172 protein-coding genes, 1 tRNA gene and 5 pseudogenes (1 of these 178 cut by a window edge) are annotated in these 187,675 nt (G+C 67.9%); 81 read left to right on the forward strand and 97 right to left on the reverse strand.

The annotated features are described in order from the left end of the window. From V5F66_RS06515 to coxB, 8 genes are all read right to left on the reverse strand, one after another. Positions 1–104, reverse strand: partial view of an SURF1 family protein gene (locus tag V5F66_RS06515; RefSeq protein WP_394093496.1) — the 5' end (the start) only. It extends 679 nt beyond the left edge of the window; the window shows 104 of its 783 coding nt (coding positions 1–104); it begins with the start codon at positions 102–104; its stop codon lies beyond the left edge, outside the window. Continuing rightward, a complete protein-coding gene (locus tag V5F66_RS06520; RefSeq protein ID WP_394093497.1) occupies positions 101–487 on the reverse strand; it encodes a DUF983 domain-containing protein in 387 nt (128 codons plus the stop codon). Before V5F66_RS06520 ends, V5F66_RS06515 begins: the two co-directional genes overlap by 4 nt. A gap of 97 nt (positions 488–584) precedes the next feature. Further along, positions 585–1,418 carry a cytochrome c oxidase subunit 3 gene (locus V5F66_RS06525; RefSeq protein ID WP_012116613.1) on the reverse strand — a complete coding sequence of 278 codons (834 nt, stop codon included), beginning with the start codon at positions 1,416–1,418 and terminating at the stop codon, positions 585–587. A 141-nt stretch (positions 1,419–1,559) separates the two neighbouring features. Further along, a complete protein-coding gene (locus V5F66_RS06530; protein WP_012116614.1) occupies positions 1,560–2,171 on the reverse strand; it encodes a cytochrome c oxidase assembly protein in 612 nt (203 codons plus the stop codon). An 85-nt stretch (positions 2,172–2,256) separates the two neighbouring features. Continuing rightward, positions 2,257–2,442: a hypothetical protein gene (locus V5F66_RS06535; RefSeq protein ID WP_012116615.1), complete on the reverse strand. Its 186-nt coding sequence runs from the start codon at positions 2,440–2,442 to the stop codon at positions 2,257–2,259. Continuing rightward, entirely contained in the window at positions 2,439–3,386 is a 948-nt protein-coding gene (locus V5F66_RS06540; RefSeq protein ID WP_394000565.1) for a heme o synthase, read from the reverse strand. Before V5F66_RS06540 ends, V5F66_RS06535 begins: the two co-directional genes overlap by 4 nt. Positions 3,387–3,617: 231 nt before the next feature. After that, a complete protein-coding gene (ctaD, locus tag V5F66_RS06545) occupies positions 3,618–5,240 on the reverse strand; it encodes a cytochrome c oxidase subunit I (protein WP_012116617.1) in 1,623 nt (540 codons plus the stop codon). 127 nt (positions 5,241–5,367) lie between these two features. Then, positions 5,368–6,195: a cytochrome c oxidase subunit II gene (gene coxB / locus V5F66_RS06550; RefSeq protein WP_394000608.1), complete on the reverse strand. Its 828-nt coding sequence runs from the start codon at positions 6,193–6,195 to the stop codon at positions 5,368–5,370. 608 nt (positions 6,196–6,803) lie between these two features. On the opposite strand from coxB, the gene V5F66_RS06555 reads away from it, so the two are divergent. The 3 genes from V5F66_RS06555 (at position 6,804) to V5F66_RS06565 (ending at position 10,682) form a co-directional block, all read left to right on the forward strand. Beyond that, a complete protein-coding gene (locus V5F66_RS06555; protein ID WP_394000563.1) occupies positions 6,804–7,376 on the forward strand; it encodes an invasion associated locus B family protein in 573 nt (190 codons plus the stop codon). 275 nt (positions 7,377–7,651) lie between these two features. Then, the gene (locus V5F66_RS06560) at positions 7,652–9,496 is read left to right on the forward strand and encodes a monovalent cation:proton antiporter-2 (CPA2) family protein (RefSeq protein WP_394000561.1); all 1,845 of its coding nucleotides are present in this window, start codon (positions 7,652–7,654) and stop codon (positions 9,494–9,496) included. Between the two features lie 196 nt (positions 9,497–9,692). After that, entirely contained in the window at positions 9,693–10,682 is a 990-nt protein-coding gene (locus tag V5F66_RS06565) for a DUF937 domain-containing protein (RefSeq protein ID WP_394000559.1), read from the forward strand. A 224-nt stretch (positions 10,683–10,906) separates the two neighbouring features. On the opposite strand, the gene V5F66_RS06570 is transcribed toward V5F66_RS06565, so the two are convergent. Beyond that, positions 10,907–11,230: a DUF1127 domain-containing protein gene (locus V5F66_RS06570; RefSeq protein ID WP_012116622.1), complete on the reverse strand. Its 324-nt coding sequence runs from the start codon at positions 11,228–11,230 to the stop codon at positions 10,907–10,909. Positions 11,231–11,420: 190 nt separating this feature from the next. On the opposite strand from V5F66_RS06570, the gene V5F66_RS06575 reads away from it, so the two are divergent. Continuing rightward, entirely contained in the window at positions 11,421–12,302 is an 882-nt protein-coding gene (locus V5F66_RS06575) for a LysR substrate-binding domain-containing protein (protein WP_394005405.1), read from the forward strand. Between the two features lie 22 nt (positions 12,303–12,324). Here the strand turns inward: V5F66_RS06575 and V5F66_RS06580 are convergent, their stop codons facing one another. From V5F66_RS06580 to V5F66_RS06630, 11 genes are all read right to left on the reverse strand, one after another. Then, positions 12,325–13,041 carry a GntR family transcriptional regulator gene (locus V5F66_RS06580; protein ID WP_012116624.1) on the reverse strand — a complete coding sequence of 239 codons (717 nt, stop codon included), beginning with the start codon at positions 13,039–13,041 and terminating at the stop codon, positions 12,325–12,327. Positions 13,042–13,275: 234 nt separating this feature from the next. Next, positions 13,276–13,668 carry an oxalurate catabolism protein HpxZ gene (gene hpxZ / locus V5F66_RS06585; RefSeq protein ID WP_394005404.1) on the reverse strand — a complete coding sequence of 131 codons (393 nt, stop codon included), beginning with the start codon at positions 13,666–13,668 and terminating at the stop codon, positions 13,276–13,278. A gap of 13 nt (positions 13,669–13,681) precedes the next feature. Beyond that, entirely contained in the window at positions 13,682–15,130 is a 1,449-nt protein-coding gene (locus V5F66_RS06590; protein WP_394093498.1) for an AtzE family amidohydrolase, read from the reverse strand. A 10-nt stretch (positions 15,131–15,140) separates the two neighbouring features. Beyond that, positions 15,141–15,350, reverse strand: coding sequence for an AtzG-like protein (locus V5F66_RS06595; protein WP_041576140.1), 210 nt, complete (start codon positions 15,348–15,350; stop codon positions 15,141–15,143). 7 nt (positions 15,351–15,357) lie between these two features. Further along, positions 15,358–17,175, reverse strand: a complete 1,818-nt coding sequence (locus V5F66_RS06600; RefSeq protein ID WP_394093499.1) for a dipeptide ABC transporter ATP-binding protein — start codon at positions 17,173–17,175, stop codon at positions 15,358–15,360. An 11-nt stretch (positions 17,176–17,186) separates the two neighbouring features. Beyond that, the gene (locus V5F66_RS06605; protein WP_012116628.1) at positions 17,187–18,071 is read right to left on the reverse strand and encodes an ABC transporter permease; all 885 of its coding nucleotides are present in this window, start codon (positions 18,069–18,071) and stop codon (positions 17,187–17,189) included. Then, a complete protein-coding gene (locus V5F66_RS06610) occupies positions 18,068–19,081 on the reverse strand; it encodes an ABC transporter permease (protein ID WP_012116629.1) in 1,014 nt (337 codons plus the stop codon). The genes V5F66_RS06605 and V5F66_RS06610 overlap by 4 nt, the downstream gene beginning before the upstream one ends. A gap of 285 nt (positions 19,082–19,366) precedes the next feature. Beyond that, positions 19,367–20,989: an ABC transporter substrate-binding protein gene (locus tag V5F66_RS06615; protein WP_012116630.1), complete on the reverse strand. Its 1,623-nt coding sequence runs from the start codon at positions 20,987–20,989 to the stop codon at positions 19,367–19,369. 217 nt (positions 20,990–21,206) lie between these two features. Then, positions 21,207–22,034: a CDP-diacylglycerol--serine O-phosphatidyltransferase gene (pssA, locus tag V5F66_RS06620; protein ID WP_012116631.1), complete on the reverse strand. Its 828-nt coding sequence runs from the start codon at positions 22,032–22,034 to the stop codon at positions 21,207–21,209. Beyond that, complete coding sequence (locus tag V5F66_RS06625; RefSeq protein ID WP_012116632.1) at positions 22,034–22,735, reverse strand: phosphatidylserine decarboxylase; 702 nt, start codon at positions 22,733–22,735, stop codon at positions 22,034–22,036. Before V5F66_RS06625 ends, pssA begins: the two co-directional genes overlap by 1 nt. Positions 22,736–22,800: 65 nt before the next feature. Next, a complete protein-coding gene (locus tag V5F66_RS06630) occupies positions 22,801–23,823 on the reverse strand; it encodes an AraC family transcriptional regulator (RefSeq protein ID WP_394053780.1) in 1,023 nt (340 codons plus the stop codon). A 150-nt stretch (positions 23,824–23,973) separates the two neighbouring features. Here V5F66_RS06630 and V5F66_RS06635 point away from each other — a divergent pair, with 150 nt between their 5' ends. The 3 genes from V5F66_RS06635 (at position 23,974) to V5F66_RS06645 (ending at position 27,373) form a co-directional block, all read left to right on the forward strand. After that, positions 23,974–24,741 (forward strand): 3-hydroxyacyl-CoA dehydrogenase, encoded by a 768-nt coding sequence (locus tag V5F66_RS06635; protein ID WP_394053744.1) that lies wholly within the window; start codon positions 23,974–23,976, stop codon positions 24,739–24,741. A gap of 17 nt (positions 24,742–24,758) precedes the next feature. Beyond that, a complete protein-coding gene (locus V5F66_RS06640) occupies positions 24,759–25,955 on the forward strand; it encodes an acetyl-CoA C-acyltransferase (protein ID WP_394000542.1) in 1,197 nt (398 codons plus the stop codon). A 290-nt stretch (positions 25,956–26,245) separates the two neighbouring features. Further along, a complete protein-coding gene (locus V5F66_RS06645; RefSeq protein ID WP_394053745.1) occupies positions 26,246–27,373 on the forward strand; it encodes an acyl-CoA dehydrogenase family protein in 1,128 nt (375 codons plus the stop codon). 42 nt (positions 27,374–27,415) lie between these two features. Here the strand turns inward: V5F66_RS06645 and V5F66_RS06650 are convergent, their stop codons facing one another. Beyond that, complete coding sequence (locus V5F66_RS06650) at positions 27,416–28,819, reverse strand: N-acetylmuramoyl-L-alanine amidase (RefSeq protein ID WP_394093500.1); 1,404 nt, start codon at positions 28,817–28,819, stop codon at positions 27,416–27,418. Between the two features lie 720 nt (positions 28,820–29,539). Between V5F66_RS06650 and V5F66_RS06655 the strand changes: the two genes are divergently transcribed. From V5F66_RS06655 to V5F66_RS06675, 5 genes are all read left to right on the forward strand, one after another. Beyond that, positions 29,540–32,797, forward strand: coding sequence for an Rne/Rng family ribonuclease (locus tag V5F66_RS06655; protein ID WP_394093501.1), 3,258 nt, complete (start codon positions 29,540–29,542; stop codon positions 32,795–32,797). A gap of 302 nt (positions 32,798–33,099) precedes the next feature. Next, on the forward strand, positions 33,100–35,514 hold the full coding sequence (locus tag V5F66_RS06660) for a penicillin-binding protein 1A (RefSeq protein WP_012116639.1): 2,415 nt from the start codon (positions 33,100–33,102) through the stop codon (positions 35,512–35,514). Between the two features lie 252 nt (positions 35,515–35,766). After that, a complete protein-coding gene (locus V5F66_RS06665) occupies positions 35,767–38,361 on the forward strand; it encodes an EAL domain-containing protein (protein ID WP_394093502.1) in 2,595 nt (864 codons plus the stop codon). Between the two features lie 199 nt (positions 38,362–38,560). Continuing rightward, a complete protein-coding gene (prfB, locus tag V5F66_RS06670; protein ID WP_049776065.1) occupies positions 38,561–39,691 on the forward strand; it encodes a peptide chain release factor 2 in 1,131 nt (376 codons plus the stop codon). Between the two features lie 282 nt (positions 39,692–39,973). Continuing rightward, a complete protein-coding gene (locus V5F66_RS06675; protein WP_394053750.1) occupies positions 39,974–40,339 on the forward strand; it encodes a hypothetical protein in 366 nt (121 codons plus the stop codon). 42 nt (positions 40,340–40,381) lie between these two features. On the opposite strand, the gene V5F66_RS06680 is transcribed toward V5F66_RS06675, so the two are convergent. Continuing rightward, complete coding sequence (locus V5F66_RS06680) at positions 40,382–41,782, reverse strand: glycoside hydrolase 5 family protein (RefSeq protein ID WP_394005395.1); 1,401 nt, start codon at positions 41,780–41,782, stop codon at positions 40,382–40,384. Positions 41,783–42,422: 640 nt separating this feature from the next. Continuing rightward, the gene (locus tag V5F66_RS06685) at positions 42,423–46,148 is read right to left on the reverse strand and encodes a vitamin B12-dependent ribonucleotide reductase (protein WP_394053751.1); all 3,726 of its coding nucleotides are present in this window, start codon (positions 46,146–46,148) and stop codon (positions 42,423–42,425) included. Between the two features lie 661 nt (positions 46,149–46,809). Here V5F66_RS06685 and V5F66_RS06690 point away from each other — a divergent pair. From V5F66_RS06690 to sseA, 4 genes are all read left to right on the forward strand, one after another. Beyond that, positions 46,810–48,165: an MFS transporter gene (locus V5F66_RS06690; RefSeq protein ID WP_041576143.1), complete on the forward strand. Its 1,356-nt coding sequence runs from the start codon at positions 46,810–46,812 to the stop codon at positions 48,163–48,165. A 175-nt stretch (positions 48,166–48,340) separates the two neighbouring features. Then, positions 48,341–49,843 (forward strand): cryptochrome/photolyase family protein, encoded by a 1,503-nt coding sequence (locus tag V5F66_RS06695; protein WP_394093503.1) that lies wholly within the window; start codon positions 48,341–48,343, stop codon positions 49,841–49,843. A gap of 76 nt (positions 49,844–49,919) precedes the next feature. After that, on the forward strand, positions 49,920–50,948 hold the full coding sequence (locus tag V5F66_RS06700; RefSeq protein WP_394000526.1) for a cysteine synthase A: 1,029 nt from the start codon (positions 49,920–49,922) through the stop codon (positions 50,946–50,948). Positions 50,949–51,067: 119 nt separating this feature from the next. Beyond that, positions 51,068–51,922 carry a 3-mercaptopyruvate sulfurtransferase gene (gene sseA / locus V5F66_RS06705; RefSeq protein ID WP_394093504.1) on the forward strand — a complete coding sequence of 285 codons (855 nt, stop codon included), beginning with the start codon at positions 51,068–51,070 and terminating at the stop codon, positions 51,920–51,922. 73 nt (positions 51,923–51,995) lie between these two features. On the opposite strand, the gene galE is transcribed toward sseA, so the two are convergent. Together galE and V5F66_RS06715 are read right to left on the reverse strand one after the other, a co-directional pair. Continuing rightward, a complete protein-coding gene (gene galE / locus V5F66_RS06710) occupies positions 51,996–53,012 on the reverse strand; it encodes a UDP-glucose 4-epimerase GalE (protein ID WP_394053754.1) in 1,017 nt (338 codons plus the stop codon). 144 nt (positions 53,013–53,156) lie between these two features. Beyond that, complete coding sequence (locus tag V5F66_RS06715) at positions 53,157–53,885, reverse strand: class I SAM-dependent methyltransferase (RefSeq protein WP_394053755.1); 729 nt, start codon at positions 53,883–53,885, stop codon at positions 53,157–53,159. Positions 53,886–54,220: 335 nt separating this feature from the next. Here V5F66_RS06715 and V5F66_RS06720 point away from each other — a divergent pair, with 335 nt between their 5' ends. Both V5F66_RS06720 and V5F66_RS06725 read left to right on the forward strand, forming a co-directional pair. Beyond that, the gene (locus V5F66_RS06720; protein WP_394000518.1) at positions 54,221–55,291 is read left to right on the forward strand and encodes an acyltransferase family protein; all 1,071 of its coding nucleotides are present in this window, start codon (positions 54,221–54,223) and stop codon (positions 55,289–55,291) included. A gap of 127 nt (positions 55,292–55,418) precedes the next feature. Continuing rightward, complete coding sequence (locus V5F66_RS06725; RefSeq protein WP_394000516.1) at positions 55,419–56,978, forward strand: adenosine deaminase family protein; 1,560 nt, start codon at positions 55,419–55,421, stop codon at positions 56,976–56,978. A gap of 10 nt (positions 56,979–56,988) precedes the next feature. Here V5F66_RS06725 and V5F66_RS06730 read toward each other — a convergent pair whose 3' ends face one another. Further along, positions 56,989–57,633, reverse strand: coding sequence for a glutathione S-transferase family protein (locus tag V5F66_RS06730; RefSeq protein ID WP_012116653.1), 645 nt, complete (start codon positions 57,631–57,633; stop codon positions 56,989–56,991). A 220-nt stretch (positions 57,634–57,853) separates the two neighbouring features. On the opposite strand from V5F66_RS06730, the gene ppk2 reads away from it, so the two are divergent. Beyond that, positions 57,854–58,957, forward strand: a complete 1,104-nt coding sequence (ppk2, locus tag V5F66_RS06735; RefSeq protein WP_394093505.1) for a polyphosphate kinase 2 — start codon at positions 57,854–57,856, stop codon at positions 58,955–58,957. Between the two features lie 21 nt (positions 58,958–58,978). Here ppk2 and murJ read toward each other — a convergent pair whose 3' ends face one another. After that, positions 58,979–60,655, reverse strand: coding sequence for a murein biosynthesis integral membrane protein MurJ (gene murJ, locus V5F66_RS06740; protein ID WP_394093506.1), 1,677 nt, complete (start codon positions 60,653–60,655; stop codon positions 58,979–58,981). 227 nt (positions 60,656–60,882) lie between these two features. Here murJ and V5F66_RS06745 point away from each other — a divergent pair, with 227 nt between their 5' ends. Then, positions 60,883–62,706, forward strand: coding sequence for a methanol/ethanol family PQQ-dependent dehydrogenase (locus V5F66_RS06745; protein ID WP_394093507.1), 1,824 nt, complete (start codon positions 60,883–60,885; stop codon positions 62,704–62,706). Positions 62,707–63,104: 398 nt separating this feature from the next. On the opposite strand, the pseudogene V5F66_RS06750 reads toward V5F66_RS06745, so the two are convergent. The 3 genes and pseudogenes from V5F66_RS06750 to V5F66_RS06760 all read right to left on the reverse strand — a co-directional run bounded on the left by V5F66_RS06750 (position 63,105) and on the right by V5F66_RS06760 (position 65,059). Next, positions 63,105–64,225 (reverse strand): annotated as a pseudogene (locus V5F66_RS06750) (IS3 family transposase). A gap of 54 nt (positions 64,226–64,279) precedes the next feature. Continuing rightward, positions 64,280–64,405, reverse strand: a complete 126-nt coding sequence (locus tag V5F66_RS06755) for a hypothetical protein (protein WP_394053760.1) — start codon at positions 64,403–64,405, stop codon at positions 64,280–64,282. A 318-nt stretch (positions 64,406–64,723) separates the two neighbouring features. Further along, positions 64,724–65,059 (reverse strand): hypothetical protein, encoded by a 336-nt coding sequence (locus tag V5F66_RS06760; RefSeq protein ID WP_394053761.1) that lies wholly within the window; start codon positions 65,057–65,059, stop codon positions 64,724–64,726. 116 nt (positions 65,060–65,175) lie between these two features. Between V5F66_RS06760 and V5F66_RS06765 the strand changes: the two genes are divergently transcribed. From V5F66_RS06765 to V5F66_RS06785, 5 genes and pseudogenes are all read left to right on the forward strand, one after another. Further along, a complete protein-coding gene (locus V5F66_RS06765; protein ID WP_394053762.1) occupies positions 65,176–65,457 on the forward strand; it encodes a tyrosine-type recombinase/integrase in 282 nt (93 codons plus the stop codon). A gap of 216 nt (positions 65,458–65,673) precedes the next feature. Beyond that, positions 65,674–65,898, forward strand: a complete 225-nt coding sequence (locus tag V5F66_RS06770) for a hypothetical protein (RefSeq protein WP_394093508.1) — start codon at positions 65,674–65,676, stop codon at positions 65,896–65,898. Between the two features lie 230 nt (positions 65,899–66,128). Then, positions 66,129–67,201 (forward strand): annotated as a pseudogene (locus tag V5F66_RS06775) (virulence-associated E family protein). A 346-nt stretch (positions 67,202–67,547) separates the two neighbouring features. Continuing rightward, positions 67,548–68,042, forward strand: coding sequence for a DNA packaging protein (locus tag V5F66_RS06780; protein WP_394093509.1), 495 nt, complete (start codon positions 67,548–67,550; stop codon positions 68,040–68,042). Then, the gene (locus tag V5F66_RS06785; RefSeq protein ID WP_394093510.1) at positions 68,032–69,819 is read left to right on the forward strand and encodes a phage terminase large subunit family protein; all 1,788 of its coding nucleotides are present in this window, start codon (positions 68,032–68,034) and stop codon (positions 69,817–69,819) included. The genes V5F66_RS06780 and V5F66_RS06785 overlap by 11 nt, the downstream gene beginning before the upstream one ends. Positions 69,820–69,852: 33 nt before the next feature. Here V5F66_RS06785 and V5F66_RS06790 read toward each other — a convergent pair whose 3' ends face one another. Continuing rightward, positions 69,853–70,731 (reverse strand): DUF4365 domain-containing protein, encoded by an 879-nt coding sequence (locus V5F66_RS06790; RefSeq protein ID WP_394093511.1) that lies wholly within the window; start codon positions 70,729–70,731, stop codon positions 69,853–69,855. A gap of 1 nt (position 70,732) precedes the next feature. After that, positions 70,733–70,984, reverse strand: a complete 252-nt coding sequence (locus V5F66_RS06795) for a helix-turn-helix domain-containing protein (RefSeq protein WP_394093512.1) — start codon at positions 70,982–70,984, stop codon at positions 70,733–70,735. A 72-nt stretch (positions 70,985–71,056) separates the two neighbouring features. Between V5F66_RS06795 and V5F66_RS06800 the strand changes: the two genes are divergently transcribed. From V5F66_RS06800 to V5F66_RS06845, 10 genes and pseudogenes are all read left to right on the forward strand, one after another. Beyond that, on the forward strand, positions 71,057–71,494 hold the full coding sequence (locus tag V5F66_RS06800) for a hypothetical protein (RefSeq protein WP_394093513.1): 438 nt from the start codon (positions 71,057–71,059) through the stop codon (positions 71,492–71,494). Positions 71,495–71,516: 22 nt separating this feature from the next. After that, positions 71,517–71,912, forward strand: coding sequence for a hypothetical protein (locus tag V5F66_RS06805; protein WP_394093514.1), 396 nt, complete (start codon positions 71,517–71,519; stop codon positions 71,910–71,912). 29 nt (positions 71,913–71,941) lie between these two features. Beyond that, on the forward strand, positions 71,942–72,499 hold the full coding sequence (locus V5F66_RS06810; protein WP_394093515.1) for a hypothetical protein: 558 nt from the start codon (positions 71,942–71,944) through the stop codon (positions 72,497–72,499). 5 nt (positions 72,500–72,504) lie between these two features. After that, on the forward strand, positions 72,505–73,962 hold the full coding sequence (locus tag V5F66_RS06815; protein ID WP_394093516.1) for a phage portal protein: 1,458 nt from the start codon (positions 72,505–72,507) through the stop codon (positions 73,960–73,962). Then, entirely contained in the window at positions 73,959–74,126 is a 168-nt protein-coding gene (locus tag V5F66_RS06820; protein WP_394093517.1) for a hypothetical protein, read from the forward strand. Before V5F66_RS06815 ends, V5F66_RS06820 begins: the two co-directional genes overlap by 4 nt. Next, the gene (locus tag V5F66_RS06825; protein WP_394093518.1) at positions 74,123–75,976 is read left to right on the forward strand and encodes a prohead protease/major capsid protein fusion protein; all 1,854 of its coding nucleotides are present in this window, start codon (positions 74,123–74,125) and stop codon (positions 75,974–75,976) included. The genes V5F66_RS06820 and V5F66_RS06825 overlap by 4 nt, the downstream gene beginning before the upstream one ends. Positions 75,977–75,978: 2 nt before the next feature. After that, positions 75,979–76,191, forward strand: a complete 213-nt coding sequence (locus V5F66_RS06830; RefSeq protein WP_394093519.1) for a phage head-tail joining protein — start codon at positions 75,979–75,981, stop codon at positions 76,189–76,191. 3 nt (positions 76,192–76,194) lie between these two features. Next, positions 76,195–76,530 (forward strand): DUF2190 family protein, encoded by a 336-nt coding sequence (locus V5F66_RS06835; protein WP_394093520.1) that lies wholly within the window; start codon positions 76,195–76,197, stop codon positions 76,528–76,530. Between the two features lie 13 nt (positions 76,531–76,543). Beyond that, complete coding sequence (locus tag V5F66_RS06840; protein ID WP_394093521.1) at positions 76,544–76,744, forward strand: hypothetical protein; 201 nt, start codon at positions 76,544–76,546, stop codon at positions 76,742–76,744. Positions 76,745–77,174: 430 nt separating this feature from the next. Continuing rightward, positions 77,175–77,762, forward strand: a pseudogene (locus V5F66_RS06845) (tyrosine-type recombinase/integrase); the annotation flags it as partial. Positions 77,763–77,904: 142 nt separating this feature from the next. Here V5F66_RS06845 and V5F66_RS06850 read toward each other — a convergent pair. Next, a tRNA-Phe gene (locus tag V5F66_RS06850) sits at positions 77,905–77,980 on the reverse strand. Between the two features lie 360 nt (positions 77,981–78,340). Between V5F66_RS06850 and V5F66_RS06855 the strand changes: the two genes are divergently transcribed. The 5 genes from V5F66_RS06855 (at position 78,341) to glnT (ending at position 83,579) form a co-directional block, all read left to right on the forward strand. Further along, entirely contained in the window at positions 78,341–79,015 is a 675-nt protein-coding gene (locus V5F66_RS06855) for a helix-turn-helix domain-containing protein (protein ID WP_394093522.1), read from the forward strand. A 155-nt stretch (positions 79,016–79,170) separates the two neighbouring features. Next, positions 79,171–80,070 carry a class II glutamine amidotransferase gene (locus V5F66_RS06860; RefSeq protein WP_012116665.1) on the forward strand — a complete coding sequence of 300 codons (900 nt, stop codon included), beginning with the start codon at positions 79,171–79,173 and terminating at the stop codon, positions 80,068–80,070. Further along, the gene (locus V5F66_RS06865; RefSeq protein WP_012116666.1) at positions 80,067–80,774 is read left to right on the forward strand and encodes a protein glxC; all 708 of its coding nucleotides are present in this window, start codon (positions 80,067–80,069) and stop codon (positions 80,772–80,774) included. Before V5F66_RS06860 ends, V5F66_RS06865 begins: the two co-directional genes overlap by 4 nt. Positions 80,775–80,785: 11 nt before the next feature. Continuing rightward, positions 80,786–82,123 carry an FMN-binding glutamate synthase family protein gene (locus tag V5F66_RS06870; protein ID WP_012116667.1) on the forward strand — a complete coding sequence of 446 codons (1,338 nt, stop codon included), beginning with the start codon at positions 80,786–80,788 and terminating at the stop codon, positions 82,121–82,123. A 94-nt stretch (positions 82,124–82,217) separates the two neighbouring features. Further along, entirely contained in the window at positions 82,218–83,579 is a 1,362-nt protein-coding gene (glnT, locus tag V5F66_RS06875; protein WP_394000493.1) for a type III glutamate--ammonia ligase, read from the forward strand. Positions 83,580–83,666: 87 nt separating this feature from the next. Here the strand turns inward: glnT and V5F66_RS06880 are convergent, their stop codons facing one another. Further along, positions 83,667–84,629 carry a LysR family transcriptional regulator gene (locus tag V5F66_RS06880; RefSeq protein WP_394093523.1) on the reverse strand — a complete coding sequence of 321 codons (963 nt, stop codon included), beginning with the start codon at positions 84,627–84,629 and terminating at the stop codon, positions 83,667–83,669. Positions 84,630–84,760: 131 nt separating this feature from the next. On the opposite strand from V5F66_RS06880, the gene V5F66_RS06885 reads away from it, so the two are divergent. The 12 genes from V5F66_RS06885 to V5F66_RS06940 all read left to right on the forward strand — a co-directional run bounded on the left by V5F66_RS06885 (position 84,761) and on the right by V5F66_RS06940 (position 97,452). Continuing rightward, positions 84,761–86,014: a sarcosine oxidase subunit beta family protein gene (locus tag V5F66_RS06885; protein WP_394093524.1), complete on the forward strand. Its 1,254-nt coding sequence runs from the start codon at positions 84,761–84,763 to the stop codon at positions 86,012–86,014. Between the two features lie 3 nt (positions 86,015–86,017). Next, a complete protein-coding gene (locus tag V5F66_RS06890; protein ID WP_394005370.1) occupies positions 86,018–86,290 on the forward strand; it encodes a sarcosine oxidase subunit delta in 273 nt (90 codons plus the stop codon). Next, entirely contained in the window at positions 86,287–89,256 is a 2,970-nt protein-coding gene (locus tag V5F66_RS06895) for a sarcosine oxidase subunit alpha family protein (RefSeq protein ID WP_394093525.1), read from the forward strand. The genes V5F66_RS06890 and V5F66_RS06895 overlap by 4 nt, the downstream gene beginning before the upstream one ends. Beyond that, the gene (locus V5F66_RS06900) at positions 89,249–89,854 is read left to right on the forward strand and encodes a sarcosine oxidase subunit gamma (RefSeq protein ID WP_394093526.1); all 606 of its coding nucleotides are present in this window, start codon (positions 89,249–89,251) and stop codon (positions 89,852–89,854) included. The genes V5F66_RS06895 and V5F66_RS06900 overlap by 8 nt, the downstream gene beginning before the upstream one ends. A 98-nt stretch (positions 89,855–89,952) precedes the next feature. Then, positions 89,953–90,822, forward strand: a complete 870-nt coding sequence (purU, locus tag V5F66_RS06905; protein ID WP_012116674.1) for a formyltetrahydrofolate deformylase — start codon at positions 89,953–89,955, stop codon at positions 90,820–90,822. A gap of 94 nt (positions 90,823–90,916) precedes the next feature. Then, entirely contained in the window at positions 90,917–91,147 is a 231-nt protein-coding gene (locus tag V5F66_RS06910; protein WP_394093527.1) for a hypothetical protein, read from the forward strand. A gap of 187 nt (positions 91,148–91,334) precedes the next feature. After that, complete coding sequence (atzF, locus tag V5F66_RS06915) at positions 91,335–93,125, forward strand: allophanate hydrolase (RefSeq protein WP_394093528.1); 1,791 nt, start codon at positions 91,335–91,337, stop codon at positions 93,123–93,125. Between the two features lie 101 nt (positions 93,126–93,226). Beyond that, the gene (locus V5F66_RS06920; RefSeq protein WP_394005364.1) at positions 93,227–93,484 is read left to right on the forward strand and encodes a hypothetical protein; all 258 of its coding nucleotides are present in this window, start codon (positions 93,227–93,229) and stop codon (positions 93,482–93,484) included. After that, positions 93,481–94,221: a metal ABC transporter ATP-binding protein gene (locus V5F66_RS06925; RefSeq protein WP_394053769.1), complete on the forward strand. Its 741-nt coding sequence runs from the start codon at positions 93,481–93,483 to the stop codon at positions 94,219–94,221. The genes V5F66_RS06920 and V5F66_RS06925 overlap by 4 nt, the downstream gene beginning before the upstream one ends. A 238-nt stretch (positions 94,222–94,459) precedes the next feature. Continuing rightward, positions 94,460–95,332: a metal ABC transporter permease gene (locus V5F66_RS06930; RefSeq protein ID WP_012116678.1), complete on the forward strand. Its 873-nt coding sequence runs from the start codon at positions 94,460–94,462 to the stop codon at positions 95,330–95,332. Between the two features lie 12 nt (positions 95,333–95,344). After that, positions 95,345–96,310 carry a metal ABC transporter substrate-binding protein gene (locus V5F66_RS06935; RefSeq protein ID WP_394093529.1) on the forward strand — a complete coding sequence of 322 codons (966 nt, stop codon included), beginning with the start codon at positions 95,345–95,347 and terminating at the stop codon, positions 96,308–96,310. Between the two features lie 74 nt (positions 96,311–96,384). Then, positions 96,385–97,452, forward strand: a complete 1,068-nt coding sequence (locus tag V5F66_RS06940) for a CobW family GTP-binding protein (RefSeq protein WP_012116680.1) — start codon at positions 96,385–96,387, stop codon at positions 97,450–97,452. 69 nt (positions 97,453–97,521) lie between these two features. Here the strand turns inward: V5F66_RS06940 and V5F66_RS06945 are convergent, their stop codons facing one another. Next, a complete protein-coding gene (locus V5F66_RS06945; protein WP_394093530.1) occupies positions 97,522–98,172 on the reverse strand; it encodes a TetR/AcrR family transcriptional regulator in 651 nt (216 codons plus the stop codon). Between the two features lie 160 nt (positions 98,173–98,332). Here V5F66_RS06945 and V5F66_RS06950 point away from each other — a divergent pair, with 160 nt between their 5' ends. After that, on the forward strand, positions 98,333–99,526 hold the full coding sequence (locus V5F66_RS06950) for an acyl-CoA dehydrogenase (RefSeq protein ID WP_394053773.1): 1,194 nt from the start codon (positions 98,333–98,335) through the stop codon (positions 99,524–99,526). A 240-nt stretch (positions 99,527–99,766) separates the two neighbouring features. Continuing rightward, the gene (locus tag V5F66_RS06955; protein ID WP_012116683.1) at positions 99,767–100,942 is read left to right on the forward strand and encodes a CaiB/BaiF CoA transferase family protein; all 1,176 of its coding nucleotides are present in this window, start codon (positions 99,767–99,769) and stop codon (positions 100,940–100,942) included. A gap of 127 nt (positions 100,943–101,069) precedes the next feature. Here V5F66_RS06955 and V5F66_RS06960 read toward each other — a convergent pair whose 3' ends face one another. The 4 genes from V5F66_RS06960 to cysS form a co-directional block, all read right to left on the reverse strand. After that, positions 101,070–101,549, reverse strand: a complete 480-nt coding sequence (locus tag V5F66_RS06960) for a DoxX family protein (RefSeq protein ID WP_394093531.1) — start codon at positions 101,547–101,549, stop codon at positions 101,070–101,072. A gap of 171 nt (positions 101,550–101,720) precedes the next feature. Continuing rightward, entirely contained in the window at positions 101,721–103,334 is a 1,614-nt protein-coding gene (cimA, locus tag V5F66_RS06965) for a citramalate synthase (protein WP_394093532.1), read from the reverse strand. Further along, on the reverse strand, positions 103,331–103,825 hold the full coding sequence (locus V5F66_RS06970) for a GNAT family N-acetyltransferase (RefSeq protein ID WP_012116686.1): 495 nt from the start codon (positions 103,823–103,825) through the stop codon (positions 103,331–103,333). The genes cimA and V5F66_RS06970 overlap by 4 nt, the downstream gene beginning before the upstream one ends. Beyond that, entirely contained in the window at positions 103,822–105,210 is a 1,389-nt protein-coding gene (cysS, locus tag V5F66_RS06975; RefSeq protein ID WP_012116687.1) for a cysteine--tRNA ligase, read from the reverse strand. The genes V5F66_RS06970 and cysS overlap by 4 nt, the downstream gene beginning before the upstream one ends. Before the next feature lie 486 nt (positions 105,211–105,696). Here cysS and V5F66_RS06980 point away from each other — a divergent pair, with 486 nt between their 5' ends. Next, positions 105,697–106,005 carry a hypothetical protein gene (locus tag V5F66_RS06980; RefSeq protein ID WP_394093533.1) on the forward strand — a complete coding sequence of 103 codons (309 nt, stop codon included), beginning with the start codon at positions 105,697–105,699 and terminating at the stop codon, positions 106,003–106,005. 80 nt (positions 106,006–106,085) lie between these two features. Here V5F66_RS06980 and V5F66_RS06985 read toward each other — a convergent pair whose 3' ends face one another. Further along, positions 106,086–106,643 (reverse strand): CreA family protein, encoded by a 558-nt coding sequence (locus V5F66_RS06985; protein WP_394000468.1) that lies wholly within the window; start codon positions 106,641–106,643, stop codon positions 106,086–106,088. 295 nt (positions 106,644–106,938) lie between these two features. Between V5F66_RS06985 and V5F66_RS06990 the strand changes: the two genes are divergently transcribed. Both V5F66_RS06990 and V5F66_RS06995 read left to right on the forward strand, forming a co-directional pair. After that, the gene (locus V5F66_RS06990) at positions 106,939–108,027 is read left to right on the forward strand and encodes a TRAP transporter substrate-binding protein (RefSeq protein WP_041577818.1); all 1,089 of its coding nucleotides are present in this window, start codon (positions 106,939–106,941) and stop codon (positions 108,025–108,027) included. A 147-nt stretch (positions 108,028–108,174) separates the two neighbouring features. Then, on the forward strand, positions 108,175–109,377 hold the full coding sequence (locus V5F66_RS06995; RefSeq protein ID WP_394005358.1) for a DUF2865 domain-containing protein: 1,203 nt from the start codon (positions 108,175–108,177) through the stop codon (positions 109,375–109,377). 277 nt (positions 109,378–109,654) lie between these two features. Here the strand turns inward: V5F66_RS06995 and V5F66_RS07000 are convergent, their stop codons facing one another. The 4 genes and pseudogenes from V5F66_RS07000 to V5F66_RS07015 form a co-directional block, all read right to left on the reverse strand. Beyond that, positions 109,655–111,031 (reverse strand): glutamate--tRNA ligase, encoded by a 1,377-nt coding sequence (locus V5F66_RS07000; RefSeq protein WP_394093534.1) that lies wholly within the window; start codon positions 111,029–111,031, stop codon positions 109,655–109,657. Positions 111,032–111,167: 136 nt separating this feature from the next. Continuing rightward, complete coding sequence (locus tag V5F66_RS07005; RefSeq protein ID WP_394000609.1) at positions 111,168–111,614, reverse strand: hypothetical protein; 447 nt, start codon at positions 111,612–111,614, stop codon at positions 111,168–111,170. A gap of 1,098 nt (positions 111,615–112,712) precedes the next feature. Further along, positions 112,713–112,946, reverse strand: a pseudogene (locus V5F66_RS07010) (SH3 domain-containing protein); the annotation flags it as partial. 115 nt (positions 112,947–113,061) lie between these two features. Then, positions 113,062–114,486, reverse strand: coding sequence for a helix-turn-helix domain-containing protein (locus V5F66_RS07015; protein ID WP_012116694.1), 1,425 nt, complete (start codon positions 114,484–114,486; stop codon positions 113,062–113,064). 206 nt (positions 114,487–114,692) lie between these two features. On the opposite strand from V5F66_RS07015, the gene V5F66_RS07020 reads away from it, so the two are divergent. The 8 genes from V5F66_RS07020 (at position 114,693) to V5F66_RS07055 (ending at position 125,746) form a co-directional block, all read left to right on the forward strand. Then, positions 114,693–116,225, forward strand: a complete 1,533-nt coding sequence (locus V5F66_RS07020) for an acyl-CoA carboxylase subunit beta (protein WP_012116695.1) — start codon at positions 114,693–114,695, stop codon at positions 116,223–116,225. A 249-nt stretch (positions 116,226–116,474) separates the two neighbouring features. Continuing rightward, positions 116,475–118,502, forward strand: a complete 2,028-nt coding sequence (locus V5F66_RS07025; RefSeq protein ID WP_394093535.1) for an acetyl-CoA carboxylase biotin carboxylase subunit — start codon at positions 116,475–116,477, stop codon at positions 118,500–118,502. A gap of 93 nt (positions 118,503–118,595) precedes the next feature. Continuing rightward, complete coding sequence (locus tag V5F66_RS07030; protein WP_394093536.1) at positions 118,596–119,090, forward strand: hypothetical protein; 495 nt, start codon at positions 118,596–118,598, stop codon at positions 119,088–119,090. A gap of 2 nt (positions 119,091–119,092) precedes the next feature. After that, positions 119,093–120,322, forward strand: a complete 1,230-nt coding sequence (locus V5F66_RS07035; RefSeq protein ID WP_394093537.1) for a class I SAM-dependent methyltransferase — start codon at positions 119,093–119,095, stop codon at positions 120,320–120,322. Between the two features lie 85 nt (positions 120,323–120,407). Beyond that, positions 120,408–122,240 carry a methylmalonyl-CoA mutase family protein gene (locus V5F66_RS07040; RefSeq protein WP_394052936.1) on the forward strand — a complete coding sequence of 611 codons (1,833 nt, stop codon included), beginning with the start codon at positions 120,408–120,410 and terminating at the stop codon, positions 122,238–122,240. 23 nt (positions 122,241–122,263) lie between these two features. After that, positions 122,264–122,635 carry a hypothetical protein gene (locus V5F66_RS07045; RefSeq protein WP_394052938.1) on the forward strand — a complete coding sequence of 124 codons (372 nt, stop codon included), beginning with the start codon at positions 122,264–122,266 and terminating at the stop codon, positions 122,633–122,635. 58 nt (positions 122,636–122,693) lie between these two features. After that, positions 122,694–124,850, forward strand: a complete 2,157-nt coding sequence (gene scpA, locus V5F66_RS07050; RefSeq protein WP_394093538.1) for a methylmalonyl-CoA mutase — start codon at positions 122,694–122,696, stop codon at positions 124,848–124,850. Further along, on the forward strand, positions 124,847–125,746 hold the full coding sequence (locus tag V5F66_RS07055) for an MBL fold metallo-hydrolase (RefSeq protein ID WP_394093539.1): 900 nt from the start codon (positions 124,847–124,849) through the stop codon (positions 125,744–125,746). Before scpA ends, V5F66_RS07055 begins: the two co-directional genes overlap by 4 nt. A gap of 7 nt (positions 125,747–125,753) precedes the next feature. Here the strand turns inward: V5F66_RS07055 and dxs are convergent, their stop codons facing one another. The 3 genes from dxs to V5F66_RS07070 all read right to left on the reverse strand — a co-directional run bounded on the left by dxs (position 125,754) and on the right by V5F66_RS07070 (position 130,072). Next, the gene (dxs, locus tag V5F66_RS07060) at positions 125,754–127,685 is read right to left on the reverse strand and encodes a 1-deoxy-D-xylulose-5-phosphate synthase (protein ID WP_394093540.1); all 1,932 of its coding nucleotides are present in this window, start codon (positions 127,683–127,685) and stop codon (positions 125,754–125,756) included. A gap of 134 nt (positions 127,686–127,819) precedes the next feature. Beyond that, positions 127,820–128,704 carry a glycosyltransferase family 2 protein gene (locus tag V5F66_RS07065; RefSeq protein ID WP_394093541.1) on the reverse strand — a complete coding sequence of 295 codons (885 nt, stop codon included), beginning with the start codon at positions 128,702–128,704 and terminating at the stop codon, positions 127,820–127,822. 153 nt (positions 128,705–128,857) lie between these two features. Further along, complete coding sequence (locus tag V5F66_RS07070; protein WP_394093542.1) at positions 128,858–130,072, reverse strand: glycosyltransferase family 9 protein; 1,215 nt, start codon at positions 130,070–130,072, stop codon at positions 128,858–128,860. Positions 130,073–130,405: 333 nt separating this feature from the next. Here V5F66_RS07070 and V5F66_RS07075 point away from each other — a divergent pair, with 333 nt between their 5' ends. Together V5F66_RS07075 and V5F66_RS07080 are read left to right on the forward strand one after the other, a co-directional pair. Then, positions 130,406–131,725 (forward strand): hypothetical protein, encoded by a 1,320-nt coding sequence (locus V5F66_RS07075; RefSeq protein WP_394093543.1) that lies wholly within the window; start codon positions 130,406–130,408, stop codon positions 131,723–131,725. A 31-nt stretch (positions 131,726–131,756) separates the two neighbouring features. Further along, complete coding sequence (locus tag V5F66_RS07080; protein ID WP_394093544.1) at positions 131,757–132,347, forward strand: protein-S-isoprenylcysteine O-methyltransferase; 591 nt, start codon at positions 131,757–131,759, stop codon at positions 132,345–132,347. Between the two features lie 133 nt (positions 132,348–132,480). On the opposite strand, the gene V5F66_RS07085 is transcribed toward V5F66_RS07080, so the two are convergent. Beyond that, entirely contained in the window at positions 132,481–133,536 is a 1,056-nt protein-coding gene (locus V5F66_RS07085) for a LacI family DNA-binding transcriptional regulator (RefSeq protein ID WP_394093545.1), read from the reverse strand. A 146-nt stretch (positions 133,537–133,682) separates the two neighbouring features. Here V5F66_RS07085 and V5F66_RS07090 point away from each other — a divergent pair, with 146 nt between their 5' ends. The 6 genes from V5F66_RS07090 (at position 133,683) to V5F66_RS07115 (ending at position 139,446) form a co-directional block, all read left to right on the forward strand. Next, the gene (locus V5F66_RS07090) at positions 133,683–134,621 is read left to right on the forward strand and encodes a dioxygenase family protein (RefSeq protein WP_394093546.1); all 939 of its coding nucleotides are present in this window, start codon (positions 133,683–133,685) and stop codon (positions 134,619–134,621) included. Between the two features lie 36 nt (positions 134,622–134,657). Beyond that, the gene (locus V5F66_RS07095; RefSeq protein ID WP_394093547.1) at positions 134,658–135,476 is read left to right on the forward strand and encodes an SDR family NAD(P)-dependent oxidoreductase; all 819 of its coding nucleotides are present in this window, start codon (positions 134,658–134,660) and stop codon (positions 135,474–135,476) included. 11 nt (positions 135,477–135,487) lie between these two features. After that, positions 135,488–136,402, forward strand: a complete 915-nt coding sequence (locus V5F66_RS07100) for a beta-keto acid cleavage family enzyme (protein ID WP_394000434.1) — start codon at positions 135,488–135,490, stop codon at positions 136,400–136,402. A gap of 42 nt (positions 136,403–136,444) precedes the next feature. Then, positions 136,445–137,479, forward strand: a complete 1,035-nt coding sequence (locus V5F66_RS07105) for a quinone oxidoreductase family protein (RefSeq protein ID WP_394093548.1) — start codon at positions 136,445–136,447, stop codon at positions 137,477–137,479. Between the two features lie 9 nt (positions 137,480–137,488). After that, positions 137,489–137,821, forward strand: coding sequence for a cupin domain-containing protein (locus tag V5F66_RS07110; protein WP_012116714.1), 333 nt, complete (start codon positions 137,489–137,491; stop codon positions 137,819–137,821). Positions 137,822–138,084: 263 nt separating this feature from the next. Beyond that, on the forward strand, positions 138,085–139,446 hold the full coding sequence (locus tag V5F66_RS07115; RefSeq protein WP_012116715.1) for a dicarboxylate/amino acid:cation symporter: 1,362 nt from the start codon (positions 138,085–138,087) through the stop codon (positions 139,444–139,446). Between the two features lie 95 nt (positions 139,447–139,541). On the opposite strand, the gene V5F66_RS07120 is transcribed toward V5F66_RS07115, so the two are convergent. Next, a complete protein-coding gene (locus V5F66_RS07120; RefSeq protein ID WP_012116716.1) occupies positions 139,542–139,835 on the reverse strand; it encodes an exodeoxyribonuclease VII small subunit in 294 nt (97 codons plus the stop codon). Between the two features lie 196 nt (positions 139,836–140,031). Between V5F66_RS07120 and V5F66_RS07125 the strand changes: the two genes are divergently transcribed. Both V5F66_RS07125 and hisG read left to right on the forward strand, forming a co-directional pair. Then, positions 140,032–141,210: an ATP phosphoribosyltransferase regulatory subunit gene (locus V5F66_RS07125; RefSeq protein WP_012116717.1), complete on the forward strand. Its 1,179-nt coding sequence runs from the start codon at positions 140,032–140,034 to the stop codon at positions 141,208–141,210. Continuing rightward, positions 141,207–142,181, forward strand: coding sequence for an ATP phosphoribosyltransferase (gene hisG, locus V5F66_RS07130; RefSeq protein WP_012116718.1), 975 nt, complete (start codon positions 141,207–141,209; stop codon positions 142,179–142,181). Before V5F66_RS07125 ends, hisG begins: the two co-directional genes overlap by 4 nt. Before the next feature lie 44 nt (positions 142,182–142,225). Here hisG and V5F66_RS07135 read toward each other — a convergent pair whose 3' ends face one another. Then, the gene (locus V5F66_RS07135) at positions 142,226–142,639 is read right to left on the reverse strand and encodes a hypothetical protein (RefSeq protein ID WP_394093549.1); all 414 of its coding nucleotides are present in this window, start codon (positions 142,637–142,639) and stop codon (positions 142,226–142,228) included. A gap of 319 nt (positions 142,640–142,958) precedes the next feature. Here V5F66_RS07135 and pepN point away from each other — a divergent pair, with 319 nt between their 5' ends. The 4 genes from pepN to V5F66_RS07155 all read left to right on the forward strand — a co-directional run bounded on the left by pepN (position 142,959) and on the right by V5F66_RS07155 (position 149,857). Continuing rightward, positions 142,959–145,589, forward strand: coding sequence for an aminopeptidase N (pepN, locus tag V5F66_RS07140; RefSeq protein ID WP_394052967.1), 2,631 nt, complete (start codon positions 142,959–142,961; stop codon positions 145,587–145,589). 404 nt (positions 145,590–145,993) lie between these two features. Continuing rightward, positions 145,994–147,244: an MgtC/SapB family protein gene (locus V5F66_RS07145; protein WP_394093550.1), complete on the forward strand. Its 1,251-nt coding sequence runs from the start codon at positions 145,994–145,996 to the stop codon at positions 147,242–147,244. Positions 147,245–147,305: 61 nt separating this feature from the next. Beyond that, positions 147,306–149,093: a single-stranded-DNA-specific exonuclease RecJ gene (gene recJ, locus V5F66_RS07150; protein WP_394093551.1), complete on the forward strand. Its 1,788-nt coding sequence runs from the start codon at positions 147,306–147,308 to the stop codon at positions 149,091–149,093. A gap of 77 nt (positions 149,094–149,170) precedes the next feature. Next, on the forward strand, positions 149,171–149,857 hold the full coding sequence (locus V5F66_RS07155) for a YoaK family protein (protein WP_394093552.1): 687 nt from the start codon (positions 149,171–149,173) through the stop codon (positions 149,855–149,857). Positions 149,858–149,869: 12 nt separating this feature from the next. Here the strand turns inward: V5F66_RS07155 and V5F66_RS07160 are convergent, their stop codons facing one another. From V5F66_RS07160 to argC, 4 genes are all read right to left on the reverse strand, one after another. Beyond that, a complete protein-coding gene (locus V5F66_RS07160; RefSeq protein WP_394093553.1) occupies positions 149,870–150,361 on the reverse strand; it encodes a hypothetical protein in 492 nt (163 codons plus the stop codon). Continuing rightward, positions 150,354–151,262 (reverse strand): ParA family protein, encoded by a 909-nt coding sequence (locus tag V5F66_RS07165; protein ID WP_012116725.1) that lies wholly within the window; start codon positions 151,260–151,262, stop codon positions 150,354–150,356. Before V5F66_RS07165 ends, V5F66_RS07160 begins: the two co-directional genes overlap by 8 nt. Before the next feature lie 71 nt (positions 151,263–151,333). Further along, the gene (locus tag V5F66_RS07170) at positions 151,334–152,725 is read right to left on the reverse strand and encodes a GntP family permease (RefSeq protein WP_012116726.1); all 1,392 of its coding nucleotides are present in this window, start codon (positions 152,723–152,725) and stop codon (positions 151,334–151,336) included. Between the two features lie 442 nt (positions 152,726–153,167). Further along, a complete protein-coding gene (argC, locus tag V5F66_RS07175; protein WP_012116727.1) occupies positions 153,168–154,220 on the reverse strand; it encodes an N-acetyl-gamma-glutamyl-phosphate reductase in 1,053 nt (350 codons plus the stop codon). Positions 154,221–154,466: 246 nt separating this feature from the next. On the opposite strand from argC, the gene parE reads away from it, so the two are divergent. Next, on the forward strand, positions 154,467–156,503 hold the full coding sequence (parE, locus tag V5F66_RS07180; RefSeq protein WP_394005333.1) for a DNA topoisomerase IV subunit B: 2,037 nt from the start codon (positions 154,467–154,469) through the stop codon (positions 156,501–156,503). A gap of 96 nt (positions 156,504–156,599) precedes the next feature. Here the strand turns inward: parE and V5F66_RS07185 are convergent, their stop codons facing one another. Beyond that, positions 156,600–157,760, reverse strand: coding sequence for an MFS transporter (locus V5F66_RS07185; protein ID WP_394093554.1), 1,161 nt, complete (start codon positions 157,758–157,760; stop codon positions 156,600–156,602). 332 nt (positions 157,761–158,092) lie between these two features. On the opposite strand from V5F66_RS07185, the gene V5F66_RS07190 reads away from it, so the two are divergent. Next, positions 158,093–159,724 carry a DEAD/DEAH box helicase gene (locus V5F66_RS07190; RefSeq protein ID WP_394000411.1) on the forward strand — a complete coding sequence of 544 codons (1,632 nt, stop codon included), beginning with the start codon at positions 158,093–158,095 and terminating at the stop codon, positions 159,722–159,724. Positions 159,725–159,783: 59 nt separating this feature from the next. Here V5F66_RS07190 and V5F66_RS07195 read toward each other — a convergent pair whose 3' ends face one another. From V5F66_RS07195 to rpsJ, 42 genes and pseudogenes are all read right to left on the reverse strand, one after another. Further along, positions 159,784–160,158, reverse strand: a complete 375-nt coding sequence (locus V5F66_RS07195) for a TfoX/Sxy family protein (RefSeq protein ID WP_012116731.1) — start codon at positions 160,156–160,158, stop codon at positions 159,784–159,786. A 66-nt stretch (positions 160,159–160,224) separates the two neighbouring features. Next, positions 160,225–161,001 (reverse strand): ATP12 family chaperone protein, encoded by a 777-nt coding sequence (locus V5F66_RS07200; protein ID WP_394053149.1) that lies wholly within the window; start codon positions 160,999–161,001, stop codon positions 160,225–160,227. Positions 161,002–161,053: 52 nt separating this feature from the next. Continuing rightward, positions 161,054–161,782: an HAD-IA family hydrolase gene (locus V5F66_RS07205; RefSeq protein WP_012116733.1), complete on the reverse strand. Its 729-nt coding sequence runs from the start codon at positions 161,780–161,782 to the stop codon at positions 161,054–161,056. Then, positions 161,779–162,441: a zinc ribbon domain-containing protein gene (locus V5F66_RS07210; protein ID WP_394093555.1), complete on the reverse strand. Its 663-nt coding sequence runs from the start codon at positions 162,439–162,441 to the stop codon at positions 161,779–161,781. The genes V5F66_RS07205 and V5F66_RS07210 overlap by 4 nt, the downstream gene beginning before the upstream one ends. A 163-nt stretch (positions 162,442–162,604) precedes the next feature. Beyond that, on the reverse strand, positions 162,605–164,419 hold the full coding sequence (locus V5F66_RS07215) for a TRAP transporter large permease (protein WP_394000604.1): 1,815 nt from the start codon (positions 164,417–164,419) through the stop codon (positions 162,605–162,607). Positions 164,420–164,564: 145 nt separating this feature from the next. Then, positions 164,565–165,203 carry a TRAP transporter small permease subunit gene (locus V5F66_RS07220; protein WP_012116736.1) on the reverse strand — a complete coding sequence of 213 codons (639 nt, stop codon included), beginning with the start codon at positions 165,201–165,203 and terminating at the stop codon, positions 164,565–164,567. A gap of 202 nt (positions 165,204–165,405) precedes the next feature. Further along, positions 165,406–166,086 (reverse strand): hypothetical protein, encoded by a 681-nt coding sequence (locus V5F66_RS07225; protein ID WP_394093556.1) that lies wholly within the window; start codon positions 166,084–166,086, stop codon positions 165,406–165,408. Continuing rightward, positions 166,083–167,177: an RluA family pseudouridine synthase gene (locus V5F66_RS07230; protein ID WP_394000403.1), complete on the reverse strand. Its 1,095-nt coding sequence runs from the start codon at positions 167,175–167,177 to the stop codon at positions 166,083–166,085. Before V5F66_RS07230 ends, V5F66_RS07225 begins: the two co-directional genes overlap by 4 nt. Positions 167,178–167,245: 68 nt before the next feature. After that, positions 167,246–167,641 (reverse strand): fluoride efflux transporter CrcB, encoded by a 396-nt coding sequence (gene crcB, locus V5F66_RS07235; protein ID WP_012116739.1) that lies wholly within the window; start codon positions 167,639–167,641, stop codon positions 167,246–167,248. Positions 167,642–167,659: 18 nt separating this feature from the next. Continuing rightward, a pseudogene (locus V5F66_RS07240) lies at positions 167,660–167,806 on the reverse strand (type II toxin-antitoxin system RelE/ParE family toxin); the annotation flags it as partial. 127 nt (positions 167,807–167,933) lie between these two features. Then, positions 167,934–168,149, reverse strand: a complete 216-nt coding sequence (locus V5F66_RS07245) for a hypothetical protein (RefSeq protein ID WP_394000401.1) — start codon at positions 168,147–168,149, stop codon at positions 167,934–167,936. A gap of 74 nt (positions 168,150–168,223) precedes the next feature. Then, positions 168,224–169,534 carry a replication-associated recombination protein A gene (locus tag V5F66_RS07250; protein ID WP_394093557.1) on the reverse strand — a complete coding sequence of 437 codons (1,311 nt, stop codon included), beginning with the start codon at positions 169,532–169,534 and terminating at the stop codon, positions 168,224–168,226. A 97-nt stretch (positions 169,535–169,631) separates the two neighbouring features. Further along, positions 169,632–171,122 carry a DegQ family serine endoprotease gene (locus V5F66_RS07255; RefSeq protein WP_012116741.1) on the reverse strand — a complete coding sequence of 497 codons (1,491 nt, stop codon included), beginning with the start codon at positions 171,120–171,122 and terminating at the stop codon, positions 169,632–169,634. Positions 171,123–171,262: 140 nt separating this feature from the next. After that, positions 171,263–172,270 carry a radical SAM protein gene (locus tag V5F66_RS07260; protein WP_394093558.1) on the reverse strand — a complete coding sequence of 336 codons (1,008 nt, stop codon included), beginning with the start codon at positions 172,268–172,270 and terminating at the stop codon, positions 171,263–171,265. Positions 172,271–172,374: 104 nt separating this feature from the next. Further along, positions 172,375–172,797: a 50S ribosomal protein L17 gene (rplQ, locus tag V5F66_RS07265; RefSeq protein WP_012116743.1), complete on the reverse strand. Its 423-nt coding sequence runs from the start codon at positions 172,795–172,797 to the stop codon at positions 172,375–172,377. Between the two features lie 75 nt (positions 172,798–172,872). Beyond that, positions 172,873–173,889: a DNA-directed RNA polymerase subunit alpha gene (locus V5F66_RS07270; protein ID WP_012116744.1), complete on the reverse strand. Its 1,017-nt coding sequence runs from the start codon at positions 173,887–173,889 to the stop codon at positions 172,873–172,875. A 144-nt stretch (positions 173,890–174,033) separates the two neighbouring features. Further along, positions 174,034–174,423: a 30S ribosomal protein S11 gene (gene rpsK / locus V5F66_RS07275; protein WP_012116745.1), complete on the reverse strand. Its 390-nt coding sequence runs from the start codon at positions 174,421–174,423 to the stop codon at positions 174,034–174,036. Positions 174,424–174,544: 121 nt separating this feature from the next. Further along, positions 174,545–174,913, reverse strand: a complete 369-nt coding sequence (gene rpsM / locus V5F66_RS07280; protein WP_012116747.1) for a 30S ribosomal protein S13 — start codon at positions 174,911–174,913, stop codon at positions 174,545–174,547. 417 nt (positions 174,914–175,330) lie between these two features. Continuing rightward, positions 175,331–175,588, reverse strand: a complete 258-nt coding sequence (locus tag V5F66_RS07285) for a hypothetical protein (RefSeq protein ID WP_394052987.1) — start codon at positions 175,586–175,588, stop codon at positions 175,331–175,333. 4 nt (positions 175,589–175,592) lie between these two features. Then, positions 175,593–176,180: an adenylate kinase gene (locus tag V5F66_RS07290; protein ID WP_012116748.1), complete on the reverse strand. Its 588-nt coding sequence runs from the start codon at positions 176,178–176,180 to the stop codon at positions 175,593–175,595. Between the two features lies 1 nt (position 176,181). Next, the gene (gene secY, locus V5F66_RS07295) at positions 176,182–177,516 is read right to left on the reverse strand and encodes a preprotein translocase subunit SecY (RefSeq protein ID WP_012116749.1); all 1,335 of its coding nucleotides are present in this window, start codon (positions 177,514–177,516) and stop codon (positions 176,182–176,184) included. A 418-nt stretch (positions 177,517–177,934) separates the two neighbouring features. Further along, positions 177,935–178,417, reverse strand: coding sequence for a 50S ribosomal protein L15 (gene rplO / locus V5F66_RS07300; protein WP_394052989.1), 483 nt, complete (start codon positions 178,415–178,417; stop codon positions 177,935–177,937). A 10-nt stretch (positions 178,418–178,427) separates the two neighbouring features. Next, positions 178,428–178,610 carry a 50S ribosomal protein L30 gene (rpmD, locus tag V5F66_RS07305; RefSeq protein ID WP_012116751.1) on the reverse strand — a complete coding sequence of 61 codons (183 nt, stop codon included), beginning with the start codon at positions 178,608–178,610 and terminating at the stop codon, positions 178,428–178,430. A 24-nt stretch (positions 178,611–178,634) separates the two neighbouring features. Further along, positions 178,635–179,192, reverse strand: coding sequence for a 30S ribosomal protein S5 (gene rpsE, locus V5F66_RS07310; RefSeq protein WP_012116752.1), 558 nt, complete (start codon positions 179,190–179,192; stop codon positions 178,635–178,637). A gap of 18 nt (positions 179,193–179,210) precedes the next feature. Further along, positions 179,211–179,573 carry a 50S ribosomal protein L18 gene (gene rplR / locus V5F66_RS07315; protein ID WP_012116753.1) on the reverse strand — a complete coding sequence of 121 codons (363 nt, stop codon included), beginning with the start codon at positions 179,571–179,573 and terminating at the stop codon, positions 179,211–179,213. A gap of 12 nt (positions 179,574–179,585) precedes the next feature. Next, positions 179,586–180,119 (reverse strand): 50S ribosomal protein L6, encoded by a 534-nt coding sequence (rplF, locus tag V5F66_RS07320; protein ID WP_012116754.1) that lies wholly within the window; start codon positions 180,117–180,119, stop codon positions 179,586–179,588. A gap of 16 nt (positions 180,120–180,135) precedes the next feature. Continuing rightward, the gene (rpsH, locus tag V5F66_RS07325; RefSeq protein WP_012116755.1) at positions 180,136–180,534 is read right to left on the reverse strand and encodes a 30S ribosomal protein S8; all 399 of its coding nucleotides are present in this window, start codon (positions 180,532–180,534) and stop codon (positions 180,136–180,138) included. A gap of 10 nt (positions 180,535–180,544) precedes the next feature. Further along, positions 180,545–180,850 (reverse strand): 30S ribosomal protein S14, encoded by a 306-nt coding sequence (gene rpsN / locus V5F66_RS07330; RefSeq protein WP_012116756.1) that lies wholly within the window; start codon positions 180,848–180,850, stop codon positions 180,545–180,547. A 140-nt stretch (positions 180,851–180,990) separates the two neighbouring features. Next, the gene (gene rplE, locus V5F66_RS07335; protein ID WP_012116757.1) at positions 180,991–181,548 is read right to left on the reverse strand and encodes a 50S ribosomal protein L5; all 558 of its coding nucleotides are present in this window, start codon (positions 181,546–181,548) and stop codon (positions 180,991–180,993) included. After that, on the reverse strand, positions 181,541–181,858 hold the full coding sequence (rplX, locus tag V5F66_RS07340; RefSeq protein WP_012116758.1) for a 50S ribosomal protein L24: 318 nt from the start codon (positions 181,856–181,858) through the stop codon (positions 181,541–181,543). Before rplX ends, rplE begins: the two co-directional genes overlap by 8 nt. After that, positions 181,858–182,226, reverse strand: a complete 369-nt coding sequence (gene rplN, locus V5F66_RS07345) for a 50S ribosomal protein L14 (protein ID WP_138398138.1) — start codon at positions 182,224–182,226, stop codon at positions 181,858–181,860. The genes rplX and rplN overlap by 1 nt, the downstream gene beginning before the upstream one ends. A 187-nt stretch (positions 182,227–182,413) precedes the next feature. Next, complete coding sequence (gene rpsQ, locus V5F66_RS07350) at positions 182,414–182,662, reverse strand: 30S ribosomal protein S17 (RefSeq protein WP_012113711.1); 249 nt, start codon at positions 182,660–182,662, stop codon at positions 182,414–182,416. A gap of 7 nt (positions 182,663–182,669) precedes the next feature. After that, positions 182,670–182,882, reverse strand: coding sequence for a 50S ribosomal protein L29 (gene rpmC / locus V5F66_RS07355; protein ID WP_012113710.1), 213 nt, complete (start codon positions 182,880–182,882; stop codon positions 182,670–182,672). A gap of 10 nt (positions 182,883–182,892) precedes the next feature. Further along, the gene (rplP, locus tag V5F66_RS07360; protein WP_012113709.1) at positions 182,893–183,306 is read right to left on the reverse strand and encodes a 50S ribosomal protein L16; all 414 of its coding nucleotides are present in this window, start codon (positions 183,304–183,306) and stop codon (positions 182,893–182,895) included. A 30-nt stretch (positions 183,307–183,336) separates the two neighbouring features. Next, positions 183,337–184,095, reverse strand: a complete 759-nt coding sequence (gene rpsC / locus V5F66_RS07365) for a 30S ribosomal protein S3 (RefSeq protein ID WP_012113708.1) — start codon at positions 184,093–184,095, stop codon at positions 183,337–183,339. Next, positions 184,095–184,475, reverse strand: a complete 381-nt coding sequence (gene rplV / locus V5F66_RS07370) for a 50S ribosomal protein L22 (RefSeq protein WP_012113707.1) — start codon at positions 184,473–184,475, stop codon at positions 184,095–184,097. Before rplV ends, rpsC begins: the two co-directional genes overlap by 1 nt. Before the next feature lie 6 nt (positions 184,476–184,481). Next, complete coding sequence (rpsS, locus tag V5F66_RS07375; RefSeq protein WP_012113706.1) at positions 184,482–184,760, reverse strand: 30S ribosomal protein S19; 279 nt, start codon at positions 184,758–184,760, stop codon at positions 184,482–184,484. 11 nt (positions 184,761–184,771) lie between these two features. Beyond that, positions 184,772–185,605: a 50S ribosomal protein L2 gene (rplB, locus tag V5F66_RS07380; RefSeq protein WP_012113705.1), complete on the reverse strand. Its 834-nt coding sequence runs from the start codon at positions 185,603–185,605 to the stop codon at positions 184,772–184,774. Positions 185,606–185,630: 25 nt separating this feature from the next. Further along, positions 185,631–185,939, reverse strand: a complete 309-nt coding sequence (locus V5F66_RS07385) for a 50S ribosomal protein L23 (RefSeq protein WP_012113704.1) — start codon at positions 185,937–185,939, stop codon at positions 185,631–185,633. Continuing rightward, complete coding sequence (gene rplD / locus V5F66_RS07390; RefSeq protein WP_012113703.1) at positions 185,936–186,556, reverse strand: 50S ribosomal protein L4; 621 nt, start codon at positions 186,554–186,556, stop codon at positions 185,936–185,938. The genes V5F66_RS07385 and rplD overlap by 4 nt, the downstream gene beginning before the upstream one ends. Then, positions 186,556–187,281 (reverse strand): 50S ribosomal protein L3, encoded by a 726-nt coding sequence (gene rplC, locus V5F66_RS07395; protein WP_012113702.1) that lies wholly within the window; start codon positions 187,279–187,281, stop codon positions 186,556–186,558. The genes rplD and rplC overlap by 1 nt, the downstream gene beginning before the upstream one ends. 22 nt (positions 187,282–187,303) lie before the next feature. Beyond that, positions 187,304–187,612, reverse strand: coding sequence for a 30S ribosomal protein S10 (rpsJ, locus tag V5F66_RS07400; RefSeq protein ID WP_012113701.1), 309 nt, complete (start codon positions 187,610–187,612; stop codon positions 187,304–187,306). Between the last annotated feature and the right edge of the window lie 63 nt (positions 187,613–187,675).

The following is a 187,675-nucleotide window of genomic DNA, read 5'->3' on the forward strand; positions in this document are numbered from 1 at the left end:
CCGATCAGGATGAGGAAGGCCACCAGGGCGGCAAGTGCGGGCACCACCAGGCCGCGGCCCGGCCGCCGCGCGCGCCCGGTCGCGGAGTCCGGCGCAGCGCTCACGGCGTGTGCGAATCGAGCCGCCCCTCGGCGGCCTTGTTGCGATATTGCAGCGCCACCATCACGCCCTTGAACGGGCGCAGCAGTCCCAGCGTCACCAAGAGGATGGCGGGTATCCAGAGCATCGCATGGACCCAGAGCGGCGGCTCGAACGTCACCTCCACCCAGAAGGCCAGCGCCACCACAACGAAGCCGCCGAACAAAATGACGAACACCGCCGGCCCGTCACCGGAATCGGCAAAGCCATAATCGAGCCCACATGCGCTGCAGGACGGCGCCAGATCGAGGAACCCCTTGAACAGCGGCCCGCGCCCGCATCGGGGGCAGTGGCAGCCAAGACCGGCCGACCACGGGGAGATCGGCGCGAAATAAGGGTCCAGGGGCATGATCTATTTCCTTGCGTCCGGACGGGCGTGCTTATCGTCCCGGTACGGAGCGAAGACAGGGCGAGTTCGGCATGCCGCCCCCGCCCTGCCTGATTGGTCAGTGACCGGCGGAGCCGCCGGACGCCCACACATAGACGAAGGTGAAGAGGAACAGCCACACCACGTCCACGAAGTGCCAGTACCAGGCCGCCGCCTCGAAGCCGAAATGCTTCTGGGGGGTGAAGTCGCCCTGATAGGCCCGCAGCAGGCACACCGCGAGGAAGATGGTGCCCACGATCACATGGAAGCCATGGAAGCCCGTGGCCATGAAGAAGGTGGCGCCATAGATGTTGCCCGCGAAGGCGAAATGGGCGTGGGCGTATTCGTAGGCCTGCAGCGTCGAGAACAGCACGCCGAGGAGCACGGTGCACCACAGGCCCCACTTCAGGCCCTGCCGGTCGCCGTGCAACAGGGCATGGTGGGCCCAGGTGACGGTGGTGCCGGAGGTGAGCAGGATCAGCGTGTTGAGCAGCGGCAGGTGCCACGGGTCCAGGGATTCGATGCCCTTGGGGGGCCAGACGCCGCCGGTGAACTCGAGCCGCTGGTAGTTGATGGCCTCGCTGGTGAACAGGGAGGCATCGAAGAAGGCCCAGAACCAGGCGACGAAGAACATCACCTCGGAGGCGATGAACAGGATCATGCCGTAGCGCAGGCCCAGATCCACCACCCGGGTGTGGAAGCCCGAGCGGGCTTCATGGACCATGTCCCGCCACCAGCCGAACATGGTGTAGAGGACGCCGAGGAAGCCCACCACCATGGCGATGGCAGTGCCGCCATGCATCCACACCACAGCGCCAGCGGTGAGGATGAGCGCCGAGACCGAGCCGATGATCGGCCACGGGCTTGGATCGACCACGTGGTAATCGTGTTTCTTGACGTGTGCCTCGGCCATCGCGATAGGCCTCCCTTCCCCTGTCACGTGAAGGCCCCGCCGGATCCCCGGCGCATGGCCCCATTCCTGTTGAACAGCCCTTCGGGCCGCCCGATCCCTATCCCGCCCGAGCCGGTGGCTCCGCTCCCGAGCGGGCCGCCGTCAGCCCCCCGTCCCGCTCGCCCGCGCCGCCGCCTTGTCCGGCGTCTTGGCGGGAAAGAAGGTGTAGGACAGCGTGATATCGGTCAGCGTCTTCAGGTCCGGATCCTGCGCAATGGCGGGATCCACGTAGAAGACCACCGGCATTTCAAGCTTCTCGTTCGGCGCCAGCGTCTGCTCGTCGAAGCAGAAGCACTGCAGCTTCACGAAATAGGCCCCCGCCTGGGGCGGGGAGACGTTGTAGGTCGCGTTGGCGTGGGTCTCCATGGAGGAGCGGTTCGCCGCCGTGTAGTGGGCAAGGCTGGTTGCCCCCACCTTCACCGTCACGTCGCGCTCCACCGGGGCGAAGGCCCAGGGCAGGCCGGGCGCCACATTGGCGTCGAAGCGAATGGTGATCTCGCGCTCGATGGGCGCCGATGTCGGCGCGGCGCCCACCCGCGTGGCGCCGCCGAAGCCCGTGAGCGCGCAGAACATGGCGTAGAGCGGCACCGACGCATAGGTGACGCCCACCATGGCGGCGATGAAGGCGGCACAGGCCGCAGCCACCACCAGATGGCGGCGACCGTCGGTGCGGCGTCCATTGCCCGCCCTGCGTTCAGCCTTGCCCGCGTCCATGCTTCACCCTCACCGTCCGGATCGCCCCCGATCCCCTTCCCTCGTCATCACGCCCCGTGCGAAACGCCCACTTTGGCCGAGCGGCTCAAAGCGGCCGGTTCAGCACATTGGGTCCCAGCTTCACGATGGTCACGACGTAAAACAGTACCGCCAGAAACCCCAGCAATGAGGCGATGGCGATGTTGCGCGCTCGCCGCCGCCTGAGCTGTTCCGGCGTCAGCACCACGCCCTCCTCTTGCGAGGGACGCGGCGTCTTCTTGTCCTTGCTCATCGCAGCAGCCCACCAATCACCGCCTCGCCGAGGAGTGTGGCGAACAACGCGAACAGATAAACGATCGAGAAGCCGAACAGACCCTTTGCCGCCTTCACGGCAGCCTCCCCCTCGCGGCGGCGATAGACGCGCCAGGCGAGAGCGATCATCCAGGCCCCCGCCAGCACCGCCACGGCACCATAGGCGTAGCCGGCATAGCCGAGCACGGCGGGACTGGCGGCCAGCGGCACCAGGAACAGGGTGTAGAGCAGGATCTGAAGGCGTGTTTCGTCGGGACCCGCCGTCACCGGCAGCATGGGGACGCCGGCGCGGGCGTAGTCGTCCGCCCGGTAGAGGGCCAGCGCCCAGAAATGGGGCGGGGTCCAGAAGAAGATGATGGCGAACAGCAGCACCGGCTCCAGCGACACCGTGCCAGAAGCCGCCGCCCAGGCCACCAGTGGCGGGAACGCACCGGCGGCACCGCCGATGACGATGTTCTGCGGCGTCGAGCGCTTCAGCCACATGGTGTAGATCACCACATAGAAGAAGATGGTGAAGGCGAGCAGCGCGCCGGCCAGCGCGTTGACCAGCAGCCCCAGCACCACCACCGAGAAGGCCGAGAGGGTGAGGCCGAAGGCCAGCGCCTCATGGGCCGTGACCCGGCCCGACGGCACCGGTCGCTTGCGGGTGCGCGACATGATGGCGTCAATGTCCGCGTCCCACCACATGTTGAGGGCGCCGGCCGCACCCGCGCCGACGGCGATGCACAACAGGGCGGTGAAGGCGATGATGGGGTGCACATCTCCCGGCGCGCGGACGAGACCCACCAGCGCCGTGAAGATGACGAGCGACATCACACGCGGCTTCAGGAGCTCGAAATAGTCGCGTGGCGACGCCAGTCCCTCTCCGGCCGCCGCGAAGGCATACGGCTCGGGATTGGTCAGGCTCGCTTGTTCGTCACGCATCCCGAAACTCCCTCAAACTCTGCTGGCCCAAGCCCGGTGCGTCCGGAGGATCATGCCCCCGACCGGACCGGTCTGGCGGTTCCCCACGCCTCTCCGGGCGCCTTGAACCTCACTGTCAAACCCTTCGTCGCCGGCAAGACGCGCCAGATGCTGCGCCTTGGATCCCGAAGGTGGCAGAAGCCGCGGTCGCCCGCGGCTTCCTGAAGGTCACGGCCGCGCGCGGCCAAGGCATCACTTGATGCGCGGCAGCACTTCGAACTGGTGGAAGGGCGGCGGCGAGGACAGGGTCCACTCCAGCGTGCTGGCGCCGGGACCCCACGGATTGTCGCCGGCCTTTTCCTTGCGGATGAAGGCGAGCGCCGTGCCGGTGAGGAAGATCAGAACCGCCACGCCCGAGATGTAGGAGCCGATGGAGGAGACGAAGTTCCAGCCCGCGAACGCGTCCGGATAGTCCGCGTAGCGGCGCGGCATGCCGGCGAGCCCGAGGAAGTGCTGCGGGAAGAACACCAGGTTCACACCCACGAAGGTGACCCAGAAGTGCAGCTTGCCCCAGAATTCCGGGATCATGTAGCCGCTCATCTTGGGGAACCAGTAGTACCAGCCGGCGAAGATGGCGAACACGGCGCCGAGCGACAGCACGTAGTGGAAGTGGGCCACCACGTAATAGGTGTCATGCAGCGAGCGGTCGATGCCGGCATTGGAGAGCACCACGCCCGTCACGCCGCCCACGGTGAACAGGAAGATGAAGCCGATGGCCCACAGCATGGGGGTGCGGAACTGCAGCGAGCCGCCCCACATGGTGGCGATCCAGGAGAAGATCTTCACGCCCGTGGGCACCGCGATGATCATGGTGGCGGCTACGAAGTAGGACTGCGTACCGCTGGACAGGCCCACCGTGTACATGTGGTGCGCCCACACCACGAAGCCCACCACGCCGATGGCGACCATGGCGTAGGCCATGCCGAGATAGCCGAAGATGGGCTTGCGCGAGAAGGTGGAGATGATGTGGGAGACGATGCCGAACCCGGGCAGGATCAGGATGTACACCTCGGGGTGACCGAAGAACCAGAACAGATGCTGGAACAGGATCGGGTCACCACCGCCCGCGGGGTCGAAGAAGGTGGTGCCGAAGTTGCGGTCGGTGAGCAGCATGGTGATGGCGCCCGCCAGCACCGGCAGCGACAGCAGCAGCAGGAAGCCGGTGATGAGCTGGGACCAGGCGAACAGCGGCATCTTGTGCAGCGTCATGCCCGGCGCGCGCATGTTGAAGATGGTGGTGATGAGGTTGATGGCGCCCAGCAGCGACGAGGCGCCGGCGATGTGCAGCGAGAAGATCAGAAGGTCCATGGCCGGGCCGGGATGGCCGAGCTTGGACGACAGCGGGGGATAGATGGTCCAGCCGCCGCCGAAGCCGTTGGAGCCGGCCGCGCCTTCGACGAACAGCGACGACAGCGCCAGGATGAAGGACGGCGGCAGCAGCCAGAAGGCGATGTTGTTGATCCGCGGGAAGGCCGTGTCCGGCGCGCCGATCATCAGCGGGGCGAAATAGTTGCCGTAGCCGCCGATGAGGGCGGGCATCACCATGAAGAAGATCATGATGAGGCCGTGGCCCGTGGTGAAGACGTTGAAGGTCTGCGGATTGGAGAAGATCTGCAGGCCCGGATGCTGCAGCTCCATCCGGATGGCGATGGACAGGATGCCGCCCACGATCCCCGCCACGATGGCGAAGATCAGGTACATGATCCCGATGTCCTTGTGATTGGTCGAGAAGACCCAGCGCTTCCAGCCGGTGGGGATGTGCGCGTCGTGGTCGGCGTGGTCGTCGTGGGTGTGGGTGACTGCCTCGGTGGCCATTCCCGCTATCCTTGTCTGCCGGCACTGGCGCCCGTTCCGCCGCACCGTCGCTTGCCTGCTCCCGCCCCCGGCCGCGACCGGTGACGCAATTTCAAAGAGGCGCCGGCGCCATGCGCCTGCCTAAGTCTCAGCGCGCCAGAGCGCCGGCGGGCTCGCCGGCGTCGGCCAGCTTGCCGGCGGCATCGGCCGCGGATGCGAACTTCGCCTTGGCCTGGGCAGCCCACGCCGCGAAGTCCGCCTCGCTCACCGCGCGAATCGCGATCGGCATGAAGGCATGGTCACGGCCGCACAGCTCGGAGCACTGGCCGTAATAGATGCCCTCGCGGGTCACCTTGAACCAGCTCTCGTTCAGGCGGCCGGGATTGGCGTCGATCTTCACGCCGAACGCGGGCATCGCGAACGAGTGGATCACGTCGGACGAGGTGACCTGGATGCGCACGATCTTGTTGACCGGCACCACCACCTCATTGTCCACCGCCAGCAGGCGCGGCTGGCCCGGCTTCAGATCCTTCTCGGCCACCAGGTAGGAATCGAAGGAGAAGCCGCCGTTGTCGGGATAGTCGTACGACCAGTACCACTGGTGCCCCGTCACCTTCACCGTCATGTCCGGCTTGGGAATGTTCAGCTCAAGATGGAGCAGGCGGAAGGACGGGATGGCGATGAGCACGAGGATCATCACCGGGATCACGGTCCAGGCCACCTCGATGAGGGTGTTGTGGCTGGTCTTGGACGGCACCGGATTGGCGCGCTCGTTGAAGCGCACCACCACGATGGCAAGCAGCACCAGCACGAACAGCACGATGGAGGTGATGATGATGAGCATCATCGTGTTGAAGCTGTGGATCTGCTCCATCACCGGCGTAGCGGCACCCTGGAGATTGATCTGCCACGGCGAGGGCTGGCCGGTCTCGGCAAAGGCGGCGCTCGCGAACAGGCTCGCGGCGCACGTGCCCATGGCAAGGGCAGCGGAGCGGAGGAACGACTTCATCTTCAACGGCTCTCCCTGGCCCGGCGGATTGAACCACCGTACGTGCTGCGCCCGCCCTGCACGCTCAGCGGCGCGCCGTCCGGACCACTTGTTCAAGTGAGCTACCCATCCGGCGGAAACCGCTGGCAAGTGCACTGATTTTTAAGGCAGCCACTCTCCCTAGAGTTCATCAAACATAATTGGGTGCGCCTTGCAATCGCCCAAGCTTCGCCCTCGGTGCGACAATAAGTCGGCGGATTGGGGGACGATCCGGGAGACCCGCAGCCGGGTGCCGCACAGCTCCTTGCGCCGCCTTGCCCGGCGCCTGCGCGTCCGCTGCCGCGCTTGCGGTCGGCACCTGGGTATGCCGCAACGGCATGGAGACAAAATGGCGCGCGTCTTCAGTGCCCAAATACCTTCCGCATGACGCACCGTCCAGGGTTGAAACGCCCCCTTGGGAGAATCCCCACGGCATACATCTGCGCCACGCTGCTGCCGCATTGTTGACAGGATGGCTAGGCCATTAAGGCATTGGTTCACTAAATCAGATAAGGCAGGTTTGCCTGGCGCCCGCCGGGTCCCTGCCGGAGCTTGCGATGGTCCTGTCGTTCCCTGCCCGCCGCCTCTTCCTTTCGGGCCATGCCGCGAGGGCCCGGTCCGGGACGAAAGCCGGGGCGCTGCTTTCCCTGTTCGGCGCGCTGCTCGCGGCGGCCCTGGCCACTGCACAGCCCGCCGCCGCGCAGGGCGTGGTGAAGTCGGTGCATGGCGAGTGGCAGATTCGCTGCGACACGCCCCCCGGCGCCCAGAGCGAGCAGTGCGTGCTGCTCCAGTCGGTTCAGGCCGAGGACCGGCCGAACGTGGGCCTCACCGTCATCGTGCTGAAGACGGCGGACCAGAAGAGCCGCCTGCTGCGCGTGCTCGCGCCCCTCGGCGTGCTGCTGCCGGCTGGCCTCGGACTCAAGATCGACGACCAGGATGTGGGCCGCGCCGGATTCGTCCGCTGCCTGCCCAATGGCTGCGTCGCCGAGGTGGTGATGGACGACGCCCTCGTCGCCCGCCTCAAGGCCGGCAAGCAGGCCACCTTCATCATCTTCCAGACCCCGGAAGAAGGCATCGGCGTCCCTCTCAGCCTCAACGGCTTCGGCCCGGGCTTCGACACGCTGCGCTGAACGGCGCCGGCCGGGTGGCCGGTGCACGGGAGCCTTTCAACGCACGCGCGACGCCAACACGCGGGGCAGATATGCCAGACTGCGCGCGGCGGCCATGGGCGCAGACGACGGGCGCGGAATCATTCCGTGACAGATGTCTTGCATAGAGCCATCGCTGCGCCGCAGCATTGGCACGGTTTGGACATGCTTGCTGCGCACAAAGCTGGAGCGGAGCGGAGTAGCGGCGGCCGGGCGGCGCCGGGGCGGTGGCTTCGGGGACCGGCAGGGAGAGCTGGATGCACGGGGATGAACACGCACTTTTCGGCGCGGCGCTCGCATTCCTAGCCGCAGCGGTCGTCTCTGTTCCCATCGCCAAGCGCCTCGGCTTTTCCCCGGTCGTCGGTTATCTGCTGGTGGGCATCGCCATCGGCCCGGTGGGCTTCAACGTGGCCGATCCGGGGGTGGTCTCCACCGTCGCCGAGCTCGGCGTGGTCATGCTGCTGTTCCTGGTGGGGCTGGAGCTGAAGCCGTCCAGCCTGCTGTCCATGGGCCATTTCATCTTCGGACTGGGCACCGCGCAGCTCATGCTGACGGCGCTGGCGTTCGCGCTGCTGGCCTATTTCGGCCTCGGCTTCGGCGCGGCGGCGGCGGTGGTGAGCGGCCTCGCCCTGTCGATCTCGGGCACCGCCATCGCGCTCCAGCTGCTCGGCGAGCGCGGCGACCTTGCCTCCCCCTATGGCCAGCGCACCTTCTCCATCCTGCTGTTCCAGGACATCGCGGTGGTGCCGCTGCTCGCCCTGGTGCCCCTGCTGGCGCCGGGCGGCGAGGCTGAGGTAGCGCGCGATCCCAAGGCGACCCTGCTCGCCGCCGCCATCGCGGTGGCAGCCATCGCCGTCATCGTGGTGTCGGGGCGCTATCTGCTCAATCCGCTGTTCCGCGTGCTAGCCCGCTCCGGCGCGCGCGAGGCCATGACCGCCGCCGCCCTGCTGGTGGTGATGGGTGCCGCCGGCCTGATGGAGGCAGCGGGCCTTTCGGCGGCGCTCGGGGCCTTCCTCGCCGGCCTGCTGCTGTCGGAGAGCACCTTCCGCCATGAGCTGGAAGCCAATGTGGACGCATTCCGCGGCCTGCTGCTCGCCGTGTTCTTCATGAGCATCGGCATGTCACTCAACATCACCGTGGTGCTGGGCCATATCCCGAGCCTGCTGGTGGGGACGCTGGCGGTGGCGGTGGTCAAGTCGGTGATCGTCTATCTGGTGTTCCGGGCCGACAACATCGCTCCCCAGGATTCCATGCGCGCCGCGGTGGCGCTCATGTCCGCCGGCGAATTCGCCTTCGTGCTGTTCCCGCTGGGCCTCGACAACAGGATCCTGAAATCCGAGCAGGCCGACCTTTTGATCGCCCTGGCCGCCCTCACCATGATCCTCGGCCCGCTGCTGTTTGCCGCCCTGTCGCGGCTGCTGCCGCGCTTCGCCCGACCGGCGGCCGAGCCGCCGGCGGATGATTTCGCCGATGCGGACGGCTCGGTGCTGGTGATCGGCTTCGGCCGATTCGGCCAGATCGTCTCCCAGTGCCTGCTGGCCCAGGAGGTGACCGTCACCATCATCGACAAGGACGTGGAGATGATCCAGTCCGCCGGGCGGTTCGGCGTGCACATCTATTATGGCGACGGCACCCGGCTCGACGTGCTGCGGGCCGCCGGCGCCGAGACGGTGGAAGTCATCTGCGTCTGCGTGGACAACAAGGAGGACGCCAACCGCATCGTCGAGATCGTGCGCGCCTCCATTCCCAACGCGCGGCTGTTCGTGCGCAGCTTCGACCGGGTGCATTCCATGGAGCTGGCGCGCCTTGGCGTGGATTTCGAGCTGCGCGAGACCCTCGAATCGGCCCTGTCCTTCGGCGCCCGCACCCTGGAGGCGCTGGGCGTGCCGCAGACCGCCGCTGCCGCCCGCATCGCCGACGTGCGCGTGCGCGACCGCGCCCGTCTGGAGCGCCAGCTGGAGGAAGGCATCTTCGCGGGTGGCGAGGTGTTCAGCGGCCACAAGGTGGAGCCCGAGCCCCTGACCCAGCCCGAGAAGCCGGCCCGCCCGCTGAACCCGGAGGCGCAGGACATCCTGTCCCACGAAACCGAATTCTCCGGCTGAGCCTTGGCCGTCCGGACGCTTCTGCGGCCGGGCCGGCAGAGTCTTTGGATAGCCCCGAGGCTGTTGCAACCATTTCGTGATTTCGCTGCGACGATGGCGTAAGGTCGCAGCACCGGGTTCGCGATCGGGCAACGGCAAATGGGACAGGCTCGCCAGATCGCACATCTGGACGCCGCGCTCCTGCGGAGTTGGGCGTATGGATCAATTCTTGGAGATGCTCCGGGCAGCACAGGGCGGCCACGGGCTCGAGAATATCGGGCAGATGTACGGCCTGTCGCCCCAGCAGGCCCAGGCGATGGCCGAGGCGGTCATGCCGGCCTTCACCGAGGCATTCAAACAAGCAACCCAGTCTCCTGAAGCCCTCGCCTCGCTGATGGCGCTGATGACCAGCGGGCCCTACGGCGCCTTCTATACCCAGCAGCCCGCCGCGCCGGCGGAGCTGTCGCGTGCCGGCAGCGAAGCCCTTGATACGGTGTTTGGCTCGTCGGACGTGAGCCGGGCCGTGGCGGCGCACGTGGCATCGACCACCGGCCTCGGCGTGACTTTGGTGCGGCAGATGATGCCGAGCTTCGCCACCCTCGTGGTCGGCGGCCTGGCAAAGTCGCTGGCAGCCTCCGGCGCGCTCCAGCAGATGCTCGCAGCCATGCTGAGCCGGATGCCCGGCCAGACCACGCAGCGCATCGCGCCCATCTCCTCCGGCAATCCGTTCATCGACGCTTTCCTGGCCTTCACCAGCACGGCGACGGAGCAGAGCCCCAAGGCGTTCGCCACCGGCAATCCCTGGGCCGATGCCTATGCCCAGATGATGTTCCAGCGCGCGCCCCAGCCGGCGCCGCAGCAGCGCAGCACCAATCCGATCGACGCCTGGCAGGACGTGGTCAACGCCATGACCAAGACCATGACCCAGGCCGGCGTCCCCCCCGCGCGCACGCCGCCGCCGGAACCACCGCCCCCGCCGCTGGCGCCGTTCCAGAACTTCTTCGCCCAATTGTTCGCGCAGGGCTTCCCGCCGGCTTTCCCGGGGACGGAGGGGCAGCAGCGGGCCTATTCCATCCCGGACTTCTGGCTCGACATCATGCGCGCCGCCGCGCAGCCGGTGAAGGACGCCGAGACCCAGCCGCCCGAGCGGCCCCGCCTCGTCAGCCCATCTCCCCAGAGCCGCACCGGCGGCCGCGACGCGAAATAGCGCCGCGCCCGGGCGGCGTTGCGGTACCCGCAGACACAAAACGACCCGCGCCGGTTGCGGTCGGCGCGGGTCGAGTTTCGGCGGAATCGAGGGGCGTTCCCGCCGGATCTTTCGGGACGACCCGGACGGCCTGAAACCGCCCGGCCGGGTCGCGCTCCACTCATGTTCTGGTCCGTGCGGGTCACACCCACCGGCTTCCGTTTCCTTTAACCTGCGCGAAAACCTCAGTGCTGCTGTGCGCGGGCTGCAAGCCTTGCGGCGGTACGGCGCTCGGTGGCGCGCAGGATGAGCACGCGAGTCGGGTCATCGAGCAGCGGACCGGAGGTGGCGTCGCGCAGGTCGGCGCGGGTCACGCCGATGTCGCGCAGCATGCGATCGTCGAGGCCGGCAAGCTCGGCCATGACGCTGCGACGTTCGATGGCGCGGCCGATGGCGCCCGCCGTCTTTGCCACGTTGCCGGCCAGGGAGACGGCCGCCAGGCACAGGGCCGCCAGCATCTCGCCCGCGGGGGCAAAGGCAATCTTCCGGGTTTCACCATGAACGCTCATCTTCATCTCCATTGCCGGGGTGGGGATCGCGGACAGTCCTTTCGTGGGTCCCAGGGGCTCCTCGAGCCACCCGATTTCGTATCCCGCCGCTTCGGCGCGCCCTTTGTGACCCCCCGGCATGAATCAAGCTAGCGAATGTTTTTCATCTCACGTATCATTCTGCGTGATGAATGCTCCGGAACCGCACCCCATGACGGTGATGCTCGACCCCGACCAGCTGCGCACATTCGTGGCCATTGCCGAGACCGGCAGCTTCACCCGTGCGGCGGAGGTGGTGCACAAGACGCAGTCCGCCGTCTCCATGCAGATGAAGCGCCTGGAGGAGCGCGTGGGCCGCCCGGTGTTCATGCGCGACGGCCGCGCCTCGCGCCTGACCGAGGACGGCGAGCGCCTGCTCGATTATGCCCGGCGCATCGTCAAGCTGAACGTGGAAGCGGTGCTCAGCTTCGCCGATGCCGCCCTGTCGGGGCGGGTCTGCCTGGGGGTGCCGGACGATTACGCCGACCGCTACCTGCCGGACATCATGGCCCGCTTCTCGCGGACCCATCCCTCGGTGGAGCTGACCGTGCTGTGCGAGCCGTCGAGCGAGCTGGTGCAACACATCGCCGCCGGCACCATCGACCTCGCCATCATCACCGCCACCGAGATCACCGCCCGCAACGCCCACGTCATCCGCCGCGAGCGGCTTTTGTGGGTGTCCTCGGCGCGGCACAGCGTGCATCTGGAGACGCCGGTGCCGCTGGCGCTGGGCCGGACCACCTGCCAGTGGCGCGATATCGCCGTCTCCCGGCTGGTCGGGGCGGGGCGCAGCCACCGCATCCTCTACACCAGCCCCAACAGCGGCGCGGTGGCGGCGGCGGTGCTGGCTGGTCTCGCGGTCTCGGTGCTGCCGGAATCGGCGCTGCGCACCGGCATGCGCGTGCTCGGCAGCGCCGACGGCTATCCGCCCCTACCCCCCTGCGACATCGGCCTGCTGCGCAATCGCCACGAGCCGTCGCTGCTGGCGGACGCGCTGGCCCAGCACATCGTGCAGGGCCTCGACAACCTCACGGATGCTGAAGCGGCGCAGTGACGCCACTCACGCCGCGCCGCCCTCACACGCTCTCGGCGTAGCGCTCGTAGGCAACCTCGACGGTGAGGATGTGGGCGCGCATGGCGGCGGCGGCCTCGGCCTTGTCGCCACGCAGGATGGCGGTGACCACCCGGTCGTGCTCCTCATAGGAGCGCGCCAGCCGCCCCAGGGTGCGGAACTGGGCGCGGCGGAACGGCTGCAGCCGGGCCCGGGTCGCCAGCGTCAGCTCGGCCAGGTAATCATTGTGGGAGCCGGCATAGAGCGTGGTGTGGAAACGCTCGTTGAGCACCGTATAGCCGCCCTCGTCGCCGCGCCGGGTCAGGTCCGCAAGCTCGGCATGGGTGGCTTCCAGCCCGGCCCGTTCGGCCGCCGTCATATGGACCGCGCACAGGCCGGCGCACAGGGCCTCCAGCTCCGCCATCACGTCGAACATGCCGCGCAGCCGCTCCAGCGAGGGCTGGGCCACAAGGGCGCTGCGATGGGGCCGCGCCTCGACCAGGCCAGAGGCGGCAAGGTCGCGCAGCGCCTCGCGCACCGGGGTGCGGGACACCCCGTAGCGCTTGGCGATCTCCACCTCCTCCAGCGGCGTGCCCGGGGCAAGGCGGCCGCGCACGATGTCGTCGGCGATCTGGAGGCGCAGCTCTTCGGTCCGCGTCACCGGCCGGCCGGCGGCACGACGCCTGCGGGGGCGCGAAGCGGATGCGGGAGCCTTGAGCGGCTGCGGCGGATGCAGGGTCATGACATATTAAACTACCTGGATTCGACGGCGGCGCGAATTCCGGTGAAGTCCTGACGGGGAAGGAACCGGAGCATGCCCCGTCCCCTCCCCCGCCGTGAGCGCCGCGCCCCTGCCCCGGCGCGGGGGAACCGGGAAAGAGGCGGGGCTTAGAGCCGGATCCGCCGGGATTGAAGCAATCCAGGCGGTGAAGCCGTCTCTAAACTGGCAAATGGGGCACGCGCACGAACGAGCGTTTCATGCCGCGCCCTCCTCCGCGATCACCGACACATGGGCGGCCACCACGCGCCAGCCCTGCGGAAAACGCACCCAGCTCTGCTGCTGCCGCCCGATGCGCCCCGGCGCGTTCTCGCGGCGGAACAGGGTGGAGGCCACCGCGAAATCGTGCCCGTAGGTGGTGATGACGGTCTGCGCCAGCGTGCGCGCGAGCCCCACCGGCGAGCGGGCGCGGCGGAATTCGCGGATGGCGTCCATGCCGTAGAGGTTCTCACCACCGCCGTAGCGGATGGTGCGGCCATCGTCGTGGAACAGCGCTTCGAGGGTGGCCACATCATTGTTCACCAGCGCCGCCTCGTAGCAGGCGAACGCGTCCTCGACCTCGGCCTTCACCTGCGGAATATCGATCTCCACCAAGCTCTCCCGCTCAAAGTGAGGCCACTGGCGCGGCGGCGACGCCGGCCCGTTCCAACGTCGCCGCAACGCGCAACGCCAGATCCTCCCGCCACGGCGGGGCGATGACCTGGACCGCCAGCGGCAGCTCGGGCGCGTCGCCCGCATCCACCCGCACCGGCACCGCCACCACCGGCAGGCCGATGAAGGAGATGGGCTGGGTGAACAGGCCCATGTTGGGCCGCACCAGCATCTCCTCGCCGTCGAGCACGAAGGTCTTCTGCCCCAGCTTCGGCGCCCGGCTGGGGGTGGCGGGGGCGAGCAGCACGTCGTGGGTCTGGAACAGCTTCATCATCTCGCCATGGAAATGGCGGCGGAAGCGCTGGGCCGCATCCACCCAGGAGGCGGGAATGGCAAGGCCGGCGAACAGGCGGTCGCGCACGGCCGGATCGAAATCCTCGGCGCGGGCGGCAAGGCGCCGGGCATGAAGGCTTGCCCCCTCCGCCGCCGTTATGATGAAGGCCGAGGCGCGGGCACGGGCGGCGTCGGGAATGTCCACCACGTCGGTGACGCCGAGGCTGGCGGCCACGTGGTCTACCGCCGCAAATGCCTCCGGCAGCGCCCGCGAGCGGAACCAGCCGCCGGCGATGGCGATGTTGAGGCCGTCAGCCCCCTGCCCGATGAGCCCGGAGACCGGCTCGAACGGGCGCGGCGTCTGGCCCGGGTCGCGCGCATCCTCGCCCTGCATGGCGTCGTAGAAGGCGGCAAGGTCCTCCACCGAGCGGCCCAGCGGGCCGAGATGGTCCAGCGCCGTCACGAAGGGAAAGCTGCCGCCGCGCGTCAGGCGGCCATAGGTGGGCTTCAGCCCGAACGTACCGCACAGGGAGGACGGCACGCGGATGGAGCCGTTGGTGTCGGAGCCGAGCGCGATGGGCACTAGCCCCGCCGCCACCGCCGCGCCCGAGCCGCCGGACGAACCACCCGTCATGCGGGTGAGGTCGTGGGGGTTGCGCGAGGCGCCGTCATGGACATTCTCGCCGGTGAAGTCATAGGCGTATTCGCCCATGTTGAGCGCGCCCACCAGCACCGCGTCGGCAGCTTCCAGCTTCGCGATCAGGGTGGCGTCGCCATCCGCCGGGCTGAGGTCGCGGTTGATCTTCGAGCCAGCGCGGGTGGGCAGGCCCTTCACGTCGAACAGGTTCTTCACCGAGAAGGGCGCGCCGGCGAGGGGCCCCAGCGGGGCGCCGGCGGCGCGGCGGGCATCGATGCGGTCGGCGCTTGCGCGGGCGCGCTCGGCGGTCACGTCGGTGAAGGCGTTCACCTTGGGGTCGACGGCGGCGATGCGCGCCAGGGTCGCCTCGACCACCGCGCGTGCAGTGACGGCGCCGGAGGCGACGGCCGTCGCGATCTCGGCGGCGGTGGCAGTGGCAAGGCTTGTGGCGTCGGCGGTGGCATTTATCGGGGCGTTGATCGGGGCGTTCATGGACACGGCCTCAGGGGCGATAGACGGGGGCCGGCTCCTCGGCATCGCCGAGGTCGAGGCTGCGCACCAGGGTCGCCGCATCGGCGATGGCGCGCAGGTAGGACAGCGCCTCGGCGCGCCATTCCGGGCGCGGGGCGATGGCGTGGGCGCTGAGCGCACCGTCGAGCAGATGCTCCAGCGCCGCATCCTCCACCCGTGGGAGTTCGAGTTCGTTGCTCATGGGGGCCTCAGACCGGAGGATGGGGAATGGCGGCGATCAGCTCGCGGGTATAGGCGTCCTTGGGGGCGTCGAGCACCTGCTGGGAGCTGCCCTCCTCGACGATCCGCCCCTGCCGCATGACGATGACCCGGTCGCACAGCAGGCCCACCACGTGCAAATCGTGGGACACGAACAGGTAGCTCATGCCGAGGCGCTGTTTCAGCTCTTCCAGCAGGTTGAGCACCACCGCCTGGACCGACACGTCGAGGGCGGCGGTAGGCTCGTCGAGGATGACGAGGTCGGGGTCAAGCGCGATGGCCCGGGCGATGCCGATGCGCGCCTTCTGCCCGCCCGACAACTGGTGGGGGAAGCGCTCCAGGAGGTTCTGCGGCAGGCCGACCATCTCGGCCAGCTCCGCCACGCGGGCGCGCAGCTTGGCCCCGCCGGACATGCCACCCATGCGCAGCAGTGGATCGGCGATGGCGCGCTCCGCCGTGTAGCGGGGATTGAGGCTCTCGGTGGGGTCCTGGAACACCATCTGGATGCGCCCGCGCAGGGGATGGTGGGCGAAATCCTTCGCCGGGACGGCGCTGATGTCCTCGCCGTCAAAGGTGATCTTCCCCGCCGTGGGATCGATGAGGCGCATGACGATGGTGGAGGTGGTGGACTTGCCGCAGCCGCTCTCGCCCACGAGGCCGACGCTCTCGCCCTTCCTCACCTCGAAGGAGATGCCGTCCACCGCGCGGAAGATGCGCTCCTCCGGCGGAGCCTTCTTGCCCAGGAGGCCGGACAGGAACGCCGAGGGCGCGCCCTGGCGGGGATATTCCTTCAGCAGGTTTTCCACCTTGAGGAGGGGGACGGCGGATGCTCCGTGTCCCGCATGCGGGAGGGGGCTGGCGCTCGGGCCAGATACCGTGGCCGGGGTGGAGACATTCGCCGCCACCCTGCCCTCCCCCGCAGGCGGGAGAGGGTCCGGCTCTTCCGGCAGAAGATCCTTCAGCGTGATACCGGGGCGGGGCGTCGCACGCATCAGCTTGCGGGTGTAGGGGTGCTGGGGATCGCGGAAGATGCGCTCGGCCGGCGCGGTTTCCACCACCCTGCCCTTCTCCATCACCATCACCGTGTCGCAATAGGCGGCGGCAAGGCCCAGGTCGTGGGTGATGAGGAGGGTGGACATGCCGCGCTCGCGCGTCAGCTCGGTGACGAGGTCCATCACCGCCTTCTGGGTGGTCACGTCAAGGCCGGTGGTGGGCTCGTCGGCGATCATCAGCTGCGGCCGGCAGGCCAGCGCCAGCGCGATGACGATGCGCTGGCACATGCCGCCCGACAGCTCGAACGGATAGGCGTGGTAGCGCTCCTCGGGCCGGGCGATGCGCACCTGCTTGAGGATGTCGATCACCTTTTCCTTCACGTTGCGGGCGTCGGCCTGCACATGCTGGAGCAGCACGTCGCCGATCTGCCGGCCCACCGTGCGGATGGGGTTCAGCGCCGCGCGCGGGTTCTGGAAGATCATGGACATCTCGCGCCCGCGCAGGTCGCGCATGGCGCTTTCCGGGGCGTGGGCCACGTCCAACCCCGAGAAGGTGATGGAGCCTTCCGCGATGCGCCCGGCCCGGTCGAGGATGCGCATGACCGTGTAGGAGGTCACCGACTTGCCCGAGCCGCTCTCGCCGACGATGCCGAGGGTCTCGCCCTTGGCGAGGGTGAGGTTGACCTGGCTCACCGCCGTCACCACGCCGCGGCGGGTGGCGAATTCCACGGTGAGGTCGCGCACCTCCAGCAGCGGACCGCTGGGGGCTTCGGAGGTCTTGGCGGCCTGCGCCGTCACGTCCACGATGCCGTGCATGATCGCCTCCCTCAGGTGCGACGCTGGGGGTCGACGATGTCGCGCAGACCGTCACCCAGCAGGTTGAAGCAGAACACCGCGAACATGAGCGCGAGGCCGGGGAACAGGGCGATCCACCATTCGCCGGAGACGATGTAGGCCGCGCCTTCCGCCACCATGATCCCCCATTCCGGGGTGGGCGGGCGCACGCCGAGACCGATGAAGGAGAGGCCCGCCGCGTTGAGGATGGCGTAGCCCATGGTGAGCGACATCTGCACCATCATGATGGGCATGATGTTGGGCAGGATGGTCGTGAGCAGGATGCGCCATTCCGAATTGCCGGTAAGGCGCGCCGCCTGCACGAAGCCGGCCTGCCGGCGGATGGCGGCTTCCGAGCGGGCCACGCGCACATAGAGCGGGAAGTTGATGATGGCGGTGGCGATGACGATGTTGGTCACCGTGTTGCCCAGCGCCGCCACGATGCCCATGGCCAGCACGAACAGCGGGAAGGCCATGATGGTATCGGAGATGCGGCCGATGATGCGGTCGGTCCAGCCGCCGAAGAAGCCCGAGGCGATGCCGGCGATGCCACCGGCCGCGAACACCAGCGCCACCGAGAACACGGCGATGGCCATGTCGAGCCGGGTGGCGACGATGACGCGGGAGAAGATATCCCGCCCCAGGTTGTCGGTGCCGAACCAGTGGGCGGCGGAGGGCGCCTGCAGCGCTGCCGCCGTATCGCTGGCGAGGGGATCGTAGGGCACGATGAACGGCCCCAGCAGCGCGCACACCACCAGCACCAGGAACATGCCGAAGGCGATGCCGGTGACCGGGTTGTCGGAGATGACGTAGCGCGCGTGGGCGAGCGTCGCGGCAAGGCCGCGGGGGGCGGGGGTATCGGCCGTGGCGAGGGTCATGCTTCGCTCCGCGCGCGGGGGTCGATGATGCCGTAGGCGATATCGATCAGGAGGTTGAGGACCACGTAGAGGATCGCCATGGCGAGCACGAAGCCCTGCACCGGCGCGTAGTCGGAGGTGATGAGCGCCTCCACCGCGTAGGAGCCGATGCCGGGCCAGGCGAACACCTTCTCCACCAGCACGTTGGCGCCGAGCAGGAAGGAAAACACCATGCCCAGCGTGGTCACCACCGGCAGCATGGCGTTGCGGAACGCGTAGGTGATGATCACCGTGGTATCGGTCAGCCCCGCCGCCCGCGCCGTGCGCACGAACTCGGAGGACAAGACCGACAGCATGGAGGCGCGCGTCATGCGGGCGATGGGCGCCAGCGCGAAGATGGCGAGCGTGATGGCCGGCACCGCAAGCTGCGCCAGCGCGGCGCGGAAGGTCTCGAAGTCCCGCGCGATCAGGCTGTCGATGAGATAGAAGCCGGTGACGGTCTCGGGCGCCGAGAAGAACACGTCGAGCCGCCCCAGCGGCGCCGGGGCCCAGCCGAGCTTGAAGTAGAACACATAGACCAGCAGCAGGCCGGTGAAGAACACCGGCAGCGACACGCCCGCCGTGGTGATGAGCCGGCAGGCATGATCCACCCAGGACCCCTGCTTCACCGCCGCCATGATGCCGAACGGCACTGCGATGGCCAGCGCCAGCACCAGCCCCGCCAGCGTCAGCTCGGCGGAGGCCGGAAGCCGCGCGGAAATCTCCGCCGCCACCGGCTGTCCGGTGGAAAGCGAGCTTCCCAGATCCCCCTTCGCCAGCGCCGAGACATAGTCCACGAACTGCGCCGGCAGCGGCTTATCGAGGCCGAGCTTGGTGCGGATCTCGGCGATGGATTCGGCCGTGGCCGCGGGGCCGGCGAAATAGGCCGCGGTGTCACCCGGCAGCACCCGCGTGAGCATGAAGGTGACGATCACCACGCCGATGAGGCTCGGCACGGCGGTGGCAAGACGACTGCCTATGAGCTTCAGCATGGTGTCTCCTGTTGTCCGAAGGCCGGGGCCGCCTGTTGTCCCAGGGCGGGAACCGCCCATGGCCCCGCCGGCCTTTCTCCCAAAACGTCTCACCCCGTCATGCCCCGGCTTGACCGGGGCATCCACGCCGGGCCGAAAAAGCACCCGGCGTCAAAGCACACCCGGTTTCCGGCGGCCGGCCCGGCCGCTCCGTGGATCCCCCGGTCAAGCCGGGGGATGGCGGGCGGTTGAAAACCCGACCACACGCTCCGGTCCGGTCGCGCCGGCCCGGTGTGCGTGGAATCCTCACCCCTTCTGGAAAGCGCGATAGTCGAGACGGCGGTGGAACCAGTATTCGTAGCCGGTGATGTTCTTCTGCATCGCCACGTTCACATAGGGCTGGTAGAGCGGGATGCGCGGCACGTCGGCGAAGGCGAGGTCCACCATGCCCTTCACGTCCGCATCATAGGCCGCCTTGTCGCCGTTGGCGGCGGCGGCACGGGCGCCGTCGATGAAGGCATCCATGGCCGCCGACTGGTAGCTCATGGTGTTGAAGATCGAATTGTTGCCGTGGTAGCACCAGAAGAAGAAGTATTCGGGATAGTCCAGCCAACCCGAGAACACGTTGGTGAACAGCGGCAGCACCTTCTTCGTCAGCTCGGTGCGCCAGTTGGCGCCGGGGATCTTGTTGATGGTGGTCTTGATGCCGATCTGCGCCAGGTTTTCCTGCAGCAGCACGCACAGCGGCTCGTTCACGCCGGCGAAGCCGAGGTCGAAGGACAGCGTCGTCTCCAGCCCGTCGGGATAGCCCGCCTCGGCCAGCAATTGCTTGGCCTTGGCGAGGTCGGTGACGAACTTGGTGGGCTGCGGCCACTTGACCTGGGTCTGCGCATCCGCCGGGGCGCCGAACATGGGCTTGGCGAGGCCGAACAGGGCGGCGTCCATGATCTTCTGGTAGGGGATGGCGTAGGCGATGGCCTGGCGCACCTTCAGATTGTCGAAGGGCGGGTTCTTCACGTTCATGCCGATGTACTGGACACCGTTGGAATAGGGCACCGACGTGATGTTCAGCTTGCCGGCCTGCTTCAGCTCCACGAAATCCTTGTTGGGCAGGTCGTAGGAGATGTCGGCGTCGCCGCGCTCCAGCAGCGCCCGGCGGTTGCCGGCGGAGGGCACCATGCGCCAGATCACGCGCTTGATCTTGGGCAGCGGGCCGCCCTTCCAGTCCTCGAAGCGCTCGAAGATCACCTCGGTGCCGGGGGTCCACTTGGTGACGCGATAGGCGCCGGAGCCGGCGGTGTTCTGCTTGGTGTATTCGAGGCCCCAGGGGTCCTTTTCGGTGGCGTTCTTCTGCACCAGCCCGGAATTGATGACGCAGGGCACGATCACGGCGAGATCGGGGATGGTGAGGCGGTCCTTGCGGATGAAGTCCACGCGCACCGTGTGGTCATCCACCACCACGAACTGCTCGGGCTTCTCCAGCGAGCCGGCCTTCATCTGGAAGGTGGGGAAGCCGCCCACGGAGACGGCGCGGTCCAGCGACCACTTCACGTCCTTGGCGGTGACCGGGGTGCCGTCCTGGAAGGTGGCGTTCTTCTTCAGCTTGAAGGTCACCGACATGTCGCCGATGTTCATGTCCTCGGCGAGCTCGCCCTTCAGCTTGTCGCGGTCGTAGTAGCGGACCCCGTCCTTCTCGGTCATCTCGTGGGTGATGAGGCGGTCGTAGGTGTTCCAGCTCGCCTCATAGCCCGGCACGTTGGTGCCGACGCCATGGATGTCGAGGTTGTTGGGGCCGCTCTCGGACACGATCAGCAGCGTCTCGTTGCGCGCCTGCGCCTGTGCCGAGGAGAAGACCGCCGGGGCGGCGACACCGGTTCCGGTGGCAACGGCGGTGGCAGACGCAGACTTCACGAATTCGCGGCGGTTCATCGGACGGCATCCCCAATGGTGACTGTCGCCCATTCCCATTCAAGCTGCATGCCAATTGCATACAAAAATGTGATTTCTATTTAATATCAATAATATGGTCCAGTTCACGAATGGGTTCAGAGCCGTCGCAAACGCGCTTATATGCACAATAATTACGCACGATTGCGCCAATTGCATGCAATCTGACTGCTGACAGTTCCGCCCCGTCTCCCCGCCTTCAGGCGGCGGGGAGGTCCTCGGGGCGCGCGGCGCGCCATGCGGCCATCTGCCGACGGTATCTCAGGGTGGATACGGGCAGCAAAGCGAGGTAGATGATCGAGCACACCGAGAGCACGATCCAGGGATAGCTCGCCAGCAGCGCAAAAAAGATCGCCACCGCCACGAAAAGCGGCAGCACCATGTCCCGCCGCACCCGCCGCCCCAGGGTCTTGCCCGACCAGGCCGGCACGGTGGAGATCATGAGGAAGCCGATGGCCAGGCAATAGAGCAGCGCGATGGGCGCGCTCACCCCGCCATGGGGCACGCCGATCAGCTCCAGATAGATGGGCAGCAGCACGGTGATGGCCCCCGCCGGCGCCGGGATGCCGGTGAAGAAGTCACCGGCGAACGGCGGCTTGTGGGGATCATCCAGCATCACGTTGAAGCGGGCGAGGCGCAGCGCCGCGCAGATGGCATAGGCGAGCGCGGCGATCCAGCCCACGGAGCCGGTCTCCTTCAGCCCCCAGAAATAGAGCATCAGCGCCGGCACGCAGCCGAAATTCACGAAGTCGGCGAGGCTGTCCAGTTCGGCGCCGAAGCGCGACGTGCCCTTCAGCGCCCGGGCGAGGCGACCGTCGATGCCATCAAGCAAGGCCGCGAAGACGATGGCGGCCAGCGCCAGCTCGATGCGTTCCTCGATAGCGAGGCGCACCGCCGTCAGGCCGGAGCACAGGGCCAGCAGCGTCACCAGATTGGGCAACAGCACCCGCAGCGGCACCCGGCCGAGGCGGCCGAAGCGGGGGCGCGGCCGGCCTTCCGGATCGAACGGGGGAAAGGGCGTTTCCATCAGCTCACCCGGTAGGCCGTCTCGCGCGGCTGCTGGGCGGAGAGATCGCACAGAACCGTCTCGCCGGCCACCGTCAGCTGGCCTTCGGACACCAAAACCCGCGTGCCCACCGGCAGATAGACATCCACCCGGGAGCCGAAGCGGATCAGGCCGAAGCGCTCGCCGACGCCGATCGATTCGCCCTCCCGCACGAAGGAGACGATGCGGCGGGCGATGAGGCCGGCGATCTGCACCACGCCCACGCGGCACAGGGGCGTCGAGATCACGAGGCCGTTGCGCTCATTGTCCTCGCTCGCCTTGTCCAGGTCGGCGTTGAGGAACAGGCCGGGCTTGTAGGCGAGGCGCTCGATGCGGCCGGTCACCGGGGCCCGGTTCACGTGCACGTTGAACACGTTCATGAAGATGGAGACGCGCAGCAGCGGCTCGTCGGACAGGTCCAGCTCCCGCGGCGGCCGGGCGAGACCCACCTGGGAGATGCGCCCGTCGGCCGGCGCCACCACCAGCCCGTCGCGCACCGGCGTCACCCTCGGCGGATCGCGGAAGAACAGGGCGGTCCAGATGGCCAGCCCCACCCCGATCATACCGAGGAAGGTGGAGAAGACCATGAGCCCGAGCGCGATCACCACTGCGATGGCGATGAAGGGGTAGCCTTCCCGATGGATGGGGACCAGCGACTTGCGGATGGATGTAACGACGGACAACACGGCCTCCAGAGCGCCGCACCGGCGCCGAACCGGGCAAGAGGTAGTGAGGGCGCGGCCAGCCGTCAAATGCGGCCCGCCGCCACCTCGTCGTGGCCCGCCGCCCCGCTCGCCCGCCGGAAGGCGCCGGGGCTCTGCGCCGTCCATTTGCGGAAAGCGCGATGGAAGGCGCTGGGCTCGGAGAAGCCCAGCTCCGCCGCGATCTCGCCCACCGGCTTCGCCCCCTCCCGCAGCAGCGCCTCGGCCAGCACCCGGCGCAGTTCGTCCTTGATGTCGCGATAGGTCTGGCCCTCGTCGGCAAGGCGCCGGCGCAGGGTGGAGGCGGGAAGCCGCAGTTGCCGGGCGAGGTCTTCAAAGCCGGGCCAGGCGGTGGCCGGCAAAGCGCGCAGGCGGGCTTTCACGCGCGCGGCGAGGCCCTGGTCGTGCCGGTAGCGCACCAGAATGTTGGCCGGCGCCCCGCGCAGGAACTCCTTCAACGCCCGTTCGCCGCGGGTCGTCGGCAAGGTGAGGAAGGCGGCATCGAAGGCGAGCCGGCTGTGCGGCTGGTCGAACCGCACCGGCGCGCCGAAGAACAGGCGATAGTCGGCGCCATGCTCCGGCGGGCCGCAGCGGAAATCCACCTGCCGCAGCGGGATGCGCCGGCCCACCAGCCAGCAGGTGATGCCGTGGACGATGATCCAGTAGGTGCGATAGGCGAAGGCCGAGCGCGCGGCACCGGTGTCCTTCAGCACGATGGCGGCGAGCCCGTCCGCCACCTGAAGCTCGCCTTCGGGATCGTCCAGCACCACCTTCAGGAAGCGCAGCGCGCGCCGCAGGGCCTGCTCCAGCGTCGCGGCGCCCATGAGCGCGTGACACAACAGCGTGAAGCTGCCCGGCCGCATGGGCCGGCCGCCGAGGCCGAAGAATTCGTCGTCCAGCGCCTGCGAAACGGCCAGCCACAGGGCGCCATACTGCTCGGCGGAGACCGCGTCCCCGAACGGCACGGCAAGCCCCGCCTGCGCCAGCACCGGCGCGGGATCGATGCCGCGCCGGACAAGACAGTCCAGCGCGTCGTCCACGAAGCCGGCGGAAATCATGCGCCGTTCCAGGGCGAGGCTCCTACATGGCAAAACCGCTCATCAATTTAGATCGATTGCGCCATCGAATGCCACTTCGCCATTCGCTAGATGAGACGACAACCGGCCTTGCGAACCGGAACGGCCGCAAGAGCCCATAGAAGCCATCACGGGGAGGACCTCATGAAGATCGACGGTCGCGTCTTTATCGTCACCGGCGCGGGCTCCGGCCTTGGCGCGGCGGTGTCGCGCATGCTGGTGGGCGAAGGCGCGCGGGTGGTGATCGTGGACATCAATGCCGAGGCCGGCAGCGCCGTCGCCGCCGAGCTGGGCGACAGCGCCCGGTTCCAGCGCGCGGACGTGACCAGCGAAGCCGACGGCCTCGCCGCCGTGGCGCTGGCCCGCGAGGCCTTCGGCCATGTTCATGGGCTGGTGAATTGCGCCGGCGTCGCCCCCGGCGAGAAGGTGGTGGGCCGCGAGGGTCCTCACCGGCTCGACAGCTTCGCGCGGGCCGTGGGCATCAACCTCATCGGCACCTTCAACATGCTGCGCCTTGCCGCCGACGCCATCGTGAAGGAAGAGCCCGACGCCGAGGGCGAGCGCGGAGTCATCATCAACACCGCCTCCATCGCCGCCTTCGATGGCCAGATCGGCCAGGCCGCCTATGCCGCCTCCAAGGGCGGCGTCGCGGCGCTCACCCTGCCGGTGGCGCGGGAGCTGGCGCGCTTCGGGGTGCGGGTCGTCACCATCGCGCCGGGCATCTTCGAGACGCCCATGATGGCAGGCCTGCCGCAGGACGTGCAGGATTCCCTGGGCAAGACCGTGCCCTTCCCGCCCCGGCTCGGCCGGCCGCCGGAATATGCCGCCCTCGTCAGACACATCTGCGAGAACACCATGCTCAACGGCGAGGTCATCCGCCTCGACGGCGCCCTGCGCATGCCGCCCCGCTGACCCAGAAGGAGGATCCCATGACCAACCGCACGGAAGATCCCATCGTCATCGTCGGCGCCGCCCGCACCCCCATGGGCGGGTTCCAGGGCGACTTCAAGGATGTGGCCGCCCCCGTCCTCGGCTCAACCGCCATCGCGGCGGCGCTGGCCCGCGCCGGCCTTGCGCCGGAAGCGGTGGACGAGGTGGTGTTCGGCTGCGTTCTGCCCGCCGGACAGGGCCAGGCCCCCGCCCGCCAGGCGGCGCTGGGCGCCGGCCTGCCGCTCTCCACCGGCGCCACCACCGTCAACAAGATGTGCGGCTCCGGCATGAAGGCTGCCATGTTCGCCCATGACCTGCTGCTGGCCGGCTCCGCCGAGGTGGCGGTGGCCGGCGGCATGGAGAGCATGAGCAACGCCCCCTACCTGCTCGACCGCGCCCGCGCCGGCTATCGCATGGGCCACGGCCGGGTGCTCGACCACATGTTCCTCGACGGGCTGGAGGACGCCTACGAGAAGGGCCGCCTCATGGGCACCTTCGCCGAGGATTGCGCCGAGGCCTACCAGTTCACCCGCGAGTCGCAGGACGCCTTCGCCATCGCCTCCCTGAGCAAGGCGCAGAAGGCCATGGCGGACGGCGCCTTCGACGCCGAGATCACCCCAGTCACTGTGAAGGCCGGCAAGGCCGAGCGCGTGGTCAACGCCGACGAGCAGCCGCCCAAGGCCAAGCTCGACAAGATCCCCACCCTCAAGCCCGCCTTCCGCGACGGCGGCACGGTGACGGCGGCCAATTCCTCCTCCATCTCGGACGGCGCGGCGGCGCTCGTGCTGATGCGCCGGTCGCAGGCGGAAGCGCGCGGGCTCACCCCCCTCGCCACCATCGTCGGCCACGCCACCCACGCCCAGGCGCCGAACCTGTTCGCCACCGCTCCCGTCGGCGCGGTGCGCAAGCTCTCCGAGCGCACCGGCTGGGCGTTGACGGACGTGGACCTGTTCGAGATCAACGAGGCGTTCGCCGTGGTGCCCATGGCCGCCATCCACGACCTCGGCCTGCCGGCGGACAAGGTGAACATCCACGGCGGCGCCTGCGCGCTGGGCCACCCCATCGGCGCCTCGGGCGCGCGGGTGATGGTGACGCTGCTGGCCGCGCTGCAGAGACACGGCCTGAAGCGCGGCATCGCCTCCCTGTGCATCGGCGGCGGCGAGGCTACGGCGGTGGCACTGGAACTGGCGCACTGAGGCTGGCACGGGAAGGCATCTCAAATAGGCGCCATTCCCTCTGCCCACACAGGACCGCTCCCTCTCCCGCCTGCGGGGGAGGGTTGGGGTGGGGGCAGAGGCGCCGGGGAAGAACACCAAGGGCGGGAATGCGGAGAGGGCCTGCCCCACCCTGCCCACCCCGCAAGCGGGAGAGGGTCCGCCGGCTCTGAGCGACGCGCACCGTGTCTTCGACCCTACGCCTGCTCCTCTCGCGCAGGTGGGGCGAGAGAACACCACCATCAAAACAAAAACCCGGAGGAAACACGCCCATGATCCTCACCGAGACCCAGACCGAGATCCGTGACGCAGTGCGGGCCTTCGCCTCGGCGCGCCTCGCCCCCGGCGCCGCCGCCCGCGACCGGGAGCACCGCTTTCCCCGCGACGAGCTGACCGAGATGGGGGCGCTGGGCTTCCTCGGCATGCTGGTGCCGGAGGCCCTGGGCGGCGCGGCGACCGATCTTGTCTCCTACGCCCTTGCGCTGGAAGAGATCGCGGCGGCGGACGGGGCCTGCTCCACCATCGTGGCGGTGCATTCCTCCGTGGGCTGCATGCCCATCGTGAAGTTCGGCACGGAAGACCAGAAGCAGCGCTTCCTGCCGAAGCTTGCCTCCGGCGAATGGATCGGCGGCTTCGCCCTCACCGAGCCGCAGGCCGGCTCGGATGCTGCCAACCTGAAGACCCGCGCCCGGCGCGACGGCGACCATTACATCCTCTCCGGCGCCAAGCAGTTCATCACCTCGGGCAAGAACGGCAATGTGGTCATCGTCTTCGCCGTGACCGATCCGGACGCCGGCAAGAAGGGCATCTCCGCCTTCATCGTGCCCACCGACACCCCCGGCTATGAGGTGGTGCGCGTGGAGGAGAAGCTGGGCCAGCATTCCTCCGACACCTGCCAGCTCGCCTTCAACGACATGCGCCTTCCCGCCGACCTGCGCCTCGGCGCCGAGGGCGAGGGGCTGAAGATCGCCCTGTCGAATCTCGAGGGCGGGCGTATCGGCATCGCCTCCCAATGCGTGGGCATGGCGCGAGCGGCGTTCGAGGCAGCGAAGAGCTATGCCAGCGAGCGCGTCACCTTCGGCAAGCCCATCATGGAGCACCAGGCGGTGGCCTTCCGCCTCGCCGACATGGCGACGCGCATCGCGGCGGCGCGGCACATGGTGCTGCATGCGGCGGCGCTGCGCGAGGCCGGCCAACCCTGCCTCACCGAAGCCTCCATGGCCAAGCTGTTCGCTTCCGAGATGGCCGAGCAGGTGTGCTCCGCCGCCATCCAGATCCACGGCGGCTACGGCTATCTCGCCGACTTCCCGGTGGAGCGCATCTATCGCGACGTGCGGGTGTGCCAGATCTATGAGGGCACCAGCGACGTGCAGCGCATCGTCATCGCCCGGGGGCTGTAAGCGGCTTCGCCGGGGCTGTGACCGGCCGCGCCTCAGCTCAGCTCAGCGCGGCACAGCTGCCTTGTCGTCGGCGGCGGCATGCAGGCCCGACGCCTTCTGGGCGAAAAACTGATTGATGCCCGCCACCACCGATTCGGCGATGCGTCCGCGACCATCCGGCGAGGTGAGCAGCTTCAGGTCCTCCTTGCTGGACATGTAGCCGATCTCCACCAGCACCGAGGGCACGTCATGGGCGCGCAGCACCCGGAAGCCCGCGGATTTCAGCGGCGAACGGTGAAAGCGCACCGTGCTCTTCATGGCGCCCACCAGGGAGCGGGCGAGCAGGGCCGAGAAATTGCGTGTCTCGCGCTGGGCGAGGTCCACCAGGATGCCCGCCACCTCGTCGGTCTCGTCGGAGAGGTCGACACCGGCGATGAGGTCGGCCTTGTTCTCCTTTTCCGCGAGATGGGCAGCGTCCGCGTCGCTCGCCGTCTCGGCGAGGGTGTAGACGCTGGCACCCCGCGCCTGCCCCTCGCCGCGGGCCAGCGCATCGGCGTGGAAGGACACGAACAGGTCGGCGCGGTGGGCCCGGGCAATACGCACCCGCTCTCCCAGCGGCACGAAGGTGTCGGTGGAACGCGTCATCACCACCCGATAGGCGCCGGAGCGCTCCAGAAGCTCGCGCACGGCGAGCGCGGTCTCCAGCACCACATTCTTCTCGGCGAAGGCCGAATAGCCCGTGGTGCCCGAATCGATGCCGCCATGGCCGGGATCGAGCACCACCACCGGGCGCGTGTCGCCGGCCTCCGGCGGCACGATGGGGGTCGCGGGCAGTGCCGTGCGCTGGGCGGCAGAGCGCGCCGCCGTGCGGGCGAAGGTATCGGGATCAGTCTTCACCAGGTCCACCACGAGGCGGGCGGGCTGGTCGTCCACGGGATCGAGCACGAAGGCCTTGTCGATGGCCACCGGCCCGGTCACCTCCAGCACCATGCGTGCCTTGCCCGGCGCGAACACGCCGAAACGGTATGCAGACACCAATCCGCGCTTCAGCTGGTTCGACTCAGGCCGCAGCGCGAAGGCGACCTCCGGCAAATCGAGGATCACCCGATAGGGCTCGGCCAGGGTGAAGGCGTGAAATTCCACCGCGCGATCGAGGTCGATCACAAGGCGCGTGCGCTGTGCGTCGCCCGCAAGCCGGGCATCGCTGGCGGTGGCGGGGCCGCCAGCGGCCGGCGGGGCCGCACTGGGCTGGGCCTGCGCCGGCGGATCGGCCTCCCCGGCGCGGGCCGGCGGGGGAGCCAGGCATGACGCGACCGCGAGCACGCCCAGAAAAAAGGCACCGCAAACCGCGTGCAAACCGCTGCGGCGCCTTGCCCCGCCCGCCATGGGGGCGCGGGCCGGCCTGCAGCCGGATTCCGGGCACGGCAGGAAGCGCGGGTCCCGGCGCAGGTCCAGACGCAGCTTCATCGGCACCCCATCTTTGCGCGATCGCAGGATCGAGCCCACGATCGGGCCAGTGAAGGACGGCAGGCTTAAGGCGGCGTCCGTAAACGCCCCGTTGACGAAGCGTTATAGCCTGCTGGAACGAGGAAAGGGACGCATAAACCTTGCCAAGCAGGAAGTTGGGCGGGTAAGAATGGCAGGGTACACAGTTCGCGTTCCGGAACAGGCCTTTCGGCCCCGGCTGCCGCGGCTGCCGCAGGACAGTGTTTCTTCGATCCCGGGCGGGCCGCTGAGCGCGCCGGATGCCCGGAAGTGCGGGAACATTGCCATCGCCGCTGGCGGCTCGACCACTTTCGTGGAGCCCCGCGGTGAGCGCCCCACCGGCGCTCGATGCGACAGCCCCACCGGCCGCCTCAGCTGAAGAGCCGCAAGGGACGATCTGGGGAATCGGGCGAACGTGTGCCGTGGCCGGAACGAGGCGCCCGCCTTTCATCCGGCCTGAACCCTTCATCGAGGAACGGGTAGCCGAGGGCATGGATTTTTCTCCGCACGACAGGCGCGTTATGCGCGCCCCCGTGTGCCCCGACGTCGAGGGTCGTAGCGACACGCCCCGGCGCACCCGCTTCTCCGTTTCGTCCTCACGTCATCACATCCGGCGCCCGAGCGGCCCGGCCGCCCCGCAATGGGGCGCGCCTGGGCGGCTGTCGCGGACCTTTGCCCGCGGCGCCGTGAAGAGAGAATTCCATGGCCAACAAGATGCTCATCGATGCGACCCACCCGGAGGAAACCCGGGTGGTGGTCGTGCGCGGGAACAGGGTCGAAGAGTTCGACTATGAGTCTGCGTCCCGCAAGCAGTTGCGGGGCAACATCTATCTGGCGAAGGTGACGCGCGTGGAGCCTTCGCTCCAGGCCGCCTTCATCGAATATGGCGGCAACCGCCACGGCTTCCTCGCCTTCAGCGAGATCCATCCCGACTATTACCAGATCCCCGTGGCCGACCGCCTCGCCCTGATCGAGGAGGAGGAGCGCGCCGCCCGCCTCGCTGACGACGAGGCCGAGCTGAAGGACCGCCGCCGCGAACGCGGCCGGGCCCGGCGCTCCAGCTCCGACCGCACCGTGAGCGAGCCCGTCGAGGAGGCCGAGGTGGTCCCCTCCGAGGCAGAGTCTGCCTCCGGCGACGCACCGTCCGGCGTCGAGGCGTCTTCGGATACCGCTGCGACCGAATTCGACGCGGCGCCCCAGGGCGATGCGCCCGAAGCCGGCCAGCCCCAGGCTGAAGCCTCCTCCTGGCAGGACGCTCCCGCCACCGAGAGCGCGCAGCCCGCGCCCGAGCACCACGCACCTGAGCACCACGCCCCCGAGAGCGTGACCGACCTTTTGTCCGCCGCCGAGGCTGCCGAAGCGTCCGCCGAGGTCCGCGAAGCCGAGGTCGAGGCCACTTACGGCACTCCCCTGCCGGCTCCGCAGGAGCAGCACGCCGACGCGAACGCCGACCTGCGCCTGCGCGAGGCCCCCGAGGGCGAGACCCATCCCGCCCCCATCCTCGACATCGAGGAGACCCCCGCCGAGACCCGTCGCACCGAAACCCGCCCCGTCGAGGACGACGAGGATGAGGACGAGGACGACGGGGATGTCGACCAGATCGACGAGGAAGAGGAGATCGAGCATCTCGGCGCCGACGAGGACGCCCTGGAAGAGGTGCCCGAGCGCGCGCCGCAGCGTCGTGCCCGCTCCTACAAGATCCAGGAAGTCATCCGCCGCCGCCAGGTGATGCTGGTGCAGGTGGTGAAGGAAGAGCGCGGCAACAAGGGCGCCGCCCTCACCACCTACCTCTCGCTGGCCGGCCGCTATTCCGTTCTCATGCCCAACACCGCCCGTGGCGGCGGCATTTCCCGCAAGATCACCAACACCGTTGACCGCAAGCGCCTGAAGGAAGTGGTGCAGGACCTGGAGGTGCCGGAGGGGATGGGCATCATCCTGCGCACCGCCGGCGCCAACCGCACCAAGGTGGAGATCAAGCGCGACTTCGAATACCTCCTGCGCTTGTGGGAGACGGTGCGCGAGTTGACCCTGTCCTCGGCCGCGCCGAACCTGGTCTATGAGGAAGGCTCGCTCATCAAGCGCGCCATCCGCGACCTCTACAACAAGGACATCGACGAAGTTCACGTGGCCGGCGAGGAAGGCTATCGCGAGGCCAAGGACTTCATGCGCATGCTCATGCCGAGCCATGCCAAGTGCGTGCTGCCCTATCGCGAGCCGCAGCCCATCTTCGCCCGCTACGGGGTGGAGCAGCAGCTCGACGCCATGTTCTCCCCGGTGGTGCAGCTCAAGAGCGGCGGCTACATCGTCATCAACCCGACGGAGGCCCTGGTCTCCATCGACGTGAACTCGGGCCGCGCCACCCGCGAGCACCATATCGAGGACACCGCGCTCAAGACCAACGTGGAAGCCGCCGAGGAGATCGCCCGCCAGCTGCGCCTGCGCGATCTGGCTGGCCTCATCGTGGTCGACTTCATCGACATGGAGGAGAAGCGCAACAACCGGGCGGTGGAGCGCAAGCTCAAGGATTGCCTGAAGAACGACCGGGCACGCATCCAGATCGGTCGTATCTCGCACTTCGGCCTGCTGGAGATGTCGCGCCAGCGCATCCGCACCGGCGTGCTGGAAAGCTCCATCGAGGTGTGCCCGCACTGCGGCGGCACCGGCCACGTGCGCTCGGCGGCCTCCGTGTCGCTCCAGCTGCTGCGCGCGCTGGAAGAGCAGCTTTTGCGCGCCGCCACCCACAATCTCTACGCCCGCACCCGCACCGAGGTGGCGCTCTATGTGCTCAACCAGAAGCGCGCTCACCTGCGCGAGCTGGAAGAGCGCTTCTCCGTCACCCTGGCCATCGTCGCCGACGAGAGCGTGACCGGCCACCAGCCCTTCATCATCGAGAAGGGCGAGCTGGCCGTGCCGCCGGCCCCCGCGCCGCGTCCCAGCTCGGTGGTGCACCCCGATTCCATCCTGCTTGACGAGGATTACGCCGAGGACGAGGACGAGGAGACGGTGGAGGAGACCGCCGAGGCTGAGGCCGAAGCCGGTCCCGAGGCCGAAGGCGAAAGCGGCGATCGCGCCGATGACGGCAATCGCAAGCGCCGCCGTCGCCGCCGCCGGCGGCGGGGCGAGAAGGACGAGACCCGCGAGGGCAGCGCCGAGGGCGAGGAGGAGGACGACACCTCCGCCGAGGCCCAGGATGGCGACGAGGGCGAAGGCGAGGAGGACGACCGCTCCGAGGAGGAGCGCGCCGCCGATGCCGAACGCACTGACGAGGAAAATGCCGAGCGCCGTCGTCGCCGTCGCGGCCGTCGCGGCGGCCGTCGCAACCGCCGGGAGCGCGAGGGCGAGGGCGACGCCCCGCTCGCAGCCGGTGAGGACGCCGACGAGGCCGACGACACGGATGCCGAAGGCCGGGACGCGGGAGAAGCCGCCCCCGAGTTCGAGGTCCGCATTCCGGTGACCCCGGTGGAGGCCCCCGAAGTCGCGGCCGGGGAGATCCCGTCCGTGCCCGTCCTGTTCACCCCGGCCCCGGTGCCGGCGGTGGTGGAGGCGCCCGAGGCCAAGGTTGCGGAAACGAAGGCTGCCGAGCCGGAAGCCGTCGAACCGGCCAAGCCGCGTCGCCGCTCCACGGTGCGCGAGAAGGCTCCGGTGATCGTCATGGCGGACACCGCCAGGGCATCTACGGTGACCAGCGCTGCGGGCGAGCCTCAGCCGGCGCCGGAGGCTTCCGCTGCGGCGTCCGAAGTCGCGGCTTCAGGCACCACCGAAGTCGCTGGCTCCGAAGTCGCCGGCTCCGAGGTCCCTGCCCCCGAAGCTCCCGCCTCCGAAGCCGCCACCTTCGAGGCACCGGCCCCCGAGGCCGCATCCCCGCCTGCCCCTGCCCCCGCGCCGGCGGCCCCCGCCAGCGAGGAGAGCCCCGCCAGCAAGAAGTCCGGCTGGTGGCAGCGCAAGCTGTTCGGCGGCTGAGGCCAGTCCTTCTGACCAAGGCCTTCTGACCCTTTGAAACCACGCCTCCCGGTCCTCCGGGAGGCGTTTTCGTTTACCGGCGGTACCGGCCGCGTCGCGAAGCGGCCACGTTTGCCCGCCATAGGCTCTGATCTGCGATTCCTCTCCACGTGCGCCGCCGGCGTGCCTGTTCCACTCGCGCGGACGTGAAAGGGAAGTTGCGCTGCCGGCACCGGCCCCGCACTTTGGGGCCTTCGCACGGGAGTGAAGTCGCGCTATGCGGTGCCGCGCCTGATGGGGCGCCGTGGGAGGGAACCGGCGAAATGCGGTTGATCTTGAGGTTTCTGGGGTTCGTGTTCGCGCTCACCACCGTGGTGCTTCTCGCCGGAGCCGCGGGCGCGACCTATTTCGTGTGGAAATACTCCCAGGACCTCCCCGACTACTCCCAGCTGCAGAACTACGAGCCGCCGGTGATGACCCGCGTGCACGCCGCCGATGGCGCGCTGGTGGCCGAGTACGCCAAGCAGCGCCGGCTCTACATTCCCATCCAGTCCGTGCCCAAGCTGGTCATCGAGGCCTTCCTGTCGGCCGAGGACAAGAATTTCTACGAGCACGGCGGCATCGACCCCACCGGCATCTTCCGCGCCGCGGCTTTCTATTTCCAGAATTACGGCAAGAACGTCCGGCCCCAGGGCGCGTCCACCATCACCCAGCAGGTGGCCAAGAACTTCCTGCTCACCAACGAGGTGTCCCTCGACCGCAAGGTCAAGGAAGCGCTGCTCGCCCTGCGCATCGAGCGCACCTATTCCAAGGACCGGATCCTCGAGCTGTACCTCAACGAGATCTATCTCGGCATGGGCGCCTACGGCATCGCCGCCGCAGCGCTGGTGTATTTCGACAAGTCGGTGGACGAGCTGAACGTGCAGGAAGTGGCGTATCTCGCAGCCCTGCCGAAGGCCCCCTCCTCCTACAATCCGTTCCGCGACCGCTCCCGCGCCACCGATCGCCGCAACTGGGTGATCGACCGCATGGTGGAGAACGGTTTCGTCACCCCGCAGGAGGGCGAGGCGGCCAAGAAGTCGGGCCTGGACGTGACCCCGCGGGCCACCGGCGCGCAGATCTTCGCGGCGGAATATTACGCCGAGGAAGTGCGCCGGCAGATCTACGAGCGCTATGGCGAGCGCAAGCTCTACGAGGGCGGCCTCTCGGTGCGCACGCCGCTCGATCCCAAGCTCCAGGTGCTGGCCAAGAAGACCCTCACCGACGGCCTCGTGCGCTATGACGAAGAGCGCGGCTGGCGCAAGCCCGTCACCCATGTGGACCTCTCCGGCGGGGTCGACTGGGGCGTGAAGCTGGGCGAGGTCAAGGAACTGACCGACATTCCCTGGCGCCTCGCCATCGTGCTGGACGTGGGCAAGGATAATGCGCGCATCGGCCTGCAGCCGCCGCGCACCAAGTCCGGCGCCCGCTCCACCGACCGCGAGGTGGGCCTGATCCCCGTGGACGGCGCCAAATGGACCCGCCGCCCTCTGTCGCAGGTGCTGAAGCCCGGCGACGTGATCTATGTGGAGCCCTTGGGCGACCGCACCGGCCAGTGGCGCCTGCGCCAGCTGCCGGGCGTGGAAGGCGCCATGGTGGTCATGGAGCCCACCACCGGCCGCGTGCTCGCCATCTCCGGCGGCTTCTCCTACGACGAGAGCCAGTTCAACCGCGCCACCCAGGCCATGCGCCAGCCCGGTTCCTCGTTCAAGCCGTTCGTCTATTCGGCGGCGCTGGATAACGGCTACACCCCCTCCACCATCGTCATGGACGCCCCGTTCGAGCTGGAGCAGCAGGGCCAGGCCACGTGGCGGCCGGAAAACTATTCCGGCAAGTTCTATGGCCCGCAGACCCTGCGCTTCGGCCTGGAGCAGTCGCGCAACGTGATGACCGTGCGTCTCGCCAATGACGTGGGAATGCCCATCGTCGCCGAATACGCCAAGCGCTTCGGTATCTATGACGACATGCCGCCCTATCTCGCCATGGCGCTGGGATCGGGCGAGACCACCCTTCTGCGCATGACCGGCGCCTACGCCATGATCGCCAATGGCGGGCGCAAGGTGACGCCCTCGCTCATCGACCGCATCCAGGACCGCTACGGCCACACCATCTTCAAGCACGACGAGCGCGAATGCCGCGGCTGCGAGGCCGACAAGTGGGACAACCAGCCCGAGCCGAGCTTGGTGGACCGCCGCCCGGTGGTGCTCGACCCCATGACCGCCTACCAGATCACCTCCATGATGGAGGGCGTGGTCCAGCGCGGCACCGGCACCGCGCTGAAGGAGCTGGGCAAGCCCATCGCCGGCAAGACCGGCACCACCAACGAAGAGAAGGACGCCTGGTTCATCGGTTTCACGCCGGAAATCGTGGTGGGCGTCTATCTCGGCTACGACAAGCCCAAGCCCATGGGCAAGGGCTCCACCGGCGGCCTCATCTCGGCGCCCATCGTGCGCGACTTCATGAAGACCGCCATCGCCGACCGCCCGGCCATCCCGTTCCGGGTCCCGGCCGGCATCAAGCTGGTGCGCATCGACCGCAAGAGCGGCCAGCGCGCCGGCCCCGGCGACAGCTCCATCCTGGAGGCCTTCAAGCCCGGCACCGCCCCGCCCGACGGCTATAGCGTGGCCGGCTATTCCGGCACCGACGGCTCCTCGCCCGAGCCCAGCGCCCCCGTGCGCACCGGAGGCGGGCTCTACTGAGCCCGCGCCAGCCGCGGAGCCCCACCGGAGCCATCCCGCGTCCCGGCAGCTGGAGCTGCGTTAACGAAGACTTGCGGCTTTCTGTACAACACCTGCGGAATTGATAAGGTACCGTTGGATCAAGTCGATCCCGAAGGCAGCATCGCCGTCGTCGTCCGGCGGATTGCGGCTCTCGGATCGGTTTCCGGGGAAGGCGCCTTCGTCGTGCCCCGTGTCGTCCGCAAGGCGCCGTCCTGGCGCGGAGCCGCAGCCATGGGCAAGCCGATCGCTGTTCTTCCTCCGTTCGCCGCCAGCTGGGCTACGGATGCTGTGGTGTTTCTGGACGAAACCGGCACCATCACCTTTGTCAATGCGGCCGCGGAGCACCTGTGGGGCTTGTCTGCCGCCGCCATGGTCGGCCGCAACGCGCGCGTTGTCTTTCCGGCGGCGCTGCGCTTCGACCCGGCGCTGCGCTGGACCATGGAGGACATGGTCGGCGCCGACTGGCAGGTGGTGATCACCCGCCCGGACGGCTCCAGCGCCTTCGCCCTCGTCCGCCTGGCGCAGGTGTGGCACGCCGGCAAAGCCGGCTATGCGGCAGTGGTGCACGCCATGCCGGACCCCACGGGGGCAGCCAAGCACATCAGCATTCTCTCGCTCGTCGCCGAGAAAACCGATCGCGGCGTGGTCGTCACCGATGCGCGGCACCGGATCGTCTACACGAACCGCGCCTTCCAGGAGATGCTCGGCTACGTCGAGGGCGAGGCCGAAGGGCGCGTGCTGGAGGACCTCTTGGCCACCGGCAAAGGCGCCACCGACCTTGCCGCCCGCATCAGCAGCGGCATCCAGCGCCGGATGCCGTTCCCGGAAGACGTGCCGCTGCGCGGCGCCTCCGGCAACGAGGTGTGGGTCTCCGCCATCGTCACGCCGGTGCTGAACCAGGTCACCGGCGCGCTCGAGCACGTGGTCGCCGTGCTGGCGGACATCACCCACGCCCGCCTCATGGAGGACCTGCAGCGGCAGGTGCTGGCGGCGCTGGCCGCCGACGCGCCGGCTCGCGACATTCTCGAGCTGCTGTGCCGCAAGGTGGAGGAACTGGCCCCCGGTGTCCTCTGCTCGATCATGGGCGTCACCGCCGACGACCGGCTGACGGTGCTGGCCGCCCCCAATCTGCCAGCCGCATTCTCGGCCGCGGTGGAGGGCCTGGCCATCGGCCCCAAGTGCGGCAGCTGCGGCACCTCGGCGTTTCGCGGCGAGGCGGTGATGGTGGAGGACATCACCGCGAGCCCGCTGTGGGAGGATTTCAAGGACCTCGTGCTTCCCCACGGCATCAAGGGATGCTGGTCCATCCCGGCTAGGCTGCGCGGCGGCAAGGTAGCCGCGACCTTCGCCTTCTACTTCCCCGGCCCCCCCTTCGCCGCGCCCTGGCTCGAAAGCGTGGTCTCGGCCTGCGCCGACCTGTGCGCGCTGGTCCTCGAGCGCTCGGAAGCGCGCGACCGCATCGCCACCCTTGCCAGCATCGACGCGCTGACGGGCCTGCCCAATCGCCGCCGGCTGATCGAATCCCTGGGCGACCTCATCGCCGAGGCGGCCGAGCGCGACGAACCCCTCGCGGTGATGATGCTCGACGTCGACCACTTCAAGGACGTGAACGAGACCCTCGGCCATTCCACCGGCGACGAGCTTCTGGTGGAGATGGCCCGGCGCCTCCAGGCGCAGCTGCGCACCGGGGACACGGTGGGCCGCACCGGCGGCGACGAGTTCGTGGTGGTGGTGCACGACTGCGCTGCGGAGGAGGCCGCGCGCATCGCCCGCCGCCTCATCGACTACCTGAGCGCCCCCATCCCGGCGCAGAAGCTGCACCTCACCATGTCGGCGTCGGTGGGCATCGCCCTTTATCCCCAGCACGGCACTAGCGCCGAGACCTTGCTGCGGCACGCCGACACCGCCATGTACGAGGCCAAAAGCAAGGCCAGGGGCCGGTTCCAGTTCTTCACCGAGGATCTGAACAAGAGGGTGGAGGATCGCCTGGTGCTGTCCGTCGCCCTGCGCGAGGCGGTGCAGAATCAGGCACTGCGCCTCGTCTACCAGCCCCAGGTCACGCTGGCGAAGGTCACGCTATCGAACGACACGCCATCGAACGGTACGCTTGCGGGCGGCGCGCTGCACGGCGTGGAGGCGCTCGCCCGCTGGTCGGATCCGGTCCACGGCGAGGTTCCGGCGCCCCGCTTCATCGCGCTGGCGGAGGAATACGGCTTCATCGAGAGCATCGACCAGTGGGCGGTGGAGGAGGCCTGCCGGCAGATCGCGGTCTGGCGCGCGGAAGGGGTGGCGGTGCCGCACGTCTCGGTGAACCTCTCCCCCCTGAGCTTCCGCAGCGGCGAGATCGTGGGGATCATCGCCGATGCGTTGGAGCGGCATCGCCTGGCCCCGAGCGACCTTCGGGTCGAGATCACCGAGCGGGTGACCATGGACCAGAACCCGCATTCGTTCGCCACGGCGCGCGCCATCGACGCGCTGGGCGTGCGCATCGCCATGGACGATTTCGGCACCGGCTATTCCAGCCTCAGCGCCCTGTCGCGCCTGCCCATCGCCGAGCTGAAGATCGACCGCTCCTTCATGCTGAGCATCGAGCAAGACAAGAATGCCCTCGCCCTGGCCACGGCGGTGATCCTCATCGGCCAGAGCCTCGGCATGGCGGTGGTGGCGGAAGGCGTGGAGACGGCGGCGCAGGCCGACCTGCTGCGCACCCTCGGCTGCCATGCCGTCCAAGGCTATTTGTTCGCCCGGCCGCTGGAGGCGGACGCCGTCGCCGGCTGGCTTGCCGCCAACGCGCCCTCGCACACCCCGGAACGCGCGGAACCCTGAACGCGGGGAGCGAAGCGCCGCCTCTTCCGTTTACACCCGCGCGCGCCGCCGCTATTTTCCGCGGCCCCCTTCGGTCATGCACCGATCGGCCTCGCGTTGCGGCCGATCGGTGCATGACCTTCCCAGATATGGAGACGGAGTGCCGGTTCGGGTCGTCTCGGCCTGAACCCGTCCTGATCCAGCCGGAGTATGATGAGCCATGCGCGCGGAACTCGCCGCAAAGGTCGACGAGATCAGAGCTTCCCTGGACCTCTTGCGGTCCCACCTCGACGTGGACCGCTCGCGGCGGCGTCTGGCGGAGCTGAACGCCATCGTCGAGGACCCCAAGCTCTGGGACGACCCCGAGCGGGCGCAGAAGCTCATGCAAGAGCGTACCACGCTGGAGGACGGCCTCGGCGCCATCGACCGCGTACTGCGTGACCTCGACGACAATATCGAGCTGATCGAGCTGGGCGAGGCGGAGGGCGACGAAGGCGTCATCACCGAGGCCTCGGCGTCCCTCGACGGCCTGAAGGCGGAACTGGCCCGGCGCGAGCTGGAAGCCCTGCTCTCCGGCGAGGCCGATTCCAACGACAGTTACCTGGAGGTCCATGCGGGTGCCGGCGGCACCGACAGCCAGGACTGGGCCGAGATGCTGCTGCGCATGTACCGGCGCTGGTGCGAGCGGCACGGCTTCAAGGTGGAGCTGATGGACGAATCCCAGGGTGAGCAGGCCGGGCTGAAGTCCGCCACCATCCAGGTGAAGGGCCACAATGCCTACGGCTGGCTGAAGACGGAAGCCGGCGTGCACCGGCTGGTGCGCATCTCGCCGTTCGATTCCAACGCCCGGCGCCAGACCTCGTTCGCCTCGGTGGATGTCTATCCGGTGGTGGACGACCGCATCGTGGTGGACATCAAGGAAGCCGATGTGCGGGTGGACACCATGCGCTCCGGCGGCGCCGGCGGCCAGCACGTGAACAAGACGGAATCGGCGGTGCGCCTCACCCATATTCCCACCGGCATCGCGGTGGTGAGCGAGGGCGACCGCTCCCAGCACAAGAACCGCGCCACCGCCTGGAACATGCTGCGTGCCAAGCTCTACGACCTGGAGCTGAAGAAGCGCGAGGCGGAGGCGGCGGCCGAGCAGGCGGCCAAGACCGACATCGGCTGGGGCCACCAGATCCGCTCCTACGTGCTCCAGCCCTACCAGCTGGTGAAGGACCTGCGCACCGGCGTCACCTCCGGCACCCCGCAGGAGGTGCTGGACGGCGACCTCGACCCCTTCATGCAGGCGGCCCTGGCCCAGCGCGCCTATGGCGGCGGCCCCGACAGCGTGGAGGACGTGGACTGATCCGCGCCTGAGCCGGTCTTCCCATTGGCGGTATCCCCGCCGCCAATGCCTCCCCGGGGCGGCTGCAACCACCGCTGCCCCTGCCCTTCCGGCATCTCGGACCCCGCGAAAATTCCTTTGAGCTTTCCGCTGCTTGGGTCATCCTGATCGGCTCGTGGAGCCGGATCCGGTCCGAGTGGACATTCTGGCCGGTCAACCCGTCTCCCGGCGTTAAGGGAGCACGCGTGCTCTCGTGTCCCGAGCCGGCCGCTCCCGGCCTCGGGCAAGACGGAGCCGTCGCAGATGACGTATCCGAAGTCGCGTCGAACGCCGCCGTTCCCGGGGCCCCGCTCCGGCCGCGCCACGCCGCACGCCGCGTGGCACGCCCTGGGTCTGGCCCTGAGCCTGTGCGCCCTCGCGCTCCTGCCCAGCCTCGCTCGCGCCCACGAATGGTATCCAGCCTATTGCTGCTCGGGGCAGGATTGCTACGAGATCGGGCCGGAGGACGTGGAGTTCGTGGGCCAGGGCTATTTCATCAAGGCGACGGGCGAATATTACCCGCGCGACGCCGTGCCCGAGAGCCCGGACGGCAAGTTCCACCGCTGCTCGATCCAGGGCAAGCGCGAGGCGCGCACCCTGTGCCTGTTCGCGCCGACGCCGGCGTTCTGAAGCGCGATCCGATCGGATGAGCGAACCTGACCGGCGCCGGGCTTAGCGATCGAGCGTGGCCTCCAGGGCGGCCGTGGTGCCCGGGACATCGATGATCATCGGCTGGGGACCGATGGAAAAGCCGTCCGCCTCCGCGGCCTGCGGGCCACCGCACAGGCGCGCGGCGCTGGCCTTGGTGCCGGCGGGAAAGGCGATGCGCCCCTTGGTCGACGAAGCGGTGGTCCACGCAGCCAGCCGGACCGATCCCCCCTCACCCGGTGCCGACCCGAGCTGGACCACGAACATGTCCGGGAACGGGCGCTCCACCCGGAATCCCGAACTGCCCTTCACGAGGCGGATCACCTCCCGCACCGCGCAGGCCGCGGGCTTGGGCTGATAGTCGAAGCCGACGATACCGAAATTGTCGTCGAGGTCATTGGGGCGGGTGCCCTGGTCCTTCAGCTGGTAGACCCAGGAGCCCTTGATCCAGGGCGTCGCCGCCGCCCAGAACAGGAACTGGGCCAGATAGTCCGCCTGCTGCTGGGGCGCGATCACGCAGGGCGTGAGCGGCGCGGTGGGCCAGCCGACCTCCGACACATAGACGGGAACCGGCGGCGCGCCATTCGCCGTCAGCGCGCGCTGCAGTTCCTCGACCCGGTCGATGGCCTCGGTGGCAGTGCGCTTGGAGATGGTGGGGTGGCAATGGTTGCTGACGTGAATGGACAGCCCCTGAGCGCCGCGCATCACGCCGCCGTCGACAATGGCCCGTGTCCACAACCAGTCCTCGTCATAGCCCGACACACCCACGAGGACCGGCGCGGCGGGAACCACCTTGTTCAGCACCGGCAGCGTCGTCCTGACCAGATTCAGATAGTCACGGGCGGCGCGGGGATCGCCCTCCTGGCCGGCGCCGATGACCCACGGCGGATTGAACTGGCCGGACAGGTTCCACTCGTTCCAGATCTCGAACATGGGATCGAAGCGGGCGACAAAATCGGAGGCCTTGGCGGCGAAGTCTCCAAACGCCTTCAGGCCCTCCGCGGTCATGGGGGGCGTCGCCCCCTCGATGACGGGATTGTCGTGGCCGATGATCAACAGCGGCTTGACCCCGGCCAGGCCGAGGAAGCGATACAGCCGCCAGATCTGCGGCGGCGGGCTGGCGTTCGGGTGGACCCCGCTGCGCACGAACAGCGACCAGACCAGATCGTCGCGCACCGAAGTGAAGCCCATGTCGCGGACCAGGTCGGCGGCGCGGCGCGGATCATAATTGTAGGTGCCGCCGATGCCGAAATGAACGCCCACCCCGATAATCATGGGGTCGGGCCGGGGCGTCGCGGTCTGCGCCTCGAAGGTGAGCTGGCGGCGCTCGTTGGCGGCGCCGTGGGATGTCGCGCCAAGCAGCGCCAGGACGGCGGCCGCGCACGCGGCCCGCCACCCCCGGGCGCGATTGCGAATGCCTCCCAACGGGTCACCTGCCGTTAAGCCGACTACCGTGGCTCCGGTCGCACCCGTGGCCCCCCATCGCGATCGCATCCCCTCGCCCCCCACTTGCGCGTTACACGCCAGACGCGCCATTCATTCGGCGCTGCCATTCGCCGCCCACGTGCCGTCCGCAACCCAGTTACGGCACCATGACACCACATGTGCGGTGCGACCATACTACAGGCCGTCACCGAGCGTTAGAAGGATGTGCAGTGTTGAAACGCCGCCTCCCGGTGTCGAGGCATCAAAATGTCGCCGGGGCGCGGCTCGAGTGAGGATTTACGCGGGTCTGATGAGGTTTTCACAGTAAAGGGCGCGCATTCCCTCCGCCCATGTGACGGAAAATCAACAGCGACCCGCAAAAATTCAGAGGTTGTCTGAGGCAGCTTTTCGCGCATGGGCTGCGCGCGCAGGGAAGTCCTGAGCAAAAATTCATTATTTCGCATTTTGCGAAATATTGTCCACCTCATCGATACGGACGCCGACCGGAACGGGCCCAGCGTGGGATCGGCGTGGTCTCACTCATGAAGCGAGGCGCACTCGAACAGACCACCGAAAGCAGAACGCCCGGCCGAAGGGCCGGGCGTCGTGGGTCGTTCCGTAGGGGGTGCTTAAGCCGGGATCAGCTGCAGCCGGTGGTCCCGCCGCAGGTGTCGCACTTCAGGCAGGTGCCGTTGCGTACCATGGTGAAGTTCATGCACTCGGGGCAGGCCTCGCCCTCATAGCCCTTGGCACGCGCCTCGGCGCGGGCCTCGGCCTTGCGGGCGGTGGTGGACCACGGCAGCGACTTCTCCATCAGGCTTTCCACCGCCGCCTCGATCTCCTGCGCCTGCGGCGCCGGCTCGGGCAGCTCGGCCACGTCGGTCTTCAGCGCGGTGGCGCCGAAGGTCGGGGCGCGCAGCACCGTCACATTGTCGGTACCGGAGCGGGGCTCGGTCGCCACCGGCTGGGGCGCCAGCAGGTTCACGGTCTTGCCGCGCACCAGCCCCTTGGAGACGACGCGGTTGGCCGGGTTCGGCGCCTTGCCCTCGTCCGCGCCCTTGCCGAGGGCGTCGAAGCCGGTCTCGTGGGGATCCACGTGGCCGAGGTCGTTGCGGCCGAGATAGGACACCGCCAGCTCACGGAACACATAGTCCAGCATGGAGGTGGCGTACTTGATGGTGTCGTTGCCCTGCACCGGGCCCGCCGGCTCGAAGCGGGTGAAGGTGAAGGCGTCCACATACTCCTCCAGCGGCACGCCGTATTGCAGGCCGAGGGAGATGGCGATGGCGAAGTTGTTGAGGAGCGAGCGGAGCGCCGCGCCCTCCTTGTGCATGTCGATGAAGATCTCGCCGAGGCGGCCGTCATCATATTCGCCGGTGCGCAGATAGAGCTTGTGGCCGCCCACCAGCGCCTTCTGGGTGTAGCCCTTGCGGCGGTCGGGCATCTTCTCCCGCTCGCGCACCCGGTGCTCGACGATGCGCTCCACCACCCGTTCCACGATCTTCTCGGTGACGGTGGCAGTGCGCGCCGCGTTGGGCTGGGCCACGAGGGCCTCCACTGCGTCGTCCTCGTCCTCATCGTCCGCCACCAGTTGGGCGTTGAGGGGCTGGGAGAGCTTGGAGCCGTCGCGATAGAGCGCGTTGGCCTTCAGCGCCAGGCGCCAGGAGAGGAGGTAGGCCGCCTTGCAGTCCTCGACGCTGGCGTCGTTGGGCATGTTGATGGTCTTGGAGATGGCGCCCGTGATGAAGGGCTGCGCCGCCGCCATCATGCGGATGTGGCTCTCCACCGACAGGTAGCGCTTGCCGAGCCGGCCGCACGGGGAGGCGCAGTCGAACACCGGCAGGTGCTGGGCCTTCAGGAAGGGGGCGCCCTCCAGGGTCATGGCGCCGCAGACGTGGACGTTGGCCGCGTCGATGTCGAACTTGGAGAACCCGAGGAAGTTCAGGAGGTCGAACTTGGGGTCGGCGAGCTGCGCCGCCGGCACACCGAGGGCCTGGCTGAGGAATTCCTCGCCGAAGGTCCAGCGGTTGAAGGCGAACTTGATGTCGAACGCGGTTTTCACCGCGGCCTCGGCCTTGGCGATGGCCGCGTCGTCGAAGCCCTTGGTGCGCAAGGTGGAATGGTTGATGGCCGGAGCCTGCGCCAGCGAGCCGTGGCCCACCGCATAGGCCTCCATCTCGGCGATCTCGGCTTCCGAGTAGCCAAGGGTGCGCAGCGCCTCGGGCACCGCCCGGTTGATGATCTTGAAGTAGCCGCCGCCGGCCAGCTTCTTGAACTTCACCAGGGCGAAGTCGGGTTCGATGCCGGTGGTGTCGCAGTCCATCACCAGGCCGATGGTGCCGGTGGGGGCGATCACCGAGACCTGGGCGTTGCGATAGCCGTGCTGCTCGCCCAGCGCCAGAGCCTTGTCCCAGGCCGCGGTGGCATGGGCCACGAGGCGGGTGTCCGGGCAGGACACATGATCGAGGGGCACCGGGGCGATGGACAGGCCCTCATAGCCGTCCTTGAGGCCATGGGCGGCGCGGCGGTGGTTGCGGATCACCCGCAGCATGGACTGGGCATTGGCGCTATAGGCCGGGAACGGACCCAGCTCGGAGGCCATCTCGGCCGAGGTGGCATAGCTCACGCCGGTCATGATGGCCGACAGGGCGCCGCCGATGGCCCGGCCCTGGGGCGAGTCATAAGGGATGCCGCTCGACATGAGCAGGCCGCCGATATTGGCATAGCCCAGGCCCAGAGTGCGGTATTCATAGGACAATTCGGCGATGCGACGGGACGGGAACTGGGCCATCAGCACCGAGATTTCCAGCACCACGGTCCACAGCCGCACGGCGTGCTCATAGCTCTCCACGTCGAACCGCTTCTCGGCGTCGCGGAACTGCAGCAGGTTCAGCGAGGCGAGGTTGCAGGCGGTGTCGTCGAGGAACATGTATTCCGAGCACGGGTTGGACGCCCGGATCTCGCCGGCCGCCGGGCAGGTGTGCCAGTCGTTCACCGTGGTGTGGAACTGGATGCCGGGATCGGCGCAATGCCAGGCGGCGGCGCCGATCTTCTCCCACAGGTCGCGGGCCTTGACGGTCTTCGCCACCTTGCCGTCGGTGCGGCGGATCAGGTTCCAGTCCGCATCCGCCTCGACCGCGCGCAGGAAGTCGTCGGTGACGCGCACGGAGTTGTTGGAATTCTGGCCGGCCACCGTGATGTAGGCCTCGCCGTCCCAATCGGTGTCGTAGATGGAAACGTCGATGTCCTTGTAGCCCTGGCGGGCATACTGGATCACCCGGCGGATGGCGGCATCCGCCACGCCGGCCTTGCGGGCGGCCTTGATCTCGCGCTTCAGCGCCGGGTTCTTCTCCGGCTCGAAGCAGCTGTCGCCCTCGCCCTCGCAGTTCACGCAGGCCTTGAGCACGGCCTTCAGGTGCTTGGCGTTGAGCTTCGAGCCGGTGACGAGGGCAGCGACCTTCTGCTCCTCGATCACCTTCCAGTTCACATAGGCCTCGATGTCCGGATGGTCGGCATCCACCACCACCATCTTGGCGGCGCGGCGGGTGGTGCCGCCGGACTTGATGGCGCCCGCCGCGCGGTCCCCGATCTTGAGGAAGCTCATGAGGCCGGAGGAGCGGCCGCCACCGGACAGGCGCTCGCCCTCGCCGCGCAGGGACGAGAAATTGGAGCCGGTGCCGGAGCCGTACTTGAACAGGCGCGCCTCGCGGACCCACAGGTCCATGATGCCGCCCTCGTTCACCAGGTCGTCGCTGACGGACTGGATGAAGCAGGCATGCGGCTGGGGATGCTCATAGGCCGAGGTGGAGGCGAGAAGCTCGCCGCTCTCGTGGTCCACGTAGAAGTGGCCCTGGCCGGGCCCATCGATGCCGTAGGCCCAGAACAGCCCGGTGTTGAACCACTGCGGCGAATTGGGTGCGGCCATCTGCAGGGCGAGCATGTAGCGATGCTCGTCATAGAAGGCCTGGGCGTCGGCCTCGGTGTCGAAATAGCCGCCCTTCCAGCCCCAGTAGGTCCAAGTCCCGGCGAGGCGGTCGAACACCTGCTTGGCCGAGGTCTCGCCGATCAGCCGCTCCTTCTCGGGCAGCGCCGCGAGGGCCGCCTCGTCGGGCACCGAGCGCCACAGGAAGGAGGGAACGGTGTTCTCCTCAACGGTCTTGAGGCGCGCGGGCACGCCGGCCTTGCGGAAATACTTCTGCGCGAGGATGTCGCTCGCCACCTGCGAGAACTGGGCCGGGACCTCGATGCCTTCCTGGCGGAAGACCACCGATCCGTCCGGGTTGCGGATCTCGCTCACGGTCTCGCGGAACGGAATGTCCGCGTAAGGGGAACGGCCCTCGTGCGTGTAGCGGCGTTCAACGCGCATGACCGGTAGCTCCTTCGGCTCGGCCCCGTGCGGGCCGATCATTCTAAATGATGAATGTGGCAGTCGTGACGATACGTCTGGCACGGCGCAGGACGTCGCGCCGTGACGGTTCGCAGAACAGGGGTTCTGGGTGTGCGGCTGGCATCCACGACCGATACATGTGGGACGCCCATCGCTCAGAGCCCGAACGCTAGTGCGAGTCTGGCCCCTGGGTCAAACCAGATTTTGCCTTGATCTGGGGCCTCACACCCACCTCCATACTACATATGGTGGCGCCCACCAGGTTATCAAATCCCTAATGGGCCTTTACCCGGCTCGGTTTTCGCGTCTTCGTGACCGGCCACCCGACGCGGTGCGCGAAGTGGCGATCATCACCGTCATCCACAGGCTGGATACAGACGGGTGCGCGGCGGCTCGAACGCAACCAAAGTCCGTTCGGGCGACGGTGTCATGCGCATCGCACATGCCCACCATGCAGAATGCGGTATCCGCGTGCGTGGCAAAGCCGTGCGCAATAATCTATCAAGCGGCCTCTTCCCTCGCGCGCGGGACACTTACGCCTCCCCCGCATCGCGATAGATTATTGCCCAACCCTCCGGCGCCGTGGCGCCCGTGGAGACCGGGCACGGAGCGAGGCGATCCGGGACAGTTGGAACAGGTCATGTCATCCACCACCGTCGTCGCGTCCGCCGACGAACATCACGCCGTCAACCCGCGCTCCCGCGTCATCCTGGCGAGCCTCGTTGGCACTACCATCGAGTTCTACGACTTCTACGTCTATGCCACGGCCGCGGTGCTGGTGTTCCCGCACCTGTTCTTCCCGGCCAGCGATCCGACCACCGCCTTGCTCGCCTCGTTCGCGGTGTTCGGCGCGGCCATGGTGGCCCGGCCGCTGGGCGCCATCTTCTTCGGCCATCTCGGTGACAAGAAGGGCCGCAAGATCACGTTGGTGGGCGCCCTCCTGACCATGGGCATCGCCACCTTCCTCATCGGCCTCCTGCCGACCTACGCCACCGCCGGCTGGCTGGCCCCGGCGCTGCTGGTGGTGCTGCGCCTCGCGCAGGGCTTCGCGCTCGGCGGCGAATGGAGCGGTGCGGCGCTGGTGGCCACCGAAAACGCCCCTCCCGGCAAGCGTGCGGTCTACGGCACCTTCCCCCAGCTCGGCGCGCCCATCGGCTTCATCATCGCCAATGGCCTGTTCCTCATCATCGCGGCGCTGATGCCGTCCTCCGATCCCTCCCGGCCGTCCGACGCGTTCCTGTCGTGGGGCTGGCGCATCCCGTTCCTGTTCTCGGCGGTGATGGTGATCGTCGGCCTGTGGGTGCGCTTCAGCCTGGTGGAGAGCAAGGCCTTCGAGAACACGGTGAAGCGGGGCGGGATCCAGAAGGTGCCGCTGACGGCCGCCTTCAAGACCCACTGGCGCGAGCTGATCCTCGGCACCTTCTACATGCTCGCCACCTACGTGCTGTTCTACCTGATGACCACCTTCTCGCTGAGCTACGGCCGCGCCGCCACCACGGCCGCCCTGCCGGGCCTCGGCTACGACTACCGCACCTTCGTGCTGATGATGATCTGCGGCGTGGTGTTCTTCGGCATCTTCACCATGGTGTCCGGCCCCTGGGCCGACCGCTGGGGCCGCCGTCGCACCCTCATCGCCATCACCTCGGCCATCGCCGTGTTCGGCCTGCTGTGGGTGCCCATCCTGTCCGCCGGCTTCGTGGGCGTCATGGCGTGGCTCATCATCGGCTTCACGCTGATGGGCCTCACCTTCGGCCCCATGGGCGCGCTGCTGCCGGAGCTGTTCCCGGCCAACGTGCGCTATACCGGCTCGGGCATCTCCTACAACGTGTCGTCCATCCTCGGCGCAGCGGTGGCCCCGTTCATCGCGGTGGCGCTGTGGAGCTATGGCGGCGGCAGCCCGTTCTGGGTCGGCGTCTACCTGACCGTGATGGCGCTGTTCACCCTGGTGGCGCTGATTCTCGGCAAGGAAACCCGCGACATCAACATCCACCACTGAGGCGGGGGGGCTTGACGCCCCTCCTTGATCGATGTGGGGGCTTACGCCCCGACTTGATCCGTGTTGGGGGGCTTAACGCCCCGCCCTGAACCATGTTGGGGAGCTTACGCCCCCCTTGCATCCCCGGTCGATTGGGAGTGAACCTCTTGCGCCCCAAGGGCGTAGGAGGAGCGCCATGAAAGCCGCCCGGTTGCCCACCTCCCAATTGCCGACCTCCGAGCCCCGTGCTTCCGGGTCGCCCGCGTCACCCTCCCTGCTGTGGTTCCGCGACGACCTGCGGCTCTCCGACAACCCGGCGCTCGCCGCCCTGGCCGAAGCGCGCACGCCGCTCGCCGCGCTCTATGTGCTCGACGAGGACAGCCCAGGCGTGCGTCCCCTCGGCGGGGCGGCGCGCTGGTGGCTCGCCCAGTCGCTGCGGGCGCTGGCTGCCGACCTGAAGGACAGGGGGGTCCCCCTCATCCTGCGCCGGGGTCCGGCCAACCGGGTGGTGCCGGAGGTGGCGGCGCTGCTGGGCGCCGCAACCGTCGCCTTCAATGACCGCGCCGGCGCGGCGGAGATCCGGGTGGACCATGCGGTGGCCGCGCGGCTCCTGTCCGAAGACCGGCGCGTGCTCAGTTTCTGCGCCCATCTGCTGCACCCGCCCGGTAGCGTCGAAGGGGCGTCCGGTGGCATGCCGCGCACCTTCTCCTCGTTCCACCGCGCAGCGCTGAAGGCCCGGCGGCTCGACACCCCCCTGCCCGCGCCGAAGCATCTGGACGGTGTCGCCCATCCCCCGGAAGGCGAGACGCTGGAGAGCTTCGACCTTGAGCCCACCCATCCCGACTGGGCCGGCGGCCTGCGCTCCGCATGGACCGCCGGCGAAGCGGCCGCCCAGGCGCGTCTCGCCGCCTTCATGGACGCGGGGCTGGCCGGCTATGCGGAGGGCCGCGACCGGCCGGACCTCAACCACGTCTCCCGCCTGTCGCCCCACCTGCGCTTCGGAGAAATCTCGCCGCGCCAGATCCTGAGCGCCGTGCGCCACGCCGCTGAGGCCGGCGCGGTGCCGCTGGTGGATGCCGACAAGTTCGAGGCCGAGCTGTACTGGCGGGAATTCTCCTACCATCTCCTCGCCGAGATGCCGGACCTCGCCCGGAGCAACATCCAGCGCGGGTTCGACGCCTTCCCCTGGCGCGAATGTCCCGGCGAGCTGAAGGCCTGGCACAAGGGCCTGACCGGCTATCCGCTGGTGGACGCCGGCCTGCGCCAGCTCTGGCAGACCGGATGGATGCACAACCGGGTCCGCATGGTGGTGGCCTCCTTCCTCACCAAGCATCTGCTCATCGACTGGCGCTCCGGCGAGGACTGGTTCTGGGACACGCTTGTGGACGCGGACGGCGCCAACAACGCCGCCTCCTGGCAATGGGTGGCGGGATCGGGGCTCGATGCAGCGCCGTATTTCCGCATCTTCAATCCGGTGACCCAGGGCGAGAAATTCGACCCCGACGGCACCTATGTGCGCACCTTCGTGCCGGAGCTGGGCAAGCTGCCTGCGCCCCTCATCCACAAGCCGTGGACGGCGGACGCGCATACGCTGGCCCATGCCGGCATCCGCCTCGGCCACACCTATCCGCGCCCCCTGGTGGACCATGGTGCCGCGAGGGAGCGGGCCTTGCGGGCATTTGAATCCACACGAAAATGATGGGGCTTGTCATATTGATACGGCGAGATGCGTTGAGTAACGTGCCACCACATTCATTGAAGGCTTTGATCCGCACATGATCCGTAACGGCCTTGTGGACTCCATCGGCAACACCCCCCTCATCCGCCTGAAGCGTGCCTCCGAAGAGACCGGCTGCGAGATCCTCGGCAAGGCCGAGTTCCTCAATCCCGGCCAGTCGGTGAAGGACCGCGCGGCCCTCGGCATCATCAAGGACGCTGTGGCGCGCGGGGCACTGAAGCCCGGCGGCGTCATCGTGGAAGGCACCGCCGGCAATACCGGCATCGGCCTCGCGCTGGTGGCCGCTCCCCTCGGCTTCCGTACTGTCATCGTCATTCCCGAGACCCAGTCCCAGGAAAAGAAGGACATGCTGAAGCTCGCCGGCGCCATCCTGGTGGAGGTGCCGGCCGTGGCCTATGCCAACCCGAACAATTACGTGAAGGTCTCCGGCCGCCTCGCCGAGGCGCTCGCCAAGACCGAGCCCAACGGCGCCATCTGGGCCAACCAGTTCGACAATGTGGCCAACCGGCAGGCCCATATCGAAACCACCGGGCCCGAGATCTGGGAGCAGACCGGCGGCAAGCTGGACGGCTTCATCTGCGCGGTGGGCACCGGCGGCACGCTGGCCGGCATCGCCATCGCGCTGAAGGCGCGCAACCCCAACATCCGCATCGGCCTCGCCGATCCCATGGGCGCGGCGCTCTATTCCTACTACACCACCGGCGAACTGAAGGCCGAGGGCTCCTCCATCACCGAGGGCATCGGCCAGGGGCGCATCACCGCCAACCTCGTGGACGCGCCCATCGACACCGCCTTCCAGATCCCGGACGAGGAAGCCCTGCCCGTGGTGTTCGACCTGCTGCAGCACGAGGGCCTGTGCCTCGGCGGCTCGTCGGGGGTGAACGTGGCCGGCGCCATCCGCCTCGCGAAGGAGATGGGGCCGGGCCACACCATCGTGACCATCCTGTGCGACTACGGCACCCGCTACCAGTCCAAGCTCTTCAACCCCGAGTTCCTGCGCTCCAAGAACCTGCCGGTGCCGGAATGGCTGGAGCGCAAGGTCGAGGTGCCGAACGTCCTGGTCTGAGCCGTCAGGGCTCCCTTCGCGGCGCGCCTTGCGCCGGCCGCTTGACGCGCGTGCCCATCCGCTCAATGAGGGGCCGCGCGCCCTTGCCGGTGCCTGAACGGAGTCGAAAGAGACAGCCCATGAGCGAGACCGTCGACACGCCAGCGAGCCCCTTCGTCTCCACCGAATGGCTCGCGGCCAATCTGGGCGCGCCCGACCTTGTGGTGGTGGACGCCTCCTGGCACATGCCCAATTCCGGCCGCAGCGGCGCCAAGGAATATCTGGAGCGGCACATTCCCGACGCGGTGCATTTCGACATCGACACCATTGCCGACCACTCCACCCCCCTGCCCCACATGCTGCCCGACGCGCACGCCTTCGCCGTTGCCGTGGGCGCGCTGGGCATCGGCGACGGGCTGCGCATCGTGGTCTACGATTCGGTGGGCCTGTTCTCGGCGCCGCGGGTGTGGTGGACCTTCCGGGCCTTCGGCGCGCGTGACGTGAAGATTCTCGACGGCGGCCTGCCCAAATGGCTCGCCGAGGAGCGCCCGGTGGAAGACGGGCCGGTGCGCCGTCTGCCCGCCACCTTCAATCCGCGCTTCGACCATTCCCTCGTCGCCGATATCGAGCGCGTGGACCGGGCCCTGAAGAGCGGCAGCGCCCAGGTGCTCGACGCCCGCCAGGACACCCGCTTCCGCGGCGAAGCGCCCGAGCCGCGCGAGGGCCTGCCTTCCGGCCACATGCCCGGCAGCTTCAACCTGCCCCACGGCCGCCTCGTGAAGGACGGGCGGCTGGTGTCGCCGGAGGAGATCCGCATGGTGGTCGAAGCCTCCGGGCTCGACCTGTCCCGTCCAGTCATCACCTCGTGCGGATCCGGCGTATCGGCAGCCATCCTGTGGGTGGCGCTTGAGCTGATCGGCAAGACGCCGCTCGCCCTCTATGACGGCTCGTGGACCGAGTGGGGCGCCAGCGGCAAGGAGATCGCGGTCGGCTGACGGGCCGGTCTTCGCACCTCAAGACCATCACGCTCCTGCCGATCAGATCGCGATGCGATCTGATCGGACTGCGTCAGGCCACGCTGCTGGCGGCGGCCCGTTGCGCGGCCTTGCGCCGTTCCAGGCGCTTTTCCCACTCGATGGCATGACCGACGATGGTGGGCAGATGGTCGAGGGTCGGTTCCCAACCGAGTTCGGCGCGAACGCGGTCGGCCCTGGCCACCAGGCAAGCCGGATCTCCCGGCCGACGCGGCGAGAGCGTCACCGGAAAGTCGATGCCGGACACCTCCTTCACCACGTCCACCACCTCCTTCACGGAATAGCCGCGGCCGTAGCCGCAATTCACCTTCAGGCTCCCGCCGCCGGCCCGCAGGCGCTCCAGCGCCGCCACATGGGCCCGGGCGAGATCGGTGACGTGGATATAGTCGCGGATGCAGGTGCCATCCCGCGTGGGATAGTCGGTGCCGTAGATCTCAAGGCCCGGCCTTGCCCCCGCCGCCACCTGACTCGCGATCTTGATGAGGTGGGTGGCGACGCGGGACGACTGGCCCGAGCGCCCCAGCGGATCGGCGCCGGCCACGTTGAAATAGCGCAGCGCCGTGTAGACGAGGCCGTGGGCGCGGGCCGCGTCCTCCAGCATCCATTCGCTCGCCAGCTTGGAGCGGCCGTAGGGATTGATCGGGACGGTGGGCTCGTCCTCGCCGATGATGTCCACCACCGGCTCACCGTAGACCGAGGCGGAGGAGGAAAAAATCACCCGCGTCACCCCGGCCTCGATCGCGGTCTGGATCAGGGTGCGGGTCTTCACGATGTTGCCGAAATAATAGCCGAGCGGGTCCGCTACCGATTCCGCCACCAGGCTCCGGGCCGCGAAATGGATGATCTCGGTGATGCCGCGCTCTTCCAGCAGGCGCCGCATGAAAACAGCGTCGCCCACGTCACCCACCACCAGGTCGATCGCTTCCGGCACGGCCCAGTCGAAGCCGGTGGAGAGGTCGTCCAGCACGGTGACGCTTTCCCCGCGCCCGACCAGCTCGAGAACAGCATGGCTTCCGATATAGCCGGCACCGCCGGTCACAAGCACTGACATTAAGGTTGCCGCCCCAACATTCAAACAAGAGACACGCCGCCGCGTCCCGCTCCGCCACAGCCAGGCGGTGGACGAAATACCATTGCGATAACCACTCCGGTAGCCGCGCCCCTTCCAGCCACCGAAAGAAGAGAAAGTAAGGGGTCAGGACGGAGCGGAGCGGGTCCTTGTGAGCACCATGAGCGACCAGCCGCCCACGAGGCGCACGATGGCATCTGGCGCAAGCCCGAAGGCCACCTTGCGCGGGAACGCCGCGAGCCGCTTCTTCAGGGTCTTGCCGGCCTGGTCGATGGCCCAGGGCGTATAGAAATGGTCGATCACCTCAAGCCCGCATTCATCCAGCAGGGAGAGCGCCGTGGCCTTGGTGAAATAATGCAGGTGGCCGATATGGTTGCGCGCATCCTCGATAACCCACCCGCGCGCCACCGCCAGTGCGTTCATGTCGAGCGGGATATGCAGCACCTGGTGGGTTGAGATGCGACCCATGGACCGGGCGAAGGCGAACGGGTCCTCCACGTGCTCGATCACGTCGATGGCCATGCTCACGTCGTAGTGTCGTCCGCCGTCGAACGGGCTGCCCTGGGTGTAGGTGAGGTTGGGCGCCTGCCGCTGCTGGCATATGGCGAAGGCGTGGGGCGAGATTTCAAAGCCGTCCACCGTCGCATCCGGAAGATGGCGCGCCATGAGCTCGACGATGCCTCCTGCGCCGCAGCCGATCTCGCACAGGGACGCGGGCCGGATGGAATTGCGATCGAGGATATTGGAGATATGCGCGAACTTCCACGCGCTGTCGTCCTGGTGCCAATCGGAATTGGCGGAAATGTAGCGCTCGTCGAGATAACGGCTGAGATTTCCCGCTTCGTTCAGAGTCATGTACGGCTCTTTCCAACGGAGGCGCCAGCTTGGTCGTTGTCACTCTACCTGCAATTGCAGACCTAAGGGAAGCCCGAAAAGTTGGCGTTTGCTGATAGTTCCCGCACCTGCGAGAAGGCTCGAAAGTTCATATCGCACATGCTAACCTGGAGATGCAGCGCCACGTTGTCGGGCACGGACCAGCGGTGTGGCGCGCGGGGCATTATGTTACTATCATACCATAAGCACAAAGTCTTGGTCAAGCTGCGAGCTTCTGCGACTGGCCACCCGGACGGCGTGGCAATCGACCCGACCCGCCAGTGCCAGGCCCGGCGGACCGCAGAAACGGATGGCGGATGAAACCCACCTATCTCGTCAACGTGCAGATCCTGCGCTTCTTCGCGGCCGCTCTGGTGGTGTTCGCCCATGTGGGCGTGGAAGTCGGCAACGTCGCCGCACGCACCGGACGCTCGTTTGACGAGATCGGCCTCATCGACTGGGGCCTTGGCGTCGATATCTTCTTCGTCATCAGCGGCTTCATCATGTACTACATGATGCACGACCGCTTCGGCGCCTCCGGCGCCCCCGTGGACTTCCTGCGCCGGCGGCTCATCCGCATCGTGCCGCTCTACTGGATCTGCACCTCCCTGATGCTGGCCGCGCTGCTGGCGGCGCCGCAGCTCATCAACAACAACGGGCTCGACCTGAAGCACGTCGTCGCGTCCTACACCTTCATCCCTTGGCCGCGCGCCGATGGGGAGCTGTTTCCCATCCTGTCCCTGGGCTGGACGCTCAATTACGAGATGCTGTTCTACGCCCTGTTCGCGGTGGCGCTGCTGCTGCCCCGCCGGGCCGGGCTCACGGCGCTGGGCGCCATGTTCCTCTTTCTCATCCTCGCCGCGCTCCTCGCGCCGGACCGCCTCTTCCTGCTGAAATTCTGGGGCAATCCCATCATCGGCGAGTTCCTGCTGGGCACCTGCGTGGCCGCGCTCTTTATCAATGGCCGCCGCCTCTCCGGCACCGTCGCCCTGGCCCTGGTGGTGGCAGGTATCGCCCTCGCCCTGGCCTTCTTCCAGACCTCCGCCTACGAGCACGTCTGGCGCCTCGTCACCGGCGGCATTCCGGCGGCGCTCATCGTCGCCGCGGCCGTGCTCGGCCCGGCCCTGCGCGAGAACGGGCTGGCGCGGGCACTGGCGCTGGGGGGCGACGCCTCCTACGCGCTCTATCTGACCCACCCGTTCACCATCAAGCTGTTCGGCGTGGCGGGGGCCAAGGTGGGCCTGCCGCTGGTCGCCATCTACGCCATCGGCTTCGTGCTGACGGTGCTGGTGTCGGTGGCCGTCCACCTGTGGGCGGAAAAGCCCATCGGCCAGTGGCTGGTGCGCAAGACCGCAAGCCCCAAGCGCGCCGTCCGCGCCGCCTCCTGAGGCGGCGCGCGGCTGTCGGGGACAACCACCGGGCGGGATTTCCAGAAGCTCCGAGCTTGAGCTAGGCTCCCGGCGCAGCCTTCGCCACGAGGGTTGGGCCGAGGGGGTCTGGCCGAGGGGGGCTTGCTTGCGTCGCCGCCGCATCTGGATCATCGTGCTCTTGGCCGTGGCTGCGGTGCTGCTCGCGCGGCTGTTCGTGGTCGCTCGCGACCTGCCCGGAACCATCACGGCGGCGCATTTCGAGACCCTGCGGGCCGACCAGCCGCGCATGCGCGCCTTCCTGAACCGCATGCCCAAGGGCGGCGACCTGCACACCCATCTGTCGGGCGCGGTCTATGCGGAGCGCTTTCTCGCCTGGGCGGTGAGCGATGGCCAGTGCTTCCGCCGCGCCGACATGACCCTCCTGCCCCGGCCCGATGGCACCGCACCCGAGCAGCCGTGCGGGACGGACCCTGCCGTGGTGCCGCTGGCGGATGCCGTGTCCGGCCCGAAGGGGCAGACCACCTACGATCTCATCCTCAATGCCCTCTCCACCCGCTGGTTCCTGCCGACCCTTCCGGTGCCCTCCGGCCACGACCAGTTCTTCGCCACCTTCGGCAAGTTCAACGCCGCCACCGGCGGGGCCGACTGGGACCAGACCGCCCGCCGCATGGCGGAGATGGTGGTGGACCAACTGAAGCAATACGACGCCTCCAACGTCCAATACGTGGAATTCATGGTCACCTTCTTCGAGGGGGCCGAGCGCGAGCGGATGACGCAGGCCATCGGCGCGGTTGGCGAGCCGGCCGCCATGCTGGCGACGCTCAAGCGCAATGGCCTTGACGAGGTGGTGGCGACAAAGGCGCGGCAGGTGGCCGCCATCGTCGCCCACATCGAGGCCCTGCGCGACTGCGCGGGCGATGCCACCCGCCCCGGCTGTGGCGTCACCTTCCGCTTCATCGCGCAGGTGAACCGCAACAGCGCGCCGGCCTCGGTCTTCGCCCAGACCGCGCTGGCGGCTGGCCTGGTGCGGGCGGCACCCGGCATGGTGGTGGGGCTGAACTATGTGGGGCCGGAGGACTACCGGGTCTCCCTGCGCGATTACCGCACCCACATGAAATGGATCGGCTTCCTCACCGGCGCCGACGTGCCGGTGGCGCTGCATGCGGGCGAGCTGTGGCTCGGGCTGGTCCCGCCAGACGACCTCGACTTCCATATCCGCGAGGCGGTGGAAATTGCCGGCGCCCGGCGCATCGGCCACGGCACGGCGGTGGGTTTCGAGCGCAACATGGATGGCCTGCTCGCCGAGATGCGCCGGCGCGGGGTCACCATTGAGATCGCGCTCACCTCCAGCGACGTGATCCTCGGCGTGCGCGGCAGGGCGCACCCCATCGTCACCTATCTCAACGCCGGCGTGCCGGTGACGCTGGCCACCGACGACGCCGGCGTGTCACGCATCGACCTCACCAACGAGTATTTCCGCGCCGCACGCGACCATGGGCTGGGCTACGCCCGGTTGAAGGCCATCGCCCACACGGCCCTGACCCATTCCTTCCTGACCGAAGCGGAGAAGGACCGCGAGGGCGCCCGCCTCGACCGGGCGTTCGCCGATTTCGAACAGAGCGTGAGGGAGGAGCAGCCGGCCTCGGCCCAGCTTGTGGCGGTGCTACAGGCGCTGCTCCCCCTGCCCTTGCCCCGGTTGCGTTGAGCCCCATGGATCAGGTGCGGTAGCCTTCCTCGGCCAGCACCTGCCTCACCACCGGCCGCGCCCGCACCCGCTGGTAGTGGGCGAGCACGCGCGGCGGCATGGGAATGCCGGTCTTTTCCGCCCAGAACTCGTTATAGAACAACGCCGCGTCGGCAATGGAGAACGCCGGTCCAACCGCATAGCCCTCGGCCGGCAGGCGCTTCTCCAACACGGCGAAGGCCTGCTCCACGATCTCCCGGCCGTGGGAGGTCACGTCGTCCTTCAGTTGCTGTCCGGGCTTCGCTCCGCCCGACGATATGTAGCGTTCGGACGTGAAGATGCGGGTGAAGCCCTCGCCATGCAGCTGGATTAGCGCGAATTCCAGCAGGTCCACCGCTTGCGCCGCCAGCGCGGGATCGTCCGGCAGGAGCTTGGCGCGCGGGTAGGTCTGCGCCAGCCACAGTGCGATGGACTTGAAATCGGTGAGGGCGGTGCCGTCATCGAGCACGAGGCTGGGGATCGTGCCCCTCGGATTGATCTTGAGATACTCCGGCCGCAGGTGGTCACCCGCCGGAATGTTGATGACCCAGACCTCGAACGGCAATTCCAGCGTTTCGAGCAGGATGTGGATGCCGGTCGAACACGAACCCGGCGTCATGTAGAATTTCAGTGCCATGGCGCGCGCCAAGCAAGAACGCCGCCATGACCGAATCCCGACACTGTTCCGCGCTGAACGACGCGGCCGCCGGCCCCCGTGGCGGCAGCGACGGACCTTTGGCCGTTGATTTTGGTCAAGGCTCATCAGCCGGCTAAGTCGGAGACTGAAAACCAGAAGTTGCGTTTTGCGCAATGGCTTGTCCTGCGCTGCCGCATCACCTTGGGGGGAGACAAAAGATATGGCGAGCAAGGAAAAACCCACCCTCCAAGCCATCGACGACGAGAGCGCGCCCGCCCGGATGCCGGCCGCCGTCGAAGCCAGCCTCGCCGAGGAACGGCGCGAGGCGGCGCAGGAAGCGGAACTGTCGGCCGTGGCGGCCATCGCCTTGGAGAACCCTGCGGACGGCGCACTGAACTCCGGCATCGAGGCGATCATCGCGGGTGCCGCGCCCGACGATGCGGTGCGCCTGCGCAAATCCCTGGGCCTGCCGAAGCCGGACGGCCACACCCGGGTGACCAGCGACGAACTGGCCGACGACTGGCGCCTGGGCGGCTACCCGTTCAAGTACAAGATGCTGCGGCGCGACTACGAGCGCGAGAAGTTCATCCTGCAGACCGAGCTTCTCAAACTCCAGTCCTGGGTCAAGGACGCCCAGCAGCGCGTCATCATCCTGTTCGAGGGGCGCGATGCCGCCGGCAAGGGCGGTGCCATCAAGCGCTTCATGGAGCATCTCAACCCCCGCGGCGCACGGGTGGTCGCTTTGGAAAAGCCGAGCGATGTGGAGCGCGGCCAGTGGTATTTCCAGCGCTATGTGGAGCACCTGCCCACGCGGGGCGAGATCGTGCTGTTCGACCGCAGCTGGTACAACCGCGCCGGCGTCGAACGCGTCATGGGCTTCTGCTCGGACGAGGAATACCGCGAATTCCTGCGCCAGGCGCCGGAGTTCGAGCGCAACCTGGTGCGCAGCGGCATCCACCTGATCAAGTTCTGGTTCTCCGTGAGCCGCGATGAGCAGCGACGCCGCTTCAAGGAGCGCAAGGTCCACCCGCTCAAGCAATGGAAGCTGTCCCCGGTGGACCTCGCCTCCCTCGACAAGTGGGAGGACTACACCCGCGCCAAAGAAGCCATGTTCTTCCACACCGACACGGCGGATTCGCCCTGGACGGTCATCAAGTCCGACGACAAGAAGCGCGCGCGCCTGAACGCCATGCGCTACGTGCTGCATTCCCTGCCCTACAAGGACAAGGCCCCGGCGCGGATCGGCATGGTCGACAATCTGCTGGTGGGCCGCGCCAACACCATCCACGAGCGCGGCGAATTCACCTTCACCTCGTCCCGCTGACTTTGAAGATGGTCGGCCGCATCAGCCCCTGCGGCCACGTAGCGCTCGGCCCACCTTCTGCGCCACCTCGCGCAGCTCGGTGATGCCGAGCGCCCACGCCGCCACCGCATAGACCCCGATGCCGGCAAGGCACAGCACCGCCCCGCGGACCAGAATGGCGATCACGCCGTTGCCCGGCAGGATTGCCACGAGGCCCATGCGCAGCGCCAGGCCAACCCCGATAGCAACCACCGCCGCGAGGCTGAGCCGCCAGACCCCGGAGAGCATGCCCGGCCCGGCCGAAAGCACCGCCCCCCGCGCCGCCGCCTCCTTCTCGAACCGCCGCCGCTGCAGCCAGCCCAAGAGGAAGACATAGGCGAGGATCGCGGTGGAGCTGGCCACCGCCAGACCTTCCGCGCCGAAGCGCTCGCGCAGCACCACATAGAAAGGGATCATGGCGAAGGTGACGGCCGTGCCCACCAAAGTCGGCAGCCATGTGGAGCCGAGCGCGTAGAAGCCCCGGCTGATCACGCTCTGCGCCGCCCAGCCGCCGATGCCGATGGTGAGCAGCGCCAGGATCCGCGAGGTCTCCAGCGCATCCGCCGCGGTGAAGCGGGAGCCGAACATGCCCCAGATGAGATAGACCGCCTCATAGCCCGCGACCGTGAGGCACACGCCGGCCGCGAGGATCGCCACCAGCATCAGCCGGATGGCACGGGACAGCACGCCATAGGCCTCCACCACCTCTCCCGCCGCGACGAGGCGGCTGATGGTGGGATAGGAGGCGACGCCGAGCGCCATGCCGAAGATGCCGATGGGCACCTTCATCAGCGTGCGGCCGTATTGCAGCTGTGCCAGCGCGCCGGCGGCGAGGAAGGAGGCCTGGTTCTTGATGATCCATTCGTCCACCACCACGATGGAGAAGCCGATCATGATGGGCAGCGACAGCAGCAGGTAGCGGTGCAGGTCCGCGCTGCGCAGCGACAGCGCTGCATGCCAGCGCATGTGCGTCCTGAGGCAACCGAACAGGGGCAAGGCAAAGGGGCCGAGGATGGAGCCCGCGAGCACGCCCCAGGCGAAGCCCTCCGCGCCCAACTCCGGATAATAGGCGCCGACGAGGCCGCCGAGGATGATGCAGGCCGAATAGATCAGCGGCGCCAGCGCCGGCAGGGCATGGCGGTCCTGCGCCATCAGCGCCGCCGAGAGCAGGCCGCCGAGAATATGGAAGAACTGCGCCGGCAGGATGATGCGCATGAGGCGCACCAGCTCGTCCACCTCCGCCGCGTCGGTGAAGCCCGGCGCCACGAGGGTGGCGAGCGGCCGGGCGAAGATCATCATCAGCGCGATGGCCAGCGAGCCCACCACGACGATGAAATTAGCGATGACGCTGAAGGCTTCCCAGCCGCGCCTCGTGTCCCCCGCCTCCAGATATTTGACGAAGATGGGGATGAATACGATGGACAGCGCGCCGGCGGCCAACAGGTAGTTCAGGAAATCCGGCAGGGTGAAGGAAGCGAAGTAGAGGTCCGCCTGCCGGCTCGCTCCCAGGGTGCGGCCGATGATCTGCTCGCGCACCAGCCCGAGGATGCGGCTGAGGAAGATCGAGATGCCCCAGATCGCCGAGGCGATACCGATGGTTCGGGCCTGGCTCGAACGCCTGCTCGGTTCCTGCCCAGGTTCCTTGTTCGACCCGTTGGGCGACATCCCGCTCCCGTTCAAGTCCTGCTCCTTCTGCGCCGCGACGGACGACCCCTGCCCTTCTCGGCATCCTTGAGCGGGTTCGCAAGCCCCACTGCTCGCGGATGATGCGGCTGACCGCCGCCCGCGGCGCACGATGGCACCGGCTCCGACCTCCGTCGCGGTTCACGCCGGCCGGCCGCATGCTATCCCATCCGGCGAGGGGCTGAGCCGGCCGGTCCGGCCCGCGCGGGCAGCAGGAGAGGAACATGCGCGCAATGCTGACAGCGAAATCCCTTGCCGTAGCGACCGCCGCCGCGCTCCTCGGATTGGCCCCGGCCCATGCCAACGACGACGTGCTGAAACGCATCGCAGATCCGGCGGGCCAGGTACTCCAGACAATCGACTACGCCAACACGCGCTATTCCCGCCTCGACCAGATCAACGCAGGCAACGTGGGCAAGCTGGCGGTGGCCTGGACCTTCTCCACCGGCGTGCTGCGCGGCCACGAAGGCAGCCCGCTGGTGGTGGACGGGGTGATGTATGTCCACACCCCCTTCCCCAACATCGTCTACGCGCTGGATCTCGATCACGACGGCCGCATCCTGTGGAAGTACGAGCCCAAGCAGGACCGCACCGTCACCGCCATCATGTGCTGCGACCTGATCAACCGCGGCCTCGCCTATGCCGAGGGCATGGTGTTCCTGCACCAGGCCGACACCACCATCGTCGCGCTCGACGCCAAAACCGGCGCGGTGCGGTGGAAGGTGGCCAACGGCGATCCGAAAAAGGGGGAATCCAGCACCGCCACCGTCATGCCGGTGAAGGACAAGCTGATCGTCGGCATCGCCGGCGCCGAGTTCGGCGCGCGCGGGCACATCAGCGCCTACAACCTGAAGGACGGCACCCTCGCCTGGCGGGCCTACAGCACCGGCCCCGACGCCGAGATGCTGCTGGATCCGCGCAAGACCACCGAGCTGGGCAAGCCGGTGGGCGCCGATTCCTCGCTGAAGAGCTGGCAGGGCGACCAATGGAAGATCGGCGGTGGCGCCCCGTGGGGCTGGTTCGCCTACGACCCGAAGCTCAACCTCGTCTATTACGGCAGCGCCAATCCCTCCACCTGGAACCCGTCTCAGCGCCCCGGCGACAACAAATGGTCCGACACCATCTTCGCCCGCGATGCCGACACCGGCGTCGCCCGCTGGGTCTACCAGATGACGCCCCACGACCAGTGGGACTTCGACGGCGTCAACGAGATGATCCTCACCGACCAGATGGTGGACGGCCAAGCGCGCGCGCTGCTCACCCATTTCGACCGCAACGGCTTCGCCTACACAATCGACCGCGCCACCGGCGCACTGCTTGGGGCGGAAAAGTTCGACCCGACCGTCAACTGGGCCGCCGGCATCGACATGGACCCGGCGAGCCCTACCTACGGCCGACCCCTCCTTGATCCGGCCCACGGCACCGAGGCGAAAGGCGAGGACGAAACCTACACCGGCATCTGCCCCGCCGCCCTCGGCGCCAAGAACCAGCAGCCGGCGGCCTATTCCCCGAAGACCGGCCTGTTCTACGTGCCCACCAACCATTTGTGCATGGACTACGAACCGTTCCACGTGGACTACACCCCCGGCCAGCCCTATGTGGGGGCGACGCTCACCATGTATCCAGCCCCCGGCGGCGACGGGCGGACGGGCAATTTCATCGCCTGGGACAATGTGAAGGGCCGCATCGCCTGGTCCGTGCCGGAGCTTTTCTCGGTCTGGTCGGGCGCCCTCGCCACCGCCGGCGGCGTGGTGTTCTACGGCACGCTGGAGGGCTACCTGAAGGCCGTGGACGCGGCGACCGGCAAGGAGCTCTACCGCTTCAAGACGCCGTCCGGCATCGTCGGCAACGTCATGACCTACACCCATCGCGGCCGGCAATATGTGGCGGTGCTGTCCGGGATCGGCGGCTGGGCCGGCATCGGCCTCGCCGCTGGCCTCGCCGACCCCGACGCCGGCTCCGGCGCCAAGGACGCCTACGCCGCCCTCGACCGCTACACGGCGCTCGGCGGCCAGCTCACCGTCTTCGCGCTGCCTGAGGGGTTTTAGGATCGCGGCAGGCGTCCTCCTGTTCGATGGGGCGGCCAAGGCGCAGGGCAAGACGCGTTCGGATTTCATCCTCTAAGCCGCTCGCCGCGCCGCCGAGCCTCGACGAGTGGCGGAAGCGCCGTTCGCTGACCAACCAGAGGCGGGGGCGTCGCGCACTATGTGCTGACCGCGGACAACCGTGTTCTGCCGCATGGCCGCCGCTTCCGGATGCTGGCCATCGTGGACGACTGCATTGCCGATCCTCAAAAGCGGACATGCTTTCATAGTGGCCCATTGGCCTGCTGCCGGTTTCGTGGACACCGAGATAAGGTGTTCAACGGGACTGGAGAGCGGAAATGCAGTGACCTGAGACCGTTTTTTCCTCCGGCTTAGGAGAGAGTCCGAGGGCTGATTTGGCCTCAGGCGGCCTGGATTTCCAGTGCGATTGTTGCGGCGAACTCGGCGGGGGATCGATTGCCGAGAGCTGAATGAGGGCGGTTCAGGTTGTAGTCCTCCTTCCATGAGGCGATTGCGGAACGGGCCTGGCCCAAGCTCGTGAATAGGGTCTCGTTCAGGCACTCGTCCCGGAAGCGGCCGTTGAAGCTCTCGACGAAGCCGCTCTGCATGGGCTTGCCGGGAGCGATGTAGTGCCATTCGACGCCGGTCTGCTGGCACCATTTGAGAATTGCCATCGAAGTCAGCTCCGTGCCGTTGTCGGAAACGATGGTTGCAGGCCTGCCTCGAATGGCGAGCAGCGCGTCGAGCTCGCGCGTCACCCGAAGGCCCGAGAGCGAGGTGTCGGCCACCAGCGCCAGACACTCCCGGCTGAAGTGGCTTCGCCGAACGTTGTTTCGTCGACGACGGCCAGCACCCGGAAGCGCCGACCGTCCGTGAAGGCATCCGACACGAAATCGAGGCTCCAGCGGACGTTGACCCGATCCGGCACCAGGATGGGGCGCCTCGTGCCGAGCGCTCGCTTGCGTCCCCCGCGCCGGCGAACCTGAAGCTTCTCTTCCCGATACAGCCGGCGCAGCTTCTTCTGGTTCATGACGATGCCCTGGCGCCTCAGCATGATGTGGATGCGCCGATAGCCGAAGCGGCGGCGTTCGCCGGCCACGGCCCGCATGGCCTCCCTCAGGGGTGCATCGTCGGGACGCACACTTCGGTAGCGCACGCTGGTGCGATCGACGCCCAGCGCCTGGCACGCCCGACGCTGGCTCACCCCGTGCGCCGCACAGGTATGAGCCACGGCTTTGCGCCTGGCATCCGGCGTCACCATTTTTTTTGAGCTGACATCCCTCAGGATCGCGTTGTCGAGCATTTGCTCGGCCAGCAGCTTCTTCAGCCGCGTATTCTCCTCCTCAAGCGCCTTCAGCCGGCGGGCATCGGACACATCCATGCCCCCGTACTTGGCCTTGAACTTGTAGAAGGTCGCCGAGGAGATGCCGTGCTTGCGGCAGACCTCAGCGGTCTTCGCGCCCGCCTCCTGCTCCTTCAGCATCCCAATGATCTGTTCCTCTGTGAACCGTGAGGCTCGCATCGTCCGTCTCCATGATCGACGGACTCTACCTAAATCTGGAGGAGGATCAGGGGCTCAGGTCAGAGCGCCACCGGTCTTTACAATGCACGCGGCGTTCACTGGCGCGGTGAAGGCGGCGGTCAGGAACGCGAGCTGGCGGATAAGTACCGCAAATGGGCCGAGGCAATCCAGTTCAGCCATCCGTTCGTGTCGTCGACATTGGTGATGGGGATGGTGAACACCTACCAACACGAAGCCGACCGGGAAGACAATGAAGCGGGTATCCGTCGACGCCTCCGTCCCTGACGTAATATGCCAGTTGACGTTGCCAGACATCGTCCTCAATTGGGCGGACCTGAGGGCCGCAAAGGGGCCACTTCCGATCTTACATTTCATAAGCGATTTGTCTGCTTCTGGCTAGATCTGCCCAATAGCGGACGGGCTGGCGCCGGCCCCAAACCAGCCATTCGTCGTCGCCGCAGCCAACTTCCGCTCCTAACGCGCCACATCATAAGACCCTCACTCCCCCATCGCACCAATGAGGTTTGCGTCAGCCGGCCGCAGCGGCTCGCACACCAGCAGGTCGAGCGAGCCGAAGAAGGACGGGCCCATAGGGTTGATGATCGAGAAGTCCCAATCGAGCAGGCCCCGCTCGGAAACGTGCTGCAGCGTCGCCGGATTGGCGGCCGCCGCCGTTGTGATCTCGATCACCACGCCGCCGAGCGCGCGGATGTCGCGGCCGACGGCGACGATTGCGGGATTGCGCCGCTGCTGGGCGCGGACATCGGCCTTGAGTTTCTTGGGGTTGAAGACCACAGGGGGGCCCGCGAAGGCCATGGGATGGCTCAGGATCATTTGGCGCGTACTCTCAGATAGAAGCTATCTAGGGCTGTAATGATCAGGCGGCGAACCGCGCGCTTCCGATTCTGCCTGAGCTGCAAGCCGTGATCGACGGGACCCCGACCGGGAACATGACGTTCCTTATCACCGAGTTCGGCAGCCCCTTTACGCCCGACGGCTTCGGCAACTGGTTCCGAGACCGCTGCGACAAGGCCGGGCTCCCCCACTGCTCCGCGCATGGGTTGCGCAAGGCCGGCGCCACCATCGCTGCCGAGAACGGCGCGACCGAGCACCAGCTGATGGCTCTGTATGGCTGGGAGAGCCCGAAGCAGGCCGCCGTCTACACCCGCAAGGCGAACCGGAAACGCCTATCGGGTGACGCGATGCACCTGGTGGTGCCGTCCAAAAAGTGAACATCGCTTTCCCACTTTTTCTTCCCCACCGTATCCGGTGGGAAAGAAATCGCAGAAAACACAGCGATTTCAACATTTTAGGAAACGAGTGGTGCCCAGGGACGAGCCCCAAGTGGCACCACATTCCAAGGGGGTTACGGGCGAGTGGGACGAAAAAACGTCCTCTGACCCGCAAAGCTTTTCCGATGGGACTGTCCCACCGGAAGAGTGAGGGAAATGGCCGACCTTGCCGATCTGACCCGACCGAAAAGAGAGTCCGCCAAACGCCTCTGTAGCGGCCCGGTAGCACCGAGCCTCGCTGCCGAGGCTCGCGCCATCGCGTCCGCCGTGCGCCGCATCGGCCGCGGGCGCGGGGCATCGCCTGAGTCCATGCTCATTCAAAAGCACGATGCCGCCGACCGCTTGCTCGCGCTGGCCAGTCGGCTGGAGGTCGCACGATGACGGAGGTCACCGAAGGCCACCGCCGCATCGCTCAACTGCTCAACGAAGCGACCGCTCCGGCCACCAAGCGCCGGCGGGCGCGCTTCGATGCGGCCCGCCCTTGGCTGTTGGACTGCACGCTGGACGAGAAGGGCCGTCCGCTTTCGAACCTTGCAAACACGCTCCACGGCCTCCGCTGCGACGACGCGCTGGCCAAACTCGTGAGCTACGATGAAATGGCGTCGGCTGTGATGCTCAACGCGCCTATCCCCCTCGCGGCCGACCCCCACGCCCTGCCGGACGACAATTTCCGGCCGCGCGAGCTCACCGACGCCGACCTGATCGGGCTTCAGGAATACCTGCAGCTCGTGGGACTGCCCCGGCTCGCGAAGGACACGCTCCACGACGCCGTGAACGCCAGGGCGCGCGAGGAGTCCTTCCATCCTGTGCGAGCCTACCTCCACGACCTGCACTGGGACGGCCATCCGCGCCTCAGCGACTGGCTCCATGCCTATCTCGGTTGCGAGCAAACCCGCTACGCCGCCGTCATTGGTCCCATGTTCATGACTTCGATGATCGCACGCGTCATGGAGCCGGGGTGCAAGGCCGACCATATGCTTGTCCTGGAAGGGCCGCAGGGCGCCATGAAGTCCACCGCCTGCCGCGTACTCGGTGGCGAGTGGTTCTCCGACAACATGCCGGATGTGTCAGGCGGCAAGGACGCCAGCCTACACCTGCGGGGAAAGTGGCTCATCGAAGTCGCGGAGATGTCCGCCATCAGCCGGCCGAAGATGCAGCGCTCAAAGCGTTCCTAACCCGGCCCGTGGAGCGCTTCCGCCCTCCCTACGGACGTGTGGAAATCACACTGCCGCGCCAATGCGTCTTCATCGGCACCACGAACAAGGCGACGTACCTGCGGGATGAGACGGGCGGCCGGCGCTACTGGCCCGTCAAGGTCGGGAAGATCGATCCCGACACGCTCGCCCGCGACCGCGACCAGCTCCTCGCCGAGGCGCTCCACCTCTACCGGGAAGGGCGACCGTGGTGGCCGAAGGCCGAATTCGAGCGCGAGTGCATCCAGCCCGAGCAGGACGAACGCTATGAGGCGGACGCCTGGGAAGGCCCCATCGGTAGCTGGTTGGTCGGCAAGCAGCGCGCGACGGTCTCGGAGGTCGCCACCTATGCCCTCTTCATCGAAACGGGGCGCATCGGCACCTCCGATCAGCGCCGCATCACGGCATGCCTCGGACGGCTGGGGTGGTCACCGGGGAAGCGAGGGACGGGTGGCGTGCGGTGGTACGTGCCAACGGCTGTCAGCGAGTGACGGAGTGACGGACTTTGACGCACTTTCCATATGAGCCCCATGCGTGCGCGCGCACATCCCTATTTATCCGTATCTGCGTCACTGTCTGTCACTGTGTCACTAACCTTTTAGGTTCAACGGGTTGGAGAGTGACGCACCGAGTGACGGACTTCAGGTGCGTCACTCGGCTTCCTCCGGCACCCAGCGGGACGGGCGGATGTGGCGACCGGGCCACATGCCCAGCCTCAATGCCCTTGGGTCCTTCCCCAGCAGGGGCGCACGGGGCCGCGGCCTCCCGAGATTTGGCGCGCTGAGGTCAATTTCATAGCTAAAGACTAATCACGACAATGGGTTAGATATGCAGCAGATGCATGGATCCGAGACCATCGAGGCGCCGACCAAGGTCCGGAAGGTGGCCTTCGCGCGGCTCGTGAACGTCTCGCCGGGCCGCGTCTCGCAGATGATCGCCGCCGGCCTGCCGGTGGAGGCGGACGGGCGGATCGACGTGGCGCGGGGCAAGCTCTGGATCCAGGGGAACGTCAGCCCGACCCGCTCGGCGGCGCAGGCGGCCCAAGGCGCCCTGCCCTTCGCTGCCGTGCCCGATGCCGCTGCCGAACGGCTCCGGCTGGTGAAGGAGCAGGCGGACCATGCCGCCCTGAAGAACGCCGCCCTCCGGCGCGAGATGGTGCCCGCCGCCGAGGTGGAGCGGGAGTGGGCTGGCGTGCTGCGCCAGGTTCGCGCCGGCATCCTCGCGGTGCCGTCGCGGCTGCGGCAGCTCCTGCCCGGCCTCACGCCCGCCGAGGTGGAGGCCATCGACGCCGAGCTGCGGCGCGTGCTGGAGGAGATGGCCGATGGCAAGTGAACTTCTCGCCGCCGTCCGCGCCGGCGCCCTGCGCTCGCTGGCGCCACCGCCGCGCCTCTCGCTGTCGGACTGGATCGAGCGGGAGATCCGCTTGCCGGCGGACGTGTCCGCCCTGCCCGGCGCCATCCGCCTCTACCCGTTCCAGCGCGGCATCGCCGACGCCATGTCCGATCCCGGCACCGAGCGCGTCACGGTCGTGAAGTCGGCCCGCGTTGGCTACACGACGCTGCTCGTCGGCCTGCTCGGTTCCCACGTCGTGAACGAACCCGCGCCGGTGCTCTTCGTGCTCCCCACGGAGGACGACTGCCGCACCTTCGTCGTCGGCAATGTCGAGCCCACCTTCGAGGCTTCCCCCAGCCTCGCGGGTGCCCTCGCCGGCGACCATGGCGCGGCGGATCGGAACACCCTGCTCTCGCGCCGCTTCCCCGGCGGCTCGCTGAAGGTGGTGGCCGCCAAGGCGCCGCGGAACCTGCGCGCGCACAACACGCGCATCCTCATCGTCGACGAGGCGGACGGCATGGAGATGACTGCCGAGGGCTCGCCCATCGCCCTCGCCGAGAAACGCACCCTGTCCTTCCCCGACCGCAAGATCATCGTCGGGAGCACGCCCATTTTCGAGGACTCGAGCCACGTCCTCGGCGCCTATGCCCGCTCCGACAGGCGCGTGTTCGAGGTACCCTGCCCCCATTGCGGCGAGTTTCATGAGGTGCGGTGGGCGGACATCCATTGGCCGGAGGGGAAGCCGGAGGCAGCGCACTGGTGCTGCCCTGGCTGCGGCTGCGCGGTGGAGGAGCGACAGAAGCCCGGCATAGTCGCCGCCGGCCGCTGGCGGGCCACGGCGCCGGAGGTGAAGGGCCACGCCGGCTTCCGCATCAACGCCCTCGTCTCGCCGCTGGCGAATGCCGCATGGGGCAAGCTGGCGGCGGAGTTTCTCGCGGCAAAGGACGACCCCGGCCTGCTCCAGACCTTCGTGAACACGGTGCTCGGCGAGGGCTGGCGCGAGGCGGGGGAGGAGATTGACGAGAACGCCCTCGCCGCCCGGGCGGAGCCCTTCTCGCTGGAGGCCCTGCCGCTGGAGGTGCTCGCCATCACCGCCGGGGTGGACGTGCAGCGCGACCGACTGGAGGTCACCTTCGTGGGCTGGGCGCGGGACGGCGCGGCCTGTGTGCTCGGCCACCGCGTGGTGTGGGGCCTGCCGGAGGAAAGCGAGACCTGGGCGGAGCTGGACGGGCTGCTGAAGGAACGCTTTCCGCATCCCCTCGGCGGGCGCCTGGGCGTGGATGCGGCGGCAGTCGATTCGTCGGACGGCGCCACCATGGCCCATGTCTACTCCTTCGCCTTCCCGCGAGCGGCGCGGAAGGTGCTCGCCATCAAGGGCGCGCCGGGGCAGCGGCCGTGGATCGAGAAATCAAAGGGGCGGCAGAAGGGCGGGTGGCTGTGGATCGTGGGCGTGGATGGCATCAAGAGCCACCTGGTGGCGCGCATCGCCCGCGGGCGGGCGCTGCGCTTCTCGCAGACGCTTCCGGCTGTCTGGTACGAACAGCTCGCCAGCGAGCGGGTGGTCGTGCGCTACACTCGTGGCCAGCCGCAGCGGCGGTTCGAGCGCATCCCCGGCCGGCGGGCCGAGGCACTCGATTGCGTGGTCTATGCCTTCGCCGCCCACCAGGTGCTGAATGTGAATTTCGACCTGCGGACGAGTGAAATGCGGCAGGTGACAGAGCAGATGAAACCGAAGCGGAAGGGCATCATTAAATCAAGATGGATAGAAAATATATAAAATATACCTCGTAAAGGCACAATACATGCGCCATCAGCATTGAATACCATCGGTCATAATCTCTTCAATAATCCGCACAGAATAGGAATGCAACTTCATTGGCATGCCACCTGTAAAATATTTTTTTACAAAAAAAGATAATGCATAACTTATTGATAAAATTCTACGTGAAAATAATTCTTCCTCGCTATCACACTCCCCATACGAAAGGTTTGATCTATATAAAAGCATGAACTCATCGTTGAGTATCCCATTTTTTATTATATTTAAATCATAAAGAAAATGAATTACGATTGCCTTAACTTCATCAAACTCGGAGTTTATGTCATTTTTTACATTATCATAGTAAACAATTTTATTAAGTATCTTCATATCATCAATATTCGACATACACAAAGCCAGCATCATCGAATAATACTTCAACCTGGAATTCCATATAATATGTAACGCATTTTCTTGTGAAAATAGATCGCCATTATCTAGTTTTATATTTATGTACTTTCTTTTATCTAAAGATAGATTCCATAGTGAAAATTTGTCAGCGGGTATGAATGCGTACGTACGCTCGGATCTGAAATCGTAGATACAGACGATGATTGGCTGAAGATGGCGACACCACCTTAATAGATGGTCCTTTTTTATTCTAATATTGATGAAACCATCTGAATTTATATTTAATGTTCGCCCCTTTACCTGAACTAGCATTGCAAAACTATCTAGCTTTCCTGCGAGATGTGTCTGAATAAGAAGATCTTCTCCGTAATCATTCCGAATCTCTTCTGTTAAAGCATTTGCATCGTGGAGAATTTTGCACACCTCCCGAACAGCTCGTTGAGATAGGATGTGAGATGAATGTACTGTCGGCATGTCGTTATACCATATGCAGGCTGGTTTATTTACTTCTGCGGCCACCTCAGCTTCGCCTTGTTAGCCTCACCCCAGGCCCACCGCCGTTCTCGGCGATGAATTCGGCGCCAGCCTCTTCGAGCGCGCGCTGGACCGCCTCAACGGTACGCGGCTTGAGCTCCTCACCCGCCTCCAAGCGCGAGATGGTATTCGTGGAGACCTGAGCACGCTGGGCCAAGTCCCGCACGCTCAAGCCTAGCCCGGCTCTCGCCATCTTGCATTGCTCTGGCGTCACCGCTTCACCCTCTCGATTTCGCATTGACGTTGCGATTTTTGCCCCCTAAATATCGCAACACAGTTTCGATTTCGCATATACCACAGGAGCACGCGCATGAACATGCATGTCCGCGAACGGGAGAGGTGCGCCCGCGAGTTCACAATGGTGGAGACGAGCACCTTCCGCGACCGCCTCGAAGACGCCATCGAGACCCTCATCGCCCTGCTCGACGCCATCGACGGCGATGCAGACCTCGAACCGACCTTTGGCGATATCCCTGCAGGCGGAATGGACGAGGGCGAGGAAGACGACCCCGAGGAAGACGACGACACGAGCGAGCCCTCGCTGGGCTCCGTCGAGCTCTACCCCTCGCTTGCCCCTTGCTACCGGGGCCTCTGGAATCAACAGCGCTGGGGCCACAGCAGCCGATCCGACCGTGAATTGGACGCTGGCGACCAGCCTGAGCTGGACGAGGGCGAATCCGGCATCGCGGACCTCGACGCTTTGCTGCTGATCGAAGCCGCGATGCCTGCCCCGCCCTCCCTCTACTGATCTCGCTGCCCGGAGCATCGCCATGTCTGAAATTCTCACCCGCCGCCGCGGATTCCTGCGCGGCCTCCTATCGCTGCCGCTCATTGGCGGGGGCGTGACCCTCATCGGCACGCCCATCGCTGCGGCCGTCCCGGTCACCTCCGACTTGCTGGAGCACTATCAGGCTTTCCTGCTCGCCGAGGCGATCAGCGAACGCGACCTTCTCCGCCATCCGGAGCACCCTTACCTGCTCGAGCAGCGGCGGCAGTGGTGCCGAGAAATGCGCTGGTATCACGGGGCCGCCGCGCGCCCGGAAATCATGACGCACGTTCGCGCCGCGTCCGCGGGATCTCGTGCGGCGGTGGTGCTGGCGGCTGCGGGGCTTGCATGGCAGGTGTCGCTTGACACCGCCTCCTGGTTGCCCCAAGGTGTCAGCTGACACCATCAACATTCTCACATGAGCCAACCATGATCCTCCTCTCCCGCGCCCAGTATCTGCACCTCTCCGGAACGGAGTTGCAGGCGTACAAGAGCCTTCGCCGCCGCGATCAGGTCCCCTATTTCGCCCGCGGCGTCGTCCCGCTCACCAAGGTCTCCGAAGAGGAAGAAGCCGCGAAGGGTTATCTGCCCATCGAAGCGGTGATGCTCGCCCTCTCCAACGACCTGTGCGCGTTCGGAGGGCTCGACCGTTCCCTCTCCGCCCGCATCGTGCAGGGCTACCCCAATCTCCTCATCCCGGCGATTCGCCGCGCCGAGGCGGGCGAAGATGTCTGGTTCGCGCACATCGTGTGGCGCGAGGAGAAATGCCAGGCGGAAGGGCTCGACACCTGCGATGTCGGCACCGTGCCGGAAATTCTCAAGTTCATCGACGATCTGAAGTTCGACGATGACGGCTATCGCCCGCGCGCTGATGTCTATCGCATCACGCTCACCAGCGTCCTGCGCGCGGTCAATCAGGTGCGTTCCCGCGCTGAGGCTTCCGGCCTTCATCTCGGCCCCATCCTCTGGGAAGTGGCTAAGGACTGAACCCCATGGCCTGGCCCTTCATCTCCTTCCTTTCCGGCCGCATTGGCTCTGCGGCCGGCATCGGTGGGCGGCGCGAGGTGACGAGCGCGCCGCCCGCCACCCGTTCCTATGAAGGTGCCGGCGGGGGCCGTCGCTGGCGCGGCTTCGGGCCGACTCTGCCGCCGCTCGCGGCGCAGATTGCCGCCCGCGGCACCCTCGCCCAGCGCGCGCGCCACCTGGTCGCCAACAATCCCCTCGCCGCCAGCGCCGCCGACGCCTGGGGTTCCAACCTTGTGGGCACCGGCATCAAGCCGCAGTCCGCCCACCCCGACGCCAGCGTGCGGGCATGGCTGAACGCTGCGTGGGAGCGTTGGACCGACGTGGCCGACGCCGACGGCCTCGGCGACTTCTATGCCCTCCAAGCCCTCGCCGCCCACCGCATGGTGATAGATGGCGAATCCTTCGCCGCCATCGCCCATGCCGAAGATGGCGCGCCGCGCATCCGCGTCCTCGATGCCGAGCAGGTGGACGGCACCCTGCATCGCGACCTGGGCAACGGCGCCCGCATTGTCGCCGGCATCGAGACCGGTGCGACCGGCCGCCGCGTCGCCTTCCACGTCTTCCGCGACCGGCCCGGCCTGCCGCTGGCCACCTCGCTCGACACCCTGCGCATCCCGGCGGCAGACATGTGCCACATCTTCGCCCCCACCATGCCGGGGCAGCTCCGCGGCGTGTCGTGGTTCGCGCCGGTGCTACTGAAACTGGCCGACCTGGACTCGGCCATGGATGCGCAGCTCATGCGCCAGAAGGTGGCTGCCTTGCTCACGGGGTTCGTCACCGATCCCGACGGCCAGGCCGGCGGCTTCGAAGGTGAGCGCGACGGCGCCGGAAACCTCGAAGGCGGGCTTGAGCCGGGGACGCTGAAGGTGCTGGCGCCGGGCCAGGACATCCGTTTTTCTGATCCCGCCAAGGTGGGGGCAGAGGTGATCGACTTCCTCAAGATCAACGCCCGCGAGATCGCCTCCGGCCTTGGCCTCCCCTACGAGACGCTCACCGGCGACCTCTCCGGCACCAACTATTCCAGCATCCGCGCCGGCCTGGTGGCGTTCCGCCGCCGCGTCGAGGCGCTCCAGCACAATGTGCTGGTGTTCCAGATCTGCCGCCCCGTCTGGCGCCGGTTCGTCGCCGCCGAAATCCTCTCCGGCCGGCTCGCCGCCCCCGGCTTCGAGCGCGACCCCGAGCCCTTCCTCACTGCCCGCTGGATCACGCCGCGCCAGGACTGGGTGGACCCCGCCAAGGACGCCGCGGCCGAAGTCCTCGCCATTCAGAACGGCCTCATGTCCCGCCGCCAGGCCGTGGCCGGCCGCGGCTATGACCTCGAGCAGCTCGACGCGGAGATCGCCGCCGACAACGAGAACGCCGCCGCCCTGGGGCTCACCTTCGGCGGCACGGCGGCGCCGGCTTCGTCAGAGGAGGCGGCATGAAGAAGGACATCCTCGCCGCAGAATGGAGCGCCTTCTTCCGCGTGGCCCGGCCGCGCGCCATCCGCTGCTCGTGCGACGAGCTGCGCCGCCTCGCCATCGCCGCCCGCATGTGGGCCGACTGGTGTGACCGCCTCGCCGCCCACGGGGAGCCCTCCGCCGAATGAATGCCCCCGCCGAAATCATCACCCGCCGCGCGCCGCTGGCTGCCACCAGCTGGAACGCTGAGGCGCGCACCCTTGAGGTGACTTTCTCCACCGGCGCCGACGTGGAGCGTTTCGATGCCCGCGGCGCCTTCGGGGAGCGCCTCGCCTTGGATCAGGATTGGACCGCCTTCGCCGGCGCGCCGGTCCTGAACAGCCACCGCCGGGGCGACCTGACTGATGTGCTGGGCTCCGTCCAGAAAGCCTGGACGGTCGGCGGGAACCGAGAGGCCCGCGCCATCATCAAGTTGTCCCGGCGGGCGGATGTGGAGCCCATCATCCAGGACATTCTCGACGGCCACCTGCGCGGGGTATCCGTCGGCTACACTGTTCACGAATGGAAGGAGACCACCGAAGGCGGCCGGCGCGTGAAAACCGCGACCCGCTGGAGCCCCGTGGAACTTTCCATCGTCCCGATTCCCGCCGACCGCCAGGCCACCATCAGAGGTGACCATATGACGGCCTCCCCCGTGCCCGCCGCTCCGGCGAGCACCACCCCGCCCGCCGCGGCGGCCCCCACCCCCACGGCGCCCGCGGATCGGGCCGCCGTCAATGCGGAGATCCGTTCCATCGCCATCGTCGCCGGGCTCGATCAGGCCTGGACCGACGGCCAGATCGACGCCAACGCCACCACCGAGGCGGCACGCGCGGCCGCGTTCGAAGCCATGCGCACCCGCTCCGCTCCGGCCGGGCAGATCCGCAACGCCGTCGTGATCGGCACAGACCATACCGACCCCGCCGCCCGCGCGGCACACCTCGGTGAAGCGCTCTATCTGCGCCTGAATCCCGCGGCTGTGCCGAGCGAGCCGGCCCGCGCTTATCTGGGCCTCACCATCCCGGAAATGGCCCGCGACTGCCTGCGCACCCGCGGCATCGCCACCACCGGCCTGTCGGCCGGCGCGGTGATCGAGCGGGCGCTGCACTCCACGTCCGACTTTGCGCTGGCGCTCGGCGACACGGCCGGCCGCACGCTGCGCGAGACTTACAAGGCAGCGCCCTCCGGCATCCGCCAGGTCGGACGCCAGACCACCGCCCGTGACTTCCGCGCCAAGCATCGCCTGCAGCTTTCGGCGGCGCCGAATCTGGAGAAGGTCAACGAGGCTGGTGAGTTCAAGAGCGGCACCCTCGCCGAAACGAAGGAGTCGTACAAGATCGACACCTTCGGCCGGATCATCGGGCTCACCCGGCAGTCTTTGGTGAACGACGACCTCGGTGCCTTCTCCGACCTGTCCCGCCGCATGGGCCAGGCCGCCGCCGCGTTCGAGGCGCAGTTTCTCGCGGACGTGCTGGTCAGCAATGCCGGCGCCGGTCCGATCATGGCGGATGGCCTGGCGCTGTTCGCCGCCGCCCACGGCAACGTGGCGGCGCCCGTGGACTGGCTCGACGATTTGCTTGAGTCCGAGCTCAGTGGACTCGGCGAGGCCCGCTTCTTCATGCGGCGCCAGACCGGCATCGCAGGCGAGCTGATTTCGGTGACTCCCAAGTTCCTGCTGGTTCCGCCGGAACTTGAGACGAAGGCCGAGCAACTGCTTGCCGTCATCTCGGCCTCCTCAGTAGGCGCCGTGAACCCCTTCGGAGGCCGCCTCACCCCCATCGTCGAGCCGCGCCTCACCGCGGCGAAACGCTGGTATTTGGTCGCCGACCCCGCTGAAATCGATGGGCTTGAATACGCCTATCTCGAAGGCGAGCCCGGCCCGCAGATCGAGACCAAGACCGGCTTCGAAGTGGATGGCGTGCAGGTGAAAGTGCGCCTCGACTTTGGTGCCGGCTTTGTCGACTGGCGCGGCTGGGTCGTCAACCACGGCGTGGCCTGATCATGGCAAGCCTCTCCGACCTCCTCACCCGCCTTGAAGCCCTCCGCGCGACGCGCGCGGGGGGTGCCCTCAAGATCCGTGAGGGCGAACGCGAAGTGACCTACCGCAGCGACGCCGAGCTCGCCGGTGCCATCGCCGATATCGAACGCCAGATCGCAGCCCTCACCACGGGCCGCATCACAGCCGTCCGCCTGTTCTCGTCGAAAGGAGTCTGACTCGTGCGCAACTACGTGCAACCTGGTGACACCGTCACCTTCACCGCGCCGGCCGGGGGCCTCGCCTCCGGCGCCGGCGCCCTCATCGGCTCCCTGTTCGGCGTGGCCGCCGCCAGCGCCGCCGCCGGCGCCGATGTCGAACTGGTGACCCGCGGCGTTTTCGACTTGCCCAAAGCCGCCGGCATCGACTTCGCCGCCGGCGAGCGGGCGTATTGGTCCACCGCCGCCAAGGCCGTGACCGACGTGGCCGCCGGCAACACCCTCATCGGCGTCGCGACCCGCGCCACCGCCATCCCCGCCACCACTGTCCGCGTCCGCCTCAACGGCGTGGCGATCTGAGGGGGAGAGACCCATGCCCAAGCGACCCGCGCTCGTCTGTCAGGCCGATGTCACTCGCCTGCTCAAGGCCGCGCGGGCCGCGGGCTACCCGAATCCTCGCGTCGAAATCGAGCCGGGCGGCACGCTGGTGCTGGTCGCTGAGAACCCCGCGCCGCCGCCGGCGCCGGTCGTTCCCGACGACGAGGCGCCGAACCCCTGGGATGAAGCGGTCTGACATGCCGAGGCCCAACCCGCCCCATCTCTCCCGCGACAAGGATAGGCACGGCAACGTGCGCTGGTACGTGCGCCTGCCTGGAAAGCCGAAGGCGCGCATCCGGGCGGAGTACGGGACACCCGAGTTCTGGGCTGCCTATCGCGATGCCCTGGCGGGTATCCAGCCGGCGAAGACCGGCGCGCGGGAAGAAAAGATGCCAGCTTCGGCCGGCTCCCTGCGCTCCCTCTGCGAACGCTACTTCAAAAGCGCGGAGTTCCGTGGCCTCGACGAGACGACGCGCCGCGTCCGTCGCTCCATTCTTGACCGGCTTTGCCAGGAGGCCACGTCCTCCAGCAAGCTTTACGGGGATCTGCCCTTCCGCTCCATGCTGCCGCGCCATGTCCGCGGCATCCGCGACAAGAAGATGGACACGCCCGGCGCGGCCAATTCGATGGTGAAGGCACTGCGGCAGCTCTTTGCCTTCGCCGTCGACTGCGACCTCGCCGACACGAACCCGGCGAAGGAGGTGCCATATCTGCCTGCGGTGCGTCCGGATGGCATCCCCGCGTGGACGGCGGCGGACGTTGCGAAATTCGAGGCGGCCCACCCCGCCGGCTCCGTGGCGCGGCTTGCGCTGATGCTTTTCGTGGAATTTGGGCAGCGCATCTCCGACATTCACCGCCTTGGGCCGGAGATGGTGCAGGCGGGAAACATCACGTTCACGCAATGGAAGAATCGCCGGCGCAAACCGGTGACCCTGACGCTGCCGATCAGCCCCGAGCTTCAGGCGGTGCTGAAGACCCTGCCGCCTGAGCAAAAGACGTTCCTCGTGAACGACTGGGGCCGGCCCTTCGCTTCCACCGCGGCGTTCGGCAACAAATTCCGGGACTGGTGCAGCACCGCCGGCCTCGTCGGCCGCTCCGCCCACGGGCTCCGGAAATACTTCTCGGCGCACCTCGCTGAAAGCGGCGCCAGCGACCGGGAAATCATGGCCTTCACCGGCCATCGCACATCGAAGGAGGTGGACCGCTACACCCGTTCGGCGAGCCAGAAGCGACTGGCAAAGTCCGCCAAGCTCAAGCTAACGGCGAACGAGAATGTCCCACCGGTTTCGCCGGCCAACGAAAGTGGGACAAAAAGCCCAACTAAGTCTTTGTCGGAAAAGGCTTCCAAGGAAGTGATGGTGCCCAGGGACGGAGTCGAACCGCCGACACTGCGATTTTCAGTCGCATGCTCTACCAACTGAGCTACCTGGGCGTCCAATCGGCGGCAGCGCCGTTTGGAGCCGCGAGTGTATAGTCAGGAAGTCGGGACCTGTCCAGAGCCGCAGCGCCCGGCGTGTGCATCGCGTGGCCGACTGTGGAAAACCCGCCGGCAAAGTTTGGCAAAGCGGTCGGCCAGCCCAGCTCCAGCCTCGCTTTCCGCGTCCCATCGTCGAAGCCGGCCCAACGCCAGCAAGCGCGTGGGAGTGGCCGGCAGGGGCCACGCACCCGTTACGCGCGCAAACGGATTCGCAGTGCCTTCTCTTCAGGAAGCTGGCACAATGGAACTTTCAACTGGTGATGTCGCCTCGGGGTTCTGCCCGGAGGCTGGGCGGACGAGCGTACGGGGGAAAGCGTGGCCGAGAGGAAGCTGAAGGGGTCCGTGGAGGTCCAGCTACCGCGCATTCAAGAACCCGAAGATTATGTCACCGGGTCCGGCGCGCCCGCCGCCGAGGCGGTGACCCTGGAACAGGCGCTGGGGGTGCAGGTGCGCTCGATCCGGCGGGAACTGGATCTCACCGTGTCCGATCTCGCCGGCGCGGCGAGCATTTCCGTGGGCATGCTCTCCAAGATCGAGAATGGCCAGATTTCGCCCTCCCTGGCGACGCTGCAGGCCATCTCCAAGGCGCTCAACGTGCCCATCACCACCCTGTTCTCGGCCTTCGAGGAGCGGCGCGACTGCTCGTTCGTGCGCGCCCACCAGGGCGTCATCATCGAGCGGCGCGGCACCAAGGTGGGCCACCAGTACGAATTGCTGGGCCACGGGCTCGGCGGCGACATCGTGGTGGAGCCCTATCTGATCACCCTGTCGGAGGAGGCGGCGCCCCACACCGGCTTCCGCCACGCCGGGGTGGAGTTCATCTACATGCTCTCGGGCGAGGTGCTGTACCGCCATGCGGACCGCACCTACCACCTGCGGGCCGGCGACTCGCTGATGTTCGATTCCGGCGCCGCCCATGGCCCGGAAGACCTGATCCAGCGGCCCATGACCTATCTTTCCGTTATCGTCTACGGCCGCGACCGGCACTGAGGCACCTGCCAGAAAGCCGACCCGCCCCACCCGGTTGCGCAAAAGTTTCCTCAAGCGAAAATTTTATTCGTTGTCGTTGACGCCCTAGTCCGTAGGGCGTACTTCTTCCTCTCAAGGTCGCTCACGCGGCCCGGAATGGAGACAGTGACAGCGCCATGTGCGGCATCGTCGGACTTTTCTTGAAGGACCCCAAGCTCGAAGGCGAGCTCGGGGCCATGCTCGCCTCCATGCTCTGCGTCATGACGGATCGCGGCCCCGACAGTGCGGGCTTCGCCGTCTATGGCAGCGGCGCCAAGGAGAAGGTGAAGCTCTCGCTGCGCGCCGCGGCGTCCTATGACTTCGAGGCGCTCGCGTCAGGCCTGTCGCTCCCGGCCGCCGGCCTGCCGGGGCTTGCGGTGCGCGGCACCCATGCCATCGTCGAGATCCCCGCGGCGCGGGAAGCGGCGGTGCGCGCCTTCCTCAAGGAGCGCCATCCGGAGGTGGCCATCGTCGGCACCGGCGAGCGCATGGAAATCTTCAAGGAGGTGGGCCTGCCCGCGTCGGTGGCGCAGACCTTCGGCCTGTCCGGCATGCGTGGCACCCACGGCATCGGCCACACCCGCATGGCCACCGAAAGCGCGGTGACCACCGCCGGCGCCCACCCCTTCTCCACTGGCGCCGACCAGTGCCTGGTACACAATGGCTCGCTCTCCAACCACAATGCGCTGCGCCGCGCCCTGAAGCGCGAGGGCATCGCCATCGAGACCGACAACGACAGCGAGGTGGCCGCCGGCTATCTCACCTGGCGCATGCGGCAGGGCGCGTCCCTGGGCCAGGCGCTGGAAGCCGGCCTCAATGACCTCGACGGTTTCTTCACCTTCGTGGTGGGCACCGAGAACGGTTTCGGCGTGCTGCGCGACCCCATCGCCTGCAAGCCCGCCGTGATGGCCGAGACCGACCAGTATGTGGCCTTCGGCTCGGAATATCGCGCCCTGGTGGACCTGCCGGGCATCGCCAAGGCCCGAGTCTTCGAGCCGGAACCCGCAACCGTCTATTTCTGGGAACGCGCCCAGTGAACGCCATCTCCCCCGACATCACCTTCGACCTCGCCGGCACCTCCCTGCGCGAGCTGAACGCGGCGCTGCATGCCGCCACCGGCGAGAGCAACGCCCGCCGCTGGCGGGTGCTGAACCCCAATGGCCGCCACGCGGTAGCGGTGGGCATCAATGCCCCCCTGACCGTCGAGATCGAGGGCCACGTGGGCTATTACTGCGCCGGCATGAATGCTGAGGCGTCGGTGATCATCCACGGCAATGCCGGCGTGGGCCTTGCCGAGAACATGATGAGCGGCTTCGTCCATGTGCGCGGCGATGCCAGCCAGGCGGCCGGCGCCACCGGCCATGGCGGCCTGCTGGTGATCGATGGCAATGCCTCCGCCCGCTGCGGCATCTCCATGAAGGGCATCGACATCGTGGTGAAGGGCTCGGTGGGCCACATGAGTGCCTTCATGGGCCAGTCCGGCAGCCTCATCGTGCTGGGCGATGCCGGCGAGGCGCTGGGCGACAGCCTCTATGAGGCCAAGCTCTTCGTGCGCGGCTCAGTCAAGTCGCTCGGCGCCGATTGCATCGAGAAGGAGCTGCGCGACGAGCACAAGGCGCTCCTGGCGGAAAAGCTGAAGGCCGCGGGCCTGGAAGGCACCGTCGATGTCGCCGAGTTCAAGCGCTACGGCTCGGCCCGGCAACTCTACAATTTCCACGTCGACAACGCGTCCGCGTACTGAGGGCCGAGACGATGACCGCTCATTCCAACGTGCCTCGCACCCCGCCCCGCTTCTCGGCCACCTTCGATCCGGCGACGCTGGCCGAGATCCGCCGCGCGGCGGCCACCGGCATCTATGACATCCGTGGCGGCGGCACCAAGCGCAAGGTGCCCCACTTCGACGACCTGCTCTTCCTCGGCGCCTCCATGTCGCGCTATCCGCTGGAAGGCTATCGCGAGAAGTGCGGAACCGAGGTGGTGCTCGGCACCCGCTTCGCCAAGAAGCCCATCACCCTGAAGACCCCGGTGACCATCGCCGGCATGAGCTTCGGCGCGCTCTCGGCCCAGGCCAAGGAAGCGCTGGGCCGCGGCGCCACGACGGTGGGCACCTCCACCACCACCGGCGACGGCGGCATGACGCCGGAAGAGCGCGGCCAGTCGCAGACCCTGGTCTACCAGTACCTGCCGTCGCGCTATGGCATGAACCCGGTGGACCTGCGCAAGGCGGACGCCATCGAGATCGTCATCGGCCAGGGCGCCAAGCCCGGCGGCGGCGGCATGCTGCTGGGCCAGAAGATCTCCGATCGCGTCGCCGCCATGCGCAACCTGCCCAAGGGCATCGACCAGCGCTCGGCCTGCCGCCATCCGGACTGGACCGGCCCGGACGATCTTGAGATCAAGATCGAGGAGCTGCGCGAGCTCACCGACTGGGAAAAGCCCATCTACGTGAAGGTCGGCGCCTCCCGCCCCTATTACGACATCGCGCTGGCGGTGAAGGCGGGGGCGGACGTGGTGGTGCTCGACGGCATGCAGGGCGGCACCGCGGCCACCCAGGACGTGTTCATCGAGAACGTGGGCCTGCCTATCCTCGGCGCCATCCGCCCGGCGGTGCAGGCGCTGCAGGATCTCGGCATGCATCGCAAGGTGCAGCTCATCGTTTCGGGCGGCATCCGCTCCGGCGCGGACGTGGCCAAGGCGCTGGCGCTGGGCGCCGACGCGGTGGCCATCGGCACGGCGGCCCTCGTGGCGCTGGGCGACAACGATCCCCAGTGGGAGGACGAATACCAGGCGCTCGGCACCACCGCCGGGGCCTATGACGACTGGCACGAGGGCCTCGACCCCGCCGGTATCACCACCCAGGACCCGGTGCTCTCCGCCCGGCTCGATCCGGTGAAGGCCGGCCGTCGCCTCGCCAATTACCTGTCGGTGATGACACTCGAGGCGCAGACCATCGCCCGCGCCTGCGGCAAGAGCCACGTGCACAATCTGGAGCCGGAGGACCTTGTCGCCCTCACGGTGGAGGCCGCCGCCATGGCCGGCGTGCCGCTGGCCGGCACCTCGTGGATCCCGGGCCGCAACGGCGGCTACTGAGCCGCGTTTTCCTGACTTCGGCCGCGCCGCTCGACCGGCGCGGCCGCCATAAAAATCCTGAACATCCAAGACCTTCCTGCCAGGGATCGAACCCATGACCAGCAGAACCGAATTCGCACGGGAGGCGGAAGGGCGCGCCTCCGTCTCCGCCAAGGTGAGCCTCGACCTTGCCAAGATCGCCAAGGAACGCGGCATCAAGTATTTCCTCATCTCCTACGTGGACCTGTTCGGCGGCCTGCGGGCCAAGCTCGTGCCCGCTTCGGCCATCGGCCCCATGCAGAAGGAAGGCGCCGGATTTGCCGGCTTCGCCACCTGGCTCGACATGTCGCCGGCCGACCCGGACCTGTTCGCGGTGCCTGACCCCACCAGCCTCATCCAGCTGCCGTGGAAAGAGGAAATCGGCTGGCTCGCCGCAGACCTCTACATGGGCGGCGAGGAAGTGGCGCAGGGCCCGCGCACCGTTCTGAAGCGCCAGCTCGCCGCCGCCGCAGCGCTGGGCTACGAGGTGAAGACCGGCGTGGAGTGCGAGTATTTCCTGATCACGCCGGACGGCAAGGGCATCTCCGATACGTCGGATACTGCGGAAAAGCCCTGCTACGACCAGTCCGCCCTCATGCGCCGCTATGATGTCATCAAGGACATCTGCGATGCCATGATCAAGCTCGGCTGGGGCGCCTACCAGAACGACCACGAGGACGCCAACGGCCAGTTCGAGATGAACTGGAACTATGACAACGCCCTGCTCACCGCCGACCGCCACGTCTTCTTCAAGTACATGGTGAAGTCGATCGCGGAACAGCATGGCCTGCGCGCCACCTTCATGCCCAAGCCCTTCATCAACCTCACCGGCTCGGGCTGCCATGCCCATGTCTCGCTGTGGTCGAAGGGCAAGAATGCCTTCTCCGATCCCAAGGGCGAGCTGGGCGTCTCGCAGCTCGGCTACCATTTCATCGGCGGGCTGATCCACAATGCGGACGCGCTGTGCGCCATCACCAATCCCACGGTGAATTCCTACAAGCGCATCAACGCTCCGCGCACCATCTCCGGGGCCACCTGGGCGCCGAACACGGTGACCTACACCGGCAACAACCGCACCCACATGATCCGCATTCCGGACGCCGGCCGGTTCGAATTCCGCCTCGCCGACGGCGCGGCGAACCCCTACCTGCTCCAGGCGGGCCTCACGGCGGCGGGCCTCGACGGCATCGAGAACCAGCGCGATCCGGGCAAGCGCCTCGACATCAACATGTACACGGACGGGCACAAGGTGAAGGGCGCCAAGCGCCTGCCCCTGAACATGCTCGACGCCCTGCGCGCGCTGGAAAAGTCCCGCGTGCTGGGCGAGCGGCTGGGCCAGCCCTTCGTCACCGGCTATCTCAAGCTGAAGCACGAGGAATGGAACGCCTATTCCCGCCACCTCACCCAGTGGGAGCGGGACAACACGCTGGACATCTGAGCTGCGGAATAGCTCCCGCTCGCGACGGGCCCCGGAGGCAGCTCCGGGGCCTTTGTCGTTGGCACGGCGGGTCCCGCAGAACCGTACTTATTCGGCGGTCGCCAGCGTCTCCAGCCACGGCAATGCGGCCCGAAGGCCCGGCAGAACGTCTGCCTCCAACGCCTCCCGGCAGAAGGCGGCGACCTCGCGCGGCACCCGCCCCAGTTCCTGCCGCCGCGCGATCAAGGTGAGGCTGCGCGAGACGGCAGGCCCCGGTAAAGGCGCGCAGGAAAAGTTGGCAAAATCCACCCCAGCCTCAAACAGGCAGAGCGGGGTCGTCACCGCCACGCCCTCCCCCGCCGCCACCGTTGCCGTAACGCCATAGGGCGTGTCGAACTCCAGCCGGCGCGGCAAATCGAGCTTGAGGCGCCGCAAATGCCGTTCCACCTCGATGCCGGTCTTGGACCGCGCCGAGAAGCGCACCAGCGGCAGGCGGCGGACGAGCCGCGCCAGATCCTCCACCCGCGCCGGGGCGGCCTCGCCGGCCGGGAGCAGCAGCACATAGGGCTCGGTGAAGAGGGGGAAGCGCTCCAGCCCCTCGATGTCGGCCAGTTCGTCCACGCCCACCAGAAGGTCGAGCTGGCGCGACAGCAGCGCACTGGCGTGGGAGGCGGTGAGGCCCGCCAGCAGCGACACCTCCTCCGCCACGCCGGACAGACGCCCGGCCAGCGGCGCCGACAGGGCGCGGGAGAGCGAATCCACCAGCCCGGCGCGGATCAGCGGCAGGCGGCCATGCTCGGTCTCCTTCAAAGCGGGCACGATCTGCCGCGCCTCGGAGAGCAGCGCGCTCGCCTTCTGCCGCAGCACCCCGCCCGCCGCCGTGAGCCCCAGTGGCCGCACGCTGCGATCGAACAAGGCGACGCCCATGCGCCCCTCCAGCTCCGCCACCGCCTGCGACACCGCCGGCTGGGTGATCCCGAGCCGCCGCGCCGCCCCGGCCATGGCGCCGGCTTCGCAGACCGCGAGGAAGATCTCCAGCGTCTTCAGATCGAAAGGAAAAAGCTCGCGCACAAGGCCGGTCCGAGGCTCAGGGTCACACTATAAGCAGGATTTATATTAATCCTCGTTCGACGGCACGGTATAGAGGCTTACGAGGGGTCCGGAAGCCAGCGCCCCTTCCGAGTGCCCCAAGCGAGTGAACGATGTCCCGCTATTCCGTCCTCAGCCTCATCGCCAATGCGCTCACCGGCCAGACCGGGTGGAAGCCCGCATGGCGGGATGCCACGCCCAAGCCCGCCTATGAGGTGATCATCGTGGGCGGCGGCGGCCATGGCCTCGCCACCGCCTATTATCTCGCCAAGGAGCACGGCATCCGCAACATTGCGGTGCTGGAGAAGGCGCACATCGGCTCCGGCAATGCCGGGCGCAACACCACCATCATCCGCTCCAACTACCTGCTGCCCGGCAACGAGCCGTTCTACGAATGGTCCATGAAATTGTGGGAGGGCCTGGAGCAGGACCTCAACTACAACGCCATGGTCTCCCAGCGCGGCATCATCAATCTGTTCCACTCGGACGGCCAGCGCGACGCCTATGCCCGGCGCGGCAACGCCATGCGCCTTGCCGGCGCCGACTCGCAGCTGCTCGACCGCGAGCAGGTGCGCGCGCTTTGTCCCTTCCTCGATTTCGACAATTCGCGCTTCCCCATCAAGGGCGGGCTGATGCAGGCCCGCGCCGGCACCGCGCGCCACGATGCCGTGGTGTGGGGCTATGCCCGCGCCGCCGACCGGCTGGGCGTGGATATCGTGCAGAATTGCGAGGTCACCGGCTTCATCCGCGAGGGCGATGCGGTGGTGGGCGTGGAGACCACGCGCGGTTCCATCCGAGCCGGCAAGGTGGGCCTTGCGGTGGCCGGCTCGACCTCCCGCCTCACCCGCCTGCTGGACCTGCGCCTGCCCATCGAGAGCCATGCGCTGCAGGCGTTCGTCTCGGAAGGGCTGAAGCCGCTGGTGCCGGGGGTGATCACCTTCGGCATGGGGCATTTCTACGTCAGCCAGTCCGACAAGGGCGGCCTCGTCTTCGGCGGCGACATCGACGGCTACAATTCCTACGCCCAGCGCGGCAACCTGCCGGTGGTGGAGGACGTGGCCGAGGGTGGCATGGCGGTGATGCCCCTCATCGGCCGGCTGCGCATGCTGCGGGCCTGGGGCGGGCTCGTGGACATGTCCATGGACGGCTCGCCCATCATCGACGTGGGACCGCTGCCGGGCCTCTACCTCAACACGGGGTGGAACTACGGGGGCTTCAAGGCGACGCCGGCCTCCGGCTGGTGCTTTGCCCACACCATCGCGAAGGACGCGGCTCACGTCCTCAACGCCGCCTTCCGCCTCGACCGCTTCCGTTCCGGCCACATCATCGATGAGAAGGGGGTCGGCGCCCAGCCGAACCTGCACTGACCCATGCGCATCACCTGTCCCTATTGCGGCGCGCGCTCCTCCCACGAATTCGCCTATCTGGGCGACGCGGCGCCGACCCGTCCCGATCCCTCGGCCCCCGACGCGGCCGCGGCTTTCCATTCTTATGTCTATGAGCGGGACAATCCGGCCGGACCCATGGACGAGTTCTGGTACCATTCCGCCGGCTGCCGGCGCTGGCTGAAGGTGACGCGGGACACCCGCACTCACGCCATCATCGCCGTGGCCTTCGCCGAAGCCGGGGAGAGTGCACGATGACCCGCCTCGCCCATGGCGGCCTCATCGACCGCAGCCGCACCCTCTCCTTCGCCTTCGACGGCAAGACCTTCACTGGCCATCCCGGCGATACGCTGGCCTCGGCGCTGCTCGCCAACGGCGTGCGGCTCGTCGGCCGCTCGTTCAAGTATCACCGCCCGCGCGGCGTGGTGACGGCGGGGTCCGAGGAGCCCAACGCTCTGGTGGAGCTGCGCACCGGCGCCCGGCGCGAGCCCAACACCCGCGCCACCACGGTGGAGCTTTACGACGGGCTCGAAGCCGCGAGCCAGAACCGCTGGCCCTCGCTGGATTTCGACGCGCTGAGCGTGAACCGGCTGGTGTCGCCCTTCCTCGGCGCGGGCTTCTACTACAAGACCTTCATGTGGCCCGCCGCGTTCTGGGAAAAGGTCTACGAGCCGGTGATCCGCCGCGCCGCGGGCCTCGGCCGCGCCGCCAACGCGCCAGACCCGGACCATTATGAGAAGGCCACCGCCTTCTGCGACGTGCTCGTCATCGGCTCCGGCGCGGCCGGCCTTACGGCGGCGCTGGCGGCGGCGCGTTCCGGCGCGCGGGTGATCCTCGCGGACGAAGACTTCCGCCTCGGTGGCCGGCTGCTCTCCGAGCGGGCGGTGATCAATGGCGGTTCCGCCCTCGATTTCGTGGCGCGGGCAGAGGACGAGCTGGCGAGCCTGCCGAATGTGCGGCTCATGCCGCGCACCACCGTGTTCGGCGCCTATGACGGCAGCGAATATGGCGCCGTGGAGCGGGTGAGCGATCATCTGCCCGCCCCCCTGCCCTTCCAGCCGCGCCAGCGCCTGTGGCGGATCGTGGCCAAGCGCTGCGTGCTGGCGGCGGGCGCCTTCGACCGACCCATCGTGTTCCCCGGCAACGACCGGCCGGGCGTCATGTCGGCGCTGGCGCTCGCCACCTACGCCACCCGCTACGGCGCGGGCGCGGGGGCCAATGCCGCCGTCTTCTCCACCAACGACCATGCGGTGGCCGCCACCCTCGATGCGGCGGCAGCGGGCCTGAAGCTCGACGCCATCATCGACGTGCGCCCGGCTTTGACCGAACCGCTGGCGGCACGGGCGAAGGCGCTGGGCGTGCGCCTCATCACCGAGGGCGAGGTGGTGGCTACCTCCGGCAAGTGCCTGACATCCGTCACCGTGCGCACCCCGCGCGGCAGCGAGACGCTGGCGGTGGAAGCCCTCGGCGTGTCGGGTGGCGCAACGCCCAACCTCAACCTCACCTGCCATCTGGGCGGCAAGCCAGTGTGGCGCGAGGACATCGCCGCCTTCGTCCCCGGCGCGGTGCCGCCGGGCATGGCGGTGGCGGGCGCTGCGGCAGGCACGTTCGGTCTTGGTGACATCCTCGCCGAGGGCACCCGGCTCGGCGCAGCGGCCGCCTCCGACGCCGGCTTCGCCGCATCCCCGGCGCAGGCCCCGCAGGCGGAGGGCACGCCCACCGGCTTCAAGGCGGTCTTCCATGTGAAGGGCAAGGGGTCAAAGGGCGGTCCAGCCTTCGTGGACCAGCAGAACGACGTGACCGCCAAAGACGTGGCCCTCGCCCACCGCGAAGGCTTCCGCGCGGTGGAATTGCTGAAGCGCTACACCACGCTGGGCATGGCCACCGATCAGGGCAAGACCTCCAACATGGCCGGTCTCGCGGTGATGGCGGAGCTGACCGGAAAAGGCATTCCCGCCACCGGCACCACCGTGTTCCGCCCGCCCTACACGCCGGTGGCGCTGGGCGTGCTGGCCGGCCACCATCGCGGCATCGACTTCAAGCCGGCCCGTCCCACCCCGACCCACGCGTGGGCGCAAGCGCAGGGCGCGGTCTTCGTGGAAACCGGCCTGTGGATGCGCGCCGCCTATTTCCCCAAGCCCGGTGAAAAGGACTGGCTGGAAAGCGTGAACCGCGAGGTGAAAGCCACGCGTGAAAGCGTGGGCGTCATCGACGTATCCACCTTCGGCAAGATCGACCTTCAGGGCCCGGACGTGGGCATGCTGCTCGATCGCGTCTACATCAACATGTTCTCGACGCTGGCCGTGGGCAAGGCGCGCTACGGCGTGATGCTGCGCGAGGACGGCCTGGTCATGGACGACGGCACCACCGCACGCCTCGCCGACGACCATTATGTGATGACCACCACCACGGCCAACGCCGCCAAGGTCTACCAGCATCTGGAATTCTGCCTGCAGGTGCTGTGGCCGGAGCTGGATGTGTGCCTCGCCTCGGTGTCCGAGCAATGGGCGCAGATCGCCGTGTCCGGGCCGCGCTCCCGCGAGGTGCTGGCCAAGATCGTGGATGGGTTGGATGTGTCCAATGCCGGCCTCCCCTTCATGGGGGCGGCGCAGGGCACGGTGATGGGCGGCGTTCAGGCGCGCATCTTCCGCCTCTCCTTCTCCGGGGAGCTGGGCTACGAGATCGCGGTGCCGGCCCGCCACGGCCCGGCGCTCATGCAGGCGCTGATGGCGGCGGGCGCGCCCTTCGGCATCACGCCCTATGGTGTGGAGGCGCTGGGCGTGCTGCGCATCGAGAAGGGCCATGTCTCCGGCAGCGAGCTGACGGGCCAGACCTCGGCGCGCGATCTCGGCCTCGGCAAGATGGCGTCCACCAAGAAGGACTATATCGGCCGGGTGATGGCCGGGCGGCCCGCCTTCACCGACCCGGACCGGCCCAGCTTCGTCGGCTTCAAGCCGGTGGACCGCACCGCACGGCTGCGCGCCGGCGCCCATTTCCTGAAAGCCGGCGCGGCGGCGTCGACCGAGAACGACGAGGGCTACATGACCTCGACCGCCTTCTCACCCACCCTCGGCCACTACATCGGCCTCGGCCTTTTGAAACGCGGGCCGGAGCGCATGGGCGAGAAGGTGCGCGCCTTTGACCCGCTGCGGGGCGGTGACATCGAGGTCGAGGTGTGCTCTCCCGCATTCATTGACCCGCAAGGGGAGAAGCAGCGTGTCTGACCTGCTGGAACACATCGCCCCCACCCGCCTCGTGCCGGCGGGGCACTACGGCCCGGAGGGCGCCGCCGGCGTCACTGCGCGCGCGGTCGAGCCCGTTGCCGCCGCCACCCTGGTGGCCCGCAAGGGCGCCACCGCCCGCCTCATCGCCGCCTGCGCGGCGGCGGGCCTGCCTTTGGCCGACGGGCCGTGCGTCAGCTCCGGCGCGGGGCTGGAGGCGGTGGGCACCGGCCCCGGCCGCTGGCTCATCCTCGCCGAAGCCATGAGTGGGGCGGACCTCGTGGCGCGGCTTTCCGCCATGGCGCCTAGCCTTGCCGCCGTCACCGACCAGAGCGACGCCAATCTCATCCTCGACGTGTGCGGCGAGAAAGCCCGCGCGGCGATGGCCAAGGGCGTCATGGTGGACCTCGACCCAACCGCCTTTGCGGCCGGCGATGCGGCCACCACCACCGTGTCGCACGTGGGCGTCACCTTCTGGCAGCGCGATGCCGCCACCTTCCGCTTCGCCGTGGGGCGCTCGTTCGCGCCCGCCTTCCTGCGCTGGCTGACAGAGAGCGCGGCCGAGTTCGGCTTCGCGCTTTCCGGCACCGGACGAGGTTGACCGCAGCGCGGCGCGCGCGACATCCCTTCGCCCCTCACCTTTCCTCACGCGACCGCCCACGCCCCGGCGCGCGGCGCGCCAGCCAAAGACGCATCCCAATGACCACGCCGAGCGATCATTTCATCCTCACCTTCTCCTGCCCGAACAAGCCGGGCATCGTGGCGGGGGTGTCCACCTTCCTGTTCGAGAAGGGCTGCAACATCCTCGAGGCCCAGCAGTTCGACGACACTGAAACCAACCGCTTCTTCATGCGCGTGGTGTTCAACGTGGTGGCGAGCGAGGCGAGCCTGTCCGAGATCCGCGAGGGCTTCACCGCCGTGGCCGAGGGCTTCGCGCTGAACTGGACGCTGCGGCCCAAGGCTGAGAAGCGCCGGGTGCTGCTGCTGGCCTCCAAGTTCGACCATTGCCTCGCCGACCTGCTCTACCGCTGGCGCATCGGCGAGATCCCCATGGATATCACCGGCATCATCTCCAACCACCCGCGCGAGACCTATGCCCATCTCGATTTCGACGGCATCCCCTTCCATCACCTGCCGGTGACCAAGGCCACCAAGCTGGAGCAGGAAACGAAGATCTGGGAGATCTTCCAGTCGTCCGGCTCGGAGCTGGCCGTGCTCGCGCGCTACATGCAGGTGCTGTCCGACGGGCTCACCGCGAAGCTCTCGGGCAAGTGCATCAACATCCACCACTCGTTCCTGCCCGGCTTCAAGGGCGCCAAGCCCTATCACCAGGCCCACGCGCGCGGCGTGAAGCTGATGGGCGCCACCTCGCACTACGTGACCTCGGATCTCGACGAGGGGCCGATCATCGAACAGGACGTGGAGCGCATCTCCCACCAGGATTCCCCCGAAGACCTGGTGCGCAAGGGCCGCGACATCGAGCGCCGGGTGCTCGCCCGCGCCATCTCCTGGCACCTGCAGGACCGGGTGCTGCTGAACGGTTCGCGCACCGTGGTGTTCCGCGACTGACCGCCCTTCCAAGAGACCCAAAGGCGGCCGGTAGGGAAACCACCGGCCGCCCGGGGGCGTTGAACAGGGGAGATCCACCACCAGGGAGAACCCCATGCCCCGCAATGGCGTGCTTGTCGCCGCGGCTTTCGTTCTCGTCCTCGCCCTGTTCGCGGCGAACGTCTTCTCCAATCGCGGCACGCTCGAGCCCAGCGAAACCGCTCCGGAAAGCATCACCTCCCCGAGTGGCAACCCGCCGCCTCTGACCGTATCCCCCGATGCCCCTCCCGGGCGGACCATGTCGCCCACCGACAGCCAGCTCCCGGCAGTCGACCCGACGCGCTGAAAGCGCCTCTTTTATAGGCAAATGATGCTTTGATAGCGGCCCTATGACGGCCTGTACGGACTTTTTCAGAGCCACAAAATTTACATAACTATATAATATTTAATATTAAATAGAAAATTGCATACACATGGCGCGTTTCCTGCTAGGCCTTGCACGCCGCGCGGTGCGGTCGAACACGGGTTAGAGCATGCAGACCCTCGCCAGCCTCCTTTCCGCCCACAGGTCGGGCGCCCGCTCGGTGACCGACACGGTGCGCGCCGTCTATGCCCGCATCGCGGTGCAGGACGATCCGGCGATGTTCATCACCCTGCGTGCGGAAGCCGATGTGCTGGCGGAAGCCGCCGCCCTGGACGCGAAGGGCGACACCGCCCTGCCCCTCTATGGCATCCCGGTGGCGGTGAAGGACAATATCGACGTGGCCGGCCTGCCCACCACCTGCGCCTGCCCCGCCTTCGCCTATACGCCCGAGCACGACGCCACCGCCGTGGCGCGGCTGAAGGCGGCGGGCGCGCTCATCATCGGCAAGACCAATCTGGACCAGTTCGCCACCGGCCTCGTGGGCGTGCGCTCGCCCTATGGCATCCCGCGCAACGCCTTCAATCCGGCGCTGGTGCCCGGCGGCTCGTCCTCCGGCTCGGCGTCGGCGGTTTCGGCGGGCATCGTGCCGGTGTCGCTCGGCACCGACACCGCCGGCTCCGGCCGGGTGCCGGCCATGCTGCAGAACATCGTGGGGCTGAAGCCTTCCCTCGGCCTCGTGCCCAACACCGGCCTCGTGCCCGCCTGCAAGACTCTGGATTGCATCTCCATCTTCGCCCTCACGGTGGATGACGCCATGGCGGTGCTGGACGTGATCTCCGGCTTCGACCCGCAGGATGCCTGGTCCCGCGACCTGCCGGTCGGCCCGCTTGCCGCCGCGCCGCCGTCCTTCGTGCTCGGCGTGCTGCCGCACGCGCAGCGCGAGTTCTTCGGCGATGCCCATGCCGCAGCCGCCTATGAGGCGGCCCTCGCCCGCTTCAAGGCCATCGGCGCGACGCTGAAGGAGATCGATTTTTCCCCCTTCGCCGAGACCGCCCGCCTGCTTTATGAAGGCCCCTGGGTGGCGGAGCGCTGGATCGTGGCGGAGGAGCTGCTCACCACCACGCCCGAGGCACTGCATCCCGTCACCCGCGCCATCACCGAGCCGGGCGGCAAGGCCAGCGCCGCCGACGCCTTCCGCGCCACCTACCGGCTGAAGGAACTCAGGGCGAAGGTGGCCCCGGTGCTCGCCGCCATCGACGGCCTGCTGCTGCCCACTGCGCCCTCCGCCTACACGGTGGAGGAGGTGCTGGCCGATCCGGTGCGCCTCAATTCGCGCAATGGCACCTACACCAATTTCGTGAACCTCATGGACCTCTGCGGCATCGCCGTGCCGGCCGCCATTGCGCCCACCGGCGTGCCCTATGGCGTCACCCTGCTGGCGCCGGCCGGCAAGGACGCGCAGATGGCGGCGCTGGGCCGGGCCTTCGTGGGCGCCGGCGACCTGCCGCTGGGGGCGAGCCACGCCCCCGCCCCGCCCCTCGCGCCCCTGCCGGTGGCGGCAGAGCCGGGCCGTCTCGACATCCTGGTTTTCGGCGCCCACCTCTCCGGCATGGCGCTGAACGGGGATCTGAAAGCCATGGGCGGGCGCTTCGTGCGCACCGCGACCACTGCCCCCACCTATCGCATGAAGCGCCTGCCCGGTGCCGTGGCGCGCCCCGGCGTGGTGCGGGTGAAGGCGGACGGCGCGGTTCTGGAAGGCGAGATCTGGTCGCTGCCTTTCGAGGGCGTCGGGAAGCTGCTCGCCACCATTCCCGCCCCCCTCGGGCTTGGGCAGGTGGAACTGGCGGACGGCTCGCGCGTGGCCGGCTTCCTTGCCGAGGCGGCCGCCCTCGAGGGCGCTGAGGACATCACCGCGCACGGCGGCTTCCGCGCCTTCATGGCGGCGGCGCAGACCGCCTGAGGACCTGCCCCAAGGCCAAGGCACGAACGCGTGAGCCTGCTGGACAGGGTGACTGATACACTGTATCAAGAGCGCCGTTGAACCACTTTCCGGCAGGTTCCATGGCCCTTTCCTCCGCCGTCGATGCCACCGTCGCGCCCCCCGCTCCGAACCCGGCGCACGGGCATGACGAGCAATCCGGCCACTCCCACTCGGGCCACTCCCATGCGGCCCCCGCCCGGCCGACGTCCCGACGGCCGGAGGTGCGCATCGGCGCCTCGGTGCTGCGGCTCTCCCTTCTCGCCCGCCTCGCCATCGCCGGCACGCTGCTGGCGGTGCTGTGGACCGTCGTCTCCCTCGTGGTGGGGAGCGAGCCGTGACCGCCCAGATCTCCTTCCGCAACCTGACCCTCGGCTATGAGCGCCACCCCGCCGTCCATCACCTGTCGGGCGATGTGCGCGAGGGCGCGCTGCTCGCCGTGTGCGGATCCAACGGCGCCGGCAAATCCACCCTGCTGAAGGGCATCTGCGGCGCGCTTAAGCCGCTCGGCGGCGCCATCGACCTCCACGGCGTCTCCCCGCGCGACATCGCCTACCTGCCGCAGGGCGCCGAGATCGACCGCAGCTTCCCCATCAATGTCTACGACATGGTGTCCATGGGCCTGTGGCGGCGCGCCGGCCTGTTCGGCGGCATCGGCCGCGCCGACCGGCAGCACATCGCCGGTGCCATCGCCGCCGTGGGCCTGGAGGGCTTCGAGGCGCGCCCCATCGGCACGCTGTCCGGCGGGCAGATGCAGCGCACCCTGTTCGCCCGCCTGCTACTGCAGGACGCCCGCGTGATCCTTCTGGACGAGCCCTTCACCGCCCTCGACGCCAAGACCGTGTCCGACCTCGTGGACCTGGTGCGGCGCTGGCACGGCGAGAAGCGCACGGTGATCGCGGTGCTGCACGATTTCGATCTGGTCCGCACCACCTTCCCTGAGACGCTGCTCCTGGCCCGGACCCCGGTGGCCTGGGGCCCGACCTCGGAAGCGCTGGGCGCGGAGAACCTGCTTAAGGCGCGCCGCATGGGCGAAGCCTGGCGGGAGGATGCCCCGGACTGTTCCGACGCGGCCTGAGCGCGCCCGCACCGCACGTTTATCGCCGGCCCTTTGCTTGGCCGGGAGCCGGGAAAAGGCTGTCCAACCCCGGTCCGGTTTCAGCCCCCAACCGGACCCTCGGCCTCCCGGCCAAGCAAAGGGACCATGCCCCTTCGATCGCGGCGAGCCATCGCCGCGCGCCTGACACTTCTGCCCTCCCGGCACGCGCGTGCGATGCCCCGCCACCGCCTCGGCCGTGGCACCGACAGAGACGAGAATGAACCCTTACGACGTGCTCATCGCTCCGTTCACGGAGTTCGAATTCATGCGGCGGGCGCTGGCCGGCGTGTTCGCGCTGGCGCTGGGGGCGGGGCCGCTCGGCGCCTTCCTCATGCTCCGGCGCATGTCGCTGACGGGGGATGCCATGGCCCATGCCATCCTCCCCGGCGCCGCCATCGGCTTCCTGTTCGCCGGGCTGAACCTCTACGCCATGACTGCCGGCGGGCTCGCCGCCGGGCTTCTGGTGGCGGTGGGCGCCGGCGTGGTGGCCCGGGCCACCGGCATGAAGGAGGACGCCTCGCTCGCGGCCTTCTACCTGATCTCGCTGGCGCTCGGCGTGCTCATCGTGTCGCTGAAGGGCTCCAACGTGGACCTGCTGCACGTGCTGTTCGGCACCGTGCTGGGCATCGACGACGCCACGCTGATCCTCATCGCCTCCATCACCACGCTCACGCTGGTGACACTCGCCTTCATCTGGCGGCCGCTGGTGCTGGAGTGCGTGGACCCCACCTTCCTCGCCTCGGTGAGCCGGGCCGGCGGGGTGAGCCACATCGCCTTCCTGTCGCTGGTGGTGATGAACCTGGTGGGCGGCTTCCACGCGCTGGGCACCCTGCTGTCGGTGGGGCTGATGATGCTGCCCGCCGCCACCGCGCGCTTCTTTGTGCGCGACCTCACCGCGCTGGTGACCCTCTCCACGGTCATCGCGTTCGCGGCCGGCACCATCGGCCTGCTGGTCTCCTACCACCTGGGCACGCCGTCCGGCCCCTCCATCATCCTGGTGGCGGGCCTTGCCTACGCCGCTGCCGTGGTTTTCGGCCCCATCGGCGGGCTTGTCACCCGCCTCGTTCCGGGCCGCCATCTCGAAGCCTGAAGGGAAAACCTGATGCTGAACAGACGTATCGTCCTCGGCGCACTTGCCGGCCTCGCGCTTGCCAGCCCGGCCCTGGCGCAGGGTGCCGCCGCCCCCGCCCAGAAGCTGCCGGTGGTGGCCTCCTTCTCCATCCTCGGGGATTTCGTGAAGCAGGTGGGCGGCGACCGGGTGGCCGTCACCACCATCGTCGGCCCCAATGGCGATGCCCACGTCTACCAGCCGACCCCCGCCGACGCGAAGGCGGTCACCGCCGCCAAGGTGGTGTTCGTGAACGGCCTCGGCTTCGAGGGCTGGCTCGACCGCCTCATCAAGGCGTCCGGCACCAAGGCGCCCATCGTGGTCGCCACCCAGGGCATCACGCCGCGCACCGGCTTCGTCGACCATGACGAGGACGAGAAGCCGAAGGGCAAGGACAAGCACGCCAAGGAGGAGCATGGCCACGACCACGGCGGCATCGATCCCCACGCCTGGCAGTCCATCGCCAACGCCAAGGTCTATGTGGCCAACGTGCGCGACGGCCTGATCGCCGCCGATCCCGACGGCCGCGACGCCTACACCGCCAACGCAGCCGCTTATACCGCCAAGCTCGACGCCCTGGAGACCGAGGTGAAGGCGGCGCTGGCCCGCATCCCGGCCGAGCAGCGCCGCATCATCACCTCCCACGACGCCTTCGGCTATTTCGGCGAGGCCTATGGCGTGGTGCTGGTGGCGCCCGAGGGCGTCTCCACCGAAAGTGAGGCCTCGGCCAAGGACGTGGCGCGCATCATCCGCCAGATCAAGGCGCAGAAGATCCCCGCCGTGTTCGTGGAGAACATCACCGACCCGCGCCTGATGCAGCGCATCGCCAAGGAAACCAGCGCCAAGGTGGGCGGCACGCTCTATTCCGACGCCCTCTCCGATGACAAAGGCCCGGCGAGCACCTACATCGACATGATGCACTCCAACGTGCGCGAGCTTTCCGCCGCTTTGGCGAGCTGAGCGCCACAGTTCCGGTTTTCAAATCGCGGCGGCCGGAGAGCCCTCCGGCCGCCGCCCGACATCAGGTGAATGCCATGGCTGAAACGCAGGCCGAGAAGATCCCCGTCACCGTGCTCACCGGCTATCTGGGCGCCGGCAAGACGACGCTGCTCAACCGCATCCTCTCGCAGCCCCACGGCAAGAAATTCGCGGTCATCGTCAATGAGTTCGGCGAGATCGGCATCGACAACGACCTCGTGGTGGGCGCCGACGAGGAAGTGTTCGAGATGAATAACGGCTGCATCTGCTGCACCGTGCGCGGCGATCTCATCCGCGTCATCGACGGCCTGCTGCGCCGCAAGGGCGGCTTCGACGGCATCATCGTCGAGACCACCGGCCTTGCCGACCCGGCCCCCGTGGCCCAGACCTTCTTCGTGGACGAGGAAGTGCAGGCCAAGACCCGCCTCGACGCCGTGGTCACCGTGGCCGACGCCAAGTGGCTCTCCGACCGGCTGAAGGACGCTCCCGAAGCCAAGAACCAGGTGGCCTTCGCCGACGTGATCCTGCTCAACAAGACCGATCTCGTCACCGGCGCGGAGCTTGACCAGGTGGAAGCCCGCATCCGCGGCATCAACCCCTATGCCAAGCTCTACCGCACCACGAAGTCGGAGATCGACATCGCCAAAGTCCTGAACCAGGGCGCCTTCGACCTCGACCGCATCCTGGAGCTGGAGCCCGCCTTCCTCGAGGACGACGACCACCACCATCACGACCATGAGCACGGGCCGGACTGCGGCTGCGACCATGATCACGGCCACGATCACGCGCACGATCATCATCACCATGGCCTAAAGGCGGTGCATGATGACGAGGTGCAGTCGGTCGCCTTCTCCACCGAGAAGGAGCTGAACCCGGACAAGTTCTTCCCCTGGGTGCAGAATCTGGTGGCCACCGAAGGGCCGAACATCCTGCGCTCCAAGGGCATCCTGTCGTTCGCCAACGACCCGGACCGCTTCGTGTTCCAGGGCGTGCACATGATCCTCGACGGCGATCACCAGCGCCCGTGGAAGGCCGACGAGAAGCGCGTGAGCCGCATCGTCTTCATCGGCCGCAAGCTTGATCGCAAGGCGCTGGAGGACGGCTTCCTGTCCTGCGCGGCGTGATCGCTCGCACGGTTCCAGAATGCAACAAGGCCCGCGGCATCCCCGCGGGCCTTGTTCATTTCAGCGCCCTCAGGCCATCAGGCCGCGCACCAGCAGGTCGTGATACTCCAGTGCCACCTCCTCGGCGGATTTGCCGCCGTCGGGCTTGAACCAGCGCACCATCCAGCTCAGCAGCGAGAGCACCGCGCGGCCGGTCATGGCGGCGCTCACCTCCCGGAACGAGCCGTCCGCGACGCCGGCCTGGAGGATCCGCCGCAGCAGGCCCTCATGGGCATCGCGCAGGGCGAGGGCATCGTCCTTGAGGCCGCTGTTGGCCATGCCGGAGAACCCCACCAGCATGGTGACGAAGCAATCGTAATTGTCCGCCAGGAAGCGGGCGTGGGCCATCATGAACTGCTTGAGGCGCTCCACCGGCGGATCGGCCTCGTTCACAGCCTTGGCGGCGGTTTCGTAGAGGCCGGTCAGGGTGAAGATGATGATGGCATCGTAGATCTCCTGCTTGGAGGAGAAGTAATTGTAGATGGCGCCCTTGGAATAGTTCATGGCGGCGGCCAGCTCGTTGAGCGAGCTTTCCACATAGCCCTTTTGCGCGAACAGCTGCGCCGCCTGGCGCAGGATCTCTGCGCGCGGGTCTGCCATGAGCGGCGGGCGGCCCAGCCGCGCGGCGGCGCCGCCAGGCCCCGCGATCTTGGGCGGGCGCCCGCGACGGCGTGGCGGCAAGGGTGCGGTCTCCGGCGCGGTCTCGGCCACCGGCACTTTTTTCAGTTCGTCCTGCAGCGGTCCGCTCCCTTGACTGAGGCAAGATAATTATATACCGACTGGATGGAATGTAAATGGAGCCCGCGCTCACCGGCCGGGCTCGCAGCGGGAGACGCACCCAATGGCAGCCGCCACCAAGCCCGTGTTCGACTGGACCGACCCCTTCGACCTCAACGGCCAGCTCACCGAGGACGAGCGGCTGGTGCGCGACACCGCGCGCGACTATGCGCAGGAGAAGCTGCTGCCCCGCGTCACCTCCGCCTATCTGGAGGAGCGGTTCGACCGCGAGATCATGAACGAGATGGGCGAATTGGGCCTGCTCGGCCCCACCATCCCTGCGGAATACGGCGGCGCGGGCCTCGGCTATGTGTCCTACGGCCTTGCCGCGCGCGAGGTGGAGCGTGTGGACAGCGGCTACCGCTCGGCCATGAGCGTGCAGTCCTCCCTCGTCATGCACCCCATCTTCGCCTATGGCACCGAGGCGCAGCGCCAGAAGTATCTGCCGAAGCTCGCCACCGGCGAGTGGATCGGCTGCTTCGGCCTCACCGAGCCGGATGCGGGTTCCGATCCCGCCGGCATGCGCACCCGCGCCGAGAAGATCGACGGCGGCTATCGCCTGAACGGCGCCAAGATGTGGATCACCAATTCGCCCATCGCCGACCTCGCGGTGGTGTGGGCGAAGTCGGCGGCCCACGACAATGCCATCCGCGGCTTCGTGGTGGAGCGCGGCATGAAGGGCTTCTCCACCCCCAAGATCGAGGGCAAGCTTTCGCTGCGCGCCTCCATCACCGGCGAGATCGTGCTGGAGGACGTGGAGATCCCCGAAGAGAACCTTTTGCCCAACGTGTCCGGCCTTGCCGGCCCGTTCGGCTGCCTCAACCGGGCGCGCTACGGCATCGGCTGGGGCGCCATGGGCGCGGCGGAGGCCTGCTTCGCCCAGGCCCGGCAATACACGCTGGACCGCAAGCAGTTCGGCAAGCCGCTGGCCGCCACCCAGCTGGTGCAGAAGAAGCTGGCGGACATGGCCACCGACATCGCCTTCGGCCTGCAGGCCTGCCTGCGCGTCGGCCGGCTGTTCGAGGAAGGCCGCCTGCCGCCGGAGACCATCTCCTTCATCAAGCGCAACAATTGCGGCAAGGCGCTGGACATCGCCCGCACCGCCCGCGACATGCACGGCGGCAACGGCATCTCCGCCGAATTCCACGTCATCCGCCACGCCGCGAACCTTGAGACCGTGAACACCTATGAGGGCACGCACGACATCCACGCGCTGATCCTCGGCCGCGGCATCACCGGCATCCAGGCGTTCTTCTGAGGAGTGGGAGGCCTCCCCCTCCAGAACCACCGTCATGCCCGGGCTTGACCCGGGCATCCACGTCCCGCCGCCTGGCACCGCGCGTCCTATAGGGACCCCGGCCCGACCGCGTGGATCGCCGAAACCCGCATGTTTGCGGGTTTCGTTCTCAGGGACGGAAGTCGGCAACAGCCGACCTCCGGATCAAGTCCGGCCATGACAATGGCTTTGGAACGACCCCGCGCCAGAACGAGCCCCGCCATGTCCCCTCCCCTCGCCGGCCTTCGCGTCCTTGAACTTGCCCGCATCCTCGCAGGTCCCTGGTGCGGGCAGCTGCTCGCCGATCTCGGCGCCGAGGTCATCAAGGTGGAGCGCCCCGGCGGCGGCGACGATACCCGCACCTGGGGCCCGCCCTTCCTGACGGGGGAGGACGGGGCCGATCTCGGCGCCGCCTATTTCCATGCCACCAATCGCGGCAAGCGCTCGGTGGCGGTGGATTTCGAGACCGCGGAGGGACAGGAGACCATCCGCGCGCTGGCCCGCCAGAGCGATGTGGTCATCGAGAACTTCAAGGTGGGCGGCCTCAAGAAATACGGCCTCGACTACGCGAGCCTGAAGGCGGAGAACCCGCGCCTCGTCTATTGCTCGGTCACCGGCTTCGGCCAGGACGGCCCTTATGCGCCGCGCGCCGGCTACGACTTCCTGGTGCAGGGCATGGGCGGCATCATGGACCTCACCGGCGCGCCGGAGGGCGAGCCGCAGAAGGTGGGGGTCGCCTTCGCCGATATCTTCACCGGCCTCTATGCCACCGTGGGCATCCTCGCCGCCCTGCGTCGGCGGGAGGAGACTGGCACCGGCGGCCATGTGGACATGGCGCTGCTCGACACCCAGGTGGGCGTGCTGGCCAACCAGGCCATGAACTACCTCACCTCCGGCAAGGCCCCCAGGCGCATGGGCAATGCCCATCCCAACATCGTGCCCTATCAGGTCTTCCCCTGCGCGGACGGCTATTTCATCGCCGCCGTGGGCAATGACGGCCAGTTCGCCCGTTTCTGTGCCGTGCTCGGCGCGCCGGAGCTGGCGCAGGAGGCCGATTTCGGCACCAACCCCGCTCGCGTCGCCCACCGCGCCGCGCTGGTGCCGCAGCTGTCAGCGCTGACCGCCGCCTTCAGGCGCGACGACCTGCTCGCCGCGCTGGAGGCGAAGGGGGTGCCTGCCGGCCCCATCAACACGGTGGCGCAGGTGTTCGACGATCCGCAAGTGAAGGCCCGCGGCCTGCGCGTGGACCTGAAGGAGGCCGGCGGCGGCACCATCCCGGCGGTGGCGAGCCCTATCGTGCTCGACGGCGAGCGGCAGGTGGCCAAGGCCGCCAGCCCGCGCCTCGGTGCCGATACGCAGGCCGTGCTGGCGGCACTCAAGGCGCTGGCGAAGGGCTGAGCCTCCCGCCGCCGCATTCATTTCCGGTGGCGTTCGACCTGCAAGACCGAGACGCAACAAAGAACCGGGACGCAAAAGGGGACGGCGCACAGGCGTCGTCCCCCGTTCTGATGAAAGATCTCCGCCCTCAGGCCGCGACGGGCTTCACCTTCCGCAGAGGCCACGCAAACAGGCCGAAGATGCCGGGGTTCTTGTTCCAGGCATCGAGTGCCACCGCCAGCGACGCCACGCCCCAGAACACCAGATATTCGATACCGTGCCCGGCCCAGAACCAGCCGAGACCGTACACCGCCACGATGGCATAGGCGGCGACCACCATGAGGCCGGCGGAAACCACACCCAGATACTTGGTGAACACTCCGAAGGTCAGGCCCACGGCGCAGATCAGCTCCATGGTGACGGACAGGACCACGAAGGCTTCCGGCGGATGAAAGCCAGCCTTCGTGAAGAAGCCCACCGCCCCCGCAAAGCCGACGATCTTCGAGATGGCGTGTGGAAAATAGAACAAACCGGTCGTCAGACGGACAACAACGATCGGATTTGTCACATCAAATCTTCCATCTGAAACCGACATTGAAGCATACTCCTCACCTGCACCAATCATCATCCATGATGATCTATAACGTGAGGTGGATTTTGCTCCTCCAAGGCCCATGGACATTGATGTGGCGCAATACTTACCTCCGCCACGCCGGGCGTTTTTCACAGCAGCGTTTGCAGCATTGCATGAATGAGCAGAGGCGCGGAGCCTCGCGCCATGCCGGCAGCGGCGGCCCCCTCAGGCCGTCGCACCTTCCTTCAGCAGCTTCCACGTGATGGAATCGATCAGCGCCTCGAACGAGGCGTCGATGATGTTGGGGGAGACGCCAACGGTGGTCCAGCGCTCGCCGGTCTCGTCGGCGCTCTCGATCAGCACGCGGGTGACCGCCTCGGTGCCGCCGTTCAGCACCCGCACCCGGTAGTCGGTGAGGTGCAGGCCGGAGATGAAGGGCTGGTACTTGCCGAGGTCCTTGCGCAGCGCCACGTCGAGGGCGTTGACCGGGCCGTTGCCCTCGGCGGCGGAGATCAGCACTTCCTCGCCCACCTTCACCTTCACGATGGCCTCGGCCACGGTGCTCATCTCGCCCTTGGAATTGAAGCGCCGCTCCACGTTCACGCTGAAGCGCTCCACGTCGAAGAAGTCGGGCACGCTGCCGAGGATGCGACGCGCCAAAAGGGCGAAGGAGGCGTCCGCCGCCTCATAGGCATAGCCCAGCGCCTCGCGGGTCTTCACCTCGTCCAGCAGCCGGGAGATGCGCGGGTCGGCCTTCTCCACCGGGACCCCGAGCCGCTCCAGCTCGGCCAGCACGTTGGACTTGCCGGCCTGATCGGACACCAGCAGCTTGCGCCGGTTGCCCACCGCCTCCGGGGGCACGTGCTCGTAGGTGGCCGGGTCCTTCAGGATGGCGGAGGCATGGATGCCGGCCTTGGTGGCAAACGCGCTCTCGCCCACATAGGGCGCGTGGCGATCCGGCGCCCGGTTCAGCATCTCATCCAGCGTCCGGGACACGTTGGCGATGTCGGCCAGCGCGGCGCGCGAGACGCCGATGTCGAAGTGCGCCGAATAGTCCGGCTTCAACAGCAGGGTCGGGATGATGGAGCACAGGTTCGCGTTGCCGCAGCGCTCGCCGAGGCCGTTGAGCGTGCCCTGGATCTGCCGCGCCCCGGCCCGCACCGCCGCCAGCGAATTGGCTACCGCCTGCTCGGTGTCGTTGTGGGCGTGGATGCCCACGTGGCCGCCCGGCACCACCTTCACCAGCTCCGAGACGATGGCCTCCACCTCATGGGGCAGGGTGCCGCCATTGGTGTCGCACAGCACCACCCAGCGGGCGCCGGCCTCATAGGCCGTGCGGGCGCAGGCGAGGGCGAAGTCCCTGTCTTCCTTGAAGCCGTCGAAGAAATGCTCGCAATCCACCAGCGCCTCGCGCCCCGCCGCCACCGCGGCCTGCACGCTCTCGCGAATGGAAGCGAGGTTCTCCTCCTTGGTGGTCTCCAGCGCCACCCGCACCTGATAGGCGGAGGCCTTGGCGACGAAGCAGATGGCATCCGCCTTGGCCCCGACCAGCGCGGCGATGCCGGGATCGTTGGCGGCGGAGCGGCCCGGCCGCTTGGTCATGCCGAAGGCGGTGACGCGCGCCTTGGCCGGATGCTCCTGCGAAAACAGCTGCGTATCCGTAGGGTTGGCGCCGGGATAACCGGCCTCCACATAGTCCACCCCGAGCTGGTCGAGGAGCGAGAGCACCCTCAGCTTGTCGGCGACGGTGAAATCCACCCCGTTGGTCTGCGCGCCGTCGCGCAGGGTGGTGTCGAAAAGGTAGAGGCGCTCACGCGCGCTGGACTGGGAAGTGGTCATCGCCCCGCCCCCTCGCCGAGCGTCTTGGCCATGGAGGTGTTGCCGAGCCATGTGTCGGCCAGCGGCACCATGTTGCGACGGTGGGCCTCAAAGCCGCGGTGCTGGAAGAAGCCGAGGGCGGTGTCGCTGGCGTCCACCGTCAGCTTGAGGGTGCCGCGGCCCTTGGCCAGCGTCTCCACCGCATCGCACAGGGCGCGGGCGACGCCGGTGCCGGCGGCGTCCGGCGCCACATAGAGCAGGTCGATGTGGGCATTGTCCTTCAGCGAGACGAAGCCCACCTGCGCGCCGTCGCGCAGGGCCACCAGGGTGAGCGCACCGGCAAGGCGGGCCGCGAAGGCGTCCTCGTCGTCGGCTGCCGCGCTCCAGGCTTCCTGCTGCTCTTCGTCGTAATCCTCGCCGGTCAGATCGGCGATGGAGGCACGGAACAGGGCCGCCAGAACCGGCGCATCGGCCGGCAGGTAAGGGCGCAGGGAGAGCTTGGCGGCGGTCATCGCGACACCTCCCAGCTCGTGGTTCCGTCCTTGTTGTCCATCAGCACCACACCCTGAGCGGCCAACTCCTCGCGGATCTGGTCGGCGCGCTTGAAATCCTTCGCCTTGCGGGCGGCGAGGCGATCGGCGATGAGGCCGGCGATCACGCCCTCGTCCAAAGCGATGGCCTCCTTCTGCCGGGCGCGCCACCCGGTTTCGGTATCGCCGAGCAGACCCAGCAGGTTGGCCGCGCCTTTGAAGCGGCGGCGCAGGGCGGACGAGGCCTCCTCGTGCTCGGCGACTTCCGCAAGATGGTGCAGGTGGGTGATGACGGACGGCGTGTTGAGGTCGTCGGCGAGCCGGTCGGCGATCTCGGTCTCGAACGGATTGCCCTCCCCGGTCTCGGCCTCCGCCTCGCCGATGATGCGATACCACTTGTCCAGGGTCTTGGCGGCGAAGCCCAGGCCCTGCCGGGTCCAGTTGATGGGCTGGCGGTAATGGGTGGAGAGCATGGCGAGGCGCAGCACCTCGCCCGGCCATTCGGCGAGCAGTTCGCGGATGGTGACGAAGTTGCCGAGGGACTTCGACATCTTCTCGCCTTCCAGCATCAGGAAGCCGTTGTGCATCCACATCTGCGCCATCACGCCGGTGTGGAAGGCGCAGCGCGACTGGGCGATCTCGTTCTCATGGTGCGGGAACACGAGGTCGATGCCGCCACCATGGATGTCGAAGGTCTCGCCCAGGTGGCGCCACGACATGGCCGAGCACTCGATATGCCAGCCGGGACGGCCGGGGGTGGCGATGCCGCAGGGCGAGGGCCAGCCGGGGATGCCGGCCTCGCTCGGCTTCCACAGCACGAAGTCCATGGGATCGCGCTTGTAGGGCGCCACGTCCACGCGGGCGCCGGCGACCATCTCGTCCAGCGGGCGGCGGGAAAGGCGGCCATAGTCCGGCATGGAGGGCACATGGAACAGCACATGCTCTTCCGCCACATAGGCATGGCCGGAGGCGACCAGGCTCTCGATGAGGGTGCGCATCTCGGCGATGTGCTCGGTGGCGCGCGGCTCCACCGTGGGCCGCAGGCAGTTCAGCGCCGCCGTATCCTCGCGGAACCAGCGGTAGGTCTCTTCGGTGAGATCCCGGATGGTGATGCCACGCTCGGCGGCGCGCGCGTTGATCTTGTCGTCCACGTCGGTGATGTTGCGGACGTATTTGACGTGGCCTTCGCCATAGAGGCGGCGCAGCAGGCGGAACAGCACGTCGAACACGATCACCGGCCGCGCATTGCCGATATGGGCGTGGTCGTAGACGGTGGGGCCGCAGACATACATGCGCACGTTGGCGGGATCGAGCGGACGCAACGTGTCCTTCGAGCGGGTCAAGGTATTGTAGAGCCTGAGCTCCATGGATCGTTCCCCCGAATAGCGCACGTGCGCCGTGCCGGTGCACCGGCCGGGGCGTCCAGATCCTTAAGTCTTAAGGGAGCAGCAAGGGACGGCCACGGCCAGCTTTTCGGCTAACCGCAAATAATCGCCGCAATGGCGCAGGTGATGGCAAACCGACCGTTCATGGCGCGGGACAATGGTTCGGGCCGGGGCGGCCGTCAAGAGCTTTCGCGTCGGTGTCGCGGAACAGCCATGCGCAGTCTCGGCACCAGCCCGCGCGCCCTTGCGCCGCCTTGGTTTTTCACCCGCGCGCCGGTGGGCGCTCCGCACTTCGTTATATGGCCACGCTTGACCATTCGGGGGCCGCCGGCCTATCCCCAGCCCCGCGAGAGCGCCCCGGCGGCGCATCGGCGGAGGCCTCTCCGCCCCTCCGCGCCTGGCCCCGAACGCGGGGCGAAGGGTCCGGAACACCGCCGCGGCGCTGATCAAAAAGGCCGTTTCCCGCTCATGCAAAGCATCCGAACGCTGGTCGTCGCAGCCGTGGCGACCCTGTCCCTGACCGCTTTGGCCGAGGCCGACACCCGCATCTTCATCATCGACAATTCCGATGGCTACGGCATCGACCGTTGCCTGGCCGCCGGCGCGCCGTGCGGCGAGCGTATGGCGGTCGCCTGGTGCCGCTCCCACGATTACAGCCGCGCGATCGATTTCGGCCGTGTCGCCGAAACCGCCTTCACCCCTGCGCGCTCCGCGCCGCCCGCCGCCTGCACCGGCCCGCTGTGCCCCGAGGCGGTGGCCATCACCTGCTCGCGCTGAGGCGCCAGACCGACGCCCGAGCCACCTTCAATGCCACGCCCGGGCGGGTCCGGGGCAGGCGTGGTCGAGGAGTTTCGCGCTCACTTCACGAAGTCCGCGCACTTGGGCACGTCGGCGCCCCCACCCCAAGGCATGATGGGCACGGTGGAGGTGGAATTCTTCGGGCTGCCGTCGATCAGCTTGTCCGAATAGACGAGGTAAACCAGCACGTTGCGCTTGGTGTCACAGCCACGCACGATCTGCATCTTCTTGAAGAAGAAGGAACGGCCCTCGCGGAACACCACGTCGCCCTGCTCGAACTTGCTCTTGAACGAGATGGGCCCCACCTGCCGGCACGCCAGCGAGATGTCGGACACCTCCTCCGCCACGCCCACCATGCCCTTCAGGCCGCCCTTCTCCGGCGTGGTGTAGTGGCAGGCGACGCCGTCCACCACCGGATCGTCGATGCCGTAGACCGCCAGCTTGTCGTCCGGGGTGAGGAACTTCCAGACGGTGGACTTCTTGAAGATGAGGTTCGGCTCCTGCGCCATCGCCGGCGCCGACAGGGCCGGCACCAGCAGCGCCGCGAGCACAATGGCGCCGGACCGGGCATGGTTCGCAAAGCGGCTTGCCCAGGTTGAACGGTTCACAACGGTCATGAAAGCTCCCGCGGATTGTCGCTCCTGATATGGGGAAAGTCCCGCTCAGGAAAAGGTGATCGGCGGCAGCAGCCCGATAAAAGCGCTCCCTGCGCTCTCGCGCCGGCTCGCGATTGACGCGGAGGCGCGGCCATGACACCCCTGTCGCCCCATTGATGCCAGCGGCCCGGTCTGCGACCGATGCAGAGGGGGTCGCGCCAGCGCCGCGCGGTCCGCATCGCGCGCAGACAAGACACCAATCGGCTGTCGCAATGGCAACGCCGACAAGAAAAGGCCCGAGGAGCACCATATGGACATCAAGCGCCGGCACTTCATTGGCGCCTCCGCCACCGCGCTCGCCACCGGCGCGCTCGCAGCTCCGGCCCTCGCCCAGAGCCAGCCCGAGGTGAAGTGGCGCCTGACCTCCTCCTTCCCCCGGTCGCTGGACACCATCTACGGCACCGCGCAGACCTTCGCGCGCTACGTGTCCGAGGCCACCGATGGGCGGTTCCAGATCCAGACCTTCCCGGCGGGAGAGCTGGTGCCCGGCCTGCAGGCGCTGGATGCGGTTTCCACCGGCTCGGTGGAATGCGCGCAGACCGCCACCTATTTCTACACTGGCAAGGACCCGGCGCTGGCCTTCGGCACCGGCGTGCCGTTCGGCTTCAACTCGCGCCAGCAGCATTCCTGGTGGTTCTTCGGCGGTGGCGCTGAGATCATCAACGGCGTGCTCGCCAAGTATAATGTCACCTCCATGCCCATGGGCAATTCGGGGTGCCAGATGGGCGGCTTCTTCCGCAAGGAGCTTACCGGCGTCGACGACCTGAAGGGCCTGAAGTTCCGCATCGGCGGCATCGGCGGCCAGGTGCTGGCGAAGCTCGGCGTGGTGCCGCAGCAGATCGTGCCGGGCGACGTCTATGCCGCCCTCGAGCGTGGCACCATCGACGCCGCCGAGTTCGTCGGCCCCTATGACGACGAGAAGCTCGGCCTCGTGAAGGTGGCGAAATATTACTACTACCCCGGCTGGTGGGAAGGCGGGGCCATGATGCACCTTGTCATCAACGACAAGCAGTGGAACGCCCTGCCGAAGCACTACCAGGCCATCGTCCGCAACGCCGCCGAAGCCGCCAACAACTGGATGCTGGCCAAGTACGACTTTGTGAACCCGCCGGCCCTCCGCCGCCTGGTGCAGCAGGGGGCGGAGCTGCGGCCCTTCCCGCCCTCCATCATGGAGGCGGGCCACAAGGCGGCGTTCGAGCTCTATAACGAGATCGCCGCCACCAACCCGGCCTTCAAACAGGCGCTGGAGTCCATGACCGCCGTCCGCGCCGACCAGCTGGTGTGGTGGCAGATCGCCGAATACGCCTACGACAGCTTCAACATCCGCAACCGCGGCAAGAGCTGAGATCCGGGGCAGGCGAGCGGCGCGAAGGCGCGGCCGGCACCTGACGGACCGTGATGAAGCCATAGTTTCGTCACCATTCCCGTTCGGTGTCGGGCTATAGAGGTGCGGTCGCAGATGGGCGGCAAAGCGAGAGTCGAGAAGGTGAGGATGGGGTCTGAGCGAGGCATGGGCGTCGGCGGAAATCTCCGCAATCTGGCCCGCAAGATCGTATTCGGGCTTCTCCTGGCCGGAGCGGCGGCAGGCAGCGCCTCGCAGGCGCTGGCCCAGGCCGGCAGCCCGGCCTGCACGCAGCTCGAATCCTCACTCATGTCCCTTGACCGGGGCGCCAACGGTGCCGCCGCCCAGCAGCAGCAGGCGGCGAAGCTGCGCTCCGACCTCGACCGACTCACCTCCCAGGCCCGCGGCATGGGCTGCGATGCCCCGCGCGGCTTCTTCATCTTCCAGGGGCCGCCGCGCCCGCCCCAGTGCGACCAGATCGACGACCAGGTGTCGCGCATCCGCTCCCAGCTCGCTGGCGTGGAGCGCGGCGGATCGGATCAGAGCGGCCAGCGCCGGGCCCTGATCCTCGCCCTCGCCCAGAACAATTGCGGCCCGCAATATACCGCCGCCGTGCAGGCAGCCCGGCGCCCGTCCGAGCCGCAGAAACCGCGCAACTTCTTCGAGGCCATTTTCGGCACGCCGCAGAGCGCGCAGGAAGAGGAAAGCGCGCCGGATCTCGCCACCATCCCGCTGGACCAGCCGAAGCAGTATTCGTCCCGCACCGTGTGCGTGCGCACCTGCGACGGCTATTTCTTCCCCATGGCGAACTCCACCAACTCCAGCCGCTACGCGCAGGACGACCAGCTGTGCAAGCGGCTGTGCCCGGGCTCGGACGCGCAACTCTTCACCTACAGCGGCGACATCAAGTCGGCGGTCAGCATTTCCGGCCAGTCCTACATGTCGCTGCCCAATGCGCTGCGCTATCGCAAGGAGCTGGTGTCGTCCTGCACCTGCAAGCCGGCCGGCCAGTCGTGGGCGCAGGCCCTCGCCGGGCTCGAGGACGAGACCACGTTGCGCAAGGGCGACATCCTCGTGACCGAGGAGCAGGCCCGCGAGATGTCGCAGCCGAAGTTCAACGATCCGGCGTCCAACGCCAAGGGCAAGAATGCCCAGCGCCAGCCCGTCGCCGATCCGGTGGCGGAGGCCGGCGGCCCCGTGGCGGCCACCGCCGCCGCCCCGCTCGCCCCGGCCTCGGAGCAGCCGGGCCAGCGCAAGGTGCGCATTATCCCCCTGCCCCGCTCGCAGAATGCCCAGAACCAGCAGAACACGCAGGGCGCGGGCCAAAGCGCCGGCCAGGGAACCGCGCAATAGGCGCTGCGGAGTAGGCGACATCTCCGATCGACGCTTGCAGCCTTCGAAGACGCATTCGCATCGTTATGGCCGGGCTTGACCCGGCCTTCCGCGCGGGGAGCCTTGCAGCAGCCTTGAGAGGTGTGTGCGAGCGGAACGGCGTGGATGCCCGGGACACGCCCAGGCATGACGGCCGGTGATTGCGAGTTTGCCTTGATGAGTTTCCAACCGGGACCCGAGCCGCTTCGCACCCTTCGCACTCGCCCCGCCAGGATGGTTGAGCCTGACCCGCTCCGGCCTACGCCACCCCGCCGCCCAGCCGGCCCGCCACCCGCTCACGGCCCATCAGCGGCAGCAAGGCGGCCAGCTCCGGCCCCTTCTCCAGCCCGGTCAGGGCGAGGCGTAGCGGGTGGAACAGAGCCTTGCCCGACCGCCCGCTCGCCGCTTTCACCGCCTTGATCCAGTTCGCGTAGGTCTGCCCGTCCCAGGGCTCCGGCGGCAGCAGGTCCGCCGCTTCGCCGAGGAAGGTACGATCGGACTCCGCCACGACGCCCGCCGCCGGCTGGGACACCAGAGCCCACCAATCCGCCGCCTCCGAAAACCGCGCGAGATTGCCCCGCACCGCCAGCCAGAAGGCCACGCCGCCGCCGATGCCCGCCGCCGCGAGGCGCGAAGCCGCAGCCTCGAAGGGCATCATGTGGAGGGTGCGGGCGGTGAGCAGGGCAAGATCGTCAGGATCGAACCGGGCCGGGGCGCGCGAGATGTGGGCGAGGTCCACCATGCCCGCCAGCGCCTCGAGGCTTTCCACCGCCTCCACCGCATGGGAGGTGCCCACGAGGACGGCCGCCGCCGCGACCGCCAGCGCCTCCTGCCCAGCCTCGCGCAGCGCCGAAAGGGAGAGGTGGCCGAGCCGCTTCGACAGCCCCTCGCCTGACGGCAGGGTGAGCAGATTATGGTGGGCGAAGCGCGGCGCCACCCCGCCCAGCGCCTCGAAAATCTCGATCTGGACCGCCGTGTTGGTCACATGGTCCTCGCCGCGCACCACGTCCGTGACGCCCATGGCGAGGTCATCCACCACCGACGGCAGCGTATAGAGGAAGCTGCCGTCAGCGCGCACCAGAACCGGATCGGACAGGCTCGCCGTGTCCACCTGCTGCGGCCCGCGCACACCATCGTCCCAGGCGACCACGCGATGGTCGAGGCGGAAGCGCCAGTGCGGGCGGCGGCCCTCGGCCTCCAGCCGGGCACGATCCGCCGCGGTGAGCGCCAGCGCCGCGCGGTCATAGACCGGCGGCAGGCTACGCGCCCGCTGCAGCCGGCGCTTCAGCTCCAGCTCGTCCTCGCTCTCATAGGCGGGATAGAGCCGCCCGGAGGCCTTCAGTTGCTCGGTTGCGGCCTCATACTCGCCGATGCGGTCCGACTGGCGGAAGGTGAGGTCGGGCGGGATGCCCAGCCACGCGAGGTCCGTCGCGATGGCGTCGGCATATTCGGCGCGGGAGCGGGCGGCGTCGGTATCGTCGAAGCGCAGGATGAAGGTGCCGCCGGCGCGCCGGGCGAGCAGCGCATTGATGAGGGCGGTGCGGGCATTGCCCACATGGATGAGACCCGTAGGCGACGGCGCGAAGCGCAGGACGGGGCGGGACGGAGTGGAGCGGGACGGAGTGGAGCGGGACATGGCAAGCCCATAGCCCGCCACGTTCCATCCGTCGATGGGGAGGAAGCCCCGGAAGAGGATCGGGCCTCGGCCCGCCCCTGAAAGAAAGAAGCCCGGCCGTAATGGCCGGGCTCCGTTGGTTCAGCAGCGCTGTAGTTCAGCGCGGCGGCGGGCAGTCAGGCCCACGGCAGTCAGGCCGTCCCTGTGGCCGCTGCGGCTGGCCCTGAGGCTGGGGCTGGCGTTGCGGCTGGCCCTGCTGCTGCGGCGGACGCTGCTGCTGGTACTGCTGCGGCGGACGCTCCTGACGCTGCTGTTGCGGCGGCCGCTGCTGGTACTGCTCCGGCGGACGCTGCTGGCGCTGCTGGATCTGCTGTTGCTGACGCTGCTGGATCTGCTCCTGCTGGCGCTGCTGCTGTTGCTGGCGCTGCTGGAACTGCTGCTGCTGACGCTGCTGGATCTGTTCCTGCTGGCGCTGTTGCTGCTGCTGGCGCTGCTGGATCTGTTCCTGCTGGCGCTGCTGCTGTTGCTGACGCTGCTGGATCTGCTGCTGCTGACGCTGCTGCAACTGCTCCTGCTGGATCTGCTGGCGCTGTTGCTGCTGCAACTGCTGGCGCTCCTGCGGCGACGGCGGGCGGTTCGGCAAACCGTTCGGCCCAGGACCGCCGGGACGGCCGGGCTGACCGGGAGGCGTGCCGGGCTGGCCCGAAGGCTGGCCGGGAACCACCGGACGGCCGGGACCACCGGGCTGGCCGGACTGACCGGGAGGTGTGCCGGGCTGAACCCCAGGCTGACCGGGGACACCGGGACGGCCGGGACCACCCGGACCACCTGGCTGACCGGGAGGCGTGCCGGGCTGAACCCCAGGCTGGCCGGGGACACCGGGACGGCCGGGACCACCCGGACCACCGGGCTGACCGGCAGGCGTGCCGGGCTGACCCCCAGGCTGGCCGGGAACGCCGGGACGGCCGGGACCACCGGGCTCACCCGGACGACCAGGACCACCCGGACCACCGGGCTGACCGGGAGGCGTGCCGGGCTGAACTCCAGGCTGGCCGGGGACACCGGGACGGCCGGGACCACCGGGCTCACCCGGACGACCAGGACCACCAGGACCACCAGGACCACCAGGACCACCCGGCTGACCGGGAGGCGTGCCGGGCTGAACCCCAGGCTGGCCGGGAACGCCGGGACGGCCGGGACCACCGGGCTCACCCGGACGACCAGGACCGCCCGGATAACCGGGACCACCAGGACCGCCAGGCTCACCAGGACGGCCAGGACCACCCGGATAGCCAGGACCACCGGGCTCACCTGGACGGCCGGGACCACCAGGATAACCAGGGCCACCCGGATAGCCGGGACCACCCGGTCCACCGGGACGGTTCCAGCCGGGAGGCGGCGGCGGAGCAACGGGCGGGGGCGGCTGCATGCCGGGAGGGGCGATATAGTTGTTACGCCACCAGCCGGGCTGGCGCGGCCCCGGAGGCGGGGCATACCAGCCGGGACGCGGCCGCGGCGCATAGCCTTCCCACCGGTAGCGGTCCGCATACCAGGGCTGGTTCACGTAGTAGGGCCGGCCCACATAATACTGGTTCCAGTATTGCGAAGCGGCAAACGCCACCACGGGCACGCCGATAGCAGCCACGCCCCAGTCGGGAAGCACCGCGGTGCGGCCCTGCTGCTCGTAGCCGAGATATTCGCTGTAAACCCAGCCGCGATAGTCCTGCCAGATGACGTCGCACCAGGATTCATCCTGGAGACAGCCCTCGACTTCGAGCGGCGAGCCTTCGGGAATGACGCCGAGGCTTGGGAATTCGGTGTCCGGACCCGTCCGGATATTCACGTTCGCAGTGGAGAAGGCCGGTGCCGCCTGGGCGGACACTATCCCTGCCATCGCCAGGCCAGCGACCCAGCCAGCCAGTCTGAGCACCCTCATGGATCACTCCCATTCGACTCGACAGAGAGTCGATGCACTTAGTTTATCTCCGCCCTCATGGCGTTTCATGTGCCAAGGCAGGGCCATTCCTAAGCGGCAGAAAGGCGCAATTGCGTCAGGAGATGGTAAACGGAACGATATCCCGCACGTTCTCGTCGATGCGGATCTCCCGGTCCAGCGGCGGGAAGGCCCGCAGGTCGCAGTCGCGGCGCGGGCAGATGCGGCAGGAGACACCCAGCTTGGCCACCGGCGCGGCCTTCAGGTCCAGCCCGTCCGCATAGACGGTGTCATGGGCGAACGCGACCTCGCAGCCGAGGCCGAAGGCATAGGCCCGCGAGGGCTGGCCGTGGCGCAGGGAGGGGCTGACCACGGCACGGGCGAGGCAGATGTAGCGCGCTCCGTCGGGCATCTCGCCCACCTGTACCAGCGTGCGCCCCGGCATCTCGAACGCCTCATGCACGTTCCAGGCAGCGCAGGCCCCGCCATGGCGGGCGAACTGGAAGCGCGTGGCCGAATGGCGCTTGGTGATGTTGCCGGCGCGATCCACCTTGGCGAAATAGAAGGGCACCCCCTTTGCCCCCGGCCGCTGCAGCGTGGACAGGCGATGGCACACCTGCTCCAGGCTGGCCCCGGTCTCCAGCACCAGGCGGTCGAGGTCGTGGCGCAGCCGCCGGGCGAGGTCATGAAACCGGCGATAGGGCAGCATCAGCGCGCCGGCGAAATAATTATGCAGGGCCAGCCGGCAGATCTCCGTGGCGGTCTGGCTGCGGAAGGCTCCGGAAGCGACCGTCGCCTCCACCAGCGCGCCGTGCTCCAGCTGGGCGATGGTGGCGGCGATGCGGAAGGCCCGCGTCGGCGTTGACAGCACACCCGACAGCACCAGGCGCCGCAAGCGTGGATCGAAGCGCGACAGCGGCGCGTCCGGGTCGGCCGGCCCCACCTCCACCTGCACATTGTGCCGGCGCGCGAGATGGGCGGCGAAGGCGGCGGCGGGATCCGCGCCTTCCAGGATGCCGAGGCTGGAGGCGGCAGCCTCCGCCGCGCGGTCGAGGGGATCCACGTAATTGTCGATATAGTGGAAGAAGTCGCGGACTTCCTCGTAGGGGATCAGCTTGGCCTCGTCCGCCCCCGGCGCCACGCCTGCGGTGAGCATGTCGTCGAGGGAGGCGCGCCACTCCGCCGTGCGCCGCAGCGCCACGTGCATGCGCAGGAAGGCATGGGCGAAGGCCGGGGAGAGGTTGGCCACCGCCTTCATGTCCTGAAGGCCGAGGTCGAGATCCTTGAACAGCGGGTCGGCTGCGGTCTCGCGCAGGTCGGCCACCAGCCGGTCGAGGTCCTCCGCGCCGAAGGAGGTGATGTCCACGGCGAAAGTGCGCGAGATGGCGATGAGGATCGAGGCGGTCAGCGGGCGCTGGTTGCTCTCGATCTGGTTGATGTAGGATGGCGAGACCGCGAGGCGCTGGGCCAGTTCGCTCTGCTTGAGCCCCAGCTTTTCCCTGAGCCGCCGCACCGCATGGCCGGCATAGATCTTCTGACGCATGGGCGGCCCCGACTTCGGGATTGCGAATTCTTCACAATAAACAACGTGAATTTTTCACATATTCCCAACGCCCGCAACTCCTGTTAGCCGACAGCAGCGATGGGAGCAGCGGCATCGTAAAGCTTGGGCTTTCGCCGCCTTTGAACCCTCGATAGTCTCGATTTCACAAACACGGTTCCAAGCACCGCACCTGGGGAGCGCTCGGCATGAAGGACATCCTCGAAGAGCTCGAAAGCCGGCGCTCGGTCGCCCGACTCGGCGGCGGGGCACGGCGCATCGAGGCCCAGCACGCCCGCGGCAAGCTCACCGCCCGCGAGCGTATCGAACTGCTGCTCGATCGCGGCACGTTCGAGGAATACGACACCTTCGTGCAGCACCGCTGCGTGGACTTCGGCATGGCCGACCAGAAGGTCCCCGGCGACGGCGTCGTCACCGGCTGGGGCACGGTCAACGGCCGCAAGGTGTTCGTCTTCGCCAAGGACTTCACCGTATTCGGCGGCTCCCTCTCCGAGGAGCACGCCCGCAAGATCACCAAGATCCAGGACATGGCGCTGAAGACCCGCGCCCCCATCATCGGCCTGTTCGACGCCGGCGGCGCGCGTATCCAGGAAGGCGTCGCGGCGCTGGGCGGCTACGGCGAGGTGTTCAAGCGCAACGTCGTCGCCTCAGGCGTCATCCCGCAGATCTCGCTGATCATGGGCCCCTGCGCCGGCGGCGACGTCTACTCCCCGGCCATGACCGACTTCATCTTCATGGTGCGCGACACCTCCTACATGTTCGTGACCGGCCCGGAGGTGGTGAAGACCGTCACCAACGAGACCGTCACCTCCGAGGAGCTGGGCGGCGCCAAGGTGCACACCAGCAAGTCCTCGGTGGCGGACGGCTCCTACGAGAACGACGTGGAGATGCTGCTGGAGACCCGGCGGCTCATCGACTTCCTGCCCTCCAACAACCAGGAAGGCGCGCCCGAGTGGCCGTCCTTCGACGATCCGGGCCGCTACGACGAGAGCCTCGACACCCTGGTCCCGGACAATCCCAACAAGCCCTACGACATCAAGGAACTGATCCTGAAGGTCGTGGACGAGGGCGACTTCTTCGAGATCCAGGCGGCCTACGCCCGCAACATGGTCACCGGCTTCGGCCGGATCGAGGGGCGCACGGTCGGCTTCGTCGCCAACCAGCCCATGGTGCTCGCGGGGGTGCTCGATTCGGACGCCTCCCGCAAGGCGGCCCGCTTCGTGCGCTTCTGCGACGCCTTCGAGATCCCCATCGTGACCTTCGTGGACGTGCCCGGCTTCCTGCCCGGCACGGCGCAGGAATACGGCGGCCTCATCAAGCACGGCGCCAAGCTGCTGTTCGCCTATTCGCAGGCCACCGTGCCGCTGGTCACCGTCATTACCCGCAAGGCCTTCGGCGGCGCCTATGACGTGATGGCCTCTAAGCACGTGGGCGCGGACGTGAACTATGCCTGGCCCACCGCCCAGATCGCGGTGATGGGCGCCAAGGGCGCGGTGGAGATCATCTTCCGCGCCGACATGGGCGATCCGGACAAGATCGCCGCCCAGACCAAGAACTACGAGGAGCGCTTCCTGTCGCCCTTCGTGGCGGCGGAGCGCGGCTATGTGGACGAGGTGATCATGCCCCACTCCACCCGCCGGCGCCTCGCCCGCGCCCTTGCCATGCTGCGCACCAAGAAGCTCGAGCAGCCCTCGCGCAAGCACGACAACATGCCGCTTTAAGCGGCTCTGGCCGGACCGAACGACCGCAAGCCTCAACCCCAACCGCCCTGGCCCCCTCCCCCGCCCGAACTCGGCTGTTGCCGCGTTCGGCTCTCAGAGTACCGAAGCCGGAAACATCCGGCTTCGGAGCGGGAGAGGGAGCGAGGCCGGGACAGCCGGAAAAGCCCTCTCCCGCTTGCGGGGGAGGGTTGGGAGGGGGCAGCGGTTCCCGAGACTCGTCGCGCCACTGGCGCAAAGGAACCGAACGCCATGTTCACGAAGATCCTGATCGCGAACCGGGGTGAGATCGCCTGCCGCGTCATCAAGACGGCGCGCAAGATGGGCATCAAGACCGTCGCCGTTTACTCGGATGCCGACAAGGACGCCCTCCATGTGGAGATGGCCGACGAGGCGGTGCATATCGGCCCGCCCCAGGCCGCCCAGTCCTATTTGATCGCCGAGAAGATCGTGGAGGCCTGCAAGCTCACGGGCGCGCAGGCGGTGCATCCCGGCTACGGCTTCCTGTCCGAGCGCGCCTCCTTCCCCAAGCTCCTGGCGGAGCACGGTATTGTCTTCATCGGTCCCAATCCCCATGCCATCGAGGCCATGGGCGACAAGATCGAGTCCAAGAAGGCGGCGGCGGCGGCCCATGTCTCCACCGTTCCCGGCTATCTGGGCGTGCTGGAGAACGGCACCGAGGCGGCGAAGATCGCCGACGAGATCGGCTATCCGGTGATGATCAAGGCCTCCGCGGGCGGCGGCGGCAAGGGCATGCGCATCGCCTATTCCCGCGACGAGGTGCAGGACGGCTTCGACCGCGCCAAGTCCGAGGCCAAGTCCTCCTTCGGCGATGACCGCGTGTTCGTGGAAAAGTTCATCGTCGATCCGCGCCACATCGAGATTCAGGTGCTGGGCGACAAGCACGGCAACGTCATCTACCTCGGCGAGCGCGAGTGCTCGATCCAGCGCCGCAACCAGAAGGTCGTGGAGGAAGCCCCCTCCCCGCTGCTGGACGAGGCCACCCGCAAGAAGATGGGCGAGCAGGCCGTCGCCCTCGCCAAGGCGGTGGGCTACGACAGCGCCGGCACGGTGGAGTTCGTCGCCGGCCAGGACAAGAGCTTCTACTTCCTGGAGATGAACACCCGCCTGCAGGTGGAGCATCCGGTCACCGAGCTGATCACCGGCATCGACCTGGTGGAGCAGATGATCCGCGTCGCCGCGGGCGAGCCGCTCTCCATCACCCAGGACGACGTGAAGCTCACCGGCTGGGCGGTTGAAAGCCGCATCTATGCGGAAGACCCCTACCGCAACTTCCTGCCCTCCACCGGCCGTCTGGTGCGCTATCGCCCGCCGGCGGAAGGCAAGGACGGCCCCATCACCGTGCGCAACGACACCGGCGTCTATGAGGGCGGGGAAATCTCCATCTTCTACGATCCCATGATCGCGAAGCTGGTGACCCACGCCCCCACCCGCGCCATCGCCATCGAGGCGCAGGCGGATGCGCTGGATGCCTTCGCCATCGACGGCATCGGCCACAACATTCCGTTCCTGTCGGCGCTCATGTCCCACCCGCGCTGGCGGGACGGCCGCCTCTCCACCGGCTTCATCGCCGAGGAATATCCCGACGGCTTCCATGCCCGCGCGCCGGAAGGCGAGCTGGTGCACACGCTCTCCGCCGTGGCGGCGGTGATCGACCACATCCACAATGCCCGCAAGCGGCACATTTCCGGCCAGACCTCCGGCGTGCCGGTGGCCTTCGCCAAGCGCCGCATCGTGCACCTCTCCGCCGCCGAGGAGACCCTTTCCACCGCCTGCGAGGTGGAAGCGGTGGACGGCGGCTACAAGGTGCAGATCTTCGACGCCGACGGCACCGCCGGCCACACCCACCTGCTGCGCTCCACCTGGAAGCCCGGCGACGTGGTGTGGACCGGCACCATCGACGCCGACCAGGTGGCGGTGCAGGTGCGCACCATCCCCAACGGCTACCTTCTGGCCCATCGCGGCATCGCCACCAAGGCGCGGGTCTACACCGAGCTGTCGGCTTCGCTCGCGGCGCTGATGCCGAAGAAGGAAACCGCCGGCGGCGGCAAGGAGCTTTTGTGCCCCATGCCGGGCCTCGTGGTCTCCATCGCCGTCACCCCCGGCCAGGAGGTGAAGAACGGCGAGATCCTCGCCATCGTGGAAGCCATGAAGATGGAGAACGTGCTGCGCGCCGAGCGCGACGGCGTCATCAAGGCGGTCCACGCGAAGGCCGGCGACAGCCTCGCCGTGGATGCGGTGATCCTGGAATTCGCGTGATGCGTGCGGCGCGGCGGCTTTTCAGTTCCTTCTTGCCGTGGCAGGGGGATGCGAACGGCCGCCGCGATGGCGCGCCACGTGGGAGATGAGGCCATGATCGGATCCACGCGTCTGTCGCGTCTGGCTTATGCTTTGTCGGTCGCGTTCCTGATTAGTGCGAGCATCGCATTCGCGCAGTTTCAGGATCAGCTTGGCATCCAAAGCTATGCCCGCGACGTCCGAATGGGTGTCAGCGCCACCTACGTGATAATCTCCAGTGCTCGGCTGGCTGATGCAGGCTTCCGCTACTGGCGCAGCTTCATCCTGCTGACGATCATCCTCGTGGCGCTGCCTGTCATCGGATTTTTCGCCTATACTTACTTTATTGGCCTGCCCAAAGATCCCGCAGAGCATGCGGACTTCCTGATGATCGCCGCCGGCCTGACAAACATCGTCCTCTGGGGTGCAATCTCCCTTTTCTGCCTTGCCTTCCCCACTGCAGGCGCAGGTGGGGACAGCGGGCTTGGCCCTGCAGCCGCCGACGATATCCTCGACTGGAAGCCGTCGGGCCACATCCCGCCCCAGCAGAAGCGTGAGCCGAGGTTCTGACCATGCGCCTCCTCTCCCACCTCCTCAGCCGCTTCGTGGAGAAGGGCCGCCTGACGGTCATCACCGCGGACGGGCAGCGCCATGCCTTCGGCTCGGGGCAGGATGGTCCGTCCGTCACCGTGCGCATGCATGACAAAAAGCTCGAGCGGGATCTGTTCTTCAATCCGGAGCTGGTGGCGGCGGAGGCCTATATGGACGGCCGCCTCTCCTTCGAGGATGGCGCCGGGGCGTTCGAGCTGCTCTCCCTGTTCTCGGTGAACCGCAAGGGGCTGGGCAGCCACCCGGTGCAGCAGGCGCTGCGCAAGGCGTGGCGCTCGGTGCGGCGGTTCCAGCAGGCGAACCCGGTGGCCAAGGCGAAGGAGAACGTCTCCTCCCACTACGACCACCCGGCCGCTTTCTACCGGCTGTGGCTGGACGAGACCATGGCCTACAGCTGCGCCTACTTCCGCGATCCGGAAGAGCCGCTGGCCGATGCCCAGCGCAACAAGTTCCGCCACATCGCCGCCAAGCTGAAGATCTCCCCCGGCATGCGGGTGGCGGAGATCGGCTCCGGCTGGGGCGGGCTTGCCATCTACATGGCGAAGGAATGCGGCGCTCAGGTCACCGCCATCAACGTGTCGCCGGAGCAGCTCGCCGAAAGCCGGCGGTTGGCGGAGGCGGCTGGCGTCGCCGGTTCCATCGACTTCCGCGAGGTGGATTATCGCAACCTGGAGGGCAAGTTCGACCGCGTGGTCTCCATCGGCATGATGGAGCATGTGGGCGTCTCCCACTTCGACGATTACTTCACTACCATCCGCAACCTGCTGGATGAGGGCGGCTTCGCGCTGGTGCACGCCATCGGCCGCATGTCGCCGCCCGGCACCACGGCGCCGTTCATCCGCAAGTACATCTTCCCCGGTGGCTATGTGCCGGCGCTGTCGGAAGTGTTCGCCTCCACCGAGCGCACCCATCTCTGGGTCGATGACTGCGAGGTGCTGCGCCTGCACTATTACTGGACCATCCGCGCCTGGCGGCGGAACTTCATGGCCCGCCGTGCCGAAGTGGACGCCATGATGGGCGAGCGCTTCGGCCGCATGTGGGAATTCTACCTCGCGGCAGTGGAGCTGGGATTCCTGCACGGCTCCAACATGGTGTTCCAGCTGCTGCTCTCCGAGAAGCGCGACGACGTGCCGGTGCTGCGCGACTACATGGTCGACGCCGAGCGGTCGCTGGCGGCACGGGAGGGGCGGTGATGGACACCGGTTTCACCGATCCCCGGCATGACGCTGCCGTGAAGCACTTTGTTTTTCTCCTGTTCCCTCTCCCGGAGGTCCGCTCATGACCGCCCTGCCCTTCGCGACCAACCTTGCCCCCGTCACCCGCGAGGACTGGCTGAAGCTGGTCGAGGGCGTGCTGAAGGGCGCGCCCTACGACAAGCGCCTCGTCACCCGCACCTATGAGGGCCTCACCCTCGACGCTTTGCCCGAGCGCAAGGTGAAGGCCCCCATCGTGGCGGGCCGGCCGGCCGGCGCGCCGTGGGTCATCAGCGCCCGGGTGGACCAGCCGGACCTCGCCGCCGCCCACGCGCAGGCGCTGGAGGACCTCGACGGCGGCGCCTCCGGCCTTGCCCTGGTCTATGCCTCCTCGCCCTCGGCCTATGGCTTCGGCCTGCCGGACGGCGCCGACCTGAAGGTGGTGCTCAAGGACGTGCTGCTCGACCTCATCGAGACGCGCATCGAGAGCGGTGCCTTCCAGGGTCGCGGCGAAGACCTCGCCTTCGCCGATCATGCGGAAGCCGCGGGCTTTGATCCAAAGGGCCTCGCCGTTTCCTTCGGACTGAACCCGCTGGGGGATTTCGCCGCCGCGGGCACCCTGCCCATGGCGTGGCCGCTGCTCGCCAAGCGCTTCGCCGAGACCTCCGCCATTCTTGCGGCGCGCGGCTTTGCCGGGCCGTTCGCGCGGGCGGACGGCGGCGTGTTCCATGCGGCCGGAGCATCGGACGCTCAGGAGCTGGCGGCGGTGCTCGCCACCGCCGTGGCCTATCTCAAGGCCTATGGGGAGGCCGGCATCGCCCTGTCGGAGGCGACGGCGCGCATCGAGGTCGCCCTGGTGGCGGACCTGAACCAGACCGCCACCATCGCCAAGTTCCGCGCCATCCGCCTGCTGTGGGGCGCGGTGCTGCGCGAATGCGGCCTGCCGGAAACCGCGCTGAAGGTGCACGCCACTACCGCGTGGCGCTCGCTGACCCGGCGCGATCCTTATGTGAACCTCCTGCGCAACACGGTGGCGGCGTTCGCGGCCGGCGTGGGCGGGGCGGACAGCCTCACGGTGCTGCCCTTCACCCAGGCGCTGGGCCTGCCCGACGCCTTCGCCCGGCGCCTTGCCCGCAACACCCAGGTGATGCTGCTGGAGGAGAGCAACGTCCACCGCGTGGCCGATCCCGGCGCCGGCGCCGGCGCGGTTGAGGCCCATACCGACGGGCTCGCCGAAAAGGCGTGGGACCTGTTCCGCACCATCGAGAAGCGCGGCGGCATGGCCGACGTGCTGGAAGACCGATGGCTGAAGGCCGAGATCACCGAGGTGAAGGCCCGCCGCGACAAGGATGTGGCCACCCGCAAGGCGCCCATCACCGGCACCTCGGAATTCCCCATCCTGGTGCAGCAGGCGCCGGAAGTGCTGGCGCCTCTGCCCGCCACCTTCGAGCCCGTGGCCGACGGCGCACTGACGCCCCATCGTATTGCCGAGCCGTTCGAGGCCCTGCGCGACAAGGCGGAAGCCGCCGCCAAGGCGCCGGCCGTCTTCCTCGCCACGCTCGGTTCCGTCGCCGCCTTCACGGCGCGCGCCGGCTTCGCCAAGAACTTCTTCGAAGCCGGCGGCATCGCCGCCCCAGTCCCGGACGGCTTCGCCGACCGCGACGCGCTGGTGGCCGCCTTCAAGGCCTCCGGCACGCCGTTCGCCTGCCTCGTCTCCTCGGACGAGATCTACGGCGCCGAGGGCGCCGCAACAGCCGAGGCCCTGAAGGCTACGGGCGCCAGCGCCATCTGGCTCGCCGGCAAGCCCGCCGAGCTGGAGGCGGCGCTCAAGGCGGCGGGCGTTTCCGGCTTCATCTTCGCCGGCTGCGACGTGCTGGAGACGCTGACCGCCGCGCAGGCGGCGGCGGGACTGGCCTGAGCGGGCAGGACGGGAGGCGAGCCATGGTGCACAAGATTGCGGGCCTCACCGCCCTCGCGCTCCTCTCGGCGGCGGCCATTGGCCCCGCCCGCGCCGACAACGCCAGGCGCTTCGACGGCCGGTGGGTGGTGCGCACCTCCGCCGAAAGCGGCAGCTGCGGCAAGAATTACGACTTCAAGCTGGCCGTGAAGAATGGCACAGTCACCTACGCGGGTTTTTGGCCGGTGAAGGCCACCGGCGGCATCAGCAAGCTCGGCGTGGTGCGGATGACCCTGGCCCACGGGCAGCAGAAGGTCACCGCAAAGGGCCTCGCCGAGGGTGATCAGGCCTCGGGCGACTGGTCGTCGCCCGACCATCCCAAGTGCTCCGGCTCCTGGTTTGCAAAGCGGGCCTGAGCCCGAAACCTGATCCTTTTCACCAATGCCACCGCGGCCGATTTCGAGGGAACAGAAGATGAGCCGGATCCCCAACTTCGCCGACATCGACTGGCGCGCGCCGGAGATGGTCGCCCCCTCCGCGGCCGCCGCCCCCTGGACCACGCCCGAGGGCATCCCGGTGAAGCCGCTCTATGGGCCGGCGGACATCGAGGGCCTCGGCTACATCGATACCTATCCCGGTATCGCGCCATTCCTGCGCGGGCCTTATGCCCCCATGTATGCGACCCAGCCCTGGACCATCCGGCAATATGCCGGCTTCTCCACGGCGGAGGATTCCAACGCCTTCTACCGCCGCAACCTGGCGGCCGGGCAGAAGGGCCTGTCGGTCGCCTTCGACCTCGCCACCCATCGCGGCTATGACAGCGACCATCCGCGCGTCGCCGGCGACGTGGGCATGGCCGGCGTCGCCATCGACAGCATCTACGACATGCGCACCCTGTTCTCCGGCATCCCGCTGGACCAGATGAGCGTGTCGATGACCATGAATGGGGCCGTTCTTCCCATTCTGGCGCTCTATGTGGTGGCGGCGGAAGAGCAGGGCGTGGCTCCGGCCAAGCTTTCCGGCACCATCCAGAACGACATTCTCAAAGAATTCATGGTGCGGAACACCTATATCTATCCGCCCACCCCCTCCATGCGCATCATCTCAGACATCTTCGCCTTCACGTCGAAGGAGATGCCGCGCTTCAACTCCATCTCCATCTCCGGCTACCACATGCAGGAAGCCGGCGCGACGCAGGACCTGGAGCTGGCCTATACGCTGGCGGATGGCGTCGAATATGGCCGCGCCGGCGCCGCCGCCGGCCTGCCCATCGACGTGTTCGCTCCGCGCCTGTCGTTCTTCTGGGCCATCGGCATGAACTTCTACATGGAGGTGGCGAAGCTGCGCGCCGCCCGCCTCCTGTGGACGCGTCTGATGACCGACCTTGGCGCCAAGAACCCCAAGTCCCTGCCCCTGCGCACCCATTCGCAGACCTCCGGCTGGTCGCTGACGGCGCAGGACGTGTTCAACAACGTCATGCGCACCGCCATCGAGGCCATGGCCGCGACCCAGGGCCAGACCCAGTCGCTGCACACCAATGCGCTGGACGAGGCGCTGGCCCTGCCGACGGATTTCTCCGCCCGCATCGCCCGCAACACCCAGATCCTGCTCCAGCAGGAGAGCGGAACCACCCGCCAGATCGACCTGTGGGGCGGCTCCTATTTCGTGGAGAAGCTCACCGCCGATCTCGCCGCCAAGGCCTGGGCGCACATCCAGGAGGTGGAGGCGCTGGGCGGCATGGCCAAGGCCATCGAGGCCGGCATTCCGAAGCTCCGCATCGAGGAGGCCGCCGCCACCACCCAGGCCCGCATTGATGGCGGGGCGCAGACCGTGGTGGGCGTCAACAAGTTCAAGCCCGAGCGCGACCGCATGATCGACGTGCTGAAGGTGGAGAACGCCACCGTGCGCGCCGCCCAGATCGACAAGCTCAAGCGCCTGCGCGCCGAGCGCGACCAGGCCGAGGTGGACGGCAAGCTCGAAGCCCTCACCAACGGCGCGGCGGGCAACGGCAACCTGCTGGCGCTGGCCATTGACGCGGCCCGGGCCAAGGCCACGGTGGGCGAGATTTCCGATGCGCTGGAGAAGGTGTTCGGCCGCCATCGCGCCGAGATCCGCGCCATCTCCGGCGTCTACAAGCGCGAGGCGACCGCCATGACGGACAAGGTGGGCAAGCTGCAGAAGCTGGTGGAAGCATTCGAGCAGGCGGAGGGCCGCCGGCCGCGCATCCTCGTCGCCAAGGTGGGCCAGGACGGCCACGACCGCGGCCAGAAGGTGATCGCCTCCGCCTTCGCAGACCTCGGCTTCGACGTGGACATCGGCCCCCTGTTCGCCACCCCGGAGGAAGCCGCACGGCAGGCGGTGGAGAACGACGTGCACGTGGTCGGCATCTCTTCGCTGGCCGCCGGCCATCTCACCCTGGTGCCGGCGCTGAAGGCGGCGCTGGAAGCGGAGGGCCGGGGCGACATCATGGTGGTGGTCGGCGGCGTGGTGCCCCCGCAGGACTATGACGCCCTGAAGGCCGCCGGCGCCGAGGCCATCTTTCCCCCCGGCACGGTCATCGCCGATGCCGCGAAGGAACTGCTCGCCACCCTCTCCCACCGCCTCGGGCACAATCTCGAAGCGGCGGAGTGAGTTCAGCCTCCGGGCTGGCTCCGCTGGGCTCCACCCTGCGGGTGCTGGAGCCAGCCCCGCATGTGCTCGCCTTCTATGACGGGCGGGTGCCGGGAGTGCGGCTGCATAGCGCCCACGAGAACTGGCTGGACGACGGCGCCTACGCCCTCGGCATCGCCTCTTATGCGGTGCTGGATGGCGACGAGGCGCTGGTCTACGACACCCACATCTCGCTGGCGCACGCCCGCATCATTCGGGACACGCTGGACCAGCGGGGCGCCCGGCGCATCCGCGTGTTGCTGAGCCACTGGCACGACGACCATGTGGCTGGCAACGCGGTGTTCGCCGATTGCGAGATCATCGCCAACCGTGAGACGGCCGCCCTGCTTGCCGTCCACAGGGCGCGGCTGGAGGCCGGCGACCCGCCCATCTGCCCGCTCATTCTGCCGAATGTCCTATTCGAGGAGCGGCTTGAGCTGACCGTCGGTTCGGTTCCGGTGGAGCTTTTCCACATGGATATCCATAGCCGGGACGGCACAGTCGTGCTGCTGCCGGATGGCCTTCTGCTGGCCGGCGACACGCTGGAAGACCCCATCACCTATGTGGACGAACCCGACCGCCTCGCGGCCCACCTTGAAGGGCTGGAACGGCTGGCGGCGCTCGGCGCCACGCGCATCCTGCCCAACCACGGCGCACCGGAGGTGCTCGCCGCCGGCGGCTACGGGCCAGCGCTGATCACCGCCACCCGCCTTTATGTGGAGCAACTGCTGCGCCTGAAGACCGAGCCGGCGCTGGCCGGGCAGGACCTGCGGACCTTCGCCGCCGAGGCGTTCGCGACCGGGGTCGTGACGTATTTCGAGCCCTATGAGGCGGTGCACCGGCGGAATGTGGAGGCGGTGGTCGCCTCCAACCCCTGACGCCCCCTCACCCCGCCTTGTGCAGTCCCACGCCGGCCTTGGCCTTGCCCACCAGCCCTTCCACCTTGGCCACGATGGCGTCGGCGTCGAGGCCGGCGGCAGCCAGTTGGCGGGCCTGGGTCTCCTGGTCGATGTAGATGTCGGGGAGCACCATGGCGCGCACCTTCACGGCGCCGCGGTCCAGCAGGCCCTCGTCGGTGACCAGCTGGAGCACGTGGCTGCCGAAGCCGCCCACCGAGCCCTCTTCCACCGTGACCAGCGCGCCATGGCCGGCGGCGAGCTTCAGCACCAGCTCCCGGTCGAGGGGCTTGGCGAAGCGGGCGTCGGCCACGGTGACGGTGAAGCCCGCCGCCTCCAGCCGCTCGGCGGCATCAAGGCATGCGGCAAGGCGGGTGCCGAGGGAGAGCAGCGCAATGTCGCCCTCCCCGGTTCCGTGCACGATGCGGCCCTTGCCGATGGGCAGGACCTCGCCGCGCTCGGGCCGCTCCACGCCCACGCCCTCGCCGCGCGGGAAGCGCACCGCCGAGGGGCCGTCGTCGAAGGCCACCATGGTCGCCATCATGTGCACCAGCTCCGCCTCGTCGGCGGGGGCCATCACGGTCATGCCCGGCAGGCAGGCGAGGAAGGCGATGTCGAAGGCGCCGGCATGGGTCGCCCCGTCTGCACCGACGAGGCCGGCGCGGTCGATGATGAAGCGCACGGGCAGGCCCTGCAGCGCCACATCGTGCACCACCTGGTCGTAGGCCCGCTGGAGGAAGGTGGAATAGAGCGCGCAGAACGGCTTGAATCCTTCCGCCGCGAGCCCGGCGGCAAACGTCACCGCATGCTGCTCGGCGATGCCCACGTCGAAGGTGCGCTCGGGATAGACCTGCCCGAACAGGTCCAGCCCTGTGCCCGAGGGCATGGCGGCGGTGATGGCGACCACCTTGGGATCATGCCGAGCCTGTGAAATGAGGCTCTCGGCGAACACGCGGGTGTAGGAGGGGGCGTTGGACTTCGCCTTCACCTGAGCGCCGGTCACCACGTCGAACTTGACCACGCCGTGATACTTGTCGGCGCTGGCCTCCGCGGGGGCGTAGCCCTTGCCCTTCTGGGTCACCACATGAACCAGGATCGGGCCGGTCTTGGCATCCCGCACATTCTTCAGCACGGGCAGCAGGTGGTCCAGATTGTGCCCGTCGATGGGCCCCACATAATAAAAGCCCAATTCCTCGAAGAGGGTGCCGCCGGTCCAGAAGCCACGGGCGAATTCCTCGGCCCGCGCCGCGCCGCGCTCCACGAACTTGGGCAGGTGCCCGGCGATCTGCTTGCCGATCTCCCGCAGCGAGCGGTAGGTCTGCCCCGAGATGAGCCGCGCCAGATAGGCCGACATGGCGCCCGTGGGCGGGGCGATGGACATGTCGTTGTCGTTGAGGATGACGATGAGGCGCGAATCCATGGCGCCGGCATTGTTCATGGCCTCATAGGCCATTCCCGCCGACATGGCGCCGTCGCCGATCACGCACACCACGTTGCGCTCTTCCCCCGAGAGGTCCCGCGCCACCGCCATGCCGAGGCCAGCGGAGATCGAGGTAGAGGAGTGCGCCGCCCCGAACGGGTCGTATTCGCTCTCCGCCCGGCGGGTGAAGCCGGACAGGCCTCCGCCCTGGCGCAGGGTGCGGATGCGGTCGCGCCGGCCGGTGAGAATCTTGTGAGGGTAGCACTGGTGGCCGACATCCCAGATCAGGCGATCATGGGGGGTGTTGAACACGTGGTGCAGGGCCACCGTCAGCTCGACCACGCCCAGGCCCGCGCCCAGATGCCCGCCGGTCACGGAGACGGCATCGATGGTCTCCGCGCGCAGTTCGGTGGCGAGCTGGGCCAGCTTGTCCTGGGGCAGGCGCCGCACGTCGGCGGCATCGCGAATGGTATCGAGCAGCGGGGTCTTCAGCAAAGTCACGGACAACTCCGTCCGGAACGAACCGGGAAAATGAGCCTTACACACGCGCGCGGTGGCATGCAACGGACAAGGCCGGTGGGAACGGGGTCAGCAGGCGGCCCCCTCCCCCGGCGATGCGAACGTTCGCCTGTGCTTCATACGTGCGCGGGCGGCGTTCGGCGCACTTCATCGAAACATCCCGCCATTTTTCCAGTCCGGATGGCAAAACGGTGCAGATCGAGGCACGCCAGCGCCAGCACGCAGCCTCCGGCAAGCTTGGCGATCTGAGGGAAGGTGGAGCGTGAGCGGCCGTATTTTTCCAGCACGTAGCGCTCGGACTGCATCTTGGCGCGGTTGACCTTGAAGGTCTGGCTGAACGACGGCGCGCTGGAGCGCCCGCCCGCATGGGTCACCCGCGCCGCCGGCACCACGATGATGGGAATGCGCCGGGCGATGGCGCGCAAAGAGAGGTCGTCGTCCTCGTGATAGAGGAAGATGGCCTCGTCGAAGCCGCCCAGCGTGAAGAAGGCGTCCCGCGCCATCATGAAGGCGGCGCCGTGGACGAAGCGGGTGCAATAATCACCCGCGATCTCGTCCGGCGACAGGCGCAGGCGGCGCGGCACCTGCTCCAGGATGGAGCCTTCCTTGCGCATCAGCCGGCCGTTCTCGCCCACGATGGCCGGCATCAGGATGGCCGGATCGCCATAGCGGCCAGCGGCGGCGAGCAGCGCCGGCAAGGTCTCAGCGTCCAGCACCGCATCGGGATTGAGGAACAGGACATAGGGCGTGGCCGCCCGCCGCGCGCCGGCATTGCAGGCGGTGCCGAAGCCGGCATTGGCCGGCATCTCCACAAGATCCACCGGCCGCGACAGGCCGGCGCGCCACGCGGTGCCCTCGGGGCTGGCATTGTCCACGATCACCACCGGGCACGCTGCCGGCACGCTCGCCACCGCCCGGCCTATCACCGCCCCGCTGTTGTAGGTGACGAACACCACGGTGACGGCGGACAAGGGGGAACCGGTGGACGGATCGGCGGACACGGGACCCTCGCAACCAAAGCGTTTTCAAGCGAAGCGGATACCGGTTCGCGTGAAGAAGACGCATCGACACAAATCCAGGATCGATTGCCGTGAGCGACGGCGAACGGACATCGATCCAGCCGGCAGTTGACGACCGGCCCGGTCTTCCTGCCTTCAGGAGGCCGCGAACACAAGCTCAGGCTGCGGCGCGGCGGCAAGGCGCTTCAGCTCGGGATGGGCGGCGACACCGGACATGGCCGCGAGCACCGCTTCGGGATCGATCACGCTCATGCACCGGCGCTGGTAGGGGCACAGGCTCTCGGTCGGCAACGTGCAGGGCGCGCAGCCGGCGGCGGCGTGCACCACCACGGTGGCCGGGCCGATGGGGGCCCAGACCCGGATATCGGCAAAGCCGGAGAAGAGCGCGACGGTGGGCACCCCCAGCGAAGCTGCGAGGTGGGTGGTGCCGGTATCCACCCCCACGAAGGCGGCGGCGGGTCGCATCAATGCCGGCAGGTCGGCCAGGTCCACCTGCCCCACGAAATCCCGCAGCCGCCCTTTTGGCAGCAGATTTGCCATCTGCGCAGCCGTCTCGGCCTCCTCCCCCCGCCCGATGACGGCGATGTCGAGACCGGTGCGCTCCACGATGGCGGAGGCCAGGCCGAGCCAGCCCTCCGCGGTCCAGCCCTTGATGCCGAGCCGCGTTCCCGGCGCAAGGATGACGCAATTCTGCATCTCCCCGGCCGCAACGGCGCCGCTCGCGAAGCGCACGGTCTCGCCGCCCATATCGCGGGCGTGCACCAGCGCCTCCACCAGCAGCACCAGTTGGGTGGAGGAATGGGTCATGGCCCGCCACGGCTTGCGCCGCATGCTGCGTTCCAGCTCCGGCAGCGCGATGTCGAGGGGAAAGGGATTGACCGGGTCGCCGAAGCCGACGCGGACCTTGGCGTCGAGGCCCCAGAGCAGCGCCCGCGCCTCGTCCGACTGCCTCAGGTCGATGACGATGTCGTGGGCCGGCAGCCCCATCGCCTTGAGTTCGCTCACGTCGTCGGCGTTGGCGGGGCGTGGCTCCTGCATGCGGGCGCCGAAGAAGTCAAAGCTGTAGACCGCCGCGAACAGACCCGTGGAGCGCGCGAGATCCGCCACGAACGGCGCGCACAGCAAGGATACGGCCGAGGTGGGAAACGCCGCCTGAAGCCGCTTCACGGCTGGCAAAGCGGTGATGAAATCGCCGATATGGTCGAGCTTCACCGCCAGAATGGAGGGGGATGGGCCAAGCCTGCGCAGCGTGGTCGACGGGCTTGTCCACACCTGAGCCGCCGGCGCGCCCAGCGGCGGAACGCGGGGCTTCTTCGGTTTGCCTCCACGCAGAAGATCACGCAGCTTCATGACGGCAGGTCCGGGCGAACATCACAGGATGGCACGAGCGAAGCGCACCGGTCTTAGCCCGAAAACGCCACGGCGGGCAGTATGGCATTCTTGCGTGGTGTGCAAATGCCATCCCGCAACCCGTCTGTTCTCGCCCCTGTTCTGTCCTTGCGGGGGACAGGCAGAGCGTGGTCCGGCTGGATCGAACGGTATTAAGGTCCGTGCTGCGGTCTTCTCTTTGGGTCGTGGCGCGATCTAAGGTTCCGGCTGTTTCAACCCTTGCGCGATCACGCGCGACACCCCGCCAGCGGCGGCACTGGCCATCCTGCAGGGTTTTCGATAGAAGGCGCCCCCATGCGGGAGGTGCCAGCAACGCGCGTCGGCCGGCGCCACGTGTTCTTCGTGGCCGGGTACGATCCCATGACGGTGGATGGCCACCATCGCATCTTCTTGCGCGAGCTGAAGCGGTTCGGCACGGTCTGGCGGGCGGCGACGCGCTGCCGCGACGCCGCCCCGGTTGAGACGCCCACCGGCGCGTTCTGGCAGTCCGAGGCGGAAGGCCCGGGCTGGCACACCGCGACCACCTTCGAGATCCTGGCCTGGGACGACCTCGCCCGCGCCGACATGGAGCGGCCGGTGCGCTCCCACCTGCGCGGCTCCCTGCGGGCCATCGTCGACATGGTGACCAGCGGCACGCTGCTCGCCTATTTCCGCACCAGCCGGCGCTACGGCTTCTTCTTCCTGTTCACCTATCTGCTGCTGCTCGCCTTCTGGGCGGCGGCGGTTGCGGGGGGCTTCGTGGTAGCGCACACGCTGGCGCCCTATCTCGGGGCTGTGGCGGCAGGGCTGTGCGGGGTGGTGGCCGCCCTCGCCTGCAGCCTGCTGCTGATGCGCTGGCCGGGGCGGCGCTTCCGCCTGCGGCAATCCCTCGATCTTGCGGAATTCTCGGTGGATTTCGCCCGTGGTCGCCATCCCGAGGTGGATGCGCGGGTGGCCGCCTTCGCCGGGCGGCTGCGCGCCGTGGAAGCCGCTGCCGGGCACGAGGGCGCGGACGAGGCGGGTGTGGACGAGATCGTCATCGCCGGGCACAGCCTCGGCGCCATGCATGCGGTGTCGACGGTGGCTGCCGCGCTCGATCAGGACCCGGATTTCGGCACACGGGTTCGCGTGCGCATCCTCACCCTCGGCAGCACCACCGCGAAGTTCGCGCTGCACCCGGCCGGCGCTCGGTTGCGGGCTGCGGCGCAGCGGGTGGCGGACGCGCCGCAGATCGGTTGGGTTGAGGTGCAGTCGCGGGACGACATCGTCTCCTTCTACAAGGTCAATCCGGTGACCCTGGAGCGCGCCACCTTTGCCGAGCCGCAGCTGACGGTGGGGGATTTCACGCAGCGCCCGCTGCTGCGGCACGTGCCGGTGCGCGACATGGTTTCGGCGGCCACCTACCGGCGCTTTTTCTTCGATGTCATGCGGCGCCACTGCCAGTGCTTCCTGGCGAGCGACATCCGCGCCCCACATGATTTCTACGCCTATGTGTGCGGCCCGTTCGCCTTCGACGTGCTGGCCGCCCACCTCCATGCCCTTTGTGCCTATGTGGCGCCCGACGGCACCCCCCTGCCCGCCGCCATCGACGCGGACGGACGCCTGATGGCCCTCCCCGAGCATGGCCGGTCCTGACCATGCCCTTTCCTGAACGAGCGAGCCCGCAATGAGCCTCGTCCTCTTCGCCAAGATCGCCTGGGCGGTCGGCGTCGTCTCCTGGTACGTGCTGCGCATCCCCTTCCAGCGCAAAGCGCGGCGCCAGCAGGTGGCCGACGCGCGCCACCGCACCGCCCGCGACATGACGCTGCTCACGATCTCAACCCTGGGCCTCGGCGTGCTGCCGGCCATCTATGCCCTCACCTCGTTCCCGCGCTTTGCCTCCTACGCGCCGGCGCCGGCGCAGGTGGTGGCGGGGGTGCTGGTGTTCGCGGCGGCGCTGTGGCTGTTCTGGCGCACCCACCGCCAGCTCGGACGCAACTGGTCGGTGACGCTGGAGATCAAGGATAAGCACAAGCTCATCACCTCCGGCGTCTATGAGCGGGTGCGCCACCCCATGTATTCCGCCTTCTTCCTGTGGGCGCTGGCGCAAGCGCTGCTTTTGCCCAATTTCATCGCCGGCCCGGCAGGACTGGTGGGCTTCGGCACCCTGTTCTTCTTTCGGGTGGGACGGGAAGAGAAGATGATGCGCGAGGCCTTCGGCGCCGAATACGAGGCCTATGAGAAGCGCACCAAGCGCGTCATTCCCGGCCTGTACTGAAGGAACAGAGCGCGAAAATCGCGCTGGCAGCGATTCGGTCCCGCCCTGTTCGCCCTGCGTGCCGATGCGGACGGGAAGACGTGTCATTTCGGGACAGGGGAACGTGCTCTGCCCGGCCCCGCCCGGGATGACCCTACTTCGCCGGCGCCTTCCTGCCCCTGGCAGCGCGACGGCCGGTGGAGCCGCGCACGATCAGCTCGGGCGGGGTGACACGGATGGTGATGCCGCTGGCTGCGCCGGACATCTGCTCCAGTAGCAGGCGCGCCGCCTCCGCACCCATTTCCTGATGACGGATCCGCACCGAGGTCAAAGGCGGGCTGACCATGTCCACCAGCGGCATGTCGTTGTGCCCCACCACCGACACGTCGGCGGGACAGGACAGGCCCCGCTCGCCCAGCGCGCCATAAAGGCCCAGCGCCAGCAGGTCGTTGGCGGCGGCCACGGCGGTGAGGTCGCCGAACCGGTCGAGCAGCGCTCCGCCCGCCACCGCCCCGGCTTCACGGCTGTAGGCGGAAGCACACATCACCGCTGAGGCGTCCAGCCCGGCGCGCTCCATGGCCTCCCGGAAGCCCTGCAGGCGCAGCACGCCGGTGGAGAGGTTCTGCGGCCCGGCGAGGTGGCCGATGCGCCGGTGCCCGAGCCCGATGAGGTGCTCCACCGCGATGCGCATCCCGTTGAGATCATCGGAGATGACGGCCGGCGCCCGGTGGCGCGCCTCGGCACGATTGACCAGCACGGTCGGCACGCGCGCATCGAGGCAGCGGGTGAGGACCGGATCGTCCTCCTGCTGCACGGTGGCGAGGATGAGACCTTCCACCCGGCGTCCGATCAACTGGTCGACCACATCGATCTGCCGCGCCACGTCCGAGCCTGTATTGGCGATGAGGGCGGAATACCCGTTCTTCGCGAGCACATCCTCGATGCCGCAAAGAATTGGCGCGAAGACCAGATTGGCCATGTCGGGAACGGCGATGCCGACGAGATGGGAATGCTTGGTGCGCAGGCCGGCGGCCATGGCGTCGCGACGATATCCCAGCCGCCGGGCCGCGGCCTGGATCCGCTCGGCCACGTCATCGGCGACGAGGTGGGCGGTCTGCGGATTGAGCGCCCGCGAGGCGGTGGAGCGGTGCACACCGGCCGCGTCCGCGACCGCTTGAAGGGTGGGGTGCAGACGAGGGGTTTCAGTCACGTTGGGGGGACGAGGCTCCGCAGGTTCGCACGTCGCCCTCTATCGCATCCGCACCCCGGCCGGACAAGGCGCTTGACACTTTACAATCGATTGCACATCATCCAGCAATCGATTGCAGATAATGCAGCCACCGGGAGAGGAATGCCATGCCAACAGCCCGATCAGCGGCGGTCCAGCCGCCGCCGGCGCCCTCCAGCATCATCACCGGCGAGGGATCGCTGACCGACATCGTCATCGCCGCCATGGCGGGCACGGCCGACCGGCGGACCCGCGAGGTGGCCGAGGCCTTCGTGCGCCACATGCACGCCTTCGCCCGGGAAGTACGGCTCACCGAAGCCGAGTTCGAATACGGCATCGACTTCCTGAACCGGATCGGTCAGGCGACCCATGACCTGCACAACGAGGCCATCCTGTTCTCGGACGTGATCGGATTCTCGACGCTGGTCTGCCTGCTGAACAACGGCAATGCCGGCGCCACCGAGACCGCATCCGCCCTGCTCGGTCCGTTCTGGCGCATGAATTCGCCCCGCGTCGCCAATGGCGGCAGCCTGATACGCTCGCCCACGCCGGGACCGGCGCTGTTCGCCGATTGCCGCGTCACCGATCCCAAGGGCCTGCCGCTCGCCGGGGTGGAGGTGGATGTCTGGCAGGCCTCGCCCGTGGGTCTCTACGAGAACCAGGACCCCGGCCAGTGCGACATGAACCTGCGCGGGAAATTCACCACCGATGCGGACGGCCGCTTCTCGTTCCGCTCGGTGAAGCCGGCGGGCTATCCGGTGCCAACCGACGGCCCCTCCGGAGACCTGCTGCGGGCGCAGGGGCGCCACCCCTTCCGCCCGGCGCACCTGCATTTCCTGGGGTTCAAGGAGGGCTACAAGACCCTCGTCACCCAGGTGTTCGTGGACGACGACGAGCGACTGGAAAGCGACGTGGTGTTCGGCGTCACCGCGCATCTGGTCGGCAATTACCGGCCCGGCAAGGGCACCCCGCCCGCGTCGGACGTGACCGGCCCCTGGTATCGCCTCGACTACCAATTCGTCATGGAGCCCGGCGTGGCGAAGCTGCCCCGGCCGCCGATCAAGTGATCCCGACGCCAGCCCTTTAATTCAAAGAGGTCGATCATGACATCCGCAGCCGCCCGCATCGCGGGCGAGGCCGCCGGCACGCCCGTGCCCCACCGGCCCCTTTATCCGCGCTCGCTTGAGGGCAAGGTCGCCCTCGTGGTGGGCGGAGCCGGTGCCATCGGCAGCGCCACCAGCCGCATGCTCGCCCAGGCCGGCGCGACGGTGGCGGTGACGCACATGGCGTCGGAAGCCGATGCCCGCGCCGCCGCGGCCCTCACGGCCGAACTGGGCGAAAGCCACGCCGCCTTCCCGGCGGACGTGAGCGATACCGAAACGCTCATCGAGGTGCGCGACCAGATCGCGGCGCGCTATAGCCGCCTCGACATTCTGGTGAATGCGGCGGGCTTCACCCGGCCGGTGCCCCACGCCGACCTCGACGGCCTGACCGACGAACTGATCGACCGCATGTTCCAGGTGAACTGGCGCGGACAGTTCGCGAGTGTGCGCACCTTCGCCCCGCTGCTGAAGGCGTCGGGCGACGGGCTGATCGTGTCCATCTCCTCCATCGCCGCCTTCACCGGCGTCGGCTCGTCCATCGCCTATTGCGCGGCCAAGGCCGGCATCGACGTGATGACCAAGGCGCTCGCCCGAGCCCTCGCCCCGGAGATCCGCGTCCTCGCCATATCCCCCGGCGTGGTGGACACCGCCTTCGTCCCCGGGCGCGGGGCGGACTTCAACGACAAGGTCACCAGTTCCACCCCGCTGCGGCGGATCGCCGAGGCGGACGACATCGCCGCCGCCATCACCGCCTGCGCCACCATGCTCGGCTACTCGACCGGACACATCATCCAGGTCGACGGCGGCCGGGCGTTGTGAGGGAGGTCTCCATGCGCGCGCCGAAGGACAAGGTCTTCATCACCTGCGCCATCACCGGCAACCTCACGCGGCCGGAGCAGACGCCCCATCTTCCCATCACGCCGCAGGAGATTGCCGAGGCATCCCTCGGTGCCGCCGAGGCCGGCGCGGCGGTGGTCCACCTGCATGTGCGGGACCCGGAGACGGGCCGGCCCTCCATGTCGCTCGCCTATTATCGCGAGGTGGTCGATCAGATCCGGGCCCGTAACACCCAGCTTATCATCAACCTGACCACAGGGCCGGGCGGGCGCTTCGTGCCCTCGCCGGACGCCCCCAGCGTCGCCGGCCCCGGCACCACCCTCACCACTCCGGAACTGAGGGTGGAGCATGTGGCGCTGCTGAAGCCGGACATCTGCACCCTCGACCTCAACACCATGAATTCCGGCAATGAGGTGGTGATCAATACGCCGCGCAACGTGCGCCGCATGGCGCAGGTGATCGCCGGCGCCGGCGTGAAGCCGGAGATCGAGCTGTTCGACAGTGGCGACATCGCCCTGATGCGCGACCTGCTCGCCGACGGCACCTTGCGGGGGCCCGCGCTCTGCTCCTTCGTGATGGGGGTGAAGTACGGCTTCCAGCCCTCGCCGGAAACCGTGCTCTACGCCCGCAATCTGTTGCCGGCGGACGCCCAGTTCACCGCCATCGGCATCGGGCGCAGCGCGTTCCAGACCGTGGCCATGTCCTATCTCGCCGGCGGCCATGTGCGCGTCGGGCTCGAGGACAGCGTCTATCTCGCGCGCGGCCGGCTCGCCGCCTCCAACGCCGAAATGGTGGAGAAGGCGCGCCGGATCGTCGAGGACCTGGGCGGGCAGATCGCCTCTCCCCGCGAGGCCCGCGACCTCATCGGCCTGCCCACCCGCCTCGCCGACGCCAGAAGCGTCGCCTGAGCGGCTCCCGCCCCCACTGCTTGAAAACGTAAGGAGGTCCCCGTGACCGCAGTCGCACTTTCCCCAAACCCGTGCGCCGGCCTGGCGGTGGACGCCACCGCCCTGCGCTTCGACCAGCGCGCCACCAGCCCGGACGCTGTAAAGCCCCGCCTCGAACGACGCACGCTGTTCCGCACAAAGCCAGCCGACGCCCTGGTGGAAATCCGGGCCGCCGCCGTCAATCCGTCCGACGTGAAGGCCGCCATCGGCCTCATGCCCTATGCGGTGTTTCCCCGCACGCCGGGGCGCGACTTCGCCGGCATCGTGATCGATGGCCCCTCCGACTGGCTCGGCAAGGCGGTGTACGGCTCGTCCGGCGACCTCGGCATCCGCCGCGACGGCACCCACGCCACCCACCTCGTGGTGGAGGCGGACGCCCTGGTGGAAAAGCCTGAGGGCATCTCGCTTCAGGAGGCGGCGGGCATCGGCGTGCCGTTCGTCACCGCCATCGAGGGCTTCCGCCGCGCCGGCCTGCCCCGGCCGGGTGAAACCGTGCTGGTGCTGGGCGTCAACGGCAAGGTGGGTCAGGCTGCGGCGCAGATCGCCACCTGGCGCGGGGCGCGGGTGATCGGCGTGGTGCGCAAGGCCGAGCCCTATGCCGGCCATGCCAGCGGGCCGGTGACCCTCATCAATTCCTCCGCTCAGGATGTAGCCTCCACGGTGAAGGAACTCACCGATGGGCGGGGCGCCGACATCGTGTTCAACACGGTGGGCGATCCCTATTACGCGGAAGGCACCGCATCCCTCGCCAAGACCGGGCGGCAGATCTTCATCGCGGCAGTGAACCGCATCGTCGAATTCGACATCTTCGCCTTCTATCGCGGCCGGCACACCTACGTGGGCATCGACACGCTGGCCCTGTCGTCCATCGAGACGGCGGACGTGCTGCGCGAGCTGGCGCCGGGCTTCGCGGGCGGCCAGCTGCGGCCCTTCCCCATCACTGCGGACGGCGTCTTCGCCCTGAAGGACGCGGCCGAGGCCTATGCCCGCGTGAGCGGGTCCGCGCGCGATCGCGTCATCCTCGTGCCCGGCGCGTGAGGTGCTGCCATGAACGTCATGCGATTTGACCAGGCCCCGCCCTACCAGGCCCCCGGACATGCGCTGATGCACATGGTCCGGCTCCAGGGCCGGGAGGCCGGCCCCGCCGATTGCCTGTGGCTAGGCCTGTCCACCATCGAGCCCGGCGGCGGCACGACCCTCGACGCCTCAGGCGTGGAGAAGATGTACGTGGTCCTCGACGGCGAGGTGACCGTCAGCAACGGGCAGGAGGAGGCGACATTGCGGCCATGGGATTCCTGCCGGATCGCCCCCAACGAGAGCCGCGCACTCAGGAACAATACGAACCGCATCGCGCGGATCCTGCTCGCCATGCCGCTTTAAGGCGGGACCGGGACGGCCATCCGCCCCTGAACCGAGGATCGCGAACGCAGCCTCAAGCTGCCGGCGGGCGCGAAGGAGAACCCGTGTCCGCCCGCCTGCCCGCTGGCGGACATGAAGGCCTGAACCGTCGAGGCCCGGCCAAGATCAAGGTTAAGACCAAGAACAGAAAGCGGCCCCGCAAGTCGCTCTCACAGGAAACCGTCCGACACACAGCCTGATCGCGCCAATCCGCCCGGTCGAGGCCTTTTCCCAGGGAGGATACGATGGCCTTTGCCACAGCGAAACCTGTCACCCGGAAGCCGTTCTACAAGATACTCTACGTCCAGGTCCTGTTCGCCATCGCCGTCGGCATCGCGCTGGGCCATTTCTGGCCCACCCTCGCGATCCAGATGAAGCCGCTGGGCGACGGCTTCATCAAGCTGATCAAGATGCTGATCGCGCTGGTGATCTTCTGCACCGTGGTTTCCGGCATCGCCGGCATGGAAAGCATGAAGAAGATCGGGCGCATCGGCGGCAAGTCTTTGCTGTATTTCGAGGTGGTGTCCACCCTCGCGCTGGCCATCGGCATGATCGTCGGCAACGTGCTGCGCCCCGGCGCCGGCTTCAACGTGGATCCGGCCACACTCGATGCAAAAGCTGTCATGAGCTATGCCGGCAAGGCGCAGGAACAGACCATTGTCGAGTTTCTGCTGAACATCATCCCCAATACCGTGGTCGATGCCTTCGCCAAGGGCGATATCCTCTCGGTGGTGATGATCTCTGTTCTGTTCGGCTGCGTGCTGTCGCGGCTGGGAGAGAAGGGCCGGCTGGTCAAGGAGATGATCGACGGCACCAGCGGCCTCGTGTTCGGCGCCATCAACGTGGTCATGAAGCTGGCGCCCGCCGGCGCTTTCGGGGCCATGGCCTTCACCATCGGGCGCTACGGCATCGCATCGCTTGGCCCGCTGCTCCAGCTCATCCTCGCCTTCTACCTCACCTCCCTCATCTTCGTGCTGGTGGTGCTCGGGGCGATCGCGCGGGCAGCCGGCTTCAGCATCATCAGGTTTCTCGCCTACATCAAGGAAGAGATCCTGATCGTGCTCGGCACCAGTTCCTCGGATTCCGCTCTGCCCTCGCTGATGGCAAAGCTGGAGCGGCTCGGCTGCTCCAGGCCGGTGGTCGGCCTCGTGGTGCCCACGGGCTATGTCTTCAACACCGACGGCACCAGCATCTACATGACCATGGCGGCCCTGTTCGTGGCCCAGGCCACCAATACCGACCTGACGCTGACCCAGCAGCTGTCGATCTTCGCGGTGGCCATGCTCACCTCGAAGGGGGCGAGCGGGGTCACCGGCGCCTCCTTCATCGCCCTGGTGGGGACGTTGTCGGTGGTGCCCACCATCCCGGTGGCGGGCATGGCGCTGATCCTCGGCATCGACCGCTTCATGAGCGAGGCGCGGGCGCTGGTGAATATGATCGGCAACGGCGTCGCCACCGTGGTGATGGCCCGCTGGGAAGGCGAGCTCGACCATGCGCGGCTCACTGCCGTGCTGCGCGGCGAAGCGGTGCAGGACGAGCTGTCGCTTGGGCATGAGGCGGGGGAGCCCGAGCCCCTGCGGCCGGCGGTGGCTCAGCCCGCCGCCTGAGGCAAGACCGGACGGCTCATCCAACGCAAAGAGGCGCCCACAGGCGCCTCTTTTCCGTTACGGCACGCCAAACCCGTGCCTCGCGCCGAAAGCCCCTATCCGTCCGCATCCAGCGGCGCAGTGCCGGAGGGGCGGCCATCGGCGTCGCGGGTGATGGTCTCGACGCGGGCTTCCGCCGCCCGCAGCAGGGTCTCGCAGCGCATCTTCAAGGCCTCGCCCCGTTCGTACATGGCGATGGATTCCTCCAGCGGCACGCTGCCCCGCTCAAGATTGCCGACGATGGCCTCCAGCTCAGCCAGCGCCTGCTCGAAGCTGAGCTTGTCCACGCCCGCGGCCGGTCCGGCGCTCTGGGCTGACTTGGCGCTGGTTGCCTTTGCTGCCTCGGCCATGGCCGCCTCCGCTGATTCCCTTTGCGCCCACCTTATACCGATCCGGACCCGGCTCACCCATGTCCCGGAATTTCGGGCGGTGTCGCAGGGGGCAAAGGCGCTTCACTGCGCGCCGGGACCCCATCCCAAATCAGCCGGGGTGGCCCCGGCGCCCGCCCTTTGGTAGAAGCCGGCCAGAAATCAGGAAAACACCCTCATGTTGCCCGCGGCGTCCGCGCCCCTTCCGCCCCGCGATCCCTCAAGCCTCGAAGATGCGCTCATTGCGTGCTTCGAGACTGCCGGCTTCTCGCGCCACGACCCGCCCATCCTCCATCCGGCGGACGCGTTCCTCGATCTGTCGGGGGAATCCATCCGCCGCCGTATGTATCTGACGGCGGACGCGGACGGGCGCGAACTGTGCCTTAGGCCCGACATCACCATTCCCGTGGCCCGCGCCGTCATCGCCGAGCGCATGCCGCTGCCGGCGCGCGTGAGCTATCTGGGCCCCGTGTTCCGCTTCCGGGGCGAGGGATCGGGCGAGTTCCGGCAAGCGGGCGTGGAATCCTTCGGCCGCACCGACATTGAGGCGGCCGACGCGGAGATGGTCGCCCTCGGCCTCAACGCCTGCGCGCTCTATGGCGTCCCGCAGCCGGAGATACGGCTCGGCGACGTGGGTCTGTTCGCCGCGCTGCTTGAAGCGCTGCCCCTGGCCCCCGCCCTGCGCCGGCGGCTGCTGAAGGATTTCGGCCAGAGCCGGCTTGATGCCGACCTAGGCCGCCAGAAGGCGCGCCCGCAGGAAAGCGCCTCGGCCCATGCCGGCGTGCTGGCCGCCCTCACCGGCGCCGATCCCGAGGCGGCGCGGGCGCTGATCACCGATCTTTTGTCCATCGCCGGCATCTCTACCGTGGGCGGACGCACCGTGTCCGAGATCGCCGAACGCTTCCTGGAGCAGTCCTCGCTGGAGGCTGGCGCCGGCCTCTCCGGCGAGACCGGCGAGATCCTCTCACGCTACCTTGCCATCTCCGGCACGCCGGACGAGGCCTCCGCCCGCATGAGGGCGCTGGCGGCGGACGCGGGCATCGACCTGTCCGCCGCCCTCGACACCTTCGACCGGCGCACCGGCTTCCTCACCGCTTTTGCGGTGAACCTGTCGGACGTGCGCTTCTCCAGCGCCTTTGGGCGGCCGCTGGACTATTACAGCGGCATGGTCTTCGAGCTGCACGACACCAGCGGTCGCACCGATGGGCCGCTGGTGGCCGGCGGGCGCTACGACAAGCTGTTGGCGCGCCTCGGCGCCGAGACCAGCGTGCCCGGCGTCGGCCTCGCGGTGTGGGTGGAACGCCTCGCCGCCCTCGCCCTCGCCCCCTTCCCTGCTGCCGTGGAGGGCGCCCGATGACCAGCCCGCTCATTCTCGCCGTGCCCTCCAAGGGCCGGCTGCAGGAGAATGTCCACGCCTTCTTCTCCCGCGCCGGCATGCCGCTGACGCAGGCGCGCGGCGCCCGCGACTATCGCGGCGCCCTCGGCGGCGTGGACAATGTGGAGGTGGCTTATCTCTCCGCCTCCGAGATCGCGGCAGCTCTTGCCGCCGGCGCCGCCCACATCGGGGTGACGGGCGAGGACCTGGTGCGCGAGAACATCCTGGAGGCGGACAGCCGGGTCGCGCTGCTGGAAAAGCTGGGCTTCGGCCACGCCAACGTGGTGGTGGCGGTGCCGCAGGCCTGGATCGACGTGCGCACCATGGACGATCTCGACGACGTGGCGAGCCACTTCCACGGCCGCACCGGCCGGCGCATCCGCGTCGCCACCAAATATGTGAACCTGACCCGGGGCTTCTTTGCCCGCTACGGCATTGTGGATTACCGCATCGTCGAAAGCGCGGGCGCTACCGAAGGCACCCCGGCCTCCGGCTCGGCCGAGCTGATCGTGGACATCACCACCACCGGCGCGACGCTGGCCGCCAACGCCCTGAAGGTGGTGGACGACGGCATCATCCTGAAGTCGGAAGCCAATCTCGTGGCCTCGCTCACCGCCAACTGGAGCGGCAGCGCGCTTTCGGCGGCGCGGGCCATGTTCGACCGGCTGGGGGCGGAAAAGCGCGCGCGAACCATGCGCGAGGTGCGCACCCGCTTCGCGAGCTGCGACGCCTCCCTGGTGGAGCAGGCGGTGGCGCGCTATCGCTGCGTCGCACCGTTCGGCGGCCCCACCTCCTCCGGCATGCTGACCCTGCACTGCCCGCCGGATACGCTGCACGGGCTCGCCACCTTCCTGCGCGAGCAGGGCGCGAGCATGGTGACCGTTGGTCCCATCGAATATGTGTTCGCCGCAGACAATCCCCTGTTCGAGGCCCTGGAAGCGCGTCTCGGCTGAAACCGAGACGCCGCCGGCGCCCCGCTGCGCCGGTGCAGTGACCTCTAGTTGTTGCCGAGGCCGCGGTCACCCTGGTCGATAAACTCGTCATCGATCCTTCGGGGGGTGGGTTCGATCACGATCACGCGCATCTGCGTGAACGGATCCTCACGCAGTTCGACGCCACGGGAATAACCGAGTTCCCGATACCGCATGTTGGGCTGCGCGTAAGGGCCCGTGTAATACATGCCCTGGGCTTCCGCATCCGCTTGCGCTCGGGAATGCTCGTCGGCACCCATGGCGGCGCCGGCGGTGAGGACGGTGGTGGCGAGAGCGATGGCTCCAAAAGTTTGATGGCGCATCTTCATCTCCATCGGTTGGAAACGGAGGTTCCGTTCCAATAGAGGATCACCTGTTGATGCAACCGCCCCTGAATAAGGGGCTTTTTTTGCAATAGTGTGGTCCGGAATCGCGGTCAATCAGCCCCCCTGTCCGGCCGGTGAGGATGTCGGTACGGTGGGCCGGGAACCGGGTGCCGCCGCGCGGTAGCGAGGGGGATTCAGCCATTTGGCTGCGGTATTCAGGGCGGGTGCCCGTTCACCGCCTTCCCACTCGGGTCCGGGGGCTTTACTCTCCGCCGGCCGATTGAATGCGCCTCTGCGCCGCGTGATCGAGCCGGGTCTGCCTGGGCCGACGAGTGCGGACGGGACGTCCGTCTCTGTCGAGGTTCGGTGCGGTCCGTCTGGACGGAACGCACGCCAGACCGCAGCGAGAGAAGCGTTGCCCGAGGAGTTCTCCATGCGTGATGCCGAGCCCAAAGCCATCCACCTCGCCGACTACCGCCCGCCGGACTGGCTGGTGGACAAGGTGGAGCTGGACTTCGCGCTCCATCCCTCCCAGAGCCGCGTCACCGCCCGCCTCGCGCTGCGCCGCAACCCGGAGGGGACCGCCGGCGCGCCGGTGGTGCTGGAAGGTGATGGCCTGACGCTGATACGCCTCGCCATCGACGGCAAGCCGCTGGCCGGCCCGAGCTTCGAGGCGAGCCCCGAGCGCCTCACCCTCGCCCACCCGCCGGCCGACGCCTTCGTGCTGGAGGTGGAGACGCTGGTGGACCCCACCGCCAACACCCAGCTCATGGGCCTCTACCGCACGTCCGGCAATTACTGCACCCAGTGCGAGCCCGAGGGCTTCCGCCGCATCACCTATTATCCCGACCGGCCGGACGTGCTGTCGGTCTTCACCACCCGCATCGAGGCGGACAAGGCCGAGGCGCCGATCCTGCTCGGCAACGGCAATCTGGTGGAAAGCGGCGACATCCCCGGCACGGCGCGCCATTTCGCCGTGTGGCATGACCCGTGGCCGAAGCCCTCCTACCTGTTCGCGCTGGTAGGCGGGAAGCTTGCCAAGGTTTCCGACAGCTTCACCACCGTCTCCGGCCGCAAGGTGGAGCTGGGCATCTATGTGGAGGAGGGCAAGGAGGCCCGCGCCGGCTATGCCATGGACGCGCTGAAGCGCTCCATGCGCTGGGACGAGGAGGCCTTCGGCCGCGAATACGACCTCGACGTGTTCAACATCGTGGCCGTCTCCGACTTCAACATGGGGGCCATGGAGAACAAGGGCCTCAACGTCTTCAACGACAAATACGTGCTGGCCACCCCCGAGACCGCCACCGACGCCGATTATTCCGGCATCGAGGGGGTCATCGCCCACGAATATTTCCACAACTGGACCGGCAACCGCATCACCTGCCGCGACTGGTTCCAGCTGTGCCTGAAGGAAGGCCTCACCGTCTTCCGCGACCAAGAATTCTCCTCCGACCAGCGCTCGCGTCCGGTGAAGCGCATCGCCGACGTGCGCATGCTCAAGGCGGCCCAGTTCACCGAGGATTCCGGCCCCCTCGCCCACCCGGTCCGGCCGCAAACCTATCGCGAGATCAACAACTTCTACACCGCGACCGTCTATGAGAAGGGCGCGGAGGTGGTGCGCATGCTCAAAACCCTCCTGGGCGAGGAGGGGTTCCGAAAGGGCATGGACCTCTATTTCGAGCGCCATGACGGGGACGCCGCCACCATCGAGGATTTCGTCGCGTCCTTCGCCGACGCCACCGGCCGCGACCTCACCCAGTTTGCCCTCTGGTACGCCCAGTCGGGCACGCCGCTCCTCAACATCAGCGGCAGCTATGACAAGGAGGCCGGCACCTTCCGCCTCGACGTCAAGCAGTCGGTGCCGCCCACGCCGGGTCAAAGCGACAAGAAGCCCATGCTGATCCCGCTGGCCCTCGGTCTCGTGGGGCCAGACGGGCGCGACATGCCGCTGACGCTCGGCAACACACCGGTGGAACACGGCGTGATCGAGGTGAAGGAGGCCGCCCAGAGCTTCCTCTTCACCGGCCTCGACGCACGGCCAGTCCCCTCCCTCAACCGGGGCTTCTCCGCCCCCGTGAACCTCGTCAGCGACCTCACCGAGGCTGACCGGGTGTTCCTCGCCGCCCATGACGGCGATCCGTTCAACCGCTTCGATTCGCTGCAGCGCATCGCCCTCGAGCTGCTGAAGGCCGGCGCCCGGTCCGGCACCTTGCCGGCGCCGGACGCGCTGGTCACCGCCGCCGGCGCGGTGGTGGCGGATACCGCTCTCGATGCCGCCTTCAAGGCGCAGGCCCTCGCCCTCCCCGGCGAGAGCGAGGTGGCGCGCGAGCTGGGCAGCGATGTCAATCCCGACGCCGTCTTCGCCGCCCGCAAGGCGCTGCGGATCGCGGTGGGAACCGCCCTCGCGGCGGACTTTGCCCGCGTTTACGCGAGCACCGGGTCCGCCGGTGCCTTCTCACCCGACGCCGGCTCGGCCGGGCTGCGGGCGCTGCACAACCTAGCCCTCGATTATCTGGCCGTCACCGGCGCGGCCGAGGGAATCGCCCGCGCCAAGGCCCAGTTCGAGGCGGCGGACAACATGACCGACCGCTTCGCCGCCCTCGCCGTGCTGGCCCAGCACGACGTGCCGGAGCGCGAAGCCGCCCTCGACGCCTTCTATCGCCGCTTCGAGAGCGACGCGCTCGTGATCGACAAGTGGTTCGTGCTGCAGGCGCAGATCCCGTCCGAGGGGACGCTGGACCGGGTGAAGGGCCTGATGCTGCATCCGGCCTTCTCGCTCTCCAACCCCAACCGGGTGCGCTCCCTCATCGGAGCGTTCGCCGCCGCCAACCCCACCCAGTTCAACCGGGCGGACGGCGCCGGGCATGCCTTCGTGGCTGATACGGTGCTGAGCCTCGACGGCAAGAACCCGCAGGTGGCCGCGCGGCTGCTGGCGTCGTTCAAGACGTTCCGCCAGCTGGAGCCGGTGCGGCGCGCCAGCGCCGAGGCCGCCCTGCGCCGCGTGGCGCAGACCCCCGGCCTGTCGGCGGACGTCGCCGACATAGCCACCCGCTCCCTGGGGTGATGAAGGCCGCCCGTCGCTGAAAAGATGGCCCCTCCGGCGTGTCCTGAGGGGCCATCGCTGCCTTTGCACTTCATCAGGCCCGCGGACACAGGGAAGCCCCGGACACGCCGAAGCAGTCTGTGCCCGTCTGCGAAAAGACGCGCCCTCCTCCTCGATCGGAGCGCGGGAAGAACAGAGCGGGAAGCCCCGGCGGCATCCGATTCGGTCCTGCTGTGTTCCCGCCGGGTTCCAGCCCGTGGCGAAAGCTGTACCGAAACGAGACAGCGTCTTGCCCCTGCCGGAACGCCAAGTGCTGCGGCCGGCCCTGTTCGCGCCGTCCGGGCGAGACGTCATGGACCCATTCACGCGTTACACTACAGCCCAAAAAGAGTGTATAAACAGAACAACATAGCCGGGAGCGCACCATGGACGAGCTGATCTTCCGCCTCGCGGTCGCGCTCGCCATCGGGTTGGTGGTGGGGGTGGAGCGCGGCTGGCGCGAGCGCACCGAGCCGCCCGGAAGCCGCACCGCCGGGGTGCGCACCTATGCGCTGTGCGGCCTGCTCGGCGGGGTCAGTGCGGCGCTTGCGCAGGCGCTCGAAAGCCCGGCTGTCTTCATCGCCTCGAGCCTCGGCTTCGCCGCCGTCTTCGCCGGCTTCAAGTATCGCGAGATGGTGAAGGACGAGGATTTCGGCATCACCGGCATCATCGCCGCCCTTCTGGTGTTCGCCCTCGGCGCGCTGGCGGTGGCGGGAGACCCGGCGGCGGCAGGCGCGGCCGCCATTGCTGCCACCGGGCTTCTGGCGGCGCGCGAGGTGCTGCACGGCCTTCTTGCGAAGCTCACATGGGTGGAGCTGCGCTCGGCCCTCGTCCTGCTGGGGATGACGGTGATTGTCCTGCCCCTGCTGCCGGACCGCACCCTCGACCCGTTCGACAGCATCAACCTGCGGCAGATCTGGCTGTTCATGGTGCTGACTGCCACCATCTCCTTCGCCGGCTATGTGGCGGTGAGGGTGGCCGGGCCGGAAAAGGGCATCCTCATCAGCGCGCTGGCGGGGGCGCTGGTGTCCTCCACCGCCGTCACCATCGCCTTCGCCCGCCGCGCGGCGGCCGGGGAGCCGGCGACCCTGCTGGCCGGCGGCGCGGTTCTGGCGGCCATGGTCTCGCTGCTGCGGGTGCTGGTGATCTGCATGGTGGTGGCGCCCAGCCTGCTCGCCACCCTCGCCCCGCCGGCGCTGGCGGCGGCCCTGGCCTTTGCGGTCGCGGGTGGCGTTCTGGTGCGCCATGCCGGGGATGCGGAAGGCGAGGCCAGCCTTGGCAACCCGTTCGAACTCGGCCCCCTCGCCGCCTTCGCCGGCATGTTCGGCTTTGTCTCCGCGGTCAGCGGCATCCTCCTGAAATATGTGGGGCCGGGCAGCCTCTACCTCGTCAGCGCGGTGGCCGGCATCGTGGATGTGGACGTGCCGTCCCTGAATGCCGCCCGGCTCGCGGGCAACGGCCTGTCTCTGCACGGCGCCGCCCTCGCCATCCTGATCGCCATGGGCATGAACGCGCTGGGGCGAGTGGGGTTCGCGGTGGCGGCAGGGCCCGCCGGCTTCACCCTGCGTCTCGGCGCGGCCACCGCCGCGGCGGCGGGAGCGGCGCTTGTCGTCCTGCTGGTGGCGCAGGGGTGGTGATCGCTTCCGGTCGCTCGACGCGAGGGGCCGCATCTGGCTTGATGCGCCCGTGAACATAGCCTTGCCGAATCGCCTCTTCCTCGACGTCGCCCGCTCCGCCACCGGCCGCACCTGGCGTGAGCGCCTGGACGTGCGCGGCGCCCAGACCGCCCTCGCCATGGCCCAGCGCACCGGCATCAGCGAGCTGCTGGCCCGCGTGCTGGCCGGCCGCGACGTGCCGCTCGACGGGGTGGAGCAATATCTCGACCCCTCCATCCGCACCCTTCTGCCGGATCCCGACACCCTCACCGACATGGGCGCCGCCGTGGCGCGCCTCGTCCACGCGGTGACGAGCGGCGAGCAGGTGGCGGTGTTCGGCGACTATGACGTGGACGGCGCCTGCGCCACCGCCCTCATGGTGGGCGTGCTGCGGGCGGCGGGCCTCGATCCGCTGTTCCACATCCCCGACCGCATCTTCGAGGGCTATGGCCCCAACGTGCCGGCCATCGAGCAACTGGCAGCGCGCGGCGTCACGCTGCTGGTGACGGTGGATTGCGGCACCACCTCCATGGAGCCGCTCGCCGCTGCCCGGCGCCTCGGCATGGATACGGTGGTGATCGACCACCACCAGTCCGGCGAGCGCCTGCCGGACGCCGCCGCCATCGTGAACCCCAACCGGGAGGACGACCTCTCGGGCCTCGGCCATGTGTGCGCGGCGGGCCTCTCATTCGTCACCGCCGTGGGGCTGGTGCGGGCGTTGCGCCAGAACGGCCATTTCAACACCGCCCGCCCGGCCCCGGACCTGCTGGACACCCTCGATCTGGTGGCGCTCGCCACCGTGGCCGACGTGGTGCCGTTGAAGGGCCTCAACCGCGCCTTCGTCACCAAGGGCCTCCTTGCCATGCGCCGGCGCGGCCGCATCGGCCTCACCGCGCTGATGGACGCGGCCCGGCTCGACGGGCCGCCACGCCCGTTCCACCTCGGCTTCCTCATCGGCCCGCGCATCAATGCCGGCGGGCGCATCGGCGAGGCGACGCTGGGGGCGAAATTGCTCCTCACCCAGGACCCGGCCGAGGCCCGCCAGATCGCCGCCGAGCTGGACCGGCTCAACGGCGAACGGCAGGAGGTGGAGCGCGCCATCCTCGCCGCCGCCGAGGCGGAGGCCGAGGCCGCGCTGGGCCTGAGCGACGAAGGCTCGGTGATCGTGGTGAGCGGGGATGGCTGGCACCCCGGTGTCGTGGGCCTCGTGGCGTCGCGGCTGAAGGAGCGCTTCCAGCGCCCCGCCTTCGCTATCGCCTTCAACGGGGAGACCGGCACCGGCTCCGGCCGCTCGCTGCCCGGCGTCGACATCGGCCGCGCCGTGCGCGCGGCGCTGGAGGCAGGACTGCTGGTGAAGGGCGGCGGCCATGCCATGGCGGCCGGACTCACGGTGGAACGCGCGCGCCTCGGTGCCTTGCGCGCAGCCTTCGAGGAGCGCCTCGCCGCCGACGTGGCGCGGGCGCGGGCCGAGGGCACGCTGTCCATCGACGGCGCCCTCACCGCGCGGGGGGCGACGACGGACCTCGTCGAGATGGTCTCCCGCGCCGGGCCGTTCGGCGCCGGCAATGCCGAGCCGGTGTTCGCCTTTCCCGGCCATCGCATCAGCTATGTGGAGAGCTTTGGCGCCGGCCATGTGCGGGCGCGCATCTCATCCCCGGACGGCACCACCCTGAAGGCCACCGCCTTCCGCTGCGCCGAGGAGCCGCTCGGCCGCGCCCTGCTGGCCGCGCGCGGGCGGCCCCTGCACGTGGCCGGCAGCCTGGAGCTGGACACCTGGCAGGGCGAGACCCGCGTCGCCCTGCGCATCCGCGACGTGGCCGAGCCCGGCTGAGGCGCGGCCGGCCCGGCAGTCCTTGGCGTGCGGCTGACGGGTTGAGCCAACCGATCGAGATAACAGAGGCTTCTTCCGTGAAGGGACTGCTCACGATCCTGCTCTGCTTCAATGCCGGCTTCGTGGATGCGGCCGGCTTCGTCGCCCTCGGCGGGCTGTTCGCCGCCCATGTCACCGGCAATATCGTGGTCATCGCCGCGGCCGTGGCCCATGGCGATATGCCGTCGCTGGCCAAGATCATCGCCATGCCCGTGTTCGCCGTGGTGGTGATCGCTTCGCGGCTGTTCAGCCAATCCATGGCAGCGCGCGGCCGGGACGATTTCCGCATGCTGATGGCGGTGAAGCTGGTGCTGCTCGCCCATGCTGGGCTTGTGGCGGTTCAATCGGGACCCTTCCCCGATCCGGACACCGCGGCCGCCACCATGATGGCGATGACACTTGTCAGCGCCATGGCGTTGCAGAACGCGCTCCACCGCACCCACCTCACCGACACGCCGCCCTCGACCGTCATGACCGGCACGCTCACGCAGATCCTGTTGGATCTCACCAGTCTCTGGCGGCCGGCGGTGGGCACCGATGTGGCGCAGAACCGCGCCCGCCTCGCGCGCATGAGCACGAATCTGGGCGCATTCGCCTTGGGCTGCGGCACCGCCGGCCTGCTCTATCTGACGGTGGGCATGTGGTGCATGCTGCTGCCGCCGCTGGTCGCCGCGGCGGAGATCTTCACCCTGGGGCCGGACCAAAGCCCGGTGCGGGCCGGCTGAGGGCCCGCCCCCTCAGCGTTCCTCGGACACCCGCAGCGCGGCGCGGCCGGTGATCTTGCGCTTGCGCGGGGCCGGTGCGGCGGCTTGATCCTTCAAAGGTTCGTCCTTCGCCGCCGCATCCTTGCCCGCAGGCGCCTTCTTCGAGGCCGCCTTCTTCGCCGGCTTCTCGGGCGGGGCGGCGGGCTGGCGGCTGCCATCGGCGAGGGCGAGCAGGGCCTTGATGCGATCCCCCGGCTGGGCCAGCGCCGGCCCGTGGGGATCGGCGCGGGTGAGCAGCCCCTTGGTCTTGGGCGCCGGCACGCCGTCCAGCGCCTCCGCAAAGGCCGCGGGACCGAGCAAGGTGCGGATCTGCCGGACCTCATCCAGCGTGGTGCCGTCGGCGATCAGCTGGGCGCGCACGATTTCGTTCACCGCCTTGCGCGCGGCATGTCCGGCGGCGGGAAACAGCGCAGCCTTGCCGCCGATGGCCCCGAGCAGCCGGAAAAAATCGGTTTCCTCACCCATCGAGCCGTCTCCGTGTCTCGGTCACGAGGTCGCGCACCTGACCCAGCGCCCGGTTCCATTTCTGCTCGAATGTGGGCGCATAGGGAAAGTTTTCCGGATCCATGGCCCGTTCGATGGAGGCCTGGTTGTCCACCTCCAGATCGAACATCTCGAACACCGCGTCGGGCTCTTCCGCTTCGTTGCGCAGGCTGGCGAGGGTCTCGCGATGCTGGATCTTGTTGCCGTTCACCCGGCTAGCCAGCACCACCGGCCGCCTCTTGGGCTGCGGCAACGCGGAGCGGGTGACATGGGCATTCTCCCACACCGACGCGCGGAAGGCATCAAAGCCGAGGGTGGAAAGATAATCGGGGATGGTGGGCACCACCACCATGTCGGCAAGGCGGATGGCCACCTCGGTGAAGGCGGAGATGCCGGGCGCGCAATCGAACAGCACATAATCGTAGCGCGCCTTGAGCAGGACCAGCGCCTCCTCAAGCACCTTCAGCGACTGGCCCTCCAGCGAGCGGATGCCGTAATTCTTCTCGGTGAGGCGCAGCACGATCTCCCGCTCCAGAAGGCGCAGGCGGGGGCTGGCCACCACCATGTCGATGGCCAACGGCTCGCCGGCCTTCATGACGTGGGAGATGTCGCGCGCCAGATAGTCGGTGATGGGGGTGCGGTCGCCATAGAGCAGGCGGTCGGCGAGGAAGGATGTCACCGACCGGCGCTGTTCCAGGATTGCCTTCAGCTGGTCGTCCGGGGCGAAGCAATAGGAGGCGTTGGCCTGGGCGTCGAGGTCGAGCACCACAACCCTGTGCCCGGCCTCGGCCAGCCCTTCCGCCAGCATGACCACCGTGGTGGTCTTGCCGACGCCCCCCTTCATGTTGGCAACGGCGATCACTCGCCCGTCAGCATTCGCCATCGGTGCCCCACCCCCGCCCGTTTGTGCGACGCAACATAACGGGGGAGAGGTGCCCGCTCAATACAACCAGATCAATACAATCCGGTCAGATAGTAGAAGCCGATGACGAAAAATACCGCCGCCGTCTTGATGAGGGTGATGGCGAAGATGTCGCCGTAGGACTGGCGGTGCGACAGGCCGGTCACCGCCAACAGGGTGATGACAGCGCCGTTGTGCGGCAGGGTGTCCATGCCGCCGGAGGCCATGGAGGCCACGCGATGCATCACCTCCAGCGGAATGCCGTGGGCGTTCGCCTGGGCGATGAACTGGTCCGCCATGGCCGCGAGCGCGATGGACAGGCCGCCCGACGCCGAGCCGGTGATGCCGGCTAGCGTCGTCACCGTGATCGCCTCGTTGACCAGCGGGTTGGGGATGGCGCTGAGGGCGGACTTGATGACGAGGAAGCCGGGCAGCGCCGCGATCACCGCGCCGAAGCCGTATTCCGTCGCCGTGTTCAGGCTGGCGAGCAGCGCGCCGGCGACGGCATCCTTGGAGCCGCCGGCGAACTTGCCGGCAATCGCCTTGAAGCCGAACACCACCACCGTGAGGATACCCAGCAGCAGCGCCGCCTGCACCGACCAGATGGCCGCCCAGGTGCTGGTGGGCACGGTGACCGCCGCCGCGCCGTCCACCAGGGTGGCGCTCGCGGTGGTGCCGAACCAACCGGGGATGTAGCGGGCGAAGATGAGATTGGCGATGCCCACCACCACCAGCGGCAGCAGCGCGAGGAAGGGCGACACCAGCGGGACGGTCTCGTCCACCACCACCTCGTTGATGTGGCCCTCGCCGTAGCCCTCGCCCTTCTTCTGGGCCTGGCGGCGGCGGAACTCCAGGTAGCTGATGCCGACCACCAGCATGAAGAGGGAGCCCACGATGCCGAGGATGGGCGCGGCATAGGCGGTGGTGTGGAAGAAGGTGGTGGGGATGATGTTCTGGATCTGCGGGGTGCCGGGCAGCGTGTCCATGGTGAAGGAGAAGGCGCCGAGCGCCACCACCGCCGGCAGCAGCCGCTTGGGAATGCCCACCTGGCGGAACATCTCAGCGCCGAACGGATAGACCGCGAACACCACCACGAACAGCGATACGCCGCCATAGGTGAGCAGCGCGCCCACCAGCACGATGGACAGCACGGCCCGTGCCGGCCCCAGGAGCTTCACGATAGAGGAGACGATGGAGCGCGAGAAACCCGACAGCTCGATGAGCTTGCCGAACACCGCGCCCAGCAGAAACACCGGGAAGTAGAGCTTGATGAAGCCCACCATCTTTTCCATGAACAGGCCGGAAAAGATGACGGGCACCGCCGACGGGTCGGTCAGCAGGACGGCGCCGATGGCCGCCACCGGCGCGAACAGGATGACGCTGAAGCCGCGATAGGCCACCAGCATCAGGAAGCCGAGCGCGGCAAGGCAAATGAGGAAGCTCATGGGATATCCGACAATGAAAGGGAATCGCGATGGGATGATAGGGAAGCTAACCTGTCCCAACACATCTGGCGACTAGACTTGAGTTTGCATCGCCCACAGCGGAGAGGCGGCCCCGATCAAGAGCAGCAAAGCAACAAGATGCTATGACAAAACGCACGCGTGGCCTGCCGGCGACCGTCGGCCGGGAACTATCCGGACAGAATTGACGCTGCGGCATGCCGGTGCGACCACGCAGCAATGGCACGGGACACGGGCAACAACCTGAGCGCTTCGCACATCACGCTCCGCGGACGGCCCATTATCTTTTGGAAACACCACTATTGGCTTGGCGCACCCGCGCAGCAGCGCGCCGGGGTCCGCACCGGGAGTGACACCGCGCCAGATGGCCGGTGACGAACCCTTGCCGGGCGAAGGAAGAGGCCGCGTTCGGCGGCCTCCCCACTCAGGGCATGAGGGCGATCTGGTCGAGGCCCAGGGTCTCGGGGAAGCCGAGCACCAGGTTCATGTTCTGCACCGCCTGGCCGGAGGCGCCCTTCACCAGGTTGTCCAGGGTCGAGACCAGGATGGCCCGGCTGGGGTTGCGGTCCGCCGCCACGCCCAGGAACACCATGTTGGAGCCGCGCACATGGCGCGACTGGGGCACCTGCCCGAACGGCAGAACATGGACGAAGGGTTCGCCCTTGTAATAATCGGCGAGGATGGAATGCAGGTCCTCGGCCCGCACCCCGGTGGTGCGCACGAAGATGGTGGCGTAGATGCCCCGGTTCATGGGCGCCAGCACCGGCACGAACATGGGGGCCACGGGACGGCCCGCCGCCTTGGAGAATTCCTGGTCCAGCTCGCCCATGTGCCGGTGACCGGTGACGGCGTAGGCATGGATGCCTTCCGACACCTCGGAGAACAGCATGGCCTCCTTGGCGGAGCGGCCGGCACCCGACATGCCGGTCTTGGAATCCACCACGATGCTTTCCGGCTCGATGGCGCCGGCTTCCAGCAGCGGCACGATGGGCAAAATGGCAGTGGAGGAGTGGCAGCCGGGATTGGCCACCAGCCGCGCCTTGCGGATGTCGTCGCGATAGATCTCCACGAGGCCGAACACCGCCTCCTGCTGCAGCTCCAGCGCCTGGTGGGGGTGGCCGTACCACTGCTCGTAGGCGCCGGGGTCCTTCAGGCGGAAGTCGGCGGAGAGGTCCACCACCTTCACGTTGGGCGCGGCGTCGAACACCTTCTTGATCACCAGCTGGGTGGTGGCGTGGGGCAGCGCGCAGAACACGAGGTCCACGGCCGTGAAGTCGACCTCGTCGATGGTCACGAGTTTCGGCAACGCGAACGGGGCGAACTGGGGGAAGACCTCGGCCATGGTCTGGCCGGCCTTGCGGTCGGCTGTGAGGGCCACCAGCTCCACACGGGGATGGCGCAGCAGCAGGCGCACCAGCTCGGACCCGGTGTAGCCCGAGGCGCCGAGAACTGCGATCCTTGCCTTTGCGTCCGCCATCTTCATCTCCTCACGCACGCCACCACCGCTCCCGAGAAGGGAACGGCGAGGTGGGGCGACGGTCTGTACACCCATCGTTTATCAGGGAAAAGACAGCGCGCCTCCGCCCGGGCCTGCGATCTGACGGCGCGCGTTGTCGTTTCCGTTCTGTTCCCATCGGCGCCGGCCTCTGCCATGCTGTGAACAGCGATGCCTTCTCCCTGCGCGCGATTCGCGCAGGATCGGCCCTTCTGCTATCGAGCGCCCATGTCCCAATCCGACGATCTTTTCGGCTCCACCCCGCGTCCGAAGCCCGCCGGCAAGCCGGCCAAGGCGGCAGCTGCCGCCGTGCCGGCCATGGATGCCGACTACACCGCCGCGCACATCGAGGTGCTCGAAGGACTGGAACCGGTACGTCGCCGGCCCGGCATGTATATCGGCGGCACCGATTCGAAGGCGCTGCACCACCTCTTCGCCGAGGTGATCGACAATTGCATGGACGAGGCAGTGGCCGGGCACGCCACCTTCATCGAGGTGCAGATGGCGGCGGACGGCTATCTCACCGTCTCCGACAACGGGCGCGGCATTCCGGTGGAGGAACACCCCAAGTTCCCCGGCAAGTCGGCCCTCGAAGTGATCATGACCACCCTGCACGCCGGCGGAAAGTTCGACAGCAAGGTCTACGAGACGTCCGGCGGCCTCCACGGCGTCGGCATCTCGGTGGTGAACGCGCTGTCCGACGACCTCGAGGTGGAGGTGACGCGCAACCAGACCCTCTACCGCCAGAGCTTCTCCAAGGGCGTGCCCCAGGGCAAGCTGAAGGAAGTCGGCCGCATCACCAACCGGCGCGGCACCCGTGTGCGCTTCCATCCGGACCCCGAGATCTTCGGCCCCTCCGCCCGCTTCGAGCCGGCCCGGGTGTTCCGCATGGCCCGCTCCAAGGCCTATCTGTTCGGCGGCGTGGAAATCCGCTGGTCCTGCGACCCCGAGCTGCTGAAGGGCATCGAGGGGGTTCCGGAGAAGACCAGCTTCCGCTTCCCCGGCGGCCTGCGCGACTATCTCGCCGCCGACCTCGAAGGCCAAACCCTGGTGCATTCGGACATCTTCTCCGGCCGTATCCAGAAGCCGGGCGGCCATGGCTCGGTGGAATGGGCGGTGGCATGGGTGGCGGACGCGGACGGCTCCATCTCCTCCTACTGCAACACCATCCCCACCCCCGACGGCGGCACCCATGAGAACGGCCTGCGGGCCGTGCTGCTGAAGGGGCTGAAGGATCATGCCGAGCGCTCCGGCCAGGGCAAGCGCGGCTCGGTCATCACCGGCGACGATGTCACCACCGGCTGCGCCGCCATGCTCTCCGTGTTCGTGCGCGAGCCGGAATTCCAGGGCCAGACCAAGGACCGCCTCGCCACTGCCGAGGCCGCCCGCATCGTGGAACAGGGCCTGCGCGACCCGTTCGACCACTGGCTCGCCGCCAATCCGGTGCAGGCCAGCCGGCTGCTCGAGCACGTCATCGACCGCGCCGAGGAGCGCCTGCGCCGCAAGCAGGAAAAGGAAGTCTCTCGCAAGACCGCCGTGCGCAAGCTGCGCCTGCCCGGCAAGCTGGCCGACTGCTCCAACACCGAGGCGGCCGGCTCCGAGATCTTCATCGTGGAGGGCGACTCGGCCGGCGGCTCGGCCAAGCAGGCACGCGACCGCAAGACCCAGGCCGTGCTGCCCCTGCGCGGCAAGATCCTGAACGTCGCCAGCGCCACACGGGACAAGCTCGCCCAGAACCAGCAGCTCGCCGACCTCGGCCAGGCGCTGGGCTGCGGCATGCTCTCCCATTATCGCGACGCGGACCTGCGGTACGAGAAGGTCATCATCATGACCGACGCCGACGTGGACGGCGCGCACATCGCCTCGCTGCTGGTCACCTTCTTCTTCCGGCAGATGCCGAAGCTGATCGAGGACGGCCACCTCTTCCTCGCCGTGCCGCCGCTCTACCGCATCACCCAGGGCGCCAAGACGCTCTATGCGCGGGACGACGCCCACAAGGAAAAGCTGCTGAAGAAGGAATTCACCGGCAAGGGCAAGGTGGAGGTGGGCCGCTTCAAGGGTCTCGGCGAGATGATGCCGGCTCAGCTGAAGGAAACCACCATGGATCCGCGCACGCGCACGCTCCAGCGCGTCACCATCGAGGATGCCGAGCAGGCGGCCACCACGGACCTCGTGGAACGCCTCATGGGCAATAAGCCCGAGGCGCGCTTCGCCTTCATCTCCGAGCGCGCCGCCTTCGCCGGCGAGGCCTTGCTCGACATCTGACCCCCATAGCCCTTGAGCGTGCCTCATGGACCTCAGGTTATGGGCTATAGGTAAGCCGCGCGGCACTTGAACCCCTTACCAAGGCGAGCGCTCGCCTTAGCCGGTCGTCACCTTGGCCTTGCGCGGCGGCAGCAGGCTGGCGGGCACGGCGAGGATCAGCATGCCCAGCCCCGCCACCGCGAACACGGGCGCTGCTCCCAAAAGTCCCGCCGCATGGGCCAGGACGATGGCCCCCAAGGCCTGCCCCACGAAGAAGGCGGAGGCGAACAGCGACACCGCCGATCCCCGCGCCTCCGCCGACAGCTCCGTGGCAAGGATCTGCAGCACGTTGTGGATCATGTAGAAGGCAAAGCCCGCGGCGGCGAACACAGCAATCACCACCGCAAGGCTCGGCCCGACAGCCGCCCCCATGAGCAGCACGCCTACACTGGCCGCGCCCACCCCCACCATGCCGGCAAGGCCCAGGTGGCGCACCAGGACCGGCACGGCGAAGGTATAGAAGGCGCCGCCGATGGCGAAGGCGCCCAGCATCAGGCCGGCCTCCACCGCATCGCCGAGGCCGTGCTCCACCATCAGCGGCGCCGCCAGCGGGAACACCCCGAAGGTGAGCGCCCCTTCCACCGCCACCACCGCATACACCTTCAGCGACAAGGGGTTTTTCAGCACCGTGCCGTAGCGGGCGAGGGCCGCGCGGAACGACAGGGGCTGGCGCGCCCGCTCTTCGCTGATGCCGACCAGGGCGGCCAGGGCCGCGCTCGCCGCCACCGCGAACGCGCACCAGAACACCGGCCGCCAGCCGGCATATTCGGCGATGAAGCCCGCCGCCGCCGAACCCACCAGCTGGCCCAGCACCAGGGCCAGCAGCACCCGGCTGAGCGCCACCGGCCTTTGATCGTACGGCACACGATCGCCCACGGTCGCCAGCACCACGGGGATGATGCCCCCCGCGAACGCCCCCGACGCCACCCGGGCGGCCAGCAGCTCCCGGTGGCCGGGAACCAGCGCCGAGACCGCGAGCCCCACCGCCAGCATGGCGAGGTTGAAGCGGATCAGCCGCACCTTGCCCACCGCATCGCCGATGGGGCCGAACAAGAGCTGCATGGTGGCGTAAGGCAGGGTGAAGGCGCTTGCGAGCAGCGCCACCTCCTGCAGCGTCACCTTCAGGTCGGCGGCGAGGATGTTGAGCATCGGATCGACGGCGCGCATGGAAAATGCGCTCGCGAAGGCCGCGAGGCCGAGGACGAGAAGAAAGGGCATCAGATCCGCCGGATGAGGAGGGTCATCCCTGCGGCGGGGTGCCCCGGCGGTCAAGTCGCAAGACGTGTCCCGCGCGCATGGCACGGTCCACATGCATTCCGACAGCGCATGCCGCTGGCGGTATGGATGTTCAATCGAGCGTTTCGCGGGCGTGATTTCCAACTGATCCGTGAATCAGGCCGGAAAACATTGACACGGCGCACAATTTTCTTATGTTGCTATGCGTCGTCCGAGATATGTCGAATCTAGCGCGCCGACCGACGACCCCTCGTCTGAGCCCGTACGGCACGGGACGTTCGATCAGCGGCGCGCCGCCGCATCCAAAAGATGCAATGTCATTTTCCGAACTCGGCCTGAGCGAAAAGGTCCTCGCGGCAGTCGCTGACACCGGCTATACGCAGCCGACGCCCATCCAGGCCCAGGCCATCCCCCATGTGCTGGCGCGCCGAGATGTGCTCGGCCTCGCGCAGACAGGCACCGGCAAGACTGCCGCCTTCACCCTTCCCATGCTGACGCTGCTTGAGCACGGACGGGCCCGCGCCCGCATGCCTCGCACCCTCATCCTGGAGCCGACCCGCGAGCTCGCGGCGCAGGTGGAAGAGAACTTCACCCGCTACGGCAAGAACCACAAACTGAACGTCGCCCTGCTGATCGGCGGCGTGTCCTTCGGCGACCAGGATTCCAAGCTGCTCCGCGGCGTGGACGTGCTCATCGCCACCCCCGGCCGCCTGCTCGACCATGTGGAGCGCGGCCGACTGCTCCTGTCCGGCATCGAGGTGCTCGTCATCGACGAGGCCGACCGCATGCTGGACATGGGCTTCATCCCGGACATCGAGCGCGTCTGCAAGCTCGTGCCCTTCACCCGCCAGACCCTGTTCTTCTCGGCCACCATGCCGCCGGAGATCCAGCGCCTGGTGTCGCAGTTCCTGTCCAATCCGGTGCGGGTGGAAGTGTCGAAGCCGGCCTCCACCGCCGCCACGGTCACCCACATGCTGGTCGCCTCCGGACGGGAGGACTACGACAAGCGCGAGGTGCTGCGCGAGCTCATCCGCAATTGCGACGGGCTGCAGAACGGCATCATCTTCTGCAACCGCAAGCGCGACGTGGCGGTGCTGCACCGCTCGCTGCAGAAGCACGGCTTCAACGCCGTTGCGCTCCATGGCGACATGGACCAGCACGCTCGCATCAAGGCCCTCGACCAGTTCCGCTCCGGCGAGGCCACCCTTCTGGTGGCATCCGACGTGGCGGCCCGCGGGCTCGACATCCCGGCTGTGAGCCACGTCTTCAACTATGACGTGCCCCACCACTCGGAAGACTATGTGCATCGCGTGGGCCGCACCGGCCGCGCCGGCCGCGCCGGTACGGCCTATACGCTGGTCACCCACACCGACGCCAAGTCGGTGACGGCCATCGAAAAGCTGATCGGCAACGCCGTGCCCTGGCACGGCGCCCCCCTCGGCGATGCCCCGCCCGCGTCCGAGCGGCGGGAGCGCCGCGAGGATGGCGGCCGGCTGCGCGGCAAGCGCCGCGTGGAGAAGGAGCCCCGCGAGGCCCGTCCCGAGCGCGAGCCCCGTGCGGAGCGGGAGCCCCGTGCGGAGCGCGAACCCCGTCCCGAGCGGGAGCCGCGTGCCGACCGCGAGCCCCGCGTCGCCCGCGAGCCGCGTCCGGAGCGGGAACCCCGGGCGGAGCGCGCCCCGCGTCCCGAGCGTGAGCCCCGTCGCGAGCGGGAACCCCGTCGCGAACGCGAAGCCCCGGCAGGCGAGGTGCGCGCCAGCGAACCCCGCGCGGAGGCGGAAACCCGCGCGCCGCGTCCGGATCGGCAGGAGCGAGGCCGTCGTCCCGCCCGTGAGGATGGTCCCGAGGCCCGTCCGGCACGGCGTGAACGCGCCCCCGCCGCCGAACCCGCGGACATGAGCCACCTGCCCGCCTTCCTGCTGCGCCCGGTGCGCGTGAAGGCCGGTTGAGCCTGTCGCCGACGCACCTTCGGGCGCGCCGGCAGATCACGAGGGAACAACCCCGCCGGTCAGCCGCGCGGGGTTTTCTTTTTGGGTCGGGCTGCGGTTTTCTTCACCGGCTTTTGCGCAGCGGCCGCGCGGGCGAGGGCCAGGGAGCGGCGGGCGAGGACGGCAAGGTCGTCGCCATCGTCCAGCGCCGCCTCCGGCACGGACCAGAATCCGGTCATGGTGCGCACGGCGCCCTTGGCAAGGTAGGAAAAGGGGACCGAGCCACGGCTCTCAAGCAGGGCGGCGTGGTCGGCATCGGCCTTGAGATAGAGGGTGCCCCCGACCTCGATGGCGAACATCAGCCCGTCCGCATAAAGGCCCCTGCCGCCGAACATGCGCCGCGTGCGCACCGGGCCGAAGGCGCTGAAGAGGTCGGCGATGGTGTCCTCGTCCATCCCCTATTCCAGACCTGTTCCGATCCCCCTGATTTTGGCCGCCGGCGTCGCCGGCAGCCGTTGGGATCAGCGGATGAGCGTGAGAAGCCGGGCAGCCGCGTCCATCTCGGTGCGGCGCGCGGCGCGGCGGGCGGTGGCGATCTCGTCCTCGCCCCACTGCTCGCGGTTGAAGTCCTCGTCCACATGGGCGGCGGCCCAGGCGGCATCCGCGTCGAGCGCGCCTTCCGCCACCGCCAGCGCCAGCAGGGCGGAGCCGGTGAGGGTGGTGATGGAATGCACGGCAGCAAGCTTCAGCGGTGCCTGCGGCACCAGCGCCCGCACCCGCTCCAGCGAGGTGTCCGGCTGGGTGACGTGGCGAATGCCTTCCGACAGGAAGAAACGGGCATCGTGGGCGACGCTCAACCAGTCGAGCACCGGGTCCCACTGCTCCGCCTGCCGCTTCACCAGCGTCTGCGGGCTGTCGGCCCTGTAGAACAGCATGTCGGAGCCGGCATAGCGCACCACCTCCTCGCGCACCGCCTCTGCCTCCGGCCCCACCCGGTCGAGGGCGACGTTCACGAGGCGCGTCAGCGGCATGAAAAAGGGGTTGATCTCCTTCTCCTGCGCCGCCCATTCGGCGGCCATGGCCTCGGCCAGGGGGCGCGTGGGCGCCAGCAGCAGGCCGCGCGCAGGGGTGCGCACCGGCCGGCCGTCGAGCAGGATGGTGAAGCCGCCGTCCGCCTCGCCGACGCTGACATCGGTATAGAAGCGCTTCGGCAGCGGCGTGCGCTGGGCGGCGCGGGCCCGGGCGATGGGATCGTCCCCCGCCACCGGCTCCTCGATGCCCTCCAGGAAATCGCGCATGGTCTGGGGGCCGGCGGGATCGGCCCCTGAGGGATCACCCATGATCCGCCTCCTATCCGGCGATGGCGCGACGGCGCGCCAGAAGATCGAAGATGGCGGCGGGCACCTCGTCGAACCGGTGGACGATATGGTCCGCCCCCGCCCGCTCCAGCGCCGCCACCTCGTGATAGCCCCAGCCGACGCCGAGGGCGGAGGCGCCCGCCTGCAGCGCCATGGAGACGTCATAGGTGGTGTCGCCGACCACCACCGTCTCCTCCGGGCGCGCGCCGATCTCCTTCATGGCCTGGAACACCATGGCCGGATGGGGCTTGGAGGGGGCGTCGTCGGCGGTCTGGATGGTGGCGAACCAGCCTTCCATGTCATGGGCCTTGAGCACCCGGTCCACCCCGCGCCGCGCCTTGCCGGTGACCATGCCCAGCACCACGTCGTCGCGGCGGCGCAGGGTGTCCAGCACCTCCCAGGCGCCGTCGAACATGGGCTCGGGCGGCTCGGCATTGCGCAGCCGGGTGAAGGCATTGCGATAGGCGTCCACCAGCGCCTCGATGGGATAGGCGAGGTCACCCTGCGAGAGCATGGCAAAGGCCTCCGGCAGGGAGAGCCCCACCACCGAGAGCAACCGGTCCCGTCCCGGCAGCGGCACGCCGTGGGCAGCATGGGCGTCGCGCATGGCAGCGACGATCATGTGCTGGCTGTCCACCAGCGTGCCGTCGCAATCGAACAGCACCAGCTTCAGGGGCGCGGCATCGGGGGCGGGCTCGGCGTCGCTCTCGGGTGGGGTCATTTCTGGGTCATCTGCTGGGTCGCCACATCATATACCCATGTGATGCCCGACGGGTCCACGAACAGGACCTGGCGGAAGCCCCGCTGCTCGCACTGCTTGGGGAAGGGACCCGAGACGATCAGCTCCGCTGCCGTCTTCGCCGGGAAGTTGAACTTGATGGTGAGGATGGTCGCGTCCTCTCCCCCGGCGGTGACCGTGAGGTCGAGGCCGTTCTGGGCGAAACTCTCCTGCTTGCTCTTGGCGAACGCCCGGCGCGCGGTGGCGTCCACCGGCGGCGGGGTGACCGGGCTGCTCACCGTCGGCAGCGGCAGCGAGGCTTCCTGGGTACCGCCCTGCCCGCTCCCGGCCTGAGGCGCCGGGACAACAGCGGGAGCGGTCTGGGCCGTGGCGGCAGGCGGAGGCAAGGCGGCTTGCGGCGCCGGTTGGGCGGGCGCGACCACCGCGCTCTGGGGCGCACCGGCCTCAGGCTCCGCGGGAGGCGCCGACATGACCCACCACACGAGGCCGCCGGATGCCACAGCCACCGCCGTGCCGCCGAGCCCCACCAGGAAGGGGATCAGGAAGCTGGTGTGAAGCTTGCGGCCGCAGAAGGGGCAACTGGCCTCCTCCGGGTAGACCTGCGCCCCGCAGCCGGGACAGAAGTCGGGCCTGGAGTTCATTCAATTCACCTCCACGCGCGCGGCGCACCGCCGCGAATCGGCACCGTGGGACATGCACCACAAATGCACGAGGAAGCGGCCGGCGTCATGCCGTCCGCTTCACGTTTGTCCACCTCGTGATGTCCGATCCGAATGCGCCCTTAGCAGGGCAAGGGCGCCGATCCTATTTGCCGAAGCCGAGGTCCAGCGGCGGGGGCGGTGCCGCGTCGAGACCGGGAGACAGGTTCTCGAACTGCTGCTGGATCTGGTTCTGGTCGAGCTGGACGCTGCCGCTCTTGTAGTGGGTCACCATGCCGGGGAACAGGATGATGAGGGCCACCATGACCAGCTGGATGCAGACGAACGGCACCGCGCCCCAGTAGATCTGGCCGGTGGTGACCGGCTGCATCAGCTTGCCCGTCACCCGGTCGATGTACGGCACCTTGGCCGCCACCGAGCGCAGGAAGAACAGGGCGAAGCCGAAGGGCGGATGCATGAACGAGGTCTGCATGTTCACCGCCAGCATCACGCCGAACCAGATGAGGTCGATGCCGAGCTTGTCGGCCGCCGGCCCCAGCAGCGGGATGATGATGAAGGCCAGCTCGAAATAATCGAGGAAGAAGGCCAGCACGAACACCAGCGCGTTCACCGCGATGAGGAAGCCCATCTGCCCGCCGGGCAGCGACACCAGCAGTTCCTCCACCCACTTGTGGCCGTCCACCCCGTAGAAGGTGAGCGAGAACACGCGCGCGCCGAGCAGGATGAACAGCACGAAGGCGGAGAGCTTGGCAGTGGAATAGGTGGCCTGCCGCATCAGGTCGAACTTCAGCCGGCCACGGGCGAAGGCGAGGATGAGCGCGCCCACCGAGCCCATGGCCCCGCCCTCGGTCGGCGTGGCGACGCCGATGAAGATGGTGCCCAGCACCAGGAAGATGAGCGCCAGCGGTGGCACCATCACGAACACCACCTGCTCCGCCAGCTTCGACAGGAGGCCGAGGCGGAACACGCGGTTGATCACCGCCACCACGAAGGCGAAGCCCACGGTGGCGGACATGGTGAGCACCACATAGTCGGCGCCGAACTTCACCCCGGTTTCCGTCATCAGGAAGATGGCGCCGGCGATGGACAGGGAGAGCGCGATGAAGAGCGAGGGCGTCAGAAGCCGGGCCGTTCCCGACATGATGAAATAGAGCAGCACGAAAGCCACCACGCCCCACACCGCCGTGTTGGCGACGCCGGGGATGAGGCCGGTGGTGAGATGCGGCAGGGATCCGGTGGCGATCAGGAAGGCGAAGCCGGCCGCGGCGATGGCGCCGAGGACGCGGGAGGGCACGATCTTCTGTTCCGGGTCGCGCAGGGTCTGGGCTTCCAGCGGCAGGCCGGGGGCGGCGCTCGGGAAGATGGTGGAGACCAGAAAGATGTAGAGCGCATAAAGGCTGGCGAGCAGCAGGCCCGGCACGAAGGCGCCCTCATACATGTCGCCCACCGAGCGGTTCAGCTGGTCGGCCATGACGATGAGCACGAGGGAGGGCGGAATGATCTGCGCCAGCGTGCCCGAGGCGGCGATGACGCCCGAGGCCACGCGCCGGTCGTAGCCGTAGCGCAGCATGATCGGCAGGGAGATGAGGCCCATGGAGATCACCGAGGCCGCCACCACGCCGGTGGTGGCCGCCAGCAGCGCGCCCACGAAGATCACCGCATAGGCAAGGCCGCCGCGGATGGAGCCGAACACCTGCCCGATGGTGTCGAGCAGGTCCTCCGCCATGCCGGAGCGCTCGAGGATGAGCCCCATGAAGGTGAAGAAGGGGACTGCCAGCAGCACCTCGTTGTTCATGGTGCCGTAGACGCGTTCGGGCAGCGCCTGCAGGAACTTGGGCTCGAACAGGCCGAGCCAGATGCCGACCAGCGCGAAGATGAGGCCGTTGGCGGCCAGCGAGAAGGCCACCGGGTAGCCCAGCAGCAGGAACACCACCAGCGCGCCGAACATGATGGGCGCCATGTTGTGGACGAACCAGCCGCGGAACCCCGGCTCGGCGGCGAAGGCCACGTCGGGCAGGACCACGGCGAGCACCAGGGCGAGCAGGAGCGCGGCGGCGACGAAACGCGCCTTCAGGAGGCGGGCGTTGATCATGTCTCGCGCTCCGTCAGTGCTTGGGGGCGGTGGGAGTGGCCGGGACGACAGGCGTTCCGGCACCGGGAACCTCCACCTCGGCCAGCAGGCGCTCCGCCTCGGCCGCGAGCGCCGCGTGGCTGCCGCCCTCCCGCTCGTTGGGGTCCTCCATCCGCCCGGTAAAGATGGCGATGCGCTTGATCAGCTCGGAGAAGCCCTGCAGCGTCAGGAAGAAGAAGCCCACCGGCACCAGAAGCTTGGCCGGCCATTGCGGCAGGCCGCCGGCGTTCAGCGACTGCTCGTTGATGGACCAGGACGCCATGAAGAAGGGCCAGGAGGTCCACAACAGCAGGATGGAGAAGGGCAACAGGAAGAAGACGTGCCCGAAGATGTCGATGCCGTCCCGCACCCGTTTGCTGAGGCGCGCATTAACGATGTCGATGCGGATGTGCTCGTTGTCCATGAGCGTCCACGACCCGCACAGCAGGAACACCGCTGCGAACAGCACCCATTGCAGCTCCAGCCAGGAATTGGAGCTGAGGTCAAACAGCTTGCGCACCACGGCATTGGCCGCAGAGACAAGGATGGCCACAAGGATCAGCCAGGAGGCCGCCTTGCCGATGCGCATGTTCACGGCATCGATGCCCCGGGCGAGGGCGAGCAGGAAGGACATGGAGACCGTTTCCCTGGGCGCGCGGCTGGTGCCGCTTTTCGGGTTGCTTCTTCTTTGGCCATACGGCCTTGGCGGGGCACCATAGGCAAAGACACGGCGACTTCAAGCCGCACGCGAAAGCGACGCGTCAAACGCCCGGCACACTAGACGAAGGTCGTAGCCTTCTTCGTCCCGACGGGAAGCACCTGAATTTCGAGCCGATCTAGGGCTTGGCCGGACCATCAGGCCAGGGCGGCGGGCCGGCGAGCGCCTTGCCCTTCCGGAACTGCCCCTGCGCCCGGTCCCAGGCCAGCAGCATCCCCGTTCCCGCGACCGGGCTCGGGCCCACGCACCACGCGGCAAGGTCGGTGCCACGCCGGGGCAGCAGGATGACGACGCGGCCGAGGCCCTCCCAGGCGGCGGTGCTTTCGTCCACCTCCTGCGGCTCGGTGCGGCAGAGGTCCTGGTCGAGGGGCGGCAGGACCTGGTCGGTGACGAGGTTCCACCGCCCCGACGCCCGCGAATAGAATCGCATCCGCCCGGCGAAGGGCACGCCCGCCTTCAACCCGCGTTCGCTGAGGCCGAGCAGCGGGAAGCCCTCGGCATCGAACCAGACCGCCACCTCGGTGACGAAGGGGGTGGCGCCCTCCCCGTCCCCGCGATCATCGATGCGGAGGTGGAAATTGGCTTCGTCCAGGGTCAGCGCCAGCCTCGCGCGATCACCGTAGAGGATGCTGCCGGACACCGTGGCAGCGCTGCCCGAGCCCGATATCTCATAGGGCGGGAAGCCGTTGACCTGCGCGGTCTGCAACTCCCGGTACAGGGCCAGAAGGCCCGCCGGCTCCGCGCGGACGCCGCCGCCTGCCAATAGCAGGACGGCGACGACGGCGAGGAGCCACCTCATCCCTCCGGCGCCTCGAGGATGGGATCGTACTGTGACGCGTCGAAGCCCAGCACGGCGAAGGATTGCGCCATGTGGTGGGGGAGCGGCGCCGACACGTCGATCAGCCCCTGCCCGCGCGGATGGGGAATGACGAGCCGCCGCGCCAGAAGATGCAGGCGGTTCTGCAGGCCGCCGGGCAGCTCCCAGTTCTCGATATCGAAATACTTGGGGTCGCCGACGATGGGGTGGCCGATATGGGCGAGGTGGGCGCGCAACTGGTGGGTGCGGCCCGTCACCGGCTTCAGCGACAGCCAGCTCATCTTCTGCGCGGCCTGGTCCACCACGGCATAATAGGTGATGGCGTGGCTCGCCTCGTCCTCGCCGTGACGCGCGACCCGCATCTTCTCCTCGTCCTCGTCGCGGGCGAGATAGGTGGAGATGCGCCCCTGCTTGGGCTTGGGCACGCCGGGCACCACCGCCCAATACACCTTGCGTGCCTCCCGCGAGCGGAAGCTCTTGGCCAGCACCGAGGCGGCGAACCGCGTCTTGGCCACCAGCAGGCAACCGGAGGTGTCCTTGTCGATGCGGTGGACGAGGCGCGGCTTCTGGCCGTCCTTGTCGCGCAGCACCTCCAGGATGCCGTCCATATGGCGATAGGTGCCCGAGCCGCCCTGCACCGCGAGGCCGTAGGGCTTGTTCAGCACCATCACGTCCTTGTCTTCGAACAGGGTGATGGATTTCAGGAAGGCGCGGTCCTCGTCCTCCTTGCGCTTGGCGGCGCTGGCGGATTGCCGTGGCTTGGCCGGCGCGTCCGTGGCACCCGGGGCATCGCCCCCCGCGGAAACCCGGCCCGCGTCGGACGCCTTGCCCGCGGCGCCCGGCTTTCCGGCCGGTTCGTCCTGCGGCTCGTCGCCGAGGGGGGGAATGCGCACGCTCTGGCCGGGCTCGACGCGGGACGAGGTCTTCACCCGCCCGCCATCCACGCGCACCTGCCCGGTGCGCACCAGCTTCTGCAGGTGGCCGAAGGAGAGATCAGGAAAATGGACCTTGAACCAGCGGTCGAGGCGCATGCCAGCCTCGTCCTCGGCCACGGTCTTCATCGCGACGGCCATGGATCAAAATGTCCTTTAAACAGCGCCTGGAACCGGAACGGCAGCAATAGAGCAACCGGCGCCGTCCGTCACGTCAGCGCGCGCATGACGGCGATGCCGACGAACACGGCGATGAAGGCGAGCGCCACCGAGCCGACCGCATAGGCGAAGGCGGAACTGTAGGCGCCGCGCTCCATGAGCAGGAAGAAATCCAGCGAGAAGGTGGAGAAGGTGGTGTAGCCGCCGAGGATGCCGGTGGTCAGGAACAGCCGCATGGTCTGGTTCCAGAACTCGCCGTCCTTGAACGCCAGATACCCGACCATCAACCCCATGAGGAAGCTGCCGGACACATTGATGAGGAAGGTGGCGAAGGGAAATCCGGTACCCAGCAGCTTGGGCACCGTCATGTTGACGAGGTGCCGCACGACACCACCCAGGCCGGCACCGAGGAAGACGACAAGAGCGGGAGGAAGGGTGAAGGTCATGGCCAGTCCGGGCGAGGGTCAGGAACGAATGTGCCGCACGGCATGGAGCACGGCGAGGATGGTGACTTCATCGTCTCCGACGCGATAGACCACAAGGTAGGGGCTACCGGAAACAGTGAGCCGGCGTGTTCCGCGTACAGTCCCGGCAGGGGCGGAAAAGGGATGATCGGCAGGGTGTTGATGGCTGTTTCGAGCCGGACGATCACACGCGCCGCCGCCTTCGGACTGTCTTGGCCGATATGGTGCTCGATCTCACGCAGATGCCGCAGGGCCCGCGCGCGGAAAACGATCCTCATCCGCGGAAGCGCGCGAAGAAGGCCTCGACTTCCTGTGGGCTCGCGTTGGGCTCGCCGTCCTCCAGTGCCTTGCGCACCTCCTCCTTCTGCTCGGGGGTGAGCACATAGACCTCCCCTTCGAGCACCGAGAGGAATTCACGGGGGAGCGCATCCTGCTCGGCATCGGGCAGGGCTTCGAGCCTGTCGATGAGTTGGGGCATCAGCTTGGTCATGGCCGGCTTCCTGTGTCCGGCAAGCATACGCCAGAGCGGTGCCCCGCGCACCGGCACCGGGGCGCCGCGGTGGCTCACGGTTCCCCGCGCTCGGCCCGCAGGCGCGCCCAATAGTCCATGCGCTTCCTGATCTCGCGCTCGAAGCCGCGCTCCACCGGATGGTAGAAGCTCTGCCGGCCGAGGGCCTCGGGGAAATAGTTCTGGCCGGAGAAGGCATCCGGCTGGTCATGGTCGTAGCGATAGCCGGCGCCGTAGCCCTCGCCCTTCATCAGCTTGGTGGGGGCGTTGAGGATATGCTTAGGCGGCATCAGCGAGCCGCCCTCCTTGGCCGCCCGCTTGGCCGCCGAGAACGCCTTGTAGACCGCGTTCGATTTGGGCGCGGTGGCCACGTAGACCACCGCCTGCGCCAGGGCCAGTTCCCCCTCCGGCGAGCCGAGGAAGTCGAAGGCGTCCTTGGCCGCATTGCAGACCACAAGCGCCTGCGGATCGGCATTGCCGATGTCCTCCACCGCCATGCGCACAATGCGCCGGGCGAGGAACAGGGGCGCCTCTCCGGCATCCAGCATGCGGGCGAAATAATACAGCGCCGCGTCGGGATCCGAGCCGCGCACCGCCTTGTGCAGGGCGGAGATGAGGTTGTAGTGGCCGTCCTCGCTCTTGTCGTAGATGGGCGCGCGGCGCTGCACCACGTCGGCCAGCGCCGCCACGTCGAACACCTCCCCCGGCCGCGCCGCGCGCCATACCTCCTCCGCGAGGGTGAGGGAGGCCCGCCCGTCGCCGTCTGCCATGTTGAGCAGGGCGAAGCGGGCGTCCTCGGTGAGCGGCAGGGCCTTGCCCTCCACCTCCTCCGCCCGCGCGAGCAGGCGGGCGATGGCATCCTGGTCCAGCGCCTTGAACACCAGCACGCGGGCGCGGGACAGCAGCGCCGCGTTCAGCTCGAAGGACGGGTTCTCGGTGGTGGCGCCCACCAGGGTGACGGTGCCGTCCTCCATCACCGGCAGGAAGCTGTCCTGCTGGGCACGGTTGAAGCGGTGGATCTCGTCCACGAACAGAAGCGTCGCTTTGCCCACCAGACGGCGGGCGCGGGCCTGCTCGAACACTTTCTTGAGGTCCGCGACACCGGAGAAGATGGCCGAGATCTGCTCGAAATGCAGGTCGGTGGCGGAGGCGAGCAGCCGCGCCACCGTGGTCTTGCCCGTGCCCGGCGGCCCCCACAGGATGAGGGAGCCCAGCGAGCGCGTCTCCAGCATGCGGGTGAGCACGCCGTCCGGCCCGACCAGATGGTCCTGGCCCACCACTTCGGACAGCTTGGCCGGCCGCAGCCGGTCGGCGAGCGGGCGCGGCACATCGCTGCCCAGTCCCGCCGCCTCGAACAGATCGGCCATGGGCGTTGTCTCTCGTCCTCTCGGTCAGGTTTCAAGCCCCCGCCCCGCCTGCGACCGGCGGCGGCGAGGGTCACTCAGGGCGCGGAGCCAGGGCGACTCAGCCCGGCAGCAGAGCGGTGATGGTGCGCCCGGCGCGGCCCACCGTCACCCGCCAGGCCCGGAGCGGCGTGCGAACCATCTGCTCCAGGTCACGGGTGCGGGCGACCTTCTCGCCGTTCACCTCGACCAGCACGTCGCCGGGCTTGAAGCCGGCGGCGGCGGCGGGGGAATTGTCGTCCACGTCGTAGATCACCACGCCGGTGGCGTTGGCATCCACCTTCAGTTCCTCGGCCACCGCCGGTGACAGGTTCACCACCGTGGCGCCGGTGAAGGGCGAGCGGGCACGCACCACCAGTTCGTCGCGCGGCACGGTCTCCGGCGCGCCCTCCAGCACCACCACGAGGCTCACCTCCTTGCCGCCGCGGTTGACCGCCAGCGCCGCCTTGCCGCCGATGGGCCGGGTGGCGAAGCGGTAGTTGAGGGACTCGGGGTCGTCGATGGGCTGCCCCTCCACCGCGACGATGAGGTCCCCCAGCCTGAGGCCCGCCTTGGCGGCCGGGCTGTGGGCCACCACGTCCTGCACCAGCACGCCGGTGGGACGCGGCAGGCCGAGGCTTTCGGCGATGTCGGGCGTGACCCGCTGTAGCTTTGCCCCGAGCCAGGGCCGGCGCACCGACTTGGAGCCGCCCTTGGCCTGCTCCACCACCACCCGCACCATGTTCACCGGAATGGCGAAGCCGATGCCGATGGAGCCGCCCGAGCGCGAATAGATGGCGCTGTTGATGCCCACCAGCCGGCCCGCCATGTCCACCAGCGCACCGCCGGAATTGCCGGGATTGATCGCCGCGTCGGTCTGGATGAAGAACTGGTAGTCGGAGATCCCCACCTGGGTCCGCGCCAGCGCGGAGATGATGCCCTGCGTCACCGTCTGGCCGACGCCGAAGGGATCGCCAATGGCCAGCGCCAGGTCGCCCACGGCCAGTTCGTCCGAATTGCCGAGCTCGATGGAGGCGAAGGTCTCCTTGGCCTCGGTCTTGATGCGCAGCACGGCAAGGTCGGTGCGCTGGTCGCGCAGCAGCACTTCGGCCTCGTATTCGCGCCGGTCGTTGAGGGCGATGCGGATCTCGTCCGCCCCCTCGATGACATGGAAATTGGTGACCACGATGCCCGAGGGGTCCACCACCACCCCCGACCCCAGGGAGCGCTGCACCCGCTCCGGCGCGCGCAGGCCGGGGCCACCCTGGCCGCCGAAGAACCGGCGGAAGAACGGGTCGTCGAAAATGGGATTGGCCCGCTGCTGGGCGGCCTTCTGGGCATAGACGTTGACCACCGCCGGCGCGGTGCGCGCCACGATGGGCGCAAACGAGAGCTTCACCTCGGCGGCGGAGGCCGGCACCTGCGGCTGGATCTGCGCCTGCGCCTCGACCCGGAGCGGGACGCTGGCGGCGCGCGCGGGCGCTTCACCCGGCCCGGCGCCGGCCGCCATGGCCGCGGCACCCACGGCGGCGGAGCACAGCAGAAGGAGCGTGAATGCGAACTGTCGTTTCATCGCTTGAACCCGTAATTCAAAGCCAAGCCCACCCGGCTGAACCGGGCGCGGCAGCCAATGGTCGTCCTGACGCCTGTGGCCGGAGCATCCCGCCCCGGCTGCCGTGCCACGCCGCGGCGGCGCCCGCCGGAAGCTACCCGTCACCGCCCCAGCATGCGCTGCAGGGCGGTGCCTACTCGCTTCACCAAATGCGGCGGAACCAAGGACTGTCGCCCCGACACCGGTGGATCCGCCCGTGGCCCCGCGTCAGTCCGGTGGGTGTACTTCGGGTCGGTATATTTGCGGCAGAAATAGAAGCAGTAGCCTGAGTCGCAAGGGCGCGGCCCGGGAAGCGGCGCGAACGTGCCGGCGAGAATATTGCCCTGCAGCGCGGTGTCCGAGCCGCAGCGGAACACATCCCCCTGCGGCTCGATCCGCACGAAGCTGCTTCCGGCCGCGCACACCGTGCCCCGGAATGTCGGCGTGCCGTCGAGAAAGTTGTCGTCGGCGAACGGATCGACGGTCGGCGGCTCGGACCGTGCCGCGCGCCACTCGCCATAGGCCGACCGGGCACGCCGGCTCATGGCCCGGAAGGCCGCCCGCTCGGCCACATCATAGGCGTCGGGATACGTCCGGCCGCGATAGCTGCCCCGCAGCAGCTTGGGCACCGGCACCAGCCCCGGCACCGTGACCTGGCGCGCGACCTCGTCGGCGTTCGCAAGCACCTGCGGCGTCGCCACCACGGACGCGAAGACGGAAAATCCCGCCTCATGCAGCAGCGCCAGATTCCGGTTGAAGATCTCCAGCCCCCGCCGGCGCATGCGCTCGTCCGGGTGAAGGCCGGCATTGATGACGCTGACCCGCGCGGGATCGATCCGCCGCGCGAAATCGCCAAGCGATGCCTGGGTCAGGTTGCTGTTCAGGGAAATGAAATGGTGCCGGGTGAGCGCGGCGCACAGATCCACGAAATCGGGATAGGCCGAGGGCTCGCCGCCGGTGAGGTGCAGGAGGAAGGTCAGCCCGGTGGCGGAGAACGCATCCGCCCACTCATCCGGAGTGCCGTGCCGCACCGTCTTTTCGCCCAGGACCTCGCCCGGGAAAAAGCAATAGTCGCACCTGTAATTGCAGGTATTGAGAAGCTGCCAATCCGCCTCGATATCGTAACGCACGATCGGCAGCTCCGGAGCTTGAGAGACGATCCACGGGACAAGACCCCATGGCATCACATCCGGCGCGGAACGGAAAGCGCCACGCCGGATGGGTCGTCTATTGCTCAGGCCGCCTCGGCTTCCGCCGCCGCAGCGGTGCGGGCGTGATCGGCGGCGCCCTTGGCGTCCACGTCACGATCCACGAACTCGATCACAGCCATGGCCGTGTTGTCGCCGTAGCGGAAACCGGCCTTGATGATGCGGGTGTATCCACCCGGACGCTCCTTGTAGCGGGGCGCGAGCACGTCGAAGAGCTTCTTGACGATGGTGACGTCCTTCAGCTCCGCGATCGCCTGGCGGCGGGCGTGGAGATCGCCGCGACGGGCGAGGGTCACCAGCTTCTCCACCACCGGGCGAAGATCCTTCGCCTTGGGCAGGGTGGTCACGATCTGCTCGTGGGTGATGAGAGCGCCCGCGAGATTGGAGAACATCGCCTTGCGATGCTCCCAGGTGCGGTTGAACTTGCGATGTACCTTGCCGTGACGCATGACGGCGAACTCCTGAAATATGGCGACGGACGAGCCGGCGATCGGTGGCGCGGCTCGGGCCGCTTTAGGTTCAGATCAGTAGTGTTCTTCGAAGCGCTTCGCCAGCTCTTCGATATTCTCCGGCGGCCAGCCGGGCACTTCCATGCCCAGATGCAGGCCGAGGGAGGCGAGCACTTCCTTGATCTCGTTGAGCGACTTCCGTCCGAAGTTGGGCGTGCGGAGCATCTCCGTCTCGCTCTTCTGGATCAGGTCGCCGATGTAGACGATGTTGTCGTTCTTCAGGCAGTTGGCCGAGCGCACGGACAGCTCCAGCTCGTCCACCTTCTTCAGCAGCGCCGGGGAGAACGGCAGCGTCTGGATCGCGGTGGTCTCGCTCTCGCGCTTGGGCTCCTCGAAGTTGACGAAGATCTCCAGCTGGTCCTGCAGGATGCGCGCCGCATAGGCGAGCGCGTCCTCGGCCGTGATCGAGCCGTTGGTCTCGATCTGGAGCGTCAGCTTGTCATAGTCGAGGATCTGGCCCTCACGGGTGTTCTCGACCTTGTAGGAGACCTTGCGCACCGGCGAATAGAGGCTGTCGATCGGGATCAGGCCGATCGGCGCGTCCTCGGGCCGGTTGCGGTCGGCGGCGACATAGCCCTTGCCGGTGTCCACCGTGAACTCGATCCGCAGTTCCGCGCCCTCGTCGAGGGTGCAGATGGGCAGGTTCGGGTTGAGGATGGCCACGTCGCCCACGGTCTGGATGTCGCCGGCCAGGAGCACGCCCGGGCCGGTCTTCTTGGCCACCATGCGCTTGGGGCCATCGCCCTGCATGCGGATGGCCACATCCTTCACGTTGAGGATGATGTCGGTGACATCTTCACGCACGCCGGGAATGGACGAGAACTCGTGCAGCACGCCGTCGATGTGGATCGACGTAACAGCTGCTCCCTGAAGCGACGACAGCAGGATGCGGCGCAGGGCATTGCCCAGCGTCATACCGAAGCCACGCTCCAGCGGCTCGGCGATCACGGTCGCGAAGCGCTTGGGATCGTGACCGGGATTGACCTGCAGCTTCTCGGGCTTGATCAGCTCTTGCCAGTTCTTCTGAATCACTTGCTTCACCTTGCTTTCTCGCCGGGCCACGGCAGCTGCCGGGGTCTTAAGCCTCAACCGGAGGCCGGGCCCGTCCCGATCGGGGAGGAGAAACCGGGCAGACGATCCGCAGGGCATGAGCCCCGCGGCGAACCGAAGAACAGATCAGACGCGACGGCGCTTGCGCGGACGGCAGCCGTTGTGCGGGATCGGCGTCACGTCGCGGATGGAGGTGACGAGGAAACCCGCCGCCTGCAGCGCGCGCAGGGCGGACTCACGTCCCGAACCGGGGCCGGAGACTTCCACCTCAAGGGTGCGCATGCCGTGCTCGGCCGCCTTGCGGGCCGCGTCCTCGGCCGCCACCTGCGCGGCGTACGGGGTGGACTTGCGCGAACCCTTGAACCCCATGGCGCCGGCCGAGGACCAGGAGATGGTGTTGCCCTGGGCGTCGGTGATGGTGATCATGGTGTTGTTGAACGAGGCGTTCACATGCGCCACGCCCGAGGCAATGTTCTTGCGCTCGCGGCGCTTAACGCGGGTAGCTTCCTTAGCCATTCTACTTTTGATCCTTCAGGCGCGCCCGTAGCTCCAGGCGCTCGGGATGGCCCTTGCGGGGCCGGACAACGGACGAGGCCGGCAAGGGCCGGCCTCTCCTTTCAAAGGGTCTTGCGACCGATCACTTCTTCTTGCCGGCGATGGGCTTCGCCGGGCCCTTGCGGGTGCGGGCATTGGTGTGGGTCCGCTGGCCCCGCACCGGCAGGCCGCGACGATGACGCAGGCCGCGATAGCAACCGAGGTCCATCAACCGCTTGATGTTCATGGCCACTTCGCGGCGCAGGTCACCTTCCACCACGTAGTCGCGGTCGATGGTCTCGCGGATCTGCAGCACTTCCTGGTCGGTGAGCTGGTTCACGCGGCGCTCGGCCGGAATACCGACCTTGGTCACGATCTCCTCGGCATTCTTCGCGCCGATGCCGTGGATGTACTGGAGCGCGATGATGACGCGCTTGTTGGTCGGGATGTTGACGCCTGCAATACGAGCCACTGCTCTCTCCATGTGACGCCGGCGGCCTTGCGGCACGCTCCGGCGGAATGATCCCCGCGTCCGGTGGAGGCCGGCCCTTGCGAGGGAAAAGGAAACACTTCAGATACGACAAAGCAGCCGCCCTGCCCGACCCTTTCGGGCGGACCGAACGGCACCAATTCCGAAGCGAGGGAGTGCCCATAGCCGGGATTTAAGGAAACGTCAAGAGCTGCGCGCGAACCAACGGCCCGGATCTTGCTGTTGACCCTGCTGACCTGCCCCTACAGGCACGGCAAGGGATACCCAACCAGTTGGTGGCCGGCGGGAAGTCGCGTGCCGCGAATCGGCCGCTCTGCCAGTCCCCTACCCTCGCAACGCCTGCCGTGCGGCGCCATCCGATGCGCCCGGCCCGTTTACCGGGTCGGCTGACCCAACCCGTCAGCGCACACCCAGGCCAAAGAGCAGTTCGCCGATAACCCGAGCCCGCGTGGCATCGCCCCAAAGGCCCATGTCCACCTGCTCAACATGAAAAAGGCGGCCGGCCAGAACATCAGCGCTGGCCCCCGCTGCAACCAGCCCGGCAATGACCGGGACGTAGCTTTCATACTCATCGCGAGCCGCGGCTTCCCCCGCGACCCCGATGGGATCCCAGTGATCCAGAAGGATCTCGCCGATGGCGCGGCGAAGACCCTCCATGGCATCACGCCGCTTCAGCGAGTACCCCGTCGATGGCGGCGGTGACTTGATCGATGGGCGCCATGCCGTCGATCTGCTTCAGCTGGCCGCGCGCCTTGTAATAGGGCGCCACCACCGCCGTATCGCGGTTGTAGGCCTCCAGGCGGGTCTTGAAGACCACCGGATCGTCATCCTTGCGCACCGCTTCGCCCTTGGCCTGAGCCTCGGCGGCGCGGTTGAGGATGCGGTTCACCAGCTTCTCCTGATCCACCACCAGCTCGATCACCGCATCGAGCTTGAGGCCCTTGCTGGCAAGGAGCTGGTCGAGGGCCTCGGCCTGCGCCACCGTGCGCGGGAAGCCGTCGAGGATGAAGCCGTTCTTCGCATCCGGCGAATCGAGGCGCTCGGCGATGATGCCGATCACGATCTCGTCGGAGACGAGGCCGCCGGCATCCATGACCGCCTTCGCCTTCAGGCCCACCGGCGTACCGGCGGCCACGGCGGCGCGCAGCATGTCGCCGGTGGAGAGCTGGACGATCCCATGACGGGCGACCAGCCGTTGTGCCTGGGTTCCCTTACCCGCCCCGGGCGGCCCGAGCAGCACCAGCCTCATATTATCTTCTCCTCCCTCCGCGCAGCTTGGCCTTCTTGACCAGACCTTCGTACTGGTGGGCCAACAGATGCCCCTGAATCTGGGACACCGTATCCATGGTCACACTGACCACGATGAGCAGCGATGTCCCTCCGAAATAGAACGGAAGCGAGGCGTAGGAAATCAGCAGTTCGGGGAAGAGGCAAACCGCCGCAATGTAGGCCGCCCCCACCACCGTGATGCGCGTGAGCACATAATCGATGTACTCGGCGGTCCGTTCACCCGGACGGATGCCGGGAATGAAGCCACCGTGCTTCTTCAGGTTGTCCGCCGTCTCCACCGGATTGAACACGATCGCGGTGTAGAAGAAGCAGAAGAACACAATCAGCAGCACATAGAGCACCATATAGGCCGGTCGGCCGTGCCCGATGTGGGTGGTGATGGTCTGCAGCCATTCCGGTCCCGATCCCTGCAGGAAGCTGGCGATGGTGGTCGGGATCAGCAGCAGGGACGAGGCGAAGATCGGCGGGATGACGCCCGAGGTGTTCAGCTTCAAGGGCAGGTGCGAGGACTGGCCCTCATAGATGCGGTTGCCCACCTGGCGCTTGGGATACTGGATCAGCAGCCGGCGCTGGGCCCGCTCCATGAACACGATGAACGCGATGACCACCACGGCCAGCACCAGCGCCGCCAAAATCAGCGGCGTGGAGATGGCGCCCTCCCGGCCCAGCTGAAGGGTGCGCACGAACGCCCCCGGCAGTTCCGCGACGATGCCGCCGAAGATGATCAGCGATGTGCCGTTGCCGATGCCGCGCGAGGTGATCTGCTCACCCAGCCACATCAGGAACATGGTGCCGCCGGTGAGGGTGATCACCGTGGTGATTCGGAAGAACCAGCCGGGATCGGCCACCACGCTGCCCGAGCCTTCCAGGCCCACCGCGATACCGTAAGCCTGGAAAACGGCCAGGACCACGGTGAGGTAGCGGGTGTACTGGTTGAGCTGCTTGCGGCCCGCCTCGCCTTCCTTCTTCAGCGCCTCCAGCGTCGGCGAGACGCTGGTCAGCAGCTGGATGATGATGGAGGCCGAGATGTACGGCATGATGTTCAGGGCGAAGATGGCCATGCGCTCCACGGCGCCGCCCGAGAACATGTTGAAGAGGCCGATGATCCCCTGCTGCGCGTTCTTGAACACGTCAGCCAGCGCGTCCGGATTGATTCCGGGCATGGGGATGTAGGTGCCCAGCCGATAGACGATGAGCGCGCCGAGAGTGAACCAGATGCGCTTCTTGAGCTCCTCGGCCTTGCCGAGGGCTCCGAAATTGAGGTTCGCCGCGAGTTGTTCCGCCGCCGAGACCATGCCTTGCTCCGCTGGACGCCGCCCGGTTTGGGGCAGCCCTTATATGAGGGCGCGATTCGCGGGTGCCTAGTGCGCGGATCCGATCAATGCGGATCGACAGGCGTTTTCTTGCCGATGGTTCGGGATCCCAACCGCGGCCGAGCCAGGACGCCTGTGCGTCCACCCACCCCGGGTCGAAAATCCTTCCCGCATCCGGCGGCACCGGAGCATCGCCCGGAAATGCAGATACCCGGCCTTGGGCCAGGTTGCTAGAGCCGGATCGTCAGGTTGACGCAACCTGCATGCTAATCCGTCCCCAAACGCGAGATCGCGGGAGGATTGAGGCGAGACGACGCACCCTGGTCCCCATGCGAAAAACGGCCGGGCGCGCCCGGCCGCTTGTTCAAACCGATGCGACCGGACAAGCCGGCCGCCCGGATCACTCCGCTTCGGCGATGGCTGGAGCCGCCAGAACCGTCACGGAGCCACCGGCCTTCTCCACCGCGGCGACGGCGGACTTGGTGGCATAGGCCACTTCCAGCGTCACCTTGGCAGACAGCTCGCCGGTGCCGAGCACGCGGACACCGTCCTTGGCCCGGCGCAGCACGCCGGCGGCAACCAGGGCCGCCTCGGTCACCGGCTGGCCGGCATCGAGCTTGCCGGCTTCGACGGCCGCCTGGATCTTACCCAGGGAGACCTCGTTGTAGTCGAGGCGGAAGATGTTGTGGAAGCCACGCTTCGGCAGACGCCGATGCAGCGGCATCTGGCCACCCTCGAACCCCTTGATGGCCACGCCGGTCCGGGCCTTCTGGCCCTTCACGCCGCGACCGGCGGTCTTGCCCTTGCCGGAACCGATGCCCCGACCCACCCGCATGCGCTTCTTGCGAGCGCCGGGGTTGTCCCTGATGTCTTCGAGATTCATGTCCCGCTCCTCACTCGACCACGCGGACGAGGTGGGCGACCTTCGCGATCATGCCGCGCACGGCCGGGGTATCCTTGAGGGTGGAGCGGCGATGCCGCTTGTTCAGCCCGAGCCCGACCAAGGTTGCTTCCTGGTCGAACGGGCGGCGGATCGGCGAGCCGATCTGCTCCACGGTGACTGTCTTGTCGCTCATGATGGCGCGCTCCTAATCCGACGCTCAGTCCGTCGCTTCCGCGTCTTCGACGCGGCGGCGGGACTGGAGCTGCGACACCTTGATGCCGCGACGGGCCGCGACCGAGCGCGGGCTGTCCTGGTTCTTGAGGGCGTCGAACGTGGCGCGCACCATGTTGTAGGGGTTGGAAGACCCGAAGGACTTCGCCACCACATCGTGCATGCCGAGGGTCTCGAACACCGCGCGCATCGGGCCGCCGGCGATGATGCCGGTACCCGCCGGGGCGGCGCGCAGGATCACCTTGCCGGCGCCATGGTGACCATGCACGTCGTGGTGCAGGGTCCGGCCTTCGCGCAGGGGCACGCGGATGAGCGCACGCTTGGCGCTCTCCGTGGCCTTGCGGATGGCCTCGGGCACTTCACGGGCCTTGCCGTGGCCGAAGCCGACGCGGCCCTTCTGGTCACCCACAACCACCAGGGCGGCGAAACCGAAGCGACGGCCGCCCTTCACCACCTTCGCGACACGGTTGATGTGGACCAGCTTGTCCACAAACGTGTTGTCGCGATCTTCGCGCTCGTGGCGCTGTTCCCGTTCACGGGCCATATTCGCGTGTCCTTCGCGTCAGAACTGAAGGCCGCCTTCGCGGGCGCCCTCAGCGAGCGCCTTGACGCGCCCATGAAAGATGTATGCGCCGCGGTCGAAGACGACCGCAGTCACGCCCTTCGCCAGCGCCCGCTCGGCCACCAGCTTGCCGATGGTCTTCGCCGCGTCGGTATCCGCACCCGTCTTCAGCGACGTGCGCAGATCCTTCTCAAGGCTGGACGCGGCGGCGAGGGTCTCGCCGTTCGCATCATCGATGACCTGCGCATAGATGTGCTGCGAGGTCCGGTGCACCGACAGGCGCGGACGTCCGTTCGCAGCGACGCGAATCGCACGGCGCACCTTGGCCTTGCGGCGCGCCAGCGCCTCCAAATCCTTAGCCATGGTTCGCCTCCGTTACTTCTTCTTACCTTCCTTGCGGAAGATGAATTCACCGGCGTACTTGACGCCCTTGCCCTTGTAAGGCTCGGGGCCGCGGAACTCGCGGATCTCTGCCGCCACCTGACCCACCTTCTGGCGGTCGATGCCGGAGATGACCACTTCGGTGGGCTTGGGCGTGACGATCTGGATCCCTTCCGGGATCGCGTAGATCACGTCGTGGCTGTAACCCAGCGAAAGGTTCAGGTTCTTGCCCTGCACCGCCGCCTTGTAGCCGACGCCCGTGATCTCCAGCTTCTTCTCGAAGCCCTTGGTCACGCCTTCCACCAGGTTCGCCACCAGGGTGCGGGACATGCCCCACATGGCCTTGTGGCGGGTGGTCTCACCGTTCATGGACACCTTGAGCTCGGAGCCTTCGATCTTGGCCGCGATCTCTTCCACGAGGGTCACTTCGAGGGCACCCTTGGGGCCCTTTACCTTCACCGTCTGTCCGTCCAGGCTGGCGGTCACGCCAGCGGGGATGGCGACGGGCAGCTTGCCGATCTTCGACATGTCTTCCTCCGTCGCGTCAGAACACGGTGCAGAGCACTTCGCCGCCAACATTCTTGTCGCGGGCTTCGTGGTCCGCCATCACGCCCTGGGGCGTGGAGACGACCGCGATGCCGAGACCGTTGGCAACTCGGGGCAGATTCTTGACCGACGCATACACGCGGCGGCCGGGCTTCGACACGCGGGCGATCTCGCGGATCACCGGGACGCCGTCGAAATACTTGAGCTCGATCTCGAACTCGGTGCGGCCATTGCCGTGATCGGTCGCCGTGAAGCCGCGGATATAGCCCTCGCTGCGCAGAACTTCGAGAACGCTCGCACGCAGGCGGGAGCCGGGCGTGGAGGTCTTGTCCTTGCGGCGCATCTGGGCGTTGCGGATGCGGGTGATCAGATCGCCGATGGGATCAGTTACAGCCATCGTTCCCTCCTCACCAGCTCGACTTCACGAGGCCAGGAACCATGCCCTGGTTGCCCAGCTCGCGCAGCGCGATACGGCTCATCTTGAGCTTGCGGTAGAAGGCGCGCGGACGGCCCGTCACCTCGCAGCGGTTGCGGATACGAATCTTCGCGCCGTTGCGCGGCATTTCCGCCAGCTTGAGGGTCGCCTGGAAGCGCTCCTCGATCGGCAGCGTCTTGTCATTCACGATCGCCTTCAGACGCGCGCGCTTCGCCGCATGGCCGGTGGCCAGCTTGCGGCGGCGCTCGTTCGTCTCGATCGCGCTCTTCTTCGCCATCTTTTGCTCCTGTTCTCCGCGTCTGAGGCAGCTCAAAGCCCCTCACGGCCGGAAAATCACGCTGTCACTAGTCGCTTCACCCTCCCGCCAGGGCGGAAAGGCCGGGCGCCCCGCTTGCGCGAAGCGCCCCTTCTAGACGCTCACTGACGGAAAGGGAAATTAAACGCCTTCAGAAGGGCGCGGGCTTCCTCATCCGTCTTGGCCGTGGTGCACACGATGATGTCCATGCCCCAGATCTGCTCGACGCGGTCGTAGTTGATCTCGGGGAACACGATGTGCTCCTTGACGCCCATGGCGTAGTTGCCACGGCCATCGAAGCTCTTCGGGTTCAGGCCGCGGAAGTCCCGCACGCGCGGCAGCGCGATGCTGACCAGACGGTCCATGAACTCGTACATGCGCGCCTTCCGAAGGGTGACCTTCGCGCCGACCGGCTGGTTCTCGCGCAGCTTGAAGTTCGAGATCGCCTTGCGTGCCCGGGTGATGACCGGCTTCTGGCCGGCGATCTGCGCCAGGTCGGCAGCGGCGGTGGTCACCTTCTTGGTGTCCGCAGTGGCTTCGCCCACGCCCATGTTGATGACGATCTTGTCGATCGTCGGCACTTCCATGGGGTTCTTGTAGCCGAACTGCTCGATCATCTTCGGCCGCACCACTTCATCATAGAAGGTGCGCAGCTTCGGGGTGTAAGTCGCCTCAGCCATCGATCCTCTCCCCGGAACGCTTGGCCACGCGGACCTTGGTCCCGTCTTCCAGCACCTGGAAGCCGACGCGGGTCGGCTTGCCGTCCTTGGGGTCGGCAACGGCGACGTTCGACAGCTGGATGGGAGCCTCCTTGGAGATGATCCCGCCCTCCTGGTTCGCCGTCTGGCGCTGGTGGCGCTTGACGATATTGACGCCGCGGACGAGCGCACGCTCTTCCTTCGGCATCACCTGGATAACCTCGCCGGTGCGCCCCTTGTCGCGGCCGGTGAGGACGACGACCTTGTCGCCCTTCTTGATCTTCGCGGCCATCACAGCACCTCCGGCGCCAGCGAGATGATCTTCATGTGGTTCTTCGAGCGCAGCTCGCGCGGAACCGGTCCGAAGATACGAGTGCCCACCGGCTCCTTGTTGTTGTTGATCAGCACGGCCGCGTTGCGGTCGAAGCGGATCACCGAGCCGTCGACGCGACGAATGTCCTTGGCGGTGCGAACCACCACGGCCTTCATCACGTCGCCCTTCTTCACGCGGCCGCGCGGGATAGCTTCCTTGACCGACACCACGATGATGTCGCCCACGTGGGCATACTTCCGCTTGGAACCGCCAAGTACCTTGATGCACATGACGCGACGCGCACCGGAATTGTCCGCCACGTCGAGATTGGTCTGCATCTGGATCATGACGCACCTGTTCTCGTCATCCGGCGCCGCCGGCGCGCCGGCATTGCCTTAACCCTTGTTTACCGTGGCCGCTCATCGGAACACGGTGCTGCCGCGGTGCGGTCTCCACTCGGCTCTTATCGAGACGACGGACCCGGCACCGGAGCCTTCTCCGTCCGGACGATCCATCCGGACGGAAAATCTTCTATCAGACCTCGGCGCGCTTTTCGCCCTGGATCACGATCCAGTTCTTGAGCTTGGAGATCGGCCGGTGCTCCTCGATCCACACCGTATCTCCCACCTTCCAGGCGTTAGCCTCGTCGTGGGCGTGATACTTCTTGGACCGGCGCACGGTCTTCTTCAGCAGCGGGTGAGTGAAGCGGCGCTCCACCCGGACCACCACGGTCTTGTCAGTCTTGTCGCTCACCACGACGCCCTGGAGCACGCGCTTCGGCATCGCTTCCTCACTTCGCCTTCTGCACCGGCGCACCGGTACGCTTGTCGGTCTGCACGGTCTTGATCCGCGCGATGTCGCGGCGGATCTGCTTGGACCGCGCGGTGTTCTCCAGCTGACCCGTCGCCTTCTGGAAGCGCAGGTTGAACTGTTCCTTCTTCAGCTTCAGCAGCTCATCGGCGAGCTGATCGGGGCTGAGGGCCCGAACGTCCTCGGCTTTCATGAGCCTCTCCTCACTCGGCGATGCGCTGGATGAAGCGCGTCTTGATGGGCAGCTTGGCCGCAGCGAGGGTCAGCGCCTCGCGGGCGGTCTCAACGCTCACGCCGTCGATCTCGAACATGATGCGGCCGGGCTTGATGCGGGCCGCCCAATACTCGGGCGCGCCCTTGCCCTTGCCCATGCGCACTTCCGTGGGCTTGGCAGAGACCGGCACGTCCGGGAACACGCGGATCCACACGCGACCGGCACGCTTCATGTGACGGGTGAGCGCGCGGCGGGCCGCCTCGATCTGGCGGGCGGTGACACGCTCCGGCTCGACGGCCTTGAGGCCGAACTCGCCGAAGTTCAGTTCCGTGCCGCCCTTGGCGACGCCGTGGATGCGTCCCTTGAACTGCTTGCGGAACTTGGTGCGCTTGGGTTGCAGCATGGCTTAAACGCCTTCTCTCTCGGCAGCCGTTCAGGCGCGGTGGCCGCGATCGCGGTCGCCGCGATCGCCACGCTCGCGGTCGCCGCGCTCACGCCGCTGGGGACGCGAGGAGGGACCGGCTTCCTGCTCGGCCTGGCGCTTGTCCTGCGCCATGGGATCGTGCTCGAGGATCTCGCCCTTGAAGACCCACACCTTGACACCGCAGGTGCCGTAGGTGGTGAAGGCCGTGGCGGTGCCGTAGTCCACGTCCGCACGCAGGGTGTGCAGCGGCACGCGGCCTTCGCGGTACCATTCAAGGCGCGCGATCTCAGCGCCGCCGAGGCGGCCCGAGCAATTGATGCGGATGCCTTCGGCACCGAGACGCATGGCAGACTGCACCGCGCGCTTCATGGCCCGGCGGAACGCCACGCGGCGCTCGAGCTGCTGGGCGATGGATTCGGCGACGAGACGGGCGTCGATCTCGGGCTTGCGGATCTCGACGATGTTGATGAAGACCTCCGAGGAGGTCATCTCCGACACCTTCTTGCGCAGCTTGTCGATGTCCGCGCCCTTCTTGCCGATGACCACACCGGGACGACCGGAGTAGATGGTCACGCGGCACTTCTTGTGCGGACGCTCGATCACCACCTTGGACACAGCCGCCTGCTTGAGCTGCTTGAACAGCATCTCGCGGATCTTGATGTCCTCGTGGAGCAGCTTGCCGTATTCGCCCTTGTTGGCGAACCAGCGGCTGTCCCACGTGCGGTTGATGCCGAGCCGGAGCCCGACCGGATTGACCTTCTGACCCATCAGGCCCGCTCCTCGACTTCCCGCACCACAATGGTGATGTGGGAGAAGGGCTTCTCGATGCGCGAGGCGCGACCGCGCGCCCGCGGCGAGAACCGCTTCATCACCAGACCCTTGCCCACGTGCGCCTCGGCGACGACCAGGTCGTCGACATCGAGCTCGTGGTTGTTCTCGGCGTTGGCGATCGCGCTCTCGAGGCACTTCCGCACGTCGCGGGCGATCCGCTTGTGGGAGAACTCGAGATCGGCGAGGGCCGTGGCCACCTTCTTGCCGCGGATCAGGCCCGCGACCAGGTTGAGCTTCTGGGGGGAGATGCGCAGATTGCGCAGCACCGCCTTGGCTTCGTTGTCCGCGAGCGCGCGGGGCTTTGCCTGCTTACCCATGACCGATCACCGCCGCTTCGACTTCTTGTCGGCCGCGTGTCCGTAGTAGGTACGGGTCGGCGCGAACTCGCCGAACTTGTGGCCGATCATTTCCTCGGAGACGTTCACGGGCACGTGCTTGTGGCCGTTGTAGACGCCGAAGGTTAAGCCCACAAATTGGGGCAGGATGGTGGAGCGCCGGCTCCAGATCTTGATAACGTCGCGGCGACCCGAGCCAGAAGCGGCTTCCGCCTTCTTCAGGAGGTAGCCGTCGACGAACGGGCCCTTCCAAACAGACCGTGTCATGTGTCAGGCCCTCACTTCTTCCGCTTGTGGCGGCTGGACACGATGAACTTGTCCGTCGCCTTGTTGTTGCGGGTCTTCTTGCCCTTGGTGGGGAAGCCCCAGGGGGTGACCGGGTTACGGCCACCCGAGGTGCGGCCTTCGCCGCCGCCGTGCGGATGGTCGACCGGGTTCATGGTCACGCCGCGGTTATGCGGCTTGCGACCCAGCCACCGGTTACGCCCGGCCTTGCCGAGCGAGATGTTCATGTGGTCGGGGTTGGAGACCGCGCCCACAGTGGCGTAGCACGCCCCGAGAACGAGGCGCTGCTCACCCGAATTCAGGCGAACGATCACATAGCCCTGATCGCGGCCGACGATCTGCGCGTAGGTGCCGGCGGACCGGGCAATCTGGCCGCCCTTGCCCACCTTCAGCTCCACGTTGTGGACGATGGTGCCCACCGGCAGCGAGGACAGCGGACCGGCATTGCCCGGCTTCACGTCCACCTGCTCGCCGGCGATCACCTGGTCGCCCACCGCCAGGCGCTGCGGCGCCAGGATGTAGGCCAGGTCGCCGTCCTCATACTTGATGAGGGCGATGAAGGCCGAGCGGTTCGGATCATATTCGATCCGATCCACCACCGCCGGGACGCCGCGCTTGGTGCGCTTGAAATCCACCAGGCGATAGGTCTGCTTGTGACCACCGCCGCGGAAGCGGACGGTGATGCGGCCGTTATTGTTGCGGCCGCCCGAGGAGCTCTTGCCCTCGGTCAGCGTCTTCACCGGCTTGCCCTTGTAGAGGCCGGAGCGGTCCACGATCACGAGCTGGCGAAGGCTCGGCGTGACCGGCTTGAAATGCTTCAGCGCCATGGTCTTGTCCCGTTCCCCTCAGCTCTCAGAGGCCCGTGGTGATGTCGATCTTCTGGCCCTCTTCGAGGGTCACGACCGCTTTCTTGACGTCGCTCTGGACGCCCTTGCGGCCCTTGAAGATCTTCACCTTGCCCTTGCGGACCAGCGTATTCACGCTCTTCACCTTCACGTCGAACAGCTTTTCCACGGCCTCCTTGATGGCAGGCTTGGTGGCAGTCTTGGCGACGTTGAAAACAACCTTGTTGTGCTCGCTCGCCGCCGTCGCCTTCTCGGTGATGACGGGGGAACGGATCACGTCGTAATGACGCGGCTCGATGGTGCGTTGCGGGCTCATTTGAAGCGCGCCTCCAGCGCGTCCACGGCGGCCTTGGTCAGGACCAGGGTGTCGCGGCGCAGGATGTCATAGACGTTGATGCCCTGGATCGGGAGCACGTCCACATAGGGCAGGTTGCGCGCCGCGAGCGCCACATTCTGCTCCACCTGGGCACCGTCCACGATCAGGACCGATTCGAGACCCAGCTTGGCGAAGTGCTCCTTGAGCGCCTTCGTCTTGGGATCGTCAAGGGAGACCTTGTCGAGCACGATGATCTGCGCCGCCTTGGCCTTCGAAGACAGGGCATGCTTCAGGGCAAGCGCGCGCACCTTCTTCGGCAGGTCGATGGCGTGGGAGCGCACGACCGGACCGAAGGCACGACCACCGCCGCGGAACTGCGGAGCGGAGGCGGCGCCGTGACGGGCGTTGCCGGTGCCCTTCTGCTTGTACATCTTCTTGGACGTGCGGTTGATCTCCGAACGGCCCTTGGTGCGGTGGGTGCCGGCCTGACGGCGCGACAGCTGCCAGGTCACGCACCGGTGCAGGATGTCCGCCCGCGGCTCGAGACCGAAGATCTCGTCCGACAGGGTCACGGAACCGGCCTCGATGCCGTCGAGCGTCTTGACGGTGATTTCCATCACGCGCCCTCCTCATTGACGGCTTCGGCGGCGGGAGCCGCTTCGGACCCGTTCAGCTTGAACGCGCCGGGCTTGGGAGCCTCGGCAGGCAGCTTCTTCTTCACCGCGTCGCGCACGGTGATCCAGCCGCCCGCGTGGCCGGGAACGGCGCCTTCGACGGCGATGAGGCCGCGCTCGACGTCGGTCATGACGACCTTGAGGTTCTGGGTGGTGACGGTGACGTCACCCATGTGGCCAGGCATCTTCTTGTTCTTGAAGGTCTTGCCCGGGTCCTGACGGCCGCCGGTCGAACCGATCGAACGATGCGAGATGGACACGCCGTGGGTGGCGCGAAGACCACCGAAATTGTGGCGCTTCATGCCGCCGGCAAAGCCCTTGCCGATGGTGGTGCCGGTGACGTCCACGTACTGGCCCACGACGAAGTGGTCAGCCGTGATCTCGGCGCCGACCGGGATCAGCGCCTCTTCCGGCACGCGGAACTCGGCGAGCTTGTGCTTGGGCTCAACCTGGGCAACCGCGAAGTGGCCGCGCTCGGCGCGGGTCACATTCTTGGGCTTGCGACGGCCAGCGCCAAGCTGGACCGCGACATAACCGTTCTTGTCGAGCGTACGGTGGGCAACCACCTGGCAGCTCTCAACTTTCAGCACAGTGACCGGCACGTGCTCACCGGCATCGGTGAAGATGCGGGTCATGCCGACCTTCTGGGCGATGACGCCTGACCGCATGGTCGTGTCTCCTCGCCTCACTTCAGAGCTTGATTTCGACGTCGACGCCAGCGGCGAGGTCGAGCTTCATCAGCGCGTCCACGGTCTGGGGAGTCGGATCGACGATATCGAGCAACCGCTTGTGAGTACGCATCTCAAACTGCTCGCGCGACTTCTTGTCGATGTGCGGAGAGCGATTGACGGTGAACTTCTCGATCCGCGTCGGCAGCGGAATCGGGCCGCGCACCTGCGCACCCGTGCGCTTGGCCGTGGCGACGATCTCGCGCGTCGACGCATCGAGGATGCGGTGATCGAACGCCTTCAGGCGAATTCGAATGTTCTGGCCGTTCATGGCTCAAAGGCTCCGGGGAATGAAGGACGCGCGCGTTCCGCGGCGCGTCCCCGTTTTTCTTGT

Source organism: Xanthobacter versatilis (genome assembly GCF_043193975.1).
In the GTDB taxonomy this organism is placed as follows: domain Bacteria; phylum Pseudomonadota; class Alphaproteobacteria; order Rhizobiales; family Xanthobacteraceae; genus Xanthobacter; species Xanthobacter autotrophicus_E.

What these genes read in the sequence shown, in the direction of transcription:
- V5F66_RS06940 (WP_012116680.1), top strand. Translation starts at nt 96,385, where the DNA reads ATGGCTGAAACGCAGGCCGAGAAGATCCCCGTCACCGTGCTCACCGGC.
- V5F66_RS06780 (WP_394093509.1), top strand. Translation starts at nt 67,548, where the DNA reads ATGCATGGATCCGAGACCATCGAGGCGCCGACCAAGGTCCGGAAGGTG.
- V5F66_RS06830 (WP_394093519.1), top strand. Translation starts at nt 75,979, where the DNA reads ATGGCAAGCCTCTCCGACCTCCTCACCCGCCTTGAAGCCCTCCGCGCG.
- V5F66_RS06555 (WP_394000563.1), top strand. Translation starts at nt 6,804, where the DNA reads ATGGTCCTGTCGTTCCCTGCCCGCCGCCTCTTCCTTTCGGGCCATGCC.
- V5F66_RS06635 (WP_394053744.1), top strand. Translation starts at nt 23,974, where the DNA reads ATGAAGATCGACGGTCGCGTCTTTATCGTCACCGGCGCGGGCTCCGGC.
- V5F66_RS06910 (WP_394093527.1), top strand. Translation starts at nt 90,917, where the DNA reads ATGCCCCGCAATGGCGTGCTTGTCGCCGCGGCTTTCGTTCTCGTCCTC.
- V5F66_RS06530 (WP_012116614.1), bottom strand. Translation starts at nt 2,171, where the DNA reads ATGGACGCGGGCAAGGCTGAACGCAGGGCGGGCAATGGACGCCGCACC.
- purU (WP_012116674.1), top strand. Translation starts at nt 89,953, where the DNA reads ATGACCACGCCGAGCGATCATTTCATCCTCACCTTCTCCTGCCCGAAC.
- V5F66_RS07025 (WP_394093535.1), top strand. Translation starts at nt 116,475, where the DNA reads ATGTTCACGAAGATCCTGATCGCGAACCGGGGTGAGATCGCCTGCCGC.
- V5F66_RS06590 (WP_394093498.1), bottom strand. Translation starts at nt 15,130, where the DNA reads ATGAACGCCCCGATCAACGCCCCGATAAATGCCACCGCCGACGCCACA.
- V5F66_RS06580 (WP_012116624.1), bottom strand. Translation starts at nt 13,041, where the DNA reads ATGACCCTGCATCCGCCGCAGCCGCTCAAGGCTCCCGCATCCGCTTCG.
- V5F66_RS07110 (WP_012116714.1), top strand. Translation starts at nt 137,489, where the DNA reads ATGAACGTCATGCGATTTGACCAGGCCCCGCCCTACCAGGCCCCCGGA.
- rplR (WP_012116753.1), bottom strand. Translation starts at nt 179,573, where the DNA reads ATGGCTAAGGATTTGGAGGCGCTGGCGCGCCGCAAGGCCAAGGTGCGC.
- V5F66_RS07075 (WP_394093543.1), top strand. Translation starts at nt 130,406, where the DNA reads ATGCGGGAGGTGCCAGCAACGCGCGTCGGCCGGCGCCACGTGTTCTTC.
- argC (WP_012116727.1), bottom strand. Translation starts at nt 154,220, where the DNA reads ATGGCGGACGCAAAGGCAAGGATCGCAGTTCTCGGCGCCTCGGGCTAC.
- V5F66_RS06860 (WP_012116665.1), top strand. Translation starts at nt 79,171, where the DNA reads ATGTGCGGCATCGTCGGACTTTTCTTGAAGGACCCCAAGCTCGAAGGC.
- V5F66_RS06985 (WP_394000468.1), bottom strand. Translation starts at nt 106,643, where the DNA reads ATGACCGTTGTGAACCGTTCAACCTGGGCAAGCCGCTTTGCGAACCAT.
- scpA (WP_394093538.1), top strand. Translation starts at nt 122,694, where the DNA reads ATGAGCCGGATCCCCAACTTCGCCGACATCGACTGGCGCGCGCCGGAG.
- V5F66_RS07090 (WP_394093546.1), top strand. Translation starts at nt 133,683, where the DNA reads ATGCCAACAGCCCGATCAGCGGCGGTCCAGCCGCCGCCGGCGCCCTCC.
- rplE (WP_012116757.1), bottom strand. Translation starts at nt 181,548, where the DNA reads ATGGCTGAGGCGACTTACACCCCGAAGCTGCGCACCTTCTATGATGAA.
- V5F66_RS06540 (WP_394000565.1), bottom strand. Translation starts at nt 3,386, where the DNA reads ATGCGTGACGAACAAGCGAGCCTGACCAATCCCGAGCCGTATGCCTTC.
- V5F66_RS06785 (WP_394093510.1), top strand. Translation starts at nt 68,032, where the DNA reads ATGGCAAGTGAACTTCTCGCCGCCGTCCGCGCCGGCGCCCTGCGCTCG.
- V5F66_RS06655 (WP_394093501.1), top strand. Translation starts at nt 29,540, where the DNA reads ATGGCCAACAAGATGCTCATCGATGCGACCCACCCGGAGGAAACCCGG.
- V5F66_RS06755 (WP_394053760.1), bottom strand. Translation starts at nt 64,405, where the DNA reads ATGGCTGAACTGGATTGCCTCGGCCCATTTGCGGTACTTATCCGCCAG.
- V5F66_RS07160 (WP_394093553.1), bottom strand. Translation starts at nt 150,361, where the DNA reads ATGGGTGAGGAAACCGATTTTTTCCGGCTGCTCGGGGCCATCGGCGGC.
- V5F66_RS07035 (WP_394093537.1), top strand. Translation starts at nt 119,093, where the DNA reads ATGCGCCTCCTCTCCCACCTCCTCAGCCGCTTCGTGGAGAAGGGCCGC.
- V5F66_RS07205 (WP_012116733.1), bottom strand. Translation starts at nt 161,782, where the DNA reads ATGACCCCACCCGAGAGCGACGCCGAGCCCGCCCCCGATGCCGCGCCC.
- V5F66_RS06895 (WP_394093525.1), top strand. Translation starts at nt 86,287, where the DNA reads ATGACCCGCCTCGCCCATGGCGGCCTCATCGACCGCAGCCGCACCCTC.
- V5F66_RS07095 (WP_394093547.1), top strand. Translation starts at nt 134,658, where the DNA reads ATGACATCCGCAGCCGCCCGCATCGCGGGCGAGGCCGCCGGCACGCCC.
- V5F66_RS06745 (WP_394093507.1), top strand. Translation starts at nt 60,883, where the DNA reads ATGCGCGCAATGCTGACAGCGAAATCCCTTGCCGTAGCGACCGCCGCC.
- V5F66_RS06700 (WP_394000526.1), top strand. Translation starts at nt 49,920, where the DNA reads ATGATCCGTAACGGCCTTGTGGACTCCATCGGCAACACCCCCCTCATC.
- V5F66_RS06795 (WP_394093512.1), bottom strand. Translation starts at nt 70,984, where the DNA reads ATGCGAAATCGAGAGGGTGAAGCGGTGACGCCAGAGCAATGCAAGATG.
- glnT (WP_394000493.1), top strand. Translation starts at nt 82,218, where the DNA reads ATGACCAGCAGAACCGAATTCGCACGGGAGGCGGAAGGGCGCGCCTCC.
- V5F66_RS07285 (WP_394052987.1), bottom strand. Translation starts at nt 175,588, where the DNA reads ATGGAGGGTCTTCGCCGCGCCATCGGCGAGATCCTTCTGGATCACTGG.
- V5F66_RS06950 (WP_394053773.1), top strand. Translation starts at nt 98,333, where the DNA reads ATGGCAGCCGCCACCAAGCCCGTGTTCGACTGGACCGACCCCTTCGAC.
- V5F66_RS07230 (WP_394000403.1), bottom strand. Translation starts at nt 167,177, where the DNA reads ATGGCCGTCGCGATGAAGACCGTGGCCGAGGACGAGGCTGGCATGCGC.
- pepN (WP_394052967.1), top strand. Translation starts at nt 142,959, where the DNA reads ATGCGTGATGCCGAGCCCAAAGCCATCCACCTCGCCGACTACCGCCCG.
- V5F66_RS07015 (WP_012116694.1), bottom strand. Translation starts at nt 114,486, where the DNA reads ATGCGTCAGAAGATCTATGCCGGCCATGCGGTGCGGCGGCTCAGGGAA.
- rpsJ (WP_012113701.1), bottom strand. Translation starts at nt 187,612, where the DNA reads ATGAACGGCCAGAACATTCGAATTCGCCTGAAGGCGTTCGATCACCGC.
- V5F66_RS06575 (WP_394005405.1), top strand. Translation starts at nt 11,421, where the DNA reads ATGACGGTGATGCTCGACCCCGACCAGCTGCGCACATTCGTGGCCATT.
- sseA (WP_394093504.1), top strand. Translation starts at nt 51,068, where the DNA reads ATGAGCGAGACCGTCGACACGCCAGCGAGCCCCTTCGTCTCCACCGAA.
- V5F66_RS06825 (WP_394093518.1), top strand. Translation starts at nt 74,123, where the DNA reads ATGAATGCCCCCGCCGAAATCATCACCCGCCGCGCGCCGCTGGCTGCC.
- V5F66_RS06955 (WP_012116683.1), top strand. Translation starts at nt 99,767, where the DNA reads ATGTCCCCTCCCCTCGCCGGCCTTCGCGTCCTTGAACTTGCCCGCATC.
- atzF (WP_394093528.1), top strand. Translation starts at nt 91,335, where the DNA reads ATGCAGACCCTCGCCAGCCTCCTTTCCGCCCACAGGTCGGGCGCCCGC.
- rpsK (WP_012116745.1), bottom strand. Translation starts at nt 174,423, where the DNA reads ATGGCTAAGGAAGCTACCCGCGTTAAGCGCCGCGAGCGCAAGAACATT.
- V5F66_RS07045 (WP_394052938.1), top strand. Translation starts at nt 122,264, where the DNA reads ATGGTGCACAAGATTGCGGGCCTCACCGCCCTCGCGCTCCTCTCGGCG.
- V5F66_RS06810 (WP_394093515.1), top strand. Translation starts at nt 71,942, where the DNA reads ATGATCCTCCTCTCCCGCGCCCAGTATCTGCACCTCTCCGGAACGGAG.
- V5F66_RS06730 (WP_012116653.1), bottom strand. Translation starts at nt 57,633, where the DNA reads ATGGCACTGAAATTCTACATGACGCCGGGTTCGTGTTCGACCGGCATC.
- V5F66_RS06565 (WP_394000559.1), top strand. Translation starts at nt 9,693, where the DNA reads ATGGATCAATTCTTGGAGATGCTCCGGGCAGCACAGGGCGGCCACGGG.
- V5F66_RS07030 (WP_394093536.1), top strand. Translation starts at nt 118,596, where the DNA reads ATGATCGGATCCACGCGTCTGTCGCGTCTGGCTTATGCTTTGTCGGTC.
- V5F66_RS06980 (WP_394093533.1), top strand. Translation starts at nt 105,697, where the DNA reads ATGCAAAGCATCCGAACGCTGGTCGTCGCAGCCGTGGCGACCCTGTCC.
- V5F66_RS06885 (WP_394093524.1), top strand. Translation starts at nt 84,761, where the DNA reads ATGTCCCGCTATTCCGTCCTCAGCCTCATCGCCAATGCGCTCACCGGC.
- prfB (WP_049776065.1), top strand. Translation starts at nt 38,561, where the DNA reads ATGCGCGCGGAACTCGCCGCAAAGGTCGACGAGATCAGAGCTTCCCTG.
- V5F66_RS07165 (WP_012116725.1), bottom strand. Translation starts at nt 151,262, where the DNA reads ATGGCGAATGCTGACGGGCGAGTGATCGCCGTTGCCAACATGAAGGGG.
- V5F66_RS06605 (WP_012116628.1), bottom strand. Translation starts at nt 18,071, where the DNA reads ATGACCCTCGCCACGGCCGATACCCCCGCCCCCCGCGGCCTTGCCGCG.
- V5F66_RS07195 (WP_012116731.1), bottom strand. Translation starts at nt 160,158, where the DNA reads ATGGACGAGGACACCATCGCCGACCTCTTCAGCGCCTTCGGCCCGGTG.
- rplB (WP_012113705.1), bottom strand. Translation starts at nt 185,605, where the DNA reads ATGGCGCTGAAGCATTTCAAGCCGGTCACGCCGAGCCTTCGCCAGCTC.
- V5F66_RS06995 (WP_394005358.1), top strand. Translation starts at nt 108,175, where the DNA reads ATGGGGTCTGAGCGAGGCATGGGCGTCGGCGGAAATCTCCGCAATCTG.
- crcB (WP_012116739.1), bottom strand. Translation starts at nt 167,641, where the DNA reads ATGACCTTCACCCTTCCTCCCGCTCTTGTCGTCTTCCTCGGTGCCGGC.
- V5F66_RS06520 (WP_394093497.1), bottom strand. Translation starts at nt 487, where the DNA reads ATGCCCCTGGACCCTTATTTCGCGCCGATCTCCCCGTGGTCGGCCGGT.
- V5F66_RS06665 (WP_394093502.1), top strand. Translation starts at nt 35,767, where the DNA reads ATGGGCAAGCCGATCGCTGTTCTTCCTCCGTTCGCCGCCAGCTGGGCT.
- rpsS (WP_012113706.1), bottom strand. Translation starts at nt 184,760, where the DNA reads ATGACACGGTCTGTTTGGAAGGGCCCGTTCGTCGACGGCTACCTCCTG.
- rplF (WP_012116754.1), bottom strand. Translation starts at nt 180,119, where the DNA reads ATGTCGAAGATCGGCAAGCTGCCCGTCGCCATCCCCGCTGGCGTGACC.
- V5F66_RS06815 (WP_394093516.1), top strand. Translation starts at nt 72,505, where the DNA reads ATGGCCTGGCCCTTCATCTCCTTCCTTTCCGGCCGCATTGGCTCTGCG.
- V5F66_RS07255 (WP_012116741.1), bottom strand. Translation starts at nt 171,122, where the DNA reads ATGAAACGACAGTTCGCATTCACGCTCCTTCTGCTGTGCTCCGCCGCC.
- V5F66_RS07185 (WP_394093554.1), bottom strand. Translation starts at nt 157,760, where the DNA reads ATGCCCTTTCTTCTCGTCCTCGGCCTCGCGGCCTTCGCGAGCGCATTT.
- V5F66_RS06770 (WP_394093508.1), top strand. Translation starts at nt 65,674, where the DNA reads ATGGCCGACCTTGCCGATCTGACCCGACCGAAAAGAGAGTCCGCCAAA.
- rpmD (WP_012116751.1), bottom strand. Translation starts at nt 178,610, where the DNA reads ATGAGCGACAAGACAGTCACCGTGGAGCAGATCGGCTCGCCGATCCGC.
- rpsQ (WP_012113711.1), bottom strand. Translation starts at nt 182,662, where the DNA reads ATGCCGAAGCGCGTGCTCCAGGGCGTCGTGGTGAGCGACAAGACTGAC.
- ctaD (WP_012116617.1), bottom strand. Translation starts at nt 5,240, where the DNA reads ATGGCCACCGAGGCAGTCACCCACACCCACGACGACCACGCCGACCAC.
- V5F66_RS06935 (WP_394093529.1), top strand. Translation starts at nt 95,345, where the DNA reads ATGCTGAACAGACGTATCGTCCTCGGCGCACTTGCCGGCCTCGCGCTT.
- cimA (WP_394093532.1), bottom strand. Translation starts at nt 103,334, where the DNA reads ATGACCACTTCCCAGTCCAGCGCGCGTGAGCGCCTCTACCTTTTCGAC.
- V5F66_RS07070 (WP_394093542.1), bottom strand. Translation starts at nt 130,072, where the DNA reads ATGAAGCTGCGTGATCTTCTGCGTGGAGGCAAACCGAAGAAGCCCCGC.
- rpsH (WP_012116755.1), bottom strand. Translation starts at nt 180,534, where the DNA reads ATGGCTGTAACTGATCCCATCGGCGATCTGATCACCCGCATCCGCAAC.
- V5F66_RS06560 (WP_394000561.1), top strand. Translation starts at nt 7,652, where the DNA reads ATGCACGGGGATGAACACGCACTTTTCGGCGCGGCGCTCGCATTCCTA.
- V5F66_RS06840 (WP_394093521.1), top strand. Translation starts at nt 76,544, where the DNA reads ATGCCCAAGCGACCCGCGCTCGTCTGTCAGGCCGATGTCACTCGCCTG.
- rpsN (WP_012116756.1), bottom strand. Translation starts at nt 180,850, where the DNA reads ATGGCGAAGAAGAGCGCGATCGAGACGAACGAGCGCCGCCGCAAGCTG.
- hisG (WP_012116718.1), top strand. Translation starts at nt 141,207, where the DNA reads ATGACCAGCCCGCTCATTCTCGCCGTGCCCTCCAAGGGCCGGCTGCAG.
- rplN (WP_138398138.1), bottom strand. Translation starts at nt 182,226, where the DNA reads ATGATCCAGATGCAGACCAATCTCGACGTGGCGGACAATTCCGGTGCG.
- V5F66_RS06535 (WP_012116615.1), bottom strand. Translation starts at nt 2,442, where the DNA reads ATGAGCAAGGACAAGAAGACGCCGCGTCCCTCGCAAGAGGAGGGCGTG.
- V5F66_RS07190 (WP_394000411.1), top strand. Translation starts at nt 158,093, where the DNA reads ATGTCATTTTCCGAACTCGGCCTGAGCGAAAAGGTCCTCGCGGCAGTC.
- V5F66_RS06800 (WP_394093513.1), top strand. Translation starts at nt 71,057, where the DNA reads ATGAACATGCATGTCCGCGAACGGGAGAGGTGCGCCCGCGAGTTCACA.
- rplX (WP_012116758.1), bottom strand. Translation starts at nt 181,858, where the DNA reads ATGGCCGCGAAGATCAAGAAGGGCGACAAGGTCGTCGTCCTCACCGGC.
- V5F66_RS07115 (WP_012116715.1), top strand. Translation starts at nt 138,085, where the DNA reads ATGGCCTTTGCCACAGCGAAACCTGTCACCCGGAAGCCGTTCTACAAG.
- V5F66_RS07020 (WP_012116695.1), top strand. Translation starts at nt 114,693, where the DNA reads ATGAAGGACATCCTCGAAGAGCTCGAAAGCCGGCGCTCGGTCGCCCGA.
- V5F66_RS06960 (WP_394093531.1), bottom strand. Translation starts at nt 101,549, where the DNA reads ATGATGATTGGTGCAGGTGAGGAGTATGCTTCAATGTCGGTTTCAGAT.
- V5F66_RS06645 (WP_394053745.1), top strand. Translation starts at nt 26,246, where the DNA reads ATGATCCTCACCGAGACCCAGACCGAGATCCGTGACGCAGTGCGGGCC.
- rpsC (WP_012113708.1), bottom strand. Translation starts at nt 184,095, where the DNA reads ATGGGTCAGAAGGTCAATCCGGTCGGGCTCCGGCTCGGCATCAACCGC.
- galE (WP_394053754.1), bottom strand. Translation starts at nt 53,012, where the DNA reads ATGTCAGTGCTTGTGACCGGCGGTGCCGGCTATATCGGAAGCCATGCT.
- V5F66_RS07100 (WP_394000434.1), top strand. Translation starts at nt 135,488, where the DNA reads ATGCGCGCGCCGAAGGACAAGGTCTTCATCACCTGCGCCATCACCGGC.
- V5F66_RS06660 (WP_012116639.1), top strand. Translation starts at nt 33,100, where the DNA reads ATGCGGTTGATCTTGAGGTTTCTGGGGTTCGTGTTCGCGCTCACCACC.
- V5F66_RS07220 (WP_012116736.1), bottom strand. Translation starts at nt 165,203, where the DNA reads ATGTCCTTCCTGCTCGCCCTCGCCCGGGGCATCGATGCCGTGAACATG.
- ppk2 (WP_394093505.1), top strand. Translation starts at nt 57,854, where the DNA reads ATGGCGAGCAAGGAAAAACCCACCCTCCAAGCCATCGACGACGAGAGC.
- V5F66_RS07120 (WP_012116716.1), bottom strand. Translation starts at nt 139,835, where the DNA reads ATGGCCGAGGCAGCAAAGGCAACCAGCGCCAAGTCAGCCCAGAGCGCC.
- V5F66_RS06920 (WP_394005364.1), top strand. Translation starts at nt 93,227, where the DNA reads ATGGCCCTTTCCTCCGCCGTCGATGCCACCGTCGCGCCCCCCGCTCCG.
- V5F66_RS06610 (WP_012116629.1), bottom strand. Translation starts at nt 19,081, where the DNA reads ATGCTGAAGCTCATAGGCAGTCGTCTTGCCACCGCCGTGCCGAGCCTC.
- cysS (WP_012116687.1), bottom strand. Translation starts at nt 105,210, where the DNA reads ATGGAGCTCAGGCTCTACAATACCTTGACCCGCTCGAAGGACACGTTG.
- V5F66_RS07245 (WP_394000401.1), bottom strand. Translation starts at nt 168,149, where the DNA reads ATGACCAAGCTGATGCCCCAACTCATCGACAGGCTCGAAGCCCTGCCC.
- V5F66_RS07290 (WP_012116748.1), bottom strand. Translation starts at nt 176,180, where the DNA reads ATGAGGCTGGTGCTGCTCGGGCCGCCCGGGGCGGGTAAGGGAACCCAG.
- V5F66_RS06970 (WP_012116686.1), bottom strand. Translation starts at nt 103,825, where the DNA reads ATGACCGCCGCCAAGCTCTCCCTGCGCCCTTACCTGCCGGCCGATGCG.
- rplD (WP_012113703.1), bottom strand. Translation starts at nt 186,556, where the DNA reads ATGGAAATCACCGTCAAGACGCTCGACGGCATCGAGGCCGGTTCCGTG.
- V5F66_RS06570 (WP_012116622.1), bottom strand. Translation starts at nt 11,230, where the DNA reads ATGAGCGTTCATGGTGAAACCCGGAAGATTGCCTTTGCCCCCGCGGGC.
- V5F66_RS07125 (WP_012116717.1), top strand. Translation starts at nt 140,032, where the DNA reads ATGTTGCCCGCGGCGTCCGCGCCCCTTCCGCCCCGCGATCCCTCAAGC.
- V5F66_RS06675 (WP_394053750.1), top strand. Translation starts at nt 39,974, where the DNA reads ATGACGTATCCGAAGTCGCGTCGAACGCCGCCGTTCCCGGGGCCCCGC.
- V5F66_RS06595 (WP_041576140.1), bottom strand. Translation starts at nt 15,350, where the DNA reads ATGAGCAACGAACTCGAACTCCCACGGGTGGAGGATGCGGCGCTGGAG.
- V5F66_RS07210 (WP_394093555.1), bottom strand. Translation starts at nt 162,441, where the DNA reads ATGAACTCCAGGCCCGACTTCTGTCCCGGCTGCGGGGCGCAGGTCTAC.
- V5F66_RS06765 (WP_394053762.1), top strand. Translation starts at nt 65,176, where the DNA reads ATGACGTTCCTTATCACCGAGTTCGGCAGCCCCTTTACGCCCGACGGC.
- parE (WP_394005333.1), top strand. Translation starts at nt 154,467, where the DNA reads ATGTCCCAATCCGACGATCTTTTCGGCTCCACCCCGCGTCCGAAGCCC.
- V5F66_RS06890 (WP_394005370.1), top strand. Translation starts at nt 86,018, where the DNA reads ATGCGCATCACCTGTCCCTATTGCGGCGCGCGCTCCTCCCACGAATTC.
- V5F66_RS06805 (WP_394093514.1), top strand. Translation starts at nt 71,517, where the DNA reads ATGTCTGAAATTCTCACCCGCCGCCGCGGATTCCTGCGCGGCCTCCTA.
- V5F66_RS06685 (WP_394053751.1), bottom strand. Translation starts at nt 46,148, where the DNA reads ATGCGCGTTGAACGCCGCTACACGCACGAGGGCCGTTCCCCTTACGCG.
- V5F66_RS07000 (WP_394093534.1), bottom strand. Translation starts at nt 111,031, where the DNA reads ATGTCCCGCTCCACTCCGTCCCGCTCCACTCCGTCCCGCCCCGTCCTG.
- V5F66_RS06715 (WP_394053755.1), bottom strand. Translation starts at nt 53,885, where the DNA reads ATGACTCTGAACGAAGCGGGAAATCTCAGCCGTTATCTCGACGAGCGC.
- V5F66_RS07200 (WP_394053149.1), bottom strand. Translation starts at nt 161,001, where the DNA reads ATGCGCGATTTCCTGGAGGGCATCGAGGAGCCGGTGGCGGGGGACGAT.
- V5F66_RS07080 (WP_394093544.1), top strand. Translation starts at nt 131,757, where the DNA reads ATGAGCCTCGTCCTCTTCGCCAAGATCGCCTGGGCGGTCGGCGTCGTC.
- pssA (WP_012116631.1), bottom strand. Translation starts at nt 22,034, where the DNA reads ATGGAAACGCCCTTTCCCCCGTTCGATCCGGAAGGCCGGCCGCGCCCC.
- V5F66_RS06930 (WP_012116678.1), top strand. Translation starts at nt 94,460, where the DNA reads ATGAACCCTTACGACGTGCTCATCGCTCCGTTCACGGAGTTCGAATTC.
- V5F66_RS07040 (WP_394052936.1), top strand. Translation starts at nt 120,408, where the DNA reads ATGACCGCCCTGCCCTTCGCGACCAACCTTGCCCCCGTCACCCGCGAG.
- coxB (WP_394000608.1), bottom strand. Translation starts at nt 6,195, where the DNA reads ATGGGCACGTGCGCCGCGAGCCTGTTCGCGAGCGCCGCCTTTGCCGAG.
- V5F66_RS07145 (WP_394093550.1), top strand. Translation starts at nt 145,994, where the DNA reads ATGGACGAGCTGATCTTCCGCCTCGCGGTCGCGCTCGCCATCGGGTTG.
- rplP (WP_012113709.1), bottom strand. Translation starts at nt 183,306, where the DNA reads ATGCTGCAACCCAAGCGCACCAAGTTCCGCAAGCAGTTCAAGGGACGC.
- V5F66_RS07250 (WP_394093557.1), bottom strand. Translation starts at nt 169,534, where the DNA reads ATGGCCGATCTGTTCGAGGCGGCGGGACTGGGCAGCGATGTGCCGCGC.
- rpmC (WP_012113710.1), bottom strand. Translation starts at nt 182,882, where the DNA reads ATGAAAGCCGAGGACGTTCGGGCCCTCAGCCCCGATCAGCTCGCCGAT.
- rplC (WP_012113702.1), bottom strand. Translation starts at nt 187,281, where the DNA reads ATGCGGTCAGGCGTCATCGCCCAGAAGGTCGGCATGACCCGCATCTTC.
- V5F66_RS06690 (WP_041576143.1), top strand. Translation starts at nt 46,810, where the DNA reads ATGTCATCCACCACCGTCGTCGCGTCCGCCGACGAACATCACGCCGTC.
- rplQ (WP_012116743.1), bottom strand. Translation starts at nt 172,797, where the DNA reads ATGCGTCACGGCAAGGTACATCGCAAGTTCAACCGCACCTGGGAGCAT.
- secY (WP_012116749.1), bottom strand. Translation starts at nt 177,516, where the DNA reads ATGGTCTCGGCGGCGGAACAACTCGCGGCGAACCTCAATTTCGGAGCC.
- V5F66_RS06870 (WP_012116667.1), top strand. Translation starts at nt 80,786, where the DNA reads ATGACCGCTCATTCCAACGTGCCTCGCACCCCGCCCCGCTTCTCGGCC.
- V5F66_RS06760 (WP_394053761.1), bottom strand. Translation starts at nt 65,059, where the DNA reads ATGATCCTGAGCCATCCCATGGCCTTCGCGGGCCCCCCTGTGGTCTTC.
- V5F66_RS06600 (WP_394093499.1), bottom strand. Translation starts at nt 17,175, where the DNA reads ATGCACGGCATCGTGGACGTGACGGCGCAGGCCGCCAAGACCTCCGAA.
- V5F66_RS06650 (WP_394093500.1), bottom strand. Translation starts at nt 28,819, where the DNA reads ATGAAGCTGCGTCTGGACCTGCGCCGGGACCCGCGCTTCCTGCCGTGC.
- V5F66_RS06615 (WP_012116630.1), bottom strand. Translation starts at nt 20,989, where the DNA reads ATGAACCGCCGCGAATTCGTGAAGTCTGCGTCTGCCACCGCCGTTGCC.
- V5F66_RS07225 (WP_394093556.1), bottom strand. Translation starts at nt 166,086, where the DNA reads ATGAGGTGGCTCCTCGCCGTCGTCGCCGTCCTGCTATTGGCAGGCGGC.
- rplO (WP_394052989.1), bottom strand. Translation starts at nt 178,417, where the DNA reads ATGAATCTCGAAGACATCAGGGACAACCCCGGCGCTCGCAAGAAGCGC.
- rpsE (WP_012116752.1), bottom strand. Translation starts at nt 179,192, where the DNA reads ATGGCCCGTGAACGGGAACAGCGCCACGAGCGCGAAGATCGCGACAAC.
- V5F66_RS07170 (WP_012116726.1), bottom strand. Translation starts at nt 152,725, where the DNA reads ATGAGCTTCCTCATTTGCCTTGCCGCGCTCGGCTTCCTGATGCTGGTG.
- V5F66_RS06640 (WP_394000542.1), top strand. Translation starts at nt 24,759, where the DNA reads ATGACCAACCGCACGGAAGATCCCATCGTCATCGTCGGCGCCGCCCGC.
- V5F66_RS07215 (WP_394000604.1), bottom strand. Translation starts at nt 164,419, where the DNA reads ATGGCGCCCATCATGTTCGGCGCGCTGGTGGTGTTCCTGCTGCTGGGC.
- V5F66_RS06695 (WP_394093503.1), top strand. Translation starts at nt 48,341, where the DNA reads ATGAAAGCCGCCCGGTTGCCCACCTCCCAATTGCCGACCTCCGAGCCC.
- V5F66_RS06820 (WP_394093517.1), top strand. Translation starts at nt 73,959, where the DNA reads ATGAAGAAGGACATCCTCGCCGCAGAATGGAGCGCCTTCTTCCGCGTG.
- V5F66_RS07385 (WP_012113704.1), bottom strand. Translation starts at nt 185,939, where the DNA reads ATGAGCCCGCAACGCACCATCGAGCCGCGTCATTACGACGTGATCCGT.
- rplV (WP_012113707.1), bottom strand. Translation starts at nt 184,475, where the DNA reads ATGGGTAAGCAGGCAAAGCCCCGCGCGCTCGCGGACAACGAAGCCAAG.
- V5F66_RS06525 (WP_012116613.1), bottom strand. Translation starts at nt 1,418, where the DNA reads ATGGCCGAGGCACACGTCAAGAAACACGATTACCACGTGGTCGATCCA.
- V5F66_RS06720 (WP_394000518.1), top strand. Translation starts at nt 54,221, where the DNA reads ATGAAACCCACCTATCTCGTCAACGTGCAGATCCTGCGCTTCTTCGCG.